Origin of the sequence: Mixta calida, from assembly GCF_002953215.1 — a bacterium.
Taxonomy (GTDB): Bacteria; Pseudomonadota; Gammaproteobacteria; order Enterobacterales; family Enterobacteriaceae; genus Mixta; species Mixta calida.
In genome coordinates, this window is the sequence record NZ_CP026378.1 from 1 (window position 1) to 230,686 (window position 230,686).

Genomic DNA, 230,686 nt, shown 5'->3' on the forward strand with positions numbered 1-230,686 from the left:
TTTATCACCTGTGGATAACTTTGTGCGCAAAAATACTAACGTATTGTTATTTACGTAAATATACAAATTTAACAGCAAATAAAGTTTATAAAATCAAAAGGTTGGATCAACAGAAAGATCCATATATGCAAAATAACGAAACAGATCAAATGTGGATATAAATATTGAAGATCCTTTTTCTCGACGATCCCTTCTCAGACGCGTGTTTCCGATCGTGTGATGAGTGGTTGTTTTTTCGACAGGGCTGCGGGAAAGTATACTGTAAGAATAAAAAAACGCCGGGACTCCCGGCGTCTTTTTTTAGACCGTTTTTACTTCTTATCGACCAGGAATTTTACCACGTTGGCATATTGCTGAACGAAATTATCCATAGAACTGGTATCAAGTCCGCCGTTATTCACCATGTATTTACCATTGACGAACATCGCCGGCACGCCACGCAGATCAACATCTGCCGCCGCTTTTTGCTGCTGAGCGACCAGCGCTTTGACGGCGAAGCTGTTCCATGCAGCGTCATAATCTTCAGGCTTAATATTGGCCGCTTTGATAAAAGCGTCTTTCAGACTGGCCGGATCGGTGATGGTCTGGGTTTTCTGGATCCCGTCAAAAAGCGGGCCAGTCACCTGATCTTCCACGCCCAGCGCCAGCGCAACCGCCCAGGCATGAGTAACGATCGGGCCAAGTTCGCCGCCAAGGAAATCAACGTGATACTTCGTGACTTTGACGCCTTCCGGGAGCGTTTTCTTTACGGCATCGCCAACATGATAAACGCGCTCAAACTGGTAGCAGTGCGGACAGAAGAAGGAGAAAAACTCCATTACTTGAGGCTCGCCTGCGACCGGCTTATCCAGCGTGACATACTGCTGACCATCGGTAAACTGCGCCGCTGAGGCGCTGAACGCCAGAACAAGGCCAACCAGCGCAATCCATAATTTTTTCATTTGAGATTTTCTCCTTAATCAAACATCAGTATTCAGGCATTAACCGCAACGGCGGCTGCTGTAACACAGTATTTTGCTCTGCGAAAGACGCTATTTGTCTGCGCCAGAAATCCTCTTCCGTCATCCACGGAAAGCTGCGCGGAAACGCAGGATCTTGCCAGCGGCGAACTATCCACGCCAGATAATAAACCATGCGCATAGCGCGTAAAGGCTCAATCAGTGACAATTCATTAATATCAAAGTCCCTGAATTCGCTGTATGCCTCCAGCAGGATATCCCACTGGATGCGCTGCTGCTGACGATCGCCATTCACCAGCATCCAGAGATCCTGAACGGCTGGTCCGGTGCGCGCGTCATCCAGATCGACAAACAACGGCCCATCGCGCCACAGTATATTACCGGGATGGCAGTCGCCATGAAGACGTAATGGCGCCCAGCGAGTATGCCAGCATTCTTGTAAAGTTTTGCTTAGCTGACCAATTACGTCGTTTAATGTTTCTCTTAACGAAGAGGGCACCAGGCTGCACTGGCGCAGGATCTGCGCAGGCTCGTTGATATATTCTTCCAGCCCGATAGCAGGACGCGCGACAAAAAGCTGCCGCTCGCCACACTGATGTATCCGGGCGATAAAACGTCCGACCCCTTCCAGCTGATCGTCGTTATCAGTTTCATACTGGCGACCGCCAAGACTGGGAAATATCGCAAACCAAAAACCATCGTGCTGATGCAGCGTTTTACCGTTAAGCATGAGCGGCGGCGCCAGCGGCACCTCATCCTGCTGCAGCTCAAGGGCAAACTGATGTTCTTCTTCGATCTGTTCACGGCTCCAGCGCTGGGGACGATAGAATTTCACTACGTAACGACGCCTTTCCTCATCCGAGAACTGATAGACGCGATTTTCGTAGCTGTTGAGCGCCGTCAGGCCGGAATCGACGCGCAGGCCGGTGTCCCAAAGCGCATCAATAATGGTGTCAGGATTAAGGGTTTGAAAATTAAAGGCAGTGGTATCCATCGTGCATCTCTGCTCAGTGTCAGAATCGGGTAAGAATAACACCGATCGGTTAGCACGACAGAAGACCGACGTGATTAATCTTTAATTATGCCGCGCGCGCGCAGCAGCGCCGTTTTGAAATCTTCTTCATAATCTTTTTTGAGGCCAGGAATGGCTTCCGTTTTATCCGCGCCGCGCATTTTCAGGTGATAGATCAGGATATCGTCGGTTAAGGTGTGGAGCGGGCCGTCAAAACCTGACTCTTTCGCCAGTTTTTGCAAAAATTGCAACAGGTTGAGATCCGGCTCGTTTTGCCAGGCAGGTAGCAACAGTTCCAGTAGTTCATTCAGTCGATGGTATTTCATAATGTTGTCCGGGATGATTGACTAAACGCTACGTTAGCAGGGTTATTCCCCATGAAAAGAGAGGTCTTAAAGGTGGTTTATCCGCGGGAAGCAGTATCTGGTGTAATTCTGGCTGGCGGACGCAGCAGTCGCATGGGCGGACAGGATAAAGCGCAGCTGATGTTACAGGGCAAACCGCTTTGGCAGCATGTCTGGCAGCGGCTGGCGCCGCAGGTTCATGACATTAGCATCAGCGCCAATCGCCATCTGGATCGTTATCCCCAGGACCAACTACGCGTCATTACCGATACCCTGCCCGATTTTCCCGGTCCGCTGGCCGGTATGTTGAGCGCACTCCAACAGGTCGATAGTCCATGGTTCGCCTTTTCCGCCTGCGACACGCCCTTTATTCCTGAAGATTATGTGACGCGTCTCTGGCAGCAAAAGCAACAGGCGCCAGCCGTATGGGTGCGTTCCTGCGAACGCGATCATCCCGCGCTGGCGTTGGTTAGCCGAGATATTTTGCCTGAGCTTACTATTTACCTGAACAGCGGTGAGCGGCGAGTAATGTATTTTCTGCAAAGCGTTGGCGGACATGCGGTACAGTTCGATGAGGATGAACGTGCTTTTGTAAATATTAATACGCCCGACGAGTTACAGCGTTATGAGGAGAAGGTTTGATGCTGCCGATACTGGCGATTGCCGCCTGGAGCGGAACCGGGAAAACAACGCTGCTTAAACAGCTGATACCTTTGCTAAAGCAGCAGGGAATCCGTCCAGGCCTGATTAAGCATACGCATCATAATATGGATATCGATACGCCAGGCAAGGACAGCTATGAGCTGCGTAAAGCGGGCGCCGATCAGGTATTGGTAGCCAGTCAGCAGCGTTGGGCGTTAATGACGGAGACGCCTGACAACGCAACGACAGATTTCACTTTTCTGGTCAGCCGTATGGATGAGAGTACGCTGGATATCATCCTGGTGGAAGGTTTTAAAGATGAGCCCATACCGCGTATTTTGTTATGGCGCGATCGTGACGATGCAGAATGGGAGACGCTGATAGATGAGAGAGTGATCGCTATAGCCAGCGACTCTCCGCTTAATACGCCCGTTCCCTTGCTGGATCTGAACGATCCACCGCAGATAGCCGCTTTTATAAAAGTATGGCTGGCTTCCGTTAAGGGAGAGGCTATTTGATATTATATTGCAGGACGCCTTTTACACTATTTCAGGCGTCTTTTTCATAAAACGCAGAGACGAAAAAGCCTCAGCTTACGCTGAGGCTCTGTCGTTTGTTTGATGCCTGGCAGTTCCCTACTCTCGCATGGGGAGGCCCCACACTACCATCGGCGCTGCGGCGTTTCACTTCTGAGTTCGGCATGGGGTCAGGTGGGACCACCGCGCTCTTGCCGCCAGGCAAATTCTTTGTGCCGGAAACGAATCTCCCGCGCTGCTGCTGCGTTGGCCGCATTCGCATCACTCAGTCACATACCGCTGTATGCTCCTTCCTGATGTCTCATTTGCCGCCTTGCTTCAGCGCAACATCTTTCGTTTCCGCAGATTTCTTTTATCCGGTAAACAAAGCTGAAAATCGTCTCTCATCCCCAAAACGCCTGTGGCGTTGTAAGGTTAAGCCTCACGGGTCATTAGTACCGGTTAGCTCAACGCATCGCTGCGCTTACACACCCGGCCTATCAACGTCGTCGTCTTCAACGTCCCTTCAGGAGACTCACGGTCTCAGGGAAGACTCATCTCGAGGCAAGTTTCGTGCTTAGATGCTTTCAGCACTTATCTCTTCCGCACTTAGCTACCGGGCAGTGCCATTGGCATGACAACCCGAACACCAGCGGTGCGTTCACTCCGGTCCTCTCGTACTAGGAGCAACCCCTCTCAGTCTTCCAGCGCCCACGGCAGATAGGGACCGAACTGTCTCACGACGTTCTAAACCCAGCTCGCGTACCACTTTAAATGGCGAACAGCCATACCCTTGGGACCTACTTCAGCCCCAGGATGTGATGAGCCGACATCGAGGTGCCAAACACCGCCGTCGATATGAACTCTTGGGCGGTATCAGCCTGTTATCCCCGGAGTACCTTTTATCCGTTGAGCGATGGCCCTTCCATTCAGAACCACCGGATCACTATGACCTGCTTTCGCACCTGCTCGAACCGTCACTCTCGCAGTCAAGCCAGCTTATGCCATTGCACTAACCTCACGATGTCCGACCGTGATTAGCTGACCTTCGTACTCCTCCGTTACACTTTGGGAGGAGACCGCCCCAGTCAAACTACCCACCAGACACTGTCCCCACGCCAGATTATGGCGCCAGGTTAGAACATCAAACATTAAAGGGTGGTATTTCAAGGATGGCTCCACGCAGACTGGCGTCCACGCTTCAAAGCCTCCCACCTATCCTGCACATCAAGGCTCAATGTTCAGTGTCAAGCTGTAGTAAAGGTTCACGGGGTCTTTCCGTCTTGCCGCGGGTACACTGCATCTTCACAGCGAGTTCAATTTCACTGAGTCTCGGGTGGAGACAGCCTGGCCATCATTACGCCATTCGTGCAGGTCGGAACTTACCCGACAAGGAATTTCGCTACCTTAGGACCGTTATAGTTACGGCCGCCGTTTACCGGGGCTTCGATCAGGAGCTTCTCTTGCGATAACCCCATCAATTAACCTTCCGGCACCGGGCAGGCGTCACACCGTATACGTCCACTTTCGTGTTTGCACAGTGCTGTGTTTTTAATAAACAGTTGCAGCCAGCTGGTATCTTCGACTGGCTTCGGCTCGGGGAGCGGGTCCCTCCACCTACATGCCAGCGTGCCTTCTCCCGAAGTTACGGCACCATTTTGCCTAGTTCCTTCACCCGAGTTCTCTCAAGCGCCTTGGTATTCTCTACCTGACCACCTGTGTCGGTTTGGGGTACGATTCACTGTTACCTGATGCTTAGAGGCTTTTCCTGGAAGCAGGGCATTTGTTGCTTCAGCACCGTGGTGCCTCGTCGTCACGCCTCAGCCTTGACCTTCCGGATTTGCCTGGAAAGTCAGCCTACACGCTTAAACCGGGACAACCGTCGCCCGGCCAACATAGCCTTCTCCGTCCCCCTTCGCAGTAACACCGAGTACGGGAATATTAACCCGTTTCCCATCGACTACGCCTTTCGGCCTCGCCTTAGGGGTCGACTCACCCTGCCCCGATTAACGTTGGACAGGAACCCTTGGTCTTCCGGCGAGCGGGCTTTTCACCCGCTTTATCGTTACTTATGTCAGCATTCGCACTTCTGATACCTCCAGCATGCCTCACAGCACACCTTCGCAGGCTTACAGAACGCTCCCCTACCCAACAACGCATTCGCGTCGCTGCCGCAGCTTCGGTGCATGGTTTAGCCCCGTTACATCTTCCGCGCAGGCCGACTCGACCAGTGAGCTATTACGCTTTCTTTAAATGATGGCTGCTTCTAAGCCAACATCCTGGCTGTCTGGGCCTTCCCACATCGTTTCCCACTTAACCATGACTTTGGGACCTTAGCTGGCGGTCTGGGTTGTTTCCCTCTTCACGACGGACGTTAGCACCCGCCGTGTGTCTCCCGTGATAACATTCTCCGGTATTCGCAGTTTGCATCGGGTTGGTAAGCCGGGATGGCCCCCTAGCCGAAACAGTGCTCTACCCCCGGAGATGAATTCACGAGGCGCTACCTAAATAGCTTTCGGGGAGAACCAGCTATCTCCCGGTTTGATTGGCCTTTCACCCCCAGCCACAGGTCATCCGCTAATTTTTCAACATTAGTCGGTTCGGTCCTCCAGTTAGTGTTACCCAACCTTCAACCTGCCCATGGCTAGATCACCGGGTTTCGGGTCTATACCCTGCAACTGAGCGCCCGGTTAAGACTCGGTTTCCCTGCGGCTCCCCTATACGGTTAACCTTGCTACAGAATATAAGTCGCTGACCCATTATACAAAAGGTACGCAGTCACCCTCATAAATGAAGGCTCCCACTGCTTGTACGTACACGGTTTCAGGTTCTTTTTCACTCCCCTCGCCGGGGTTCTTTTCGCCTTTCCCTCACGGTACTGGTTCACTATCGGTCAGTCAGGAGTATTTAGCCTTGGAGGATGGTCCCCCATATTCAGACAGGATACCACGTGTCCCGCCCTACTCATCGAGCTCACAGCACATGCATCTTCGTGTACGGGACTGTCACCCTGTACCGTGCGCCTTTCCAGACGCTTCCACTGACACACATGCTGATTCAGGCTCTGGGCTGTTCCCCGTTCGCTCGCCGCTACTCAGGGAATCTCGGTTGATTTCTTTTCCTCGGGGTACTTAGATGTTTCAGTTCCCCCGGTTCGCCTCGTTAAGCTATGTATTCACTTAACGATAGTGTGACGAATCACACTGGGTTTCCCCATTCGGACATCGCCGGCTGATAGCGGTTCATATCACCTCACCGGCGCTTTTCGCAGATTAGCACGTCCTTCATCGCCTCTGACTGCCAGGGCATCCACCGTGTACGCTTGGTCGCTTAACCTCACAACCCGCAGGCGTCTTGCGACACCGCATGGTGCGAGAAATTGAGAGACTCTGAACAGTTCTTTATGCAAGAAGCTGCTCTTTCAAATTTTCAGCTTGTTCCGGATTGTTAAAGAGCAATATCGTAAAGCTGACTCGCAAGTCAGTTTTAGGATATGACGGGTACGCGACTTTCACTCACACTACCAGCAAGTGGCGTCCCCTAGGGGATTCGAACCCCTGTTACCGCCGTGAAAGGGCGGTGTCCTGGGCCTCTAGACGAAGGGGACACTGAAGTCTGCTTCGCAAGACGCCTTGCTCATACTTTCTATCAGACAATCTGTGTGAGCACTTCACGGGAAGGTATCAGCTTGGTAAGGAGGTGATCCAACCGCAGGTTCCCCTACGGTTACCTTGTTACGACTTCACCCCAGTCATGAATCACAAAGTGGTAAGCGCCCTCCCGAAGGTTAAGCTACCTACTTCTTTTGCAACCCACTCCCATGGTGTGACGGGCGGTGTGTACAAGGCCCGGGAACGTATTCACCGTGGCATTCTGATCCACGATTACTAGCGATTCCGACTTCATGGAGTCGAGTTGCAGACTCCAATCCGGACTACGACGCACTTTATGAGGTCCGCTTGCTCTCGCGAGGTCGCTTCTCTTTGTATGCGCCATTGTAGCACGTGTGTAGCCCTGGTCGTAAGGGCCATGATGACTTGACGTCATCCCCACCTTCCTCCGGTTTATCACCGGCAGTCTCCTTTGAGTTCCCGCCATCACGCGCTGGCAACAAAGGATAAGGGTTGCGCTCGTTGCGGGACTTAACCCAACATTTCACAACACGAGCTGACGACAGCCATGCAGCACCTGTCTCACGGTTCCCGAAGGCACTAAGGCATCTCTGCCGAATTCCGTGGATGTCAAGACCAGGTAAGGTTCTTCGCGTTGCATCGAATTAAACCACATGCTCCACCGCTTGTGCGGGCCCCCGTCAATTCATTTGAGTTTTAACCTTGCGGCCGTACTCCCCAGGCGGTCGACTTAACGCGTTAGCTCCGGAAGCCACTTCTCAAGGAAACAGCCTCCAAGTCGACATCGTTTACGGCGTGGACTACCAGGGTATCTAATCCTGTTTGCTCCCCACGCTTTCGCACCTGAGCGTCAGTCTTCGTCCAGGGGGCCGCCTTCGCCACCGGTATTCCTCCAGATCTCTACGCATTTCACCGCTACACCTGGAATTCTACCCCCCTCTACGAGACTCAAGCCTGCCAGTTTCAAATGCAGTTCCCAGGTTAAGCCCGGGGATTTCACATCTGACTTAACAGACCGCCTGCGTGCGCTTTACGCCCAGTAATTCCGATTAACGCTTGCACCCTCCGTATTACCGCGGCTGCTGGCACGGAGTTAGCCGGTGCTTCTTCTGCGGGTAACGTCAATGACGGCGCGTATTAAGCACCATCCCTTCCTCCCCGCTGAAAGTACTTTACAACCCGAAGGCCTTCTTCATACACGCGGCATGGCTGCATCAGGCTTGCGCCCATTGTGCAATATTCCCCACTGCTGCCTCCCGTAGGAGTCTGGACCGTGTCTCAGTTCCAGTGTGGCTGGTCATCCTCTCAGACCAGCTAGGGATCGTCGCCTAGGTGAGCCGTTACCCCACCTACTAGCTAATCCCATCTGGGTTCATCCGATGGTGTGAGGCCCGAAGGTCCCCCACTTTGGTCTTGCGACGTTATGCGGTATTAGCCACCGTTTCCAGTGGTTATCCCCCTCCATCGGGCAGATCCCCAGACATTACTCACCCGTCCGCCACTCGTCAGCGAAGCAGCAAGCTGCTTCCTGTTACCGTTCGACTTGCATGTGTTAGGCCTGCCGCCAGCGTTCAATCTGAGCCATGATCAAACTCTTCAATTAAAGTCTGATGCTCAAAGAAAAACGTCGTAATGAATTACGTGTTCACTCTGAGACTTGATACTGCAAATGTGTTTTGCGATATCCGTCCTGTGAGTGCCCACACAGATTGTCTGATAAATTGTTAAAGAGCGGTGCGACCGGCGCTTCGTGCCGTTGTCGCGAGGTGGCGTATATTACGCTTTCCTCTTTCAGAGTCAACCCCTTTTTCAGAAGTTTTTCTCCGGCGATTCAGGCTTCGCTGAACCGCCTGACCGTGCCGACCAGAAGCCGTTGTGCCGTGTCAGTGGAGGCGCATTATAGGGAGTTATTGCGGGCTGACAAGTACTAATTGCAAAAAAATGTCCGGGCGTTTCTTTTTTGGCCAATGAACCCTGAAAATCCGCTTTTCTGCCGTTTTATTCGCCTGCCCGGTGCGTTTTATAGCCCGCTTTTAGCAAAGTGGCGTGCTTTAGCTGATGCTATCCTCTATTTTTCTGCCGAATTTTCTTATGGCTGCGGTAACTATAAAGAAGAAGGATGCTTGATGATCAAATCTGCGCGCAGTATGGCCGGTCTCCCCTGGATTGCTGCGATGGCTTTTTTTATGCAGTCTCTCGACGCAACGATATTAAACACCGCCCTTCCCGCTATCGCTGACAGCCTGCAACGCTCTCCGCTGGCGATGCAGTCCGCGGTTATCAGCTATACCCTGACGGTGGCGATGCTGATTCCGGTCAGCGGCTGGCTGGCTGACCGCTACGGCACGCGCAAAATCTTTATCATCGCCGTTTCTCTGTTTACCTTAGGCTCTTTAGCCTGCGCCCTGTCCGGCTCGTTAATGGTATTGGTGATCTCGCGTATTGTTCAGGGCGTTGGCGGCGCCATGATGATGCCGGTCGCGCGTCTGGCGCTATTGCGCGCCTATCCACGTAGCGAACTGCTGCCGGTATTAAACTTCGTGACGCTGCCGGGACTGGTGGGGCCGGTGGTCGGTCCGATGCTTGGCGGCGTTCTTGTTACTTACGCCACATGGCACTGGATATTCCTGATCAACATCCCTATCGGCATTCTTGGCATTGTCTATGCGCGCAAATATATGCCGGACTTCACCACGCCGCGTCGCCGCTTCGATTTGACGGGCTTCGTCCTGTTTGGGTTTGGTCTGGTGCTGCTTTCCAGCGGCATTGAGCTGTTTGGGGAGAGGATCGTCTCAAGCGCCATTGCCGCCGCCGTCTTGCTGGGCGGACTATTGCTCCTGCTGCTCTATATTGCGCATGCGCGCCGACACCCCTCGCCGCTGATCGGCCTGCCAATGTTTAAAACTCGCACCTTTTCGATTGGCATCCTGGGAAATATCGCATCGCGACTCGGCACCGGCTGCGTGCCTTTTCTGATGCCACTGATGTTGCAGGTCGGGTTTGGTTATTCGGCGATTATCGCTGGCTGCATGATGGCACCGACTGCGATTGGCTCAATGCTGGCGAAATCCACCGTCACCAGCGTGCTGCGTAGGCTGGGCTACCGCACTACGCTGGTTGCCATCACCGTGATTATCGGCCTGTTTATCGCCAGCTTCGCTATGCAATCTCCGGGAATGAATATCGCCGTTCTGCTGCTGCCGCTGTTTTTGCTGGGCATGGCGATGTCGACGCAGTTCACCGCGATGAACACCATCACACTGGCCGATCTTACTGATGAGAACGCCAGCAGCGGCAACAGTATGCTGGCGGTCACGCAGCAGCTGTCGATTAGTTTTGGCGTGGCAGTCAGCGCCGCCGTGCTGCGCTTTTACGAAACCGTCGGCGGTACGACGGTGGAACAGTTCCACTCCACCTTCCTGACGATGGGCGTGGTAACCGTTCTGTCAGCGCTGGTCTTTATGCTGCTGAAGCCAGGCGACGGTCGCCATTTGATCAGCGACCGTGAAAAACGTCGTAAGAAGGCTTAACGCACCACGGATTGACGTTCAATCAGCTCTGGCGTCAGCACCAGCCTTTGCTGGCTGGCGCCGGGCGTTTTCAGGCGATGAATTAAGGTATCGATCGCCAGCTCGCCCAATTCATCCTTCGGCTGATGGATAGTCGTCAGCGGCGGCGTCATATAACGCGCCAGTTCAATATCGTCATAGCCCATGATCGCCATATCTTCCGGGATGCGCAGCCCGGCCTGATAAAGCGCATGGTAAGCGCCGACGGCCATCGCGTCATTGCTGGTAAATACCGCCTGCGGCCGCGTTTTGCACGCCAGCAGCGCGTTCATGCCGTTATAGCCGCCCTGAAATTCAAAATCGCCGTTGACGATATATTCCGGCGGCAACGAAAGCCCCGCCGCCGCCATCGCTTTTTTAAATCCTTCCAGGCGCAAACGCGCCGGCGTTTTATCCAGCGGCCCGGCAATGCAGGCGATGCGCCGGTAGCCGCGATCGATGAGATAGCCGGCGGCCAGTTCGCCGCCTAATAACGAATTGTCCTGAATAATGTCGCTGTCACCTTCAAACGGTGCCCAGTCCATCATTACGGAGGGAATGCCGGGATAACGCGTCAGGATGTCGGCAGAGGGGAGATGGCTTTCAGTACACATGATCAACAGACCATCCACGCGCTTTTGCAGTAGCGTTTCCAGGCTGCGGTTCATACGATCCTCGTCGCCTTCCGTATTGCACAATACCAGGCTATAGCCGCGCTCGTAACAGCTGTTTTCCACGCCGCGCACCACTTCGGCGTAGAAGGGGTTGCTGCTGGCGGTAAGCAGCATGCCGATAGTATGGGTCTGGTTAATCTTCAGGCTGCGCGCCAGCGCAGAAGGCGCATAGTTAAGTTCGCGGATCGCCGCTTCGATTTTCTCGCGTATCGCTTCGCTGACAAAACGGTTGTTGTTGATAACGTGCGAAACGGTCGAGGTTGAGACGCCCGCCAGACGGGCGACATCTTTCATAGTGGCCAATCCGCTTACCCCTGCTGCTGTAAGAAGCGGTCAATCTCTTCCCGCCAGGGCACCGACGGCTGCGCGCCGGAGCGCGTCACGGCAATTGCGGCGGCGGCATGGGCGAAACGCACCGCCTCCGGCATCGCCTGCTGTTCCAGCAACGCGGTAATTAACGCGCCGTTGAAGGTGTCGCCCGCCGCGATAGTATCCACCGCCTGCACGCGAAAGCCAGGAATGCGCTGCCCCTTGCCGTTTTCGCTCAGCCAGACGCCGCGGCTGCCCAGAGTAATCAGTACCTGCGCGATGCCTTTCTCATGCAGTGCCGCCGACGCTCTTGCCGCATCCTCATCGCTTTTTACCGCAATGCCGGTCAGCACTTCCGCTTCGGTTTCATTGGGCGTGATCATATCCACCAGCGCCAGCAGCTCATCAGAGAGCGGCGCGGCGGGGGCGGGATTGAGGATAACGCGAGTCTGATGCTGTCGGGCGATTTTCGCCGCAGTCAGCACGCTCTCCAGCGGCGACTCCAGCTGCATCAGCAGCGCGGAGGCCTCAGCGATCACCTGTTGATGCTGCGTCACTAAATCAGGGGTTAACGCCGCATTGGCGCCGGCATGAATGCCGATGGTGTTCTCGCCCTCGCCGTTGACGAAAATGAGTGCCACGCCGGTGGTTGCGCCGTCAATAACGGAAACGGGCGTGGTATCGATACGGTCGGCGGCCAGCTGCTGGCGGATGCGCTCGCCGATATCGTCCGCGCCGACGCAGGCGATAAAGGCGATATGCGCGCCGCTGCGTCCTGCGGCGACCGCCTGGTTCGCCCCTTTACCGCCGAAAGCGACCTGATACTGCTTCCCGATCACCGTTTCGCCGGGGCGAGGGAACTGCGTCAGATTTAAAATATGATCGGCATTGATGCTGCCAAGTACAGCGAGTTTAGCGGATTGCGTCATTCGGGGTTCATCCAGAAAAGTGCGCCACCTGACGGTGGCGCGTTGCCCTGCTTTTCTTTGTTATTTGGTGACCAGCTTCAGATCCACCGGATTGATAGCCTGTACTTTCTCGCCTTTTAACGCTTTATCCGCGATCTGTACGCCTACCTGACCAATTTTTTCCGGCATCTGTGCAACGGTCGCGGCCAGTTTGCCGCCTTCAACAGCTTTAACCCCATCAGCGGTGCCGTCGAAGCCCACTACAACCACATCAGATTTACCGGCAGTTTGCAATGCTCGTAACGCACCTAACGCCATTTCATCGTTTTGCGCGAACACCGCCTGCACGTCAGGATGTGCGGTCAGCAGGTTTTGCATTACGTTCAACCCTTTGGTGCGGTCGAAATCGGCAGGCTGGCTGGCCAGAATCTGGAATTTATGCGCATCGGCGGCCTGCTTGAAGCCTTCGCCGCGCTCACGCGCCGCAGAGGTGCCGGCAATGCCCTGCAGTTCGATGATTTTGGCGCTTTCGCCAACTTTCTTGGCGATAAAGTCGCCAGCCATTTTGCCGCCGAAACGGTTATCTGACGCGACGTGGCTGATGACCTTGCCCTGTGACGCCACGCGGTCCAGCGTGATCACCGGAATGTTGGCCTGGTTCGCCATTTTAACCGCATTGCCTACCGCATCTGAGTCGGTCGGGTTGATCAGCAACAGCTTGGTGCCGCGAACGGTCAGATCCTGCACGTTGGCCAGCTCTTTCGCCGGGTTGTTCTGCGAATCCAGCACCACCAGGTTGTAACCCAGCTTATCTGCCTCTTTCTGCGCACCTTCTTTCAGCGACACAAAGAACGGGTTATTCAGGGTAGAAACCACCAGCGCGATAGTATCTTTCGCCAGCGCGTTGGCGCTGAGAGTGGCGCCGAGCAATACCGCCAGTGCAGTCAGTTTGTTCATCTTCATCTTTATATCCTTTGAGGTAAGCGTTATTTACTGCTTTTGTTATCCACCAGGACCGCCAGCAAAATCACCACCGCTTTGACGATCATCTGATAGTAGGAAGAGACGCCCAACAGGTTCAGGCCGTTATTCAGAAAGCCGAGGATCAGCGCACCGATCAGCGTACCCATGATGCGGCCCTTACCGCCCGCCAGGCTGGTGCCGCCCAGCACCACCGCCGCAATGGCGTCCAGCTCATAACCGGTACCGGCGGTCGGCTGCGCTGACGAGAGACGCGCCACTTCAATGGTGCCCGCCAGCGCCGCCAGCATGCCGCTCAGCGCGTAGACGATGATTTTGACTCGGCTGACATTAATGCCCGACAGACGGGTTGCCGCCTCGTTGCCGCCCAGCGCGTAGATATAACGACCGAGGCGGGTATGATGCAGCATGTACCAGGCCGCCAGGAACACTACCGCCATCAGCCATACCGGCGTTGGAATCCCCAGCGGGCGGCCGATGCCGAACCAGCCAAAGAGATCGGCATTCTCGTTAAAGCCGGTGTTGACCGGGCTGCCGTCGGTATAGACCATGGTGACGCCGCGCAGCAGCAGCATCATCACCAGCGTGGCGATAAACGCCTGCACCTTGCCTTTCGCGACGATGGTGCCGGTAACGGCGCCGATAAACGCGCCTAATCCCAGCGCGGCGGCCACGGCCAGCAGCGCATTCACCTCAAGGCCGACAATCGAGGCCGCCACCGCGCCGGTCAGCGCCAACAGCGACCCCACTGACAGGTCGATGCCGGCGGTGAGGATAACCAGCGTCATGCCGACCGCCATAATGGCGTTCACCGAGGTCTGTTGCAGGATATTGAACAGGTTATTGACGGTAAAAAAGTTCGGACTCTGGCTGGCCACCACCGCAATCAGCACAATCAGGGCAATCAGCGATTTCTGCTCCATCAGCCAGGCTTTGCTGAACCAGCGGCGACGGGCTGGTAAGGTTTGCGTACTCATAGATGTGCTAACTCCTCGGTGCGTTGCTTGCCTACAGCGGCGGCCATCAGGACTTCCTGCGTGGCCTGTTCAATGGAAAACTCGCCGCTCAGGCGGCCTTCATGCATCACCAGAATGCGATCGCTCATTCCCAGCACTTCGGGCATCTCCGACGAGACGAGAATGATGCTCAGACCTTCATCCTTAAACTGGTTGATCAGCTGATAAATCTCTTTCTTGGCGCCGACATCCACGCCGCGCGTCGGCTCATCCAGAATCAATACGTTCGGGCGCGTCATCAGTCCGCGCGCGATGGCGACTTTTTGCTGATTGCCCCCGGAGAGCAAGCCAATGGTTTGATCCATGCCGGGCGTTTTAATGTTAAAGAGCCGGATAAAATCGCTGACCGCCAGCTGCTCGGCGCTGTGCTTCAGCCCGCCGCCCGCGCGGCTGAAATAGCGCAGCGCGGTCAGCGACATGTTTTCTTTTACCGTCATTCCCAGCACCAGGCCGTCACGCTTGCGATCCTCGGAGATATAGACGATGCCGTTAGCCAGCCCGTCCTGCGGCGTGCGGATAGTAATGTCGCGGCCATTAAGCGTGACGCGTCCCGCGCTGCGCGGCTGCGCGCCGTACAGCACCTTCATCAGTTCGGTGCGTCCGGCGCCCATCAGTCCCGCCACACCAAGTATTTCGCCTTTACGCAGCGTAAAGCTGACGTTGTCGATGCCCGGTCCGCTGAGGTTTTCCACCTTTAGCCGCACTTCGCCCGGCGCTTTGTCCAATCGCGGATACTGATCTTCCAGCTTACGGCCCACCATCATCTCGATCAGCGAAGCTTCAGTTAGCGTATCGACGCTGCGTTCAGCAATAAACTGTCCGTCGCGGAATACCGTCACGTCATCACAAATTTCAAAGATTTCTTTCATGCGATGAGAGATATAAACGATGCCGCAGCCCTGCGCTTTCAGTTCATTGATCACGCGAAACAGGGAGACCGTTTCGGTATCAGTCAGCGCATCGGTCGGCTCGTCCATCACGATGACTTTCGATTCAAAGCTGAGCACCTTGGCGATCTCCACCATCTGCTGATCGCCAATCGAAAGATCGCCGACCAGCCTGTGGCTGTTGAAACGCAGATTCAGCCTTTTCAGCAGCGCGTCCGCTTCGGCGTACATTTTTTTCCAGTCAATACGCCCAAGACGGCTGACAAATTCACGTCCCAGAAAGATATTTTCGGCGATAGAGAGTTGCGGAATCAGGTTCAGTTCCTGATGGATAATGCCGATCCCTGCTTCCTGCGACGCTTTCGGGCCGCTGAAGTGGGTCTCTTCGCCCAGCCACTGCAACGAACCGGCGTCGCGGCTGTAGATACCCGTCAATACCTTCATCATGGTGGATTTGCCCGCGCCGTTTTCCCCCACCAGCGCCATCACCCGGCCAGGGTAAACAGAGAGTGAAGCGCCGTTAAGCGCCTTCACGCCGGGGAATGATTTCTCAATGCCTTTCAGTTGCAATAACGGTTGCATGGCAGCCTCAGAAGGTCACGCCGGCGGTCAGGATAATATTCGCGTACGGGGTGCATTCCCCGCTGCGCACTACCGCCTGGCTCCGTTGCGTTAAGGTTTTGAAATGTTCGTGCGGGACATACTCAATGTTGATGACGTTGCCCTGCTGGCGCTGTAGCGACTCCAGCAGCGCCAGCAGTTCGCGGTGCAGACCAGCGTTATGCTCGCGGATCTCTTCGGCGATGACCGCGCTTTCTACCTGCATCTCATGCGTGACCGCCTGCGCCACCTGTAAAAAAGTGGGAATGCCGTGCGTAACGGCTAGATCGATGCGCTGCGGCCCTGGCGGAATCGGCAAACCGGCGTCGCCGATAGTCAGGCTGTCGGTATGGCCCAGGCGGGCGACGACGGCGGAAATGTCAGCGTTAAGTAGGGGGCTTTTTTTCATTATACGCTCCTGAGCGAAACGTTTCGCTGAACGGGAGTGTCAGAAAAAGTGGCGAATAAGACAACAGGAAGGTAACGAAATTGTGATCGCTATCGAAACGTTTCGCTGACCGGCGAAAAAATTTGATTTAGGCAACGAAGCGGGCCTGATAAGGCCCGCAGAAAGGGGATTAGCTAAAGACCATGCCGCCGTCGATTAACAGCGCCTGACCGGTCATATAATCAGAATCGGGGCCCGCCAGGAAGGCGACGCAGGCGGCGACATCTTCCGGCTCGGAGAGGCGTCCCAGCGTAATGCGTTTAGCGAACTCCGCGGTGCCGTATCCCGGCGGCTGGCCCGCTGCGGCGGAAACCTGGCGGTCGATCTCGTCCCACATCGGCGTTTTGACAATGCCTGGGCAGTAAGCATTAACGGTAATGCCCAGCGGCGCCAGATCGCGCGCGGCGGTCTGCGTCAGGCCGCGTACGGCGAACTTGCTGGAGCTGTAAATCGCCAGCTCCGGGTTGCCGACGTGGCCCGCCTGAGACGAAGCGTTGATGATTTTGCCGCCGCGTCCCTGCGCTTTGAACGCTTTCACCGCAGCCTGAATACCCCAGATCACGCCTTTGACGTTGATGTTATAAACCTTATCAACGATTTCCGGCGTAATCTCTTCGATAAGCGTAGTCGGCGCGATGCCCGCGTTATTGACGATAACGTCGAAGCCGCCGAGCTGCTGCTGCGTCTGTTCTACCACCGCAAATACCCGATCGCGATCGGAGACGTCCGCCTGTAGCGCAACCGCTTTGCCGCCCTGACGAGTGATCTCATCGGCAACCTGACGCGCCGTTTCCGCGTTGTAATCGACGACCGACACGGCGAATCCATCTTTCGCCAGCCGCAGCGCGATAGCTCTACCAATGCCCTGACCGGAACCGGTCACCAGTGCCACTTTGCTTTCCATAACTGCTCCTTGCTGAGTTGATAAAGGGAATTACAGGATCTGGCTCAGGTGCAGCTGCCCCATCAGTTTCGGGTTGTCGGCATAATCCACCGGCACCGCCACCACAGCCGGTCCCTGAACGTCCATCGCCTTACGCAGGATAGGTTCCAGCTGATCGGCGCTTTCCACCGCGAAACCGGCTGCGCCGAAGGCTTCCGCATAGGCTTTGAAATCGATCGGGCCGAACTTCACGCCGGACACGCGCTGATATTTCTGTTCTTCCTGAATCGCCACCATGTTGTAGGCGTTGTCGACCCAGATAATGTGCAGCACATTGGCACCCAGACGCACCGCTGTTTCCAGCTCCATGCTCGACTGCATAAAGCCGCCGTCGCCCGATACCGACACCACTTTGCGGCTCGGATCCACCAGCCAGGCGCCGATTGCCCAGGGCAGCGCCACGCCCATGGTTTGCTGACCGTTGGAGATCATGATTTGACGCGCACGGAAGCTGTAGAGATAGCGGGCGATCCAGATATGGAAACTGCCCATATCCACCGTCAGGGTAACGTCTTTATTAATGATGTCCTGCATGGCGCGCACGATGCGCAGCGGATGCAGGGCGAACTGATTCAGCTGATGGCCGCGCATCGCCAGCAGTTCACGCTGCTGTTGGCGATCCTTGAGGATTTCAGCCGACTCCGCGCTGAGGTGCAGCGGCGCTTCAATCCGCGCGGCGAGTTTATCCAGCGTTGAGGCGATATCGCCGATCAGCTCCGCGTCCGGCTGGTAACAGTTGTCGGTTTCCGCAGGCAGCACGTCGATATGCACCAGTTCGGCATGACCGCTGTTCCATTTCGCCGGTTCATATTCCACTGGGCTGTAGCCGATAGTGATAATCAAATCCGCCTGACGCAGCAGCCGATCGCCCGCCTGGTTATTAAACAGTCCGACACGGCCCGCAAAGCGCGAGAAGTGAGACTGGGAGACGGCGCCGGCCGCCTGATAGGTACTGGTCACCGGAATATGGCTGCGCTCCAGCAGACGATGCAATGCGGTGGCGTTATGCGGCTGGCTGGCCATCAGGCCCAGCAGGATAATGGGGTTTTTCGCTTTCGCGATTTTGTCGGCGACGGCGTTGATCGCGCCTTCCGGCGCGGAACCGAGCAGCAGCTCGCCTGCGGGCGTCAACACGTTGCCGCGCACCGGACCGTCGACAATATCCTGCGGCAGACTGACGAAAGCGCCGCCGGGACGGCCCAGCTCCGCATAGCGGAACGCATTGGCTATGATTTCGCCCAGCGCATCGGGCGCGCCCACTTCCACCGCATATTTGGTGATCGGGCGGAACATACCGACGGTATCCATGCTCTGATGGACCAACTTGGCGCTGTCCGCGCGTTTCACCGCGCCGCCCAGCGCCACAACCGGGTCGCCTTCCGAGGTAGCGGTCGCCATGCCGGTGATCAGGTTGGAGCAGCCGGGACCGGAGGTCACCAGCGCCACGCCCGCCTTGCCGGTCAGACGTCCTACCGCCGCCGCCATAAACGCCGCGTTCGCTTCATGGCGAACCGGAATGGTCTGGATAGAAGAGTCCACCAGCGAATCGAAAACTTTATCTACTTTAGCGCCGGGAATGCCGAACACCTGCTTCACGCCCTGCGCCTCCAGCTGGGCAACAATCAAATCGGCGCCGTGCGCCCATTCTTTTTGCATATCGCTTTTCATTGTTTCTCCTGTGGCGAGGATTAGCTTTCAACGGCGCGGATGGCACTGTCGAGATCGTCAGGGTTGAGATTGGCCTGCAAAAAATCGGGGTCCTCAGGCAGATCGACCACCAGCTTGCTGATGGCGCCAAAGGTCAGTACGCCGCTCTCCAGGCTATAATTCAGTACGTGGCCGCCGCCCTGACGATCGTCAGTAATGAAATGTTCGTGATAGCCGGCGACATTAATGCCCTGCATATACTGCGGCGTGCGGAAGCCAATCAGCACGCCATCGCGCTGGTCGAAATGGAAGGTCGGCTGCTGTTCCACCGCTTCCATCATCGGCTTATAAGGTCGGTGCTGACAGGGCACGGTGCGCGTTGCAACCTGAGAGAAACGCCCATCGATGCGCAGGGCGCAAAACTGGTTATCAGATGAAATCTGCTGATTAATGATCTCATGTACCGCGTCGCGATCGGCCGGACCGTCGAAGTGATGGTGATATTGCGGCTGGAAAAAGGTCATCACCGCGAACGGCGTGCGTTGATCCGGGCGGGCGGCGTTGGCGCTGCCGTCGGCGCGCAGCTGGTAAACCTGACTGTTAAAGGCGATCAGCTCGCCATCAAGACGGTTAAAGGTGCCCAGGCCGAAGTCGCCTTTTTTCAGCAGGTCGGCGATGGTGCGCGAGCCTTCATAGACGCCGCTCAGCAGCGCGCTCATCAATGAGGTCTGATAGATTACACTTTCTGGCTGTTCTTTGCGGATAGCGCTCAGGGTATCGGCCAACAGTTTCTCGCATAAACAATCAGTTACAGAATGAGGCATTATTCCCTCCCTTACAGAAAAGGTTAATATTCATTAACTGTAATGTTGACTCGATTCAGTTCGGGAATCCAATATAGAAAGCCCTTCACTTTGAGACGTTTTAGATATGGAACTACGGTATCTGCGTTATTTCGTCGCCGTCGCGCAGACGCGCAACTTTACGCGCGCCGCTGAAATGCTGGGGATCTCCCAGCCGCCGTTGAGCCAGCAGATATTGCGTCTGGAACGCGAGATCGGCACGCCGCTGCTCAGACGTCTGACGCGCGGCGTGGAGTTGACGGAAGCGGGCGAGGCGTTTTATCAGGATGCCTGCCAAATCCTCGATCTGACCGGTCATGCGCTGGAGAAGGCGAAAGGGATCGCGCGCGGCGTCACCGGTAAGCTGTCGCTGGGCTTCGCCAGCTCGGTCGCCTTTCATCAGGATATTTTTCGTTTGCTGCACGCTTTCCAGCAGCAGTTTCCATCGGTAACGCTGCTGCCGCGCGAGGCAAGCATGTCGACGCTGATGCAGGATTTACAGGAAGGATTGCTGGATGCGGCCTTTGTGCGCTTGCCTTGTGAAACCAGCAAGTCGTTTCATTTGAAACTGATCGCCAGCGAAGCGATGCGCATCGTGCTGCCCGCGTCGCATCCTCTGAGCGAACAGGAAGAGATAAGGCTGACGCAACTGAGCGATACGCCGATGGTGATGTTTCCGCGCGAGGTGGCGCCCAGCCTGTATGAATCGATCATCAGCGCCTGCGTGCGGGCGGGCTTTCAGCCGCAGACCGGCCCGCAGGCGCCGCAGATCTCCTCGGCTATCGGCATGGTCGCCGCCGGGTTCGGCTTCGCGCTGGTGCCGGAATCGCTCAGCTGCGTCGCGATGCCGGGCATTCGCTTTCTGCCCTGCCCGGAAGCGTCGCTGACCACCGACGTGGCGCTGGCCTGGCGACGCTGGGACCGTTCGCCTACGCTACAGCATCTTTTAGAGACGCTGGCGCAGCAGTTGAACGCGCAGGATCACTGAATCTTACGCACCTGTTTGACTTCCAGCTGAGCGTCATTGAAGGCCTTATCAATCTCACCCTGTAACTCGACTTTATCTTTAGGGGAGACGCTCTGGCCTTGCCAGGTTTTATCATCAATCTCGACGGAGAGCGTGCCCGTTTCATCGCGGAACAGATAATCATCATCGCTGAGGCGTTTCTCAATCGTGCCGCGTACGGTGACCCAGCTGTCATCTTTCATCTCTTTCGCTTCTTTTACCGTCACCACATTCTGCGGCCCTTTGAAGCCGCCTTTCTGCGCCTGGGTCTGCGGCGAGTTAGGATCGACAAAGCCACCGCTCTGCGCCGCTAATGCCGGCATTGTGAACAGAGCAAGAATCGCAACCATTGCAGCATGCTTTTTCATCATAATTTCCCTCTTTTGGTGAATGACGTGGGTGGACGTTTTTAAGTACAGCACAGGGTTCTTAACAGGATCTTAAGGCGGGTCGTTTTTTTCTCGCTTTGCTGGCGGGCGTTACTATTTGCCGTTGCATTCTGTACAAGCGGCGCTTAAGTCTCGTATAACGGCGGCAGTGACCTAATCAGGGAGGAAACCCATGCGCATTCTGTTAATTGAGGACGACAGGTTAATCGGCGACGGCATTCGGGCGGGGCTGGGCAAGCTGGGGTTCAGCGTGGACTGGCTGACGGATGGGCGACAGGGAATGCAGGCGCTGAGCGCGGCGACCTACGATGCCGTGGTGCTCGATCTCAGCCTGCCGCAGTTAGACGGGCTGGATATTCTGCGCGCCTGGCGCAGCCGGGGCGAAGATATTCCGGTGCTGATCTTAACCGCTCGCGATGCGGTGGCGCAGCGGGTGGACGGCCTGCAACAGGGCGCAGATGATTATCTCTGCAAACCTTTTGCGCTCAGCGAGGTCGCCGCGCGCCTTCAGGCGCTGATCCGCCGCCGTCATGGGCAACTGCAACCCACGCTGAGTCACGGTTCGTTGATGCTCGATCCCGCAGCGCGCGCGGTGACGCTGAACGGCGCGCCAGTTGAGCTGAAGCCGCGCGAGCTGGCGCTGCTGGAGCTTTTTATGCTGAATGCGGGCCGCGTGCTGACCCGGGCGCAGCTGGAAGAGAAACTCTACAGCTGGGAGCAGGATGTTTCCAGCAACGCTGTTGAAGTGCATATTCATCATCTGCGGAAAAAACTGGGCAATGCTGCTATTCGCACGGTGCACGGTGTGGGTTATACGCTGGGAGAAACCGCATGAGTCAGCTCAGCCTGCGCGCCCGTCTGACCGTCGGCTTCTTACTGCTTACGGCGATCTGCTGGGGCATCGCCAGCGTCAGCGCCTGGTTACAAACGCGCCACAAAATCAATCAGCTGTTCGATACGCAGCAGCTGCTGTTCGCCCGGCATCTGGCTTCCCTCACGCCAGCGCAATTAACCCAGTCGACGGCAATGCCGGAAGCAAAAAAAATCCTGCCTCATCACCGAGGCGCGCTGGAGGACGATGCGCTGGCTTTTGCCATTTATACCCGCGACGGCAGGCGACTGGTGGACGATGGCGACAACGGCAAAAAATTTCTGTTTGAACCGCGCTGGCGTGGCTTTCGTGACGGCAAACTGCGCGACGATGACGATCCGTGGCGCATAGTCTGGCTGAATACGCCTGACGGCCGTTATGTGGTGGCGGTCGGGCAGGAATGGGAATACCGTGATGAAATGACCACCGACGTGGTGCAAAGCGTGCTGCTGCCATGGCTGTTTGCGCTGCCGGTAATGGTTGTGCTGCTGCTCTGGCTGCTCCAGCGCGAGCTGACGCCGCTCAGGCAGATCGCCCGGCAGCTGCAACAGCGTTCTCCCGATAACGCCGACGCGCTTAACGCGACCCGGCTGCCCTCGGAAGTGCGTCCGATAGTGGACGCGCTTAACGGCCTGTTCGCCCGTATCCATGCCATGCTGCAGCGCGAACGGCGTTTCACCTCCGACGCGGCGCACGAGCTGCGCAGCCCGTTGGCGGCGTTGAAGGTGCAGAGCGAGGTAGTGCAACTGGCCCATGACGACGCCGGAATGCGTCAACACGCGCTGACTAACCTGGACGCCAGCATCAACCGCGCCACCCGGCTGGTGGATCAGCTGCTTACCCTCTCTCGACTGGATGCGCAGCGGGCGCTGGCGGAAAGCGAAACGGTGGATATAGAGGCGCTGCTGCGTCAGGCGATTGTCGAACAGGATAAGACGGCGCAGCAGGCTGGCATTACACTGCGGCTGGAGAACCAGGCTGGTGAAGCGCAGGCGTGTCAGGGACATCCGTTGCTGCTTTCTCTGCTGCTGCGCAATTTGCTGGACAATGCGATTCGCTATGGTCGCGCAGGCGGCACCGTGACGTTGATCCTACGTCGGCGTCAGTTTGAGGTATACGATGACGGGCCTGGCGTGGAGCAAGAGGCGCTGGCGCGCATCGGCGAACGATTTTACCGACCGCCCGGACAGGAAAAATCAGGCAGTGGACTCGGTCTTTCCATTGTGCAGCATATCGCCACCTTGCACGGCATGCGTATGCAGATGGCGAACCGACCGCAGGGCGGCTTTAGCGTCACCTTCGATCTGCCATAAAAAAGAGCAGCCTTAGCTGCTCTCTGCTTTAAATCTCGACCTGAGTGCCCAGCTCGATAACCCGGTTAGGCGGGATTTCAAACTGGTCGGGCGCGCGCAGGGCGTTGCGTTGCAGCGCGAGGAACAGCTTACCGCGCAAATGCAAATACCAGGGACGTTTGCCGATGATCAGCGATTCGTGCGACATAAAGAACGACGTTTCCGTCATGCGGCAGTTCAGCCCTTCAAGACCGCAACGGTGGAAAATCTCCTCCATATTCGGCGTTTCGCGCCAGCCGTAGCTGCCCACCACGCGCCAGAAGGTTGGCGAAAGCTGTTCAATGGTGACGCGTCGGACGTTATGCACGTAAGGCGCGTCTTCGGTGCGCAGCGTCAGCAGCACCACGCGCTCATGCAGCACCTTGTTATGTTTCAGGTTATGCAGCAGCGCAAACGGAATCACGTTCAGCGCGCGCGACATATAAACGGCGGTGCCCGGCACGCGCACCGGCGGCGATTTTTCCAGCGAGGCGATCATCGCGTCCAGCGAGTTGCCGTGTTCATGCATACGGCGCAGCAGGCGGAAACGCTCGCTTTTCCAGGTCGTCATGATGATAAACATCGTCATACCCAGACAGAGCGGCAGCCAGCCGCCGGAGAAGATCTTAATCAGGTTGGCCGAGAACAGCGGAATATCGAAGCAGAGCAGCGCCACCAGGATCAGCGCCACCAGCAGTCGGTTCCAGTGCCAGTTCTTTATCGCCACGGTACAGACCAGAATAGACGTCAGGATCATGGTGCCGGTCACGGCGATGCCATAGGCCGCCGCCAGGTTGCTGGAATGCTCGAAGCTGATAATTACAATCAGCACCGCATAGTAGAGCAGCCAGTTAATTACCGGGATATAGATCTGGCCAGACTCTTCTTCCGAGGTATGGATAATGCGCATCGGCGGCAGATAGCCCAGGCGCACCGCCTGACGGGTCAGCGAAAAGACGCCGGAAATCACCGCCTGAGAAGCGATAACCGTCGCCAGCGTGGCGAGGATCAGCATCGGGATTAGCGCCCAATCCGGCGCCAGCAGAAAGAAGGGGTTTTTAATCGCTTCAGGATGCTTCAGCAGCAGCGCACCCTGACCAAAGTAGTTCAGCACCAGCGAAGGGATCACCACGCTGAACCAGGCGAGGCGAATCGGCGTTTTACCGAAATGGCCCATATCGGCGTAGAGCGCCTCCACCCCGGTAATCGCCAGCACCACCGAGCCGAGCGCGAAGAACGAAACCTGTTTGTATTCCAGGAAGAAATGCATCGCCCACGCGGGATTCAGCGCCTGCAACACGTCCGGGTTATGAATAATGCTGCGCGCGCCGAGCACCGCCAGCACGAGAAACCACAGCAGCATCACCGGCGCGAACAGCTTGCCCACCATGCCGGTGCCATGTTTCTGAATGATAAACAGCAACGTCAGTACGGCGATCGACAGCGGCACGATATACGGATCGAGCGACGGCGCGGCAATTTCCAGACCTTCTATCGCGGACATCACCGAAATGGCTGGGGTAATCACCACCTCCCCGTAAAAAAAGCTGCCGCCGATCAGCCCCATAATCACCAGCACGGCGGTGGCTTTGCCGCCGGTATTGCGTCCCGCCAGCGACATCAGCGTCAGGATGCCGCCTTCTCCGGCGTTATCGGCGCGCATCACATAGCTGATGTATTTCAGGGAAACCACCACGATCAACAGCCAGAAGATCAATGATAAGAAGCCGAACACGGCGTCGCGCTCAACGCCAAAACCAAACTGCCCGGACAAACATTCGCGCAAGGTATAAAGCGGGCTGGTGCCAATATCCCCGTAAACCACACCTATTGCCGCCAGGGTGACTGCGGCGAGCGGCTGCTTCTTGTCAGAACTCATAATGTCATCTTTTCCAGGAGCGCTGCGACGTATCGGCGCACGGCTCAGACCATCAAAAAGCGCACAGTATGCCTAATTTTAAGCAAAAACCCACCCCTGGACGGCAGCGGTTTTCGACAATAATTGGCAATAGAAGCGTCGCTTCACCCTTTCACGATAAAAAAGCTGACGGCTATCAATGCTTTCAAGCATGATAGCCAGTAGTGTTTGCGCCCGCTAATCGGGTAAAGCGTGTGCAGTAGTAACAGGATAATTGACTGATTATGGCTCAACCACATTTACTGGCTGAAAGAATTTCACGCCTCAGCAACGCGTTAGAAAAAGGCCTGTACGAGCGTCATCATGCCATACGCCTTTGTCTGCTGGCAGCGCTCAGCGGGGAAAGCGTCTTTTTACTGGGCCCGCCTGGCATCGCCAAGAGCCTGATCGCGCGTCGCCTGAAATATGCCTTTCAGCATGCGCGCGCGTTTGAATATCTGATGACCCGCTTTTCCACGCCGGAAGAGGTGTTTGGCCCTCTTTCGATTCAGGCGCTGAAAGATGAAGGCCGCTACCAGCGGCTAACTAAAGGTTACCTGCCCGATGCGGAAATCGTCTTTCTGGATGAGATCTGGAAAGCGGGACCGGCCATTCTGAATACCCTGCTGACCGCAATTAACGAACGGCGCTTCCGCAATGGCGACAGTGAAGAACGCATCCCGATGCGCCTGCTGGTGACCGCCTCTAACGAGCTGCCGGAAGCGGACAGCGGACTGGAAGCGTTATATGACCGCATGCTGATCCGCCTGTGGCTGGACAACGTGCATGAAAAGCATAACTTCCGCAATATGCTTATCCACCAGCAGGATGAAAACGCCAATCCGGTCGACAGCTCGCTGTGCATCACCGATGAAGAGTACCAGCAGTGGCAGACCAGCATCAGCCAGGTCGCGCTGCCGGAACCGGTGTTTGAGCTGATCTACCAACTGCGTCAGCGTCTGGAAGCGCTGCCGGACGCGCCCTACATCTCCGATCGCCGCTGGAAAAAAGCGATTCATCTGTTGCAGGCGTGCGCTTTTTATAGTGGCCGTGAGGCGATCGCGCCGGTGGATCTGATTCTGCTGAAAGATTGTCTGTGGCACGATATGGCGTCGATGACGCTGCTGGAACGGGAGATCGAAAGCCTGATTACCGAGCAGGCGTGGCAGCAGCAGCCGATGCTGATCGCATTGCAGCATATCAAAGCGCGTCATCTTGCCCTGTCGCAACAGCAGAGCCTCGACCGCGCCGTCAGGCTGGAAAAGCACGGCGGCATGTTCAGCCGTAAGCCGCATTATGAACTGCCCGATTCGCTCAGCGCCGAACAGCTGACGCTGATGCTGCAAAAGCCGCTGACGCTGCATGATATGCAGGTGACCCACGTCGTTATCGCGCGCGACACGCTGCAACACTGGCTGCTGAAAGGGGGAGAAGCGCGCGGCAAACTGAACGGTATCGGTTTTGCCCAGACGCTGGATCTGCAAATAGACGCCAACGACTGCCTGACGCTGCGCGACGTTAGTTTACAGTCATCGCGGCTGGCGCTGCCTGGCGAAATCCATCACGAAGCGCTGCCAGCGGAGATCGCCGAAGCGCTGGACGAGCTGGAGGCTCAGCTGCGGGCGCAACGCGCCCTTTTTGCTCAGCATCAACGCTGCCTGTTTATCAGCGACGACTGGCTGGCGCGCATCGAAAACAGCCTACAGGAAGTAGCTGAACAGCTGAAGAAAGCCAGGCAATGATCTCGCTGGAGACAATCAGCACCCTGCTGTCGATCAGCCAGAGTCAGCTGATCGAGGATCTGGCGATCGCCCTGCTCGCCTCGCCACAGCTGGTGCTGTTTTTTGAAAAATTCCCCGGTATGAAGAAGGCGCTGCTGCGCGATATGCCGCGCTGGAAAACTGAAATCGGCGAAAGTCTAAAAACCACCTCGGTGCCGGAAGCGCTGAAACAGGAGTTCCGGCTGTTTCAGCAACATCAGATGCTCGGCCTGACAGCCTTTACGCAGGCGCTGCCAGCGTTGCTGACGCAGCTGGAGAAGCTCTCCTCCCCTTTCGCCGAGCAGGCGCGCATCCTGGCGGGCCACTGTGATGGCCAGCCGCTCAGTCCGGCGCAGCATACGCTATTTCTTCAGCGCTGGCGGCTCAGCCTGACGCTGCAAACCATGACGCTGAACGAACATTTACTGGAGGAGCAGCGGGAAAACCTGCTGGCCGTTTTACAACAGCGCATGGCGCTAAGCGGCCAGCTGGCGCCGGTCCTGTCGGAAAACGACGAGTCCTCCGCCGGACGGCTGTGGGATATGAGCGCGGCGCCGCTACAGCGCGGCGATTACCAGCTGATTGTGGAATATGGCGAGTTTCTGGCCGCGCAGCCGGAGTTGATGAAGCTGGCGCAGCAGCTTGGCCGCAGTCGTGAAGCAAAGTCGGCGCCAGCGGAAGAGGCCCCGCCGGAGGCGTTTCACCAGCTTATCCGCCAGCCGGACAGCGTGCCGGAAGAGGTAAGCGGTCTGCATCAGAGCGAAGATGTGTTGCGCCTTTTACCGGCGGAGCTGGCGACGCTCGGCATCAGCGAACTGGAAGTGGATTTTTACCGCCGTCTGGTAGAAAAGCGCCTGCTTACCTATCGCTTACAGGGAGACGCCTGGCGCGACAAAATCGTGCAGCGGCCGGTAAGCCATCAGCAGCAGCAGGCCTGCCCGCAAGGCCCCTTTATTGTCTGCGTCGATACCTCAGGATCGATGGGCGGCTTTAACGAACGCTGCGCCAAAGCGTTCTGTCTGGCGCTGCTGAAGGTCGCGCTGGCGGAGAAGCGCCGCTGTTACATTATGCTGTTCGCTCACGAGGTGATCGGCTATGAGCTGACGGCCGAAGACGGGATCGCGCAGGCGATCCGTTTTCTCAGCCAGCGGTTCCGGGGCGGCACCGATCTGGCCGCCTGCCTGGAGGCGGTGCTGCTGCGGTTGCAGGATTCCGCATGGCGCGATGCGGATGCGGTGATCGTTTCCGACTTTATCGCCCAGCGACTGCCGGAAAGCATGATCAAAAGCGTTCAACAGCATCAGCACCAGCTACAGCAACGTTTCCATGCCGTCGCTATGTCCGCGCACGGCAAGCCAGGCATCCTGCGCATCTTCAATCATATCTGGCGTTTCGATACCGGCCTGAAGCAACGTCTGCTGCGCCGCTGGAAGCGCTGATCTCCTGCCGTTCCGGGCAGGCGACAGCTTTGCCTTTGCAATCCCTTCCGGCAACGGTAGGATGCCAGTATTCCGCCGGATGCGTTTCTCCCGGCCGGTCATCCCTTCTTCTTTATACTTAGCCAAGTGGAGCGAAACGTGGCAGAAACGCTGCAACTCGATAATCTGGATCGCGGTATCCTTAATGCGCTGCTGAATAACGCACGCACCGCCTACGCTGAACTGGCCAAGCAATTCAACGTCAGCCCCGGCACAATCCATGTGCGGGTGGAGAAAATGCGCCAGGCGGGCATTATTAAAGGCACGCGCGTGGAGATCGATCCGCGTCAGCTGGGCTACGACGTCTGCTGCTTTATCGGCATCATTTTAAAAAGCGCGCGCGACTACCCGGCGGCGCTGGCGAAGCTGGAAGCGCTGGACGAAGTGGTGGAAGCCTGGTATACCACGGGCCACTACAGCATCTTTATTAAAGTGATGTGCCGCTCTATCGATGCGTTGCAGCAGGTGCTTATCAACAAGATCCAGACCATCGACGAAATCCAGTCCACCGAAACGCTGATCTCCCTGCAAAACCCGATCATGCGTACGATCAAGCCCTGATCTGTGCATAATCTTATCCCTGACGTGGCGCCGCGCGGCAAAGGCGGATCCACGTTATTTCCCCCTGTTCATCTTCTGGTTTTCCACAGGTAGATCCCAGCCTAATCACAGCGTACAATGCACGCTCTTGAAGACAGCGCGTTGCAGGATCGCATCATGGCAGATATCACCCTTATTAGCGGCAGCACTCTCGGCAGTGCCGAATATGTAGCAGAACATCTGGCCGACAAGCTGGAAGAAGCGGGCTTATCAACCGAGACGCTGCATGGTCCGACGCTGGATGAACTTTCGTTACAGGGCGTCTGGCTGGTGGTCAGCTCCACGCATGGCGCAGGCGAGCTGCCGGATAACCTTCAGCCTCTTTATGAAGAACTTGCGCAGCAGCGGCCCGATCTTTCCGACCTGCGCTTTGGCGCAATCGGCATCGGCAACCGGGAATACGATCTTTTTTGTGGCGCGATTAAGCAGTTCGACCAGCTACTGACAGCCCTCGGCGCGAAGCGCATCGGCGAAAGACTGGAAATCGACGTGCTGGAACATGAAATCCCGGAAGATCCGGCGGAAGCCTGGCTGGAAAACTGGCGTCCTTTACTGTAGATCGCCCGATCGAGGCTGGGATCACCGCGCTTTTTTCCGTTGATCCCCAGCAGATTTCACTCTTTTTTATCCCTGGATCAACCGCAATCCTGTGGATAACCGTAGTGGAAAGGGTCTGATAACCGGTAGTTATCCCAAGAATAACCCTTGATGCTTTTTTCATCTGTGTATAAGTCGCCATTTCGATCCCAGCTTATACGGATCAGGATCACCGATCATTCACAGCAAACGATCCTCAATAAACTCCTGATCTGTTGAAGAAACCCGGCCTTATCCACAGAAAAGCACGATCCTAATAAGAGATCTAACAAAGAGATCCTTTAAAGAATAAAGATCTTACTTTTAACTACCCGACGATCCCGGCGCTTTCGTCATGCCATGAATTTGAGTAGAATCCACGCCCCAGGGCAACGATCCCTGATCGAACACTAACGAGGTATCTCCCCATGTTTTATCCCGATCCTTTTGACGTCATCGTCATCGGCGGCGGACATGCAGGCACTGAAGCCGCAATGGCCGCCGCCCGCATGGGTCAACAAACGCTGCTGTTAACCCATAACATCGATACGCTGGGACAAATGTCCTGTAATCCGGCGATCGGCGGCATCGGAAAGGGACATCTGGTGAAAGAAGTGGATGCGATGGGCGGCCTGATGGCCAGTGCGATCGATCGCGCCGGCATCCAGTTTAGGATACTAAACGCAAGCAAAGGTCCGGCTGTTCGCGCCACGCGCGCTCAGGCTGACCGTGTGCTTTATCGTCAGGCGATCCGCACCGCGCTGGAAAACCAGCCGAACCTGATGATCTTCCAGCAGGCGGTCGAGGATCTGATCGTCGAAAACGATCGCGTCGTCGGCGCCGTAACGCAGATGGGCCTGAAATTCCGCGCCCGCGCCGTGGTGCTGACGGTCGGCACTTTCCTCGACGGCAAGATTCATATCGGCCTGGATAACTACAGCGGCGGCCGCGCAGGCGATCCGCCTTCTATCCCGTTGGCGCGCCGTCTGCGGGAATTGCCGCTGCGCGTCAGCCGTCTGAAAACCGGCACGCCGCCGCGCATCGACGCCCGCACCATCGATTTCAGCGTGCTGGCGCCGCAGTATGGCGACGACCCGATGCCGGTTTTCTCGTTTATGGGCGACGCGTCGCAGCATCCGCAACAGGTGCCCTGCTACATCACCCATACCAATGAGCAGACGCATGAGGTGATCCGCAATAACCTCGATCGCAGTCCGATGTACGCAGGCGTGATCGAAGGGATCGGTCCGCGCTACTGCCCATCGATCGAAGATAAAGTGATGCGCTTCGCCGATCGCAACGCGCACCAGATCTTCCTTGAGCCTGAAGGCCTGACCAGTAACGAAATTTACCCGAACGGCATTTCCACCAGCCTGCCGTTTGACGTGCAGATGCAGATTGTGCGCTCGATGAAAGGCATGGAAAATGCGAAAATCGTCCGTCCGGGCTACGCCATTGAGTATGACTTCTTCGATCCGCGCGATTTGAAACCGACGCTGGAGAGTAAGTTTATTCAGGGGCTGTTCTTTGCCGGTCAGATCAACGGCACCACCGGCTATGAAGAGGCGGCGGCGCAGGGGATGCTGGCGGGTCTGAACGCCGGACGCCTTTCAGCGGAGAAAGAGACCTGGGCGCCGCGTCGCGATCAGGCTTACCTCGGCGTACTGGTGGACGACCTTTGCACGCTGGGCACCAAAGAGCCCTACCGCATGTTTACCTCGCGTGCCGAATATCGTCTGATGCTGCGCGAAGACAACGCCGATCTGCGTCTGACGGAAACGGCCCGCGAACTGGGTCTGGTCGACGATGCAAGCTGGGCGCGCTTTAATCAGAAACTGGAAAGCATTGAGCTGGAGCGTCAGCGCCTGCGCGATATGCACGTTCATCCGAAATCGGCGGATATCGACGTGGTTAACGCCGCGCTGAATACGCCGCTGACCAAAGAGGCGAGCGGAGAAGATCTGCTGCGTCGTCCTGAGATGACCTACGCGCGTCTGATGTCGCTGAAAGGCTTCGGCCCGGCACTGGCCGACGAGCAGGCCGCCGAGCAGGTTGAAATTCAGGTTAAATATGAAGGCTACATTGCGCGTCAGCAGGAAGAGATCGATCGCCAGCAGCGCAATGAAAATACCCTGCTGCCGGTGGATCTTGACTATCGCAACGTTAACGGCCTGTCGAATGAAGTGATCGCCAAGCTTAACGATCATAAACCAACGTCGATCGGCCAGGCGTCGCGTATTTCAGGCATTACGCCTGCCGCTATCTCTATTTTGCTGATTTACCTCAAAAAACAGGGTTTACTGCGTAAAAGCGCCTGATGATAAGGCGGAAATCCGCCCTGTGCCCGCTGCCGGACATGCTTCACGTTCGGTAGCGGGCAGCGCTGAACCTCTTTTCTGCACCGGACGCTGTTTCGCCTTTAGCTACTGGAATATGCCGTGATTAATAAACTCTCTCAGCTGCTCAGCGCAGCCAACATTTCTCTGTCCGATCAGCAAAAGCAACAGCTGGTTGGCTACGTTGAGCTGCTGCATAAGTGGAATAAAGCCTATAATCTCACCTCCGTGCGCGATCCGCAGGAAATGCTGGTGCGCCATATTCTCGACAGCATTGTGGTGAACCCTTATCTGAAAGGGGAGCGCTTTATCGATGTGGGCACCGGTCCGGGTCTGCCGGGCATTCCGCTGGCGATTGTGCGCCCGGAAGCGCATTTCACGTTGCTGGACAGCCTGGGCAAGCGCGTGCGCTTTCTGCGTCAGGTGCAATTCGCGCTGGGTTTAAACAACGTTGAACCCGTGCAGAGCCGCGTAGAGGCGTTTAACGGCGAGCCGCCGTTTGACGGCGTCATTAGCCGCGCCTTCGCCTCGCTGAACGATATGGTGAGCTGGTGTCATCATTTACCAGCGAAAGAAGGACGTTTCTATGCGCTGAAAGGACAGCGTCCTGATGATGAAATCGCCGCATTGCCGCCACAGTTTCGCGTAACCGACGTGATAGCCTTACGCGTTCCGGAGCTGGAAGGGGAACGTCATTTGGTGACGATTCAGACAGTTTGACCTTACCCCCTATGCGGTTATCCTTTTTTGCCACATTTTATCGCGAGTGGGGCGGTTAAAAGTTAGCCGAACGAAACAGTTTTTATCGGTCTCGTTTGTGACAAATATTGTTGCCTGGGGGTTAAAAGTGCGCGATGAAATTATCTGAAACCTTTCGCAATATTTAACCTGGATTTTACAATGATTTATCAGTCCAGTTACTTTAGCGAAGAGCTAAGGGGTGGCGAATAGTCACTTAAGAAAATATATCCGTGTTATCACTCTACGGAAGCAACGATAATTCGATGATTTAAATTTTACCGGGGATGTCAAACCCTCTGTTTTATTGCTCACTACGCCGAAATAGCGCGTTGTTTTTATTAATTCTATGAATTTTATGTAATTTATTAATATTTTTAGCGATTTATTTAAGATTATTCCTGCGCGATATATCAGCAGGATATTAACGAATTGTGATCTATCGCACGCTTTATGAGCACAAAGTTGACGGAATTGTTGTATCAGGCTTCCGGTTACCTTCGTCAACGAGTTTTAAAAAATAGGGCTGTCGAAAGAAATTTAAATAATTGTTCACCTTTTCGCTACTTATCGATTGAAATCGCAGGTGCGGCCCGTATAATTTGCTCGTTTTTTGCTGCTTGACTCAAAAGAGCAAAGGCAGTTTTATACGACACGCGACATACCTCGATCGGGGCAGGAGAGTTTCAGCGTCATGTCAGTGTCTCTTTACAGTGTGAAATTAGCCCGGACCGTGCTGCTGTGGCAGCTGGCGACTTTGCTCGTTATCGGCGTGCTCTGTTTTGCCCTTAAAGATATCAGCTGGGGCGCATCTGCCATCGCAGGTGGACTGGCAGCCTGGCTGCCAAACGTGTTGTTCGTGATTTTGGCCTGGCGCCTGGGCGCGCAAGCACCTGCTAAAGGGCGTATTGCCTGGAGCTTCGCGCTCGGCGAAGCGCTGAAAGTGTTTGTCACCATTGTTTTGCTCATTCTGGCGCTGGGCGTGCTTGATGCGGTGTTCGTGCCGGTCGGGCTGACCTGGTTATCGGTGCTGGTGGTTCAGATTGTGGCACCGGCTGTAATTAACAACAAAGGGTAAGAGGCATCATGGCTGCAGGAGAAATCTCTACTCCGCAAGATTACATAGGTCACCACCTGAACAACCTTCAGTTGGACCTGCGTACTTTCGAGCTGGTGAATCCGCACGACGCTCCGGCGACGTTTTGGGTATTAAATATTGATTCCATGTTTTTCTCCGTGGTGCTGGGTCTGATTTTCCTGGTGCTGTTCCGTAAAGTGGCCAACAGCGTCACCAGCGGCGTTCCGGGGAAATTACAGGCAGCTATTGAGCTGGTGGTCGGCTTCGTTGACGGAAACGTCCGCGATATGTACCACGGTAAAAGCAAACTTATCGCCCCGCTGGCGCTGACCATTTTCGTCTGGGTCTTCCTGATGAACTTTATGGATCTGCTGCCAATCGATTTTCTGCCATATATCGGTGAGCATGTCTTTGGTCTGCCTGCGCTGCGCGTTGTGCCGTCCGCTGACGTTAACGTTACGCTCTCCATGGCGCTGGGCGTCTTTATTTTGATTCTGTTCTACAGCTTCAAAATGAAAGGTGTTGGTGGTTTCGCTAAAGAGCTTACCCTGCAACCCTTTAATCATCCGCTGTTCATTCCTATCAACCTGATTCTGGAAGGCGTGAGCCTGCTGTCCAAACCGGTTTCTCTCGGTCTGCGACTGTTCGGCAACATGTATGCGGGTGAACTGATCTTTATCCTGATTGCGGGTCTGTTGCCGTGGTGGTCACAGTGGGTTCTGAGTGTGCCTTGGGCCATTTTCCACATCTTGATCATTTCGCTGCAGGCTTTCATTTTCATGGTCTTGACGATTGTCTATCTGTCGATGGCATCCGAAGAACATTGATTTTTTATTCACACTACTGCGTTTTAACTGAAACAAACTGGAGACTGTCATGGAAAACCTGAATATGGATCTGCTGTACATGGCTGCCGCTGTGATGATGGGCCTGGCGGCAATCGGTGCTGCGATCGGTATCGGCATCCTCGGAGGTAAATTCCTGGAAGGCGCCGCGCGTCAACCGGATCTGATCCCTCTGCTGCGTACGCAGTTCTTTGTTGTTATGGGTCTGGTGGATGCTATCCCGATGATCGCTGTAGGTCTGGGTCTGTACGTGATGTTTGCCGTCGCAGGTTAAGCGACAAGGCCAAACAAGAGTTCATCGGCCTGACGTGGTAAACGTCAGACGATGAGCGGATTCTGCGGGTTGTCTTCGATAACGGCAGAGTAAGTTAACTTAACGAGAGGCATTGTGCTGTGAACCTTAACGCAACAATCCTCGGCCAGGCCATCGCGTTCGTCCTGTTTGTCCTGTTCTGCATGAAGTACGTATGGCCGCCGATTATGGCTGCCATCGAAAAGCGCCAGAAAGAAGTCGCTGAAGGCCTTGCTTCTGCAGAACGCGCCAAAAAAGATTTGGATCTCGCACAGGCAACTGCGACCGACCAGCTGAAAAAAGCGAAAGAAGAAGCTCAGGTCATCATCGAGCAGGCGAACAAACGCCGCGCTCAGATCCTGGACGAAGTGAAAGCTGAAGCTGAGCAGGAACGTAACAAGATCGTGGCACAGGCGCAGGCGGAAATTGAAGCCGAGCGTAAACGTGCGCGTGAAGAGTTGCGTAAGCAAGTCGCGATGCTGGCTGTGGCCGGCGCCGAGAAAATCATCGAACGTTCCGTGGATGAAGCTGCTAACAGCGACATCGTAGATAAACTGGTCGCTGAACTGTAAGGAGGGAGGGGCTGATGTCTGAACTGATTACTGTAGCTCGCCCCTACGCCAAAGCAGCTTTTGACTTTGCCGTTGAGCATCAAAGCATCGACCGTTGGCAGCAAATGCTGGCGTTCGCTGCAGAAGTCGCTCGCAACGAACAGATGGCCGAATTGGTTTCCGGCGCGTTGGCGCCGGAAACCTTATCTGCCTCGTTCATCGCAGTCTGTGGTGACCAACTCGACGAAGCAGGTCAGAACCTTATCAAGGTTATGGCGGAAAACGGACGTTTGTCCGCGCTGCCGGCAGTACTGGAGCAATACATTCAACTGCGTGACGCCTGGGAGGCAACCGCTGAAGTTGATGTCATCTCTGCCAGTGCGCTGAGCGACGAGCAGCTGACGAAAATCAGCGCCGCAATGGAAAAGCGTCTGTCACGCAAAGTTAAGCTGAATTGCAAAATCGATAAGTCTGTAATGGCAGGCGTTATCATCCAGGCGGGTGATATGGTCATTGATGGTAGCGTACGCGGCCGTCTTGAACGTCTCGCAGACGTCTTGCAGTCTTAAGGGGACTGGAGCATATGCAACTGAATTCCACCGAAATCAGCGAACTGATCAAGCAGCGCATTGCTCAGTTCAATGTCGTGAGCGAAGCTCACAATGAAGGTACTATCGTTTCCGTCAGCGACGGCATCATCCGCGTACACGGCCTGGCCGATGTGATGCAGGGTGAGATGATCGCGCTGCCGGGCAACCGCTACGCTATCGCCCTGAACCTGGAGCGCGACTCCGTAGGTGCGGTGGTGATGGGTCCGTATGCTGACCTCGCCGAAGGCATGAAAGTGAAATGCACCGGCCGTATCCTGGAAGTTCCGGTTGGCCGCGGCCTGCTGGGCCGCGTAGTGAACACCCTGGGTGAAGCTATCGACGGTAAAGGTCCGGTTGAGCATGACGGTTTCTCTCCGGTTGAAGTTATCGCGCCGGGCGTTATCGATCGTCAATCCGTTGATGAGCCGGTTCAGACGGGCTACAAATCTGTCGATGCGATGATTCCAATCGGTCGCGGCCAGCGTGAGCTGATCATCGGCGACCGTCAGACCGGTAAAACCGCTCTGGCTATCGACGCCATCATCAACCAGCGCGACTCCGGCATCAAATGCGTATACGTCGCTATCGGCCAGAAAGCGTCTACCATCGCTAACGTGGTGCGCAAGCTGGAAGAGCATGGCGCGCTGGCGAACACCATCGTCGTGGTGGCGTCCGCTTCTGAATCCGCTGCGCTGCAATACCTGGCGCCGTACGCCGGCTGCGCGATGGGCGAATACTTCCGCGACCGCGGCGAAGACGCGCTGATCGTATACGATGACCTGTCCAAACAGGCCGTTGCTTACCGTCAGATTTCTCTGCTGCTGCGCCGTCCGCCGGGCCGTGAAGCGTTTCCTGGCGACGTGTTCTATCTCCACTCTCGCCTGCTGGAGCGCGCCTCCCGCGTAAACGCTGAATATGTTGAAGCGTTTACCAAAGGTGAAGTGAAAGGTAAAACCGGCTCACTGACCGCCCTGCCGATCATCGAAACGCAGGCGGGTGACGTTTCCGCGTTCGTTCCGACCAACGTAATCTCGATTACCGATGGTCAGATCTTCCTGGAATCTAACCTGTTCAACTCCGGCATCCGTCCGGCCGTTAACCCGGGTATCTCCGTATCCCGTGTTGGTGGCGCCGCACAGACCAAGATCGTGAAAAAACTGTCCGGCGGCATCCGTACTGCGCTGGCGCAGTATCGTGAACTGGCTGCGTTCTCTCAGTTCGCTTCCGACCTGGACGACGCGACCCGCAAGCAGCTGAGCCACGGTCAGAAAGTGACTGAGCTGCTGAAGCAGAAACAGTATGCGCCGATGTCCGTCGCCCAACAGGGTCTGGTGCTGTTCGCTGCCGAACGTGGTTACCTGAACGACGTCGAGCTGGCGAAAATCGGTAGCTTCGAAGCTGCGCTGCTGGCGTATGCCGATCGCGAACACGCTGAGCTGATGCAGGAAATCAACCAAACTGGTAACTACAACAACGAAATCGAAGAGAAGCTGAAAGGCCTCCTCGAAACGTTTAAAGCAACCCAGTCCTGGTAATGTCTGGCGGCTTGTCTGAAAAGGCAGGCCGCAAGGCTTTGAGGAGAAGCTAATGGCCGGCGCAAAAGAGATACGTAACAAGATTGGAAGCGTAAAAAATACGCAGAAAATCACTAAAGCGATGGAAATGGTCGCCGCCTCCAAAATGCGTAAAACGCAGGAACGCATGGCGGCCAGCCGTCCGTATGCAGATACCATGCGCAAAGTGATTGGTCACATTGCGCTGGGTAATCTGGAATACAAGCACCCTTACCTGGAAGAGCGCGACGTTAAGCGCGTCGGCTATTTGGTCGTTTCTACCGACCGCGGGCTTTGTGGTGGTTTGAACATTAACCTGTTCAAAAAATTGCTGGCAGAGATGAAAACCTGGTCCGACAAAGGCGTTCAGAGCGATCTGGCGATTATCGGTTCCAAGGGGCTGGCTTTCTTCGGTTCTGTAGGCGGCAACGTCGTGGCGCAGGTTACCGGCATGGGAGATAACCCTTCCCTGTCCGAACTGATCGGCCCGGTGAAGGTCATGCTGCAGGCGTATGACGAAGGTCGTCTCGACAAGCTGTATGTGGTCAGCAACAAATTTAACAACACCATGTCCCAGACTCCAACTATCACCCAACTGCTGCCGTTACCGCCAGCGGAAGGGGAAGAAGAGTTGAAGAGAAAAACCTGGGATTACCTGTACGAACCTGATCCGAAATCGCTGCTGGACACCCTGCTGCGTCGTTATGTCGAATCTCAGGTTTATCAGGGTGTTGTGGAAAACCTGGCCAGCGAACAGGCCGCGCGTATGGTGGCGATGAAAGCGGCGACCGACAACGGCGGCAACCTGATCAAAGAGCTGCAGTTGGTTTACAACAAGGCTCGTCAGGCCAGCATCACCCAGGAACTTACCGAGATCGTCTCGGGGCCTCCGCGGTTTAACCAGGTATACCCTGTCATTGTCGCGGCAGCCTGAGGCTAATCGCCGCCAGCAGCGCCGCTAAGCGTTACGCGCTTAGACAATGACGATGGGTAGAAACGAATTAGGTAGAGGATTCAAGATGGCAACTGGAAAGATTGTCCAGATCATCGGCGCCGTAGTTGACGTCGAGTTCCCTCAGGACGCTGTACCGCAGGTGTACAACGCCCTTGAGGTTAAAAATGGTGATGCGCGTCTGGTGCTGGAAGTGCAGCAGCAGCTGGGCGGCGGCGTAGTACGTACCATCGCAATGGGTACGTCTGACGGCCTGAAGCGTGGCCTGGAAGTGACCGACCTTAAAAAGCCGATTCAGGTGCCGGTAGGTAAAGCTACCCTGGGCCGTATCATGAACGTGCTGGGTGAGCCGATCGACATGAAAGGCGAGCTGAAAGAAGAAGACGGCAGCGCAGTAGAGATCGCCTCTATTCACCGCGCGGCGCCTTCTTACGAAGATCAGTCCAACTCCCAGGAACTGCTGGAAACCGGCATCAAGGTTATCGACCTGATGTGTCCGTTCGCCAAGGGCGGTAAAGTCGGTCTGTTCGGCGGCGCGGGCGTTGGTAAAACCGTAAACATGATGGAGCTGATCCGTAACATCGCGGCTGAGCACTCAGGTTACTCGGTATTCGCCGGTGTGGGCGAGCGTACTCGTGAGGGTAACGACTTCTACCACGAAATGACCGACTCCAACGTAATCGACAAAGTTGCGCTGGTCTACGGCCAGATGAACGAGCCGCCGGGCAACCGTCTGCGCGTGGCGCTGACCGGCCTGACCATGGCGGAAAAATTCCGTGATGAAGGCCGCGACGTACTGCTGTTCATCGATAACATCTACCGTTACACCCTGGCCGGTACCGAAGTCTCCGCGCTGCTGGGTCGTATGCCGTCCGCAGTAGGCTATCAGCCGACGCTGGCGGAAGAGATGGGCGTGCTGCAGGAGCGTATTACCTCCACCAAGACCGGTTCAATCACCTCCGTACAGGCCGTATACGTCCCTGCGGATGACTTGACTGACCCGTCTCCGGCGACCACCTTCGCCCACCTCGACTCAACCGTTACGCTGAGCCGTCAGATCGCGTCTCTGGGTATCTACCCGGCCGTTGACCCGCTGGACTCCACCAGCCGTCAGCTGGACCCGCTGGTTGTTGGTCAGGAGCACTACGACACCGCGCGTGGCGTGCAGTCTATTCTGCAGCGTTACCAGGAACTGAAAGACATCATCGCCATCCTGGGTATGGACGAACTGTCTGAAGACGACAAACTGCTGGTGGCGCGTGCCCGTAAGATTCAGCGCTTCCTGTCTCAGCCGTTCTTCGTGGCAGAAGTATTCACCGGTTCTCCGGGCAAATACGTTCCGCTGAAAGACACCATCCGTGGCTTTAAAGGCATTATGGAAGGTGAATTCGACCACCTGCCAGAGCAGGCCTTCTACATGGTTGGCGCCATCGAAGAAGCCGTGGAAAAAGCGAAGAAACTGTAATTATTTCCCCTGAGTCCCTCAGGCTGCGGCGCCTTCATTCCGGATCGTCTGTTTTAACCGGCGATTCGGGAAAGCGGGACAGCTGGCGACCTGAAGGATAAGGGGGCGGTTTTCCGGGAGGTTAACTATGGCTATGACTTATCACCTGGATGTTGTCAGCGCGGAACAGCAAATGTTCAGCGGCCTGGTGCAGAAAATTCAGGTGTCCGGCAGCGAAGGCGAGCTGGGGATTTTCCCTGGCCACACGCCGCTGCTGACCGCCATTAAGCCTGGTATGGTGCGTATCGTTAAACAGCACGGCGAAGAAGAGTTTATTTATCTCTCTGGCGGCGTGCTGGAAGTTCAGCCGGGTTCGGTTACCGTTCTGGCTGATACGGCGATTCGCGGTACCGACCTTGATGAAGCGCGCGCGCTGGAAGCGAAACGCAAAGCGGAAGAGCATATCAACAAAGCCCATGGAGATGTGGACTATGCTCAGGCTTCAGCCGAACTGGCGAAAGCCATCGCGAAGCTGCGCGTCATCGAACTGACCAAGAAAGCGATGTAATCAGGCTTAACAGCAGTTCATCATGCCAGCCCTAACGGGCTGGCATTTTTTATCTCCTCCGCCCTCTCCCCTTCTTGCTGCACAGCTAAAATTAAGCCGTTGAAAAGCGCCTTTTTTTGTTGGATTTATCGCCAGACTCAATGCATTCTTTGCGACAACGATTCACCGAAAGCCGGTTAATTTTGTTATGAGAAAAATGTAGTAATCTCGCAGCGAAACCGTTTAACTTTCAACTGTAAAAATTTAATCAGGATAGCCATGTCTAATAGCGCAATGAGCGTGGTGATCCTTGCCGCCGGCAAGGGAACCCGCATGTATTCCGATCTTCCTAAAGTCCTGCACGCTCTGGCAGGAAAGCCTATGGTTCAACACGTTATTGATGCGGCGAAGGGGCTTGGCGCGCGCGCAATCAACCTCGTTTACGGCCACGGCGGCGAGCTGCTGAAGGCAGCGCTGCGCGACGATGCGCTGAACTGGGTCTTACAGGCTGAACAGTTAGGGACAGGACATGCGATGCAGCAGGCTGCGCCCTTCTTTGCCGATGATGAAGATATCCTGATGCTGTACGGCGACGTGCCGCTCATCACCGTGGACACGCTGGCGCGGCTGCGTACGGCGAAGCCGCAGGGCGGCATCGGCCTGCTGACGGTCACGCTGGACAATCCCACCGGCTACGGCCGCATCGTGCGTGAAAATGGCCTGGTAACCGGCATCGTCGAGCAGAAAGACGCTTCGCCGCAACAGCTGGCGATTCAGGAGATTAACACCGGCATCCTGGTGGCCAACGGCGGCGATCTGAAACGCTGGCTGAGCCAGCTGAACAACAACAATGCGCAGGGCGAATATTACATTACCGATATCATCGCGCTTGCCTGGGCGGAAGGCCGTCGCATCGAAACCGTACAGCCGACGCGCATTAGCGAAACCGAAGGCGTGAATAACCGCCTGCAACTGGCGACGCTTGAGCGTATTTATCAGGCCGAGCAGGCGGAGAAGCTTCTGCTGGCGGGCGTTATGTTGCGCGATCCGGCCCGTTTCGATCTGCGCGGCGAGTTGCAGCATGGCCGCGACGTCGAAATCGACAGCAACGTTATCCTTGAAGGTCGCGTCACGCTGGGCAGTAACGTGAAGATCGGCGCGGGCTGCGTAATTAAAAACAGCTTTATCGGCGACGGTTGCGAAATCAGCCCCTACAGCGTGATTGAAGATGCCGAACTGGCCGCAGACTGCACCGTCGGCCCCTTTGCGCGTTTACGTCCGGGCAGCCAGCTTGGCGAAGCGGCGCACGTCGGCAATTTCGTGGAAATGAAAAAGGCGATGCTGGGCAAAGGCTCGAAAGCGGGTCATCTCAGCTATCTGGGCGACGCGGAGATCGGCTCCGGGGTCAATATCGGCGCCGGCACCATTACCTGCAACTATGACGGCGCCAATAAATCGAAAACGATTATCGGCGATGACGTCTTTGTTGGCTCCGATACGCAGCTGGTGGCGCCGGTCACGGTCGCCAGCGGCGCCACCATTGCCGCCGGCACCACCATCATGAAAGATGTGACCGCTGGCGAGCTGGTTTATAACCGTAAAGAACAGATTCAGAAGCCGGGCTGGCAACGCCCGGTAAAGAAAAAATAAAAAAACGCTAAATCATTCAGGTTGCATGAAGGCAGCAATGCTGTGCATTGCCGGACGCTTACTCAGGTAAGCGTCCGGCGTGAGCGAGCAAAGCCAACGCACAGGCAGCCTGAAGTATGAGGCGTATATAACCCCGCTCTCTACAAGGCTCAGGGGAACCGACAACGTCGGATCATCAGGTCAGATGACAACGCAAATGGCGCATGAGCGCCATGAGTCAGGAATAAAACTATGTGTGGAATTGTTGGCGCGGTAGCGCAACGTGATATCGCGGAGATACTGCTGGAAGGTTTGCGCCGTCTGGAGTATCGCGGCTATGACTCCGCCGGCCTGGCGGTGGTGGATCGACAAGGGCACGTTACTCGCCTGCGTCGCGTAGGCAAGGTGCAAAAGCTGGCTGAAGCTGCGGAGCAGCATCCGCTGATCGGCGGCACCGGTATCGCTCATACCCGTTGGGCCACTCACGGCGAGCCTTCCGAAGCGAATGCGCACCCGCATATCTCTGAACATATTGTCATCGTACATAACGGCATCATTGAAAACCATGAGCCGCTGCGTGAGCTGATGATCGAGCGGGGTTACCGCTTCGCGTCCGAAACCGATACGGAAGTGGTCGCGCATCTGGTGCACTGGGAGCAGAAACAGGGCGGCAGCCTGCGTGAAGTGGTCCAGCGCGTGATCCCTCAGCTGCGCGGCGCTTACGGCATGGTGATTATGGACAGCCGCGATCCGTCGCTGCTGGTGGCTGCGCGTTCAGGCAGCCCGCTGGTGATCGGCTGCGGCGTCGGCGAAAACTTTATCGCCTCCGATCAGCTGGCGCTGTTGCCGGTGACCCGTCGCTTTATCTACCTGGAAGAAGGCGATATCGCTGAGGTCACGCGTCGTGAGATCACTATCGTCGACCGCGCAGGCGTCGCGGTGAAACGCAACGAGATCGAATCTAACGTGCAGTATGACGCAGGTGACAAAGGCGTTTACCGTCACTATATGCAGAAAGAGATCTACGAGCAGCCCAACGCGATCAAAAACACCCTGAGCGGACGCTTCAGCCACGGCGAGGTCGATCTCTCCGAGCTGGGTGCGGGCGCGAACGACCTGCTGAGTCGGGTTGAACATATCCAGATTATCGCCTGCGGCACCTCCTATAATTCCGGCATGGTGGCGCGTTACTGGTTTGAGTCGCTGGCGAACGTGCCGTGCGACGTCGAGATCGCCTCTGAATTTCGCTACCGCAAATCGGCGGTGCGTAAAAATAGCCTGTTGATTACTCTGTCGCAGTCCGGTGAAACCGCTGATACGCTGGCGGCGCTGCGCCTGTCGAAAGAGCTGGGCTATCTGGGCTCGCTGGCCATCTGCAACGTGGCGGGTTCGTCGCTGGTGCGTGAATCCGATCTGGCGCTCATGACTAAGGCTGGCACGGAAATCGGCGTGGCTTCGACCAAAGCTTTCACCACCCAGCTCACCGTACTGCTGATGCTGGTGGCGAAAATTGGTCGTCTGAAAGGTGCGGACGCGCAGGTTGAACAGGATATCGTTCACGCGCTGCAGGCGTTGCCGAGCCGTATCGAGCAGATGCTGGCGCAGGATAAGATGATTGAAGCGCTGGCGGAAGATTTCTCCGACAAGCATCATGCGCTGTTCCTGGGCCGTGGCGATCAGTATCCGATCGCGATGGAAGGCGCGCTGAAGCTGAAAGAGATCTCTTACATTCATGCGGAGGCCTACGCGGCGGGCGAGCTGAAGCACGGCCCGCTGGCGCTGATCGATGCCGATATGCCGGTCATCGTCGTGGCGCCGAACAACGAGCTGCTGGAAAAACTGAAGTCCAACATCGAAGAGGTGCGCGCGCGCGGTGGTCTGCTGTATGTGTTCGCCGATAGCGATGCGGGCTTTGCCGACAGCGAAGGCATGAAGATTATTTCTTTGCCGCATGTGGAAGAGGTTATCGCACCCATCTTCTACACTGTGCCGCTACAGCTGCTCTCTTACCACGTCGCGCTGATTAAAGGCACCGACGTGGACCAGCCGCGCAACCTGGCGAAATCGGTAACGGTAGAGTAACCGCAAACGGTAAGGTTGCAGCACAACGCGTTAATCCCATCAGCAACGGGATTAACGCGTTATTTTTATTTATCTTTCCGTTTAACGTCTCTGTTTCTCTTTTAAGATCGTTGATTTACTGGGTTTTCATCGATAATTCGGAAGTCATTTCACTTTGCTGTTTTCAAGCCGTTCTGTTTTTCGCTTTATCTCTTTTAAGTGCTGGCCTGAAAAAGCACTTTTTCCTGTTTCTGTTTGGTTCGGTGTTTTGTACAGGGTTGCGAAGGGGTGATCGTTGTCATTACCGGTAGTCTCGTAAACTACGCTATCTTCCGCCTGTAACGAAGCAGCCGTGTTCAGCAGTAGGCCGCAGGCGATAATCTTAAATGCGCTTTTCATCCCTCTTTTTCCCTAAGAAAACTTAAAAGCGGGTGCTGTCATATAACTGTCATATTTCTTACATCCCGCTGTCACCAAACTGTCCTATTTTCCCTCCAGCAGCAATACTCATTCTTACTAAAACGGCATATAACCTGACTTTTACTCCCCCGGAGGGAATATGACACTGATGCGTAGCACCGTAGCCAAACTTGTTGCCGCCACCCTTTCCCTGAGCGCGGTTTCTGCATTCGCAGCCACCGATCTGACAGGCGCTGGTGGTACCTTCCCGGCTCCGGTTTATGCCAAGTGGGCAGCAGATTATCAGCAAGCGACCGGCAGTAAAATCAACTACCAGGGGATTGGTTCTTCCGGCGGCGTGAAGCAAATCATTGCGAAAACGGTTGATTTTGGTGCGTCCGATGCGCCCATGAAAGATGAAGATCTGCAGAAAAACGGCCTGTTCCAGTTCCCGACCGTGATTGGCGGCGTGGTGCTGGCGGTAAACCTGCCTGGCGTGCAATCCGGTCAGCTGACACTGGACGGACAGACCGTTGGCGATATCTACCTGGGCAAAATCAAAAAGTGGAATGACCCGGCGATCGCCAAACTGAACCCTGGACTGAAGCTACCGGAAACCAATATCGCGGTCATGCGTCGCGCTGACGGTTCAGGCACCTCATTCGTCTTTACCAGCTACCTCTCTAAAGTGAATCAGGAGTGGAGCGAGAAAGTCGGCAAAGGCAATACCGTAAACTGGCCGACCGGTCTGGGCGGTAAAGGCAACGACGGCATCGCCGCCTTCGTTCAGCGTCTGCCTGGCTCCATCGGCTATGTAGAATACGCCTACGCCAAGCAGAACAAGCTGAGCTACACCAAACTGATCGATGCCGATGGTCAGCCGGTCTCTCCGACGGAGGAAACCTTTAGCAATGCGGCGAAAGGCGCTGACTGGAGCAAATCCTACGCGCAGGATCTGACCAATCAGAAAGGAAAAGACGCGTGGCCGATCACCACTACCACCTTCATCCTGATGTACAAGAACCAGACCAACGCGGAAAAAGGTGCTGAAGTGCTGAAATTCTTCGACTGGGCTTATAAAGACGGCGATAAGACGGCGACCAGCCTGGATTATGCAACGCTGCCGGATGAGGTTGTTGAGCAGATCCGCTCTGACTGGAAAGCGCAGATTAAAGACAGCTCCGGTAAGGCGCTGTACCAGTAATGATTTAACGGTGTACGCACCGTTGCAGGGGCCGGCTGAACCGGCCCGCAGTATCCGGGCGGCTGAATGCCGCCCCTGTGAATTTCTTCTGTCGAGACTTTTATGGCTGAATCCAGGCCGACATTTAAGGCCCCAGGAAAACAAGGTGACATTATTTTTGGCGCGCTGGTCAAACTGGCTGCGCTGATCGTGCTTTTGTTGCTTGGCGGCATCATTATCTCCCTGCTCTTCTCCTCCTGGCCCAGCATTGAGAAATTCGGTTTCTCTTTCCTGTGGAATAAAGAGTGGGATGCCCCGAATGAAAACTTTGGCGCGCTGGTGCCCATCTACGGCACCGTCGTGACCTCCCTGATCGCACTGCTGATCGCCGTACCGGTCAGCTTCGGCATCGCGCTGTTCCTGACCGAGCTGGCGCCAGGCTGGCTGCGCCGCCCGCTGGGCGTGGCGATCGAACTGTTGGCGGCGATTCCCAGCATCGTGTACGGCATGTGGGGACTGTTTGTCTTCGCGCCTTTGTTCGCTGAATATTTTCAGACGCCGGTGGGCAACGTGCTCTCCAGCATTCCTTTCGTCGGCGCCCTGTTTGAAGGCCCGGCGTTTGGCATCGGCATCCTCGCGGCGGGCGTGATTCTGGCGATCATGATCATTCCCTATATCGCTTCGGTAATGCGCGACGTGTTCGAGCAGACGCCGGTGATGATGAAAGAGTCTGCTTACGGCATCGGCTGCACCACATGGGAAGTCATCTGGCGCATCGTGCTGCCCTTCACCAAGAACGGCGTGATCGGCGGCGTGATGCTCGGTCTGGGACGCGCGCTAGGCGAAACCATGGCGGTGACCTTTATTATCGGTAACACCTACCAGCTCGACAGCGTATCGCTCTATATGCCGGGCAACAGTATCACCTCCGCGCTGGCGAATGAGTTTGCCGAGGCGGAATCAGGCGTGCATGTCGCCGCGCTGATGGAGCTGGGGCTGATCCTGTTTGTCATCACCTTTATCGTGCTGGCGATTTCCAAGCTGATGATTTTACGACTGGCGAAAAGTGAAGGGGCGCGCTCATGACCACACTCGATCTGCATGCCCGCGCCGAGTTGCAGGCGTCACGCCGCAAAATGCAGGCGCGTCGCAGCATCCGTAACAAAATTGCCCTGACGCTGTCGATGCTGACGATGGCGTTCGGCCTGTTCTGGCTGGTGTGGATTCTGTTCACCACCATTACGCGTGGTGTCGACGGCTTTTCGCTGGCGCTGTTTACTGAAATGACGCCGCCGCCGAATACCGCTGGCGGCGGGCTGGCTAACGCCATCGCCGGCAGCGGCCTGCTGATCCTCTGGGCGACGCTGTTCGGCACCCCGCTGGGCATTATGGCTGGGATCTACCTGGCGGAGTATGGCCGCAAATCCTGGCTGGCCGAAGTGATCCGTTTTATTAACGATATCCTGCTGTCGGCGCCGTCCATTGTCGTCGGGCTGTTCGTTTACACCCTGGTCGTCGCGCAGATGCAGCACTTTTCCGGCTGGGCGGGCGTGATCGCGCTGGCGCTGCTGCAGGTGCCCATCGTGATTCGCACCACGGAAAATATGCTAAAGCTGGTGCCGGACAGCCTACGTGAAGCAGCCTACGCGCTGGGTACGCCGAAATGGAAAATGATCTCCGCCATTACGCTGAAAGCGTCGGTATCCGGGATTATCACCGGCGTCCTGCTGGCCATCGCGCGTATCGCCGGCGAGACCGCCCCGCTGCTGTTTACTTCGCTGTCGAACCAGTTCTGGAGCACCGACATGATGCAGCCGCTGGCCAACCTGCCGGTCACCATCTTTAAGTTCGCCATGAGCCCTTTCGCCGAATGGCAAAGTCTGGCCTGGGCTGGCGTTCTGTTAATCACGCTGTGCGTCCTGTTGCTGAACATTCTGGCGCGTGTGATTTTTGCCAAATCGAAACATTAATTCACCGTGACGCGACAGCGGCGCGGCGTTAAGAGAAAGAGAAAACTATGGTTAATCAGTCATCCGGCAAAATTCAGGTTCGCGATCTGAACTTTTACTACGGTAAATTCCATGCGCTGAAAAACATCAATCTGGATATCGCCAAAAACCAGGTCACCGCCTTTATCGGACCGTCCGGCTGCGGTAAATCTACCCTGCTGCGCACCTTCAATAAGATGTTCTCGCTTTACCCGGAGCAGCGCGCCGAGGGTGAGATTCTGCTGGATGGCGAAAATATTCTTACCGAGTCGCAGGATATCGCGCTGCTGCGCGCCCGCGTCGGCATGGTGTTTCAGAAGCCGACGCCGTTCCCGATGTCGATTTACGACAATATAGCCTTCGGTGTACGCCTGTTTGAAAAGCTTCCGCGCGCGGAGATGGATGAGCGCGTACAGTGGGCGCTGAGTAAAGCGGCGCTGTGGAATGAAACCAAAGACAAGCTGCATCAGAGCGGTTACAGTCTCTCCGGCGGCCAGCAGCAGCGACTCTGCATCGCGCGCGGTATCGCCATTCGCCCGGAAGTACTGCTGCTGGACGAGCCCTGCTCAGCGCTGGACCCGATCTCTAGCGGTCGTATCGAAGAGCTTATCACCGAGCTGAAGCAGGATTACACCGTGGTGATCGTGACGCACAATATGCAGCAGGCGGCGCGCTGTTCCGACCATACCGCCTTTATGTATCTGGGCGAGCTGATCGAGTTCAGCGACACTGACACCCTGTTTACGAAGCCGCATCAGAAGCAGACTGAAGACTACATTACTGGCCGTTATGGTTAACTGGAGACCTGTATGGATAATTTAAACCTGAACAAACATATCTCCGGCCAGTTTAACGCTGAGCTTGAACATATCCGCACCCAGGTGATGATCATGGGCGGGCTGGTGGAGCAGCAGCTCACCGACGCCATCACTGCGATGCATAATCAGGATGGCGAGCGGGCGTTGCGCGTGATCGATGGCGATCAGAAGGTCAACATGATGGAAGTGGAGATCGATGAAGCCTGCGTGCGCATTATTGCCAAGCGGCAGCCGACCGCCAGCGATCTGCGCCTGGTCATGGCGATCATCAAAACCATTTCCGAGCTGGAGCGCATCGGCGATGTAGCGGAGAAGATCAGCCGTACGGCGCTGGAGAAGTTTGGTCAACAGCATCAGCCGCTGCTGGTCAGCCTGGAATCGCTGGGCCACCATACTATTCAGATGCTGCATGACGTGCTGGACGCCTTCGCGCGCATGGATTTAAGCGCGGCGATTGAGATTTACCGCGAAGATAAAAAGGTCGACCAGGAGTATGAGGGCATCGTGCGCCAGCTGATGACCTATATGATGGAAGATCCGCGTACTATTCCCAGCGTGCTGACCGCGCTGTTCTGCGCGCGCGCCATCGAGCGTATCGGCGATCGCTGTCAGAATATCTGCGAGATTATTTTCTATTTCGTCAAAGGTCAGGATTTCCGCCACGTTGGCGGCGACCGGCTGGACAAGCTGTTGGCGGGCGACGACAACGGCAGCAGCCCGGCCTGATTTCCCATCAAGCGGCTCATCCTCAACCGCGCGCCTTTAACCGCGCGGTTGAGCTTTCCCTTCTCTTCCGACCAATAATCCCCTTAACGCGTCAGCGACCAACCGCGCTCGCGCCACAGCGCGGGCAGCTGCGCCAGATCGTCGAAAGGCGTCACCAGCGGATGATCGATAGGCCGATTATGGGCGTCGGCGCAGTAGTAAAATACCGGGATGCCCGCCGCGATGCCAGCGTTGGCGCCCGCTTCGGAGTCATCGATCAACGCGCAGCGCTCAATTGGCACCTGCATCTGCTGCGCCGCGTGAAACATCAGCTGCGGGTCCGGCTTCCAGTGGCCGATATCGTAGCCGCTGTACAACCGATCATCAAAAAAGGAGAGCATATCGGTCAGCCCCAACGAATGCTGCATCTTCGGCACGGTGCCGTTGGAGACCACGCACATCGGCACGCAGATCCGTTCCAGTAGCGCTCTTGCGCCCGGAATAGGTTGCAGATGCGCATTAAAAAGATGCGCCACCTGTTGACGATATTCCCGCTCAATCTCCTCTACCGGCGCATTCAGCGGATGCTGGCGACGGACATCAGCGATAATGTCGTAGAGCTTGACGCCCTTATACTTTTCAAACATCTCCTGTAGCGACAGTTCAGCGCCGTAGCGGGCGAAGGTATCGACATAGGCCTGGGTACAAAGGCGTTCGCTGTCCACCAGCGTCCCGTCGCAGTCAAAAAACAGACATTCAATGCTCATTTATACGTCATCCTTAATGATATTACTTGCTCCACTTTAACCGACTGCGCGCAGAATGCGACCCGTTCAGCGGTGATTTAAGGCAAACCGCAACCGTTTGCGAAAAATCAGTGTACTGTTGAGCCAAAATCGCTAGCATACGCTGCGACCTCTTTTCCCGTTCGGATGTAACACATGACTAAACAAGGCTTATTACAGCGGCTGTTCCGACTTGAGGAACATGGCACGACGGTGCGAACCGAAGTGATTGCCGGTTTTACCACTTTCCTGACGATGGTTTACATCGTCTTTGTAAACCCGCAGATCCTCGGCGCCGCCGGCATGAATACGCAGGCCGTTTTCGTGACGACCTGCCTGATCGCCGCGCTGGGCAGCATTCTGATGGGGGTTATCGCCAACCTGCCGGTAGCACTGGCGCCGGCGATGGGGCTGAATGCCTTTTTCGCTTTCGTCGTGGTGGGCGCGATGGGCTATTCATGGCAGGTCGGCATGGGGGCCATTTTCTGGGGCGCGACGGGCCTGCTGCTGCTGACGCTGTTCCGCGTGCGCTACTGGATGATCGCCAATATCCCGCTTAGCCTGCGTACCGGCATCACCGCCGGGATCGGGTTGTTTATCGCGCTGATGGGGCTGAAAAACGCCGGTATTATCGTGGGCAATGAGGCCACGCTGGTGACGGTGGGCGATTTGACGTCGCATAGCGTACTGCTGGGGGCGCTGGGCTTCTTTATTATCGCGGTGCTGGCTTCACGCAACGTCCATGCGGCCGTGCTGATCTCAATTGTGGTGACCACGCTGGCCGGTCTGATGCTGGGCGATGTGAAATACAGCGGCATCTTCTCCGCGCCGCCTTCTGTCGGCTCCGTTATCGGGCAGGTCGATCTGGGCGGCGCGTTAAATATCAGCATGGCGGGCGTAATTTTCTCTTTTATGCTGGTTAACCTGTTCGACTCCTCCGGCACACTGATCGGCGTGACAGATAAAGCGGGCCTGGCGGATAAAGACGGCAAATTCCCGCGTATGAAGCAGGCGTTGCTGGTTGACAGCGTCAGCTCTGTGGCTGGCGCCGCTATCGGCACCTCGTCGGTGACCGCTTACATCGAAAGCTCTTCCGGCGTTTCCGTCGGCGGACGCACCGGTTTGATGGCAGTGGTGACCGGCATTCTGTTCCTGCTGGTGATGTTCCTGTCGCCGCTGGCATCAATGGTGCCCGGCTACGCCGCGGCGGGCGCGCTGATTTATGTTGGCGTGCTGATGACTTCCAGCCTGGCGCGCGTGAAATGGGACGATCTCACCGAGGCGGTGCCAGCGTTCGTGACGGCGGCGATGATGCCGTTTAGCTTCTCAATTACCGAAGGCATTGCCCTGGGCTTTATCGCTTACTGCGTAATGAAGGCGGGTACGGGACGCTGGCGTGAAATCAGTCCCTGCGTAGTCGTAGTGGCGCTGCTGTTCGTACTGAAAATCGCTTTTATCGATTCCCACTGATCTCCATACGGCTGCAGCCCTGGCGCTGCAGCTGCCTTTCCAGCGGCATGCTGGTCAGCCGTAGCATTTGCTGCTCCATATTCGTTTTATTCAACTCAATATCTCGCAGCGCGTTCCAGTTATGGGCGTCGTCGATTTCCCACAGGCGCAGACGGCTGGTAGCGGGAGAAAGCGCGCATGACCAGATCAGCAGCGGTTCGACATCGCACACCGCCTGTACGTCGGGAAAAACTTGTGAGCGCAGGCGGCCTGAGGCGGGATGAAGTTGCAGAGAGCTGCCGCAATCGCTGTTTTCACCGGTTAATTTGAGGATACTCTGGCGCAGCGTCCAGATTTGCGTAATCGCTTCCAGCGGGTCCTGCTGCGCATTGATCCAGGCTTTTTCGCCCGAAGAAAGGTGTTGCAGATGGTGTTCTACTGTTTGACGGCTGTGCGCGCGCACCATTTCCATATCCAGCCCGGCGCGGCTCTGTTCTTCCGCCAGCAGCACGCCAATAACATTACCGGCATAGGCAATGCTGAAATCAGGCAGATCGGGATCGATAAAACAGGGACGGCCATTAACGGTGGTGGTTAACCCCGGCAGCTGCGGCATTCCATACACGCGCAGCATCAGTTCGGCCAGCAACATGCGCGCCGCCAGATAACGGCTTCGACGTTTTTCGCTGAGAAAGTGGGCTTTTTCTACAACTTCTGCAGGAATACGATGAACGTCCGCCCGATTTTGGGCAAGCGTCCAGCGTACAAAATGACTTGCCATCTGTCGCTCCGTGAAAATGGTCGGATAATCATCAATGCTATTGTAAGAATTTTCTGAAGCGTTTGCATCCGGCTTTATCCTTAGCCAGGCGCTTTTCAGAATAGGTTTAAATTTGCCTTTTTAAAAGCGTCCGGAGTGCAGCACCTGTTGAAATCGCTGTTCAGGCCAGGCTGCAGACATCTTTAAAAGAGAGGCGCGGTAGCCGCGGATAAAGCTTTTCGGGTACGCCATAGACCGGCTTAACCAGCACATTCACCTGTCAGGGCTATCGGCAAAAAAGCTGGTTAATCTGCTCAGTATCAAAACCGAACGTTGGGCTCGTGTCCAGCCACTGCGTGTGACCAGGAGCAGGTAGTCCGCCTGCAGGCTACCGTTGCGAAACGCGGTCTCGTTGGCTACGGCCGGACTGCTAACCCGCCGCGCGCATCTGCTCAGGGAAGCCGCAGCGGTAATGTGTCACAGAAACGGCTGTCTGAAACCATCACCACCGTAACCGTAACCGTAACCGTAACCGTAACCGGCACCAGCACCAGCACCAGCACCAGCATGATTGTTTCCACATTGCCGCGGAAAGCGCTGGCAGCAGGGTTTCTTTTCTTTGCGCACTGGTGATAAAGATGAAGCGGTCGCTGGCATTTACCGCCTGCTTATCTGAGCATGGTGTAAAGCGCATCGAAAAGGATTTCCTGCGATAGCAGGTGGGCGGCGACAAGAAACTTTAAACCAAACGTTAATGATAGAATGAAAATAAAACACACACGGCGATCGTGTAGCCGGACATATATTTATGACAGCTTAAGATTGGTCTTTAATTATATTCAAGAATTGTCTTATAAACTCATTTTTCCCGACGTTACGGGGTAGATTAATCTGATGAAATCTGTTTTGTGAACGTCGTTAATAGTTTTAACATTAAGTTATTTTACCTCTTTAATGGGAAGGGGTGATAGCGGATTTTTAATATTTTTACAATGAAAAACAATGGGTTATTGTGTTTTGTAGCGGTAGTAAAATATCCTGCTTGATGAGTAATAATAATGGATTCTTTACTTTTATTCATTATTGACCTTAGCGGAAACATGGGTTGTTAATAAGGTAAGAAGCTATTAGAATCGCTCAGAAGTTATTTCTTAAGAAGAAAAGAATCATGATTTCGGCAATCGATGTTAGCGGTATTTAGCATCGTCCATAAGGAGCTGGTCTTAACGGCTGGGTAAAGGAGAAGGATATCTCAATATGTTGGACATTAACTTGACTATATCGGATAAATATCCTGCCATTCAGTATTTTCTTTACGATTATATCAGGGAGGAATTGGGTTGTAATATTATCTCCGATTTTTCTTTAAATGTAGGCGGTAATAATATTTCTGCCAGCAGCCACAAGATAGACGCCATTATTACGGATCTGTCTTACTGCAATGATGACCGACAGTTCTATGGCATAGGCAAAATCCGTGCTATTCAACGCGCCATTCCGGGTGCAAAAGTAATACTGTATGTTGAATACGATAACTTACCTATTTTGAAAAAAGCCATCAGCTACGGAGCCGATGCGATTATCAGCAAATACGATTCCGTAAGCGAAATAAAAAAAGCGTTAACTGAAATTTTTGTCAAAAATCACAACGGTGTTTACCTGTCAAAATTTATTAATAACATTGTTAAGAATGAAGTTGAAAAAAACGATCGTTTAACAGCCAAAGAGTGGGAGATTATTCGTCTTTATTCGATGGGGCTTTCCCTTTCCAATATTGCCAAAAAGCAAAATCGCGCTGTGAGTACTGTCGCCACGCAAAAATATAACGCTATGAAAAAGCTTAATGTAAGTAATAACAGTGAGCTAATTCAATACGCATGTATGAATAATATTATTTGATTTTGCATTCTTATCAGAAAAGGATTTTGGTAATGAATCTTCGGAAATTCAACGCCGTTACGGCATGCGTTTGCGTCGCGCTGTGCATAACGTCTCAAAGCGCCAGCGGTGTCAATTTGCAGGAAGCGGTACTGGCGGCCAGCCTGTATGACAGCGAAATTCAAGCTGCACGGCATGCGCAAAAAGCCGACAGTCAAAAAAATGTCCAGGGTTTCGCCGGCCTGCTACCAACAATCAGCCTGAATGCGGCGTACAACAAACAGGATCAGCCGAAAGCCTATTACGCCTCCGGCGTCACGCGTCACAACTTCAGCGTAAACCTGATGCAGCCGCTGTTCGATATCTCTAAATATGCCGCCTGGAAACGGGGTGAAGCAATTGCAGATTATGCCGACATCACCCTGATGCAGGCGGAGCAAAATCTGATCGCCAACGTCTCTGAAGCCTATTTCCGGGTGATATATCAACGGGAAGTGCTCAATAGCGCCCTGAACGCCAAAGCCGCTTACAGCAGACAGCTAAGTCAGACGCAGGTGGCGCTCAGAGTGGGCGAAGGCACCCGTCTGGAGCGGGACGAAGCGCAGGCTAACTATGATAAGGCCGTGGCGGATGAAATTGCCGCCCGCAATGCGCTCGAAGAAGCCAGCATGGTGTTTTCGCGTCTTACCAACCTGAATCCGGATGAAGTCCAGCCGGTCAATATGTCCTGCCTGATCCGTGCGCCGCTTCCTCGTGATGACAAGGCGCTGCAAATGAAGGCGATGCAAAATAATCTCAACGTGCGCGCCGCGCTTTTCCAGCTGGCGCAGGCGAAAGCCGATGTGATTGCCGCTCATGGTGCGCATTTGCCGGTCGTCACGCTTCAGGCTGGCTATGGGACTAACTGGAGCCGTTCGGAAAGCAACAATATTTTTGACACACTGCTGGGCAGCACCTCTAAAACGCGTAACAGCACTATCGGTGTGAATGTCTCGGTGCCGTTGTTCTCCGGCGGCGCGCAAATCTCTCAGTCGATTGAGGCCACGCAGCGCCGCGAGCAGGGTAAAGACCTGCTGGAGGATGCGCGGCGCAAAGCACGTCAGGAGACGCAGTCGGCCTGGCTGAAGCTGAAAAATGGCCAGAGTCAATATCTGGCTGAAGAGAAAGCGCTCACGTCGGCAAAAAATAAAGTGAATTCGACCACCTATGGCCGGAAAGTGGGTTTAAGAACCATTATCGATGAGTTAAATGCGGAACAGGGCTATTACAGAACGCTACAGGAAATGGCCAAGGTTCAGTATGACTATTTAAACGCCAGGTTAAAACTTTCGATGGAATTAGGTGAGTTGGATTATTCAGTATTAGCGCAATTTCACTGTCCCGACGATCAACGTTACCCATTAGCGCAAAAAGGAAGTTAATTAATGAGTGAATCTTTATTTCGCCAGGAAGCGTTAGAGGCGAATAAAACCTCTATGATCGGCACCGTGGCTTTATATTGCCCGCCTTATCGGTGGCTGATTATTTCCCTGGTAGGGATTATAGCGATCGCGGTCGCCGCTTTCTTCACCTTCGGCACCTATACCAAGCGGGAAACCGCCATCGGGCAGCTAATGCCGGCGAAAGGGATTATGAATGTCGCTTCCATGGCGGCCGGTACTGTAATTGATATTAACGTCGAAGAGGGGCAGCAGGTTAAAAAAGGCGACGCTATCGCCACGGTTTCTTCCGAAGTCTTTACGGCGTTGGGCCAAACCCGTGAAAAAGTGGCCCAGCAGCTGCAGCTGCAACGTGAACGCCTGCGGATCGATCTCGAAGATCAGGAAAAGCTGTTCGCCGAAGCGATAAAAGGGCTTCAGGAGCGCGAAAGGTTGCTCAGTTCGCAACTGCAACAGCTTGAAGTACAGCAAAATCAGCGCACCCGTCAGGCTAGCCTGGCGCGTCGTCAGCTGAAAAAGCTGAACCTGATGCGCGAAGAAGGCTATGCCTCTAACAGTCAGGTGGAGCAACAGGAAGCAGCGGTCATTGATGCCGACGCGCGCATGCAGGATATCGCGCGTCAGCGTATTGATATCGATCAACAGCTGGCGCAGACACGCCAACAGCTGCGTGAGCTGCCGATAAACAACCGCAATAAACAAAACGACATTGAGCGGCGCCTTTCCGAGCTGGAGCAGTCTATGGCGGAAAACGAATCCCGACGCTCCATCGTTTTGCGCGCGCCGATAGATGGCCTGGTGGGATCTGTAATGGCTAAAACCGGCCAAATGGTGAGCGCGGGCCAGACGTTATTTTCCGTTCTGCCTGATGAAGGGCACCTGCAGGCGCGCATTATGGTCAGCAGCCGGGCCATCGGCTTTATCAAACCCGGACAGAAAGTCGTGCTGCGCTATCAGGCTTTCCCTTTCCAGAAGTTCGGTCAGCAATATGGCAAGGTGGTGGAAGTTTCGCGCGTCGCGCTTTCACCGCAGGAAGTGGCCACGCTTACCGGCAATAACAATGTCCAGGAGCAACATTACCGAGTGGTCGTCGCGCTGGATAAACAGGATATCAATGTCTATGGCCATCAGGAAAAGCTGCGCCCCGGCAGCGCGCTGGAAGCGGACTTCCTTATCGATACCCGGCACCTTTACGAATGGGTGTTGGAACCGCTCTATGCGCTAGGGCAGCGGGCGAGCAATTAATTGAACCGGCCATGAATTAACGACAGGGAGTTGTTTTATCTATGAAGTTTTTAGAAGCATTGAATTTTGGCTGGCGACGTAAACTGCCTGTCATGCAGCAGACCCAGGCGACGGAATGCGGTCTCACCTGCGTCGGGATGATCGCTAACTATTTCGGTCACAGCATCGACATGGTTACGCTGCGTAAGCGATTCCCTACCTCGCTGAAAGGCGCGACGCTGGCGGATGTTATGCTTATCGCGCATCAGATGGGCATGGCGGGGCGCGCGCTACGCCTGGAGCTTGATGAGTTGGGCAAACTGCGCCGTCCCTGTATTTTGCACTGGGAAATGAACCACTTCGTGGTGCTGAAAAGCGTTTCGAAGGACAAGATAACCATTCATGACCCGGCTCGGGGCAAGCGTGACGTTCCCATGGACGAGGTTTCGCGCAGTTTTACCGGCGTCGCGCTGGAGCTGTTGCCGGGTGCGACCTTTACCCAGGTGCAGGAAAAGCAGTCGATTTCCATGCTAAAGCTGATCGGCAACGTGACCGGCATTCGGGCCGCCTTTACGCAGGTCATGATTTTGTCGATCGCGCTGGAGCTGTTCGGGATTCTGATGCCTTTCTACATGCAGTGGGTCATGGATCAGGTGCTGGTGTCGGCCGACTACGATTTGCTGACGCTGTTGGGCAGCGGCTTTATTATCGTGACGTTATTGAATGTTTCGATATCCGCGCTGCGCTCCTGGGTTACCACCTGGTTTTCCAGCCTGCTTAGCGTACAGTGGACGGCGAACGTCTGTTCCCATCTGCTCGGCCTGCCGATGTCCTATTTTGAATCGCGGCACGTTGGCGACGTACTGTCGCGTTTCGGATCGATTGGCACGATTCAAAGCACGCTCACCGGGCGCTTTATCAGTTCTATTCTGGACGGCGTCATGGCGATCGTCACGCTGGGTATGCTGTTCATTTACAACATGAAGCTTGCATGGCTGGTCATCGCGCTGCTGGTGGCCTACGTCCTCATTCGCTGGATCTCTTTTCGCCCTTTCCGTCAGGCGAATGAAGATCAGATCACCGCATCGGCGCGCGCGCAGTCGCAGCTGCTGGAGTCTATTCGCGGCGTTCAGGCGGTTAAGCTGAATAACAAGCAGGAGATCCGCGTCGCTACCTACGCTAATGCGTTGGTGGAAAGCACTAATAAAGGCGTGGCGATCCAGCGCCTGTCGATAGGATTCAGCTCTGTGCAAGGCGCTATTTCCGGCGTCGGGCGCATTGTTCTGATATGGATGGCCGCCCTGCAGGTGCTGGAAGGCAACTTCACCAGCGGGATGATGGTCGCCTTTATCAGCTTCTCCGATCAGTTTATTGGTCGTGCTTCTGGGCTGGTCGATGCGGTTATTGATTTCACCATGCTGCGCCTGCATGGCGAGCGTCTGGCTGACATTGTATTAACCGAGCAGGAAGAAGATATGGAAACCCTGCTACCTGCAGTTCCGCATAGTGGCAACGCGGCGCCTTCGCTGACGATTAAAAATCTCTGTTTTCGCTATGGTGAAACGGAACCTTACGTCATACAAAACTGCAATATCTCCATCGCAGCCGGTGAATCTGTCGCTATTATTGGCCCTTCCGGACAAGGGAAAACCACGCTTGCCAAGCTGATGATGGGCTTACTGAAGGCGGAATCCGGCAGCATAGAGATTGATGGCATAGATATTAAAAAGCTGGGGATGCGCCACTATCGCGATCGCATTGGCTGCGTAATGCAGGATGATATTCTATTTGCCGGTTCTATAGCCGACAATATTTGTTTCTTTGATGCTATGCCCGATCAGGAGCAAATTGAGAATGTCGCCAGAATGGCGCAGATACATGACGATATTACCGCGATGCCGATGGGCTACCATAGTCTGGTAGGTGATATGGGTTCTTCATTATCCGGAGGGCAGATACAGCGCGTGTTACTGGCCAGGGCGCTCTACCGTAAGCCGGATCTGCTTATTCTGGATGAAGCCTCAAGCCATCTGGATGTTGAACGCGAGCGCAGTATTAATGCAGAAATAAGAAATATGCCCGTAACCAGAATAATAATAGCCCACCGACCTGAAACAATTTTAAGTGCCGACAGGATCATATTGCTGCACAAAGGCGGCGCAACGGAAATGGATAAAAGCCAATATAACATTTTGACTAAAAAGGAAAGCTAAAAGGTATATAGCGGGCGGCTACAGGGTTGCCTGCTATTAAGGAATGGTTTTTTAGGGAAAATGTTTTTTCCTAAAAACAAAAGCAAAAGTATTTTAGTTAGGGTACAAGTAATTAATAATGGATTGTTTACTATTGTTGAAATAAGATCCATTGTTTAATATTTGGTTACCAGTTATTACTGGCGTAATAGTGTATTTTTGATTGTGAATTTAACCAGAATTTAAAAGGAACTTTTATGCGGCAGTTAACCGTAATGGAAATTAATGAAGTCTCAGGCGGCGATTTTTGGAGCGGCCTCGGCGCAATGGTTATCGGTGGTATGACCGGCTTTATGGCTGGCATACTTAAAGGCGCAACTATTGGTGGTAATGCTGGCGGTATTCTGGGCGTGGGTATTATTGGCGCTCTGGGCGGCGTTGTGATTGTTGGACTCGCTGGCATGCTTGAGGGTGGTCTTTATGGTTTAGTAAATGACTGGGACAAGACACTGGAGTGGTTTAATAACACTGCGGAACAATTCTTTGACCTGGTTTCTCCGCTGCCGAAATAAGAAAAACTTCCCTTAAAATATCTTTAATCCAGTTAAAGATATGCGTGTGGGTTGAATCAGAGGGACCCTTCTGTATGCGGGTCCCCCTTTTAGCCAACAACAAATTATGATTATTTGTAGGGAAAATAGTTAGTAATTCAAATTTAGATGTGGAATTTTCTATTTTTATCTAAACTTGGCCTCGTTGTTTAGCGCAGAAGTCTTTCACTTAACTGGTTTATGTTTGATAACCTAAATTAACAGAAAAAGAGGTTCGTAATGCGCATTCTTGAAAATAACGAAAAATTAATGGTTAGCGGTGGTAATTTAACGCAAGATATTCTTAATTTTTTTCGCCCAAAGCAACCAGATCAGGAAAATACCTGGGTTAATCCAAGCACCATTGAATCACCTTCCTATGGTAAAGGAAGCGACTTCGGTAAGCTGTTTGTGGGTATTTTCGCCGCTGCGGCTGCTATCGTCGGTGTGGTAGGAACGGTAGTCGCTGGATCTCTGGTCGCCGCGTCTATCAGCGAGAAATAATTAATTTATGATTGAATAATTGAATAAGCATAACAGAATTTTGTCTTATTCTTTTATTTATAGTCATAAATGGGGAAAAGCGAGTTGTCCTGTGGGCATCTCGCTTATATTTGAAATAAACGGAGTTTAAAATGAAAAAAACATTATTAGGAACTATTGTTGCGCTGACTGTTTCTGCTGTAGCTCTTCCGGCTATGGCGTCAGTAGGTACCATTACTATCAATGGTAAACTGACTCAGTCTACCTGTACTGTTAAAGTTAACGGCGGTACTCCGGATGCCGTAATTACTCTGCCTGAACTGCCGACTTCCGAGCTGGCTACCGCTGGTAAAACTGCTGGTGACACTGCATTCACCATGAACCTGACTAACTGCGACCCTGAGGAAGGTAGCGTGCGTGCTTACTTCGAACATGGTCCGACTGTTGATGCAGCATCTGGTCGTCTGAACAACACCAACACTTCTGGCGCGAAAAACGTTCAGGTTGAACTGTTGGATTCCAAAGATAACTCTCTGTATGTTGGTAACACCAGCCAGCGTAGCAACGCTGCAACTGCGTTGGTAAACGGTGCTGCCGATCTGGTTTACGCAGCTCGTTACTATGCAACTGGCGCATCAACTGCGGGTGAGCTGGCTACCTCTGTAACTTATTCTATCGATTACGAATAATTAATATTCGGGTATTTATTGAAAATGCAGGGAGCTTTGCTCCTTGCATTTATTCATCTGTTTATTTAAATATCAGGAACAGCATCAGGAATGAAAATAAAAATTCTCTTACTGCTTTTTTCCGGGCTGTTATTAAATGCAACTTCCGCTTGGGCTGGAATTGTTATTAATAGTACGCGCGTTATCTATCCTGAAGGGAAAAAAGAAGTTACCGCACGTCTGGATAATCAGAATGAATATCCTTCCCTGGTTCAGTCGTGGATTGATAGTGGAGACAAGAATGAGGAAATCAATAAAATTAAAGTTCCTTTCATTCTTCTCCCACCCGTTACGCGTATTGAACCGCATCAGGGGCAAACGTTAAGAATCAATTTTACCGGTGAAGGATTCAACCTTCCGTCTGACAGGGAATCGGTTTACTGGCTAAATGTTCTGGACATTCCGCCTAAAGCCTCTGGTGATACGGGCAACCAATTACAGATGGCGATACGTACGCGGATAAAATTATTTTTCAGGCCAAAAGCGCTTCAGAGCCTTTCAGCAGCAGAAGCGGCAGAAAAATTGACCTGGCGTGTAATAAGCGATAATAAAAAACTAATTCTTGAAGCAGAAAATAATTCGCCTTTTTACGTTTCCGTCTCTTCTGTTTATGCCGGAACAGGAAAATCATCTGTCAGAGCTGATGGAAAAATGATCGATCCTTTTGGTAAGGCCACTTATACCTTTGCGGGTAAAAATTCCACAATAAATAAATTCAAATATTTTTATATTAATGATTACGGTGCCAGCATTTCAGTTGAAAGAGGAATCTAGCTAGCGTAATAATTAACTTAGTAAAAGGGCATTTTTATGTCATTTATTTGTCACCTTCCAGATTGCTTTAATCATAAAAAAATCAACTTGCTTGCATGGTGGGTTGCATCCGTTATTTCATGCGCTTTTTATGCTGATGATGCTTTAGCTGAAGTTGCTTTTGACCCTATTTTTCTTGACCAGGCAGCTGGTGGCCATATAGATGTATCTAAATTTAATGGCGAATATAAAGTCCCGGCGGGAACCTATGCGGCAGATATTTATTTAAATAACAGACTGCTTGGTAGGGAAAATGTTACCGTGCGCGAGGTTAAAGGGAAGTCGATCGTTTGCTTTACCCCAACGCTGGTGGCGCTAACCGGATTGCGTACAGGCAAAATTTCAACGGAACAGATGAGTGCGTTACGTCAGGAAAATAGCTGTACGGCTTTAGAAACCTTGCAGCCATCATCGAGCGCAGAGATGTTGCTTTCCGACATGCGCCTGAATATTAATATTCCTCAGGCCTATATCAACCGTGCCGCGCGTGGTTCGGTTGATCCAAGCTTATGGGAAGATGGTAATAACGCCTTATATGCTACCTACGATAACAGTTACTTTAAGCAGAAATCGGGTAACTATGACTCGGAATCTTTCTACAGTAAGTTAGGCGGTGGCATCAATATCAACGGCTGGATGTTCCGTCATTCAGGCGCATGGAGATGGAACAAAAATAACGGCAGTAGCTATTCCGTTTTTAGAAATAACTTACAGCGCGATATCACGCCGCTTCGTTCAAGGTTGCTAATTGGCGACGCCAACAGCTCCGGGACGATGTTTAACTCATTTATGTTCAGAGGGGTGCAGCTTGCCACCTCTGAGCAAATGATGCCTGATTCTCAGCGCGGTTATGCGCCTGTGGTTCGCGGTATTGCGCAAACCAACGCCCGTGTGCGCATTGAGCAGAACGGCTCTCTGATTTATGAAACGACCGTACCGCCGGGTGAGTTTGCTATAGATGATATTTACCCCTCCGGCTATGGCGGCGATCTTAACGTTACCGTGACGGAGTCTGACGGACGGGAATCATCTTTTGTTGTCCCTTATGCTTCCGTGGCTGAAATGATCCGTCCGGGCACCTGGCGCTACAGTACGTTGATAGGGACTTTACGTAACCAGGGTGTGAGCTATACGCCTAAAGTTTTCCAGACGACCCTGCAACATGGCGTCAATAACTGGCTTACCAGTTATGGCGGGCTGTTGGGCACTGGAGATTATTTGGCTGGGTTGATCGGTGGGGCTATTGGCACATCGGTCGGCGCTTTTGCTTTGGATGTTACCGGCGCCAGGTTTGATGATGGTACTTCCGATCAGAATGGCGTAAGTATCCGGGCCAGCTATAGCAAGTTTATTAGTGCTACCAGCAGTAGTATTTCACTTGCTGCCTATCGCTTTTCTTCATCCGGCTATCTCGATCTGAACAATGCCGTACAGTTAGTTGATTATCACAAACAAAATAAGAGCGAGTGGAGCAATTTATTAAACCGCCCTCAAAACCGTTTCTCTGTAACGTTAAACCAGCGTCTGGGAGAGAAAGGCGGCAATTTTTATACCAGTGGTTACATTGAAAATTACTGGAATAAAGCGGGCAGCGATGTGCAGTATCAGGTGGGATATACCAATAATTATCGCGCTATAAACTATGGGTTTAGCGTAAATCGTTCTAAAACGGGATCCTATTCAGAAACACAATACCTTCTCTCTTTCTCTATGCCGCTTGGTCGTAGTGCCCACGCGCCTTATATCAATAGCTATACCACCCGTAGCGATAATGGCGTATCAAGCCAGATTGGCTTAAGTGGCATGCTTGGTGAAAAAGATCAGTTCAGCTATAACGTTGGTCTGGCGCGCGATGAAAACGGTGAAGGTTCAGGAAATCTTTCTGGCTCTTATCGTTTGGATAATACGCAGTTAAAAGGTAGCTATGCCAAAGGGAAGGGCTATCACTCTTATACTGCCGGTATGAATGGTAGTTTTGTGGCTTTACCGGGAGCGTTTATTGCCAGCCCTTATACCGGTGATACCTTAGCTGTTGTTCAGGCTAAAGGTGCGGAGGGCGCGACAGTTGAAGGCTATCCAGGCGTTGTGGTTAATAACTCTGGCTATGCGCTTGTTCCTTATTTAACGCCTTATCACATCAACAAAATCGCAATAAATCCGGAAGGAATGCCGCTGGATGTCGAACTGGAGACCAGCGTTAAGCAGGTTGTGCCGCGTGCGGGAGCGATAGTAAAAGTTAATTATCCAACCAAACAGGGGCAGGCGGTATTAATCCGCGCGCAGTTACCGGACGGTGAAGCGTTACCGTTTGGTGCCAGCGTAACAACAGATGATGGACGCGATGTTGGGGTTGTTGCACAGGGCGGACAAATGTATATCCGTTTAGATGAAAATATTAACCATCTACAAGTTAGTTGGGGACCATCCAGCCGTTATACCTGCCGGTTTGATGTTAACCTGCCGGAAAGTACAGGTAAAAAACAGCGCCAGTACCAACGGCTCGATACCACATGCCGTTACCCTATGCCTACCGCTGCGCAAGAAGCATTAGCGAAAGTGGTGCAGTAGACGCCAGCGTTGAGCTTTGGAGATAAAAATGAAACATATAATAAAAAAGAAGAAATTTAAGGCAGGTGCGTTATTCCTGTTAGTTGCATCTGCTTTTATGTGCAATAAAAGTTATGCTATTATTCACTGCGGTCCTGATTCTAATGTAACTAACTCTAACATCGCTTTTGATTTTAATGAGCTGCCGAATCAAATACCTACTTCGGTTCCTGTCGGTACAACTATTTATCAGCAAGATATGGAACTGGAGCTGTGGTGTGCGATCGACATCAAGACCGAAACCATTCCTCCTGAAGTAAAGATGATCTATGTTAACAGGGATAATATAGAGAATACTTTAGGCAAGGATAGCGGGCTGACATTTTATATCACCATAAATGGCGACAGAAGCAGCGTTGCACAAAGCTATGAGAGTGGTACCACAACCGATATCTATTTTGCCAACGGATTACCAACAAAATATTATACAAAACTCACCGTTCCTGTACGTGTTGAGTTGGTGAAAACATCACAAAATATTAAGTTATCACCGTTGCGTAATGATATCTGGCTATTTTCAATTGGGGATGCAGGCACAAGCTACTTGCGTTATCGTGCAACGAATGCGAAAAAGCTTACATTTACCGAATTCACCTGTAATACAGTGACGCCTAATATAACTCAAACGTTACCAATGTTAGATATTTCTGAAATTAAGAGTAACGGTAGAGTAGATACGCATACCACAGATTTTTCCGTAGGCCTGAACTGTAACGGGGATTTATGGAGTACGCTTTCCATTAATATGTCCTTCAGCGGTACAGCTGTAAGCGGATTGGAAGGTAGCGGCGTTTATCAATTCTTTAATAGTACTTCAGGTGAGGTGGCGGAAGGTATTGGTTTCCAGCTACTACACCAGAACGGTGCGGGTGAATATGTCGAAACGCCAGATAAAGCATGGTTTAAAGTGGGTAACTTCTCCGATCGTAGTGAAGTATTAAACGTTCCTTTAAGAGCGGTCTATTATAAAACTGGCGGGAAAGTTATGCCTGGCGAAGTAACAGGTCGGGTAACTTATACCGTTGATTATATGTAATGGATGGAAATTTAAACTTGAAATTTGTAATATGCAGGCTGTAGGATAACCACGGTTTAACAGATTAATTGCTGTCAATCTGCTATCAATCTGATTGTTAAATTTGTGGGTGCTGATATAAAGTTAAGGGAATAACTATGAGCCGAAAATATTTGCGTTTCCAGCCACTTACAGACTGGAGGGTAGGTAAGACCTGTTTGCTTATCACTCTGGTACCTTTTTCCGTTAACAGTGCGTCAATCTGGAATGAAAGTAGCGGAAAACGGACAGAGGTAACATCGGGCTATTCCAGCCAGGAGGAAAGAGATTATCCTCTTTTTGTTTCTGGCGAGGGAAGTGAGCTGGTTGTTAATTCCCCCTGGAATTCACGACAAATAGAAAAACAACCCCTGCTGCACTGGTACAAAATCAAGGGACGCTTACCTTAAATGGCGCCAGCCTGAAAACTAATGCGCAAGTTTCTCCCGGGGTCAAAGTATCATCGGGTACGCTTAATATGGATAACACCACTATTAATAATAGTGCTAATTCCTCGCATGGTATTGCGGCTAATGGTAATTCCACGCTTAATGTTACTAACTCGACCATTACCCTGGGTGGTACAAGCAGCTATGGTATTGAGCTAAAGGATCAATCAAATCTGGTGGCGGATGGGCTACATTTTAATATTAATGGCACATCTACTACTACGGGGATTACGTTAAGTCACCAGGATGCTAAAGCCCAGATTAGTAATAGTACATTTAACGTCAGTAGTGGCTCCGGCAACTATGCGATCCAGCAAAACCTGGGTGAGCTGACAGCAGATAACTTAACGATTACTGCAAAAGGTAAGGGGGCGGTTTACGTATAGGCGACTGGGGGCAGGATCGTGCTTTAAAAAGTACGCTTTCAGATAGCACTATTGAGACGGAAGACGGTTTGGGGCTGCTTATTCGCAATGCAGTAGCAGAGCTGAATAATAATATCGTTAGTACTAGTGGTACCAGCGCCAGGGCTCTGGATATTAATACCAACGCCAGCGTTACGGTTAATAATGGCAGTTATACCACCCGTGGTAATAATGCGGATGCGGTTTGGCTCGCTGGCAATACAGATTTGAAAATTAATGATGCTTCGCTGACTACGCTTGGTAATGGATCTCATGCATTGAATGCTCAGTTTGGCTCTGCGGCGGCGGAAGGCGTGACATTATCTACCTCTGGCGTTAGCAGCTACGGTTTCTATGCGGAAAATCACTCTACCGGCAACAATCTCACCATCGAGACTACCGGTGAAAAAGGCATGGGGGTATTTAGTGCCACTCAGAACGGCCAAATAGATCTGACTAACAGTACTATCAAGACTCATGGCGCTTTTGCCAGTGGTATTGTCGCTTATCCTCAATCTACCGTGACGGCCAGCAATGTTACCGTTACAACACATGGCAATGAGGCGAGCGCTTTATCTGTTCGTGCAGGAAACATTAACGTTGATAACAGTACGCTAACTAGCGAAGGAAACGCAGCCGCACTGACTGCCAGTGGCTATTCCGACACGCTGTTCAATACGGTAAACCTTGATAAGGTTAAGCTTACCAGCGCGACGCAAGAAGCTATCCGGGCTACAGCGACAACCCTTAAAATGCAGGCCCGCAATGGCTCTGTAATAGAAGGTGGCAACGGCCAGTTATTAAACGTCTTTACCTTAAACGATGAGCAGGAATCCATTGTTTATCCATCTCACGTTGAATTAGAAGCCATAAATAATTCCACTCTGAATGGGGATGTTTATGTCGATCCTGACAGCTATGGCTCTGTGGTATTGCGTGAAACTTCACAGCTTACCGGCACGGTAAATAACGCGGATGTTGGTGTTTATTCCAGCAGTCTGTGGCAAATGACCGGCTCTTCATCCGTTCAGAACCTGGTTAACGAAGGCACCGTGGCTTTTAAATCGGGGGCTGTTAATGATGTGTTAACTGTTGAGGGTAATTATCAAGGCAACAACGGTACGATAATTTTCAATACGGTTGTGAATGATGACAACTCTGCAACCAACAAGCTGATCGTTAAAGGTGATACTTCAGGTTCCACGAATGTTGAAGTGCTTAACGTTGGCGGCATCGGCGCGAAAACCATTAACGGTATCGAGCTGGTAGAGGTAAAAGGGGCGTCTGATGGTGAATTCGTACAGAAAGGCCGTATTGTTGCTGGTGCTTATGAATATAAATTAGGACGCGGCCAGGGAGCAGATGCTAAAAACTGGTATTTAGCGAACTGGCAAGAAGAGCCGAATCCGGAACCGGCGCCGCCGGAACCGACGCCGGAACCGACGCCGGAACCGATACCGGAACCAACCCCGACGCCGGAACCAACCCCGACACCGGAACCAACCCCGACGCCGGAATCAACCCGACGCCGGAACCAACCCCGACACCGGAACCAACCCCGACGCCGGAACCAACCCCGACACCGGAACCAACCCCGACGCCGGAACCAACCCCGACGCCGGAACCAACCCCGACACCGGAACCAACCCCGACGCCGGAACCAACCCCGACACCGGAACCAACCCCGACACCGGAACCAACCCCGACGCCGCCGATTGACCTTACGCGTAACGGCGTTATTCGTCCTGAAGCGGGTGGTTATATTGCTAACAGTGCGGCGGCCGCTACGTTATTTAATCTCAGCCTGCACGATCGTCTTGGTAATGAGGGCCAGTCTGCTGACGGGCAGCACAAGACCAGTTTATGGCTGCGCCAGGCGGGTGGCCATAATCGTACCTACATGGCAGACCAACTGGAAGCTCAGAGTAACCGCTATACCATACAGTTGGGCGGCGATCTGATTCAGCAGGAGCTGGGTGGCGGAAGTTTACATATTGGACCGATGTTTGGTTATGGACATCAGTCAACAAATATTCGCTCAACGGTGAACCACTATTCCAGCGACAGCAGTATTTCAGGCTATAGCGTGGGCGCTTACGCTACCTGGTTCGCTAATCAGGACAGAAATACCGGACTATGGCTGGATAGTTGGGTGCAATATAACTGGTTCAACAGTAGCGTATCAGGGGAAGGGCTGTGGACTGAGAAATATCATACTCAGGGCGTCAGTGCCTCACTGGAAGCTGGCTACGGCTGGAAAGCGCTTGAGCGCACCGGGAAAAACCAGCGTACCTACGGTTTTTATCTGCAACCGCATGCGCAGTTTATCTTTAACGGCCTTAAAACCGTGCATCTGGTTGAACAAAACGGTACGCAGGTAGTGGCTAATAAAAACACTAATGTGATATCTCGTATCGGGGTACGTGGCTGGATCACCGAGTCTAAACAGCCCGGAGAAAGCAATCTGAAGCCCTATGTAGAACTTAACTGGCTGTATAACAGCGACCCTTTCCGGGTCAATCTCAATCAGGTTGACGTTGAGCAAAATAGCGGCAGAAATTTAGCGGAGCTTAAAACCGGCGTGGAAGGGAAGATAAGCGATAACTTCCATATTAATGGCAGCGTGGCTCTGCAACATGGCCGCTATCATTACCAGGACGCCAGCCTGATGTTAGGGGCTAAGTACACCTTCTGATGAATCTGCAATAAAAATAAAAAGGCGCCGGATAAATCATACTCTCCGGCGCCTTTTTTATATTGTTCTCTCGCTGGCTATGCGAAAAACGTTGGCAGAAACTATTTACCAATACAAAAGCTGGAGAAAATACGCCCCAGCAGATCGTCGGAGGTAAACTCGCCGGTAATCTCGCTTAGCGCCTGCTGCGCCAGCCGCAATTCCTCCGCCAATAGCTCGCCAGCCCATGCGCCCAGCAGCTGCGCTTTACCTTGTTGTAAGTGAGTGTCCGCTAACTCCAGAGCCTGTAAATGACGACGGCGCGCTAAAAAGCCGCCTTCCATATTGTCATTAAAGCCCATGCTCTGTTTCAGATGGTCGCGCAGCACATCGACGCCCTGGCCGGTACGCGCTGACAGTCTAATAAGTGAGTAACCATTTACTTCTGTTAAACCCAGCGGCTCACCGGTGACATCCGCTTTATTACGCACCACGGTGATCGGTAAGGCAGCGGGTAGACGCGCAATAAAATCGGGCCAGATGGCAGCAGGTTCAATAGCATCGGTGGTGGTGCCGTCAACCATAAACAGCACGCGATCCGCCTGTTCAATCTCCTGCCAGGCGCGCTCGATGCCGATACGCTCAACCTCATCGCTGGCGTCGCGCAAACCGGCGGTATCAATGATATGCAGCGGCATGCCGTCAATATGGATATGCTCGCGCAGCACGTCGCGCGTGGTGCCGGCGATATCAGTAACGATAGCGGCTTCGCGACCGGCCAGCGCATTAAGCAGGCTCGATTTACCGGCGTTGGGGCGTCCAGCGATCACCACTTTCATCCCTTCACGCAGCAGGCTGCCCTGGCGAGCCTCGGCGCGCACGGCGTTCAGGTCCTGCATCACGGCGTTTAGCTGCGCTTCAATTTTGCCATCGGACAGGAAATCAATCTCTTCATCCGGGAAGTCGATAGCCGCTTCCACGTAGATTCGCAGGTGAGTGAGCGCTTCCACTAGATGATTAACACGGGTAGAGAAGGCGCCCTGTAGCGAGTTCAGCGCGGAGCGCGCCGCCTGCTCGGAGCTGGCATCGATCAGGTCGGCAATCGCCTCCGCCTGCGCCAGGTCCAGCTTATCGTTAAGAAACGCGCGTTCCGAAAACTCGCCTGGGTTAGCGATGCGCACGCCGGGCAGCGCCACGATGCGCTTCAGCAGCAGATCGAGGATCACCGGGCCGCCGTGTCCTTGTAACTCCAGCACATCCTCGCCGGTAAAGGAGTTAGGCCCCGGAAACCATAGCGCGATGCCCTGGTCGAGGGTGCTGCCGTCCGCCGCTTTAAAAGGCAGATAGTCGGCGTAACGCGGTTTCGGCAGTTTGCCCAACAGTTGCCGGGCGACCTCTGCCGCTTTGCTGCCGGAAACACGCAGAATGCCCACGCCGCCGCGTCCTGGCGGTGTGGCCTGGGCGACAATGGTATCGCTGTGGCTCATGGAAACTCTCTCAATACTGTAAAACGAAGGCGGTCGATTGACCGCCTGATAATAATCACTGTCGCCGGATTTACCACCCCCGGCGTCAATTTTGATGACCGGAAAGCAACAAATAAGCAGGGGCGGGAAAATCCCGCCCCTGCTTGATACTGCCGGAGGTCACGTTGACTCCGACGGTTAGGCTTTCTTCTTGTCGCGGCTGTGCAGGCCGCGTTTTTCCAGACCGCGATAGATCAGCTGCTGCTGGAGAATGGTGACCAGGTTGCTGACGATGTAGTAAAGCACCAGACCTGACGGGAACCACAGGAAGAAGACGGTAAAGATGACCGGCATAAAGGTCATGATCTTCTGCTGCATCGGATCGGTTACGGTGGTCGGCGACATCTTCTGAATGAAGAACATCGTTACGCCCATCAGAATCGGCAGGATATAGTACGGGTCCTGCGCGGACAGGTCATGGATCCAGAGCGCGAACGGCGCATGACGCAGTTCTACCGAGCCCATCAGCATGTAGTAAAGCGCAAGGAAGATCGGCATCTGGATAACCAGAGGCAGACAGCCGCCCAGCGGGTTTACCTTCTCCGACTTATACAGCGCCATCATTTCCTGGCTCATGCGCTGCTTGTCATCGCCCAGACGCTCACGCATCGCCTGAATCTTCGGCTGCAGCATGCGCATCTTCGCCATGGAGGTGTACTGCGCTTTGGTCAGCGGGTACATGATGCCACGCACGATAAAGGTGATGACGATAATGGAGAAGCCCCAGTTGCCGATAAAGCTGTGCAGGAACTTCAGCAGCTTAAACAGCGGCTGAGAGATAAACCACAGCCAGCCGTAGTCCACGGTCAGATCAAGGTGAGGCGCGATGGCCGCCATCTTGTCCTGAATTTCCGGGCCGACCCACAGCGTCGCCGCCAGCGTCTGCTGGCTGCCTGGCGCAACCGTCACCGGCGCGGATTTATAGCCGACGGCCGCAATACCATTGCCAAGATTGCTGGTATAGAGCGTGTTGTTGCCTGCGGTGCGCGGCACCCATGCGGTAGCGAAATATTGTTGCAGCATCGCCACCCAACCGTTGGCGGTGGTGGTGCTCAGGTTTTCGTTATCGGCGATGGTGTCGAACTTATATTTCTCATACTTCTCGTCGCTGGTGGAGTAAGCGGCGCCGCGGAAAGTATGCAGAGCAAAGTTGTTGCTGCCGGTGTCGCGGTGCTTCGGCAGATCGATAGTCTGTTTCAGCTGGCCGAACATCGCTACTTCCAGCGGCTGCTGAGTCGCGTTGTTCACCTGATATTCGACGTTAATGGCATATTCGCCGCGCTTCAGCACGAACGTCTTGGTGTAGACGGCGCCGTTTTCCGCGGTAAAGGTCATCGGGATGCGCAACTCGCTCTGGTTATCAGCCAGTTCGAAGTGATCCTGCGTGGTAGTAAACAGCGGACGCGCGCCGTTATTCGGGTTGTCCGGCCCGTTTCTGCCGGTCAGGCCGCTCTGTGCCTGGTACAGGAAGGCTGAGGAGGTTTCCAGCAGCTGGAAAGGCTGAGAAGAACCCAGTTTGTCCGGGTAAGTCAGCAGCTGCGCCTGTTCCACATCGCCACCGCGGGTATTGATGTTCAAAGACAGGACATCAGTCTTAACGGTGATGGTTTTGCCCTGACCGCTGGCAGGCACACCCTGATTAGCGGCATCACCGGCTACTGTCGTGTTTTGCGTGGTCTGAGTTTGCTGAGGCTGCGGAGCATGGTCCGTCTGCCAGGCTTGCCAGATCATGAAAGACACGAACAGAAAAGCGATGAGAAAAAGATTGCGTTGCGAATCCATCGTTAATGTTCTCTGTTATCGTCGGTTTTTGGCGGCACCGGATCGTCACCACCCGGGTTTAAAGGGTGGCATTTTAATACGCGTTTGAGCGTCAACCAACTGCCTTTTATCACTCCAAACCTGCGCAATGCCTCAACTCCATATTGCGAGCAGGTTGGGGTAAACCGGCAGTGAGGTCCCAGAAGCGGGCTAATGACGCGTTGATAAACGCGAATCAGCGCAATCAGGAGCCGCGAGCCAGGCGACAGTGACGACGCCATAATTTCTCCAACGCTTCCATTAGCGCACGGTTATCGAGGTCGGCTACCCCTTTCTTGGCCACGACCACAAAATCCATTGCGGGGAGTTCGTGTTGGCGCAGGCGAAAGCTTTCGCGGGTCAATCGCTTGATCCGGTTACGCTCATGCGCACGCTTAACATTTTTTTTCGCGACGGTAAGACCGATACGGGGATGCCCCAGCGAATTAAGGCGGCCGAGGATGGTGATTTGCGGCGTGCCAGCCCGTTGTGGCTGCTGGAAGACGAAAGTGAAATGAGTGGGAGTTAGCAAACGTAACTCCCTGGGAAATGCGAGCTTAACCACTTATGGGTTAGCTTTTATTACTTAGAAACGGTCAGACGAGAGCGGCCTTTAGCACGACGACGTGCCAGAACCTGACGACCATTTTTAGTAGCCATACGAGCACGGAAGCCGTGAGAACGGTTGCGCTTCAGTACGGACGGTTGAAAAGTGCGTTTCATGGCGATTTCTACCTAAACTTGAAAAATTTCACGTGGTGACGCGTCGTACCCGGTTCAGTAAAACGACCGACGCCTCAGTGTATCTTTAATAAAGAGGCGGGATTGTAATAATTGTACAGTCCGGAGTCAATTTACTTCGCTTGCTGCGCGCGCCTGGCTGCCCGAATCGACCTGCAAATCCTGTCGAAATCGACAAGGCGCATCACGCCGGGACGGGAATTATACGGCGTCCGCGCTAAAGCGCAAGGATCGCTCAGGATCTTCTGGCGATCGTTTGCACCGCCGTTGCGATAATAACGTGACGGACGCTGAATATTTGCATCAAAACGACCGATCCTGAGTGCCTTTCGTCCAGCCTGGCGTAAACTTAGCCTCGTTCAATGCCTGTGGATAAAATGGATCAAAACTGTGTAGAAAGTGAAGATCTCTGTCTCGCTTTGCGCTATGATCCGCCCTTCCGCTAACGATCCACTCTGCGATCGGGATCGGAGCAACCGCGGACAGCGGTTCGTATGTCTGTCACTGGCATGCGTCAACAATGATGATTGATCTGTTTCAGCGCCTATTTTCTTATCGATTTTGTTCGAGTGGAGTCCGCCGTGTCACTTTCGCTTTGGCAACAGTGTCTTGCCCGTTTGCAGGATGAACTACCTGCCACTGAATTCAGCATGTGGATACGTCCGCTACAGGCTGAACTGAACGACAATACGCTGGCCTTATATGCCCCGAATCGGTTCGTGCTCGACTGGGTAAGAGATAAATATCTCAATAATATCAATGGCCTGCTTAACGATTTTTGCGGCGCGGATGCTCCACAGCTGCGTTTTGAAGTCGGCAGCAAGCCGGTGGTGCAGTCGATTCCGCAGCCGGCCGTGACCAGCAACGCCAGCTTCGCCGCGCCGGTCGCCGCCAGCGTGGCGCCGGTGCAGCCTGCGGCGCGTCCCAGCTGGGATAGCGTGCCCGCGCCGGCCGAGCGCTCCTGGCGATCCAACGTCAACGCCAAACATAACTTTGATAACTTCGTCGAGGGTAAATCCAACCAGCTGGCGCGCGCGGCGGCGCGACAGGTGGCGGACAATCCCGGCGGCGCCTATAACCCGCTGTTCCTTTATGGCGGCACCGGCCTCGGCAAAACGCACCTGCTGCACGCGGTGGGCAACGGCATCATCGCCCGCAAGCCCAATGCGAAAGTGGTCTATATGCACTCCGAGCGCTTTGTGCAGGATATGGTGAAGGCGCTGCAAAACAACGCCATTGAAGAATTTAAGCGCTACTACCGTTCGGTCGACGCGCTGCTGATCGATGATATTCAGTTCTTCGCCAATAAAGAGCGCTCGCAGGAAGAGTTTTTTCACACCTTCAATGCGCTGCTGGAAGGCAATCAGCAAATTATCCTGACCTCCGACCGTTATCCGAAAGAGATCAACGGTGTGGAAGATCGCCTGAAATCCCGCTTCGGCTGGGGGCTGACGGTGGCCATCGAGCCGCCTGAGCTGGAAACTCGCGTCGCGATTTTGATGAAAAAAGCGGACGAGAACGACATCTGTCTGCCCGGCGAAGTGGCCTTCTTTATCGCCAAGCGCCTGCGTTCCAACGTGCGCGAACTGGAAGGGGCGCTGAACCGCGTTATCGCCAACGCCAACTTTACCGGCCGCGCCATTACTATCGATTTCGTGCGCGAGGCGCTGCGCGATCTGCTGGCGCTGCAGGAAAAGCTGGTGACCATCGACAATATTCAGAAGACGGTGGCGGAGTATTACAAGATCAAGGTGGCTGACCTGCTCTCTAAACGCCGTTCGCGCTCCGTGGCGCGCCCGCGCCAGATGGCGATGGCGATGGCGAAAGAGCTGACCAACCACAGCCTGCCGGAGATCGGTGACGCTTTCGGGGGTCGCGACCACACTACCGTGCTGCATGCCTGCCGTAAAATCGAGCAGCTACGCGAAGAAAGTCACGACATTAAAGAAGATTTTTCAAATTTAATCAGAACATTATCTTCCTGACGCTATGAAATTTATTGTAGAACGCGAGCAATTACTTAAACCGCTGCAGCAGGTGAGCGGTCCGTTAGGCGGTCGTCCGACGCTGCCGATTCTGGGCAACCTGTTAATGCAAGTGAATGACGGCAGCCTGTCGCTGACCGGCACCGATCTGGAGATGGAGATGGTGGCGCGCGTCGCGCTGACGCAGCCGCATGAGCCAGGCGCCACTACCGTGCCGGCGCGTAAGTTCCTTGATATCTGCCGTGGTCTGCCGGAAGGCGCCGAGATCAGCGTGGTGCTGGAAGGCGACAGAATGCTGGTGCGCTCCGGCCGCAGCCGCTTTTCGCTCTCCACCCTGCCCGCCAGCGACTTCCCGAATCTGGACGACTGGCAGAGCGAGGTAGAGTTTACTCTGCCGCAGGCGACGCTAAAGCGCCTGATTGAGGCGACGCAGTTCTCAATGGCGCATCAGGATGTGCGTTATTACCTCAACGGCATGCTGTTTGAAACCGAAGGTGAAGAGTTGCGCACCGTCGCGACCGACGGACACCGCCTGGCGGTCTGTTCGATGCCGGTCGGCCAGTCGCTGCCGAACCATTCGGTGATCGTGCCGCGTAAAGGCGTCACCGAGCTGGTGCGTATGCTGGACGGCGGCGACACGCCGTTGCAAATTCAGATTGGCGGCAGCAACATTCGCGCGCACGTCGGCGACTTTATCTTCACCTCCAAGCTGGTGGATGGTCGTTTTCCAGACTACCGTCGCGTGCTGCCGAAAAACCCGGACAAAACGCTGGAGGCGGGATGCGATCTGCTGAAGCAGGCGTTCGCCCGCGCCGCGATTCTGTCGAATGAGAAATTCCGCGGCGTTCGACTCTATATCAGCCAAAACCAGCTGCGTATTACGGCGAACAACCCGGAACAGGAAGAAGCGGAAGAGATCCTCGACGTCACCTATGGCGGCAGCGATCTGGAGATCGGCTTTAACGTCAGTTACGTGCTGGATGTGCTGAACGCGCTGAAGTGCGAAAATGTGCGTCTGCTGCTGACCGACTCGGTATCCAGCGTACAGATTGAAGATGAGGCGAGTCAAAGCGCCGCGTATGTCGTGATGCCGATGCGTCTTTGACGGGTAACGCAGGCGTTGTCAGCGCGGCTGCGCGGGTGACGTCTGGCGACTCATCTGCGAGCTGGAGAGCCGCTGACACGTCGTTCTCCAGTGCGCAGGCGCGGCTTGTAAAATGCCCGAACGCCCCCATATTGTTATGACCAGTAAGCATTTACTCATGTTTGGCTCGTCTCCCGGCCTGAGAAACGCCTGCCGCAGAATAACGGCGCCTGCTGTCACGCCATCTCTTTGGATTATTTCATGGCTTTAACCCGCCTGCTGATACAAGACTTCCGTAATATCGAACAAGCCGATCTGGCGCTGGCGCCGGGCTTTAACTTTCTGATCGGCGCTAACGGCAGCGGAAAAACCAGCGTGCTGGAAGCGATATACACCCTGGGCCACGGGCGCGCTTTTCGCAGTCTGCAAGCGGGGCGCATTATCCGCCACGAACAGGAGGCGTTTATCCTGCATGGCCGCATTGACGGCGCGGAGCGCGAAACCACGGTCGGCCTGACAAAAAATCGCGCCGGCGACAGCAAGGTGCGCATTGACGGCAGCGACGGGCATAAAGTGGCGGAGCTGGCGCAGCTGCTGCCGATGCAGCTGATTACGCCGGAAGGCTTTACGCTGCTGAACGGCGGCCCGAAATTTCGCCGCGCCTACGTCGACTGGGGCTGCTTTCACAATACGCCTGGCTTTTTTCTGGCGTGGAGCAACCTGAAAAGGCTGCTGAAGCAGCGCAACGCGGCGCTGCGGCAGGTGACGCGTTACCAGCAAATCGAACCCTGGGATCGCGAACTGGCACCGCTGGCTGAGCAGATCAGCCAATGGCGCGCCGAATACAGCGCGGCGATCGCGGCGGATATTACCGCCACCTGCGCGCAGTTTTTACCTGAGTTCGGGCTGGATTTTTCCTTCCAGCGCGGCTGGGACAAAGAGAGTGACTACGCCGAACTGCTGCAAAGACAGTTTGAGCGCGACCGGGCGCTGACCTATACCGCCAGCGGTCCCCACAAGGCGGATTTTCGTATTCGCGCCGACGGGACGCCGGTTGAAGATTTACTGTCTCGCGGACAGCTGAAATTACTGATGTGCGCGCTGCGTCTGGCGCAGGGCGAGTTTCTGACTCGCCAGAGCGGACGCCGCTGCCTCTATCTGATCGATGATTTTGCCTCTGAGCTGGACGAAAGCCGACGCCGCCTGCTGGCGGACCGGCTGAAAGCCACGCGCGCCCAGGTTTTCGTTAGCGCTATCGGCGCCGATCACGTCATCGATATGACTGACGAAAAGGGCAAGATGTTCCGCGTAGAACAGGGTAAAATAGCGGTTCAACCTGAAGATTAAATGAGCGAGAAACGTTGATGTCGAATTCTTATGACTCCTCAAGTATCAAAGTCCTGAAAGGGCTTGATGCGGTACGCAAACGCCCGGGAATGTATATCGGCGATACGGATGACGGCACCGGTCTGCATCACATGGTATTCGAGGTCGTGGACAACGCCATCGACGAAGCGCTCGCAGGCCACTGTAAAGAGATTGTCGTGACTATCCATGCGGATAACTCCGTATCGGTGCAGGATGACGGCCGCGGCATTCCTACCGGGATTCACCCGGAAGAAGGCGTGTCGGCGGCGGAAGTGATCATGACCGTGCTGCACGCCGGCGGTAAGTTCGACGACAACTCCTATAAAGTTTCCGGCGGCCTGCACGGTGTGGGCGTTTCTGTAGTTAACGCGCTGTCTGAAAAGCTGGAGCTGACTATTCGCCGCGAAGGCAAAGTGCACCAGCAGACCTATGTTCACGGCGTGCCGCAGGCGCCGCTGGCGGTCACCGGCGAAACCGATCTGACCGGTACCCGCGTGCGCTTCTGGCCAAGCCATCAGACCTTTACCAACGTCACCGATTTCGAATATGAAATTCTGGCGAAGCGTCTGCGCGAGCTGTCGTTCCTGAACTCCGGCGTCTCTATCCGCCTGGAAGACAAACGTACTGACAAGAGCGACCACTATCACTACGAAGGCGGCATCAAAGCTTTCGTTGAATACCTGAACAAAAACAAAAACCCGATCCATCCGAACGTCTTCTACTTCTCTACTGAGAAAGACGGCATCGGCGTGGAAGTGGCATTGCAGTGGAACGACGGTTTCCAGGAAAACATCTACTGCTTCACCAACAACATTCCGCAGCGCGACGGCGGCACGCACCTGGCTGGCTTCCGCGCCGCCATGACGCGTACCCTGAACGCCTATATGGATAAAGAAGGCTACAGCAAAAAAGCGAAGGTCAGCGCTACCGGCGACGACGCGCGCGAAGGGCTGATCGCTGTCGTTTCCGTGAAGGTGCCGGACCCGAAATTCTCCTCGCAGACCAAAGACAAACTGGTTTCTTCCGAGGTGAAATCGGCGGTTGAATCGCAGATGAACGAACTGCTGGCGGAATACCTGCTGGAAAACCCGTCCGATGCGAAAATCGTGGTCGGCAAAATTATTGATGCGGCGCGCGCGCGCGAAGCAGCCCGTCGCGCCCGTGAAATGACCCGTCGTAAAGGCGCGCTGGATCTGGCGGGCCTGCCGGGCAAACTGGCCGACTGTCAGGAGCGCGATCCGGCGCTGTCGGAAATCTACCTGGTGGAGGGTGACTCCGCAGGCGGTTCCGCCAAGCAGGGCCGTAACCGTAAGAACCAGGCGATTCTGCCGCTAAAAGGTAAAATCCTGAACGTGGAGAAGGCGCGCTTCGACAAGATGCTGGCGTCACAGGAAGTCGCTACGCTGATCACCGCGCTGGGCTGCGGCATTGGCCGCGACGAGTACAACCCGGACAAGCTGCGCTATCACAGCATCATTATCATGACCGATGCGGACGTCGACGGCTCGCACATTCGTACGCTGCTGTTGACCTTCTTCTATCGTCAGATGCCAGAAATCATTGAGCGCGGCCACGTCTATATCGCGCAGCCGCCGCTCTACAAGGTGAAAAAAGGCAAGCAGGAGCAGTACATCAAGGATGATGAGGCGATGGATCAGTATCAGATCGCCATTGCGCTGGACGGCGCGACGCTACACACCAACGCCAGCGCGCCGGCGCTCGGCGGCGAACAGCTGGAAAACCTGGTCTCCGACTACAACAGCACGCAGCGCATGATCAAGCGTATGGAGCGCCGCTTCCCGCTCGCGCTGCTTAACGCGCTGGTTTACCATCCGACGCTGGAAAGCCTGGACAACCAGCAGACGGTGACGACCTGGATCGAGACGCTGGTTACGCTGCTGAACGAAAGAGAAACGCACGGCAGTACCTATGTCGCCAGCGTGCGTGAAAACCGCGAGCTGAACATCTTCGAACCGGTGCTGCGCGTGCGCACGCACGGCGTGGATACCGATTATCCGCTGGACAGCGAGTTTATCCAGGGCCCGGAATACCGCAAAATCTGCGCGCTGGGTGGAAAACTGCGCGGCCTGCTGGAAGAAGACGCCTACATCGAACGCGGCGAGCGCCGTCAGCCGGTCGCCAGCTTCGAGCAGGCGCTGGAGTGGCTGGTGAAAGAGTCGCGTCGCGGCCTGGCAGTACAGCGCTATAAAGGTCTGGGTGAGATGAACCCGGAACAGCTGTGGGAAACCACTATGGACCCGGACAGCCGTCGCATGCTGCGTGTTACGATTAAAGATGCGATCGCCGCCGATCAGCTGTTTACCACGCTGATGGGCGATGCGGTTGAACCGCGCCGCGCCTTTATCGAAGAGAACGCCCTGAAAGCGGCGAATATCGATATTTAACCGAAGTATCTATGCCGTGCGTCTGCGCGGCATTTTTTTTATCCAGCCGTTGGCTGTAACAGGACGTTAGAAGCGTAATTAAGGAGCATTAAATGGGATTGTTTGATCAGGTTGCCGGTATGTTATTGAACGGCGATGCGGCTAAATATCAGGCTATTTTAAGCTGGGTTAACCAGCAGGGCGGCGTCCAGGCGCTGCTGGAAAAATTTCGCCATGGCGGCTTTGGCGAAATCGTGATGACATGGCTGAGCAGCGCGGAGGCGAACAAATTCCTCAGCGCCGAGCAGGTGCTTGCCGTCCTCGGCAGCCCGGCGCTGGCTCAGCTTGGCGCAAAATTAGGCATTGATACCCAGGCGGCCTCTTCGCTGTTGGCGCAATATTTGCCGAATATCATCGATGCGCTTTCGCCTAAAGGCGAAGTACATGAATCAGCCGACAACGATTTACTGGCCGCAGGGATGGACCTGCTGAAAGGCAAACTGTTCAGTTAATCTGCGTGTTTTTACACCGTTTCATCATGCTGCGGCGTGTTGAAACGGTGCTTCCATTCTTCCCGCTTGCCGTATCGTGAGTACGGTTTCCCTGGGGATCGCGCCAGGATGAAAGCGCATTCTGTCATCCTGAAGACGCTTAAGCCCATTATTTATTACTTTCGCTATGGATGGCACGCCGTTGCTGCCGGACCCTACTATTCACCTGCGATTGTCAGGCGTAGATGCGATCGTTCTTAAGCCGACCATTTTCTCTCTTCGTTAGCTCAGAGGAGGCGTTTGCTCTTCTGATTTCCTGCGTTATCAGGCACAACAACGATCGTTCCATGAATCACGGTAGATAACGTTTCCTTCGGTATACGTTCAGTTGATCGCCTCATAACGCAATTCAAGCGTTTCAAAGTGAGTGCTACTCATGCCGTTTGGCGCCAGATAAGGCGAAACAGTCGTGGGAAATAAGCGAGATCGCCTGCAAATTCTGCGAAGGCTGCCAGCATATTCATCATTTTTCTCATCGGAGCCGCCGTATTTCAGTTGTTAATGTTGCCGATGGTGGCACCGGCACCAGCCCAGGATTCACCTCTGTCGTAACGTCAGCCTCCTTCCCATTTCTCCCTTCCATGCAGAAACAAGCTGGTCACCGTGAGCGAGATCGCGCTAGCATTAAAGCAAATCGAAAACTGATGAGGACGTTATGGCGATAAAATTGATTGCGATTGATATGGACGGCACGCTGCTTAACCCACAGCACCAGATTTCGCCGCGCGTAAAAGAGGCCATCGGCCTGGCGCGCGATCAGGGCGTGCATATCGTGCTGACCACCGGACGTCCTTATATCGGTGTAGAACGCTATCTGATGGAGCTGGATTTACAACAGGAAGGCCAGTACTGCATCACCAATAACGGCGCGCTGGTGCAGCGTGCGATCAACGGCGACTGCGTCGCGGAAACCACGCTCTCCTTTGACGACTATCTGAAGTTTGAACAGCTCTCACGCGAACTGGGCGTTCATTTCCAGGCGCTGGATAAATCGTCGCTTTATACGGCGAATAAAGACATCAGCGAATACACCATCCACGAAGCGTATCTGACCGGCATTCCGGTGCGTTACCGCGCGGTTGAGGAGATGGATCGCTCGCTGACTTTCCCGAAAGTGATGATGATCGACAAGCCTCAGCTGCTGGATGCGGCTATCGCCCGCCTGCCGCAGGAGGCGCAGCAGAATTACACCATCCTGAAAAGCGCCCCTTACTACCTGGAAATTCTTAATAAAAAGGTCAATAAAGGCACCGGCGTACATGCGCTGGCGCAGCAGCTGCATCTGACGCAGGATGAAATCATGGCCATCGGCGACCAGGAAAACGATCTGGCGATGATAGAATATGCCGGCACCGGCGTAGCGATGGGCAACGCCATCGACTCGGTAATCGCCGTCAGCCAGTTTGTGACTAAAACCAACGCGGAAGATGGCGTGGCGCACGCTATCGAAAAATTTGTGTTGTAAACCATGAGCGAAAAGCAGCTTACCTTTGCCCCGCGCAACCATCAGTTGACCAACATCAACGTCTGGACCGCCGACAGTCAGTGGCTGGTGTATGACGTGCGTCCTTCCGGCGCCTCCTTTACCGGCCTGACCGTAGAGCGCGTCAACGTCGAGAGCGGCGCGACGGAGATCCTTTATCAGGCGCGCAATGGCGCGCACGTCGGCGTGGTGACCGCCAGCCCCGATATGCCGCCGCGCTATGTCTGCATTCATGGACCGGAACATCCTGATGCCAGTTGGCGCTATGACTTTCATCATCGTCGCGGCGTCATAATTCAGAACGGCGCGGCGGAGAACCTCGACGCCTGCGATATCACGCCGCCTTTTACGCCGGGCGCGCTGCGCGGCGGCTCGCACGTCCATGTCTTCAGCCCGGACGGCAGCCGCCTCAGCTTTACCTATAACGATCATGTGATGCACGAGTGGGACACGCGGGAGGATTTACGTAACGTTGGCGTCGCCGTTCCGCTGCATGCTGTCTGCCCGGCGAAGCAGCATCCGCGGGAATATGACGGCAGCCATTTCTGCGTACTGGTGAGCAAAACCACCGCGTCGCCGCAGCCCGGCAGCAATGAAATCAGCCGCGCTTATGAGGAGGGCTGGATTGGCGCGCAGGGCTACCGTCGCCCGGACGGCAGCCGCCAGCGCTGGGCGCTGGCGTTTATCGGCGATACGCGGGCGGAGAACGGCGATGTCGTGCCGGAGGTGTTTGTGGCCGATCTGCCGGAAAAGCTGAGCGACTATGCGCAGCCGGGCGACGCGCCATTGGAAGGGACGGAAACCCAACTGCCTGCACCGCCGCGCGACGTAACGCAGCGTCGACTGACCTTTACCCATCAGCGCCGCTATCCCGGCCTTGCGACGCAGCCGCGCCACTGGCTGCGCAGCAACGCGGACGGCAGCGAAATCGCCTTTCTGATGCGTGACGAGGCGGGCGTGGTGCAGCTGTGGAGCATTTCGCCCTGCGGCGGCGAACCGCGTCAGATTACCCGGAGCGCGCACGATATTCAGTCGGCGTTTAGTTGGCATCCGGCGGGCGGGCAACTGGCGTTTATCTGCGACAACAGCGTGATGCTGTGCGACAGCCAGAGCGGTGAAATGCGCCGACTGACGCCGCGCAACGCCATGCCACCGTCAGGCGACGCGGTAGTATTCTCGCCCGATGGCCGTCAGATCGCCTTTATGCAGGATGTTGACGGCTATCGGCAGATATTTACGGTTGCGGTGAGTTAATCGCCAGCGGCGCGGCCTGCGCCAGGTTTTCCTGGGTTTTCGCCAGCCGCTCTGCTTCAATTACGCGCGCCCGCGGCGAATCGATAGCCTGGCAGTCGTCGGCGCGCATATAGTCCCAGGGAAGCAGGACGGTATCCAGCACGGCAGAGAAAGGAAGGTCGATCAGGGCCAGCGGCTTCATCACCCAGCTGCTCTTATCGTCGGTAAGCACTTCGGCGCTGGCGCGGGTGCCGGGATAGTAACCCTGGCTGGCGCCGGTATGTGACATCATGCTGGAACAGCCAGAAGTAGTGATTAATGCGCTACAGGCCAGAAGCCCCGCCAAACGGTATTTTTGTATTAATTTCATCTGTTTCATCCCTTCAGTCATGGCTGAACGCCTGGCTGAGTGTCTTCGTCCGCGGCGGGGAAAAGGTCCCGGTCACTCTGTGGTGACTCGCGCCTTATGCATGACGATATCTTCCCCTGAGTGTATGACATTCTCTGTGCTTTGCTTAAAAAAATTGCAAATGGCTACTTGAAAGAATGGCAGCTACCCCCATTTTCTTATCACGGTCAGCGCGGCATTCGCCGAATGGGTTCGCCAGCGTGACCGGACAGCCTGTCCGTGACGGAAGGCTGCGATTAACCTACTCGCTGAAATTCAGGAGCTTTGTATTATGCGTAACTTCGACCTTTCTCCGCTCTATCGTTCCGCTATCGGTTTCGATCGTCTGTTTAATCTGCTGGAATCCAACCAGAACCAAAGCAATGGCGGCTACCCTCCGTACAACGTTGAGCTGGTGGCTGAAAACCACTATCGCATCACCATTGCCGTGGCAGGCTTCGCGCAGAATGAGCTGGATATTACCGCTCACGACAACATGCTGATCGTGCGCGGCGCTCATCCTGAAGAGCAGACAGAGCGTAAATACCTGTATCAGGGCATTGCCGAACGCAATTTCGAACGTAAATTCCAGCTGGCTGACCATATCGTGGTCCGCGACGCCCGTCTGGAAAACGGCCTGCTGTACATCGATCTGGAACGTATCGTGCCGGAAGAGATGAAACCGCGCCGCATCGAAATTCTCAGCTAATCTTTAGCCCGTTCATCAGCACCCTGACGCCGCGGAAACGCGGCGTTGTTATATCTTCATCCGGCTACGTCGTTATTCCTGCTGAACGCGGATAGCGCGCAGCGGTTTCAAGCGCCCGCCGAAGACATTCATCACCAACCCAACTACGACAACGGCCGCGCCGATAAGTTGTTGCGTGGAAAGCGTTTCGTCCAATAACAGCGCCGCGCTCAACAAACCTACCACCGGCACCAGCAGCGAGAGCGGCGCCACGCGCCAGGTTTCATAGCGGCCCAGCAGCGAACCCCAGATGCCGTAACCTACTACCGTGGCGATAAACGCCAGGTAAATCAGCGCCAGTATCGTGGTTAACTGAATATGCATCAGGCTCTCAGCGATGGCGTCGCGCCCTTCAAACAGCCAGGAGCAGGCGAAAAAGGGCCCGATGGGTACCAGCGCGCTCCAGACCACCAGCGACATAATCGGTACGCTTCCGCTACGCATAATGACTCTGTTGGTGATATTGCCCATGCCCCAGCAGAGCGCGGCGGCCAGCGTCATCAGCATGGTGGTCAGCGTCACGCCGCCCACGGCGGACGCGTTCTGTCCTGCCGTCGCCAGCAACACCATGCCGCCAGTGGCGATGGCGATGCCGGCGATGTGGTACCACCGCAGCTTTTCCGCCAGCAGCAGCGCGCCAAGCAACAGCGTGAAGAAAGCCTGCGCCTGCAATACCAGCGACGCCAGCCCGGCAGGCATGCCAAGATTGATGGCTAAAAACAGAAAGGCGAACTGACCAAAGCTGATAGTGAGCCCGTACAGCAGCAGCAGGCGCAGCGGAATACGCGGCGGACGCACGAAAAAGATCGCGGGCAGCGCCACCAGGGTAAAACGCAGCCCGGCCAGCAGAAACGGCGGCATCCCGTGCAACCCTACTTTAATCACGACGAAATTCACGCCCCACGCCACCACCACGCAGAGCGCCAGCAACAGATCTTTGATAGCCATGTTTTCTCCTGCCTGTCAGATGAAAAACGGCGGCATCGCTTTCAGCTCAGCGGGAAACGGTCAGTCAGAGCCGGGAACGAATGCTTAGCGCCGAAAAAAGAAATGAGAAAAGCGTTAACGAAAAATCACCTTTTCATTAACTTACTCATAAATGTCGCTGTTTGATATATACAGATCGTAATGATATGGAGGGAGACAAATGCGCGGCGACAGCCGAAAACGCCGTGACGGGAAAAGCGCGCGGGAGAAAGCGCCGCTGACGCCCAGCGCATTTCGCAGGCTGGGCTTTTTATAGGTTGGTCTTTTACCCCGGCCAAAACCGTGCCGAAGACAACAGGGCGGCAGCCATTTTTTGCGATCTGCCGCCGCGTTGGTTAGCGCGCAACTTCGCTCCAGGCGCGCTCAATCTCTTCCGCCAGAATTTTTACGCCTTTCTCAATCGTCGCGTTATCCGGCACGTAATTCATACGCATGCACTGATGGGTATGCGGCCAGCTCTGCGCCAGGCCGGGGAAGAAGAAGTGGCCCGGCACCATCAACACGCCGCGCTGTTTCAGTCGCTGATAGAGCAGTTCGGTCGTGATCGGCAGATCCTGAAACCAGAGCCAGAGGAAAATAGCGCCTTCCGGTTTGTGGATCAGGCAGCGCTCTTCCGGCAGATAGCGGCGCAGAATGGCGATGGTTTCCTGCACGCGCTGCTGATAGAAGGGCTTGATCACCGTTTCCGACAGGCGCAGCAGGTCGCCGCGCTGGATCATCTCTACCGCGATCGCCGGGCCGACGCTGCCTGGCGCCAGGCTGATAATGCCGTTCATATTGCTGATGGCGTCGATCACCTTTTCATCAGCGAGAATAATGCCGCAGCGCGCGCCGGGCAGCCCAAGCTTCGACAGGCTCATGCAGAGAATAATGTTCGGGTTCCACAGTGGTCGCGCTTCGGTAAAGATAATGCCGGGGAAAGGCAAGCCGTAAGCGTTATCGATCAGCAGCGGAATATCGTGCTGCTGCGCCAGCATATCCAGGTGCAGCAGCTCTTCATCGGTAATGACGTTGCCGGTAGGGTTCGTCGGGCGCGATACGCAAATCAGGCCGGTGTCGTCGGTGATCTGCAAATGGTCAAAATCGACATGGTATTTAAACTGTCCTTCCGGCAGCAGCTCAATATTAGGGCGGGCGGAGACAAACAGATCTTCATCCAGTCCGGCGTCCGCATAGCCGAGATATTCCGGCGCCAATGGAAACAGCACGCGCTTTTTAGCGCCGTCGGCACGGCGACCGGCATAGAGATTAAACAGATAGAAAAAGGCGCTCTGGCTGCCGTTGGTCAGGGCAATATTTTTTGCTGAAATCTGCCAGCCCAGCTCTTTTTGCAGCAGCGCAGCCAGCGCTTCAAGCAGCACCGCCTTACCGCGCGGGCCGTCATAGTTGCACAGCGCGTCGGTCAGCTTTCCTTCCTGCTGCATATGCATCAGCAGTTGATGAAAATAGTCGTTCATGGCCGGAATTTGCGCTGGATTGCCGCCGCCCAGCATTACCGCGCCGGGAGTGCGCAGCCCTTCGCCCATATCTTCCATTAAACGGGCAATACCGGTATGGCGGGTAAATTTGTCACCAAAGAGAGAAAAGCTCATAGCTGTAAATCAAATGTAATTGGCAGGTGTGGGACACCTTACCGCCAGCGATGCCATGATGCAAACAGCGCCTGCCTGACGCCTCGCCTGCGGCAAAGGCTGTGAAAAAGCGAAACCTGAGATACCAGGCAGGCGGAGCGGCTGATTATCGCCGCGTTGTTAAGGACGGCTTCTGGCCGATGCAGCGAGGCGCGATACGCGCCAGATGCAGGCTGAAACGTATCAAGCTGCATCAAATAGCGATCACAAATTTTTGCTGAAAAATGTAATAAGTCCGATAGAAATGAGTTAACAATCTCGTTTCTTTACTGAAACATCTGCTAAAAATCTCCAGGTGACTGCCATCACGGTTTTTCAGCAGGCGCATTTGTAACCTGCTGGCTGTTTTGCTAAATCAATTCAGCTAAAGGATCACAAAATGAACAACTCTCTGGTGGTGATGACGGTAGCGATGATGTTTTCCACGCCGGCGCTGGCGCAGTCGTGGTTGCTGACGGATGCTGAAAGCGGCATGGAGGAAGGCAACTGGAGCATCAGCAGCCAACAGCTGAAGCTGGACGGTCAGCCTTTCAGCATTGAGCAAAAAGTTCTGCACGGTGGCAAGCAGGAAGGGTCGAAAGTGATTACCCTGCGCAGCGAAAACGGCCTGACGATCGCGCTTAGCCCCAGCCGCGGCATGGATCTGCTGCATGTTAACGGACACGGCGTGCGCATGGGCTGGGATTCACCAGTGGATGAGGTGGTCAATCCGGCCTATATCCGTCTGGAAAGCCGTAACGGGCTGGGCTGGCTGGACGGCTTTAACGAGATGATGGTGCGTTGCGGCTTTGAGTGGACTGGTCATCCGGTCACCAAAGACGGCGTGCTCTACACGCTGCACGGCAAAGCGGGCAATACCCCGGCGTCGCGCGTGGAGGTGATAGTTAATGAGCAGGCCCCGCATGAAATTCGCATTCGCGGCCTGCTGAAAGAGCATACTTTTAAAAAGGCGAAGCTCAGCACCTGGACCGAACTGCGTTACGTCCCAGGCAGCGACAGCTTCACCATTCATGATGAGCTGACCAACCAGAGCGACTACCCGCAAGATTACCAGATTATCTATCACAGCAACTTTGGCACGCCGATTCTGGAGAAAGACGCTCGCTTTATCGCGCCGGTAAAAAGTGTTTCGCCCTTTAACGACTATGCGAAAAATGGCTTAAAAACCTGGAATATCTACGGCGCGCCGACCAAAGGCTTTGACGAGATGGTATTTAACCTGACGCCGCTGGCGGATAACGAAGGCAAGACGGTCGCGGCGGTGATCAACAGCAAGGGAGACAAGGGCGCGGCAATTGAATTCGACACTCGTCAGCTGCCGCTGTTGACCTTATGGAAGAATACCGACACCCTGAATCAGGGCTACGTTACCGGCATTGAACCGGGCACTAACTACGCCTATCCGGTTACCATCGAGAAAGAGCAGGGAAGGGTAAAACAGCTGCAACCGGGGCAAAGCCAGGCTTTCACGCTGACCTACACGCTGTTAAAAGATGCGCAGGCAGTACAAAAAGTAGAGCAACGGGTTAAAACGCTACAGGGCGACAACGCGCCACAGCTGGATGAAAAACCGATCGCGGTGGAGTAAGGCGAGCGGTTGCGGCCGACGCAATATGGCGGCCGCAAACCACGCGCTCTGCTGAGCGGTTGCGGTCGCATTGACATCGCAGCCGCAAACCACGCGCTCTGCTGAGCGGTTGCGGTCGCATTGACATCGCAGCCGCAAACCACGCGCTCTGCCGAACGGTTGCGGTCGCATTAACATTGCGGCCGCAAACCACGCGCCGCGTTGCCATGATCGCCGCATAGCGATTTAACGCAGCACCTGCGGATTGACGCAGTTCTTCTCTACCTTGCCCGCCAGCGCCGCGATCAGATTATCTACGGCGTCGCGCGCCATGCCGTAACGCGTTTCATGGGTCGCGGAACCAATATGCGGCAGCGCCACCACGTTCGGCAGCGTCAACAGTTCGGAATCAACCGGCAGCGGCTCCTGTTCAAACACATCCAGGCCTGCGGCGTGAATGGTTTTATCTTTCAGCGCGGCGATCAGCGCCTGTTCATCCACGACCGGCCCGCGGCCCGCGTTAATCAGAATGGCGCTCGGCTTCATTTTCGCCAGCTGCTCACGACCGATCATATGGTGAGTCTGTTCCGTCAGCGGCAGGCTGATGCAGAGAAAATCGGACTCGCGCAGCAGGGTATCGAGATCGCAATACTGCGCGTTAAAACGCGACTCCGCTTCCTCATGATGCTTGCGCGCATTGTATAAAATCGGCATGCCGAAGCCGTGATGCGCACGCTGTGCCAGCGCCAGACCGATGCGGCCCATGCCGAGAATGCCCATTTTTTTGTGATGCACATCGATGCCGAACCAGTCGGGACCAATGCTGCGCCGCCATTCGCCCGCCTTTACCCGCTCCGCCACTTCCACCACGCGCCGCGCGCTGGAAAGCACCAGCGCCATCATCGTATCGGCGACGGTTTCGGTCAGGACGGTCGGCGTATGCATCAGCACAATGCCGCGCTGGTTCAGCGCTTCCACATCAAAATTGTCATAGCCGACGGAGATCGTCGAGGCGGCGCGCAGTTTCGGCATTTTCTCCAGCAGCGCTTGATCCACCGTGCTGCTGGAGCCGATCATGCCTTCTGCGCGCGCCAGCGCCTCCGCATGTTCCGCAATGGTTTCCGGCGAGAGGCCGTTAATCGCCGTCACGGTGAAATGCTCATCGAGGCGGGCGCGTAAATCGTCGGGAAGGGATTTGTATAACAGCACTTCAGGCTTCATGTCAGGCTCCATCCGCTTGAGCGGTAAACAGAAAAGATAATTGCCGATCGTCAACGGACGCGATCGGCAATTTGAGGCAGAGTCCGGATGCGCCGGACCTTACGCGCGACTAGTCATGCGTGCCTGGCCGCGCGTTCCGGCGAGGGGGGCTGTTTGTTCTCCGCCGGTTTCACAATCAGAGTAAGCCAGACGGAGACCAGCAGCGCCACGCCCATAAAGATATAGGAAGCGGCCGGGCTGCCGGTGGCTCCGTTAAGGTAGCCCACAATCCACGAGCCGACAAAAGAGCCCAGCGCGCCCATGCTGTTGATCAGCGCCATCGCGCCGCCGGCGACGTTGCGCGGCAGCATTTCAGGAATAATGGCGAAGAAGGGGCCGTAAGGCGCGTACATCGCGGCGCCGGCGATCACCAGCAGGCTGTAGGAGAGCCAGAAATTATTCGAACCCACCAGCCATGAGCCGAGGAACGCCAGCGCGCCGATCAGCAACAGCGGCCAGACAAACAGCTTGCGGTTTTGCATGCGGTCGGAGGCCCAGGAAACCACGATCATCGCCACGGTTGCCGCCAGATATGGCACGGCGGAGAGCCAGCCTGCCTCGACCATTCCCATCTGCGTGCCGTTGCGCAGAATGGAAGGCAGCCACAGCACAAAGCCATACACGCCGATGCTCCAGGCGAAATACTGCATACAGAGGAGAATAACGTTGCGCGACTTAAAGGCTTCGCGGTAGTTGCGCACCGCCTTAATGCCTTCCTGCTCCTTACGCAGCTGCTCTTGCAACGCGGTCTTTTCATCTTCGCTCAGCCAGCGCGCCTGCGCCGGTTTATCCTGCACCAGGAACCACCAAAATACCGCCCAGATCACCGCCGGGATGCCTTCAAAAATAAACATCTCACGCCAGCCGAAAGCGTTGATCAAGTAGCCGGAGACCACCGACATCCACAGCACGGTGACCGGATTGCCCAGGATCAGGAAGGTATTGGCGCGCGAGCGCTCCGATTTGGTAAACCAGTTGCTGATATAGATTAGCATCGCCGGCATTACCGCCGCTTCCACCACGCCGAGGATAAAGCGGATGGCGGCCAGCATCGGAATATTGCTTACCACGCCAGTCAGCGAGGCGCAGACGCCCCACATCACCAGGCAGCAGAACACCAGCTTTTTCACGCTGCGGCGTTCGGCATAGACGGCGCCAGGGATCTGAAAGAAAAAGTAGCCGAGAAAGAACAGGGCGCCCAGCAGCGAGGACATCCCTTTGGTAATGCCTAAATCTTCATTGATGCCTGCGGCGGAGGCGAAGCTGAAATTCGCACGGTCCAGATACGCCAGGCTGTAGGTGATAAAGATAATGGGGATGATATACCACCAACGTTTCGGCGCGATTGTCTGCTTATTCATGAGCTTATCCTCTCTTGGGAGCGCATATACTGATGACGGCGTCACCGATCTGCATCGTTATAAGGGTACGTAAGAGGTTATTGCTTACTCTTCGCCGAGACCGGCGCGCGTCGGCAAGCCTTCGCTGTCGCCGATCACCTGAATCGCCAGCGAGCCGATTTTATTGCCGCGACGGATCGCCTGAGGCAGTGGTTTGCCTTCCAGCAGCGCGCTGATCACGCCAACGGCGAAGCCGTCGCCCGCGCCGACGGTATCGACGACATTTTCCACCCGTACCGCCTCCACCTGGCCCTTGTCGCCGTCAGAGGTTTTGTACCAGGCGCCATCGCCGCCGGTTTTGATAATGACCGCTTTCACCCCTTTATCGAGATAGAAATCGGCGATCGCTTCCGGCTGGCGATGTCCGGTCAGAATCAGGCCCTCTTTTTCACCTGGCAGCACCCAGTCCGCCATAAAAGCGAGCTGGTTAAGCTGTTTCACCATCTCCTGCTCGCTCGGCCACAGCACCGGACGCAGATTAGGATCGAATGAGAACGTTTTGCCCATGGCGCGCATCTCCCGCGCCGTGTGGTTCAGCAGCTCCAGCGAACTGCCGGAAAGCGCTGCCGCTACGCCGCTCAGGTGCAGGTGGCGCGCCGAGCCAAAATAGTCGCGGTCAAAATCAGCTACGGAAAGGTGGCTGGCGGCGGAGCCTTTGCGAAAATACTCCACGACCGGATCGGAGCCGTCTTCCACCTTCGACTTCAGCTGAAAGCCGGTAGGGTAACGCTTATCCGTCAGCACGCGTTGATGATCGACGCCCTCTTTTTCCAGCTGCTGGTGGACGAAGCGGCCAAAAGCGTCATCGCCTACGCGGCTGACCCAGCCCACTTTCAGACCGAGCCGCGCGAGGCCGATAGCGACATTCAGTTCCGCTCCGGCGATGCGTTTGATAAAGGTGTCGACCGCGGCCAGATCGCCGGTTTCGGCGGCGACGAACATCGCCATCGCTTCGCCGATAGTGACCACATCCAACGTACCGTTTTGGTGAGTATGGCTGTTCATGATTTACTCCTCGCGCAGCAGATCGACATAGTGGCGCGTCACGGCAACCAGGTCATCGCCCTGTAGCGGAAATTCAATGCCGCGCGGCGCATCGGCAGGCAGCTGTTTTAACAGCGCGCGCCAGCTGCCGTCGGTTTCGTCGAGCGCAATTGCGCGGAAGCTGTCGCCATGGGGGATAGCGGCTTTTACATGAATATAGCTGACGTGGCGCGCAAGGCGATGCGCAGCGGCAGAGGCGTCATCGCCGGTCCAGATCCAGTTGGCCATATCGAACGTCATATCGGTCTGATCGCACTGCTCGAAAAATGCCGCGATCGCCGCCAGCGTGCCGTATTCGGTCTGATCGTTTTCCACCACCGGCCTGGCTTTGCTGGCCGTCAGCGTTGATGCGAGGCCTGCTTCGGCGCCGGGACGATAGTGGCCCAGCGACAGCTTCAGCAGAGAGGCACCCAGCTGATCCGCTTCCTGCAGATAACGGCCCAGCTGCGGATTCAGTTCTCCCTGCGCGGTAAACAGCGCGTCGGGCACAGAATAGAAGGCGTTCAGCCGGTGTTCAGCAATGGCGGCGGCGAGCTGCGGCAGCTGTTGCAGCTCTGACTCGGTAAACAGCTCGCGACGAATTTCCACGCCGTCAGCGCCTGCTTCAGCAATAATCGGCAGCAGCGCGCGCTGGCCGCCCAGCTCTGCGACTTTTTGATGCCCGTAAGCCGCGGACACCACTACGATTTCTCTTTTCACTCTTCCTCCGGGAGCGGTCACAGATAGAACCGCGATAAAGAAAAACTAAATGGAACCGGTTCCAAAGCAAAGGAGGGAAGTATGAAATTATGATCGCGCTCACGATGTACTTATTTGACGCCAGGGATCGTCTGAATTATGCGAAAAGCGCTGGACGGCGATGGACAGGCCGCCTGCAAAAGGCGGCGCAAGAAGGAAAAGTGGAAAGATCAGGCGAGCGGGCGTGTCGAACCGCGCACGACCAGCTCGCCGTGAAAGGTTTGTTCTTCTATGGTCGTCGCTTCGCCTTCAATGCGCTGAATCACACGCTCCAGCGCCGCATAGCCGATCTGCCAGGTCGGCTGTTTCAAAGTGGTGATGCCGTCGCCCGCCAGCTCCGCCCACTCCAGTTCGTCAAAGCCCAGCAAGCCCATTTTGCGGCCCCAGTCCAGATCGAGACGGCGCATAGCGCGCGCCACCTGTAGTGTCAGGGCGCCGTTCGCCACCAGCAGCGCGGCGGGCCGGTCGGCGTGACGGCGGTAAAAATCGAGGATAATGCGATCCATCGCCGCGGCGTCGCTAAGCGCCGCCTCGGCGTTTTCGCAGAGCACGCCGGTGTGGCCGGCGCAGCACTGGCGGAACGCCTGCAAACGCTCCAGCCGGGTATTGACCAGCCCAAGCGGCTCACTGAGAAACAGCAACGCGCGGTAGCCGTTCTTCACTAAATGCTCGGTTGCGTCATTGGCGGCCTGCACATTATTCAGCCCGACGACGTCGCAGGAAAAATCAGGAATTTTTCGGTCGATCAGCACCATCGGCAGCAGCGACTGCTGCAAACGGTTGAGCGCCTCTTCGCGCATGCCGACGGCGTTGACCACGATGCCTTCTACCTGATAGCTGCTTAGCAGCTGAAGATAGTGCTGCTCCTGGTCAATCTCATTGTTGGTATTGCAGACCAGCAGGGTAAAGCCGCGCGCGCGGCAGGCGGCTTCGATACCGCACAGCACATCCACTGAATAAGGATTGGTAATATCGGCGATAATCAGGCCAATAAGTCGCGTGCGTCCGCGCTTCAGGCCACGAGCCATCTGGTTGGGCCGGTAGTCAAGCGCGGCGATCGCCTGCTCAATACGCTGTTTCAAATCGGGCGACAGGGCATGATGTTCGCCATTGAGGTAGCGGGAAACGCTGGTTTTGCCGGTTTTTGCTGCTTTGGCAACATCATTGATGGTGGCGCGTGCGGCCTTATGCTTCATGTCTTTCTTTTACTCCGGGATTTCGGTGAGAGACTAACACAGCCAGATGCCGGTGGTTAGCATCGTAGCTGGCTCAGAACAAGCTGGCCGGAAAAAAGGGTGCGGCGTGGCGGTAAAGGGGCAGCGAACTGCCCCGATAAATAAAGCAGATTTATGACAGCGGGCTAAGGGTGATCTCAACGCGACGGTTCTGCGCTTTACCCTCTTCCGTGCTGTTGGAGGCGATCGGGTTATCCGGGCCCATGCCGCCGGTGCGTACGCGAGTGCTGGCGACGCCCTGCAGGATCAGCGCGCTGGCGACGCTGTCGGCGCGCTGCTGCGACAGACGCATGTTCAGCGCGCGCGTACCGGTGCTGTCGGTGTAGCCAATCACGTTAACGGCAGTTTTCGGGTACTCTTTCAGCACCATCGCCACGCCGGTCAGCGTCTGCGCGCCAGCCGGTTTCAGCGTGCTGCTGCTGCTGTCGAACGTTACATTGTTAGGCATGTTCAGGATGATGTTGTCGCCATTGCGCGTGACGCTGACGCCGGTGCCGCGCATTTTTTCACGCAGTTTGGCTTCCTGCACATCCATGTAATAACCCAGGCCGCCACCCAGCGCCGCGCCTGAAGCCGCGCCGATCAGCGCGCCTTTGCCGCGATCTTTCTTTGAAGAAGAGAGAACCCCAACGCCTGCGCCAACCAGCGCGCCCACGCTGGCGCCGATGCCGGATTTACCCGCTTCAGATTCCCCGGTATAAGGATTGGTGGTACAGCCGGAAAGGGCAATTGTGCCGCTTACTAACAGTGACAGGGCAATAATGCTTTTTTTCATCTTTATATCCTTTAAAAAGCTTCCTACAGGCGCACCCGCACCTGCTGAAGGCGGCAATTATGCCGCGTAAAGATGCAGGAAATATCCAGGAATTTCCTCAGATTTGTAAATTTCTACGAAGAGGTATTAACGGGATGGCGGAAACAGCCTGTTATGTGGTCATTAACCAGCCCGCACGCCTGCATAAATGAGTAACAAATGGTCGATCCGACAAATTTAAAGCCGCGCTTTTTCAGCGCTTTTGACATTGCCAGCGAAGCGGGCGTCTGCGTTGGCGCTTCGCGTGATTCGATGAAATGACTTACCTGCGGCTGGTTATCGACAAAAGACCAGATAAACTGCGAAAAATCTTCGCCGCTGGCCTGCATCGCCAGATAAGCGCGCGCGTTGGCGATAATCGCGGCGAGTTTCCCTGCATGACGGATCAGGCCGCGGTCCTGCATTAACCGCGCCATATCCGTTTCATCCATCCGGGCCACCTTATGCGGGTCGAAGCCGTGGAAAGCGGCGCGATAGTTTTCGCGCTTTTTCAGCACCGTAATCCATGAAAGACCCGCCTGCTGACCCTCAAGACAGAGCATTTCAAACAGCGCCGCGCCACGCGTTTCGGGCACGCCCCATTCGCAGTCGTGGTAACGCTGATAAAGCGGATCGTCTGATACCCAGTTGCATCGTTGCATTGTGCTTTCCCGTGCTTTCAAATGACTAAAACCGTGATTTTATCATGCTGATGAAGGCGTCAGCTTGATAGTACTAACAGATTCGCGCATGTCACCACCCTTGCGATTTCATATTTGTGCGCTTTCTTCCAGCACCGACTTTTTTGCGTGCTTAGCCCTTCTTTACAAGGGTTATTGCCTGCCGATGCAGGCGCCATGCCGCCTGCGCCCGGTTTGAAGGCATGAAATGAGAAATATACTGATTGACTGTGCATATAATCAGCACGCTAATCATTTTCAGAGAAATTATATGTCCGACGATATAAAAAAGATTACCGTAAAATTCGCCGCTTTTATGGGCTGCGCGCTCTTTCTGACACTGATGATGGGGTTGGTTTTCATTGATGTAAACTGGATGCGGGATGCGCTGCATGAAACCTCCTTTACCGAGATTTTTCAGGAAGTGATCCTTGGCGGCATCGCGATCTCCTTCTTCTTTTACGCCGTCCGGCAGAGCAGCCTGCGCTACAGCCTGGTGCTTAAAGGCGGCTTTTTCGCCTGTATGCTGATTCGTGAGATGGATTTCTTGTTTGATGAGATTTTTCACGGCGCGTGGGTCTGGTTCGCGCTGGCGGTCGCCATCGTCTGTCTGGCTCTGGCGGCGCGCCATCCGGCGGCGACGCTTTCTGGCCTGGTGAATTTTTTACAGCATCCCAGCTGGAACATGATGGCCGCCGGTCTGTTGACTATCCTTGTCTATTCCCGTCTGTTCGGCATGCACGAGCTGTGGGAAACCCTGATGCTCGACGGCTATAACCGCACGGTAAAAAACATGGCGGAAGAGGGCACCGAACTGCTGGGCTACAGTTTTTGTCTACTCTCCTGCGTGCGCTACCTGTGGGATCTGCGCCATATGAAACAGGATAAACCGGGCATCGCCTGGCAGACGCAGCACTAAGGAAGAGGCGATTCCGGGCGCTAAACTTGATAGACTAGAGGCAATCACGGCTGCTGCGGCGGCCCGTTACGTTTTGCCTGCAATGTAATCCGGGATTTACCATGTCTGTCAAGATTTTAACCTCCACCGTCATTGGCCTTGAGGCGTTTCGCCAGGACCCGATCGGCGCGCTCTCCTCGGCGGAATCGGGCGCGGTCGCCGTGTTCGATAACAACGCGCCGGTGCTGTATGCGGTTTCTCCCGATCGACTGGCGCAGCTGCTGGAGCTGGAGGCGGCGGCAAGACAGCCGCAAAGCGATGTGGCGCTGGATGAACAGCTCTATCATGACGCAGCGGCACAGCCAGCGGCGATGGCCGCGCCAGCGGGCAAATTTATGATGTACGCCGGCTGGCGGCCCGACGCCGATTTTCAGCGTCAGGCCGCCATCTGGGGCATTGCGCTCAGCGAACCGGTAACCCCCGCCGAGCTGGCGTCCTTTATTACCTGGTGGCAGGCTGACGGCCGACCTTTTCATCACGTTCAGTGGCAGCAGAAGCTGGCGCGCAGCGTACAGCAGAGCCGGGCGGCGAACGGCGGACGTGCGCAGCGCGACGTCAACCAGCTGCCTGAACCCGATCAATCGATTCCCGATGGTTTCCGAGGTGAATAATGAAAACGCCCGCTGAGTTATTTAACCGTCTGCACCGGCTGATGCCTGACCATATCAAGCCAAAGTTTCAGAGCGGCGAAGAGCTACTGGCATGGAATCAGGAGCAGGGGCGGCTGCGCTCAGAGGCGATCGCGCGCGAAAACCGCGCCATGAAGATGCAGCGCATCCTCGGTCGCTCCGGCATCCGAGAGCTGCATATGAACTGCTCGTTCGATAACTACCGCGTGGAAAACGATGGTCAGCGTAAGGCGCTGGAGCAGGCACGCCGCTACGCTGACGAGTTTGACCAGGGCATCGCCAGCTTTGTTTTTTCCGGCCGTCCCGGCACCGGCAAAAACCATCTGGCGGCGGCGATCGGTAACCACCTGATCCTGCGCGGCAAAAGCGTGCTGATCGTCACCGTCGCCGATCTGATGTCGATTATTAAAGGCTCTTTCAGCGGCGGCGACCGCACGGAAGAACATCTGCTGCACGATTTCAGCACTGTCGATCTGCTGGTGATTGATGAGATCGGCATGCAGACCGAATCACGCTATGAAAAAGTGATTATCAACCAGATTGTCGACCGACGTTCCTCCTCGAAGCGTCCTACCGGCATGCTTACTAACCTCAACCATGCGGAAATGGTAAAACTGCTGGGCGAGCGCGTGATGGATCGCATGCGCCTTGGCCAGAGCCTGTGGGTCTCTTTCAACTGGGAAAGCTATCGCGGCCGCGTTATCGGCAACGAATATTGAGCCGCCTCGCGCCTCCGGCAACGGAGGCGTCTGAATCTTTGAATTGTCAGCCCGTTGGTTCGGCAATGAACGGCGCTTTGCCTGGGCGCGGAAGCGCGACATGATGCGCTTCCCGCTTTTACCGCGTCGGCGCTAGTCAATCTCGTTGCGCTTCGCACGGCTTGTACTACCAAATTTTCGTCAAGTATTGTAAAACAGAGGCTCACCTGCCAGGTTGCCGCATCGTCTGTGTTCGGTGTCCCTAACAGAACAATATCATCGGGGGCACCTTTCCCGGCGTCGCGATTCTGCGGCCTGTTTCGTTGCTGTTATTGGGATGGTTATGGCTTCTCCTGCTGATTCGCGGGCGGATTCGCTGTTACAGCACCGCTCGTTCGTTGCGTTCTGGCTGGCGCGCACCTGCTCCAGCTTTGGTTTCCAGATGTTATCTATCATTGTCGGCTGGCAGATTTACGCCATCACCGGCAAAGCGTTCTATCTCGGCCTGATCGGGCTGGTGCAGTTCCTTCCTTCCGTGACGCTGGCGCTCTGGGCGGGCCACATCGCCGACCAACGCGATCGCCGCCGCATCGTCTTCTTTTCTCAGCTGATTGAATGGCTGGCTATCGTAGCGCTGACGGCGCTGACGCTGCTGCACCACAGCGAGGTCTGGACCATTCTGGGGCTGGTGTTCGTGCTGTCGGTGGCGAAAGTGATGGAGGCGCCGGCGATGCAGTCGATGCTGCCTGCGCTGGTGCCGCCGCGTCTGCTGGCGCGCGCCACCGCCGCCAGTGCCGTCGGCGGCCAGGCGGCAATGATCATGGGACCGGCGCTGGGCGGCCTGCTCTATGTGGCGGGCGCTTCAGTGGTCTATATGGTCACCGCCCTGCTCTACCTGATCTCCATTGTGATGGTCAGCCGCCTGCGCTATGAACAGGCGCAGCCGCCGCGCACGCCCGCCACGCTCTCAACGCTGTTCGCCGGCGTACGCTTTATTCGCGAACGTCCCGACGTGCTGGGCGTGATTTCGCTCGATCTCTTCGCCGTGCTGCTGGGCGGCGCAACCGCGCTGCTGCCGATTTATGCGCAGGATATTCTGCACACCGGGCCGCTTGGTCTGGGGCTGCTGCGCGCGGCGCCGGCGGTCGGCGCGCTGCTGGTCGGCTTCTGGCTGAGCCATCGTTCGCTGGAGCGCCACGTCGGCATGATTATGTTTATCTCCGTCGCCGGTTTCGGCGCGGCGACGCTGGTGTTCGCGCTTTCATCGCAGCTTTGGCTGTCGATGCTGGCGCTGTTCGCCACCGGCGGCTTCGATATGGTCAGCATGGTCATTCGCGGCGCGCTGGTGCAGCTGGATACGCCTGACGAGATGCGCGGGCGCGTTAATGCGGTGAACTCGATATTTATCAATACCTCCAACCAGCTGGGCGAATTTGAATCGGGCATGCTCGCCGCCTGGCTGGGCGCGGTGCCGGCGGCGGCTATCGGCGGCATCGGCACGCTGGTGGTGGTCGGGCTGTGGATGCACTGGTTCCCCGGGCTGCGCCGTCGTCAGCGCCTCGAAAACGAGGTGGCCTGATGATTGTTCGTCCCCATCAGCACTGGTTTTTCCGTCTCTTTGTCTGGCACGGCTCGGTGCTGCCGGATATTTTGTTCCGCCTGAGTTTGAACCTGGTGATGTCGGTTATCGCGGTTATCTGCTTTCAGTGGTATGAACAGCTCGGCGTTCATCTGACGACCGCGCCTTTCAGCCTGCTGGGCATCGCCATCGCCATTTTCCTCGGCTTTCGCAATAACGCCAGCTATGCGCGCTACACCGAGGCGCGTCAGCTATGGGGCGCGCTGCTGATCGCTCAGCGCTCGCTGCTGCGCCAGATAAAAAGCGTGCTGACCGATGAGGCGGAGATTCAGCAGTTCAGCCAGATGCTGATCGCCTTCGCCTGGAGCATGAAGCACCAGCTGCGGCATACCGACGGGCGGGATGATTTGCGTCGACTGATGCCCGCGCGTTACCTGGCGCAGGTGGAGAACAGCCCGCAGCCCACCAACCGGCTGCTGCTCTGCATGGGCGACTGGCTGGGCGAGCAGCGCCGGGCCGGACGCCTGAGCGACGTGCTTTACAGCAGCATCGACGCCAACCTGAACCGGCTGTCGGACGTGCTGGGCGGCTGCGATCGCATCGCCAACACGCCGATTCCCTTCGCCTACACGCTGATTCTGCACCGGACGGTCTATCTGTTCTGTACGCTGCTGCCGTTTGCGCTGGTGGCCGATCTGCACTATCTGACGCCGCTGGTGTCGGTATTTATCTCTTACACCTTTCTGTCGCTGGAGTCGCTGGCGGAGGAGCTGGAAGATCCCTTCGGCAGTTCGCCGAACGATTTGCCGCTGAATGCGTTATGCAACGGCATTGAAATTATCCTGTGCGAGATGCTCGATCGCCCCGGCCCGGAAAAAATGCGCCCGGACGGCAACTGTATGCTGAACTGAGCGCCGTGCCGCCGACCTGGCGGCACAATCTCTCGCGTGGTCAACTGCTTAGCTGACCACGCTTTCTAAAGAACAGGCTATGCACTAATGGTTTAGCTAACTTTATGGTTAACAACGGGTGACTAACTTTGAATTCTGTTGTTAACGTTGCGTGTGACCATTGATGCCGTCCAGCTTTTATCGCGCCTCTCAAGAGGCGGCACATAGATTAATCAGCGCGCTGCTTTGTAAATTCACTAAAGCAATGCTTAACCATGCCGATAGCAGCACTATCTTCCTTTCTCTGTTATCAAGGTGAGTTATGAGCAGTTTGTCAGCGTGGACTTCAGGTTTTAATCATCTAAGCGTGGGTAAAAAGCTCACCTCAGGCTTTATATTGGTGCTGTTGATCAGCCTGGTGATTGCCGTCGCCGGAATTCGCGGCCTTTCCACTATCGGGGAAAATGTGCAAAAGCAACAGCTGGTCGTGCAGATGGTGCAGCAGCTAAATCAGGCGCGTTTTAACCGCACGCTTTTGCAGTTCACCGGCGAAAGCCGCTATGGCGAACAGAATACAAAAGCGTTACAGCAGTTTGAACAGCTAAGCGACGCGCTTAACCAGATGGGCTGGGATCCTGAAGGCAGATCGCGGCTGGAAAGCATTAAACAGACGCTGGCTTATTACCTGACGGAAAAAACGCGCTTTGTCGCTTTCATCAACCAGCGTAGCGAACAGTTGAAAGCAATGGAGCTGGATACGCTGGCGGACTACGACCGCAAAAGCGAGACGCTGAGTCGTCAGGCCGTGGATGCGGGGCAAGCGCTGGCGGCTTCCCGCCTGGACGCCGCTATTCAGCGCGTGATGAAGCTGTGGCCCGATTTTATCACCCAGCCGAACGATGCGCGTAAAGCGGCGATAGCGGCAGCGCTGAGCGCGGTGGCGGAACAGGGCGAACTGTTGAAAAACAGCGTGCCGGGTCTCGAAACGGGCTGGGTCGCAGGCGTTTCGCTGGAGGCTGGGCGCCTGAACGCAACGCTGGATAACTACCATACCCTCTTTACGCATCACGAAAGTCAGTCCGGCGTGCTGACCAGCGCGGCGGAAAAACTCAACGCGGCGGTAAATGCGCTCTACCAGTTCCAGACTGAACAGGCGACGCTCACCATTACCGAAGCGAGTTCTGTCATGTATATCGCCGTCGCGCTCGGCGTGCTGGTTGGGTTGCTGATCGCCTGGCGCATTACGCGCAATATTACGCAGCCGTTGCGGGAGACGCTGCTGGTCGCCGATAAAATCGCCTCCGGCGATCTGACCGCGCGCATCGATACGCAGCGAGGCGATGAGCCAGGACTGCTGATGCAGGCAGTGGGGCGCATGAACCAGAACCTGCAAGAGATCATTCTTCAGGTGCGTCAGGGCGTGGACAACGTGGCGCGCGCCTCGGCGGAAATCGCCGCAGGCAATATTGACCTCTCCTCGCGCACTGAGCAGCAGTCTGCGGCAGTGGTGGAAACCGCCGCCAGCATGGAACAGCTGACGTCTACCGTGAAGCAGAACGCCGACAACGCACACCAGGCCAGCAGACTGGCCCAGGAAGCCTCCCATAACGCCGGACGCGGTGGTGAAATCGTGCAGGACGTGGTGGTGACAATGGAAGATATCAGCGCCAGTTCGCGTAAAATCGCCGATATTATCAACGTAATCAACGGAATTGCCTTCCAGACCAATATCCTGGCGCTGAACGCGGCGGTGGAAGCGGCGCGCGCTGGCGAACAGGGGCGCGGCTTTGCGGTAGTGGCGGGCGAGGTGCGCAGCCTGGCGCAGCGTAGCGCTACGGCGGCGCGTGAAATTGAAACGCTGATCAAAGAAGCGGGACAAAAGGTGGATAACGGTTCACGACTGGTCAGCAGTGCCGGGCAGGCGATGAACGATATCGTGCGGTCCGTCTCGCAGGTGAGCGGCATTATGAACGAGATCGCCAGCGCTTCTGAGGAGCAGAGCCGCGGCATTCTGCAAATCGGCCAGGCGATGACCGAGATGGATACGACTACGCAGCAGAACGCCGCGCTGGTCGAGGAATCTTCTGCCGCCGCCTCGTCGCTGGAAGATCAGGCAAGGCAGCTGGAGCAGACGGTTGCGGTGTTCAAAACCGCGCCGCAGGGCGTTGAGCGCAGCCCGGGCGTTAGCGCGCCGCGTTCGCGCGTGCTGGCGCCGACGCCGGTCGCCGCGTCCGGCTCGCAGGGCGGCTGGGAACAGTTCTGATCGCGAAAGCCTGAGCAGACAAGATAAAAACCCGGCGGCGACGCCGGGTTTTCTGTTTCTACGTGATGCTTGCCCGCTTTTCTTATTGCTGGCGGGCTGAGCCTGGCTGACGTTGCGCTGGCAGAGGCATTAACCCTTACGCCTGGCCGCCGAACCGGTGGCCGTGGTGATTTTTACGCTTGCCCGCCGCGTTCTTGCCTTAGTCGTTGGCCACCGCCTGCGCCAGCGCGTCGGGCTGCATCGGCGCTACCGCCTGCACCAGCGAATCACGGGTGATTTCCGCAATCGAGCGCGCGCCGGTCAGCGTCATCGCCACGCGCATCTCTTTTTCAAACAGGTTCAACAGATTGGTCACGCCCGCTTCGCCCGCCGCCGCCAGCGCGTAGAGAAACGCGCGCCCCAGCAGCACCGTATCCGCGCCCAACGCGATCATGCGTACCACGTCCAGCCCGCTGCGCACGCCGCCGTCCGCCAGAATCGCCAGATCGCCCTTTACCGCGTCGGCGATGGCGGGCAGCGCGCGCGCCGACGAGAGCACGCCGTCCAGCTGGCGGCCGCCGTGGTTAGAGACCACAATGCCGTCCGCGCCGAAACGCACCGCGTCGCGCGCATCCTCCGGGTCGAGAATGCCTTTGATGATCATCGGCCCTTTCCAGAAGTCGCGAATCCACTCCAAATCGCTCCACGAGATCGACGGGTCGAAGTTATTGCCCAGCCAGCCGATGTAATCTTCCAGGTGAGTCGGCTCGCCGCGATAAGCGGAGATATTGCCGAGATCGTGCGGACGGCCATAAATGCCGACGTCCCACGCCCACTGCGGATAGAACGCCGACTGGATATAGCGGCGCATCGCCGCGTTCGGGCCGCTCATGCCGGAGTGCGCGTCGCGGTAGCGCGCCCCCGGCACCGGCATATCGACGGTGAACACCAGCGTCGAGCAGCCTGCCGCCTGTGCCCGCTCCAGCACGTTACGCATAAAGCCGCGGTCGCGCAGCACGTAAAGCTGGAACCACATCGGGCGCTGCATCGCCGGCGCCACTTCTTCAATCGGGCAGAGCGACACGGTGGAGAGGGTAAAAGGAATACCTTTTTTATCCGCCGCACGCGCCGCCTGCACCTCGCCCCGGCGCGCGTACATGCCGCACAATCCCACCGGCGCCAGCGCCACCGGCATCGACAGCGTTTCGCCGAACAGCTGCGTCTCCAGGCTCAGCGAAGACATATTGCGCAGAATGCGCTGGCGCAGCGCGATTTGCGCCAGATCTTCGCTGTTGCGTTTCAGGGTGTACTCGTCATAGGCGCCGCCGTCGGCGTAGTGAAACAGAAACGGCGGCACTTTGGCTTTCGCTGCGGCTCGGTAATCTTTTGCTGATGAGATAATCACGGTCTTCCTCGCTTACGCTTTACTGTCTGGAATGCGCAGACTGCGCGCCCGTCGCGCCTCTTCCTCATGCAGGTTGCGCATGGTGGCGTCGACAAATTCAAGGTGGTGGATGGTGGCGCTGCGCGCCCGTTCGGCGTCGCCCGCGATAATCGCCTGACACATCGCCTGATGCTGCACCGCCAGCTGCTGAAAAATCTCCGGCGCGGTATACATCCGCTGGCGGCTCTGCATCACCGACGACTGCAACAGATCGAACAGGCCGCGCATCGCCTGTAACAGCACCAGATTGTGGGCGGCTTCGGCGATCGCCAGATGGAAGCGCACGTCGGAATGCGCCGCCAGGTCAGGGTCGTCGCGGTCGCTGACCTGCAGCATCATCTGATAGCAGCGCTCGATATGCGCTTTGTCTTCCGCCGTGGCGCGGCGCGCGGCGTGCCAGGCAGTGCTGGCTTCAATGGCGATGCGCGCCTCCAGTACGTCATAACGGTAGCCGGGATCGTCCGCCAGCAGCGTGCTGAGCGGCATCACCAGCCGCGCTGCCGACCAGTCCGCCGCACGTTCGGCGATAAAATTGCCGCCGCCGCGTCGGCTGACCAGCACGCCTTCGCTGATCAGCTTTTGCAGCGCCTCGCGCAGCGACGATCGGGAAACCATCAGCTGCTGCGCCAGCTGGCGCTCTGCCGGCAGCCGTTCGCCGGGCTGAAGCCGCTGCTGGTCGATAAACGCTCGCAGGCGTTCCGCCAGGCTCTCGGCCAGACGTCGTTCTTCATGCATTACGGGATCATCCATGGGAATACCCAGGCCTGTAACGAGGTGATAATGCCCACGATACAGGTGAAAATCAGGCTGTGTTTAACGGTAAAGCGGAACAGGTCGGCCTCTTTGCCGACCAGCCCCACCGCGGCGCAGGCGATGGCGATCGACTGCGGAGAAATCATTTTGCCGGTGACGCCACCGGTGGTGTTGGCGGCGACCAGCAACACCTCCGGCACGCCGATCTGCTGCGCGGTGGTCGCCTGCAAGGCGGCGAACAGGGCGTTTGAGGAGGTATCGGAGCCGGTCAGGAACACGCCGAGCCAGCCAAGAAACGGTGAAAAGAAGGTAAAGGCGTTGCCGGTGTGGGCGAGCGCCAGCGCCAGCGTGGTGGAAAGGCCCGAATAGTTGGAGACGAAGGCGAACGCCAGCACCGCGCCGATGGAGTAGATCGGCAGCGCCAGTTCGCGCAGGGTTTCGCCAAAGGCGCTTAGCGCCTGAGCGGGCCGCATGCGCAGCCAGATTACCGACAGCAGCGCGGCGATAAAAATCGCGGTGCCGGTGGCGGAGAACCCGTCGAGCTTATAGATGGCGGCATACGGCGTGGCGGCGGCGACCACCGGCGGCATCTTGATCACCTGCTGATGCAGGAACGGCACGGCGAACGAGAACACCCAGTCGTAAAGCGCGCCGCCGGGGGCGAACAGCGCCTTAAACGGCGGGATGCTCCACAGGGTGACGGTCAGGGTTAAAAACAGGAACGGCATCCAGGCGCGGATAACCTGCGCCGTGCTGTAGCGGGTAACCCGGCTTGCTTCGCCGTTAGCGCCCTCCTGGGTGTCGAAGCGGAAAATACGCGCTGGCTTCCAGACGCGCAGAAACAGCGTCAGGCAGAGCAGAGAGACCAGCGCGGAGATCACGTCCGGCAGCTCCGGGCCGAGGAAGTTGGAGGTCAGATACTGCGCGATGGCGAAAGAGCCGCCGGAAACCACTACCGCAGGCCAGGTCTCTTTCACCCCACGCCAGCCGTCCATGATCGCCATAACCCAGAACAGTACGATCATCGTCAGAAACGGCAGCTGACGTCCCGCCATCTGGCTGATCTCCATCGCATCCACGCCGGTGACCTGCCCGGCGACGATAATCGGAATCCCCATGGCGCCAAAGGCGACCGGCGCAGTATTCACAATCAGGCAGAGCCCGGCGGCGTAGACCGGCTTAAAGCCCAGACCGACCAGCAGCGCGGCGGTGATCGCCACCGGCGCGCCGAAGCCCGCCGCGCCTTCCAGAAACGATCCAAAAGCGAAGCCGACGATCAACATTTGCAGGCGCTGATCCTCGGTAATCGACAAAATCGAGTTGCGAATAATGTCGAACTGGCCGGTTTTCACCGTAATTTTGTAGACGAATACCGCGGCGACAATAATCCAGGCAATGGGCCACAGCCCATAGAAGAAACCATAAACGGCAGAAGCGAGCGCCTGGTCGACGGGCATACGGTAAAACAGCAGCGCCACGGCCAGCGCGATCAGCACTGTAATGGTGCCTGCGAGATAGCCTTTCAGCCGCAGCTTCGTCAGCGCGAAAAAGAAAAAGATAATGGGAAGCGCGGCAATCAGGCTCGACAGCCAGATATTATCGAGCGGATCGTAAAGTTGCTGCCAGTTTTGCATGATCCTGATTCTCCAGAAGGGGCCTGCCTTCAGGCGGCAGAGATCGACAGCGCCGCAGTCAGACAGCACGCAGCCGTAAGGCTGGCCAGACCAAAAGGAATATAAATGTTAAATAATTGTTTATCTGGTGCGGGGGCGAATGCAATATTTCGCTAAATCTTTCATTTGAGGCTGGAAGATTTGTCACAAAGCAGTGGGTTTGGTCGGACCAATTTGGGCGGGAGATGCGCGCGCAGCGGCAAGCTAAAACTGGCGACGGCAGAACGGATCGCAGCGCAGCAATAGCGTCGCGGCGGCCGCGAAAAAAAAGCTTTCTGTTAAGAAAGCCGGCAAATTACATCAGAGAGAAGGATGCTTTGTTTATATAGTAATATTGTAAGCGCGCGTGGAGCCGTTATTATCCGACTGCCCGCCCGCGGTATACAGGCCTGGCGCCGCCGCCGTTTTATCTATCGCGCGGATTAAATTGCGCGCTCTTTGCATATGCATTTCCAGCAGCTGGCTGGTTTGCTGATTCATCTCGCTGGCTCTTTTAATCGTCGGCACCATGTCGTTCCAGAGCGCGGCCAGCGTCGGCTGCTGCGGATAGGGCGCGAACAGTTGCAAAGAATCTTCCTGCTGTTTTCGCTGCTCGTCATAATACGCGACGGTCGACAGCAGGCGGCTTTTCATATCGGAAATGCGCTGAAGCGAAACCGGATTAATCTGCGCGCCGCTGAGCTGTTTTACCTCTTCCACCAGCACGACATCCAGTTCGTTTAGCGTTTCCTGCAATTTATTTAAGGTGGCCTGTAAAGTGTCCATGCTCGCTTTTATTACCAGTCTTCAAGGATATTCTGCAACAGCGACTCAGCAATTTTATCGTAATCCATATGCAGTTCGCCGTTGCGGATCGCCTGTTTAATCTGCTCGACGCGCACGCTGTCCACGTCCTGAGAGTCGTCTTGTTTAATATGCTGCGTTAAAGCGCTGAGTTTAACGTCGGTGCCCTGCTGCGACGCCGGGGTAGATTTTGTTGCGCTGTCCGCCAGGTTGCGTTGAGTGAGCTTCACTTCCTGCTGAATTTGGGCGGGCGTAACAGGTTGCGTTTTCAGCGTTTGGTTAATGCTCATTATTTGTTCTCCGAAACCTGTATGTTGGTTATCTTGCCGTTATTATCAATATCGGTATTTTCCCGGATAACTAAAGATGAAACTACAAATTTATCCGTACGCTGCCGTCTTTATTCACACTGCCGCTGACCAACTGGCCCGTTTTCATGCGCACCCGCACCGCTTCATCCACTGCGGCATTATCCAGCGCTTTGCCTTTGGCATAGATATGAAAGCCATCGCCCCAGGCAATCACGTCCACTTCCTCGCCGCGGCTGACGCGCCAGCTTTTGCGCAGCTGATTTTGCGTCAGCGGCTGTCCGGCGCGCACCGCGCGGGTGAGTACCGCGCCTTCGATACTTCCCAATTGCGTCATCACATCGCCCGGCAGGTTAGCCAGCGAACCGCTGCGCGGCACAATATCCTGCGCATTCAACATGCTGCCCGCTTTGAGGTCGCGCGCCGCCACCCACCAGCGGCCCTCTGCTTCCACCCTGATCTGGATAAAATGCTTTTTATTGCCGCACTGCGCCACCACCGTTCTGTTGCCGGTAAGACGCTGGGCGCCGCTCAGGGAGAGACGCGGCTTGTCGCACAGCGCCATGCGCTTTTCTGCCGTAGAGAGCAATGTCGCCCGACGCACCACGCCGGTTTCGCGGCTGTCGCCGTTTAATAAGGCGTTAATTTTCTGGATCAATGAATCATTATCAATCTGTGCTGACGTGGTAAAAGGAATGAAAAATAAAAGTAATAATATTTTCCACCAGCGGTAAAATAATTTTTTCATGCTAATCCGAGTCGGTAGCTATAATAAAGAATAAGATGATTCATACATCCTGAAGCGTGCGTTAGTGTAGCGCTAATCTGACAGAAAATAATCGACAGAAATGGCGTCATTTCTGCATTTAATTAGCGGAATGGCGCCTTTATTCATAATTAGCCCGGTAAATACCATAATATTTGTCTTATTTTTGCGGTATAGATTATTTCCAATCCCCTTTATAGTCCTCTGCGTTAATCTCCGTGTAAAAAAAGGCCCGTCTTGTCATGATGGATAAACTCGATAAGGCACTCTATTTTCAGCAGGAAGCGCTGAGTTTACTCGCCCGCCGGCAGGATATTTTAGCGTCGAATATCGCTAACGCCGATACGCCGGGCTATTTAGCCAGGGATATCGACTTTTCTCAGCAGCTTAAACAGGCGGTCAGTCAACAGCGCAGCCGTACTGAGCCCTTAACGCTGAATCTGACCGCCGCCAGGCATATCCCGGCAACGGCGACGGTCTTTAATCAGACCGATTTATTATATCGGATTCCCGATCAGCCCAGCGCTGACGGCAATACCGTCGATATGGATCGTGAGCGAGTTAATTTCGCTGACAACAACATCAAATATCAAACCAGCTTAACCATTCTCGGTTCCCAGATTAAAGGGATGATGAGCGTGATCAGTCAGGGTTAATCGTCATGTCTTTATTCAGCATTTTTGATATTTCAGGTTCCGCCATGACGGCGCAGTCGAAGCGACTGAACGTCAGCGCCAGCAATATGGCGAACGCCGACAGCGTCGTCGGGCCAGACGGTGAACCCTACCGCGCGCGTCAGGTGGTTTTCCGCGTCAATCAGGCGCCCGGTCAGGAGATCGGCGGCGTGCAGGTCAGTGACGTGGTGGAAAGCAACGCCCCGGATCGCATGGTGTACGAGCCCGGCAATCCGTTAGCGGACGCCCGTGGCTACGTGCGGATGCCGAATGTGGATGTCGTGGGTGAAATGGTCAACACCATTTCCGCTTCGCGCAGCTATCAGGCCAACGTGGAAGTATTGAATACCGCCAAGGCGCTGATGCTGAAGACGCTGACGCTGGGTCAATAAGGAGAGTTGAAATGGCCGTCTCGCCAGTTACCAGTAATTACAGCGCCGCCAATAATACCAATGGTTCATCGATTGACGATATCACTAACAACTTCATGAACCTGCTGGTTGCGCAGATGCAAAACCAGGACCCCACCAACCCGATGGACAACAATCAGCTCACCTCGCTGATGGCGCAGTTCAACACGGCGGCGGGCGTTCAGCAGCTGAACAGTTCAATGAATAACGTCGGCCAGCTGGTGGTCAGCATGCAGCAGATGAACGCGGCGCAGTGGGTTGGACGCAGCGTTTATACCGAAGGCGACAGCACCGTCACCAAAGCGGAAGACACGCTCGCGTTCTCGGTCGAAAACGACGTCGATAAAGTGAACGTGGTGCTGACCGACAGCGAGGGCAACAGCTATACCGCTGAACTGAAAGATGTCAAAGCGGGCGTGCATAAATACCGCTTCGACGAGCTGACCGGGTTCCAGCCGGCGACGCCGGAGTTAGGTGAAGGCAAGTCTTACAAAGTCACCTATACCGCTGCCAACGAGGATGGTTCTGCACCAAAAATCGTTTCCCTGAAACATGGCAAAGTGGAGAGCGTCTCCTTCACCCTGACCGGTGCGGTACTGCAACTGGGACTGGGCGGCAGCGCCACGCTGAGCCAGGTTTATCTGATTGAGTAATTTCCGTTTTAGCATTTATTAGCGGCCAGGAAGGTTACGTATGAGTTTTTCACAAGGTCTTAGTGGACTGAACGCGGCGTCGCAGGCGCTGGATGTCGTCGGCAACAACATCGCCAACTCCCAGACCGTTGGATTTAAATCCGGCTCCATCTCTTTTGCCGACGTCTTTGCCGGATCGCAAATCGGCATGGGCGTACAGGTGGCCGGGGTTAAACAGAATTTTAGCGATGGCGTGCTGGGCCAGGGCAGCAGCAGCCTGGATATGGGCATCCAGGGGAACGGATTTTTCCGCCTGGTGAGCGAAGCCGGGCAGGTTTTTTACAGCCGCAACGGGCAGTTCAAAACCAATGAGAACGGTTATATCGTCAACGATATGGGTATGCAGCTCACCGGTTATCAGGCGACAGGCACGCCGCCAGCGATTCAGCCTGGCGCCGCGGTCGGCCCGATCCAGATCCCCACCGGGCAGATGCCGGCGCGCGCCTCTGACGGCGGCACGATGACGGGCAACCTCGACTCCGGCACGGACCCGATCGCCGCCGATATCCCCTTCGATCCCAAAGACAACAAAAGCTATAGCTCGGTATCCCAGGTTGACGCCTACGACAGCCTTGGCAACCGCCACACGGTGAACGTCTACTTCGTAAAAACCGGCGACAACGCGTGGAAAGTCTATACCCATGACACCACCGCGCCGAAGATCGGTGACAACGGCAAAGAAGAGTATCAGCAAATGGATCTCGCCTTCGACAGTGCCGGTCAGCTCACCACCAATCCGGCCACTGTCAAAATTGAGAGCTCAGCCTGGAACGGCGCCGACGCGCTGGATTTCGAACTGGATATGACCGGCATGACGCAGCAGGCTGCCGATACCGCGATGGACAGCCCCAGCACCACCGGTTATGCGCCAGGCTCGATGAACGGCTATACCATCGGTGACAACGGCCAGATTATGGCCTCCTACAGCAACGGCCAGCAGCAGCTGCTGGGCCAGGTGGTGCTGGCGAACTTCACCAACGCAGGCGGCCTCGCCTCCAGCGGCAACAACTGCTGGACTGAAACCCCATCCTCCGGTCAGCCTGTCATCGGCGTAGCGGGCACCGGTAACCTGGGCAACCTGTACGGCAACAAGCTTGAGGCGTCCAACGTGGATCTGAGTCAGGAGATGGTCAACATGATCGTTTACCAGCGCAACTATCAGTCCAACTCGCAGACGATCAAAACCCAGTCTGAGCTGTTGCAGACCCTGGTGAACCTGGGATAACGGCGGATAAGGTATGGATCGCGCAATATATACCGCTATGGGCGCGGCGAACGCCGCGCTTAACCGTCAGGCGGTCACGGCGAATAACCTGGCGAACGTCTCCACCAACGGCTTTCGCGCCCAGCTTACCGCATACCGCGCGGTGCCGGTCAACGGCCCCACCGACGCCACGCGTGTGCTGGTTACTGAATCAACGCCCTACAACGACTACACCATGGGCGCTATCAACCAGACCGACCGCAGCCTGGATGTGGCGATGCCGCAGAACGGCTGGCTGGCGGTGCAGTTGCCGGACGGCGGCGAAGCCTATACGCGCGACGGCAATATTGAAGTCGACAGCGAAGGGCTACTGCGCGTCAGAGGCTATCCGTTGATGGGCGACGGCGGTCCGATCGCCATTCCGCCGCAGGCGCAGGTGACCATCGCGCCGGACGGTTCCATTACTGCGCTGGGCGCAGGCGATGAGCCCACCGCGCTGGCGCTGGTCGGACGGCTGAAAATGGTTACGGCGCAGCCGTATATGCTGCGCAACGGCGACGACGGCCTGTTCCATGTGGATCCCGCGCAGCAGGAGAATCCGGTGCTGCCCGCCGATCCTGAACTGAGGCTGATGCCCGGCGCGCTGGAAAGCAGCAACGTCAGCCCGGTGAAGGCGATGGTCGATATGATCGCCACCGCGCGCGGCTTTGATATGCAAATGAAAGTGATCTCCACCGTCGACGATAACGCCAAGAACGCCAACCAACTGCTTAGCATAAGTTAATAACCGGCAAGGAGAAGCCTGCCATGATGCGTGCCTTATGGATTGCCAAAACCGGTCTGGAAGCGCAACAGACCAATATGGACGTCATTACCAACAACCTGGCGAACGTCAGCACCAACGGATTTAAGCGTCAGCGCGCGGTGTTTGAAGATCTGCTGTATCAAACGCTGCGTCAGCCGGGCGCGCAGTCGTCAGAACAGACCACCATCCCCTCCGGGCTACAGGTCGGCACCGGCGTGCGTCCGGTGGCGACGGAGCGCATTCACGGCCAGGGCGGTCTGACGCAGACCAATAACGCGAAAGATGTCGCCATCAGCGGCCAGGGTTTTTTCCAGGTGCTGCTGCCGGATGGCACCACGGCCTATACCCGTGACGGCGCGTTCCAGATCGATCAGAACGGACAGCTGGTGACCGCCAGCGGCTACCCGATCCAGCCGGCGATTACGCTGCCGCAGGATGCAGGTTCGCTGACCGTCGGCAGCGATGGCCTGGTCAGCGTCACGCTGGCCGGGCAGACCGCGCCGCAGCAGGTTGGACAGCTGACGCTGACCACCTTTATCAACGACTCCGGCCTGGAAAGCATCGGTGAGAACCTCTACCGCGAAACCCAGTCTTCCGGCGCGCCGAATGAATCCACGCCGGGGCTGAACGGCGCGGGCACGCTGAAACAGGGCTACGTGGAGACCTCCAACGTCAACGTGGCCGAGGAGCTGGTGAATATGATCCAGACGCAGCGCGCCTATGAGATCAACAGCAAAGCCGTATCCACCTCCGATCAGATGCTACAGCGACTGGCGCAGCTCTGATCGTAGCGGGAGCAGGGCGCGACCGTCAGGCCGCGCCCGCTCGCATCTGTACTTACCGTAGTGAATATCATGATAAATCCGTCCGCCTTTACGCCGCCTGGCGCGAATACCCTCTCCCGCGTCGCTTCTCATCCCGTGAGCCGCCTGGCGGCTTCCGCAGGCCGTTTGGCGACGCTGACGATGCTCGGCGCGCTGCTGACCGGCTGCGCCGGCATTCCACATCAGCCGCTGGTCCAGGGCGCCACCAGCGCCAGCCCGACGCCGCCTCAGCTGAATGAAGCCAACGGATCGATATTTCAGACCGGGCAGGCGATGAACTACGGCTATCAGCCGCTGTTTGAAGATCGCCGTCCGCGCAATATCGGCGATACCCTGACGATCCTGTTACAGGAAAACGTCAGCGCCAGCAAAAGCTCGTCGGCCAACGCCACCAAAGGCGGATCGGTGGGGCTGGGCTTCGATGCGATGCCGCGCTTTATGAGCGGTCTGTTCGGCGGCGATCGCGCCGCAACTTCGATTGAAGGCGAAAACGACTTCACGGGCAAAGGCGGCGCGGCGGCCAGGAACGCCTTCAGCGGCACCATCACCGTTACCGTGAAGCAGGTGCTGGAAAACGGCAACCTGCTGGTGGTGGGCGAAAAACAGATCGCGATTAATCAGGGCACCGAATTTATCCGTTTTTCCGGCGTAGTGAATCCGCGCACCATCAGCGGCAGCAACACAGTGATCTCTACGCAGGTAGCCGATGCGCGCATCGAATATGTCGGCAGCGGCTATATCAACGAAGCGCAGCAGATGGGCTGGCTGCAACGCCTGTTCCTTAACCTTTCACCTTTCTGACAGGCTGATTTATGAGAACGCCATTTTATCGCTTTTGTCTGCATGCCTGTCTCAGCCTGGCCGTGTTGCTGGCGCCGAACAGCCATGCGGAACGCATACGGGATTTAACTACCATTCAGGGCGTGCGCAGCAACTCGCTGCTTGGCTACGGGCTGGTAGTGGGTCTGGACGGCACCGGCGATCAGACCATGCAGACGCCGTTCACCACCCAAAGCCTGAGCAATATGCTGTCTCAGCTGGGGATTACGGTGCCGACCGGCACCAATATGCAGCTAAAAAATGTCGCGGCGGTGATGGTGACGGCGGAGCTGCCGCCCTTTGCCCGCGCGGGCGAGAAAATCGACGTGGTGGTCTCCTCGATGGGCAACGCCAAAAGCCTGCGCGGCGGCACGCTGCTGATGACGCCGCTCAAAGGCGTGGATAATCAGATCTACGCGCTGGCGCAGGGCAACCTGCTGGTATCGGGCGCGGGCGCGCAGAGCGGCGGCAGTCGGGTGCAGGTCAACCAGCTGAACGGCGCGCGCATCAGCGGCGGCGCCACGGTTGAGCGTGAAGTGCCCACGCAGTTCGGCAACGAAAATCTGCTGCGCCTTCAGCTGAACCAGGAAGACTTTAGCCTGGCCCAGCGCATCAGCGATGAAATCAACCGACGCTACGGCGGCGGCACGGCGATGGCGGAAAACGCGCGCGTGATCAAGCTGTTCGCGCCGATCGGCAACACGGAAAAGGTGCGTTTTCTCGCCGATATCCAAAATATCTCCATCAAAACCGGGCCGATGGAGGCGCGCGTCATTGTCAACTCGCGCACCGGTTCGGTGGTGATCAACCGTCACGTTACGCTGGATGCCTGCGCCGTGGCGCAGGGCGATCTCTCAGTAGAGATTTCGCGCAGCAATCAGGTCAGCCAGCCTGATACGCCGCTGGCGGGCGGGCAGACGGTGGTGGTGCCCGATACGCAGATTTCACTGCGCGAGCAGGGCGGCGCGCTGCAACGCGTCAACACCAGCGCCGATCTGAACGCGGTGATCAGGGCGCTGAACAGCCTGGGCGCGACGCCGAACGATTTGATGTCGATTTTGCAGTCGATGAAAAGCGCCGGCTGCCTGAACGCGAAGCTGGAAATGAACTGATGAAAGCACCGTCAATGAATCCGGGCGCCGCCTTCGATGCGCGTACGCTGGAAAACCTGAAACAGGTGGCGAAGCAGGACCCGCAGCGTGGCCTGCGCGCCGCCGCGCAGCAGATGGAAGGGCTGTTCGTTCAGATGATGTTGAAAAGCATGCGCGCGGCCACTTTTAAAGATGGACTGTTTAACTCGCAGCAGTCGGAAATGTTTACCGCCATGTACGATCAGCAGCTGTCGCAAGATTTGGCGGCGCAGGGACAGACCGGGCTGGCCGATAAGCTGGTGCAACAGCTGGGCGGCACGCCGCTCAACGTTGCTGGCAGCGCGCCGGTCGCGCTGTCGACGCGGCAGCTGCCTTACGAACGGCCGCTGGGCCGCCAGCAGAGCCCGGCGGTCGCCGCGCCCGCGCCCGTGTCGGCCTCGCACGCTCATACGCAGGGCGGCGGCTTTATCTCTCGCCTGCTGGCGCCGGCGGTAGATGTTTCCCGTCGCACCGGTATCCCGCATCAGCTAATTCTGGCGCAGGCCGCGCTGGAGTCGGGCTGGGGCAACCGGGAAATCCGCCAGCAGAATGGGCAGCCAAGCTATAACCTGTTCGGCATTAAAGCGACGCCGGACTGGAAAGGGAAATCGACGGAAATCACCACTACCGAATATATCGACGGCGTAGCGCGCAAAGTGAAAGCGGCGTTCCGCGTTTACTCTTCCTATACCGAAGCATTACAGGATTACAGCGCATTGCTGGCGCGTCATTCGCGTTATAAGAATGTGATGCAGGCGAAAACGCCAGAGCAGGCCGCCCATGCTCTGCAACAGGGCGGTTACGCCACCGATCCGAACTACGCCAAAAAATTGATCGGCATCATGCAACAAATAAAAATAAATATTGAAAAAACGGCGAGCGCCTATAAAAACGATTTGACTTCATTATTTTAATTGCGTGGGTTTTAGTAATTTTTCTACGCGCCGATAGATATATCAAAGCACCATAAAAAACTTATTTTCTCGGAATTTACGCACAGAAAGAACGCGGGTGATTTATGAATCTCATGTACCTGGCGCAAAGCGGCCTGAGCGCGGCACAGTCGTCTTTAAATGTAGTAGGCAACAACCTGAATAACGCCTCTACCCCAGGCTATAGCCGGCAGAATATTGTTCTGGGACAGGCTGGCGGGAAAAATACCAGCTATGGATTTTTCGGTTATGGCGTTCAGGTCAATGGCGTGCAGCGCGCCTATAACGGGTTTATTAATAATCAGCTGCGCAGCGCCAGCTCGGAATATAACGCGCTGTCTGGCCGCTACGAGCAGATTGCGCAAATCGATAATATGCTGGGCGATAAAACGAGTAACCTTTCCAGCTCGCTCAATAATATCTTCGGTGCGCTGGAGAAAGTCAGCAGCGACCCGGTCAGCATGGCGGCCCGCCGGGAAGCGATGTCAGCTTTTAACTCAACCGCTTCTCAGTTCCGCACCAACGCCCGCACGCTCAACGGCCTGGAAAAAAGCACCAATACTCAAATTAAGCAGAGCATTGACGATATTAACGCCTGCGCCAAAGAGCTGGCGACCATTAACGCCGCGCTCTATAAAAGCAGCGCGCAATCGGGCGGGCAGCCCGCCGATCTGCTCGACCAGCGCGATCAGCTGTTAAACAAACTCAGCGAACTGGTGGGCATCAAGGTGGATGAGAATCGCGCCACCGGGGAGGTTAACGTTTCACTCTCCAACGGCATATCGCTGGTGAACGGCGACAGAACCTGTCTGTTTGAGACCGCGCCGTCCGCCGCCGATCCGTCAAAGTTCGACGTTTTTTACACTGATGCCGCAGGCAACGCCATCAGGCTGGATGAAAATAAAATTACCACCGGCAAGCTGGCCGGCCTGTTTAAATTCCGCAATGAAGATCTGGTGGACGCCCGCAATCAGCTGAATCAGCTGGCGCTGCAAATGGCTAACCGCTTTAACGAGGTGAATAAAGCGGGTTACGATCAGAGCGGCGCAGCCGGCGGCGATATTTTCACTATCAACGATCCGGTGGCGCTGGTAAACCGCAATAACCAGGGCGACGCGACGCTGAATATCAGCTTTGATGAAGACGCCGGTGGCAATTCGCTGATCCCTCAGGTAAAGGTGCAGGATTACACCGTGGTTTATCAGGGACCGAACGCCAATGACTGGGTGGTGACCGATAGCAGCGGCCAACCGGTTAAAACAGAAATTGACGCCGACGGCAAATTGCATTTCGACGGCATCGTGATCGAGCCAAAAGGCGAGCCTGAAGCGGGCGACAGCTTTATTTTCAATTCAGCAGGCGGCGTAGCGGACAACATTGACGTGGCGCTGAAAAATGGCGACCAGATCGCTGCCTCCGGCTCTGATAAGCACGAAGAAGAAAGCAATAACGAAAACGTTAAAAAGTTAATTGCGATTAAAGATGAAACCCTGATCGGCAAAGCGACCTTAACGGAAGCTTACGCCAGCCTGGTAAGCTCCGTCGGCTCTACGGTCAATACGCTGAAAAGTAATGGCAAGGCGGCCGCCAGCGTCTATGACAATCTGGAGTTACAGCAACAAAGCGTATCTGGCGTCGATCCGAACGAGGAGTTCGTTAAGATGAATATGTTTACGCAATACTACCAGGCCAACGCGCAAGTACTGCAAACGGCTATCACTATTTTCGATACGCTGTTAAGCGTCCGTTAATAAGCCAAACCCGGTTCGTAAAGGACAGTGAAGAATAACGCGAAAGGAAAAGAAGATGCGGCTTAGCTCACTTTACATGTATCAGCGCCAGATGAATAACATGACATCCAGCCTGGGTAGATTTAACGATATCTCTGCGCGTCTGGCGGCCAACCAGACGCTGCTGAAGCCCTCGGACGATCCGGCTGGCGCCTCGCAGGCGGTGATCTACCAGAATGCGCTGGCGAAAATTGAACACTATGAAACGGCCCGTCAGTATGCGCAGGATGCGCTGGGTCAGCAGGATAACGTTCTGAACTCTATCGCTTCGCTGGTCACAAAAAACCTGTCGGAAAAGATCGTCGCCGGAGGCAACGGCGCCTATAGCAACGAAGATCGCGCCGCGCTGGCAAAAGAGCTGGAGGGGATTCGCAATAACCTGCTGGATTTAGCCAACAGCCGCAACAGCAACGGCCGCTATATTTTTGCTGGCTACAACACCGGCAGCGAGCCCTTTACCAAAGAGGGCGACTACGTTGGCGGCAACACCCCGATGGTGCAGCGCGTGGCGGACAGCACGGAGGTGCAGGTCAGCAATACCGGCAGCGACGTCTTCCTTTCCGGTACGGAACATGACCTTTTCAAGGCGCTGGATAATGCGATCGAAGCGCTAAAACAGCCGGCGAACGATGATGAAAGCCGCGAAGCGCTACAGGCAACGCTGGACCAGAGTAATATCGCGATTAAAAAGAATATCGATAACCTGGGCAAAGTGCAGGCGGGCGTCGGGACCAGCCTTCAGCAGCTGGAAGCGTTGGGCCTCAGCGCAGATAAACATAAGATCGATATAGTAAGCCGTTTGGAAGATACGCTGGGTACGGGATTGGATAATCTCAGCACCCTCGTGACGGAGCAGAAATTGGCTGAATTCTCGCTGAATTCTTCATTTATGGTCTTCCAGTCAATGCAGAAAATATCGCTTTTCAACATGGTGAGATAACCGAATATTTATCTGAAAACTAAAGCAGAGTGAGCGATAACGATCGAACAAAAGTTGTAATCTATTGATAATAAAATATAAATTAAGGCAAAAGATTAAGGATAATCTATGCTAAAAAATATAAAAATTGCCACAGGCATTAATGCTACTTTTTTTACGTTGGGTTTTTTATTAATCACTATGGTCTGTTTTGGCTATTACAATGCCTTACAGTCTAATCAGCGTTTCGACCATCTCGCCTTAACCAGTGAAAAGTTCAATCAACTCAATACGGCGGTCCATGATATTAACGGATCGCTGGAGCAGATTTACCTGCTGACGTTTCTGAGCGGGCAGGGACAGACGCTGGATCAGGAGGCAATCGCTCACGCGCAACGCGCTGTCGCCAGGGCGGAAGAAGGGCTGAGGAAGATAGAGACGCCCGGAAACGACGATAAAGAGTCGCATCTGCAAACGTTGAAGCAACATGCCGATACGCTGCTGGGTCTTATCCGCGCGCGTCTCGATCATATCGGCAACCCGGATCTGCTGCTGGCCGATATGAACCAGATCGCCACTGCCCGTGACGCCTTCGACGCCGATCTGACGCGCTACGGCGAGCGGTTCGGTGCCCTGGTGAACGATCTTGAAGATGAAGCGCACGCGCACCATTACCGTTTCACCACGCTGGCCATCGCCGCAGGCGTCATATCGCTGATAATGGTTATCGCGATACGTCTATGGTTAAGGCGCGAACTGTTCCAGCGTCTGGACAGCACGGTGAAAACATTTCAGGTCATGGCGTCAGGCAAGCTGGACAGGGTTATTGAGATCGGGGCGGATAATGAAATCGGCAAGATGTTCGCCGAGCTGGAGAAACTGCGTCAGTGGATTACCCAAACCGTTTACGGCATCCGCACCGGCGTCGGTGCTATCAGCGCCTCGGCACAGGAGATCGCCAACGGCAATAGCGACCTCTCCTCACGTACCGAACAGCAGGCTTCTGCATTGCAGCAGACCGCCGCCAGCATGGAAGAACTGAAAATTACGGTGCGCCAGAATGCGGATAACGCCCATTCGGCCCGTCAGCTGGCGGAGAGCGCCAGCGGCTACGCCCGTAACGGCGGCGAGGTCATGGCGAGCCTTGATGAAATTATGCGCAAGATTATCGACAGCTCGCGTCAGATTGCGGATATCAACAACGTGATCAACAGCATCGCCAACCAGACCAACATCCTGGCGCTGAACGCCGCTGTCGAAGCGGCGCGCGCAGGCGAACAGGGACGCGGCTTCGCCGTGGTGGCTGGTGAGGTGCGTAATCTGGCGAAACGCAGCGCCGACGCGGCAAAAGAGATCCACACGCTCATTGATACCTGCGTAACGGATATGCATAACGGTTCGCAGGGCGTCGATCAGGCGGGCACGGCGATGCGGCAAATTATCCAGTCTATTATGCAGGTGACGGATATTATGTCCGAAATCGCCTCCGCGTCGGATGAACAAAGCACCGGAATTAACCAGATTGCTCAGGCGGTCAATGAGCTGGATTTAGTCACCCAGCAGAATGCCGCAATGGTTGAGCAGGCGGCGACGGTGGCGGAAAATATGGAAACCCATGCGGAGCAGTTAAGGAATAGGGTAGCGCATATTATTCTGGAAGATGAGGAAGGCGATGCCTGGCTGGAAAATAAACACCTGACAACGGTGCCCGATTTAAAGGAAAAAAATCGCAAAGAAACTGAGCTGGATCATTTTAAATCAGAAGAAGCGTGGGAAAGTTTTTAATTTTACGCTTTCCTTTACTCCTAAAGAGTTAATATGCCTGATGAAGCCTTTGCCGTAATGGTAATGAATTGAATTAAGTAAATTCGTAAGGCTTTATCGGGCTATGTTTAGTTGAGGCAATGAAAGATAATTAAAGTATTACTCATGACAGGATGGATAATGTCATTGTGAATGGATTATATACCCCTGAGGGTATGGTTGATAAAAATGCGCTATGGAAAAAATATGCTTATCTGGTCCGGCACGAAGCTTTACGGCTTCAGGTAAGACTTCCCGGCAGCGTAGAGCTTGACGATTTGGTGCAGGCTGGCGCTATCGCCCTTCTCAATGCCATCGATCATTATGACCCGAAAAAGGGCATTGTCTTCAGCACCTATATTACGCAGCGTATTCGCTGGGCTCTGATTGATGAGCTTCGCGAACGCGACTGGGTGCCGCGCCGCATTCGCAGCAATGCCCGAGAGATCGCGGCGGTTATCCGGCGTATTGAACAGAGAACTGGCCAACCGGCAAAAGAGGCCGACGTCGCGGCGGAAATGAACATTACGCTGGAAGAGTACCAGCAGATGTTGACCGACACTAATGTCAGCCAGATCTGTTCCCTTGATGAATTAATGGAAGAGATGGCGGATCGGTTTGAACAGCCCGATGCGCAGCATGAAAAACTCAATCCGCTTAATGAAGCCACCAAGATAAGACTGGTGAGTCAAATCAGCGATGAGATAAAAGCGCTGCCTGAAAGAGAGCAAACATTACTGAATCTCTATTATCAACAAGAATTGAACATGAAAGAAGTCGGCCAAATATTGGGGATAACGGAAACTCGCGTCAGCCAATTACACAGCCAGGCGATTAAGCGTTTACGCTCGCGTTTGCAACTGGCCAGTTAACTTGTTAAAGAGTATAAGCATTTAAGTTATTTAAAAAACAAAATATTGTATCGATCGTCAGAAACAGGTTAATTATTATCTTCAACTCGGAATCTTCCTGCATTATTTAAAATGTATATTGGCATTATCGTGTTGATTGCCATTGAGTTTGTTGTCTCTTTCGAATATAGACTAAAAAAATCTTGAAAAGAGAGCGTTGGTTATATGATAATCGAGTTCCAAATAGGAAATGTCTGGAAAATGCCAACATCGAGAAATAGCGCTCCCGATGTTAAGGAAGGCAAAAACACCTCATATTAACGCCTTACTAGTTATTAGTATTACCTTGCCTGACTTGACCACATGCGTAGATAAAGTATTAATCCTGAGGTATACGCGTGTAGAAAAATGGACATTCCATATTGTTTGGATCTTATCTGATGCTTGTTAATGAAATATAACAGGCAGGATTTTTTAACTTAAATCAATGTGGAATAGCAAATATGAAAAAAGCAGATTCAGACGATCAGCTTCAATGTATTCATAATCTTAATCTTACTTATCTTCTGCTGGCGCAAAGACTTATTCGGGAAGATAAATATGCCGCCGGTTTCCGTCTGGGATTAGACGCCAGCGTACTGGATACGATTAGCGAACTGTCTTTGCCTCAGCTTATCAAAATGGCGTCAACCAGCCAGCTTATATGCCGTCTGCGTGTCGATGATAAAGCGGTAATTGACTGTCTGACCAAGGCCTCGCGCATTGATGCCCTGCAGCAGATCCATACCGGCATTATCTTATCAACGGAGTTGCTCAACTCACTTTCTGAGCAAAACCATCCAACCTGATGATGGAACTAACGATCATGAGTGAAAAAAGCATTCTCGATGAAATCAAAGAAGTGCAAATGGCTATGGAGCTTATTTCCTTTGGCGCCAGAATGCAGGTGCTGGAAAGTGAAATTAGCTTAAGCCGCAGAAGATTATTAAGACTTTATAAAGAACTGCGAGGCTGCCCGCCGCCAAAAGGCATGCTGCCGTTTTCTGCCGAATGGTTTATGTCCTGGGAGCAGAATATCCACTCATCTATGTTTTACAATATTTATCTATTTATCAAAAAAACCGAAAACTGCCGTCCTATTGAAGCATTAATAAAATCTTATCGTTTATACCTGGAGCAGTGCCCGGTTAAGCCCGATGAAAAACCGGTGCTGGGATTAACCCGCGCCTGGACGCTGCTGCGCTTTATTGACTGCGGCATGATCGAACGGACGGAATGCATCGCCTGCCACGGCGGTTTTATCGTCACGCATGAACATGCCAAAGACCCCTTTACCTGCAGCCTTTGCAGCCCGCCTTCACGCGCGGCAAAAAAGTGTGAAAATTATGACATTGCAGGATAACGGGTTTATATCAGGCTGTAGCGTTGATGATGACAAGGACTGAAATCGTTAATGGCGTATCTGCGAAAAACGATACGTCAGCGCCTGCGACGCTATTTATCATTAAAAACATGAACAAACAGGCGTGTCAGTAATTAAGGAGTTCGCGTGCTGGTTATTTTAGGGTATGTGGTTGTATTTGCGACTGTTTTCGGCGGATTTGCTTTATCTGGCGGTCATCTCGGCGCGCTGTATCAGCCGACTGAGTTATTAATCATCGGCGGCGCAGGCGTGGGCGCCTTTATTGTCGGCAACAATGGCAAAGCCATTAGCGCGACGCTAAAAGCCTTTCCGATATTATTTAAAGGGTCGCAATATAACAAAGCCTTATATATGGACCTGATGGCGTTGATGTTTTTACTGCTTTCCAAAGCCAGGCAGAGTGGATTGATGTCTTTGGAAAACGATATTGAAGACCCTCAGAGCAGCTCGGTTTTTTCCGCCTACCCGCGTTTGTTGGCCGATGCTTATTTAATGAATTTTATTATTGATTACCTGCGCCTGATGATCAGCGGCAATATGAGCACGCATGAAGTCGAAGCGCTGATGGATGAAGAGATCGAGACCTGCGAGCATGAATTCGACGTGCCCGCCAGCAGCCTGAATTCCGTCGGCGACGCCTTTCCTGCGTTCGGCATCGTCGCCGCCGTTATGGGCGTGGTCAATGCGCTGGCGGCGGCCGATCGTCCCGCGGCGGAGCTGGGCGAACTGATCGCCCACGCGATGGTGGGCACCTTCCTCGGCATTCTGCTCGCCTATGGGTTTATCCTGCCGCTGGCGGCGCTGCTGCGCCAGAAAAGCAGTGAAAAAATTAAGATGCTTCAATGTATTAAGATCACGCTGCTCTCCAGCATGAACGGCTACGCGCCGCAGATCGCCATTGAATTTGGCCGTAAGATTCTTTTCTCCACCGAACGTCCCACCTTTATTGAGCTGGAAGAGCATGTGCGTCAGGTGAAATCATCAGGGAGTAATGCCTCGGAAGGCGCGCCATGAGCAAGCACAAACAGCCCATCATCATCATCCGCAAGCGTAAAAAGCATGGCCATGACCATCATGGCGGCTCGTGGAAAATCGCCTACGCCGACTTTATGACGGCGATGATGGCGTTTTTTCTGGTGATGTGGCTGATCGCCAACAGTTCGCCGCAGCAGCGGCATCGCATCGCCGAATATTTTCAGATGCCGTTGAAGGTGGCGCTGTCGCAGGGTAATCAGTCCAGCCTGAGCGACAGCGTGATTCCCGGCGGCGGCGACGATCTGGTGAAGAAAGAGGGCGAAGTCAACCGTTCGCGCCCGCGCGACGGTGAAAGCGATAAAGATATCAGACGGCTGAAAAAGGCGCGCGAACGGCTGGAAAGCCTGATTAAAAGCGACCCCCGCCTCAGCAATTTCCAGTCTAACTTGCGGCTGCAGCTGACGGAGAACGGCCTGCTGATCCAGATTATCGATACGCAGGATCGGCCCATGTTTAAGCTGGGCAGCAAGGAGCTGGAAAGCTATCTGATGGCAATTTTCGAAGCGCTGGTGCCGGTACTTAACGAGCTGCCGAACCGCATCAGCCTGACGGGGCATACCGATTCTCTCCCCTATGCGCAGGGCGATGTGGGCTACAGCAACTGGGAACTCTCCGCCGACCGCGCCAACGCCTCGCGCCGCGCGCTGATCAGCGCCGGCCTGACGGCGAATAAATTCCTGCGTGTGATCGGCACCGCCGACTCCATGGTGCTGGAAAATACCGCGCCTGACAGCCCCATTAACCGTCGTATCAGTATCCTGGTATTAACGCAGAATAAAGAGAAAGCGATTATCAGGGACGATAATTTAATCCAGAGCATGACGGAAAACAGCAATATCGACGCCATTAAATCTGAATTAAAAATAACGCCTCAAACGGATGAGGGGATGGCCGGACTTGCGAATTAACTCAGGGTAAGGTTGAACAATATGGATGTAAGTGATTTTTATCAGACATTCTTCGATGAAGCCGACGAGCTGCTGGCGGATATGGAAAAGTATCTGTTACAGCTTGATGCGGCTTCTCCCGATAAAGAGATGATGGATGCGATATTTCGTGCGGCGCACTCCATTAAAGGGGGCGCAGGCACCTTCGGTTTTAAAATATTGCAGGAAACGACGCATTTAATGGAAAACCTGCTGGACGATGCCCGCTGCGGCACGCTGCGTCTGACCAGCGACATTATTAACCTGTTTCTGGAGAGTAAAGATATTATGCAAGATCAGCTTGATGCCTATAAATCTTCTCAGGAACCAGACGAGCAGAGTTTCCAGTATATTTGCGAAGCGCTGCGGCAGATCGCGCTGCAAAATAAATCGGGCGCGGCGGCGACCGCTTCGACGGAGCCGGAACAGGCGACAACGTCTGCCAGCGTAGAGGCCGGCGCGGATCAGGGCTGCCTTACCGTGACGCTGATGAAAATCAAGGATCAGGAGGCGCGGCTGCTGGCCGATGAGCTGGCGAATCTCGGCACCCTCGTCAGCCAGCAACAGCAGGGCGACCGGCTGGAGGTGAAGCTGCAAACCACCGCCAGCGCGGATGAGATCGAAGCGGTGCTCTGCTTTATTCTGGAGCCGGAACAGATCGCCATTACCCACGGCGCGGCGCCTGAGACCGAAACGCCGCCCGTCGCGCCCGTAGAGGAAAACGCGCCGCAGCCTGCCAGCGTCGCCGCCCCGGTGAAAAACGCCGCCGCGCCCGCCAGACCGTCGGCGCGCTCGCAGGCGGCGGAATCGAGCAGTATTCGCGTCGCCGTTGAAAAGGTCGATCAGATCATCAACCAGGTCGGCGAACTGATTATCACCCAGTCGATGCTGTCGCAGCTTTCCGCCTCGCTGGAGCCGTCGGTTCATGACGTGCTGATCAACAGCATCGCCCAGCTGGAGCGCAACGCGCGCGACCTGCAGGAGTCGGTGATGTCGATCCGCATGATGCCGATGGAGTATGTCTTTAGCCGTTTCCCGCGTCTGGTGCATGACCTGGCCGGCAAGCTGAATAAGCAGGTCGAGCTGACGCTGATCGGCGGCTCGGCCGAACTGGATAAGAGCCTGATCGAACGCATTATCGACCCGTTAACCCATCTGGTGCGCAACAGCCTCGATCACGGCATCGAGAGCGCGGACGTGCGCGTGGCGAAAGGGAAATCCGCCGTCGGCAATCTGACGCTCTCCGCTGAGCATCAGGGCGGCAATATCGTGATTGAAGTCAGCGACGACGGCGCAGGCCTGAACCGCCAGAAAATCCTGGCGCGCGCGCAAGCGCAGGGCATGGCGATCAACGACAACATGAGCGACGAAGATGTCTGGATGCTGATCTTCGCGCCCGGCTTCTCCACGGCGGAAAAAGTCACTGACGTATCAGGGCGCGGCGTCGGCATGGATGTGGTACGACGCAATATTCAGGAGATGGGCGGCCATGTTGAGATCGCTTCTGAACAGAATAAAGGCTCCACCATCCGCATTATCCTGCCGCTTACCTTAGCGATTCTGGACGGCATGTCGGTGCGCGTGTCCGATGAAACCTATGTGCTGCCGCTGGGCGCGGTGATGGAGTCGTTGAAGCTCAGCGAACAGGCGCTGTACCGCATGGCGGGCGGCGAGCTGATGCTGCAGGTGCGCGGCGAGTATATCCCGCTGATTACGTTGCAGTATGTCTTCGGCAGCGGCGAAGAGCCGATCGAGATGAACGACAGCGTGGCGGTGATTTTACAAAGCGCTGGCGCGCGCTACGCCCTGATGGTCGATCAGCTGATTGGTCAGCATCAGGTGGTGGTAAAAAACCTGGAGCTTAACTATCGCAAAGTGCCGGGCATTTCCGCCGCCACCATTCTCGGCGATGGCAGCGTGGCGCTGATTCTCGACGTCGCCGCGCTGGCAAAGCTGTGCAAATCTAAACGTGTCACGGCGAAAAACGGACAATCTTTACCTGTTTAAGGATAAGCAAAATGACCTCTTCCGCATCTGAAAAAAGAACAGCCACCGATAATCATGGCAATGAATACCTGGTGTTTACGCTGGGAGATGAAGAGTACGGCATCGAAATATTGAAAGTGCAGGAGATCCGCGGCTGCGAACGGGTGACCCGCATCGCCAATACGCCCGATTTTATTACCGGCGTCACCAACCTGCGCGGCGTGATTGTTCCTATTGTCGATCTGCGCATTAAGTTTAATCTGGCGGGCGCCGAGATTAATGAAAAAACGGTGGTGATTGTGTTGAGCCTCACGCAGCGCGTGGTGGGCATTGTGGTGGACGGCGTTTCTGACGTGCTGTCGCTGAATGCTGAAGCGATTAAACCGGCGCCGGATTTCTCCGTCACGCTCTCTACCGATTACCTGCTGGGGCTGGGATCGGTGGATGAGCGCATGATTATCCTGGTGGATATTGAAAAGCTGCTGACCAGTGAAGAGATGGAGCTGGTTGAGAAAAGCGTCAGCGAGACCCTGTAATCCCGATTTCAGCGCGGCCGCTGGCGGCCGTAAGGCAAAGGTGCCTGTCAAAACAGCGTCGTGGCGGTAAGCGCGACGCTGTTTTTTATTGTCTGTTCTCTCCATCTTATTGTCTTTCTCTCTGTTCTCCCTGCACGCTTTGTCTTTTATTCTCTTTGTTCATGCGTTGAGCCAGTGAGCCAGTTGGAGTAATGATTTTCAGCTGGGTTTAGGCGGCGCCATAAAAAACGCCCCGCCGGTGAGGGCGAGGCGTTAGCGTAAACCGCAGGGCCGTTAATGGCCGCCGGGTAAAACTTAGCGCAGCAGAGACAGTACGTTCTGCGGAACCTGGTTAGCCTGAGCCAGCACGGTGGTACCTGCGCTCTGCAGGATGTTAGCGCGGCTCATGTTGGACACTTCAGAAGCGAAGTCCGCATCCAGGATACGTGAACGAGATTCAGACAGGTTGTTTACGGTGCTGTCCAGGTTGCTGATAACAGAAGCGAAACGGTTCTGCGCCGCACCCAGGTTGGAACGCAGGGCGTCAACCTGATTCAACGCGTCATCAACGGTTTTCAGCATCGTTTCAACAACGACGTCTGCGTCAGCTTTTTGCTGTTCGGTGACGTAAGCGCCTTTATCTTTAATGGTAAAGCCATCTCCCGCTTCATTTTCTTCCAGAGAGAAAGACTGCTGTACCGTTTTGCCTTCTGCGTCAACACCGGTAGCGATAAAGTTGCCTTTACCATCCGTTTTAATTTCGCTGCCAGTAGCAGGAGTATCTGTACCGAAAAACTTCGTATTTAACGCTTTGACATCGTCCGCGGTTAATTTATAGGCGTTGGCGTCGTCACCGATTGCCACATCTGTTGCTGCAGTCGTTCCGTAATCAGCTACTTTAACGACTTGCGTGTTTGCAGTGCTGAAAACGCCAACGTCAAAGTCTTCCATGCCCAGCTTTTCAGCATCCATACGCTCCAGTTTCAGGCTGATGGTTTCGCCATCGTTAGCGCCAACCTGAATGTTCAGCGTCTGATCTTTGCTCAGTACTTTTACGCCGTTGAACTCGGTCTGTTCAGAGATACGGTTGATCTCAGCCAGACGCTCGTTGATTTCGTCCTGGATGGACTGACGGTCAGAAGCGGAGTTGGTGCCGTTGGATGCCTGCACGCTCAGACGACGAATGTTTTGCAGGTTATCGTTGATTTCGTTCAGCGCGCCTTCCGTGGTCTGGGCGATAGAGATACCGTCGTTGGCGTTACGTGAAGCCTGAGTCAGGCCGGTAATGCTGGCGGTAAAACGGTTACTGATCGCCTGACCTGCGGCGTCATCTTTCGCGCTGTTGATGCGCAGACCGGAAGAAAGACGCTGGATCGCGGAACCCAGGGAGTTCTGAGATTTGTTCAGGTTATTCTGAGCCATCAGACTCAGGGCGTTAGTATTAATCACCTGTGACATATTATTCCCTCGTATATAGGTATGATGTTTCTATTGCAATGTCCATGCAATTTGATGATGCGTTGACAAGCGCATATTTAAAAATATCGGCGCATAGAAATTTCTCTAAAAAAATATTCGCAAAAAAAATCTCTTTTGCGCAATTTCCAGGCATCAATAGCGGAAAAAGGCCGTTTTTCCGCATCCGAGCGCGTTCTGATAAAACAAAACAGATAAAAGCTGGCGGCAGCGTCCGGTTATAGACGCTTAGCTTTTTGCAAAAATCTGACATAATTAAACTTTTTATAAAGGCATTAACTTTTATTTATCGGTGGCATCAGAAAAGGATTATCTACACGCAGAACAGAATATTTACCATTGTGTAAATCGATGTTAATCCTGTCTCATTGAATCGTTAAAAAAATGGGTGAGTACTGCCGATTTGAAATTTGCTAATAAAGAAAGATTTATCTTCGCGCCGTTTATACCGATAGCTAAAAGAGACCAGGTCACAAAATAAAATCCTGAAAGGAGCATAATATGGCAACTCTATCTTCCCTTGGCATCGGTTCCGGGCTGGATACGGCAGCGATGCTGGAGCAGATGAGGGCGGCGGAGCAAACCCGCCTGAACCCCTATACCACGTTAAAAAGCAGCTACGAAAACAAAATTTCCGCGTGGGGGAAAATTTCCAGCGCGCTTTCCAGCCTGCAAACCAGCGTAAAAAAGCTGAGCGGCGAAGCCTTTAACACCCTCACCGTCAGCGACAACAAAGCCTTTAAAGCCACGGCGACCTCTGAGGCCGCTGCCGATTCCCACAGCGTCACCGTGAAACAGCTGGCCGTCTCCCACAAGCTGCGAACGGAGGGATATACCAGCTCAGAGGAAAACCTGGGCGATAAAACCGGCGGGACGCGCACCATTACCATCACCCAGGCCAACGGTAAAGAGATCACGGTGTCGCTGGCGGATGATGAGACCTCGCTGGACCAGATAGCGAAAGCGATCAATAAGCAGGATGGCGGCGTCCGCGCCTCGGTGCAGCGCTCCGATGATGGTTATCAGCTGGTATTAAGCTCCCGCACCGCCGGCACCGAAGGGCAAATGTCGGTGCAGGTGACCGGTGATGATGCACTGGGCGATATACTGAACACGTCCGAAGGCGGACAGCGTCCTGACCCGAATGACGAGAACAAGACTATCGCCGAGAATGACCGCATGTTCTCCGTTGCGGAAGCGCAGGATGCTCAACTGATCGTGGACGGCATTAGCTATACCCGCTCCAGCAACAGCATTACCGATATCATTGCCGGCGTTACCCTGAACCTAACGGGGGTATCTGAAGAGGGCAAGGCTGAGCAGTTGACGCTGAACGTAGATACCTCCGCCATTAAAACCACGCTGCAAGAGTTTGTTAAGCAGTACAATGCGCTGCTGTCGCAAACCTCATCCGCCAGCAAATTTGTTCCGAGCGATACCTCCGGCTTAGCGGACGACGATGTCGCTAAACCCAGCTCGGAGAACGGCGCGCTGATGGGCGACGGTACCCTGCGCGGCCTGGTAGGCGAGCTGCGTTCAGTGGTTAACGGCGTATACGGCGATAAAGACGTCAATGTGAGCGCGCTGAGTTCGTTGGGCATCTCCATCGATGCGGCCACTGGCCAGATGACGCTGGATACGGAAAAGCTGGATAAGGCGATCGCCGATTACCCGGAGCAGATCGGCGCGCTGTTCAAGGGCAACGGCGAGAAAGAAGGCCTGGCGACCGGGCTGAACGACATCATCACCAAATACGTCGGCGATAAAGAGAACAAAAAAGACGGCGTCATTAAAGGGATGACCGACACGCTGGACGAGCAGGTCAAGCTGGTCAAAGAGCAGATAGACAAAACGCAGAAGCTGATCGACGCGCAGGTGGAGCGCTATCGCATCCAGTTCCAGAACCTGGACAGCACCATGTCGCAGCTTAACAACATGAGCAACCAGCTCACTGCGGTATTGTCCACGCTGTAATCAACTTAACCGCCGCAACGGGCAGGCGCGGTTTCCTGCCCGTTTTTATGGAGACCATTATGTACGCAAAACAGGGAACCCGCGCCTACGCACAGGTCGATCTTCACAGCAGGCTGGCCGGCGCCACGCCGCATCAGCTTATTACCATGCTTTTTGAAGGTGCCCACAGCGCCATTGTTCGCGCGCGGCTCTATTTTGAAAACGGCAATATCGCCAAACGTGGTGAAATGATCTCAAAAGCGATTAATATTATTGATAACGGGCTGCGGTCGGCGCTGGATCACGAAAAAGGTGGGGAAATCGCACGCGATCTGGAAGCGCTTTACAGCTATATGTCGCGCACGCTGTTACAGGCGAATTTAAATAACGATCCCTCATCGTTGGCCCATGTTGATGAGATATTAATGAATATCGCTGAAACATGGAAAGAAATCGAATCACGTTAAACACGGGCATGTTATGAATAAGTTGATTAATAAAGACTACGCCGCCATTTATCAAATAAATCAGACGATGTTGCTGATGGCCAGGCAGGGAGAATGGGATGATTTTGTCACGCTGGCGGAAAATTACGTTGTGACCTTAGGCGCCGCGCTGGAACAGATCCCGGAAACGCTTTCTGAAGAAGAAAAGATGGAAATTGGCAGCCTGTTAATGGCGTTGCAAAATAATGAAGCGGAAATTAATCGCGCGCTTGAAGCCCGTCTCGATACCCTGAGAAAAGGCATTACGTCGTTAAGCCACGGAAAAAAGTGCAGCCAGGCTTACACTAATCAGGTTATATCGCCGTTTCAGTAACCGCGATCTGTTATTAACCGCCCAGCACGTATTTTATTCTCCGATGCGTTGGCAGCGCTTTGTCTGAGCGCTTCTCACCAGCGATAGTTCACAGTTACCTGGCTGCTGACCACCTGCACCGGTGGTCTTAGCTGCCCATACGCATTTACCGCATAGAGAAAACGCAACGCCTCGCCTGGTGCGAAGGGCAGCGGCGCTGCCCGCTGGCCCGCCAGCCGATCCAGCGTGATGCAGGCGCTGACGCTGCACAGCTTGATCTCCAACCCCGGCGGCGCGGGAGAAAGCAGCGTGACGCGCCAGTTGATATGGCTGATAACAGCGTTTTGCGGCAGCGGCGCGGCGGCGCGCAGCGGCGGCCCGACATAGCTCTGCTTGCCCACGCTAAGCTGCGGGCCGGCGACCTTGCCGCTCCAGGCGCCGTGCGCCGCCAGCGCGCCCGCCGGGGCGCCGATGAACAATGCGGCGGTAAGCATGACGCTTTTCACGATTGCCCCCCAATAACATACGTCATGCGCACGGTGCGGCTGTGGTTCAGCTCCAGGTTGGAAAGCACCGCCAGCTGCGGAAAAACGCGGCGCAGGAAGCGGGAGAGCATCAGCCTCAGCGGTTGGTTCACCAGCAGCACCGGCGGCGCATCGAACGCCTCCTGCCGCTGAATCGCTTTTTCCGTTTGCGCGATGAGGTTTTCCGCAATGCCCGGCTCGATGGCACTGCCGTTCTGAATCGCCTGGATCAGCAGCCGCTCCAGATCGACATCAAGGCCGATCACCTGAATCTCCGGTTTATTCTGGAACCACTGCTGGGTAATGGCACGTCCAAGTCGAATGCGCACCTGAGCCGTCAGCTCGTCGGCGTCGCTCTGCGCGGGCGCGAACTCCGCCAGCGTATCGATAATGGTGCGCATATCGCGGATAGAAACTCGCTCCGCCAGCAGATTCTGCAAGACCTTATGGAAAGTGGTGAGCGAGACGACCCCAGGAATAAAATCCTCCACCAGCTTCGGCATCTCTTTGCTGACCTGATCCAGCAGCTGCTGCGTTTCCTGACGGCTGAACAGCTCATCGGTATGCAGGCTAATCAGGTGATTCAGATGCGTCGCGACGACCGAGCTGGGATCGACCACGGTATAGCCCTGAATCGACGCCTGTTCGCGCAGCACATCGTCAATCCAGATCGCCGGCAGGCCGAAAGCGGGTTCCTGGCAGGGCTGGCCCGGCAGTTCCCCTTCGGCGCAGCCCGGATCGATCGCCATCCAGCGCTCCGGTTGAATCTCGCCGCGCCCAATCTCAACCCCTTTCAGCAGAATGCGGTAGTCGCCGGGCGCCAGATCGAGGTTGTCGCGGATATGCACCGGCGGCGGCAGGAAACCCATATCCTGCGCGAATTTTTTGCGAATGCCGCGAATACGCGCCAGCAGCTGACCATCCTGCGCGCTGTCGACCAGCGGGATCAGGCGATAGCCCACCTCCAACCCCAGCACATCTTCCAGCTGAACGTCAGACCAGGAGGCTTCCGCCGCCTGCGCCGCTTCCGCTTTAGCTTTCGCCGCGTCGCGGTCGGCCTTGCCCTTCACCGGGCTGCCGAGGGCGGCGGCCTGCATCTCGCGGCCGCGCAGCCACCAGGCTGCGCCGAGCAGGGCGGCGGTAAACAGCAGGAACACCAGGTTCGGCATGCCGGGAATAATGCCGAGCAACCCGATCACGCCCGCCGCCAGCAGCATCACGCGCGGATTATTCAGCAGCTGGCTTACCATCTGCTCGCCGACATCCTGTTCGGTGGAAACGCGCGTTACGATCACGCCAGCGGCGGTGGAGATAATCAGCGCCGGGATTTGCGCCACCAGACCGTCGCCGATGGTCAGCAGCGTGTAGGTTTCGCCCGCCTGGGCAAACGACATATCGTGCTGGAGCATACCGATCATCAGGCCGCCGATAATGTTGATCGCCATAATCAGCAGGCCGGCGATGGCGTCACCGCGCACAAATTTACTGGCGCCGTCCATCGAACCGTAAAAGTCAGACTCCTGCGTCACCTCGTTACGGCGGCGTTTCGCCTCCTCTTCGCCAATCAGCCCGGCGTTAAGGTCGGCATCGATCGCCATCTGTTTGCCCGGCATGCCGTCCAGCACAAAGCGCGCGCCCACTTCAGCGATACGCCCGGCGCCTTTGGTGATGACCATAAAGTTGATGATTATCAGGATAGCGAACACCACGATGCCGATAGCGAAGTTCCCGCCCACCAGAAAGTGGCCGAATGCCTCCACCACCTGGCCTGCCGCATTGGCGCCGGTATGACCTTCCAGCAGAATGACGCGCGTCGAAGCGATATTCAGCGCCAGGCGCAGCAGCGTGGAAAACAGCAGCACGGTGGGAAAGGCGGAAAACTCCAGCGTTTTTTGGGTGAACATCGCCACCATCAATATCATCAGCGACAGCACGATATTAAAGGTGAACAGCAGATCCAGTAAAAACGCCGGCAGCGGCAGCACCATCATGGCCAGAATCAGCATAATCAATACTGGCCCGGCCAGAATCTGCCACTGCGTATCTTTCATCTGCGGCAGGCGTAGTTTGCTGGCGAAATTAGACATTACTCTTGACTCTCAGGATTAAAATCCAGCGCGGCGGGCACCGGAAGGTTGACAGGTTTTTTGGGACGCAGGCCGCCTGCGTGACGCCAGCGGCGCAGGCTGTAAACCCAGGCGAGCACTTCCGCCACCGCGCCGTACAGGGCGGCAGGGATCGGCGCGTTCAGCTCGCAGTGGCGATAAAGCGCGCGCGCCAGCGGCGGCGCCTGCAGCATCGGAATATTGTGCTGCTCGCCGACCGCACGGATGCGCAACGCGGTCTCGCCTGCGCCTTTAGCCAGTAAAATCGGCGCGGACATCGCGCCCTCTTTGTAACGCAACGCCACGGAATAGTGCGTGGGGTTGTTGATAATCACGTCGGCGTTCGGCAGCTCCGCCATCATGCGGCGGCTGGCCGCCGCGCGCTGCAACTGCCGGATGCGCGCCTTAATATGCGGGTCGCCTTCATGCTGCTTATGCTCGTCGCGGATCTCCTGGCGGCTCATGCGCAGCTTCTTCAGATTGCTGAAGATTTGCCAGAAGACGTCGTAACCCACCATCGGAATCAACGCCAGAATCACCATCAGCAGACAGCCCATAATCAGGCGGGCAAAATTGCTCAGCGCCTCATACAGCGGCTGGTTCACCAGATGAATGAATTCCTGCTTATGCACGAAGAGATAGAGGCTGCACACGCAGCCCACCAGGGTCACCTTCAGCAGGCCTTTAAGCAGCTCGGAAACCACCTGCGCGGAAAAGAGCCGCTTAAAGCCGGAAACGGGGAAAAGGCGTTTTAAATCGAGCTTCAGCGATTTGCCGCCGAGGTGCAGACCGCCCAGCAGCATCGGCGTGGTGATGGCGGTCAGAAACAGTCCGGGCAGCAGCAGCATCAGCGCGCGCGCGGCCTTGCCGCCCAGATGGCGCAGCTGATAAAACAGCAGCGTGCTGTCCTGCGCCAGCAGGGAATCGAAGGTCAGGCCGTCATGCAGCAGTTCAGTCAGGTGCCGCAACAGATCGTGTCCGCCGGCCAGCATCAGCGACCAGCCGACCAGTAGCATGAGCACCGATGTCAGCTCTTTAGAACGAGGGATCTGCCCCTCTTTACGCGCCTTCTCTCGCCGGTAAGGCGTGGGGTCTTCGGTCTTTTCTACATCGCTCTCTTCTGACATCGGCGCCGATCCCCTGTGCTTTGATTAAAAGCCGAGGCTCTCCAGCAGGTCGTCAACCTGGTCCTGAGAGGCCACTACGCCCGCTTTGGTGTGATCCAGCTGCGGGCCGTTTTTCAGGCTGTCGCGATCGTTGTCGGCGGCGGCGGCGGCGATCGGTTTCTCCGGCATATTTTCCACCAGCACCTGGATCAGGCCGTGTTCGATCTCGGCGATCAGATCCATCATCTTTTTGATCACCTGGCCGGTCAGATCCTGGAAATCCTGCGCCATCATAATTTCCATCAGCTGCTGATTGGTCTGCTGCGTGATATCGGGCGTCTGTTTCAGGAACTGGCGCGTGTCGTTCACCAGCTCGCGGGCGATGGGAAGCTCGACCGGTTCGGCGAACCATTCATCCCAGCGTTCCGCCAGCTTAGTGGCGTTGGCGTTCAGCTCGTCCTGCAACGGCCGCGCCGCCTCCACGCAGGTCAGCACGCGGTCGGCGGCGTGCGAGGTTTTATCCACCACGTAGCTCAGGCGATCGCGCGCGTCCGGTATCGCCTCCGCCACGTCCATAATGGCGCGGTCGAGACTCAGATTATTCAGGCTGACGCGCAGCTGGCGCGCCAGTTGTCCAATTTGCGAAAAGATAACCTTCAGGTTATCGGCTGACTGTGCGTTTGTTGACTCTGCGTCCATGCGTTTACCATCCCAGTTTTTCGAAAATCTTACTTAGCTTCTCTTCCAGCGTGGCGGCGGTAAAAGGCTTCACGACGTAGCCGCTGGCGCCCGCCTGCGCCGCCGCAATGATATTTTCTTTCTTCGCTTCCGCGGTCACCATCAACACGGGAAGGGTGCTGAAGCGTTCATCTTTACGGATCTCATTCAGCAGCTGCAGGCCGTCCATATTGGGCATATTCCAGTCGCTGATAACGAAATCGACCGGCGCGGCCTGCAATTTGGCCAGCGCGTCGCTGCCGTCCTCCGCTTCTTCCACGTTGTGGTAGCCGAGATCTTTTAAAAGATTGCGCACAATACGGCGCATCGTTGCGAAATCATCTACCACCAGAAAACGTAAGTTTTTGTCTGCCATTTTGATTATCAGTCCGTATTGAAAGTGAAATAACAGCTTCGGTAAGAGAGAGGCAGCGTCAGATGCGCCGCGCCTGGCCGACGACATTACTCAGAATGCGCTGGCACATCTGATCGAGATCGACGATTTCATCCACGCCGTCAATCGCCACCGCTTCGCGCGGCATGCCGTACACCACGCAAGTTTTTTCGCTTTGCGCCAGCGTGCGTGCGCCCGCTTTACGCATCGCCAGCAGTCCCTGGGCACCGTCGTGCCCCATGCCGGTCAGAATGGCGCCCACCGCATTTTTGCCGGCGGATTTCGCTACCGAGTGAAACAGCAGGTCGACGGAAGGGCAGTGGCGGTTAACCGGCGGCAGATCGTTCAGCTGTGCATGGTAGTTGGCGCCGCTGCGCGCCAGCTCAAGATGACGGCCGCCCGGCGCGATATAGGCGTGTCCCGGCAGTACGCGATCGCCGTCCTCCGCCTCTTTTACGGCGATCTGGCAGATCTTGTTCAGACGATCGGCAAAAGATCGGGTAAACCCGGCGGGCATATGCTGGGTAATCACAATGCCCGGACAGTTCAGCGGCATCGCGGTCAGCACCTGACGCAGCGCTTCGGTGCCGCCGGTCGAGGCGCCGATAGCGATAATTTTTTCACTGCCGACCAGCGGACCTTTGCTGACGTGGGCGACCGGCGCCGCGGTATGACGCGGGAAATTGCGCACCCGCGACGCCATACGGATCTTCTCGGCAATCAGCTCGCTGTATTGCAGCATGCCCTCGCGCAGGCCCATTTCCGGTTTGGTGACGAAATCGATTGCCCCCAGCTCCAGCGCGTTCAGAGTAATCTCCGACCCTTTCTGCGTCAGGGAGGAGACCATAATCACCGGCATCGGACGCAGGCGCATCAGGCGTTCAAGGAAATCCAGCCCGTCCATGCGCGGCATTTCCACATCCAGCGTCAGCACATCGGGTGAAAAGCGTTTAATCAAATCACGAGCGATCAGCGGATCCGGGGCCGTTGCCACCATTTCCATATCCGGCTGTTGATCGACGATATTGGTCATGATGCTGCGTATTAACGCAGAATCATCTACGCAAAGTACCTTGATTTTATTCATCATTTATCCTGGGTCAGGCTGTAAACTGACTGACCGCGCAGGCGAAACGGCCCGTTCATATTGCTGAAATTTTCGGAGTGTCCGACAAACAGCAGACCGCCCGGCTTCAGCATTTTCGCAAAGCGCCGCAGGATCTGGTGCTGCGTGCGCTGGTCAAAATAGATCATCACGTTGCGGCAAAAAATCGCATCGAAAGGCGCAGGTAAGCGCCATTCCGGCGCCAGTAAATTCAACTGCTGATAGTGAATCGTGTTGAGCAAAGAGGGCTTCGCTTTCACCTGGTCCCGCTGCGCGCCGGTGCCGCGCAGAAACCAGGCGCGCTTCTGCTCCAGCGTCAGCGCGCTGATATCATCGTGCCGGTAGATGCCTTTCTCTGCTTTGGCCAGCACTTCGGTATCGATATCCGTCGCCCAAATACGCGGCCCGCCTACGCTTGGCCCCAGCACGTCATTCAGCGTGATGGCGATAGAGCACGGCTCCTCGCCGGTCGACGCGGCGGTACACCAGACGGTGTAGTTGTTCTGGCGCGCGCGGGCATGCTCGGCCAGCACGGGAAAGTGATAGGCTTCCCGGAAAAACGAGGTCAGATTCGTCGTCAGAGCGTTAATAAACTGCTGCCACTCAGGGCTGACAGGGTCTGACTCCAGCAGATTCAGATAGGCGGTAAAGGTTTTCAGCCCCAGCTGGCGCACGCGCCGGGCGAGACGGTTATAAACCATGTCGCGTTTCTGGTGGCTCAGCACGATGCCCGCCCGGTGGTAAATTAACGCGCTGATTTTTTCTAATTCCGCCTCGGTCAGAACGAATCCATTCTGTTTATTTACATTTGTACTGTTCAAATTACTGATTTCACTTATCGCGTTTTGCTGATACATCATGCGTCTCTGCGTTGGCAGGTGCGCTTCAGCCGGGCTGCCTGTTCTGCGCCGTTGATTCGCAGCAGAATGGGCGTGCGGCAGACCCGTCATCAGGGCAAGAGGGGCGATCGGCGACCTGGCGGTGAGTCGATGGCGAAATAATCGTTCGCCAGGCCGCCAACACCGCGCCGGCCCGCCTTTAAACGGACATATTCATTATTTCCTGGTAAGCGCTGACTAATTTATTGCGCACCTGAACGCCCAGATTTAACGCGACGGAAGATTTCTGCATTGAAACCATCACATCATTCAGACCAATGCCCGGCGTGCCGGAGAGATAATTCTCCGCCTGACTTTTCGCATTGGTTTGTAATTGGTTAATATTGTTAAGGCCGTTAAGTAAAAGGCTGGAGAAGGAAACATCGGTGTCGTTTTTTTGTGTATCCCGAATGGACAGGCGCTGACCTGATTCCGCAATTTGCTTCGCCTGAAACTGTATTTGTTCCAGAACGCCCGTAGATTGAATCGGCATAGCATTCCCTTATGAAATAACCTGATGCGCGTCAATGCAGCATCAGATTTTTTCCTTTTATTAACCTGTAATTAATAGAAAGAATAACATGACGCCATCAGCGTGGAATAATGCAAAAAGCAGACAGAAGCTTCCCCTTATTAATGGTTAATATTTTTCTTAAATGGCGGATAATATTGCAAAGGCGCAGTGCCGGTAAAAGGCATTGCGCCTGTTTTACTGGAGTTGGCGTGCTGATTAACGGCTTATGGTGCAGATTGCATCATCTATTTTCAGGCAGGATGACCGCATGGATGCCAACAATAAGAGTAATAAGATTAACGCTTCTTTCAATTTAATGTCAGCTTTGGAACGCATTCGCGCAAATCCCAGATTTATATTTATGATTCTGGCTGCGGCCGCGATATCCGTGGTGATTGCGTTATTCTTCTGGGCCCGTACGCCAGACTACCGCACCCTTTACAGCAACATCAGCGACGAAGATGGCGGCGCCATTGTGGCGCAGCTGGCGCAGATGAATGTGCCCTATCGCTTTCAGGAGCATGGCGGCGCCATTATGGTGCCTGCCGATCACGTCTATGAGGCTCGCCTGAAGCTGGCCCAGCAGGGTCTGCCCAAAGGAGGGCAGGTCGGCTTTGAACTGCTCGACCAGGAGAAGTTCGGCCTCAGCCAGTTTAATGAACAGATCAACTATCAGCGCGCGCTGGAAGGCGAGCTGGCGCGCACCATTGAAAAGCTGGGGCCGGTAAAGAGCGCGCGCGTGCATCTGGCGATGCCGAAACAGACGCTGTTCGTGCGCGAACAAAAATCCCCTTCTGCTTCCGTCACGCTGAATCTGAACGCGGGCCGCGCGCTGGACGCCGGACAGGTGAGCGCCATCAGCTGGCTGATCTCCAGCGCCGTGCCCGGCCTGAACGCCGATAACGTCACGCTGGTCGATCAGAACGGCAATCTGCTGACCCAGCGCGGCGATCGGGCGATTCAGACCAGCCAGCTGAAATATATCAACGAGGTTGAGGCGGACTATCGCCAGCGCATTCAGGCGATCCTTGCCCCCGTAGTGGGCGCGGCGAACGTCAAAACGCAGGTTACTGCGCAGATCGATTTTACGACCCATGAGCAAACGGCGGAGCAGTATCAGCCGAACGGCACGCCGGAAACCATGGCGGTGCGCAGCCGTCACGCCAGCAGCAGCGAGCAGGGCAATAAGGCGGGGCCGGGCGGCGTGCCGGGCGCGTTAAGCAATCAGCCGCCGACGCCAGCCACCGCGCCGATTACCCAGCCCGCGGCTAACGCCGCGCAGAACGGCACCCAGAATGGCACGGTGACCACCGTTCCCTATAACCGACAGAACGACGAAACCACCAACTACGAGCTGAACCGTACGCTCACCCACACCAAACGCAGCGCGGGCGCCATCGAACGGCTTTCCGTCGCCGTGGTGGTGAACTATCAGACCGATGACGAAGGCAAACCGGTCGCGCTGAGCAAAGAGCGTATGGAGCAGATTCAGGCGCTGGTCAAAGAGGCGATGGGCTACTCCAGCGCGCGCGGCGACACGCTGAACGTGGTCAACTCGCCGTTCAACGACAGCCCGACCGAACCGGAAATCCCGTTCTGGCGTGAACCTGGCTTTATCGATCTGCTGATGTCGGCAGGCCGTTACCTGATGGTGGCGCTGGTGGCGCTGATCCTGTGGCGCAAGATGCTGCAACCTTTCTGGATCAAGCATCAGCAGCTGGCGCTGCAAAAGCTGGAGCTGGAAAAGGAGGCGCGTCAGGCAGAGCTGAATGCGCAGTTACGTAAGGCGGAAATGCATGAGCAGGCGAAAGCGCAGCAGCGTGTGGAAACAGAAGTTAATATCCAGCAGCTGCGCAACACCGCTGAGCAAGATCCGCAGGTTATCGCCCTCGTCATCCGCCGCTGGATGAATAAGGAGCAGTCTTGATGAACGCATGCGAAAAAAGCGCGGTGATTATGCTGACGCTCGGCGAAGAGCGCGCCGCCGAGGTATTTCGTCATCTCAGCACCCATGAAGTGACGCAGATCAGCAGCGCAATGGTCAGCATGAGCGGCTTTACCCATGAGCAGCTGAGCGAGGCGCTGAAAGAGTTTCAGCGCGACGCCAGCGAATTCGCCGCCCTGAACATCAATACCAACGATTATCTGCGCAACGTGCTGGTGCAGGCGCTGGGCGAAGAGCGCGCCTCCAGCCTGCTGGAAGATCTGCTGGATACGCAAGGCAACAACAACGGTATCGAAGCCCTTAACTTTATGGAGCCGCAGGCGGTATTTGAGCTGATTCATGAAGAACATCCGCAGATTATCGCCACCATTCTGGTACACCTGAAACGCGCGCAGGCGGCAGATGTGCTGACCCGCTTCGACGAGCGCGAGCGCAACGACATCATGCTGCGTATCGCCACCTTCGGCGGCGTGCAGCCGGCGGCGTTGCAGGAGCTGACCGAGGTGCTGAACAACCTGCTGCACGGTCAGAATCTGAAACGCAGCAAAATGGGCGGCGTTCGTCCGGCAGCCGAAATCCTTAACCTGATGAAATCGCAGCAGGAAGAGGCCGCCATCGAAGCGGTGCGCGAATTCGACCAGGAGCTGGCGCAAAAAATCATCGACGAAATGTTCCTGTTCGAAAACCTGCTGGATATCGAAGACCGCAGCATCCAGCGCATCCTGCAGGATGTGGATAACGAAACGTTGATTATCGCCCTGAAAGGGCCGAACAGCCGCTGCGCGACAAGTTCTTCCGCAATATGTCGAAGCGTCAGGCGGATATCATGCGCGAAGATCTCAACGTGCGCGGACCGGTGCGCATGTCGCAGGTGGAAGCGGAGCAGAAAAATATTCTGCAAGTGGTGCGCCGCTTAGCCGAAAGTGGCGAGATCAATATCGGAGGCAGCGAGGATGTCTATGTCTGATGCGCAGCCGGCCCTGGCCTGGCAGAGCTGGCAGCCAGAGGATCTCTGCGCGCCGGATAGTCTGCCGGAGATTTTTCCGTTGACCGACGGCGAACCGACGGAGCAGCAGCGTCAGATGGAGCTGCAACGCCTGCGGCAACAGGCGGAGCAGCGCGGTCTGGCGCAGGGCCAGGCGAAGGGGCTGGAGGAGGGCCGCAAGCAGGGCTACGACGAAGGCTTTTTGCAGGGGCAGCAGGCGGGCAGAGAGCAGGGACTGGCGGAAGCGCGCGAGCAGCAGGCGCAGATCCTGGCGCAGTTCTCCACGCTGCTGGAATCCTTCCAGACCTCGGTCGACAATCTGGAGAAGGTGATCCCGTCGCGTCTGGTGCAGATGGCGCTGATAGCGGCACGCGCCGCGATCGGCAAAAGCCTGGCATGCGACAGCAGCTTCCTGCTGGAAAAAATTCAGGCGCTGTTGCAGGCCGAGCCGCTGTTCCAGGCGCCCGCACAGCTTTGGGTCAGCACGGATGAGCTGCCGGCGGTACAGGCGCAGCTGAGCGAGCTGCTGGCGAAGCAGGGCTGGGAGCTGCGCGCCGACGAAACCATGCTGCCGGGCGGCTGCCGCATCACCTCCGCCGAAGGCGAACTGGATGCGACCGTCAACGGCAGCTGGCAGGCGCTGTGTCAGATCTGCCGAGAGGATTACGCGGCATGAGCCAGCGCCTTTCGCAATGGCTACAGGCTATTGAGGATAAAGAGCAGCGCATCGCCGCGCTGCCGACGACGCGCCGTTACGGCAGGCTAACCCGCGCCACCGGACTGGTGATGGAGGCGGTCGGCCTGACGTTGCCTATCGGCACGCTCTGTCGGGTCGAGCGCGACAGCGCCCACGGCGGCGACAGCGTGGAGAGCGAGGTCGTGGGCTTTAACGGCCAGCTGCTTTACCTGATGCCGCTGGAAAACGTCGACGGCATTCTGCCGGGCGCGCGCGTTTACGCGCCCGATACCGGCAGCGCCAAAGGCAAGCTGCTGCCGCTGGGCCACGCCCTGCTGGGCCGCGTGCTGGATGCGCGCGCCCGTCCGCTGGACGGCCTGCCCGCGCCCGATACGCGTCAGCGCGGCGCGCTGTTTTCTGTGCCCTTTAACCCGCTGCTGCGCGATCCGATTAAATCGGTGCTGGACGTCGGCGTGCGCGCCATCAACGGCCTGTTAACGGTGGGCCGCGGTCAGCGCATGGGGCTGTTCGCCGGTTCCGGCGTCGGCAAAAGCGTACTGCTCGGCATGATGGCGCGCTATACCAAAGCGGATGTGATCGTGGTCGGCCTGATCGGCGAGCGTGGCCGTGAAGTTAAAGATTTTATTGAAAATATCCTTGGCAAAGAGGGGCTGAGCCGCGCGGTGGTGATCGCCGCGCCCGCTGACGTATCGCCGATTCTGCGTATGCAGGGCGCCGATTACGCCACGCGCATCGCCGAGGATTTCCGCGATCGGGGGCTGAATGTGCTGCTGATTATGGATTCGCTGACACGCTACGCGATGGCGCAGCGCGAGATCGCGCTGGCGATTGGCGAGCCGCCAGCGACCAAAGGCTATCCGCCTTCGGTATTCGCGCGGCTGCCGGCGCTGGTGGAGCGTGCCGGCAACGGCGTGCAGGGCGGCGGCTCGATTACCGCCTTTTATACCGTGCTGACCGAGGGCGACGACCAGCAGGACCCGATCGCCGACTCGGCGCGCGCCATCCTCGATGGTCATGTGGTGCTGTCGCGTCGTCTGGCGGAGGCGGGTCACTATCCGGCTATCGATATTGAAGCCTCGATCAGCCGTGCGATGACCGAGCTGATCGCGCCTTCCCACTACAAAAAAGTACAGCGTTTTAAACAGTTGCTTTCCGCCTGGCAGCGCAACCGCGACCTGATCAGCGTCGGCGCCTATGCGGCCGGCAGCGATCCGCTGCTGGATAAGGCGATTACGCTTTATCCGCAGATGGAAGGGTTCCTGCAACAGGGGATTTACGACTGTAGCGATTATGAAACGTCCTTTGCCGCGCTTTCGGCGCTGTTTCCCGACCTCCCTGAATAATAAAGGCGAATAGCATGGCGAAACGTACCCCGATGCATGTTCTGCGCAATCTGGCGGAACAGAATCTGAATGACACCACGCAGAAGTTGGGCAAGGTGCGGCAGGCGCACGCCAGCGCCGCCGCGCAGCTTGAGCAGCTGACCCGCTATGAACAGGAATATGGTCGCCAGCTGCAAACCACCCTGTCCGCCAACGGCATGCCGGTGGTGACGCTGCTGAGCCATCAGTTTTTTATCTCTTCGCTCAACCGCGTCGTGTGGCAGCAGGAGAACCATGTAGAGACCTGCCAGCAGTCGGTCGACCACACGCTGGAAGGCTGGAAAAAAGATAAACAGCGGCTGAACGCATTTGAAACGTTAATCAGCCGGGCCGATGCGGTTCTGCAACTTAAGGAGAGCCGCCAGGAGCAGAAAATGATGGATGAATTCGCGCAACGCGCCAGCTTAAGGAATGCCGGTCTATGATGGTTAACGCAGTCGCCGCCCTTACCGGGGCGGCTTACGATCCCGCCCACACCGTGCCGACGGCGGAAGGGGAAAGCGGCGACTTCGCCGCCGCGCTGGAAAATCAACAGGCTTTGCTGCCGCTGCTGGTCGGCGGCGCGCAGCTGGAAGGCGACGCACCGGTTGACGCGGCGCTGGCCGACGCGAAGGCGCCTGATGAAGAAAAGCCGGAAGACGCGCTGGCCGCGCTGTGGCTGACGCCGCAGCCCGCCGTTGCGCCTGCGGCGCTGAATGACGCTGTGCTTGCCGCCGCGTCGCCGCTATCCGCCTCTGCCGCGCCTGACGAGGCCGTCGCGCCGAACGGAACTGCCGGGACGCGCGCCGTTGCCGATATGCTGCGCATGATCGCCGGTCCGCAGGCGAGCCTCGGCGCTTCCACGCCAGCGTCCGCCGCCCCGCAGGCGCAGACGGCGTCCGCGCAGAATGAATCGTTGTTTATCTTTACCCCGCCGACGGCGCAGAACAGCAAAGCGGACGAACGTGAACCGGCCGTCGCGCTGGAGTTCGCTACGGCGGATAGCCGCCAGCAGGCGCAGACGATCTCAACCAGCCTCACATCGGCGCCAGCGCCGGTGGTCGCGCACGCGCCGGCGTCAACGCCTGCGACCGTCGCCGCGCCGCCAGTCAGCACGCCGCTGCCGACGCCGACGGCACATGCCGCGCTGGAGCCGGAAGTAGGGTCGCCCGCCTGGAAACAGGCGCTCAGCCATCAGCTCACCAGTTTCACCCGCAACGGCGTGCATCATGCCGAGCTGCGCCTGCATCCAGAGGAGTTAGGGCCGCTACAGATCAGCCTGCGCCTGCATCAGGATCAGGCCCAGCTGCACTTCGTGACCGATCATCATCAGGTACGCGCCGCGCTGGAAGCTGCGATGCCGCATCTGCGCAGCTCGCTGGCCGAAGCGGGCATCCAGCTCGATCAGGGCAGCGTAGGCAGCGAAGCGCCGTCATGGGGCGCGACGGCGGATTCCGGCTCCGGCCATGCTTCGCATTCGCAGCAGGAGGGCGAATCCGCGCAGCATGCTGAGCCGGAGGAAGACCCTGCGCCGCGCATGATCGTCGGACGGCCCGGCATCAGTATTTTTGCCTGATAAAGGTAAGCGTTAATTTGCCGACAGCAATTTCTCCTTTTTGGCGAATTGTCCGAAGGCCCGCGTGTAATAGAATTCGCTATTCAATTAATCCTTATTAATTGAGCGTCAGGTAGTTCATAACAGGAATTGTTAATTCAATGTCAGACCAAAAAAAGAAGGCGCCAGGGAAAGGTAAACTCCGGTCGTTATTTATTCTTATCATTTTACTGATTGCCATTGCCGCCTGCGCTATCGCCGCTTATTCATTGTATGAAATGAAGCATATGCAGGCGAATATGCACGCGGACGGCGCCGCGCCTGTCGCCGCTCACCCCGTTGCGTCGGTCATACCGGTTTACGTGCCGCTGGACACCTTTACCGTTAGCCTGAAGCCTGACGAAGAAGAACACGATCGGGTGCTTTATATCGGATTAACGCTGCGCGTCGGCAACGATAATGATAAGGCGCTGATTGAGCAATATTTGCCGGAGGTGCGCAGCCGCCTGTTGATGTTATTTTCCGAATTTAGCGCGGCAGAATTATCCCATCATGAAGGCAAAGAGAAACTCATCAAAGAGATTAAACAGGCTTTAGGCAAACCGCTGGACGCCAGACAGGGCATCGTTGTCACGGACGTTTTATTTAACGCCTTTATTTTACGGTAATTTTCATGTCTGACAGCATTTTATCGCAGGCTGAAATCGACCGCCTGTTGAACGGTGGCAATAATAGCGAAATCGAGCATGCGGCGGACCAGCGTCTCAGCGAGGACGCGATTAAGCCCTATGATCCGAATACGCAGCGTCGCGTGGTGCGCGAGCGTCTGCATTCGCTTGAGATCATCAACGAACGTTTCGCCCGCCAGTTCCGCATGGGGCTGTTTAATCTGCTGCGGCGCAGCCCGGACATTACCGCCGGCAATATCAAAATTCAGCCTTACCATGAGTTTGCGCGCAATTTGCCGGTGCCGACCAACCTCAATCTGGTGCATATGAACCCGCTGCGCGGCACGGCGCTGTTCGTCTTTTCCCCCAGCCTGGTGTTTATGGCGGTGGATAACCTGTTCGGCGGCGACGGTCGCTTTCCCACCAAGGTGGAAGGGCGGGAGTTCACGCCGACCGAGCAGCGGATTATCAAGCGCATGCTGTCGATGGCCCTGGAGGCGTACGACTATGCCTGGAGCTCTATTTTCAAACTCGAAACCGAGTATGTGCGTGCCGAAATTCAGGTGAAGTTCACCAACATCACCTCTTCGCCCAACGATATCGTGGTGACCACGCCGTTCTACGTCGAGATCGGCTCGCAAAGCGGCGAGTTCGATATCTGCATCCCCTTCAGCATTATCGAACCGCTGCGTGAGCTGTTGACCAATCCGCCGCTGGAGAACTCGCGCCAGGAGGATGATCACTGGCGCACGGTGCTGGCGTCGCAGGTGAAAGATACCGAGCTGGAACTGGTGGCGAACTTCACTGAAGTGCAGACGCGGCTGTCGAAAATCCTCGCGTTGCAGGCTGGCGACGTGATCCCGCTGGATAAGCCCGACTACGTGGAAGCCTGCGTGGATGGCTTCCCGGTTCTGGCGGGCAAATATGGCTGTGTAAACGGCCAGTACGCTCTCAAGGTCGAGCAACTACTTAACCCTACGTTACCGTCATTAGATAAGGAGCAATGTCCCCATGAGTGACGCCAAACAACCGTCTGGTGCTGACGAACCATCTGTGGACAGCCTTTGGGGTGAAGCGTTGGCCGAGCAAATGACGGCGGAAAGCCAGCCCGCCGCGCCGGTAATGCCGAAAGAGGCGCCGGTGGCCGCGTTCAGCGAGGACCTCAAGCTGATCCTCGATATCCCGGTAAAGATGACCGTCGAACTGGGACGCACCAAAATGACCATTAAGGAGCTGCTGCGGCTGAGCCAGGGTTCAGTGGTGACGCTGGACGGCCTTGCCGGTGAGCCGCTCGATATCCTGATCAACGGCTACTTAATCGCGCAGGGCGAAGTGGTGGTGGTCTCCGATAAATTCGGCGTCCGCATCACCGACATCATTACGCCTTCTGAACGCATGCAGCGCTTAAGCCGCTGATGCCGCGTCGGAACGCGAACGGGAACAGACAGTGACAGATACTTCAACGCCAGTCTCGCTGGCGACGCAGATCGGCGGCGCGATGGCGCTGGTTATTTTGCTGATCTTCGCCTGCGCCTGGCTGGCGCGGCGCTGCGGCGTGGCGGGGCGCGTGCGTGCGGATGGCACGCAGATCGCGGTCAAAGCGAGCTATTCGCTGGGACAGCGTGAACGGCTGGTGGTGGTCGATGTGGACGGCGAGCGGCTGCTGCTCGGCGTGACGCCGGGCGCGATTACGCGTCTTGGACGCCTGGCGAAACCGACGACGCCGACAGAGAGCGCCGCGCCCGATTTCTCCCTGACCCTGAAGCGCCTGCTGAAGCGCGGCAAAACGGAGCCTGAACAATGAGCGCGCGTTTTAGCCAGCGTTGCCGGTTCGCCGCGCTGTTGTTGCCGCTGCTGCTGCTGTCGGGCCACGCCTGGGCCGCCAACGGCGATATTCTGCTGACGCGCGGCGGGGGCGGCGAGAGCTGGTCGCTGCCGATCCAGACGCTGGTGCTGCTCACCTCGCTGACCTTTTTACCGGCGATCCTGCTGATGATGACCGGCTTCACCCGCATCATTATCGTGTTGGGGCTGCTGCGCAACGCGCTCGGCACGCCGTCGACGCCGCCTAATCAGGTGCTGCTGGGGCTGGCGCTGTTCGTGACCTTCTTTGTGATGTCGCCGGTGTTTAACCGCGTCTATGAGGACGCCTGGCTGCCGCTGTCGCAGGATAAGATCTCGCTGGAGGCGGCGGTGCCGCTGGCGGCCAAGCCGATGCGCGAATTTATGCTGAGCCACACGCACGAAGCCGATCTGGCGCTCTATACGCGCATGGCGAAGCTGGATAACTACGCCTCGCCGGATGAGGTGCCGCTGCGCATTCTGCTGCCCGCGTTTGTCACCAGCGAGCTGAAAACCGGCTTTCAGATCGGCTTTGCGGTCTTTATTCCCTTTTTAATCATCGACCTGGTGGTCGCCAGCGTGCTGATGGCGCTGGGGATGATGATGGTGCCGCCCGCGACCATTTCGCTGCCGTTCAAGCTGATGCTGTTTGTGCTGGTGGACGGCTGGCAGCTCATCATGGGATCGCTGGCGCAAACCTTTATCAATTAGGCAGGATGAATCATGACGCCAGAAAGCGTAATGGCTATGGGGTTTCAGGCGATCCGCGTGGGGCTGATGATTGCGGCGCCGCTGCTGCTGGCGGCGCTGGCGACCGGTCTGGTCGTCAGCATTTTGCAGGCGTCGACCCAGATAAATGAAATGACGCTGAGCTTTATCCCGAAAATCCTGGTGATCGTCGCGGTCGCCGTCGCGCTGGGACCGTCGATGCTGGCGATCATGCTCGATTATATGCGCGCGCTCTACGGTAATCTGCCGCAGATGATTGGCTAAACCATGACCTGGTCGCTGGACGCGCTGCCGCTGCTGGTGAGCCATTACTTCTGGCCGCTGATGCGCGTGCTGGCGCTGATCGGCACGGCGCCGGTGTTTAACGATAAGGCGATCGGCAACCGGGTGAAGGTCGGGCTGGCGGCGGCTATCACGCTGCTGATCGGGCAAAACCTGCCGGAAAACACGGTGCCGATGATCTCTGTGATGGGGCTGTGGGTGGGCTGCCAGCAGATGCTGATCGGTGCGGCGATGGGGCTGACCATCCAGCTTATCTTCGTTACCGTGCGCTACGCCGGCGAAATTATCGGCCTGCAAATGGGCCTCTCTTTCGCGACCTTTTACGATCCCTCCGGCGGCGAGAATATGCCGGTGGTCTCCCGCATCCTTAACCTGTTGGGCATTCTGCTGTTTTTGCTGTTTAACGGTCATCTACTGATGCTGAATGCGCTGGCGGAAAGTTTTCAGCTGCTGCCGATAAGCGCCGCGCCGCTCAGCCGCGACGCCTTTATCGCGCTGCCGCAAACGGCGGGTCTGGTGTTTCAGTGCGGCGTCGGGCTGGGCCTGCCGGTGATTACGCTGCTGCTGGCCATCAACCTGACGCTCGGCCTGCTGAATCGCCTGACGCCGCAGCTGTCGATTTTCGTGGTGGGTTTTCCGCTGACGCTGGTCGTCGGCATGCTGGCGCTGCTGCTGTTGATGAACCACCTCGCACCCTACTTTTATCATCTGATAGCGCTGTTTTTCGAGCGGCTTTCGCAGATCCTGCTGCTGTTTCGCACCGGCTAAGCCACAAAAAGCGAGGCCCGCGCCATGCACAGCGCGAGCCTCTTTGCTTGCTGGCCTGTCGCCCTGTAAAAAGGGCGTCAGGCTGGCTTCACGTTATTTTTGCCGCGCGTGCGCAGCAGGCTGAGCGGGCCGTCGCCGCTGAGCGTAAAGGCGGAAAGCAGCGTAAAGGAGAGCGCCACCAGCCCCAGCACCAGGTAAGCGCCATGGAAGCCCATGCTGTCATACATATAGCCAGCAAATAGCGACATAAAGATCATCGACAGCTGTTTAAAGAAGCAGAAGCAGACCAGGTAGATGGTGGCGGAGAAGCGCACCTCGAACTGGCTGGTGATGTATTTAAAGCAGCCGACGATCAGGAATGGCACCTCAAACATATGCAGCGTTTTCAACACCACCACCTCCAGCGCGGAGCTGGCGAAAGAGGAGCCGATAATGCGCACTGACATAATCGCGCCCGCCAGCAGCAGCGCGTTCTTGCCGCCGATGCGGTTCACAATCAGCGGCGCAAAGAACATGATCGAGGCGTTCAACAGCTCGCCCATGGTGGTGACGTAGCCGAAGACGCGCGTGCCCTGTTCGCCGGTAGTGAAGAATGAGGTAAAGAAGTTGGCGAACTGCTGGTCGAATACGTCATAGGTACAGGAGACGCCCACCACATAAAGCGACAGGAACCAGAGCTTGCGGTCTTTAAACAGCTCCAGCGCCAGGCGCAGGCTGAAAGGCGAAGAGTTGGCGCCCAGCGTGTCCGCCACCTGCGCGGAGGGCCGTGCCTGCGGTTTGGCGATAAACAGCAGAATCGCCAGGATCACCGCGCAACCGGAGCCGAGCCAGAAGACGAACTGGTTATTGATGGTGAACATGATGCCGACAATCGAGGCGCAAAGCGCCCAGCCGACGCAGCCGAACATGCGCGCGCGGCCAAATTCAAACCGGCTGCGGCGGCTGACCTTCTCGATATAGGCCTCAATCGCCGGCGCACCGCCGTTATAGATAAAGCCGAGATAGATGCCGCCGACAATCGCGCCGAGCAGAATATTGGCCTGCAACAATGGGCCAAGCACGTAGATAAAGAAGGGCGCGAACATCACCAGCATGCCGGTGATAATCCACAGCAGATGTTTTCTCAGGCCGAGCTTATCGGAAAGCAGACCGAAAATCGGCTGAAACAGCAGAGAAAACAGCGAGATGCTGGCGAAAACGAGGCCGGTGTCGCTCTTGCTCAAATGGTTGATATCGTGCAGCCAGATGGGAAAGAACGGGAAATAGGCGCCCATGATGAAAAAGTAAAAGAAGAAGAACAGCCCGAACATCCAGAAGTTGGTGTTTTTCATGTAATACATAGCATTATCCTTAAAGTTATCGCGGGGCGGACTGGGCAGACCCGCCCCGGCTAACGTGCCGCGCGCCTTAACGACGCACCCAGCTCACCTGATAGTGATAGTGGCTGTCCTGTAACAAATATTCCGGCGAGACGCTGGGGCTCCAGGAGTCGTCGCCGCCGACGCCCATATGGAAGCCATCCAGGTTGAGCCAGCTGCCTTCCTCCTCGCGCAGCAGATGGCGGTGCGACGTTTCATGCAGCTGGCGCTGGCTGTAACGGCTGAGGTTGAAGTGGAAGCGGCCGCGCCATTCACTGTCGCCATACTGCAACCATTCGCTGTCGCAGCGCAGGCCGTTTTCGCTGGGGAAGACGTAAGGGGTGTAGAGCGCCGCCAGCGGCAGCGCCCAGCGATCGTAGCGGGCGGACTGCTTGCGATCCGGGTAGTTTTCATGCGGGCCGAGACCCAGCCAGCTTACCTGCGGATGCACCGCCGCCAGCTGACAGGTAAGTCCGATGCGCGCCGGCGCCGGGATGCCGCGCGCTACCTCTACGTCGACGCTGATATGCAGCTCGCCATCGCCGTCGATGCGATACGTTTTGCGGCTGATAAACAGGATCGCGCCCTGATAACGCCAGCTGTGAACGGTGCGCAACAGCACTTCCGCGCTAAGCTGCTGCGCCTCGCACTGCTCAAGTTGCGGCTCCATCTGGTAAAAGCCCGCCGCTTTCCAGCGCTCGACCCAGGCATTGGGATCGATACGCGCCGCCTCGCTGACGCCGATATCGTTATCAAGCGGCGCGCGGGTGAACTGATCCTGCAACGGCTGTAACAGCGCGGGCTGTTCCGCTTTCCACCACTGCGTCAGCAGGCCGCTTTCGCGGCTGAACTGCCAGCGTTGCGCATCCAGCTCTACGGTAAATTCCCGCTCGCTGACGCGCAGCTGCGGCGCGGCGGCGACGGTTTTCGGCGCGGGCAACGTCAGCGGCGCGGCCAGACGCCACTGCTGCCAGGCGCAGATATGGCCTGCGTCGGACCAGGCGGTGGCGGCGATCTGCTGTACCTGCACCGTCAGCCATAGCTGACCGCTGGTGGCGACGGCGGGCAGATCTTGCAGCACGATACGCTGCGTGCCTTCCGGCGCGATATCGAGCGTCACCGCGCCGCAGGCGATCTCGCGGCCTTCCTGCGCCAGCGTCCAGAGCAATTGTTCGTTGTCGCTGCGGCGGAACAGATATTCGCTGGTCACCTCCAGCGTGACCGGCGTTTCGCTCCTGAGCGTAAACTGCCAGAACTGCTGCGCCTGCTGCGCTTCATACAGCGCCGGATGCGGCGTGCGATCGGCGAACACCAGGCCGTTCATGCAGAACTGACGGTCGTTGGGCGTATCGCCGAAGTCGCCGCCGTAGGCCGCGTAAGGCTGGCCGTTTTCATCATGACGAATCAGCGACTGGTCAACCCAGTCCCAGACAAAGCCGCCCTGTAAGCGCGGATACTGGCGGAACGCCTGCCAGTATTTATGGTAGCCGCCGAAGCTGTTGCCCATCGCATGCGCGTATTCGCACAGGATGAGCGGACGATGTTCGTCCGGCATGCCGATCCATTTTTTAATCGACCACTTCGGCACCTGTGGAAACGGCTGGTCCTGATCGACGCGCGCATACATTGGGCAGACGATATCGGTCGCCGCGCTGTTGGCGCCGCCGCCTTCATACTGCACGGGCCGCGTCGGATCGTTGGATTTAATCCAGCGGTAAAGGGCGTCATGGTTGACGCCGTGGCCTGATTCGTTGCCCAGCGACCAGATAATGATAGAAGGGTGATTGCGGTCGCGCTGCACCATGCGCGTCACGCGCTCGCTCATCGCAGGCAACCAGACCGGATCGCCGGACAGACGGCTCATCGGCTCCATGCCGTGCGTCTCGATATTTGCCTCGTCCACGACATACAGGCCGTAACGGTCGCACAGGCGATACCAGAGCGGATGATTAGGGTAATGAGAACAGCGCACCGCATTGAAATTATGCTGTTTCATCAGCAGGATATCGCGGCGCATGGTCTCTTCATCCATCACCTGACCCTTTTCCGGGTGATGTTCATGACGATTAGTGCCGCGAATAAGCAGAGGCTTGCCGTTCAGCTTCAGCAGCCCCTGGGAAATTTCGACCTTACGGAAGCCGATATCGCACGCCTCCGCCTCCAGCAGCGCGCCGCTGGCATCATGCAGCAGCACTACCAGACGATAGAGCGACGGCGTTTCGGCGCTCCAGAGTTTTGGCGCGGAGACCGGCAGGCGCAGCGTGGTGCGATCGTTCCAGGCGCCGCGCTCGTCGATAATCTCGCTGCCGAGCGGCTGCTGGCGTTCGCCCAGCTTTTCCTCGCCGTCCCAGAGTTGCAGCGTGGCCTGTACGCCCTGCAAATCTTCGCCTTTCACCACCACCAGCGCATCGAGATCGGCGTAGCTGAAGCTTTCATTCAGGTGCGTTACCACCTGAAGATCGCTGATACAGGTGCGCGGCTTATGCAGCAGCGACACGTCGCGGAAGATGCCGCTCATGCGCCACATATCCTGATCTTCCAGATAACTACCGTCGCTCCAGCGCAGCACCATGACCGCCAGGCGGTTCGCGCCGGGCTGCAACACCTTGCTGAGGTCGAATTCAGAAGGCAGGCGGCTGTCCTGCGCATAGCCGATCCAATGGCCGTTGCACCAGAGGTGAAAAGCGGAATTTACGCCGTCGAAGATCACGCGCGTCTCGCCGCTGGCGAGCCATTCCGCGTCGACGTTAAATGTGAGCGAATAACATCCTGTGGGGTTTTCTTCTGGCACGTAAGGCGGATTCACCGGAATGGGATAGTTCACGTTGGTGTAGATCGGCGCGTCATAGCCTGCCATCTGCCAGTTAGACGGCACCGTGACGTCGTCCGCATCGGGCAGATCTTCCTGTAGCCAGCTTTCCGGCACCGCTTCCGGGCGGGTGAAATAGCTGAACGCCCAGCGTCCGTTAAGGCTGCGCAGGCGTAAGGAGGGACGGTCGTCGCGCGCCTCTTCCGGCGTGCGCCAGCTGCAAAACGGCGGGTGGGCGGGCAGCTGATTCAGGTGGGTTATCGTCGGGTTTTCCCAGTCGCGGCGCGCCAGAACGGCGCTAAGAGAGGCGGCGGGCGAGCCTGCTTTTACGATCATATCCGGTTCCTTAATTTGCGATACGCTCACAATTTAAGGGAAATATGATTTTGCCTTGCCGGGTTGTAAAGCCACGTAACCGGAATCGGTGACGGGATTCACAAATAACGCCAGGAAACCGCTGTCCATACGGGCTTAGCCCTTTAAACGCGCCGCCTGGCGCGCCAGCTGCATCAACGCCTCTGACAGCGCCTGCGGAGAAAGCGCGGCGCGGCCCGGCGCGGCGGTAGTTTTGCGCACCACCAGACTGACCGGCAGCAGATCGGAACGGATCGACGCTTCCGGCTGATGGATCATGTCGATCATCCGCTCCACGCTGCTTTTACCCAGCGCCCGAAAATCCTGTTTGATGGTGGTCAGCGGCGGAATAAAACAGGCGCTGTCGGCGGTATCGTCATAACCGATGACCGAGACGTCGTCCGGCACCCGCAGCCCCGCTTCGGAAAGCGCCCGCAGCGCGCCCAACGCCATCTGATCGTTGGCTACCAGCAGCGCGCCGGGCTGCGTGCCCTCATTCAACAGCCGCGACACCTGCTGATAGCCCGACAGGGCGCTCCAGTCTCCCTCCATCACCGCCATCGCCGTGATCTGTTGCTGCGCCAGCGCCTGACGCCAGCCTTCAAAGCGCAGACGGGCGGATATCGAACTTTGCGGCCCCGCCAGCAGCGCGATATCGCGATGGCCCAACGCCAGCAGATGTTCTACGCCCAGCCGCGCCCCTTCGTCGGGATCGAAGAGCACGCTGTTGGCCGCCAACTGCGGCGAAACATCAAGAAACAGCGCCGGCACATCCTGACAGAGCGCCGCCAGGCTTTTCGCCTCTTCATCCTGTAGCGGAATATTCACGATCATCCCGTCCACCCGCTGCGCCAGCAGGCTGTTAATCGCCGCTTTCGCCGCCTCCAGCCCGCTTTTTTCCGTCATCGAGATCATCACGTTAAAGCGCCTTTCGCTGGCGCGGGATTTAATCGCGGCAGCAATCTGCGAGGGCGCATGAAGCGAAAGATCGGACGTCGCCAGGCCCAGCGTATGTCCCATTTTTCCGGCCAGCTGCTGCGCCACGCGGTTCGGCACGTAGTTCAGCGCCGCCATCGCCGCTTCCACCCGCTGCCGGGTCTTTTCTGACACGTTTTCCGCCTGGTTGATCACCCGCGAAACGGTTTGATAAGAGACACCTGCATGCTGTGCCACATCATAGAGCGTGGTCGACTTCGCTTTCATCCCGGCTTCCTTCGGCTATCCGCACAGGGCTGTGCTGTTACTGAAGGCGAAATAGTATGTCGGGGCGGGAATAAAGTAAAAACGGAGGAGACAGGAACCGGAGAGAGCGCGAAAAGTATGCCGCCCGCCTGACGAAAAAGCGGTTTTTCACAAAGATGAAACCCCTTGCTGCTGTTGAACATTCTTATCTGCCCGGCCCGCCTGTCGCGCTTATACCGGCTTTCAGCGGCTGGCGATCCACGCAGCCGGGCGTCACCCAGCCTGCGTTAAGTATGTCTGGGAGTTCGATGATAAAGAAGGGCCGGTGAACGTACGGGTCGACGATCAGCTGATTTTCAATACCTCGGCGCATAGGGTAGATGCGGCGCTGGCCGGTTTGGGCATCGCTTTTCTGCCGGAGGAGTTCGGTTCGCATATTGAAGAGGGACGGCTGATGCGCGTGCTGGAAAGCGGCGCGCGCTATCGGGAACAATAAGGCTATGCCTTGTAAACGGCCGCTTTCAGCGCGGCTGACGCCGGGTGGGTTGTATGAGAGAGCTCACATTTACTTCAAAATGAATAAATTATTCATTTAGTTTAAAAAATGAATAATAGATTATTCCTGTTTGATAAAAAGAGAAAGCGGCGCCGATAAAGGCGGAGGACAGAGCATGGCTAAAATCACGGAACAGCTTGTTGCCACTGTTTTGCAACTGGTTGGCGATAAACAGAATATCCAGGCCTGCGGACACTGTATGACGCGCCTGCGCCTGACGCTTAATGACGATCGACTGATCCAGCAGGAGAAGCTGAAAGCGCTGGACGGCGTGCTGGGCGTTATCAACAGTGACGATCAGCTGCAAATCGTGCTCGGCCCCGGTAAAGCGCAAACGGCCGCAGAGATGATGAATATCATGCTGGCGCAGGATGCGTCGCCAGCCGGGCCGCAGGCTATCGGCTCGGCGGCCAGCGAGACAAAACAAAAGATGAAGGCCCGGCAAACCAGTCTGGTGCATCAGTTTCTGGCGAAGTTCGCCACCATCTTTACGCCGCTGATCCCAGGCTTTATCGCCGCCGGGATGCTGCTGGGTTTCGCCACCCTGATTGAGCAGGGTCTGTTGACCAGCGCCGCCGATAAAAATGGCGCGATAGCGCATATCGTGGGCTATATGAAGCTTTTCGGCAAAGGCCTGTTTACCTTTCTGCCTGTCCTGATCGGCTATAACGCCCAGAAAGCGTTCGGCGGTTCCGGCGTCAACGGCGCTATTATCGCTTCCCTGTTTTTACTGGGATATAACCCGGATGCGACCACCGGCTATTTCTCCGGCATCGATAACTTTTTCGGCATGGGCATTGAGCCGCGCGGCAATATCATCGGCGTTCTGATCGCCTCGATGCTGGGCGCGTGGATAGAGCGGCAGCTGCGCAAAATCATTCCCGACAGCCTGGATATGATTCTGACCTCTACGCTGGCGCTGCTGATTACCGGGGCGTTGACCTTTACGCTGATTATGCCCTTCGGCGGAGAACTGTTTAAAGGCATGTCCTGGCTGTTTCTGCATCTTAACGGCAACCCTTTTGGCTGCGCTGTTCTGGCCGGTCTGTTCCTGATCGCCGTGGTGTTTGGCGTACATCAGGGCTTTATCCCGGTCTATTTTGCGTTGATGGATGTACAGGGCTTTAACTCGCTTTTCCCGATTCTGGCGATGGCGGGAGGCGGACAGGTCGGCGCGGCGCTGGCGCTTTATTGCCGTTCCGCGCACGGCTCGATGACGCGCAACCAGGTGAAAGGAGCGATTATTCCGGGGCTGCTGGGCGTGGGCGAGCCGTTAATTTATGCGGTTACGCTGCCGCGCATGAAGCCTTTCGTCACCGCCTGCATCGGCGGCGCCTGCGGCGGCTTCTTTATCGGCCTGGTGGCCTGGCTCGGCCTGCCGGTCGGTTTAAACACCGTGTTCGGCCCGTCGGGCCTGGTTTCCCTGCCACTGATGACCTCCGGTGAGGGCATTTACGCAGGGATGGCGATTTACGCTGCGGGCATGGTTATCTCCTGGGCCGCAGGGTTTATCGTTACCTGGCTGTTCGGCTATAAAGGCGTCGATCTCAGTTAACAAGGGCGCTTTTCAGGCCATTGACGACCGGCGGCATGCGCTTTGCCGCCGGCGGGTTAAGAAGGGGCGTGCCTGGGGTAGCGACGGGCGATGCCGAACGCACGACCAGCGCGGCGCTGGACGTTGTTTCCGCCATCTCCAGCGCATGCGCGCTCAGCGGATGGATGTTAACCCCACTATTTATCGCTTATGGCGTTACTGTTCGATAATCAATATGAATCATTTTTCTTTTTTCCATTTCGCCGCGAAACCTGCCTTTCTTTGAGCATTTAAATCAGGGAAAGCCTTTTATAGTACTGGCGCCAGCGTCGAATTAATGGGTTTTTATTAGCAATTGTGCAGCAAGTGCGAAACAAAAAATAATTTTCTTTATTTAAAGGGGGATAAATTAACGCTTTGATATCATTGGTATTAGGTTAGTTCTATTTCAGTCTGTGACGGCGTAAAATTTAAGCGCATCCTGATGATTATATCATCAGCAATAGCGTTATCTCTCTTGCAGAATCGCGTTAATAAAGGATTGCCGTATGGCTATTAATACGCCCGATGCGTAAAATCCTGCTTCGGTATTCGATGAAAACAGTGCCTCTCTTATGGCTGCAACCTTTCCTAAAAGGCGGATTATTCGGTGGTGTTTAAACAACTGCTAAAATTTCTATTCCCTGAATGGCAAATCATCTCGTTTATCAGGAAATATGGCTTTATTGCCCGGTCGTCTTCTGCGCAGCATCAGCCGATGACGGCCTCGGCGCTTGCCGCCGCCGCTTTTCAGCGGACGCGCGCTGCCAGCGCTGCCGGCGGCGCGTGCTGCTCTGGCCCTGCCGCCGACGCTTTTGTTCATCCCCGTCCGATTAAGAAAGTAGAAAGCAGCGCATTAAACCGACATTTCGAGGCTGTCGAGCAGGCGCTGACGCGTCTTATCATCGGCCAAAAACGGTGCCAGTTCAGCCTGCTGCGCGCCTTTAAGCGCCCCTTTGTATCCGGGCATGAGAGCCTGAAGCCCGCCAACACCCTTTTCTTGCTGGGCGGAGAAAGCTCCGGCAGACATACGCTGATTTTTCATATTACGCGGCAGCTGGCGGAGCAGAACCTGATTCAGCACGAGAACGTAAGCCGTCTGGATCTGGCGCGTTATCCCAGCGTGAGCGACGAGCAAACCTTTATGCAGGATTTGGGCGAAGCCCTGGACGGACCGTCCGATGTCATCCTGTTTGAACACTTTGAACAGTGCGCGGACAGCTATTTACGTCCGCTGGCGCAGCTGGTGACTACCGGTCAGTACCGTCATATCAGCCCGAAAGGCGTTAGCATAACGCTGGCGGCAAACCGTAAATATTTTGTATTTGTCAGCGCCTCCCGCGAGAGCGCGGTCAGTGAAAAGTTCGGCGGCCCGTTTATGCAGTCGGTTAACGATGTGATTACCGTTGACGACTATACGCCGACCGAGATTGGGATGCTGACGCAGCGGTTCCTGAACAGCCTGGCGCTGCGCTGCCAGCAAAACCTGCACGTTACGCTCTCTTACGACGATGAGGTATCCCAACACTGCATCGACAAATACAGTAAGAAACAGGGATTAATCGCCATCCAGCATTACCTGAATGAGGTGATTTATAAGGCTCTCGTCGAATATCAGCTGCGTAATAATCTGGCCGCCCGCGGGCATATCTTTTTACGTATGCAGGACGATGCGCTGGCGATATGCGTCGGCTCGCCCATGGCAAGCCCGGTTTATCTGAGCGACCTGCTGCCCGATCGGCGTAACGCCAATCTGGTCGCTATCCAGCAAGAGCTGGAGGCGGTGATTGGGCTAAAAAGCGTGAAAGAGTATGTGCTGGGATTAGAAAACAACGCACGGGTACAAAAGCAGAGAGAGCAGGCGGGCTATAAATCGGCTCCCGTTTCCATGCACATGATTTTCACCGGCAACCCCGGAACAGGTAAAACCATGATGGCGCGCATCGTGGCGAGATACCTGAAGGCTATCGGCGTGCTGACGGGCGGACAGTTAAGGGAAGTGACCCGCGCCGATCTGGTCGGGCAGTATGTCGGCCATACGGCGAAGCTCACCAATGAGGTGATCCAGTCCGCGCTGGGCGGCGTGCTGTTTATCGACGAGGCCTACGCGCTGTGCCGCGATCGCCATGATGTGTTCGGCATTGAGGCCGTCGATGCGCTGGTCAAGGGCATTGAAGATCACCGTGACGAACTGGTGGTGATCCTGGCGGGTTACAGCGACGAGATGCAGACCTTCCTGCAGGCCAACAGCGGCCTGAAATCGCGTTTCCCGAATCTGATTCATTTCGATGACTACAGCGCTGATGAGATGCTGCAAATCGCCAAACTCACCGCGCGCTCCAAAGGCTATGTGATTGAAGAGTTCTGCGATGGTCCGCTGATCCGGCTGTTTGAAAAGAGTCAGATTAAAGGGCGCAACGACAGCGGCAACGGGCGGCTGGTGAGAAACATTATTGAAAGCGCCATTCTGGAACAGTCCAGACGCCTGGCCGTTGAGCCGGGGGCGGATATGGGGATGCTGATGGCGGAAGACTTTAACTTTACGCAGCAAAAGAGCTTCGATTTAGACGCCTCGCTGGCGAAGATCGTCGGCCTGGAGAGCGTAAAAGAGGCGATTCGCGCCCAGTACACCATGCTGCTCGCTAATGAAAAACGGCGCAGGGCGGACGTGGTGGTCGATATCAAACAGTCATTGAATATCATCTTTACCGGCAACCCCGGCACCGGCAAAACCACCATCGCGCGCGTGATGGCCGCCATGTTTAAAGATATGGGGCTGCTGAAGCAGGGCCAGCTGATCGAAACCGACCGCAGCGGTCTGGTTGCTGAATATGTCGGCCAAACGGCAGGCAAAACGGAAGCGATCGTTAAAAGCGCGCTGGGCGGCGTGCTGTTTATTGACGAAGCCTATTCGCTTTCCTCCAACAGCCAGTTCGATAAAGAAGCTATCGATACGCTGGTGAAGCTTATTGAAGATTATCGCGGCGAGCTGGTGGTAATTCTGGCGGGCTATAAGAAAGAGATGGCTGACTTTATGAAGTCCAACTCCGGGCTGGAGTCGCGTTTCCCGCTGGTGATTGACTTTCCTGACTACTCGGAAGAGGAGCTTTATCAGATTGCGCTGCTGATGGCGGAAGGTAAAGGCTTTCAGTTCACCGACCGCGCGCAGATCACATTGCGTGAAGCGATCGCGGCGGCGAGCAGAACCGCATCCGCGCAATCCGGCAATGGACGCATGGTGCGTAACATGCTGGAGAAAATTCTGCGTCAACAGTCGGCGCGTATCGCCACTACCGAGGTGCCGAGCGCCGAGCTGACCACCATTTTACCGGAAGATATCAGTGTGCCGCGTCCGACGGAGAAGACCTACGATCTGGAGGCCGCGCTCAACGATATTGTCGGACTGAATCAGGTGAAAACCTATATCCGCAGCCTTTACGCCCGGCTGCGGGTGCTGGCCGAGCGGCGCAAAATGGGTCTGCCCGTCGACAACAGCCAAACCCTACATATGATTTTTAAGGGCAATCCTGGCACCGGCAAAACAATGATGGCGCGCATTATCGCCGACGTTCTCTACAATATTAACGTCATTCAAACCAATAACATGGTCGAGACCGACAGGTCGGGACTGGTCGCTGGTTATATCGGACAGACGGCGATTAAAACCACCGAGAAGGTGATGGAGGCGATGGACGGCGTGCTCTTCATCGATGAGGCGTACTCGCTTGCTCAGGGCGGCGCCATCGATTTTGGTCGCGAGGCGATAGATACGCTGGTGAAGCTGATGGATGACAACCGTGAGCGGTTGGTGGTGATCCTGGCTGGCTACAGCCAGAACATGGATAACTTCCTGGGCATGAACCCCGGCCTTAAATCGCGCTTCCCCAATATCATTGAGTTTGACGACTACAACGTCGATGAGCTGATGCTGATCGCCGAAAAGCTGTATGAAAAACGCGGCTACGTGTTGGATGAGGCGGCGCGGCAGAAAATGCGGCAGCTGTTTACCCAGGCGGTCACCGAGGCGGCGTTTGGCAACGGGCGCTACGTGCGCAACGTTTTTGAACATTCGTTGAATCAACAGGCGCTCAGGCTAAGCACCGATCCCGATTTAACCCGTGAAGAACTGATGACGATCGAGGCCAGCGACATTACCGTGCGTCAGCGGCAGAGTATGATTTGCCTGCCGGGCGCAGGAGAGGCTGCACCCGGCGAGCATTTTAAAGAGAAGGAAACCAATGAGTTATCAAAAGCGCCCTAAATTAGGCATCGTGGCCGCGCTGTATGTGCTGTTTATCATGTCATGGCTAAGCCTGGTGCTGATATTTTTTCCGCTGGGTTTTTATATCGATATTACGCAAACCATTAGTAGCGGCGCGGTATCAAACAGCTCAGGCTTCGCTTTTAATATGATTCAGTCGGTTCTGGTGTTTTTAATTCCGACGTTCTTTATTCTCTGGCTGCGTAATATGTACCAGTATTTCCCGTGGTTGCTGCCTTTTGTCGTTATCTGCACGCTGAACCTGATTATATTCGGTGTGGGCTCGGAGATTACCAATAAAGGGTTCGAGGTCAGCAATTCCACCCGACACACCATTTTTACCGTTCTTGTTGTGGCGCAAATTATCGCTTCGCGTCTGGCGATGAGCGCTTATTTCCATTTCAGACCGTTAAAGCCGTTGAGATAAAAATATGGACCTGTTTAAAAAAGAGAAAGAAAGCGAATCAGAAGAGCAGCCGCAGCGCGGGCACCGCGAGGCGCAGCGTCAGGATGATCGCCCTGTTCAACGGGGACAGCGCCCGATGGGCCAGCCCGGCAAGCCGGAGAAAAAACGCAATCCGCTGAAAGGGATTGGTCTGGCGGCTGTTGCCGTACTGGTAGCCACTTTTTTCCTGACAGGAAAGAGCGCGACCGTCGATACCAGCCTGGAGGCGCAAAATGCCCTGAAGACCGGCACCTCCTCAACGCTTGAAGCTGGTACGCGGCTGCTGGAGGCGGATGGCGACCAGCTTTCGGGCAGAGACTACGACGTGAAGATTCAGGACCAGGGCGGCACCGGCGGCCAGCCGGGCGGCTCGGTGAATCTGTATGTCTGGGATTACGCGGCGGAAGACGGCGACTACGTTCAGGTTATCTTCAACGGTAAGCCGCTCGGCGATGCCTTTATGATTAAGCATGCGGCAAAAATTATCCCTCTTGATATCGTGCCGGGCGTGCCGGTTAAGCTGCAGGTCAAAGGCGTTAAAGATGGCGGTGGCGGCATTACCTATGCGGCGATGTTTCACTATAAGCAGCATCATTTCACCTATTTCAATATGGCGCCGATTGGCGGAAATAATACCTATACGATGACGTTGGTGCCGTAGTTGATAAGGGCGGGGAATAGCCGCTGAGTAGTGAAGGCGGTTCTGTTTAAGAGGAAAGGGCAACGGGGGAAGGTTGCCTTTTTTTGTTGTCGGCCGCAAACCACCCTCTCTGGAGGCGGCTGCCTTATTGACAGTCCGTTGGAAGATCAATGACCGACACATTTTCCGTGCTCATCAATCACTTTTTCGCCGGCCTCTTTGGTAAAGGCTCTCTGCTGCGGGTTCGGCCGAATATCCAGAACCGATTCAGACGGACGGTACAGTTTCGTGCCGAGCGGCGTGACCACGACCGGACGGTTAATAAGGACAGGATGGGCCAGCATGGTTTAGCGGTTCCTTATCGCTGAACCAGTTTTCCGCCAAACCCAGTTTCTCATACGGCTCCGTATTTTTGCGCAGTAGGGCATGCACGCTGATGCCCATATCCGCAATCAGTTTTTTCAACTCGCCACGCGACGGCGGGGTATCATGCTTTTACCGGTGTGAACGCTGATGAAGCCAGTTTTATGCATAAAAATTATGGAATGATTGCGGCGCTTACCACGGCTGGCGATAAAATTTTTGGTACAGCAAGTGATGTTGGTGAAAAATACTTTTCTGAAATAGAGAAAATGCTCAAAAAAATTGAGGCCAGTTATCAGTACCAGTATCGAACTCAGGGCACGCTTATCAGTCAGCAGTTCTTTATAGAACGCAAGAAGCTTTTTGATGAGTTAAAAGAATTGGTTAATAAGCCCTTACTAAAATCTTTTATCCGCCATTCTGTAAAATTTCGGCCTTATGAAGATATGCGTAGAGCGCTTAATCTTTCCAGACGTTCAATTGTGCATGAGTGGTCTACAGTAGGTCTTGGAGGAATACCCGGTTATTCAAGTTATGTTGGCAATGCGGCCAAAGCAGCGAGATTCCTTAAGTCCGGTGGTTACATTGGTATAGGATTCGCTTTGGCAGGCACAACCAATAATGTGATTAATGCTTGCATAAACGGGCGAGAAAATGGGTGCCGAAAAACGGCATTCAAAGAATATAGTAAATTTGGGGCATCAACTCTAACAGGTGTCGGAATGGGAGCAGTTGGTTCAATGGCTGGGCTGGGAGTGTGCGCAGCGATTGGAATTGCTACAGTAGGTACAGGCGCAGTGGCTTGTGCTGCTGTTGGTTCAATAGCGGCTGGTTACGTTGGTGCTAAGACAAGCGACGCCATTATGGATACCATTTATGAGTACACAGGAATTTAGGAAATGAAATCTGTTTTGATATTTATTAATATTATTCCCTTTGTTTGCTTAATATTCAGTTTTTCATTTTGGCTATTAAACAGGTCTAAGTATTATAAACTGATTGCTGAATTCAAGAAAAGCTATATACTTCCGGTGCCTTACTCACTTCATTGCAATATGGGGTTTTTAGGTTCGCCATTGCTGTCTTACTTCTTTTTAAGGTTGAATGCTAAAAAAAGAATATTTTTTTTAGAAAAAGAGAGTGCTGTTTATGGTTTCACTGACAAGAATAAAAACAAGGAATTAGTAAAAGTCCTGGTTCCGATTTACTATGCCTTTTTGATTGGGTTTTCCTGTTGCTGTTTTTTGGGGTTAATTGCTGTTTTTATTAAGCTGGAGAATTATTTTTTACTATGATTTTATGGCGTTGAAACTATTTAATTATAAGAAAATATGTGGTTATGGGATTTATTAACCTTAACCTTTCGCGGCGGTGTTTTGCTTGAATACTACAGTGTTAAATAATATTACAGGAAAGTTTTTTGCACCGTATCCGGGTAATCATACTGTGTCAGTTATAGGCTAAAAACGATTCCTACAAATATCATCAGGCAATACGGGTATAGCATATCAATACCGTCAGGCTCATCGCGAGCTGTAAGCGTGCGAATCTTTCAGTAGCAGCCAGGCATGATACAGGTAACGCTTCAGGTTAAGATACAGAATAGGTAATCGCCATAAATTTCGGGAGCAGTCAGATAAAGTTTGTGATCACAGGAGTGCAATTAGTGATCTAACTTCCTGTTATTATTATTTAAATATCTCATGTGCTTAGTTAACTATACATGTTTTTATACATAAAACCTTTTAGCCAAGCTTTTGTGCATCGGTTAGCCTCTTCGAAGTTAGCCCATCGACAAAAAATCTATAAGATGCATAGATAAATATTATGATTTGAAATATACCTAACGTAACAGTGGGTTTATTGAGCATATAAATATATAAAACCATGCTCGGAGCAATGCCAGTTATAAATAATTTTGCGACGTGCAGTTCCCAGCCGTATTGCTTTTTATTCTTTGGCGAAAGAACAAGTGCAGAAGATAAAGAAGTTAATGACTGACCAAAAATAATAAAGCTAGCAATCGACCAATCGCTAGCTAAAATAACTTCTATCCATTTGCCGTCAATAACTTTAACGAAAAAAAGTATAGTGAATGGCAATAGCACAAACAAATATGATGCCATTAGAGACTTCAGATGGTTAGAGTAAAGCATCCTGAGCCTCTGAACTTGGAATTACTTTCAAGACCTTGATTATTATTGCCTTTTTTATGATTGTTTTTTTATTTTTCTTGTCTAATTCGCAATACATATCAACCAACATACAATACTTAGCTGTGATTATGGGGATTTCACCATTTTGGTAAAGTTTAAGCCACTGTTTATCCCCAATAGTAGCCATAAAAGTTTTATGAGTTGTTCTGCTACGGACTTGCCATTGAGAATCGCCAAAGTTAACTGGCTTTATTATGTCTAAACTATCTCGACCACGGTAGGATATGAGCTTATGCTCATCAAACATCGTTTCTGGATCACCAAAAAATCTCATCCTAGTATTTAAACGTATGATATTATTATTACTATTTCCAAACGTTTCAATCTCAGCTTTTTCATCACGATAAAGCATTTCATTTGCAGCGGATATTTCTTGTAAAATTTTAGCAAATTCAACTCTATCTATATAAAAAGAGATGTCCCCGGTTGCTTTCTCCATTTTACTTTCTTGTTTACGAGCTAAATCGTCCACCTGATCGGGAGAGAGTATATCCTCCTCATCTATCAAGTCTTCAAAAAGTCCATTCGACTGTTTAGTAATCAAAGAGTTAAAACTATTTGAAATTGAACCAAGAAGAGCTTTGATTGAGCTTTTTTCTATATCTTGTAGGCATAAATTGTAATTTAATTCTGACCCTACCTCCTTTGCAATTAAGTTGCCATATTTTTTATAGGCGGAAATATAAAGAGCCATAGCGGAAAATATTTGCTCTGGATTATTTCTGTTTTTTTCATAATCTATTTTTATTCCAACAGCACTTTCCATATGTTATCACCACTAAAAATTAATTAACTCAAATAAAATAATTACGATCTGGAAGGTTCAATTGGGTATATAAATACTAAACACATAAAAATTTCGCAACGAAAAGATTTCATCAAAAATCCTTCACACTCTACACTTTCCATTTTATAGCTTTTAATTCAATATGTTATATGGTGATCCAATAGTGAAGGATGGCGATTATCCTTCACCATGGGTGAAGCATGGGCGTAAAAAAACCGGCTTTCGCCGGTTCTGGTAGTCAGGCTGTTGCCGGATCGTCACACTTCGGCAGCCAGTCGGTGCTGCTTTCATCTGTCAGGTCGAGGTTGGTCTGTATTCCTGTTTTCGTGCGCCGCTTCAGGTAGTTCAGGCCGTACTCACGCAGGATGCTTTCCAGCGCCTGGCTGAATGACTTCATGCTCAGCGGATTGCGGTAGCCATTGGCCTCCATGTAGGCCAGATAGGCGTGATAGAGGTAGCGCCTGGGCTGTAACGGGCGGATGCTGGCGTTGCCCATGTGCAGGCCAGTTGGCTCTGCCGTCGCAAACAGGTAGCCGCAGAAGTCCACCATCGGGTCGGCGTCACGCTTGATGCGCATCGCCTCGCCGGAGTTCTGCTGCGACTGAAGCAGCCTGCGGGCGTCCTGTGGGTTCCTGAAGCGCTGCATCAGCTGGCGAACGATAACGGCCAGCTCGCCCTGTATCTTTTCCTTCAGCTGCGGGTCGCGCTCGTTCACCGGGATGATTTCCGGGAAGGGCAGGATCACCCGGCGGCGCGACACGCCCCCGCTGCGGTCGGTAAAGCGCATCGGGTTGTTGTTCACCGCCAGAATCACCGCCGGTAATGGCCTTGAGGCCCGCGCCGTCGCCGCTCCACTTCTCCTGGACCGGCAGAATAATCAGCGAGTAGCCGATAACAGACGCGCGCTCACGCGAGGATTCCAGCGTTTCGATGGTCGCGGAGGTGGCATTATCCGCACCGGCCAGCATAGTGGTGATACCTGACATAATGCTTTTGCCGCTGCCGCCGGACCGGTCACCTCCAGAAACAGCTGCCGGTCGTAGCGGTTCGCCAGCCCCGCAGCGCGTCACAGGATGATAATTAAGCAACAGAAGGCCACAGGAGATAAAGCATGACAAACACCTCCAGCACTCCACAGGATGCCCTGAACCAGTACCGCCGTGCCGGTGAAAGCTGGCGCACCCTGCGCGCTGACCGTGAAAACAAACAGCAGCAGCTTGAGACGCTGCTGGGAAGTGAGGTGAAACCCACTGATTACGGCCAGCAGGCGGATAACCTGCGTGAATGGCAGGACGTGCTGACCTGGCAGATTAACTGTGCCGCCGGTGACGCGCTTCAGGCCCATCGTTATGTGGCTGATGCGTGTGTGAATGAAGCGCTGACCGCCTTCATGGATGCGCATGGCGCTGCTCTGACCGGCGCGCTGGCGCCTTACCTGAACGGCCCCGCCGGGCTGGGAACCGCCATGCGAACGCTGCGTGCCGCCGTTGTCCGCGAGGCTGAAATCAGCGCGCCCGTGGTAGCTGAAGAATACCAGGCCATCCTCAATGAGACAGGGCTGTATCCTGACAGCGCAGTACACGATGACGCCGCCGCCCTCCGGACCCGGCCAGGGATGTAAGTTACCGGTTTCGCCTGAAAAAGCTGAATGCACAGCAGGAAGGCCGCTAAAATGGCCATGAAATGCCCGGAGTGCGGCACCACCGCACACACCCGCACCAGTGAGTACCAGACCGGCACGCTGAAAAAGACCTGGTATCAGTGCCGTAATATTGACTGCTCCTGTACGTTCACCACGCTGGAAAGCCTGGACAGCATCATATGAGGCCGCAGAAGGCAGCAGAAACGCCCGAACCGGCGCCAGAAACCCCGAAGCGGGCACCGCAGACGCTCAACCGCTACGGCGCCGCCAGCAGGCTTTCAAACCGGCAGCACATTCCCGCCTGAGGCTCAGCCTTATTTCTTTCCCGGCCACCGCGTCGGGTTTTTTTGTGGCTTTTTCTCTGGCTGGCCCGCTGTTGCGGCAGTGCATGACTATGCCGCATGAAAACGCATGAATAAATGCACCTGCAATTCTCCCGTTCCGGCCAATGGCGGCGCGGTTTCGAGGCACTCATGCACCTGCATGAAAACCGCTACATGAAGCGGACAGGCGTGGCGGGGGTAGCATTGCGCGCAACTGATGAAAATAATTTTATCACTACCAATTATTAAGTTAGTTTGATGACCCTTGCCCGGCTATGCGACTAAGGATATCTTAAGGTATAAAATATGAAAAAGACGTTTTATTCATAACCGAATTTTATGAGATAAAAAATGAACGTAATTGTGCAAAATGAATTATTTGATGAGCTATTTTCTCCAGAAAGCCTATTTAAAACATTTAATGAGAAGTTTAGTAATTCGGGAGCAAAGGGAATTGATCGTTTAAATGGAATGCAATATTCCCTTAGAGCTCAAAGAGATTTGATAAAGACGTCTGAGAAGTGTTTAAATGGTAGTTTTCGTTTTAGCCCATATCTTGAAATGTTAAAAAGCAAGGGGAGGGGGAAAAATCCAAGAGTTATATCGATTCCAACAATCCGTGATCGTGTGGTTTTGCGGCAGCTAAATATATTTCTTTGCAAGGTCTTCCCTGAATATGTGCCAAAGAGTTTAGCGTCAACCTATATAAGATCTTTATCTTCAGATTTCCTTTCAGCAAATCCAGATGATGTTTATATTTGTAGTTGCGATATTGAAGGTTTTTACGACAACATCATTAAAACCCGATTGATTAAAAAACTTTCATCTCGGATTAGCTCAAAAAAAGCACTTGATTTAATCGTCCGTTCTTTGTTAACACCAACCTCTCACAGCTCAGCTAAGAAAAGCCAAAGGAAAGATTTTTTCAATAAGGATAAAGGTGTTCCACAAGGGCTTTCAATTTCAAATGTGCTTGCCTCAATATACATGTCTGACATTGATAATTCAATGGATAAATTTAATGTAAAATATTACCGATATGTTGATGATGTTCTTATGTATGGTGATAAGGAATCCGTATCAAAAGCTTATTTATCGATAAGAAGGAAACTAAAATTAAGAGGTTTAAACACACATCCTCCATCATCTCCAAAGACTCATTTAGGATACCTCAATCAACCCTTTGGGTTCCTTGGTTATGTTTTTAAGGGGAATGATATAACTGTTAGAGATTCAACTCTTGAGGCATTCTTACAATCCATTGCCGCACGATTTAGTGATTTTACACATAATAAAAACCGCAGGCTTAAAAAATACCCTCATCTATCCATTGATGATTTAAAAGGAATATTTTTGGAAGAACTAAATGAAAAAATCACAGGCGCAATTAGTGGTAACAAACGTTATGGTTGGGTTGCTTACTATTCCAATATAAATGATCTATCTTTGCTCCACAAGATAGATTTTATAGCAAAAGAAATGTTTTCAAGATTAAGTGATTTCGATCATCAACCGCCAACAGAACTTAAAAAAATATCCAGGTCTTATTACGAAATAAAATTCAACCCACAAGGCGGATATATCAGGAACTATGACAAAATAGAGACGCTTAAACAAAAAACAGATTTTTTAGTTAGTAGAGGAAGAATTTCTCCAGATGAAAGGCTTACCAAAGATCAAATCGAAGAACGTTTTGAACGTTATAAAACAACAATTTTGTCCAGAATGCAGGCAGATGAAGGTGAAATATATCCTAAGTAATGCTATCTTAACCGAGACCAACGCCGACGGTACTTAGTGATAGGTCCCGTACCCCACACAGATAAGCTAGTGTGGGCTGAAGTGCTCACGACATAGATTATGGTTGTAAACCTTCTTCGGGGGAAACTGCTGGAGAAGAGGATTGGACTGATATCTCCGGCGTTGTGTCTTTTTTATCCAGAGGGTGATAATGAAAGAATTTTTAGAGAGCTTAAGTAAATCAGCGTGGGAAACGTCATGCGCAAGATACAATTCATCTCGAAGATTAAAGATAAGAGAAATATTTTCCACTATCAGTATAGCATTGATAGGATTATCAGGAATAGCGCTTTCTTTAATACAATTTTCCTTCGGTGAAACCTTTGGGAAAAACCTTAATAACCTTGTAACTGCTTTTTCAATTGTATTAAGCATGTTGCTTATAATAATAAGTTTGATTGAGTGGGGATTTGCTGCAGGCGCTAAATCAGAAGCTTTATTTCGCAATGCGGAATTACTCAATGAACATGAGAGAAAAATAACCCTCTTTAAGTCGAAGATAACTAATGACTTATCTGAAGAAGATTATAATAAAATTGATTCTCTCCGTGAAGAGTATGAAAGGATAAAGTCTACCTGTGTTTTTAATCATAGCCCATTGGACTATGAATATCATAAAATTATAAGAAAAAGATTTTATATAGCCAAAACTACTGAGCATTTTAGTCTAATCAGAGAGCTAAAGGGACGATTATCATATTATCTATGTAGTATTTGGGGTTATTTATTGATATGGGGTGTAGTCGTATTTTTCTTTTATGCGGTAATTAAAAAAGTTATTGCATTGCCTTAATAAAACTGGAGCGTCAACGCTCCAGTGCATACATCATTTGATCAGAATACTATTGCATCATTTTTTTGCATTTTTCATAATATTGAGCATGGTTATATGTTCCCCGAATACTGTTCTTATCCACATGTGCTAACTGCATTTCAATCCATGCACTATCAAATCCTTGTTCATGCAAAATTGTCGACATCGTGTGTCTAAATCCGTGACCTGTTGCGCGCCCTTTGTACCCAAGTAACTCAATCACCTGTGACACGCTTTCTTTAGAGATCGGTTTACTACGGTTATTCCTACCAATAAAAATTTAGGGATAATGTTCGGTTATTGGTTTGAGCTGCTTGAATCAATCGATCACTTGAGTAGATAGGGGAACAATGTGAGGCCTACGCATTTTCATCCGTTCAGCGGGGATTTCCCATATACCTTTCCCAAGGTCAACCTGTTCCCACGTAGCAAATCGCATCTCCTGTGTTCTTACACCAGTTAACATGACTATCTTTGTAGCATTTTTGGTGATGATGCTGCCGGTATACGCTTCAAGGTCCCGAATAAAATGAGGTAACTCTTCAGCAGATAAAAATGGATGATGCTTTTGTTTCGGAACGGCCAAAGCAATAGCCAAATCAGGAGCAGGATTGTATTCTGCGCGGCCAGTTACAATCGCGTAGCGGTAAACCTCTCCACACCTTTGACGCACTTTCCGTGTTTTTTCCAGTGCTCCACGCTTTTCTATTCGTCGTAGTACTTCAAGCAATTCTAGAGGTTTGATTTCACCGATAGGCCGTTTGCCAATGAACGGGAAAACGTCTTGCTCGAAGGTCTTAATGATTTCGTCACGGTATGCCACTGTCCAGCGGTCAGCTTTGTTGGTGTGCCATTCTCGACATATAGCTTCGAATGAGTTCTCTGTTGATAGTTGTTGTGCCAGCTTTTGGGCTTTACGTTCTTCTACTGGGTCTATGCCGTTTGCTACCTGTTTACGGGCCGTATCGCGTTTCTCACGTGCTTCTGCGAGGGTCACAAGGTCGTAGCTGCCAAATGACATTAGCCGTGCTTTACCGGCAAAACAAAAGCGGAAGCGCCAGCCTTTTGAGCCGCATGGATTGATGAGTAACGACAGGCCTTGTCCATCGTTCAATGTGTAGGACTTGTCTTGAGGTTTTGCTCGTTTAATTTGTATATCTGTAAGTGCCGTGTGTATAAGTAAAAAATGTGTATAAAAAATCTATACACATCATTATACATATTTTTCATGGATTCAGGGAGATCTTGTCGGACTGTTACGGATGGTTAAGTCTCAATAATCATTGAAAATAAAGGAATTTTGAGACTTGCTCGGGCGCGTGAGGAGGAGCATTGGCGGAAGATAACAGGAATCAAACCTGCCCGCCACCGCTGGCGGCCCCAACCGGATGTGACGTCCGGCCGCCTCATCGGAGGCGGCGGTTTTCCATAAAGTGAGGCGCAGCGTATCGCATTGGTTTGGCTGGGATACCGACCTCCCTGATGCGGCGATGGACGGCTCTCTCCGCTCAACCCTTACCGCTTGCGCTTAGCTCATCACCTCGCCGCTCTGCTGGCGATACTCCTTCGGCGTGGTGGCGTAGCTTTTCTTAAACACGGAATAAAAATATTGCAGCGAAGGGTAGCCGCACATCTGCGAAATCTCATTAATCGGCATGGAAGAGGAGACCAGCAGCATGCGCGCGCGCTCCAGCTTTTCGCTGTGAATCATGGTATGGATGGTCTCGCCGGTTTCATCCTTAAAGCGCTTTTCCAGGTTGGAGCGCGACATGCCGACGGCGTCCAGCACCTGTTCCACCTTGATGCCTTTACAGGCATTGCAGCGGATATAGTGCATCGCCTGAATCACCGCCGGATCGTGCAGCGAACGATAATCAGTAGAGCGGCGGGCGATCACTTTCATCGGCGGCACCAGAATACGCTGTAGCGGCAGCGGCTGACGGTCCAGCAGGCGATGCAGCAGCTTGGCCGCCTGATAACCCATCTGGCGCGTGCCCTGCGCCACCGACGAAAGCGCGACGCGCGACAGGTAGCGCGTCAGCTCCTCGTTATCGATGCCGATCACGCACAGCTTCTCCGGCACCGGAATATTTAAATGCTCGCACACCTGCAACAGGTGACGGGCGCGCGCGTCGGTTACGGCGATAATCCCGGTCTGCGGCGGCAGCGTCTGTAGCCAGTCGGCGAGCCGGTTCTGCGCATGCTGCCAGTTGGCCGGCGCGGTCTCCATGCCCTGATAAATCACCCCCTGATAACGTTCTTGCGCCACCCGCTGACGAAAGGCGTATTCACGCTCCTGCGCCCAGCGCTTGCCACAGGAGGCGGGCAGGCCGTAAAAGGCGAAGCGGTTAATGCCCTTTTCCTTAAGGTGCAGGAAGGCGCTCTCCACCAGCGCGGCGTTATCGGTGGCGATATAGTGGACCGGCGGATAATCCTCCGGCCGATGGTAAGAACCGCCGACGCCGACAATCGGCACGTCTACGTTTTTTAGCAGCGCCTCGATCTCTTTATCGTCATAGTCTGCGATGACGCCGTCGCCGAGACATTCACGGATGTTGTCGATACGGCAGCGAAAATCTTCCTCGATAAAGATGTCCCAATCGGTTTGCGACGCCTGTAGATATTCGCCAACGCCCTCCACCACCTGGCGATCGTAGACTTTGTTGGCGTTAAACAGCAGGCTGATGCGAAAACGTTTCTCAAACATGATCACTCCCGGTTTTTATTCTGCTTCCTGATTACCACAGCGGAACCGACAGCAGAAAAAAATTGGCGAGCCCTGTGATCTGCTTCGACGATTAAGCACGTCGCCGGGTGGCGGAGTCCATCCAGACCGCCAGCAGCAGAATGGCGCCCTTCACGATGTACTGCCAGAAGGTCGGCACATCCATCATGCTCATACCGTTATCCAGCGAGGCCATAATAAAGGCCCCCATCACCGCGCCCGCCACCGAACCGATGCCGCCCGCCAGGCTGGTACCGCCGATCACGCAGGCGGCGATGGCGTCCAGCTCGGCGATGTTCCCGGCGGAAGGCGAACCGGCGCCGAGACGGGAGCTAAGGATCAACCCGGCGACCGCCACCAGCAGGCCGTTAATGGCGAATACCGCCAGCTTGGTGCGCGCCACGTTGATGCCGGAGAGCCGCGCGGCGTCGAGGTTGCCGCCGATGGCATAAATGCGGCGGCCAAAGGCGGTGCGCGTCGCCATAAACATGCCCGCCAGCAGCAGCAGCGCCAGAATCAGCACCGGCGTCGGCACGCCACGATAGTCGTTAAGCAGCCAGATCGCGCCCAGCACCAGCAGGGCGGTAATCGCCTGACGCGACACCGCGCTGCGCGCCGGCGGCTGCGACAGCCCCATCTGCTGACGACGCAGCCGCAGCCGCCACTGCCAGATGATGAACAGGCCAAGGCCAATCACGCCGAAACCAAAGCCGATGCCGTCAGGAAGGTAGCTTTGCCCGATTTGCGACATCGCCGGGCTGGTCGGCGCGACGGTAGTGCCGTTGGTGATGCCGACCAGCACGCCGCGAAAGGCGAGCATCCCGGCAAGGGTGACGATAAAGGAGGGGACTTTGCGGTAGGCCACCCACCAGCCGTTCCACGCGCCCAGCAACAGGCCGAGCGCCAGCGTCACCACGATGGTCAGCGGCAGCGGCCAACCCAGCCAGACATCGAAAATCGCCGCCGCGCCGCCCAGCAGCCCCATCATCGAGCCGACCGACAGGTCGATCTCCGCCGAGATAATGACGAAGACCATCCCTACCGCCAGAATGCCGGTGATCGCCGTCTGGCGCAGCAGGTTAGAGACGTTGCGCGCGCTGAGATAAGCGCCGTCGGTCATCCAGGTGAAAAACAGCATAATCAGTAAGATAGCGGCCAGCATCACCAGCACCTGCAAATTGAGCAGGCGCAGTTTGCCCGGCGCGCCGCCGCCGCTGGCGGGCAGCATGGCGGTATTGGTTTTAAGCATAATGTTCACTCCGCAGCGCCGCTTCCATCACCTGCTCCTGCGTCAGGTTATGGTTCGGCAAGTCAGCTTTGATTTGGCCTTCATGCATCACCAGCACGCGATCGCTCAGCCCCAGCACTTCCGGCAGTTCAGAGGAGATAACGATAATGGCGATGCCCTGTTGCACCAGTTGATGAATCAGCTTGTAGATCTCCACGCGCGCGCCGATATCGATGCCGCGCGTCGGCTCGTCGAGGATCAGCACCTGTGGGTTCAGCAGCAGGCATTTAGCGATCACCGCCTTCTGCTGGTTGCCGCCGCTGAGACGGCCCACCGCCAGTTCCGGCGAGGCGGTTTTCACTCTTAGCTGGCGAATGGCGTCATTGATGGCGACCTGTTCGCGCGCCTCGTCCAGCACCGAAAGCGGGCCGCTGAACTGGCTGAGCGCCGCAAGAGTGATATTTTTGCCGACGCCCAGCAGCGGCACGATGCCGTCCTTTTTACGATCTTCCGGCACCATGGCGATGCCGTGACGAATCGCCTGCTGGCAGTCCCAGCGCTTAGGATTAACGCGATGGCCCTGTATCACCACCTCGCCTTCCCAGCGTCCCGGCCAGAGACCGGTCAGGCACTGCACGGTCTCGGTGCGGCCCGCGCCCACCAGCCCGGCAACACCCAGTATTTCGCCGCGTCGCAGCGTAAAAGAGACGTTATCCACCCGCCGCAAATGACGGTTCACCGGATGCCAGGCGGTCAGCTTTTCTACCCGTAATATCTCTTCGCCCTGTTCATGCGGTTCGCGCGGATAGAGCGCGGTCAGCTCGCGCCCGACCATCATGGTGATGATGTCGTCTTCGCTCAACCCGTCTGCCGGACAGGTATCAATATGCTTGCCGTCGCGGATTACGCAGATGGTGTCGGAAATCGCCTTCACCTCGTTCAGCTTATGCGAGATATAGACACAGGCGATGCCGTGATCGCGCAGATCTTTGACGATCTCCAGCAGCACGCCGGTCTCCTGCTCGGTGAGCGAAGAGGTCGGCTCATCGAGAATCAGCAGCCGTACCTGCTTGTTCAGCGCACGGGCGATCTCCACCAGCTGCTGCTGTCCGATGCCCAGCTCCCCGACGCGCGTATGGGGCGAGATATCCAGCTTCACCTGCTGTAATAAACGCTGGCAGCGCAGCGCCATGGTTTCATCGTCAACCACGCCGCCACGGGTGAGCTCACTGCCGAGAAAGATGTTTTCCAGCACCGTCAGCTGCCGCACCAGCGCCAGCTCCTGATGGATAATGACGATGCCTTTGCGCTCCGTATCGCGGATGGTGGCGGCGCGCAGCGGCTCGCCGGCGAACAGGATCTCTCCTTCGTAGTCGCCTGTCGGATAGAGCCCGCACAGCACTTTCATCAGCGTCGATTTGCCGGAGCCGTTTTCGCCGCACAGCGACACTACTTCGCCCGCCTCAAGACGCAGCGAAATATCGTCCACCGCCTTCACGTTGCCGAAGCGCTTGGTGATATTTTTCATTTCCAGCAGCGTCGTCATACATTCCTCCACTGTTTGCCTGCCGTAGCGCGACAGGATCGTTGGCTATTCCGCTGCGCTGAAAGTTGCGCCCGACGGCGATTTGCTGCCGGGCCATCCCTGGCTGGGCTTTCTGCGCTAAGAATGGATTGCCAGTATGAAGCGACTCAGAGGTCGCTTTTTTTGTGGAAGCCGTCGGCGACGACGGTGCTGTCGATATTGCTCTTATCGACCGGAATCGGCGTCAGCAGCCAGGAGGGCACCGCTTTTTTGCCGTTGTTGAGGGTGGCGTTGGATTTGGGCTGTTTGCCTTCGCCCAGTTCGACGGCGATTTTCGCCGCCTCATCCGCCAGTTTGGTGATCGGTTTATAGACCGTCATGGTTTGCGTGCCGTTCTCGATGCGCTTGATTGCCGCCAGGTCCGCGTCCTGACCGGAAATCGCTACTTTGCCTGCCAGCCCCTGTGCGGAGAGCGCCTGGATCGCGCCGCCGGCGGTGGCGTCGTTAGAGGCGACGACCGCGTCGATATGGTTATTGTTTGCGGTCAGGGCGTTTTCCATGATTTTTAAGGCGTTTTCCGGCAGCCAGGCGTCAACCCACTGATCGCCCACCACCTTGATTTTGCCCTGATCGATCAGCGGCTTCAGCACCTTCATCTGCCCGTCGCGGAACAGACGGGCATTATTATCCACCGGCGATCCGCCCATCAGAAAATAATTGCCCTGCGGCACCTGCTTAACCAGGCTCTGGGCCTGAAGTTCGCCTACTTTTTCATTATCGAATGAGATATAAAAATCGATATCGGCATTATTTATCATGCGATCGTAAGCCAGTACTTTAATACCTTCCTGCTTCGCTTCGGCAATCACATTACTTAATACCTGGCCGTTATAAGGAATAATCACCAGCACATCTACGCCGCGGTTAATCATATTTTCAATTTGCGACATCTGGGTTTCTTCATTGCCGTTGGCGGACTGCACAAATACGCTGGCGCCCAGCGATTCCGCTTTTTTGACGAAAATATCGCGATCTTTTTGCCAGCGCTCAAGGCGCAGATCGTCAATCGCCATGCCGATCTTCACCTCTTTCGCCGCGCCAGCCTGACTGAACAGGGCCAACGCCGCGCAGACGGCCAGTAGAGTGTGTTTCATTTTCATCATCATTACCCTGTAGGTTGAGGTCATTTTTATCGGAACGTTCCTGAACGGGCTGATGAATTCTTGACCTGAGAAGACGGTTTCTTCAATTACAGATTTTTATCCCGGCGTTACGTTTTTTGGTTTATTGCTGATTTTATGATGGCGATCGATTTTTTAATGAAGAATAATCTGAAAGACCCTTTATTTTGCGTGGCGATACGAAAAACAGACACCGGGAAGCGTTATTTTGCGACGCGCCGCACAGTTAATAATTATCTTAATTGTGGTGTGAAATAACGTAATTGAGCGACGCCGGAGCGCTTACCAGAATAGAAGCCTGTTCGCTGACCATTTCCGGTCGACGTGTTAAGGAGTGAAAGATGCAGGCTTATTTTGATCAGATCGAGCGCGTAAGCTATCAGGGGCCGGACAGCAGCAATCCGCTGGCGTTTCGTCACTATAATCCCGATGAAATGGTATTAGGCAAGCGCATGGAGGACCACCTGCGTTTCGCCGCCTGCTACTGGCATACCTTCTGCTGGACCGGCGTGGATATGTTCGGCGTCGGCGCGTTTGACCGCCCCTGGCAAAAGGCGGGCGACGCGCTGGAGATGGCGAAGCGCAAGGCGGACGTCGCCTTTGAGTTTTTCTACAAGCTGAACGTGCCGTTTTACTGTTTCCATGACGTGGACGTGTCGCCGGAAGGGGAGTCGCTGAAAAGCTATCAGCATAACCTGGCGCTTATGACCGAGGTGCTGCAACAGAAACAGCAGGAGAGCGGCGTGAAGCTGCTATGGGGCACCGCCAACTGCTTTACCCATCCGCGCTACGGCGCGGGCGCCGCCACCAATCCCGATCCAGAAGTGTTCGCCTGGGCGGCGAGCCAGGTGTGCAGCGCGATGCAGGCGACGCACCAGCTCGGCGGTGAAAACTACGTACTGTGGGGCGGGCGCGAAGGCTATGAAACCCTGCTGAACACCGATCTGCGCCAGGAGCGCGAGCAGCTTGGCCGCTTTATGCAGATGGTGGTGGAGCATAAGCATAAAACCGGTTTCCAGGGCACCCTGCTGATCGAGCCGAAGCCGCAGGAGCCGACCAAGCATCAGTATGATTACGATGTGGCGACGGTTTACGGCTTCCTGAAGCAGTTCGGCCTGGAAAAAGAGATTAAAGTGAACGTTGAAGCGAACCACGCGACGCTGGCGGGGCACAGTTTCCACCATGAGATCGCCACGGCGATCGCGCTGGGCATCTTCGGCTCGGTAGACGCCAACCGCGGCGACCCGCAGCTGGGCTGGGATACCGATCAGTTCCCGGTCAGCGTGGAAGAGAATGCACTGGTGATGTATGAAATCGTGAAAGCGGGGGGCTTCACCACCGGCGGCCTGAACTTCGACGCCAAGGTGCGTCGCCAGAGCACGGACAAATACGATCTCTTTTATGGTCATATCGGCGCGATGGATACCATGGCGCTGGCGTTGAAGGTAGCGGCGCGCATGATCGAGGCGGGCGAGCTGGACCGTCGCGTGGCGCAGCGCTACAGCGGCTGGAACGGCGAGCTGGGGCAGCAGATCCTGCAGGGCGAAATGTCGCTGTCGGCGCTGGCTTCTCATGCGTCAGCGCATCAGTTCAATCCGCAGCACCAGAGCGGTCGTCAGGAACAGCTGGAGAATCTGGTGAACAGCTGGCTGTACCGTGGATAAACCAACAGGAGCCGGAGCATGGTTATCGGCATCGATTTAGGCACCTCCGGCGTTAAGGTGGTGCTGCTGAACGCAGCAGGCGAGGTGGTCGCCAGCCAGACGGAGAAGCTGACCGTTTCGCGTCCGCAGCCGCTGTGGAGCGAGCAGGACGCAAACAGCTGGTGGCAGGCGACCGACAGCGCATTGCAGGCGCTGCGTCAGCAGCACGATCTCAGTCAGGTCAGGGCGATCGGCCTGACCGGGCAGATGCATGGCGCGACGTTGCTGGATGCGCAGCATCAGCCGCTGCGTCCGGCGATTTTATGGAACGATGGCCGCAGCCTCGCGCAGTGTCAGCAGCTGGAAGAAAGTGTGCCGCAGGCGCGGCAGATTACCGGCAACCTGATGATGCCAGGCTTTACCGCGCCGAAGCTGCTGTGGGTCAGGGAGCATGAGCCGGCGGTTTTCTCACGTATCGCGAAGGTGCTGCTGCCGAAAGATTATCTGCGCTGGCGTCTGACCGGCGACTTCGCCAGCGATATGTCCGATGCGGCGGGCACGCTTTGGCTGGACGTGGCGAATCGCTGCTGGAGTGATGCCCTGCTGGAGGCCTGCGGGCTGACGCAGGCGCAAATGCCGACGCTGTTCGAGGGCAACCAGATTACCGGCTATTTGCAGCCTGCGCTGGCGCAGCGCTGGGGCATGGAAAGCGTGCCGGTGGTGGCGGGCGGCGGCGATAATGCCGCGGGCGCGATAGGCACCGGCATGATTAACGCCGGACAGAGCATGTTGTCGCTGGGCACGTCCGGCGTCTATTTCGTCGTAAGCGACGGTTTCCTGGCGAACCCGGAAAGCGCAGTTCACAGTTTTTGTCACGCGCTGCCGAACCGCTGGCATCTGATGTCGGTGATGCTCAGCGCGGCGGCCTGTCTGGACTGGGCGGCGGCGCTGACCGGCTGTGCCGATGTGCCGGCGCTGCTGGCCGAGGCGGAGCGGGCGCGCGTCGATGTGCCGCCGCTGTTCTTTCTGCCCTATCTTTCCGGCGAGCGCACGCCGCACAACAATCCGCAGGCGAAAGGGGTCTTTTTCGGCATGACGCACCAGCATGGACGTCCCGAACTGGCGCTGGCGGTGCTGGAAGGGGTGGGATACGCGCTGGCGGAGGGCATGGATGCGGTGCACGCCTGCGGCATTAAGCCGACGAGCGTGACGCTGATCGGCGGCGGCGCGCGCAGCCCGTTCTGGCGGCAGATGCTGGCGGACATCAGCGGTCAGACGCTGGACTACTGTCGCGGCGGCGATGTCGGCCCGGCGCTGGGCGCCGCACGGCTGGCGCAGCTGGCGTTGCAGCCGGATACGCCGCCGGAAACGCTGCTGCCCACGCTGCCGTTAGAACAGCGCCATCAGCCGGATGCGCAGCGCCATCAGCGCTATCAGTTGCGGCGTGCGCTGTTCGGCAGGCTTTATCAGCAGCTGGCGCCGCTGATGGATACGGATTCACTGTAAAAAAACGGCGCCGGGCTTGTCGCCGGCGCCGATCGCAGCACGATACGGCGTCGCGCTTAACTCACCAGATGATGCCTGTCGAGACGGCGCAGGCCCAGCGCCAGCAGCAGGCTGCCCGCCAGCGTCACGCTGAATATCAGGACGATATCCAGCGGCGGCCGCTGGGTATAATCAAGGTGATGGGTGCGCATAAAGTGGATAAACAGCGCGTGAAAGCCGTAAATCGGCAGTGAATTGCGTGAGATCAGCGCCAGCCCTGGCAGCGGACGCTGGTTCAGGCAGTTTTTAAACCAGGTGAACAGGCTCAGCGCGCCGATAAACACCAGCGGGCCGCAGTAAAGATACCAGAGGTCGGAGAACGCGCCGTTAACGTGCAGCTCCTGTTTGGTGCCCAGCGAAATGCCCGCCACACAGGCAAGAAACAGCAGCGCCGCCAGCCAGCTGACGCCGCGCTTTTCCGTGTTCATGGTGCCAAGGGCGCGGCCCAGCAGGGCATAGAGCAGGTAGTAAATGCTTTCGCCGCTGATATAGAGATTGACCGGCAGCCACTGGAAACGCCCGGTTGACTGGTCGGCGGTATGGGGATTGGCGATTATCGCCATTACCAACACCAGCGCGGCGACGTAGCCCGCCGTGGTCGGTTTTACCTGAATCAGCGGCGAAAAAAGATAGATAGTGATGATGGCGAAGAAGAACCACAGGTGATAGAACACCGGCTTTTGCAGCAGGTGCAGCAGCGACAGCTTTTCACTGATCGGCGTTAGCAGGCTGATGTAGAGCAGCGCCACCACGCTGTAGAACAACAGGCAGAGCGCGATCCGCAGAAAGTGGCGCGGCTGCGCGCTGCGTTCGCCGAAAAACAGGTAGCCGGAGATCATAAAGAACAGCGGCACGCAGACGCGCGACGCGGAGTTAAGCAGGTTCGCCAAATCCCAGGCGGATTCCGCCACCTGGTCGCTGTTGGTGATATACCAGGTTGTCGTGTGAATCACGATCACCATCAGGCAGGCGACGGCGCGTAAATTATCTATCCAGCCGATCTTTTGCAGAGACATTTTTTCCTCATATCGCGTGCACTTGCGTTTATGAGGGTAGCCAGGCGGCTGTGCTTCAACAACCTCGGCCCGCCAGGAATCAGATTTACCGCTATTTGCCGCCGTCGCCTCAACCCTTTCCAAACAAAGCGCGCGGGCAGGCGCGATCTCGGGCTGCATAACCGCCGGTCAAAGGGTATACTGACGCACACTTTTTTAATCCACCCGTATCGCGTGCGAACTCAACATGCAAAAGTTTGATACCAAGACCTTTCAGGGCCTGATCCTGACCTTGCAGGATTACTGGGCGCGTCAGGGCTGCACCATCGTTCAACCTCTGGACATGGAAGTCGGCGCTGGCACTTCTCACCCGATGACCTGCCTGCGTGCGCTGGGGCCGGAGCCGATCGCCGCCGCTTATGTGCAGCCTTCACGTCGTCCTACCGACGGCCGCTACGGGGAAAACCCGAACCGCTTACAGCACTATTACCAGTTTCAGGTGATCATTAAGCCGTCGCCGGACAATATTCAGGAGCTCTATCTCGGCTCGCTGAAAGAGCTGGGCATCGATCCCACTGTTCATGACATCCGCTTTGTTGAAGACAACTGGGAAAACCCGACGCTGGGCGCCTGGGGTCTCGGCTGGGAAGTCTGGCTGAACGGCATGGAAGTGACGCAGTTCACCTATTTCCAGCAGGTCGGCGGCCTCGAGTGCAAACCGGTAACCGGCGAAATCACCTACGGCCTGGAGCGTCTGGCGATGTATATCCAGGGCGTCGACAGCGTCTACGATCTGGTCTGGAGCGACGGCCCGCTGGGTAAAACCACCTACGGCGACGTGTTCCATCAGAACGAAGTCGAGCAGTCCACCTACAACTTTGAATATGCCGACGTGGATTTCCTTTTCACCTGCTTCGAGCAGTATGAAAAAGAGGCCCAGAAGCTGCTGGCGCTGGAAAAACCGCTGCCGCTGCCGGCCTATGAGCGCATCCTGAAGGCGGCGCACAGCTTTAACCTGCTGGACGCGCGCAAGGCGATCTCGGTGACCGAACGTCAGCGCTATATTCTGCGCATCCGCACCCTGACCAAAGCCGTGGCTGAAGCCTACTACGCCTCCCGCGAGGCGCTGGGCTTCCCGATGTGCAATAACAACAAATAAGAGGCAGCCATGACTGAAAAAACTTTTCTGGTGGAAATCGGCACCGAAGAGCTGCCGCCGAAAGCATTGCGCAACCTGGCGGAATCTTTCGCCGCCCACGTTACCGCCGAGCTGGACAATGCGGGCCTCGCGCATGGCGAAGTGAGCTGGTACGCCGCGCCGCGCCGTCTGGCGCTGAAGGTCGCCAGCCTGAGCGCCGCGCAGCCGGATCGCGAAGTTGAGAAGCGCGGCCCGGCAATCGCCGCCGCCTTTGACGCCAGCGGCGCGCCGACCAAAGCGGCCGAAGGCTGGGCACGCGGCTGCGGCATCACCGTCGATCAGGCCGAGCGTCTGAAAACCGACAAGGGCGAATGGCTGATGTATCGCGCGCATGTGCCGGGCGAAAGCGCGCAGGCGCTGCTGCCGACGATGATCGCCAACGCGCTGGCGAAGCTGCCGGTGCCGAAGCTGATGCGCTGGGGCGACAGCGACGTGCAGTTCGTACGTCCGGTGCATACCGTCACCCTGCTGCTGGGCGACGAGCTGATCCCCGCCACCATTCTGGGCATCGCATCGGGCCGCACCCTGCGCGGCCACCGCTTTATGGGCGAGCCGGAAATCACCATCGATAACGCCGACCAGTATCCGCAGATCCTGGAAACGCGCGGTAAAGTGATGGCCGATTACGACGCGCGCAAAGCCAAAATCAAAGCCGACGCGGAAGCGGCGGCGCGCCAGATCGGCGGCAACGCGGATCTGAGCGACAGCCTGCTGGAAGAGGTCGCTTCGCTGGTGGAATGGCCGGTCGTGCTGACGGCCACCTTCGAGGAAAAATTCCTCGCGGTGCCGGCGGAAGCGCTGGTCTACACCATGAAGGGCGACCAGAAATATTTCCCGGTCTACGACAAAGAGGGCAAGCTGCTGCCGCACTTTATCTTCGTCGCCAATATCGAATCGAGCGATCCGCAGCAGATTATCGCCGGTAACGAGAAGGTTGTGCGTCCGCGTCTGGCCGATGCCGAGTTCTTCTTTAATACCGACCGCAAAAAGCGTCTGGAAGATAACCTGCCGCGTCTGGAAACCGTACTGTTCCAGCAGCAGCTCGGCACCCTGCGCGATAAAACCGATCGCATTCAGGCGCTGGCAGGCTGGATCGCCGGTCAAATCGGCGCAGACGTCAACCTGGCGACCCGTGCGGGCCTGCTTTCCAAATGCGACCTGATGACCAACATGGTGTTTGAGTTTACCGACACCCAGGGCGTGATGGGCATGCACTACGCGCGTCACGACGGCGAAGCGGAAGAGGTCGCGGTTGCGCTGAACGAGCAGTATCAGCCGCGTTTCGCCGGCGACGATCTGCCTTCCAGCCCGGTCGCCTGCGCGCTGGCGATTGCCGATAAAATGGATACCCTGGCGGGCATCTTCGGCATCGGGCAGCATCCGAAAGGGGACAAAGACCCGTTCGCGCTGCGCCGCGCCGCGCTGGGCGTGCTGCGTATTATCGTGGAAAAACGTCTGCCGCTCGATCTGCAAACGCTGACCGAAGAGGCGGTGCGTCTCTACGGCAGCAAGCTGACCAACGAGAAGGTGGTGGATGAGGTGATCGACTTTATGCTGGGTCGCTTCCGCGCCTGGTATCAGGAAGAAGGCCACAGCGTCGACACTATTCAGGCGGTGCTGGCGCGTCGTCCAACCCGTCCGGCTGATTTCGATGCGCGCATGAAGGCGGTTTCGCACTTCCGCACGCTGGATGAAGCCGCTGCGCTGGCCGCCGCCAACAAGCGCGTCTCCAATATTCTGGCAAAAGCGACCGAGCCGCTGAACGATCGCGTGCAGGCGTCGCTGCTGAAAGAAAACGAAGAGATCAAGCTGGCGACCTTTGTCACCGCGCTGGAAAGCAAGCTGCAACCGTGGTTCGCGGAAGGCCGCTATCAGGATGCGCTGATCGAACTGGCGCAGCTGCGCGAAGCGGTGGATAACTTCTTCGATAAAGTGATGGTGAATGCGGAAGATCAGGCGGTGCGTATTAACCGCCTGACGCTGCTGGCGAAACTGCGCGAGCTGTTCCTGCAAGTGGCAGACATCTCTCTGTTGCAATAAGCCTGTCGGCGGCTCCGCCCGCCAGGCTTCCCGGAACGCCGGACAATCTTTACGGGTTGTCCGGCGTTCCTGTTTTTAGTCCAGCCTGTTGCACTCCAGATAAAAAAATCTGTGCATGCCTTCACGCTTTTGCGCCTTTCTTTTCCACTCCGCTGGAGGCTGGCCGGGATGAAATCCAGTTTTACGCGACGAAGCTGGCCCACGCCCGCGCGCCGTTTAACCTTAATTGTCACAGCCGGCGTGGACACGCTGCTCTACAGCAAGGCGCTGGATCGTCGGCTGGCGCTGTTCAAATCGAACGCGGTATCGCCGCCCAAAAGCCGGGGAAGCGATTAAAAAGCCAGAGTGGTTGACGGGCCGTATCCGTATTCAGGTTGCGGGCGGCACCGTGCGGGCAAAACTTTCGCGCTGGAAGAGTTTTTCCACCAGTTTCACCAGCGCAGGACGATTCACGCACCAGTTAGGCGCCACATGCCGAAAATTAATGTAGCCGATGGCGCAGCCGGTAGCGATATCGGCAAGGTTTAACGGGTCGCCGTTCAGCCACGCGCCGCTGGCCGCTTCCTGCTCCAGCGCGTCGAGCGCGCGCGTTATTTTATGGCGCTGGCGCAGCATCTCCTCAGGCGACTGCTGCTGCGTTGGGCGCATCTGCTCACGCACGATAAACAGCGCCGCGTCACAAACCCCGTCGGCCAGCGCCTCCAGCTGACGCACCTTCACCGCCTGGCGCGCATCGTCCGGCAACAGCTTCGGCGTTTGCGGCAGCGTTTCCAGCAGGGCGGCGATAATCGGCGAGTCGTACCAGCATTCGCCGCTGTCGTCGACCAGCGCCGGCACTTTGCCTAATGGATTGTAGTGCGGGACGTGGCTCTCTTCGGACCAGGGAGATTCATTGCTGAATTCAAACGTAATGCCTTTTTCCAGCATGATGATGGAAATCTTACGCACCCAGGGGCTGGTGTAATTGCCGATAAGTTTCATTACGCTTCTCCCTCTTGAGAGTGAATCAGGGCGCCGGACCGATGAAGCTGGCCCGGCCGTCAGAAATTACTCCGTGCCGGGGAACAGAAACGGGTTCAGGCTGCTGCGGGCGAAACCTTCCTGTTCCATGCGCGCGTCCAGCATCAGCGAGGCGAGATCGTCCGCCACCGGCTCAACGGACGGATCTTTCTCCTGCCAGAGCATCTTGAGATAGGTGCCGCAGTCACCGCAGCTTTCCGCCTTCACCGCGGCCTGTTCGCTGTCCAGCGACCAGTAGTGCAGATCGCCGGTTTGCTCGCAGTTGCTGCATTTGGCGCGCACCACATGCCACTCGCTTTCGCACAGGTTGCAGTGCAGGTAGCGCAGGCCGCCGTTCTGCATGCCCATATGCACCACGCTGGTTACCGGCACGCTGTTGCAAACCGGGCAGAACTGACGCTGTTCGCCATATTCCGCGCGCGCTTTGCCGGGGATCAGCGCCGCCATCTGCGCCCAGTAAACCGACAGCGCCGCCCAGATAAAGGGCGCTTTGTCGCTGCTGACCCTGGCGAAATCGTGCGCCAGCAGCGCGGTGGCGAGCGCTTCCAGCTCCGGCGCGGAGGTTTTTTCCAGGTTCTCCAGCACCGCCAGCGCCTGGCCGGTCATTTCCGGCTTCAGCTCGGCGATCAGGGAATGCAGCAGACGCTGCCAGTGCGCATCGCGCGGCAGGGTGCTGATATCCAGCGGCGGCTTGCCGCTGGCGGCAGATTCCACCAGGCGCGCATGGAGATCCATATTCAGGGGATGGTCGTACAGCACGATCTCCTGCGCTTCGGCAATAAAAGCGGCGAAGCGCAGATAGCCGCCCAGCGGATTTTTCGCCGCCAGCTGGCGCAAACGCGCGGCGCGGCGGCTATATAAATTTTTCAGCCTGGGGAAAAGTAACGGCGGAATCATATCCGCCGTTGTTCTGTCGCTCTTCTCCAGCTGTTCTTGCGGGATGATGCGAATAGTCATCAGGGACGTTTATCCTGTTGTGTCGGTTGGCTCTGCTGTTCACGAACAGCGCGATACCAGCGCGGGTGATGCTTTTTCGCCCAAATCGGCGTAACCCAGCCTTCCACCATTGCCGTCAGCGTGCCTTTTACCCACAGCGCGGCGTAGATATGTACCATAATCACAATGATCAGGCCCACCGCCGACACCGAATGCACCAGTAACGCCAGCCGAATCAGCGGGATGGGAAAGGCACCGGCGAAGTAAGGACGCCAGATGACGATACCACTCGCTAACAGCAGCAGCAGACTGATAATAGCAGCCCAGAATACACACTTCTGCCCGAAATTATAGCGGCCGGTATCGCCGACCTCCTCATTCATGGCGATTTTATGGATATTCTTCGCCCACAACAGATCGTCGCGGTTAACCAGGTTGTGTTTCCAGTAACGCAGAAACATCAGCATAAAGGCGAGAAACATCGCCACGCCGATGAATGGATGCAGGATGCGCGCCAGCTGCGGCGTGCCCAGCACATTCATCAACCCGTTAAATGACGGGAAGAAAAATCCCAGGCCGCTGAGGGCGGCGAGCACGAAGCAGAACGCCACAATCCAGTGGTTGATGCGTTCCGGTGCGCTGTAGCGCACAATCAGGTCACGCTTCTTCATGGTTTCGCTCCTCTTTCTCCTGCTGATCTTCTTCATCTTCGCTGACGCGATTCGGACCGACGCCCACATAGTGGAACACCGAGGCGGCGAAGGTGGCCGCGAAGCCGATGGCCGCCAGCGGTTTCCAGATGCCTTTCCAGAAGGTAACCGCCGGGCTGATGGACGGATTGTCCGGCAAGCCGTGGTAGAGCTGCGGCTTGTTGGCGTGGTGCAGCACGTACATCACGTGCGTGCCGCCGACGCCCGCCGGATCGTAAAGACCGGCGTTTTCATAGCCGCGCGTTTTCAACTCGTCGACGCGGTCTGCCGCCAGCTGCTGCATATCCGCTTTGCTGCCGAAGTGGATAGCGCCGGTCGGGCAGGTCTTCACGCAGGCGGGTTCCTGGCCGACGGCGACGCGGTCCACGCACAGGGTGCATTTATAGGCGCGATTATCGTCCTTATTCAGACGCGGCACGTTGAACGGACAGCCCGCAATGCAGTAGCCGCAGCCAATGCAGTGCTCGGACTGGAAATCGACGATGCCGTTGGCGTACTGAATAATCGCCCCTTCCGCCGGGCAGGCCTTCAGGCAGCCCGGATCGGCGCAGTGCATGCAGCCATCCTTGCGGATCAGCCACTCCAGCCGGCCGTTCTCCTCCACTTCCGAAAAGCGCATCACCGTCCAGGATTTGGCGGTCAGATCGACGGGGTTATCGTATACCCCGACGTTATGCCCCACCTCATCACGGATGTCGTTCCACTCGGAGCAGGCAACCTGACACGCTTTGCAGCCGATGCAGGTGGTGACGTCAATCAGCTTCGCCACCTCCTGCTGATGGTCACGCGCCTGCGGCGGCGGCGTTAAGCCATTTGTCGCGGAGCGACGAATAATGTCTTGTGACTGATAAGCCATAATCGTTCTCTGTTACACCTTTTCCACGTTAACCAAAAAGCCCTTGTACTCAGGCGTTTGTGAGTTGGCGTCGCCAACGGATGGCGGCAGCGTGTTGGCCAAAAAGCCTTTTTGCGTCGCGCCTTCAAAGCCCCAGTGGCAGGGAATGCCGATGGTATCAACCTGCCTGCCGTCGATGGTCAGACGGCGCAAGCGCTTCGTGACCACCGCTTTTGCCTTGATATAGCCGCGTCGGGAGCTGATTTTCACGTTGTCGCCCGCCGCGATGCCTTTTTCGGCCGCCAGCTCCGCGCTGATTTCGACAAACTGTTCAGGCTGAGCGATCGCGTTCAGCCGGGCATGTTTGGTCCAGTGACGGAAGAGCTCGGTAATGGAGTAGGTTGTGGCGACGTAGGGATAGGCGTCGGCCTTGCCCAGCGTTTTGAGATCCTGCTGGAAAATCCGCACCACCGGACTGTGAACCTGTGTTGGATGCAGCGGATTGGTGGCGGTCGGGCTTTCCATCGGCTCATAATGTTCAGGGAAAGGGCCGTCCGCCAGCTTATCCAGCGCAAACAGATGCCCCATGCCGTCAGGCAGCATAATAAAAGGCCCGACCTGTTTTTCCGGCGCAGCCGTCGACGGGTAGTCCGGCACGTCATGGCCCTGCCACTGTTTGCCGTCCCACTCAATCAATCGGCGTTGCGGATCCCAGGCGTTGCCCTGCGGATCGGCGGAGGCGCGGTTGTAAAGGAGGCGGCGGTTGGCTGGCCAGGCCCAGGCCCAGCCGGACATCACGCCCAGCCCTGAGGGATCGGCGTTATCGCGCCGCGCCATCTGATTGCCCGACTGCGTCCAGCTGCCGGTATAGATCCAGCAGCTGCTGGCGGTGGTGCCGTCGTTGCGCAGCTCAGCAAAGGAGCTAAGCTGCTGGCCTTTTTTCAACAGCAGTTTGCCGCTGTCGTCGTAAACATCGGCCAGCGCCCAGCCGTTGTTTTCGCGCGCCACCTCTTCCGGTTCCGGGTTGCGGGGATCGTGGTAGTCCCAGCGCATCGCCAGTAAGGGTTCCGGCGCGGCGCCGCCTTCCTGGCGATAGCGTTCCCGCAGGCGCAGGAAGATATTGCCGAGGATTTTGCCGTCATGCAGCGCCTCTCCCGGCGGTTCGGCCGCCGCCCAGTGCCACTGTAGCCAGCGTGATGAATTCGCTATCGAACCGTTCTCTTCCGCAAAGCAGGAGGAGGGCAGGCGGAACACTTCCGTCTGAATCTGTGCCGGATCGACATCGTTGAATTCGCCATGATGCTGCCAGAAGCTGGCGGTTTCGGTGCTTAGGGGATCGATAACCACCATATATTTCAGGCGTGAGAAGGCCCGAAACGCTTTATTCTTGTCCGGGAAGGCGGCCAGCGGGTTAAACCCCTGAATAATCAGGCCGTTGAGTTTGCCCTGCGTCATCATTTCCGCCAGCGCCAGGCAGTCGTAGCTTTTATCCCATTTGGGCAGCCAGTTGTAGCCCCACTGATTTTCCGCCGTGGCGTTATCGCCGTAGAAGCTTTTCATCAGGCTGACGAAAAACTTATCGGTGTTTTGCCAGTAGTTAACCTGACCTGGCAGCGGAGAAACCGGCGTCGCCTGCTGTAAATAATCCGCCAGCGTGGTCTGTTTTTCCGAAGGGAGCGGCAGATAACCCGGCAGGCTTTGCGACAGCAGGCCGAGATCGGTGTAACCCTGTACGTTGGAGTGGCCGCGCAGGGCGTTAATGCCGCCGCCGGGCATGCCTATATTGCCCAGCAGCAGTTGGATAATCGCCGCGGTGCGGATGATTTGCGCGCCGTTAGTATGGTGCGTCCAGCCCAGGGCGTACAGGAAAGCGGTGGTGCGATCAGGCACGCTGGTGCTGGCGATTGTCTGGCAGATGGTCAGAAAATCGTCTTTTGACGTGCCGCACAGACGGGACACCATGTCCGGCGTGTAGCGGCTGGCATGTTTTTTCAGCAGATTAAATACGCAACGCGGATGCGCAAGGGTAAGATCGCGTTTCGCCTGGCCGTGTTCATCCAGCTCATAGTACCAGCTGGTTTTGTCATATTTGCGCGCGGCGTCGTCGTAGCCGCTGAACAGACCCTCGTCGAAACGGTAGCCTTCGCTGACAATCAGTGAAGCGTTGGTGTAATGCTTCACATAGTCGTGTTGAATCGCGTCGTGCTGCAACAGATAGTTGACCATACCCATCAGGAAGGCGACATCGCTGCCTGCGCGCAGCGGAGCATAGATGTCGGCTACCGAGGCGGAGCGGTTGAAGCGCGGGTCGACCACGATCACTTTCGCTTTATTATGCGTTTTCGCTTCGATAACCCATTTAAAGCCGACGGGATGGGCCTCTGCGGGGTTGCCGCCCATGATCATGATGACGTTGGCGTTCTTAATGTCGTTCCAGCTGTTGGTCATCGCGCCGCGGCCGAAGCTCGGCGCCAGCGCCGCGACCGTTGGGCCATGGCAGAGTCGGGCCTGGTTTTCCAGGGCGACGATACCTAAAGCACGGGCGAATTTATGATCGAGCAGCCCGGTTTCGTTGCTGGCGGCGGAGGAGCAGAGCATGCCGGTGGTCGTCCAGCGGTTGACCGTAACGCCTTGCTCATTCTTTTGCTGAAAGTTTGCGTCGCGATCCGCCTTCATTAAACGGGCGATACGGTCAAAGGCCTCTTCCCAGCTGATACGCTTCCATTCACTGGAGCCGGGCGCGCGATATTCAGGGTATTTCAGCCGTCTGTCGCTGTGAATGAAATCCAGCACCCCGGCGCCTTTAGGACAGAGCGACCCCCGGCTGACCGGATGATCGGGGTCGCCTTCAATGTGATAAATAGAAGAAACGGCGTTTTTGGCGCCGTCGCCCCGGCTGTAAATCAGCATGCCGCAGCCGACGGAGCAGTAAGTACAGTTATTACGGGTTTCTTTGGCGCGTAATAGTTTATATTGCCTGACATTCGCAAGCGCGCTGGGAGGCGCGAAACCCAATAAGCTCGCGGTTGTTCCTGCCATACCGCCCGCACAGAGTTTAAAAAAACTGCGTCTATTAATATGCATAATAATTATTTTTGCCCAAACCATTGCCAGAGGCATGAAAATAGCAGTCTCTGGCATGATTTTTTTGACCGTAATCAATAAGTAATTAATTTGTTATAATTTTTAACTTATTAATCATTAAGGGTTATATTTATAAAATTTTAATATTTAAGCGTCTGAGGGGTAAATAGCAGGATTCTGGCGTTTATTTATATTAAATATATTTGCCTTTAGCAGGGAAAAGCGTGGCGCAGGCATGATTCGCATTTTTTGTGCAGCGATTTTTTTGCGCTGAGCGGGGCACAGGTTCAGAATTGCCGGGCACATCTCAAATTCATAAGCGGCCTAAGATTACCACTTAATCTGTGTGGTTGTTATAACCAGGTAGACGTAAATTGAAATTCCATGATCAACAAAGCGACGAAGCTGTAAGCAGCTTCACGGGAGCAAGCGAAGCGCAGGTGTGGCAACGTGATGCGCTAATGGAAACCCGACACGACTGGCTTGCCGACGAGGTGCCGGTGGCGCTGGTTTATAACGGTATTTCCCATGTGGTGATGATGAGCACGCCGAAAGACCTTGAAGCCTTTGCGCTCGGTTTTTCGCTCTCGGAGGGCATTATCGCCGCACCGGAGGAAATTTACGGCATGGATGTGGTGCCGGGCTACAACGGTATCGAAGTGCAGATCGAGCTCTCCAGCCGTCGCTTTATGGCATTGAAAGAACAGCGGCGCGCGATGGCCGGTCGCACCGGCTGCGGCGTTTGCGGCGTCGAACAGCTAAATGAGATCGGCAAGCCGATTCAGCCGCTGCCATTCAGCCAGACGTTCGATCTCAGCTTGCTGGATAAAGCGCTGCGCCAGCTGAAAGCGTTTCAGCCGGTCGGCCAGCTGACCGGCTGCACCCATGCGGCGGCCTGGATCGATGAGGCAGGGCAGCTGACGGGCGGCTGCGAAGATGTGGGCCGTCATGTGGCGCTGGACAAGCTGCTCGGCTACCGCAGCCGTCGCGGCTGGCAGCGCGGCGCGGCGCTGGTTTCCAGCCGCGCCAGCTATGAGATGGTGCAAAAATCGGCGATGTGCGGCGTGCAAATTCTGTTTGCCGTATCGGCGGCCACCCGCCTGGCGGTGGAAGTCGCGGAGCGCAGCAATCTGACGCTGGTGGGCTTCAGCAAACCGGGACGCGCGACGATTTATACCCATCCGCAGCGGTTGATAAATTCAGCAGCGCAGTCCTGAGCCGTCAACGTAAAGCGCCGCGCCGCAAGGGGCGGCTTTTCGCGCCGGTTAAACCTGATTCGCTTTTATCACGATGGCGCAGCGCCAACACCGAACGGGTTTTATTAATCCGACGTGTTGGCGCGTCGGAAAAGACGCTTGCGCTGCTGTCGCAGATCGCTATAAGGCGTTATGCGCCGATCCCGTCGACGGCACTGGATGCTTTGCGTCGCTTTTTTGTCTTTTCAAATAGTTGGCTCTATCGGGCCTGTTCGTCCACTCTGGTATAACCTTATAACGAGAGGGGCATTGATTATCCTTTTCCCGATCACTAATTTAACTATAATGATCCGACTGCTTACGCGGTGCTTACAACGAAAAGTGCCGCTCCTACAATAAATGGAGATGATGAACATGAGTTATTCACTGCCATCCCTGCCTTACGCATACGACGCACTGGAACCGCATTTCGACAAGCAGACGATGGAAATCCATCACACCAAACACCACCAGACCTACGTTAACAACGCTAACGCAGCGCTGGAAGGCACCGAATTCGCCGACCTGCCGGTTGACGAGCTGATCACCAAACTGGATCAGGTTCCGGCAGACAAGAAAACCGTACTGCGCAATAACGCAGGCGGCCACTATAACCACAGCCTGTTCTGGAAGGGCCTGAAAACCGGCACCACTCTGCAGGGCGACCTGAAAGCCGCTATCGAAAGAGATTTCGGCAGCGTTGAGAAGTTTCAGGAAGAGTTCGAGAAAGCCGCAGCGACCCGCTTTGGTTCAGGCTGGGCGTGGCTGGTGAAAAAAGGCGACAAGCTGGCGGTGGTCTCTACCGCTAACCAGGACAGCCCCCTGATGGGCGAAGCGATCTCCGGCGCTTCCGGCTACCCGATTCTGGGCCTGGACGTATGGGAGCACGCTTACTACCTGAAGTATCAGAACAAACGTCCTGACTACATCAAAGCGTTCTGGAACGTAGTGAACTGGGACGAAGCGGCTGCGCGTTTCGCCAATGCAAAATAAGCCTGCTTAGCAGTGCATGAATTATTCACCGGCGGGGCAGCAGCTCCGCCGTTTTTTTATTTTGAAAAACCCTTTCATTTAACCTTCGTTTAATTCCTTTATAAAATAACGGCGCCCTTAATAAAAATAATTTTTTCGCTAAATCTATTGGCCAGATATTAACGTCCTGTTGATATTTGGCATCTTAATATTGGCGCATGGTTCTTTCATATTAATAAATAGCATGTCGACGATTACACATAGCCCAACGCCGGAATTTTCTACCGGCTCGCTTTTTTTTCAGTTAACGCGTGGTCAATTTAAGCCAAATAAACTGTGGGAATGCCGCCGCTTCCGCACCAAGTTTTTATTGCGCTCGCTGGCTTTTCCCGTCACCACCTTTTCCTATATGGAACAGATGTCGCGGCTGCCGGCGATGCGTCAGGCGTTGACTATTCAGGGATTGCTGCCGGCGAAAATCCATCGCCCCTATCTGTGCGCGCATTTTAGCGTTAAGCAGCGCGCCCAGGCGCTGCTCGATCACTACGGCACCGTTCAGCAGCTGCCGCGCGCGCTTTACCAGCTGTTCTTATCGCCGGTCGATCAGACGGTGGCGCGTCTGCACGGCAAAAATGATGAACGGTTTGACGTGGTTTGCAGCACCGGCCGTTTCGATCGCGAAGGCGAAGTTACGCTGGTGCTGCTCTATAACGGCATTACCATCGCATCGCTCTCGTTCTCGTTTTTACAGCAGGCGGGCAGGCTGGGACTGCTGATCGGCGGGTTGCAGGGGCCGCGTAAAACGGTGGATGCCAGCATTATCCGCGATGCCACCAAAGCGGGCCACGGACTTTTTCCCAAGCGCGTATTGATGGAGACGCTGTTTTATCTGGCTGCGCGCTGCGGAGTGACGCAGATCCAGGCGGTCGGCGACGATACTCACGTTTTCCGCAGCCTGCGCTATCGCCACAGCAAAAAAGAGGTGTTTCACGCCAGCTATAGCGAGTTCTGGCTGTCGCTGAACGGGGAGGCGTTGAAGAGCGGTCTTTATCAGCTGCCGCTGGCGATGCCGCGCAAGCCGCTTGAGGAGATAGCCAGTAAAAAGCGCGCCGAATATCGCCGTCGCTATGAATTTATGGATATGCTGGAAAAACAGCTTTCTGAAGCGGTGGAGGAAGAGCGTGGCCGGATGTAATCAATCCGGCCAGCAGGGTCAGAAAGGTTTTGGCGCGTAGCCGGTCATCTCTTTCAGGCCCATCTCTTTGCCCAGCGCGGTCATCGGATGTACCACCACCAGGCCGCGCACGCTTTTCTTCAGGGCGCCCATATCCGCCTGCTCTTTTTTGGTGATGGCGCGGCTAAACGGCAGCTTTTGCAGCTTCTGCGCTTCTTTGCTCAGCTTTTGATCGCGCACGTCGCGCAGACGTTCGATCTCGGCGATCAGCGTCTCTTTTTCTTTCAGCAGCGCGCCGAGTTTCTCCGCATCGCCCGATTCCAGCAACATCGGCTCTTTACGATTGAGCGCATCCAGCTGGTCGCTGAGGCGCTTGATTTCGGCTTTTTCCTGCTCTTTCATGACGGTTACCTGTACTGATGATTAATCGATATGATACACGAAAAGCGGAAAAGGGCGGGGCTACTTTTTGAAAGCCTGCTTCATGCTGATGCGTGAGATAAGCTCCGTCAGGGAGAGCACCATCGTTGAGCGCAGCACCTGTTGATAGCGCTGCTGCTGCATGGCGCGCAGCTGTTCATCGTCGCTGGAAAAGTCAGGGCGGGGCGGCCAGGCGCTGACACAATGCAGCTCGCCGAACGGCCCAAGAATTTCGTCATCGCTGAAGCGGTATTCGGTGCCGTCGTGGTTTAGCTCCTCACGCAGCGCCATCAGCAGTTCGCAGTCTTCATATTCATGGCGGCTGATCACGCCGAGACCGTAAATCAGCTTCAGCCGCACCGACAGTTCGCCCAGCGGCCCGTCGCCGAGCAGTAATGGCTCGACGGCATATTTCACCGCATAGTCATCCTTGCGAAACACCTGAAGCACCAACAGGTTGACCGCTTCGGTCAACAGTTCAACGGCGGCAATCAGGAAGCTTCTTACCGAGCGTCCGGCATTCAGTCGCTCCAGCACCCGATTTTCAAAAGCCTGCTTCTCTTCCATTGTTGCCTGTACATTTATCATTCTGCGCGGGGGCACAGCCAGGCTGTGCCCTTGTTGCTCGCCGTTATTCAGCATCGGGAGCGTGCGCATTATGGCATTGCGTTATAGGCCTTAACCACTGCTGCGACCACTTCGCTGTCGGCATCCAGGCCAGAAACCTGCGCCAGCGCCGCCTGCGGGCCCACTTTTTCCAGGAGCGCCTCCAGCTCCTGCGCCTGCGGGTCCTGTGCGCTGCGGTAGCGCATGGCGGCGGCGATGCCTTTCACCAGGTTATCGTGCGGCAGCTGATACTCCAGCGTGCCGAGCGTCGGCTTGATCAGGCGATCGCCCGCGCTCAGCTTGCGCAGCGGCTGGCGGCCAACACGCTCGACGTCATCTTTCAGGTATGGGTTTTCAAAGCGGGTCAGGATTTTTTCGATATAGGCGGCATGTTTCTGTGCGTCGAAGCCGTAGCGCTTGATCAGCACCGCGCCGCTCTCCTGCATCGCTCCTTTCACCACCGCGCGCACCGCCGGATCGAGAATGGCGTCGCGGATGGTTTGGTGCCCCGCCAGCTGGCCCAGATAAGCGGTGATCGCATGGCCGGTATTCAACGTAAACAGTTTGCGCTCGACGAACGCCATCAGATTATCAGTCAGCTCCATGCCCGGAATGGCGGGCAGTTCGCCTTTAAATTGGGTTTTATCGACGATCCACTCACTGAAGGTCTCGACGGTCACTTCCAGCGGATCGCTGCTGCCCGCTTCGCCCGGCGGCACGATGCGGTCAACGGCGGAATCGACGAAGCCGACATGCTCCTCGACCCAGGCGTGATACTGCTCCGGCAACGCGGCCAGCACATGCGCTTTCAGCTGACTGGTGCCGCGCACCATATTTTCACAGGCGATAATGTTTAACGGGCGGGTATTAGCGCTATCACTGCGTTTGGCCAGGCCGCGCGCGATGCTGTCAGCGATACGCGCGAGGATTTGCGGGCCAACCGCCGTGGTAACGATATCAACCTCGGCGATCAGCGTAATCACCTCTTCGCTGGTGCTGTTGACGGCGCTGACGCCGGTCACCGTGTCTACCTGCGCCTGCTCGCCGACCACATGCACCGGGTACTGGTGACGGGCGTTCAGCGCGTCCAGCACCGCCTGATTAACGTCGGCAAACACCAGTTCAATGCCAGCGTCCGCCAGCAGCTTGCCGATAAAACCACGACCGATATTACCGGCGCCGAAATGTAATGCTTTCATCGTTGCGATAACCTTCAAAAAAAGAGAAAGGGGCAAGTCCACCTTGCCCGAAGAAGGGCCGGGCAGAGCGGCCCCTCAGCGTATGCGTCAGATCAGGCTGGCTGACCGGTAAGCAGATCCAGCACTTCCTGCACGCTGTTGGTGGTGGCGAGACGCGCAATTACGCTTTCGTCATCCAGCGCGTTGGTCAGGCTGGTGATGACCTGGATGTGCTCGTTATTGCGAGCGGCGATGCCGATCACCAGACGGGCGATGTCATCTTCCTCTTCGCCGAAGCGCACGCCTCGCGGATACTGACAGAACACCACGCCGGTTTTTAGCACGCGATCTTTCGCTTCAACCGTACCGTGCGGCACCGCGATGGATTCACCCAGGTAGGTCGGCGTCAGTTTCTCACGTTCCAGCATCGCGTCGACATATTCTGGCTCAACATAACCGCCTTTCACCAGCTGCTCACCGGCGAAGCGGATCGCCTCTTCTTTGCTGGCGGCCTGCTGGCCGAGGAATACGTTGCTGGCGCCCAGCTTAAACAGATGCTCGTTGTTGCTCTCAAAGCTGTCGCTCAGGGCCGCGTTAACCTTTTCACGGTGTTCCACGCTGCGCTGCGCGTCTACCAGACGCGAGGTCAGGTCGCTATAAAGACCGCTGTCGAGGAAGTTATTCAGCGAGATATGCTGCGCATGCGGCGCCTGGCGCATGGCGCGTTCGGTGAGATCGCGATGCGTGATCACCAGGTCGACGTCGCCCGGCAAGGCGTTGATAGCGGTATTGGTGACGGAGATCTGCGTCAGTCCCGCGTCCTGCACTTTCTTACGCAGCACGCCAGCGCCCATGGCGCTGGAGCCCATACCGGCGTCACAGGCGACGATGATTTTACGCACGTGGCTTAAATCGCCGTTCAGACCGGCGCTGGCCGCGGCAGGCGCGCCCGCCTGGCCTTTAGACTGCGCTTTCATATCCTGCATGCGACGAGTGGCCGCTTCGATATCGTCTTCGTCTTTTACTTTACTGGTTTTCAGCAGTACGGCGGAAACCACGAAGGAGACGGCGAAAGCCGCGACGATCGCCGCGATATTGGCGAAGTAGGCGCCTTTCGGCGTCATGGCCAGCACCGCCAGAATAGAGCCAGGAGAAGCAGGAGAAACCAGACCGCCGTTCAGCAGCGTCAGGGTGAAGACGCCGGTCATGCCGCCGAGAATCACGGCGATCAGCAGGCGCGGCGCCATCAGCACATACGGGAAGTAGATTTCATGGATGCCGCCAAGGAAGTGGATAATGGCCGCACCGCTCGCTGACTGTTTCGCGTTGCCGCGGCCAAAGAACATATAGGCGACCAGCACGCCCATGCCCGGGCCTGGGTTGGCTTCAATCAGGAAGAAAATGGATTTGCCGGCTTCGCTGGCCTGCTGGATGCCCAGAGGCGAGAAGATGCCGTGGTTGATGGCGTTGTTCAGGAACAGAATCTTCGCCGGTTCAACGAAAATCGAGGTCAGAGGCAGCAGGTTGTTCTGCACCATGATATTCACGCCCGCGGCGAGAATATGGGAGAGGCCTTCCACCAGCGGACCGATGGCGAGGAACGCCAGAATCGCCAGCAGCATACCGATGATGCCCGCCGAGAAGTTGTTGACCAGCATCTCGAAGCCGCTTTTGATTTTGCCGTCTACCGCGCGGTCAAAGGTTTTGATCGCCCAGCCGCCCAGCGGACCGGCAATCATCGAACCGAGGAACATCGGCATATCCGCGCCAACGATCACGCCCATGGTGGTAATCGCGCCCACCACGCCGCCGCGATCGCCGCCGACCAGACGTCCGCCGGTATAACCGATCAGCAGCGGCAGCAGGTAGGTGATCATCGGGCCGACCAGCTTCGCCAGCGTTTCGTTCGGCAGCCAGCCGGTAGGAATAAACAGGGCGGTGATGATGCCCCAGGCGATAAAGGCGCCGATATTCGGCATCACCATATTGCTTAGAAAACGACCAAAGCTTTGAACCTTGACCTTGACAGATGAGGACATAAAAACACACCTCTTATTGTTACGCGCTGACAAATAAGAGAGCGCGTGATTTTGTTAAGACGCTACGGCGAGGCGCCGTCGGATTACTGTATGCAGGCGGACTCTAGCACGCGATTATGACGCTGCGTAGTGAGCGCCTCGAAGTGATAAAGATCACAATTAGAGGTAGGTTATCGGACCATATTTGGTGATTAAGATCACAGAAAAGCCCTTATTGAAAACAGGAATGGCGAAATTAGCGGCGAGACAGGGGAATGGAATGTGATATTAATCACATTTTTCATGTGGTGGTTTGTTTCAAAAATGTGACGAATATCACAATAAACTTTTGGTCGAAAATGCGCCAGATCACATTTTTGCCTGGACCGGAAACGGCGCGTCGCGCGGCGCTTTTTTGCAGAAGAGATAACGCCGCGTCGAAAGCAGTAAACAGCGCAGCAGGGGAGGTTAATCGCACCGGAGAAAGTGAAGCGGGAAAGCGATCATCGGTGCATGGCTAATGAAAGAAGCGAGACAAGTACCGGTAAAGCCGGGTAAAGGGAATAACGAGCGCGGGAAATGGGCAACCTCAGGTTGAAAAGTAGCGATAACGGGACAGCCGCAGAGAAAGCGTAGGAAGAAACGGGCGCCAGGATAATCCCTGCGACACCCGCTCTGTGTTACTGGAAGCCGCCCTGCACTGCGCTCTGCGCCTGCGTCAGCGCCTGTGCTTTGGCCGATACGTTGCTCATCAACGTATTGTACTGGCTCGCCTGCTCCTGCGTCGGGAACTGCACGCCATTGTCGTTAAAGGTGACCCGATCGCCCTGCTGTTGCAGGAAATCGCCAGTCTGCACCACATCCTGGCTCAGCGATTGCAGCGCTGGCAGCAGCGGCATCAGCGACGCCGCAGGCTGGGTCACCACTTTGGTATAAACGCGGTCATATACCGCTTTTAAATCATCCGGCTGTTTCAGCGCCGCCTTGCTGCTGTCGGCCTGAGTCTTAGCGTTCTGAATCTGCTGCGTCAACACGCTGAGCGAGCCACTCGCCTGGCGCAGCGCGTCGCGGCGCGTCAGGTAGTCTTGCGGCAGACGAATGGCGGAAAGCTCGTCTACCACCGGACGCAGACCCTGATCCACCGCTTTGTTCACCTGCTGCGAAAAATCATAAATGATGGCGTAGTCACTGGTGTAATTGCCAAAGCGCTGCTTCTGATCTTCACTGAGCGCCGGCAGGCGTTCACCGCTGCGCATCACGGTATTCTGTAAAAAGTCACTAAAAGCCTTACGCTGTTCACCCTCTTTATCACCGCAGCCGGTAAGTTGAAAGATGACCAACAGGGCCGCCAACGGCAGCCACAGGCGCATCCAGACGCGGGAAACTCCGGTCGCCATAGCGTTTACTCCTGTAAATTAACGAATTATCTATTTGTTCAGGCAGCGAGGCTGCCGCCCTGAGGTGCCTAAAGCATAGATCAATGCGATTAGGCTGAATATGGCTATTCAGTAATTAACGATAATTAACACGGCGTTCAGCACGTTTTTTAAGCAGGAAACGGACCAGGAAAAAAGGGAGCGGGCAAGAAAAGAGTAAAGACGGAAGCAAGATCGAAAAATAGTCAGAAAACAGGCGGCAAAACGCTGGCGATCGTCTAATACTTAAATTCCCGATTTATGTTGCACTGCCCTGACCTCGTCCCCTTGCAACAAACCGGCATTCTGAGCCTGGGTTTCAGGTTCTTTTCTCTGTCCTCTTTCACGTTGTTCATAGTGAGTTTTAGGAGTTTGCTATGGAAGTAAAAGATCCCATGGTTGAGTTACTCAGCAGTCTTGAGCAAATTGTATTGACACGGAATGTTGGCGATACCTTTTCCGCGCAGCAAGAAAAAACGGTCTCAGTGCCAGAACCACAGCGCCTGCGTGAAATGACCGGCATGAAAATTGATGAATTTGCCCGCGTGATGGGCGTGAGCGTCTCTTCAGTGAAAAGCTGGGAAGCGAGACGCACCCGCCCGTCAGGTAGCGCACAGAAGCTGATGCAGCTGCTGCATTCAAACCCGTATCTGGGCCGCCAGCTGCTTGACTGAGTGTGTAAATACCGAAAAAAACCCGCCACCGGCGGGTTTTTTTGTTTCAGGCCAGCTGATGAGCCAGATGCTCCATCAGATCGGGCGGCACGGGCGGCGCATAGTTCTGTCCCTCTTCTACGCCGCGCGCCGCCAGACTCCAGGCATCGCCTGAGGCGGCGAGCGCCAGGCTAATCGGCTCCAGCGATGCGTCCAGCGTTTTTGTCTCCGCCGCGCTTTCCTTTGCCTCCGCCGTTTGCGCCAGCAGCGCCGCGATGGCGCTTTCGCCGCCGCTCAGTCCCAGGTCGGCCAGCGTCGTCGGCAATGCGCCGCTTTCCGACAGGCCGTTATGCGCCATCTCTCCGACATCAGCGATGAGGCTGTTTAGCGCGCTGAGCGATAGCTGATGGGCATCCTCCGGCGTGGCTTCCTGATGAACGGTCTGTCCGTCGCCATGGTCCGGCCTGTTGTCCACTGTCGCAGACTGGGCGTTGAAGGCCGTGCTGGTTTCTTCCTCAGCGTGCGTCGCCAGATCCGGGACGGCTTCAGCCAGCACGCTGTTTGCCGGGGCGTGGCCGGTATCGAACGTCACGCTACGACTGGCGCTGCTGCTGCCGGGAAATTCCGGGTTATCAGGATGGGCGACGGTAACGTTAAGTTGATAATCGCCGTCCGGGATAGTGGCCAGCGCGCCTGCCGGGATGGTGACTTTCCAGCGTCCGTCATTATCGGTAACGGTTTGCCAGCTCAGTTCGCCCAGCGTTACCGTCACTGCGCTGCCGGCAAATATATAATGGGTGGTGCCGCCGATCGTTTGATCGCTTTGCGCTTCCGTCGCGTTGATGATGTTATCGCCCCAGGGGTCAATGGCTACCTGCGGCGGGAAATCGCTGGGATCGGTGTCGCGGGTGAATTCCAGGATGCGCGCCGTGACGATGCTCGGCTGGCCCTCTTCCAGCAGGGTAACGGTCACCATCTGCGTACCGTTCATCGGCAGCAGTTTGGTCTCTTCAAAGGGCACCCACACGCTCCAGTTCAGCTCGCCATTCACCAGCGTGAGCCCGCTTTGATAATGTTGTCCACGCAGCTCGACGTCAACGATAGCGTCCGCCGTCACCCTGTCGGCATCCAGCACGCCGCCGCTCAGTCTCAGGCCGTTGCCCTTTTCCTCGTAGGTAATCAGATTATCGCCGCTGACCGCATCCAGCGTCGGGCCTAAGGGCGATGCCTGCGTTTCGCCGTTTACCGTCAGCGTAATGCCAGCGGTAAAACTACCGGTTTTTACCGTTAACGGCACGTCGCCGACAGGCAGCGCATTCATCTCTTCGCCTGGTATTCTGACCATCCATTCATGGTCCGTCACGCTGGCGCGATAACTTTTCCCGTTCAACGTTAGCGTCACCGGACGGGTGTCATCCCGCACCGTGCCGGTAAAAATATGATCCCACGGGGCGTCGTAGTGCATCACCTCGTCGCCGCCGGGCAGCAGATCGATCTTCAACGGAATCTTCTGCACCACGGTTACCGGCAGGACGGTGCTGGCGGTTTCATCACCGTCCCGCACCGTGACGATAATCGACGTCGGGCCTTGCTCAAGCCGGGCGTCATTAGGAACGGTCAGCGCCCAGGTATCCCCAAAAACGTTCGTGACATAGATCTCATGGCCCAGTTGAACCCAGATTTCGCTGTTATTGTCGACGTTGGCGACTTTACCGCTGAGGTGCAGTTTATAGGCCGATATCTCTTCCTGTGAGATCAGCGAACCCTGACGCAGCGAGTCAAGCGTGATAGTGGGCGCCAGCTCTGGATCGCCGCCGGTGATAATGTCGATATTTCGGCTGTCGGACAGAGCGCCGTTGCCCAGCTGCGCTTTTACCTCGACGTCGCCGGAGCCTAACGTTTGAAGCGTGGAAGCCGGGATAGTGACGCTCCACTCGCCGTAATTGCCCGTTCTGCCGGTAAACGTCTGGCCAGGCAGCGCGCCCGGAAATGTAACGCTGACGAGCTCTCCTGCCGCGACATTAAGACTGGCGCCGGAAATAATTAAATCGGTCTGACTTTCCCGCGCGCTGATAACGTCATCGGTGGAAACCGCGCCGATGGCGATGCGCGGTTCGGTAGAGGAAAAAATATCGTCCAGCCTGATCGTCCGCTCCAGGGAGGTCGTCTCGCCCAGATAATTGGTCGTAATCACCTGCAACCGGTATTCGCCTGGAGAAAGCGCCATCAAATCAGCAACGGAGACGGGTACATGCCATTTGCCTTCCTCATCGACACGCGGCTGATAGTTTTTTGTGCCAAAAACGACCGCCACCACGGTGCCCGGTGTCACGTTAATGGCGGTACCGGAAAGCAACGCCGGGAACATGGCCCACTGCTCATCATCAATCGCAAAGTTGTTATAAGGAGGATCGATAGTCAGGTACGGCGCCGTCGCCGTTTTGGCCACGATAAATTCACGTACGACGGTGGCGGTTTCATTCACATCCTGCACCCAGGCCGTAATGGCCGCCGAGCCATTCTGCAATGTCGCCAGATCGCCAGCGGGAATGGTGGTTTGCCAGTGGTGATTTTTGACCGTTGCCGCGTAGATATCATCGCCCAGCTGAACCCATACCTGACTGCCGTTCGGCACGTTGTCGACGGTGCCGCTGACGATCAGGCCGCTTTGTCGTTCGACGGCAGTCAGCACGTCGTCGCTGGTGATGCTGTTAAGGGTGATTTCCGCCGCGCAGGGCGTCGCATGACCTTTCGTGACGGTAAAGGTACGGTCGATAAGGGTACGTGAGCCGTCATAATCGGCCACCGCCATCACGCTGATGGTATGCTCGCCGGGCGTCAGCGTTTTCAGCACTTCCGGGGGCAGCGTCAGGTGCCAGCTGCCGTTGGCGTCAATCGGCACCTGCCAGCTTTTCCCTTCCAGCATCACGGTAACCAGCGAGCCTTTCTCCGCGAACTCCGTCAGGCCGGAGATGACCTGACCATGGGTTTTTTCCCGGCCGGTCAGCACATCGTTGCCCGCTATCGGACCGATGCCGACACCCGCCGCCGCGCCGTTGCTCATATCCGGAATTTCGACGGTGCGCGTCAGCTCAGTGGTTTTGCCGGAACGGTTAGTGACGCTGATGGTTAGCTGGCGCTCCACCTCCAGCAGCGAGGTAATGGCGGAAGGCGGGATGGGCAGGCTCCAGTCGCCGTTTTTATCAACGCGCGCCTGCCACGTATGGTCTTCCAGCGTCACCGTCACCAGCGCGCCGGGCTCAACATGACGCGCGGTGCCGAAGAGCAGCGCCGGAGAATAGTAATCGGCGGGGTTGGTCGCGCGGAAGCCATCTTCGAACAACGGTTCGACGGTCAGCGTGGGGGTTTAACCCCGCCACGTCCACAACCATAATGTTTACCAGAGGTGTGTTTGCTCATGATTATCGTCTCGTATGCAGGGTTAAGGTTGGACGAGCGATATCAGATATAATCAAGCATGCATGCGCAGGCACGGTTTTTTTCGTGGACGACCTTGATGAAATAAAGGGTTTATTTAACAAGTCATTCCGCTGATAAACAGAGAGAATAAACAGGAATGATTGTTTTTTAGCCGAAAAAAAGCGGACGCTTCAGCCATGAATGGCGTGACTGACGAAGCGATAATATAGGAATTTTCTCACGACATCTTAAGGCGTTTCGGCAGATAACTCCCCTGTCGAAGCAGGGCGGTTCAGGTTTACGCCGGCATCAGGTTGTGGCTCAGGAAGTTGTTTATATTGCGCTGTGTCGCTTACAGCGCATATTTTGCCGCCTGTTTTTCAAACCAGGCTTCCGGCACATTGTAAGGTCGCTGTTGCAGCTGGGCGATGCCCTGTTCAATGGTCGCCTGCGCCTGGCGCCAGAGTTCCGCGCTGCCTTCACGCAGCAGCGTAATCTGCACCTGCTTCTCCACCAGGTAGATGCGGGCGAAGTGCGGATCGTACTGCACAATGGCGCGGGTATTATCAATAATGTCCGCCAGCTTAATGGTCTGCGCGTCGGGCGAGGCGTCGGCGGTATGACGGAAATGCGCCACCTTGCGCGCGGCACGGTTTTTCGCCTGCGGCTGTTTTTTATCGGTCAGCATGCTGACCAGTTCGGCGACTTCAGGGCCAAACTGCTGCGCAATATCCTCAAGGGTGGCGCCGGTATCTTCTACCGTGTCGTGCAGCCAGGCGGCGGCCAGCATGTTTTCATCATCGGTGACGCTGCGCACCAGCTCAACCACGGCGGCGGGATGAACGATATAGGGCTCATCCGTATATTTGCGCCGCTGGCCGGCGGCGGCGTGGATTTCTGTCGCAAAGCGTCTTGCCCGTTCTTCCAGTGACTGCATAGATTTCTCCCCTGCTCTGGTTAAATATTGCTTGCAATTATGTAGTACGCTATTTATATTGTCACGCATGAGTACACATCAAGATGACAAAAAAGCGCCGGGCGCGCCACTGCTGCTGGATAACCAGTTCTGCTTCGCCCTTTACTCAGCCAATCTGGCGATGCATAAACTTTATCGCCAACTGCTGACGCAGCTCGACATCACCTATCCGCAATATCTGGTGATGCTGGTGCTGTGGGAGCGCGATGACGTTACGGTCTCCGATATCGGCGAGCGTTTGTTTCTCGACTCCGCCACGCTGACGCCGCTGTTGAAACGGCTGGAGGCGGCGGGGCTGGTGTCACGCCAGCGCTCGCGGCAGGATGAGCGCCAGGTGGTGGTCACGCTGACGGAGCAAGGCCGCGCGCTACGCGAAAAAGCGTTAAGCATTCCTGAATCGGTTATTTGCGCCTCGGACTGCGATGTCGAGACGTTACAGACCCTTAAGGGCCAGCTTGATCGGCTGCGGGATAATCTGGTTCGCTAGTCCTGTTGTCCAGCCACTGGACAGAGTGGCTGAACAAACTAACCTTTTTAATGTCGTACTAATTAAATCGTTCGCTATTTAATTGTGAATAAACAAACAGGAAGGGGATTTATATGTCATTAGAAAAAGTCATCTATCGTGCAAAAGCAAAAGCTACGGGTGGACGTGATGGCCGCGCCACCTCTTCTGACGGCGTACTGGACGTGAAGCTGGGCGTACCGAAAGAGATGGGCGGCGCCGGCGGCGAAGTCACTAACCCAGAACAGCTGTTCGCCGCTGGTTATTCCGCCTGCTTCCTGGGCGCGATGAAGTTCGTCGCCTCGCGTGACAAAATCGCCATGCCGAAAGAGGCCTTTATCGAAGGCGAGGTGGGCATTGGTCCGCTACCGACCGGTTTTGGCATTGAAGCTACGCTGAATATTCATCTGCCAGGCATGGACCAGGCGGAAGCGCAGAAGCTGGTCGACGCCGCGCATATCGTTTGTCCTTACTCTAACGCCACCCGCGACAACATCGACGTGACTCTGAATATCATCAACGCCTGATATCCCGCCGCGCGCGTTCTGACGCGCGGCTTTCCCTCTCTCTGGCTATCAAACTGTGCGTTTTCTCGTCACGATGGCGAAATTTCGCTGATCCTGATGCCTGACTGTGGTTTACTGCCCACGCTCCACCGGAAAAGGTTCCTTTTTCCGTTCAGAATCCTCTTGTTCATCACGCTGTGAGAATAATGCGATTGTCGGTAAGAACTCTGGCGCAGCGGAGCGGTCTGAATATCGTTTGTAAAGCATATGTTGCGCCGGGAATAAAGAAGGTCGAATGAATTATATAAAATCACTCACTCAGCAAAAGCTGTCTCTTTTGCTGTCGCTCTACATTGGCATTTTGTTGAATTTGCCCATATTTTACCGCCGATTTGATCCATTTCTGAATAAATCCACGCTCACTGACTGGCTGTCGGCCGGGGCGGAAGTCATGGCTATCGTTCTGCTGACTTTCTTCCTGATGCGTCTGCTGTCGCTGGGCGGCAAGCTGTTTTATCGTATTCTCGCTACCGTGCTGGTGCTGATCTCGGTGGCCGCCGCCTACTATATGGCCTTTTTCAACGTGGTGATCGGCTACGGCATCGTGGCTTCGGTGATGACCACCGATATCGATCTCTCGAAAGAGGTAGTGGGCTATCAGTTTGTACTGTGGATGGTGCTGGTCAGCGCGCTGCCGCTGCTGATGATCTGGCGCAACCGCCTGCGCATGACGCTGATTGAACAGTTAAAAACGCCGGGACAGCGTCTGAAGCCGTTGGGCATTATGCTGCTGGCGGTCGTGCTGGTGTGGCTGCCGATCCGCTATTTCGACAAGCTGCAAAAAGCGAATGAAGAGATCACCAATATCGACCTGCCGAGCTATGGCGGCGTGGTGGCGCACTCTTATCTGCCTTCCAACTGGCTGTCGGCGCTGGGCCTGTTCACCTGGACGCACCTTGATGAAGCGGTGGACGGGCAGGAGCTGCTGGACCCGGCGAAGAAATTCACTTACGTGGCGCCGCCGGGCATCGACGACACCTACGTGGTGTTCGTGATCGGCGAGACCACCCGCTGGGATCATATGGGACTGCTGGGCTACGAGCGCGACACCACGCCGAAGCTTTCCCATGAGAAAAACGTGGTGGCATTCCGCGGCGAATCGTGCGACACCGCCACCAAGCTCTCGCTGCGCTGCATGTTTGTGCGCGAAGGCGGCACTATGGATAATCCGGGCCGCACGCTGAAAGAAGAGAACGTTTTCGCGGTGCTGAAATCGCTGGGCTTTAGCTCTGAGCTGTTCGCCATGCAGAGCGAAGTCTGGTTTTACGACAACAGTCATGCGGATAACTTCGCCTTCCGCGAGCAGATCGGCTCTGAGCGCCGCAATCAGGGCAAGCCGGTTGACGATATGCTTTTGATCCCGGAACTGAAGGCGTCGCTCGATCGTCATCCGAACGGCAAACATCTGGTGGTGCTGCATACCAAAGGCTCGCACTATCTTTATTCCCAGCGCTATCCGCGCAGCTACGCGCGCTATACGCCGGAGTGTATGGGCGTAGATGATAAGTGCAGCAAGGCGCAGCTGATTAACGCCTTCGATAACTCGGTGCTTTATACCGACAGTGTGCTGGACAGCGTCTATGACCAGCTGCGCGACAAGAAGGCGATCGTCTTCTATGCCGCCGACCACGGTGAGTCGATCAGCGATAATATGCACCTGCACGGCACGCCGCGCGACATGGCGCCGCCGGAGCAGTTCCGCGTGCCGATGATCGTCTGGGCGTCCGACAGCTGGCTGGCGGATGGGCGCAACAAGCAGGCGTTTGAACGTTTACAGGCGCAGCAGCGCGTAGGAAAAACCCATCGCCATGTTGAACTGTTTGATACCCTTCTCGGCTGCCTGGGTTACACCTCGCCGGACGGCGGCATTAAAGCGGACAACAACTGGTGTCAGGCGCCTGCCGCCGGCGCGGTAAGCAAAAGCTAATCCCGCGGCTGGCGCGCCGCCGACGTGAATGCTTTTCAGCCAGTTGACGCGCTCAACGTGAAAAAGTCATTGACGCCTGGCGGCGACCTCAGTAAGATGCGCCCCCATCGGCGAGTAGCGCAGCCTGGTAGCGCAACACGTTCGGGACGTGTGGGTCGGAGGTTCAAATCCTCTCTCGCCGACCAAATTCCCAACCCCAGACAGCAATGACTGGGGTTTTTGCGTTTTAGCGCCGGTCAATGCGCCCGGCATTTTACCTCCCGCCTTCTCGCCTGGATGGGTCAGATATATCTTACCGTTATGGTTTTTCTTTCCGACATAACTTCTTCTTTTATCCAGCTCGCATGCGCAATCGCCTTTAACCGTTATTAATCGCCCTCTCAAAGGAATAAGGCGCGCCCAGCCTGAGATCGAATCTTATTTCGCGTCACATCCTTCCTCTGTCCGATTGTTGCCCGTCGCTGATTTCCTGCGCCACAGGCGTAGCATTTTTTGCTGTTACTCAGGCTTAACAGCCATCAAATCGTTCAGTTATTCAGCGTTCAACGATAAATTTTAAAGGTTTTTTCGCCGTCGAACCCACTGCGACGCTCGCTTTTTACCCGTTTTTTATCGGGCTAATCCGTTAAGAGATGAATTATTCAGCTGTTTTTGTTAGTGGAAGGTTTTTTTTATGTTTGCTTGCTGTTTCTCACACTCTGTGTAAATACCTGACATCTGTATTGACGTGCTTGCAATCTGTTGACAAATTGATGTTTCACCGAGGTAAGGGAAGCGGATTCTTCTGATAGATTTCTTACTGTCAGAGTCAACAAACCCTCACTTATCTCCTGATGCCTTCGGGCAGCTCGCACCGACCGCACAAAAAAAACAGAGGCCGGGCACACGCGCAAACACACATCACACATTGGAGCATAAGCATGAGTATTTCCTTGGCTAAATCAGGGGTGCTAAAGGTTGGTCTGAGCCTGATCGCAATGACCGTGGCCGCCAGCGTTCAGGCTAAGACTCTGGTCTATTGTTCAGAAGGCTCGCCGGAAGGATTTAACCCGCAGCTGTTCACGTCCGGCACCACCTATGACGCCAGTTCGCGCCAGGTTTACAACCGTTTGGTGGAGTTCACTATCGGCACGACGGAACTGCATCCGGCGCTGGCTGAGAAGTGGGACGTCAGCGAAGACGGCAAAACCTATACCTTTCACCTGCGTAAAGGGGTGAAATGGCACACGACAAAAGATTTCAAGCCGACCCGCGACTTCAATGCGGATGATGTGGTGTTCACCTTCGAGCGTCAGCTCGACAAGAACAACAAATATCATGGCGTTTCCGGCGGCAACTACGAATACTTTGAAGGCATGGATATGCCGAACCTGATCAGCAAGATCGAGAAGGTGGACGACTATACCGTGCGTTTCACTCTGACGCGTCAGGAAGCGCCGTTCCTTGCCGACCTCGGCATGGATTTCGCCTCGATTCTGTCAGCGGAATATGCCGACAAGATGCTTCAGGCGGGCACGCCGGAGAAAGTGGACCTGAACCCGGTCGGCACCGGCCCGTTCCAGCTGCTGCAATACCAGAAAGATTCCCGCATCCTGTATAAAGCCAACGCCGAATACTGGGGCACCAAGCCGAAAGTCGACCGCCTGGTCTTCTCTATCACGCCGGACGCCTCGGTGCGCTACGCCAAGCTGCAAAAAGGCGAGTGCCAGGTCATGCCGTATCCAAACCCGGCGGATATCGCGCGCATGAAGCAGGATAAAAACATCAACCTGATGGAGCAGCCTGGCCTGAACGTCGGCTATCTCTCCTTCAACGTTGAGAAAAAACCGCTGGATAACCTCAAAGTGCGTCAGGCGCTGACGATGGCGGTCAATAAGAAAGCGATCATCGACGCCGTCTATCAGGGCGCTGGCCAGTCGGCGAAGAACCTGATCCCGCCGACCATGTGGGGCTACAACGACGCGGTGCAGGATTACCCTTACGATCCGGCTAAGGCCAAAGAACTGCTGAAAGAAGCGGGCATGGCCGACGGCTTCTCTATCGACCTGTGGGCGATGCCGGTACAGCGTCCTTACAACCCGAACGCGCGCCGTATGGCGGAGATGATTCAGGCTGACTGGGCGAAAATCGGCGTGAAAGCCAAAATCGTTACCTACGAGTGGGGCGAGTACCTGAAGCGCGCCAAAGATGGCGAACATCAGACGGTGATGATGGGCTGGACCGGCGACAATGGGGATCCGGATAACTTCTTCGCCACGCTGTTCAGCTGCGCGGCGGCGAAAGACGGCTCCAACTATTCACGCTGGTGCGACAAGTCATTTGAAGATTTGATTCAGCCTGCCCGTGCGACGGACGACCATCAGAAACGTATCGAACTTTACAAGCAGGCTCAGGTAGTGATGCACGATCAAGCGCCCACGCTGATCATCGCGCACTCCACCGTCTATGAGCCGGTCAGTAAAAAAGTGTCCAACTACGTGGTGGATCCACTGGGCGGTCACTACTTCGTTAACGTCGATATCGCTGAATAATCAACGGGGCCGGCAGCCGCTGGCCCGAACTGTCTCGTCGCGATGGCTGCCTGCACAGGTTGCAGGCAGCCATCGCCCGACGGCGATATTTGTGGGCTGAACGCATGTCATCCCCTTTCCCGGACGAAAAAAAGGCTAAGGCGCAACCTGTTGCGTCGCGGTTGGCTTCACGCCATCGCAGGATGTGAGCAAAACTCGCCCAACGCGGCGGGATAAAAACAGAGAAACGGAATATGTTGCAGTTCATACTCCGACGTTTGGGCCTGGTAATCCCAACGTTTATCGGTATTACCCTTTTAACCTTCGCCTTCGTGCATCTGATCCCCGGCGATCCGGTGCTGATCATGGCGGGCGAACGCGGGATCTCCCCGGAACGCCACGCGCAGCTGATGGCCCAGCTGGGTCTCGATCAGCCGATGTGGAAACAGTATCTCACCTATATCAACGGCGTCCTGCACGGCGACCTCGGCATCTCCCTGAAAAGCCGCACCCCGGTATGGGACGAGTTCGTGCCGCGCTTTAAGGCGACGCTGGAGCTGGGCTTCTGCGCCATGCTGTTCGCAATGATCGTCGGCATTCCGGTCGGCGTGCTGGCGGCGGTGAAACGCGGTTCGATTTTCGACCACACTGCGGTCGGCATCTCCCTGACCGGCTATTCGATGCCGATTTTCTGGTGGGGCATCATGCTGATCATGCTGGTCTCGGTGCAGCTCAACCTGACGCCGGTCTCCGGGCGGCTCGGCGACGCGGTGTTCCTTGACGATACCCAGCCGCTGACCGGCTTCGTGCTGATCGATACCCTGCTCTGGGGCGAGGCGGGCGACTTCAAAGATGCGGTGATGCATATGATTCTGCCCGCCATCGTGCTGGGCACCATTCCGCTGGCGGTGATCGTGCGTATGACGCGCTCCTCGATGCTGGAAGTGCTGGGCGAGGACTATATCCGTACCGCGCGCGCCAAAGGGCTGACGCGCATGCGGGTGATTGTGGTCCACGCGCTGCGCAACGCCATGCTGCCGGTGGTGACGGTGATTGGCCTGCAAATCGGCACGCTGCTGGCGGGCGCGATCCTGACCGAAACCATCTTCTCCTGGCCTGGGCTGGGTCGCTGGCTGATCGAAGCGTTGCAGCGTCGTGACTACCCGGTGGTGCAGGGCGGCGTGCTGATGGTCGCCACGTTGATTATCCTGGTTAACCTGCTGGTTGACCTGCTTTACGGCGTGGTTAACCCACGCATCCGACACAAGAAATAAGGGGGCGCCAGCATGTCTGTAGTTGATCCTGGCAGCGTAAGCGCTGCACCCACGCCGATGACCCCTTTCCAGGAATTCTGGCACTACTTTAAACGCAACAAGGGCGCGGTAATCGGCCTGGTCTATATCGTGATTATGGTGCTGGTGGCGGTATTCGCCGGCCTGCTGGCGCCGCACGGCCCGGCGGAACAGTTCCGTGACGCGCTGCTGCATCCGCCGGTCTGGCAGGAGGGCGGCAGCTGGCAATATATCCTCGGCACCGATGACGTGGGCCGCGACGTGCTGTCGCGCCTGATGTACGGCGCGCGCCTGTCGCTGCTGGTGGGCTGTCTGGTGGTGCTGCTGTCGCTGATCCTCGGCGTCATCCTCGGCCTGCTGGCTGGCTACGTCGGCGGCGCGCTCGACGCAGCTATTATGCGTCTGGTGGATATTATGCTGGCGCTGCCGAGCCTGCTGCTGGCGCTGGTGCTGGTGGCGATTTTCGGTCCGTCGATCGTTAACGCCTCGCTGGCGCTGACCTTCGTCGCGCTGCCGCACTATATCCGCCTGACCCGCGCCGCGGTGCTGGTTGAGGTAAACCGCGATTACGTCACCGCCTCCAGCGTGGCGGGCGCTGGCGCGCTGCGTCAGATGTTCGTCAATATTCTGCCGAACTGCCTGGCGCCGCTGATCGTTCAGGCGTCGCTGGGTTTCTCCAACGCGATTCTGGATATGGCCGCGCTGGGCTTTCTCGGTATGGGCGCGCAGCCGCCGACGCCGGAGTGGGGCACCATGCTCTCCGACGTTCTGCAATATGCGCAAAGCGCCTGGTGGGTGGTCACTTTCCCTGGACTGGTGATCCTGCTGACGGTACTGGCGTTTAACCTGATGGGCGATGGCTTGCGTGATGCGCTCGACCCGAAACTCAAGCAGTAAAGAGGCACCGAGATGGCGTTATTGAATATAGAAAAACTGTCGGTGCATTTCGGCGATGAAAAAGCACCGTTCCGCGCGGTTGACCGCATTAGCTACCAGGTCGAACAGGGCCAGGTTGTGGGCATCGTTGGCGAGTCCGGCTCCGGCAAATCGGTCAGCTCGCTGGCGATTATGGGGCTGATCGACTTCCCCGGCCGCGTCATGGCGGACAAACTGGAGTTCAACCAGCGCGACCTGAAGCGCATCTCCGAAAAAGAACGTCGCCAGCTGGTGGGCTCGGAAGTGGCGATGATCTTTCAGGACCCCATGACCAGCCTGAACCCTTGCTACACCGTGGGCTATCAGATCATGGAAGCGATAAAAGTTCACCAGGGCGGCAACCGTCGCACCCGGCGTCAGCGCGCTATCGATCTGCTTAACCAGGTGGGCATTCCCGACCCGGAATCACGTCTTGACGTCTACCCGCATCAGCTTTCCGGCGGGATGAGCCAGCGCGTGATGATCGCCATGGCGATCGCCTGTCGGCCGCGTCTGCTGATCGCCGACGAACCGACCACGGCGCTCGACGTGACCATCCAGGCGCAGATTATTGAGCTGCTGCTGGAGCTGCAAAAGCAGGAGAACATGGCGCTGATCCTGATTACGCACGATCTGGCGCTGGTGGCGGAAGCCGCGCAGCACATTATCGTGATGTACGCCGGGCAGGTGGTGGAGACGGGCAAGGCGAGCGATATCTTTAAGGCGCCGCGCCATCCTTACACCCAGGCGCTGCTGCGCGCCCTGCCGGAGTTCGCAGCGGACAAAGCGCGTCTGGCCTCGCTGCCGGGCGTGGTGCCGGGGAAATATGATCGTCCCCGCGGCTGTCTGCTGAACCCGCGCTGCCCTTATGCCACCGACCATTGCCGTGTGGAAGAACCTGAATTACGTGATATTCCAGGGCGTCAGTCCAAGTGTCACTATCCGCTGGATGATGCCGGGAGACCAACCTATGCGTCCTGAAACTCAAGAACAGCAGTATCTGCTACAGGCAATCGACCTGAAAAAGCACTATCCGGTGAAAAAGGGACTGTTCGGCCAGCCGCGGCTGGTTAAGGCGCTGGACGGCGTCTCCTTCAACCTTGAACGCGGCAAAACCCTGGCGGTGGTCGGCGAATCGGGCTGCGGCAAATCGACGCTGGGCCGCCTGCTGACGATGATTGAAACGCCGACCGAAGGCCAGCTGTTCTGGCACGGCCAGGATCTGCTGAAGCACGACCCGCAGGCGCAGTCGCTGCGCCGTCAGAAAATCCAGATTGTGTTCCAGAACCCCTACGGTTCGCTGAACCCGCGTAAAAAGGTCAGTCAGATCCTGGAGGAGCCGCTGCTGATCAACACCACGCTCAGCAAAGCGGAGCGGCGGGAAAAAACGCTGGAGATGATGGCGAAGGTCGGCCTGAAAACCGAACATTACGACCGCTATCCGCATATGTTTTCCGGCGGCCAGCGTCAACGTATCGCCATTGCGCGCGGCCTGATGCTCGATCCCGACGTGCTGATCGCCGATGAGCCGGTCTCGGCGCTCGACGTATCGGTGCGCGCCCAGGTGCTGAACCTGATGATGGATTTGCAGCAGGATATGGGCCTCTCCTACGTCTTTATCTCGCACGATCTGTCGGTGGTGGAGCATATCGCCGACGAGGTGATGGTGATGTATCTGGGACGCTGCGTAGAGAAGGGCACCAAAGAGGCGATCTTCGCCAACCCGCGCCACCCTTACACGCAGGCGCTGCTCTCCGCCACGCCGCGTCTGAACCCGGACGACCGCCGCGAGCGCATCAAGCTGACCGGCGAGTTGCCCAGCCCGCTTAGTCCGCCGCCCGGCTGCGCGTTCAACGCCCGCTGCCGTCGCCGTTTCGGCACCTGCGTCCAGCTACAGCCGCAGCTGAAACGCTACGGCGACCAGCAGATCGCCTGCTTTGCCGTCGACCAGGACGAGCAGCAAAAAGCAGGATAAGAGTAATGCAGAGCGGAGAGCGATCTCCGCTCCATTATTTCCGCTCGCCAAACTTTTCTCTGATTACCGCCTCTGTAGCGCTCCCGCCCCGCAGCAAAAGCTGTTTTGTTGTTACTGGGGGCTGAATTTTGCGGCGCTTCGCAATATCGGACGTGGATTAAAACGATGATTGATTTGTTTTTCGATGGCATTTAGTCCAGATCTTTTTATTGCTTCAATGCGCGCTAAAACCTTTCTGTAATGCCTGGTGCTTCCCTTCTCTTTTTATTTAATTCATGCCGAATGAAGTTGCGCAATAATATATTTCAATCGCTACTGCGCTTTTCAGACGTCCATCTGGCAAAAGGACATGGCTCAGGCCGGGAAAGATCATGTCCGCTTAAAATAAGCCTTCGCGTAAAAAATTACGCGGGCATCCCTGCCTGTTTCGGGAATGCCCGCGTAACGGGTTTCAGCTTGCTCGCTGACGCCCTTTACTGCGGATAAGGCACCCAGTCGCCGCCGTTCAGGCGAATCCAGGGTTTGCCCTGATACATCACCACCACCGCATTATCGTTTTCCGATACCACCGGCGTCTGCGGCAGGTTCTCCGTCAGCACTGACATATTGACGTTCGGCGCGTTAAACACCTGGCCATCCACGACGCGCGACAGCAGTTCTGATATCGCCAGCAGGCTGGTCGGCGTATCGACGCTCAGCGGCTGGCCCTGATGCGGCGCCTTCATGCCGACAAAGCGAATGCCGACCGGCACATGGGTAATGCCTGGGCTGGGAATATCGCGCAGGCCGGACATCTGCATCTTGTCGCCCACCAGCGCAGCGCCATGCTCCGGCACCACCATCACGATGACCCGACGGCCCGATTTTTCCAGGTTGGTCAGGAAGGCGTCCAGCTGATCGAACAGCACCTGCGCGCGCGGCTTCCAGGGCGCGGTGCCGGTTGTGCCAGGCTCGCGCGTGCCGTCGTGCAGCGGGATCAGGTTATAGAAGGTGGCGGTGCGCGCATCGCTGCTTTTGGTGCGGTCATCCAGCCAGCGCTGCATCAGCTGCGCGTCGTTGAACACCGGCGAACCATCGAACGAGGTCAGCTCCGACGCGATGCCCGCCTGCGACATCAGCGGCGCCTGAATATCGCCAAAGTCGCGCAGCTCTTTCAGGTAGTTACCGAAGACACCGGTATGATCCATCATCAGCTGCTCTTTAAAGCCCAGCTTCGCCAGGTTATCAAACAGATAACACTGCTGCTGCGCGGGCTTATAGAGATCGCTGTGCGAGGTCTGACCGCAGCTGGCGCGCAGCAGACGAATCCCCGCCGGGCCGCTGTAGCCGGTCGCGGAGTTGTAGTTGTTCAACAGAATATCGAAGTGCTTCCACAGTGGATGGTCGCGCAGCTGCACCGCATCGATATCGGACCAGGCGAGCGAGCAGATATTGATAATCAGTACATCGAACGGCTGCGAATCAGGAGACAGCGTATCGGGGAAATGGGTGACGCGCTGTTTTTCCGTTTCATAGAAGCGGTTCAGGTAAGCGGTCAGGTTGGCGCTGGTCGGCGGCGCCGACTCATCCAGCGCGTTTTTATCCGCCGCCGCGTTATTGGCGGGCGTTTTGCTGTTCAGCACCACTTCCGGCGTGGCGGAGCGGGTCGGCAGCAGCGAAATCGACGGCCCGGCGATATTGATCACGTTTATCCAGACCAGCATCAGCGAAACCAGCACCGTAATGCGCACCCACTGAGAAATAAACAGGTAAAGCACCAGCATGACGAACGCTGCGCCGACCATCTGCCAGTTAATAAAGCGATTAAAGAGATCGAGCAGGTAGGCGCTGGAAAATCCCGCCACCTGAGCGCCCTGGCTCAGAATGCTTTGCGGGCCGGGCAGCCAGGTGTCATGCCAGAACAGGCCGATGCCGATCGGCAGCGAAATCCAGTTGCGCAGGCGGTGCAGCCGCTCCGACGGCAGCGGCAGCAGCAGCCAGGCGAGAAAGACCAGGTTCGCCAGCGCATGAAAGTTAAGATAGCCGAACCACAGCAGCGCAAATTTAATCAGGAAATAGAAATTCCAGCCGCCCAGACCGCGCCAGCTACGCCAGAAAGCAGCCGTTGAAGGCTGCGTCTTTTTACCATCAGTCATTATTTATCTTTATCCGTTTTAGTGGACTGGCGTTGCCAGGTGCCTTCATATTTCAACGAGCGTGGCGGCAAGAGCCGATGCATAATGCCGCGCCAGCGTGCGGGCAGCCAGCGGGTATAGAGCGGTTTTGTCAGCAGCGCGATCAGCACCAGCAGAATCAGGATCTGAACTCCATCCATTAATGTCATTCGCGCGTGGCTCCCGTTTTATAAATCTTCAGCGCCACCGGCTGCGGCGTTGGACGCGCTACAGGCGCCGGCGCGGATACCGTCGTATCCGGTACGGCCACAGTCAGTTCAGGCGGCTTGTCTTTCCATGCGCCCGGCACCAGCGTTTTCATCTGCCTGACCTCGGAAAGGATCTGCAAATCTTCAAACCAGACCAGGCGATTGGAGAACAGCTCATCGTGCGGCAGACGGAAAATAAATTTCAGCGCCGTATCGAGATCGTTATAGCGACACGAAGAGAGAAAGAGATAGAGCCGGTCGCCCAGCACGGTCACCAGGTCGCCGTAGCGGCGCGGCTTACATAAAGTAAGCGCTTGCTCAGGCCGCAACTCAGGCACCGGACGCAGCGCCACCAACAGACCTTTGCCGTTTTCCGGCAGCAGGGTATTGTTCACCAGCTGCGTCACCGCTTCGCAGAATTTATCCAGCGGTAAAAAGCCGCGTAGCTGAAGCGGTTGCAGTGATTGTAGCAGCGCATCGAGATCGGCAGGAACGTGGCGGTTATAGCGTTGGCCCTGAAGGCTTTCCAGCGTCGTCAAAAAGCGCGACATCGGCGCGCCAAACGGCACGATGGCGTTGACGCCGCACGCCAGCAGCAGACGTTCGTCACTGTAGCGCAGGCTGGTCTGCATCTCGCGCACGATAATTTTCAGCCCGGCGCCGCGGGTGCGGCGCAGGCTGTGAACGTCCTGCGCCAGGGTGCGGATCTGATCGTTATGGGTAAGGGCAAAAATTACCGTCGCAGAGTCGGCCTGCTGGGCGCGTGACGCGACCAGCTCGTTATTGCCGAACAACTGCCAGTGGCTGGAGAGCGGCGGCGCGCCTTCCAGCACCTGTTTTTCTGCAAGACAGATCGCCTCATCGTTCAGCGTCAGCGGCGTGTTCTGCTCATTTTCATTGACCGCCGCAAAGCCGGCAGGCTGAAACGTTAAGCGCAGCGCCCGATCCGCCATCAGGCGACGATCGTGGCACCACCAGCTGACGCGGTAATTCCAGATATCCTGCTGATATTCGAGATGCGCCAGGCCGTTTAATTGGCGGAAAGTACTCAGTAATGTCTGACGTAAATTATTTACGCCAGAACCGGAAGTAATAATTAACAGGCAACAATTACACGTGGCCAGCGTGTGGTTGATTTTTTTACTCCACGCAGTTAATTCCGCAGGTGATAGCTTTTCAATGAAAGAAAAATTATTGAAAAATAATACCAGCCGCGGCTTCGCTGAAAGCGTGCGCGCTAAATCTTCCGGCAAATCCAACAGCGCGCGGCGTTTTTCAGGCAGCGAGTAGAATGGAATACGATTCGGCCCCTGCGGCAAAGCAGGCTCCAGCAGCGCCTGCGGCGCATCGCCGGCGCTGATAAGCGTCAGGGACTTTTGCGCCGCCATAACCTGTCGCGCCAGCCTGCGGGCATCCTCAGGCCGGTTGACGGTAAGCCAGTAACAGCCGGGCGGCTGCATATCAATTAATTCATTCTGAACCTGCTCAATACCGAGCGTAAAAGAGAGTGCCATAGAAGTTTCGCAAAGTGGTTCAACCGAAGCTATTTTATTATAGACAGCGATTTATTTCGCCTGGATAATTTTGATGAATATAATAAAAATCGCCGGGCCATATGTATCGCCTGTACGTTTATCACAGGTTTGAAAAAATGAACGCTATTCGGCGTTCTCTCTTTAATGGCAAGATAAATGAAACAACCGCAAGAAATTTCTGCAATACCCGAAAAACTCGGACTGCGTGACGATATCAGTACGCTCGGAGAGGCGTTCTCTTTTACTGCATTTCGCTACGTCGATATTGTACAGGAAGAGAGATTGGCGGCCATTCTGGCGCGCTGGCCATTATTGAGCGAACTTTCCAGAGAGCAACAGGAAAAGGAAAACGCATGCCGGTCTTAGCATTACAGGGCATACGGGGCGGGACAGGCACGACATCGGTGACGGCGGCGCTGGCCTGGGCTTTACAGCAGCTGGGCGAATCCACGTTGGTGATAGACTGGTCGCCGACCAATCAGCTGCGCCTGCATTTTAATACGCCGCACAGCGAGCGCTGCGGCTGGATGCGCGCGGCGCTGGACGGCGATGCGCAGCATGTGGCGCTGCGCTATCCGGACGGCCCCGATTTTATCCCGTTCGGCGAGCTGAACGGCGAGGAACGCGCGCGCTTTTACGCCGATCCCGCCTCTTTCGCCAGCGACTGGCTCCAGCATCTGACTGAATTGAAAACGCAGTACCGCTGGGTTTTGCTCGATCTGCCCGGCGGCGAGCATCCCTGGCTGCAACCGATCTATGCGCAGGCCGATCGCCTGGTGCAGCTGTTGGTGGCCGACGGCAACTGCCATACGCGACTGCATCAACCATTCACGACGCGTCGTCCGCTCTACCTGCTTAACCTGTTTAACGCCAACAGCAAAGTGCAGCAGGATCTGCATCAGCTCTGGATCGGTTCGCTGCACAGCCTGATTCCGCTGCTGATCCATCGTGACGAGGCGCTCTCCGAAGCGCTGCTCAACAAGCAGCCGCTGGGCGAGTATCGTCCGCACGCGCTGGCCAGTGAAGAGATCGTCACGCTGGCGAACTGGCTGATTATGTACGTGCGCGGAGAAGGCGTATGAATCCGTTACGCTGGCTGATCGCTGCGCCCGCCTGGCAGGCGCTGAGCACCCGCTACGGCGACTACCGTCAGGCGGGCGCCTCGTCGCTGGCCGCCAGCATCCAGTGCTTCTGGCTGACGCTGGGCTGGTCGCTGCTGCGCTTTGAAACGCCGGGCTGGCAGCGCATCATTGCGCAACGCCGCACGCTCTGGCCGCACATTTCACCGGAGCGGCCGCGTCCGCTCGATATCGTGCGCTTTTTTTCACAGAGCGTCTGGCTGCTGTTGATCCTGCCGCAGGTCGGCAGCAACGTTAGCCAGCGCAAAAGATTTAACGCGTTCCGCCGGTTGTTCAGCTGGCGGCAGCGAATTTATCTGTGGCTCGATGCGCTGCCGCAGCGCATTCAGCAGGGCGAGCAGCTGGAGAAGCGCATCAGCACTATGCCGCCCGTCGCGCGCAAGCTGATTTTTATCGTCTCCAGCCTCGCCGCCGCCGGGCTGGCGCTGCTCTGTATTTCGCAGCCGTTCGATCTGTTTACCCAGTTTATCTTCGTGGTGATGCTCTGGTCGCTGGCAATGATTGTGCGCCGCGTGCCGGGACGACTGGCGACCATGATGCTGATCGTGCTGTCGCTGACCGTCTCCTGCCGCTATCTCTGGTGGCGCTACACCTCAACGCTCAACTGGGACGATCCGGTCAGTCTGACCTTCGGCCTGCTGCTGATCGCGGCGGAAACCTACGCCTGGGTGGTGCTGGTGCTGGGCTATTTCCAGACGCTGTGGCCGCTGCATCGCCAGCCGGTATCGATGCCGGAAGATACGCGCCACTGGCCGACGGTGGATCTGCTGGTGCCCACCTACAACGAGCCGATGAGCGTGGTGAAGCCGACCATCTACGCCGCGCTGGGCATCGACTGGCCGAAGGATAAGCTCAATATCTTTATTCTGGACGACGGCGGCCGCGAAGAGTTTCGTCAGTTCGCCGCCAGCGTCGGCGTTAATTACGTCGCGCGCGCCACGCACGAGCATGCGAAAGCGGGCAACATCAACAACGCCCTGCGCACGGTGTGCAAAAGCGAATTCGTCACCATTTTCGACTGCGACCACGTGCCGACGCGCTCTTTCCTGCAAATGACGCTGGGCTGGTTCCTGAAGGATAAAAAGCTGGCGATGCTGCAAACGCCGCATCACTTCTTCTCGCCCGATCCCTTTGAGCGCAACCTGGGCCGCTTCCGCCGCACGCCGAACGAGGGGACGCTGTTCTACGGCCTGGTGCAGGACGGCAACGATACCTGGGACGCCACCTTCTTCTGCGGTTCCTGTGCGGTGCTGCGCCGCACCGCGCTGGATGAGATCGGCGGCATCGCCGTCGAAACGGTGACCGAGGATGCGCACACCTCGCTGCGTCTGCATCGGCGCGGTCACACCTCCGCCTATATCCGCATTCCGCAGGCGGCGGGGCTGGCGACGGAAAGCCTGTCGGCGCATATCGGCCAACGTATCCGTTGGGCGCGCGGCATGGTGCAGATTTTCCGGCTCGATAACCCGCTGATGGGGCGCGGACTGAAGCTGGTGCAACGCCTCTGCTACGCCAATGCCATGTTGCACTTTTTGTCGGGCATTCCGCGGCTGATCTTCCTGCTGGCGCCGCTCGCTTTCCTGCTCTGCCACGCCTATATCATCTTCGCCCCGGCGCTGGCGATCGCCATCTATGTAATGCCGCATATGCTGCACACCAGCCTCACCAACTCACGCATTCAGGGACGCTATCGTCACTCGTTCTGGAGCGAAGTGTACGAAACGGTGCTGGCCTGGTATATCGCCCGCCCCACCACGGTGGCGTTGTTTAACCCGCATAAAGGGAAATTCAACGTGACGGCGAAAGGCGGTCTGGTAGAGGAAAAGCATCTCGACTGGGTGATCACCAAGCCGTACATGATTCTGGTGCTGCTGAACCTGGCGGGCGTCTTTATGGCGGGCTGGCGCGTTGTCTACGGCCCGCAGAATGAAGTGCTGACGGTGCTGGTGAGCCTGCTATGGGTCTTTTACAACATGATTATTCTGGGCGGCGCGGTAGCGGTTTCCGTCGAGGCGCGTCAGATCCGCGAAGCGCACCGCGTAGAGATGGCGATGCCCGCCGCGATCGCGCGCAAGGATGGCCATATGCTGCCCTGCACCCTGCGCGACTATTCGGACGGCGGCGTCGGCGTTGAGCTGCGCGAGGCAGAGGCGCTGAAAGATGGCGAAGAGATTCATCTGCTGCTGCGCCGCAGCCAGCAGGAATTTAGCTTTCCCGCCACGGTGCAGTGCGTATTTGGCCGTCGGGCCGGTATTCGCCTGAAAAACCTGACCACCGAAGAGCATATCGACTTTATTCAATGCACTTTCGCCCGTGCCGATACCTGGGCGCTGTGGCAGGACGGTTTTCCTGAGGATAAACCGGTGCAGAGCCTGGCCGACATTATGATCCTGGGCTTTAAAGGCTACATCCGCCTGGCTGAATATGGCCCGGCCCGAATCCGCCAGCTGTTCCTGATGCTGACCGCCTTTCTTTCCTGGCTGGCGTCGTTTTTTCCCAAAGGCGTGGGAAGCGCGCCGGCAGGCGTTGCCGGTGTAAAACAATGACTCAACTGATGATGCGATAATGACGAGAAAAATAAGCTGGTTTACCGCAATGCTGATGGGCCTGCTGCCGATGGCGCATGGCGCACCTGAATCCAATCCGGCCGGACAGCCGACCAGCATGACGCAGGCGGCGCCTTCCGATATGTCGGCGCCGGCGACGCCGTCAACATCCGCAGGGGCAGCGACCTCTACGGACGCGCCCGTTTCCGCCGATGCGGCGCCCGCACCCGCCGAGCCCGCCGCGCCGGTGCGCACCAGCGAGCTGCGGTTCAGCAATATCGCGCCTGCGCCAGGCAGCTTTAAGCTGCTCGGCACGCGGCCGGATGGACAGATTGAATTCGGCGTGCGCAGCGATGAAGTGGTTACCCAGGCGGTGCTGCATTTGAGCTATCGTCCGTCGCCGGCGCTGCTGCCGACGCTGTCGCATTTTAAGGTTTACCTGAACGAGGAACCGATCGGGCTGGTGACCATCACGCCGGATCAGCCGGGCAAAGAGAGCCAGGCGACGGTAAATATCGACCCGCGCTTTATCGGCGACTTTAACCGCGTGCGCTTCGAGCTGGTCGGCCATTACACCAATATCTGCGAAAACCCGGCGAACAGCGCGATCTGGATCGATATCGGCAAGGAAAGTCACCTTGACCTGACGCTGCAAAAGCTGCCGTTGAAAAACGATCTCTCCGATTTCCCGGAGCCGTTCTTCGACAGCCGCGACAATCGCCCGTTACAGCTGCCGATGGTGTTCGCCGCCGCGCCGGATCGGACGCAACAGCACGCCGCAGGGCTGCTCGCCTCCTGGTTTGGCGTACAGGCGCAGTGGCGCGGTCAGTCCTTTCCGGTGCTCTATAACCAGCTGCCGCAACAGCAGCATGCGGTGGTATTCGCCACCAACGACCAGCGCCCCGACTTCCTGAAAGATTATCCGCCGGTGGATAAGCCGACCGTAGAGATCATCAGCCAGCCCGATAATCCGTATCAGAAAATGTTGCTGGTGCTGGGACGTAACGATGCCGATCTGCTGACGGCGGCGCAAGGCATCGCCCAGGGCGACGTGCTGCTGCGCGGCCAGTCCTCCACCATTGAAGAGGTGAAGCAGCTGGCGGCGCGCCAGCCTTACGATGCGCCGAACTGGGTGCGCACCGATCGCGCCACTAAATTCTCCGAGCTGCAACAGTATGAAAACCAGTTGCAGGCGGATGGCATTCAGCCTTATCCGGTCAGCCTGACGCTGAACCTGCCGCCCGATCTTTTCCTGGTGCGCGCGCGCGGCATCAATATGGATATCGCCTACCGCTACACGTCGCCGCTGCAAAATGACGGCTCGCGGCTGGCGATCCACCTGAACAACCAGTTTATGCAGGACTATCCGTTACAGGTGAAAAGCGATAACGGCAAACAGCTACTGCATATCCCGCTGGTGTCGGGCCTCCAGGATAACAGCGCCTCGCTGACCATTCCGGCGCTGCGCCTGGGCGTAGTAAACCAGCTGCGTTTTGACTTCGACTACGCCACCACCATTATCGGCGGCAGCAACGGCGACCGCTGCGAAACGGTGACGCCGGTGACCAACCATGTGGTGGTCGACGGCAACTCCACCATCGACTTCTCCGGCTATCGCCACTATATCCAGATGCCGTCGCTGCGCGCTTTCGCCAATGCAGGCTTTCCGTTCAGCCGCCTGGCCGATCTGTCGCAGACGCTGGTGCTGATAAACGCGCAGCCGCGCGCCGATCAGGTCAGCGCGCTGCTGAATGCGCTGGGGAATATCGGCGCGCAGACCGGCTTCCCGGCGCTGAACGTGCAGATTACCGACGACTGGTCAAAAGCGAAAACGGCGGACGCCGACCTGCTGATGATTGGCGATATACCTGCCGACCTGCGTGAAGATCGCCGCATTAACCTGTTAGTGGACGCGGCGAAAAGCTGGGTGAAAAAACCGGTGCGTCAGGCGCCGCTGGATGATGTGACCGCCCCGGCCAGCGATCGCGCGGTCGCCAGCCAGACCACCATCGTCTCTGACGGCCCGATGGCGGCGATCGTCGGCTTCCAGTCGCCGTTCCACGATCAGCGCAGCGTCGTCGCGCTGCTGGCGGACAGCCCGCGCGCGTATCAGCTTCTGAACGACGCGCTGCTCGACAGCGGCAAGCGCGCCGCGATTTATGGCTCGGCGGCGATTATCCGTGAATCGGGCGTCAACAGCCTGCGCGTGGGCGACAGCTATTTCGTCGGCCATCTGCCGTGGTGGGAACGTATGTGGCACGCGCTGGCGACGCATCCGGCGCTAATGGCGCTGTTCGCGGTGATTGTCGTCGTGCTGGTGGCGCTGATGGTGTGGCGACTGATGCGTCTGGTGACGCGCCGTCGTCTTGGCAATGAGGATGATGAGTGAAACGTCTGACGCTGCGACTGGGAATGTTGTTAATGCTGATGCTGGCGGCGCTGCGCGCCAGCGCTGACTGCGCCCCCTGGTCCGACTGGGCGCAGTTTAAACGCGACTACATCAGCGAAGAGGGCCGGGTGATCGATCCCAGCGGCGGGAAGAACATCACCACCTCGGAAGGGCAGAGCTACGCGCTGTTTTTCTCGCTGGTCGCCAACGACCGCGAGATGTTCGACCGCCTGCTGGGCTGGACGGAGAACAACCTGGCGGAAGGCGACTTAACGCAGCGCCTGCCCGCCTGGCTGTGGGGACAGGAGAGCGGCAGCAAGAAATGGCAGGTGCTGGATAAAAACCCCGCCGCCGATTCCGATCTCTGGATCGGCTGGACGCTGTTGCAGGCGAGCCGCCTGTGGCACAGCCGCAGCTACCAGGTGACTGGCACGCTGCTGCTCAATCGGGTGGCGAAAGAGGAAGTGGCTGACCTGAAAGGCTTCGGCCTGATGCTGATGCCGGGCAAATATGGCTTTATCGAAGGCGACAGCTGGATGATCAACCCCAGCTACCTGCCGTTGCAGTTGCTGGCGGGCCTGACCCGGCTGAAAGGGCCGTGGCCGGAGATCAACCGCAACGCGCTGCGCCTGTTGCAGGAGACGGCGCCGAAAGGCTTTTCGCCCGACTGGTATGTCTGGCAGAGCGGCAGCGGCTGGCGTCCCGATAAATCGAAAGGGCCGACTGGCGGTTACGATGCGATTCGCGTTTACCTTTGGGCCGGGATGCTCAGCGACGACGATCCGCGTAAAGCGACGCTGTTGTCGCACTTCGCGCCGATGGCGCGTCTGACGGAAGAGAATGGCAATCCGCCGGAGCGGGTCGACGTGCTGACCGGCGCGACCATCAATCAGGGCAACGTCGGCTTTTCCGCCGCGCTGCTGCCGTTCCTGCAGGGCTCTCGCGCTCTGACGGCGCAGCAACAGCGCGTGCAGCAGCAGCCTCCCGGCAGCGATGCCTATTACAGCAGCGTACTGGCGCTGTTCGGCGTCGGCTGGGATGAAAACCGCTATCGCTTTAGCGCGCAGGGCGACCTGTTACCGGCCTGGAACCAACAATGCAAAAATTCAGATTAAGCACCCTGGGCCTGCTGCTGCCCGGCCTGCTCGGCGGCGCGTCCGCTTACGCCGCCGAAGAGACGTCGGCGCGTGAAGTCTCGCCGGTCGCGTGGCTGCTGGAGCAGGTGCGCACCGGCGAAGCGACCAATAAATACGATCTGGTCACCCAGGCGCTCTACCGGCTGGAGAAGATCGCGCCCGATAACCCTGACGTCATCGCCGCGCAGCTGCGTCTGGCGCTGCATCAGGGCGACCAGGCGAAGGCGCAGCGATACATGAACCAGCTGAAGCAGACCGCGCCCGATTCTGAGGCGACGCGGGAAGCGCAGGCTGGCATGCTGCTGGTGAGCCCTGAGGGGCGTCAGCAGCTACAGCAGGCGCGTCTGCTGGCGACCGCCGGGCGCGTGCAGGAAGCACGCGACGCCTGGGACAAACTGTTTAAAGGCGCCTTTCCGAGCGTCGATATCGCGCTGGAGTACTGGAGCCTGGTGTCGCGCATCGACGGCCAGCAGGCAACGGCGCTGGCGAACCTGCAGGCGCTGGACAAACGTTATCCCGGCAATGTCGGCGTGCGCATGCAGCTGGCGCGGTTGCAGTTCCAGAATGATAAACCGGCGCAGGCGGCGGATGAGCTGAAAACCCTGGCCAACACTCCGGGCGCGCGCGATCAGGCGGCCGAACTCTGGCTGAGCCGCATACAGGCGCAGCCGGTCACGGCGGAAAGCGTGGCGCAGCTGCGCCAGTATCTCGACGTCTTTACCAGCGGCGACGCGCGCAGCAACGGCGAGCAGGAGCTGGAGCGTCGGCAGAAACTGCTGGCCGATCCCGCTTTCCAGCAGCGTTCACGCGCGCTGGCGCTGGTGGACAACGGCGGCGGCGAGAATGCGATTGCGACATTGCAGGCGGCGCTGAAGCTCAATCCTGGCGATCCCGATCTGTTGGGCGCGATGGGCCAGGCGCAGGGGCGCGCCAATCACCGCGACCTCGCCATCACTTACCTTGAACAGGCGCTGAAGGCGGGGCAGCAGAGCACCAGCGTCGGCCTGTGGCAGAGCCTGTTGCAGACCAACCGCTACTGGCTGGCGATCGACAACGGCGATAAGGCGCTGGCGAAGGGCGATATCGCCGTCGCCGAACAGCATTATCAGCAGGCGCGCGCGCTGGACAACACCGACAGCTATGCATTGATCGGCCTGGGCGACGTGGCGCTGGCGCGCAAGAATGACACTGAAGCGGAGCGGCTGTTCCGCGAAGCCTGGCGTATGGATCACACCAATACCACGGCGGTGCGGCGTCTGGCCGCGCTCTATCAGCAGCAGTCGCCGCAGAAGGCGATCGCTTTTATCAATGGGCTGAGCGGCGAACAGCAGCGGGCGCTGGGCAGCACGCTGAACAGCCTGCGCAGCGACGTCTTGCGCGCCGAAGCGGATACATTGGCGCAGCAGGGCGACTGGGCGCAGGCGGCGGAAAAATATCGTCAGGCGCAGCAGGACGCGCCGGATGACGTCTGGCTTAACTATCGACTGGCGGGCGCGCTGCGCAATGCAGGCGATGCGCAACAGGCGGACAAATTAATGGCGGCGATGGCGCAGCGTCTGCTCGCCGATCCGACGCAGGTTTACGCTTACAGTCTTTATCTCTCCGGTAGCGATCGCGCGGAAGAGGCGCTGCGTCAGCTGAACAGCGTGCCGCAGGCGCGCTGGGATCAAAACATGCGCGAGCTGGCCGACCGCTTACAGCAGGATAAAGTCTATGCGCAGGCGGACGCGCTGCGTCAGGCGGGCGACAACACCGCCGCGACGGCGTTGCTTAACCAGCAGCCCGCCTCGCCGCGCCGCGACCTCACTCTGGCGGACTGGGCGCTGGCGGACGGCTATCCGCAGCAGGCGCTGGAAGGCTATCAGCGCCTGCTGGCGCAGGATAAGCAGAACCCGGATGCGGCGCTGGGGCAGATCGACGCGCTGGTGGCGCTGAACCGCAAAGACGAAGCGCGCGCCGCCCTGAACGCGCTGCCCGCCGGCAGCGGCGAAGCGAGCCTGAACGTGGGCCGCCGCCTGGCCAACGCCTGGCAGAGCGTGGACGACACGACGCGGGCGCGTCGGCTTTATCAGCAGCTTAAGCCGCGCGCGCAGCAGGAAGCGCCGTCGCAGAGCAGCGCGCTGGTATTTCGCGACGCCGCACGGCTGGAGGCGCAGCAGCAGCCGGCGCTGGCGCTCATGGATTACCGCCAGGCGATGGTCGCCAGCGGTATTACGCCGACGGTGCCTGCCGATAACGCCCGCTTTACCCGCCTGATGCGCAACCAGGCGGATGACGACTGGCTGAAGCGCGGCATCCGCAGCGACGCGGCCGAGCTTTATCAGCGTCAGGACACCACGCTAATGCTGGAACAGGATTATTCGCGCAATAAAGGCACCGGCGGCGTCTCCGATCTCACCGCGCATACCACCATGCTGCAACTGGATACGCCGCTGGCCGATGGCAAAAGCTTTGTGCGCGTAGACCGCGTCGAGATTTCGGCAGGCACCTTCTCCACCGAGGGCGGCAGCCACACCGACGTGTTCGGCACCTGCGCCAATAACGATACCGCAGGCTGTCGCAGCGATCTGAAGCAGAAGCAGGAGGGAGTGGCGATTGGCGCGGGCTGGCAAAATGACCGCTGGTCGGCGGATATCGGCACTTCGCCGATGGGCTTCGAAGTCGTGAACTGGGTGGGCGGCGTCAGCTGGAATACCGATGTGAAAGATGTCGGCCTGACCTTTACTGCGTCGCGGCGGCCCATCTCCAGTTCGCTGCTGGCCTGGGCTGGCGCGCGCGATCCCAGTCCGCAGGGCGGACGCACCTGGGGCGGCGTAGTGGCGACCGGCGGCGCTGTCGGGCTGAGCTACGACCAGGGCGGCGCGCATGGCGTCTGGGCCGACCTCAGCGCACACCAGATCACCGGCAAAAACGTGGCGGACAACAGCCGCGAGCGTCTGATGGCGGGCTACTATTACAAGCTGATCAACGAAGATAACCGGCGCGCGACCATCGGTTTGAACAGCATGCTGTGGCATTATCAGAAAGATCTCAGCGACTACGCATTCGGGCAGGGCGGTTATTACAGCCCGCAGCAATATTTCTCGCTGGCGGTGCCGGTCAGCTACCGGCAGCGCACAGAGAACTGGTCGTTCGATCTGGGCGGCTCGGTTTCCTGGTCGCGCTCGAAAACCCGCGCTCAGGAACGCTATCCGGTCTGGCCCGGCTTTCAGCCGACGGCGAACGATCCTTCCACCGATAGCTCAGGCAGCGGCTTTGGCTATACTTTACGCGCGGCGGTTGAGCGGCGCGTTACCGCGCACTGGACGGTCGGCCTGGCGGTGGATATTCAGCAGGCGAAAGATTACACCCCCAGCCATGGTCTGATTTACGCTCGCTATTCACTGTCCGGCTGGGAAGGCGACCTCAATCTGCCGCCGCAGCCGCTGGCGCCCTACGCCGACTTTAAGTAGCGTTCTGCTCGGAAAACCCTTAAACCGGTTTCCTGCCGTCACTATCTTTACTTAATAAACAGCAACCATGAGATATACTCCTGGTTGCTTTCATCGTTTTCGCCCGTGGTCCGGGGCCTGGAGAAGAGCTTTGCGCGTTAGTCGGTCACTTACGATCAAGCAGATGGCAACGGTTTCTGGCGTTGCGGTAGTGACTATCTGTATTTTTATCGTTATTCAGCTTTTCCACTTTGTGCAGCAGCGCAGGACAGACTATGCGCAGCAGATGGAAAACATCGCGCATACGGTGCGTCAGCCGCTCTCTGAGGCGGTGTTGCGCGCTGATATCCCGCAGGCGGAGCGCATTCTGAATTCGCTGAAGCCCGCCGGCATTTTGTCGCGCGCCGACGTGATGCTGCCTAATGCGTTTCAGGCGCTGCGCACCGATTTCGAAAATGAAAAGCCGGTGCCGCGCTTTATCGCGCGCGTGTTTGAGCTGCCGGTGCAGATCACCGTGCCGCTCTATTCGGTAGAGAGCGCCGCCTCGCCCAAACCGCTGGCCTATCTGGTATTGCAGGCAGACTCCTCGCGCGTCTATCAGTTTATTCTCAGTACCATTTCCACCATGCTGACCACTTATCTGCTGCTGGCGCTGATCCTTTCGGTGGCGATCAGCTGGTGCATCAACCGACTGATCGTGCATCCGCTGCGCGATATCGCCGGCACGCTACAGGATCTGCCGCCGCAGGATATTCTGACCCATAAACTGCCGATGCCGCCGCTGCATCAGGATGATGAAATCGGCATGCTGATCCGCAGCTATAACCGTAACCAGCAGGTGCTGGAGTCGGTGCATGATGAGATGAGCCGCCTGACCACGCACTACGCGCTGACCGACCTGCCCAACCGTACGCTATTCCTGGCGCTGCTGGAGCAGCATCTGAAGGCGGCGGTCTACAGTGGGCCGTTCAGCGTAATCGTGGTGCGCATCGAAACCCTGCTGGAAGCGAACGGCGTATTAACGGAGGAGCAGCGCGATACGTTGACGCTGACGCTGCTGG

Annotated in this window: 200 protein-coding genes, 3 tRNA genes, 3 rRNA genes and 8 pseudogenes (1 of these 214 cut by a window edge); 131 read left to right on the forward strand and 83 right to left on the reverse strand. The window is 56.0% G+C overall.

The features are described 5' to 3' along the window. Positions 1–311 precede the first annotated feature (311 nt). The 3 genes from dsbA to C2E16_RS00015 form a co-directional block, all read right to left on the reverse strand. Positions 312–941, reverse strand: a complete 630-nt coding sequence (dsbA, locus tag C2E16_RS00005; RefSeq protein ID WP_038629215.1) for a thiol:disulfide interchange protein DsbA — start codon at positions 939–941, stop codon at positions 312–314. Positions 942–966: 25 nt separating this feature from the next. Further along, on the reverse strand, positions 967–1,953 hold the full coding sequence (locus C2E16_RS00010; RefSeq protein WP_084969883.1) for a serine/threonine protein kinase: 987 nt from the start codon (positions 1,951–1,953) through the stop codon (positions 967–969). 74 nt (positions 1,954–2,027) lie between these two features. Then, positions 2,028–2,297 carry a YihD family protein gene (locus tag C2E16_RS00015; protein WP_038629220.1) on the reverse strand — a complete coding sequence of 90 codons (270 nt, stop codon included), beginning with the start codon at positions 2,295–2,297 and terminating at the stop codon, positions 2,028–2,030. Positions 2,298–2,348: 51 nt separating this feature from the next. Here C2E16_RS00015 and mobA point away from each other — a divergent pair, with 51 nt between their 5' ends. Both mobA and mobB read left to right on the forward strand, forming a co-directional pair. Next, positions 2,349–2,957: a molybdenum cofactor guanylyltransferase MobA gene (gene mobA, locus C2E16_RS00020; RefSeq protein ID WP_052133975.1), complete on the forward strand. Its 609-nt coding sequence runs from the start codon at positions 2,349–2,351 to the stop codon at positions 2,955–2,957. Continuing rightward, positions 2,957–3,475 carry a molybdopterin-guanine dinucleotide biosynthesis protein MobB gene (gene mobB, locus C2E16_RS00025; protein WP_084969882.1) on the forward strand — a complete coding sequence of 173 codons (519 nt, stop codon included), beginning with the start codon at positions 2,957–2,959 and terminating at the stop codon, positions 3,473–3,475. The genes mobA and mobB overlap by 1 nt, the downstream gene beginning before the upstream one ends. A 104-nt stretch (positions 3,476–3,579) precedes the next feature. Here mobB and rrf read toward each other — a convergent pair. The 4 genes from rrf to C2E16_RS00045 form a co-directional block, all read right to left on the reverse strand. Next, positions 3,580–3,695 (reverse strand): 5S ribosomal RNA (gene rrf, locus C2E16_RS00030). Positions 3,696–3,903: 208 nt separating this feature from the next. Continuing rightward, positions 3,904–6,808, reverse strand: a 23S ribosomal RNA gene (locus C2E16_RS00035). Between the two features lie 195 nt (positions 6,809–7,003). Continuing rightward, positions 7,004–7,079: transfer RNA gene (locus C2E16_RS00040), tRNA-Glu, on the reverse strand. A gap of 85 nt (positions 7,080–7,164) precedes the next feature. Next, positions 7,165–8,707, reverse strand: a 16S ribosomal RNA gene (locus C2E16_RS00045). The 16S, 23S and 5S rRNA genes sit together here with 1 tRNA gene alongside, the layout of an rRNA operon. A 523-nt stretch (positions 8,708–9,230) precedes the next feature. On the opposite strand from C2E16_RS00045, the gene mdtD reads away from it, so the two are divergent. After that, the gene (gene mdtD, locus C2E16_RS00050) at positions 9,231–10,634 is read left to right on the forward strand and encodes a multidrug transporter subunit MdtD (RefSeq protein ID WP_038630187.1); all 1,404 of its coding nucleotides are present in this window, start codon (positions 9,231–9,233) and stop codon (positions 10,632–10,634) included. Here mdtD and rbsR read toward each other — a convergent pair. The 9 genes from rbsR to budA all read right to left on the reverse strand — a co-directional run bounded on the left by rbsR (position 10,631) and on the right by budA (position 19,889). Next, positions 10,631–11,629: a ribose operon transcriptional repressor RbsR gene (gene rbsR / locus C2E16_RS00055; RefSeq protein WP_368900320.1), complete on the reverse strand. Its 999-nt coding sequence runs from the start codon at positions 11,627–11,629 to the stop codon at positions 10,631–10,633. The genes mdtD and rbsR overlap by 4 nt on opposite strands. 5 nt (positions 11,630–11,634) lie before the next feature. Continuing rightward, positions 11,635–12,564 carry a ribokinase gene (gene rbsK / locus C2E16_RS00060; RefSeq protein WP_084970092.1) on the reverse strand — a complete coding sequence of 310 codons (930 nt, stop codon included), beginning with the start codon at positions 12,562–12,564 and terminating at the stop codon, positions 11,635–11,637. A 60-nt stretch (positions 12,565–12,624) separates the two neighbouring features. Further along, positions 12,625–13,506, reverse strand: coding sequence for a ribose ABC transporter substrate-binding protein RbsB (rbsB, locus tag C2E16_RS00065; RefSeq protein WP_373996386.1), 882 nt, complete (start codon positions 13,504–13,506; stop codon positions 12,625–12,627). A gap of 23 nt (positions 13,507–13,529) precedes the next feature. Next, complete coding sequence (gene rbsC, locus C2E16_RS00070) at positions 13,530–14,501, reverse strand: ribose ABC transporter permease (protein ID WP_038629228.1); 972 nt, start codon at positions 14,499–14,501, stop codon at positions 13,530–13,532. Continuing rightward, positions 14,498–16,009 (reverse strand): ribose ABC transporter ATP-binding protein RbsA, encoded by a 1,512-nt coding sequence (gene rbsA / locus C2E16_RS00075; RefSeq protein WP_084970091.1) that lies wholly within the window; start codon positions 16,007–16,009, stop codon positions 14,498–14,500. Before rbsA ends, rbsC begins: the two co-directional genes overlap by 4 nt. A gap of 7 nt (positions 16,010–16,016) precedes the next feature. Next, positions 16,017–16,436 carry a D-ribose pyranase gene (gene rbsD, locus C2E16_RS00080; protein ID WP_038629233.1) on the reverse strand — a complete coding sequence of 140 codons (420 nt, stop codon included), beginning with the start codon at positions 16,434–16,436 and terminating at the stop codon, positions 16,017–16,019. 169 nt (positions 16,437–16,605) lie between these two features. Continuing rightward, on the reverse strand, positions 16,606–17,379 hold the full coding sequence (locus C2E16_RS00085; protein ID WP_084970090.1) for a (S)-acetoin forming diacetyl reductase: 774 nt from the start codon (positions 17,377–17,379) through the stop codon (positions 16,606–16,608). A gap of 30 nt (positions 17,380–17,409) precedes the next feature. Then, positions 17,410–19,086, reverse strand: a complete 1,677-nt coding sequence (alsS, locus tag C2E16_RS00090; protein WP_038629237.1) for an acetolactate synthase AlsS — start codon at positions 19,084–19,086, stop codon at positions 17,410–17,412. Between the two features lie 20 nt (positions 19,087–19,106). After that, the gene (gene budA / locus C2E16_RS00095) at positions 19,107–19,889 is read right to left on the reverse strand and encodes an acetolactate decarboxylase (RefSeq protein ID WP_084970089.1); all 783 of its coding nucleotides are present in this window, start codon (positions 19,887–19,889) and stop codon (positions 19,107–19,109) included. Positions 19,890–19,995: 106 nt separating this feature from the next. Between budA and C2E16_RS00100 the strand changes: the two genes are divergently transcribed. Then, on the forward strand, positions 19,996–20,895 hold the full coding sequence (locus C2E16_RS00100; RefSeq protein ID WP_038629241.1) for a LysR family transcriptional regulator: 900 nt from the start codon (positions 19,996–19,998) through the stop codon (positions 20,893–20,895). On the opposite strand, the gene C2E16_RS00105 is transcribed toward C2E16_RS00100, so the two are convergent. Then, the gene (locus C2E16_RS00105) at positions 20,889–21,281 is read right to left on the reverse strand and encodes a YgiW/YdeI family stress tolerance OB fold protein (protein WP_038630190.1); all 393 of its coding nucleotides are present in this window, start codon (positions 21,279–21,281) and stop codon (positions 20,889–20,891) included. The two genes, C2E16_RS00100 and C2E16_RS00105, sit on opposite strands and share 7 nt — an antisense overlap. Before the next feature lie 193 nt (positions 21,282–21,474). Between C2E16_RS00105 and qseB the strand changes: the two genes are divergently transcribed. Further along, complete coding sequence (gene qseB, locus C2E16_RS00110; RefSeq protein WP_038629244.1) at positions 21,475–22,137, forward strand: quorum sensing response regulator transcription factor QseB; 663 nt, start codon at positions 21,475–21,477, stop codon at positions 22,135–22,137. Beyond that, positions 22,134–23,486 (forward strand): quorum sensing histidine kinase QseC, encoded by a 1,353-nt coding sequence (qseC, locus tag C2E16_RS00115; RefSeq protein ID WP_084970088.1) that lies wholly within the window; start codon positions 22,134–22,136, stop codon positions 23,484–23,486. The genes qseB and qseC overlap by 4 nt, the downstream gene beginning before the upstream one ends. Positions 23,487–23,514: 28 nt before the next feature. Here the strand turns inward: qseC and kup are convergent, their stop codons facing one another. After that, on the reverse strand, positions 23,515–25,383 hold the full coding sequence (gene kup, locus C2E16_RS00120; protein WP_038629248.1) for a low affinity potassium transporter Kup: 1,869 nt from the start codon (positions 25,381–25,383) through the stop codon (positions 23,515–23,517). Between the two features lie 263 nt (positions 25,384–25,646). Between kup and ravA the strand changes: the two genes are divergently transcribed. The 17 genes from ravA (at position 25,647) to glmS (ending at position 44,452) form a co-directional block, all read left to right on the forward strand. Next, positions 25,647–27,143 (forward strand): ATPase RavA, encoded by a 1,497-nt coding sequence (gene ravA, locus C2E16_RS00125; RefSeq protein ID WP_084970087.1) that lies wholly within the window; start codon positions 25,647–25,649, stop codon positions 27,141–27,143. After that, a complete protein-coding gene (gene viaA / locus C2E16_RS00130; protein WP_038629253.1) occupies positions 27,140–28,600 on the forward strand; it encodes an ATPase RavA stimulator ViaA in 1,461 nt (486 codons plus the stop codon). Before ravA ends, viaA begins: the two co-directional genes overlap by 4 nt. A gap of 138 nt (positions 28,601–28,738) precedes the next feature. Beyond that, positions 28,739–29,200, forward strand: coding sequence for a transcriptional regulator AsnC (gene asnC, locus C2E16_RS00135; protein WP_038629255.1), 462 nt, complete (start codon positions 28,739–28,741; stop codon positions 29,198–29,200). A 156-nt stretch (positions 29,201–29,356) separates the two neighbouring features. Then, positions 29,357–29,797, forward strand: coding sequence for an FMN-binding protein MioC (mioC, locus tag C2E16_RS00140; RefSeq protein WP_038629257.1), 441 nt, complete (start codon positions 29,357–29,359; stop codon positions 29,795–29,797). A gap of 446 nt (positions 29,798–30,243) precedes the next feature. Then, on the forward strand, positions 30,244–32,133 hold the full coding sequence (gene mnmG / locus C2E16_RS00145) for a tRNA uridine-5-carboxymethylaminomethyl(34) synthesis enzyme MnmG (RefSeq protein ID WP_084970086.1): 1,890 nt from the start codon (positions 30,244–30,246) through the stop codon (positions 32,131–32,133). A gap of 120 nt (positions 32,134–32,253) precedes the next feature. Beyond that, the gene (rsmG, locus tag C2E16_RS00150; RefSeq protein ID WP_084970085.1) at positions 32,254–32,871 is read left to right on the forward strand and encodes a 16S rRNA (guanine(527)-N(7))-methyltransferase RsmG; all 618 of its coding nucleotides are present in this window, start codon (positions 32,254–32,256) and stop codon (positions 32,869–32,871) included. A 712-nt stretch (positions 32,872–33,583) separates the two neighbouring features. After that, positions 33,584–33,967 (forward strand): F0F1 ATP synthase subunit I, encoded by a 384-nt coding sequence (gene atpI, locus C2E16_RS00155; RefSeq protein ID WP_084970084.1) that lies wholly within the window; start codon positions 33,584–33,586, stop codon positions 33,965–33,967. An 8-nt stretch (positions 33,968–33,975) separates the two neighbouring features. Continuing rightward, on the forward strand, positions 33,976–34,794 hold the full coding sequence (atpB, locus tag C2E16_RS00160; protein ID WP_038629264.1) for a F0F1 ATP synthase subunit A: 819 nt from the start codon (positions 33,976–33,978) through the stop codon (positions 34,792–34,794). 49 nt (positions 34,795–34,843) lie between these two features. After that, the gene (gene atpE, locus C2E16_RS00165) at positions 34,844–35,086 is read left to right on the forward strand and encodes a F0F1 ATP synthase subunit C (protein ID WP_038629267.1); all 243 of its coding nucleotides are present in this window, start codon (positions 34,844–34,846) and stop codon (positions 35,084–35,086) included. A 119-nt stretch (positions 35,087–35,205) separates the two neighbouring features. Beyond that, positions 35,206–35,676 (forward strand): F0F1 ATP synthase subunit B, encoded by a 471-nt coding sequence (atpF, locus tag C2E16_RS00170; protein WP_038629270.1) that lies wholly within the window; start codon positions 35,206–35,208, stop codon positions 35,674–35,676. A gap of 14 nt (positions 35,677–35,690) precedes the next feature. Beyond that, on the forward strand, positions 35,691–36,224 hold the full coding sequence (gene atpH / locus C2E16_RS00175) for a F0F1 ATP synthase subunit delta (protein ID WP_084970083.1): 534 nt from the start codon (positions 35,691–35,693) through the stop codon (positions 36,222–36,224). Positions 36,225–36,238: 14 nt separating this feature from the next. Continuing rightward, complete coding sequence (atpA, locus tag C2E16_RS00180; protein ID WP_038629274.1) at positions 36,239–37,780, forward strand: F0F1 ATP synthase subunit alpha; 1,542 nt, start codon at positions 36,239–36,241, stop codon at positions 37,778–37,780. A 52-nt stretch (positions 37,781–37,832) separates the two neighbouring features. After that, complete coding sequence (atpG, locus tag C2E16_RS00185) at positions 37,833–38,732, forward strand: F0F1 ATP synthase subunit gamma (RefSeq protein ID WP_104951381.1); 900 nt, start codon at positions 37,833–37,835, stop codon at positions 38,730–38,732. 85 nt (positions 38,733–38,817) lie between these two features. Continuing rightward, positions 38,818–40,215 carry a F0F1 ATP synthase subunit beta gene (gene atpD / locus C2E16_RS00190; protein ID WP_084970082.1) on the forward strand — a complete coding sequence of 466 codons (1,398 nt, stop codon included), beginning with the start codon at positions 38,818–38,820 and terminating at the stop codon, positions 40,213–40,215. Between the two features lie 127 nt (positions 40,216–40,342). Further along, positions 40,343–40,762, forward strand: coding sequence for a F0F1 ATP synthase subunit epsilon (locus C2E16_RS00195; protein ID WP_038629281.1), 420 nt, complete (start codon positions 40,343–40,345; stop codon positions 40,760–40,762). A gap of 258 nt (positions 40,763–41,020) precedes the next feature. Then, positions 41,021–42,391, forward strand: coding sequence for a bifunctional UDP-N-acetylglucosamine diphosphorylase/glucosamine-1-phosphate N-acetyltransferase GlmU (gene glmU / locus C2E16_RS00200; protein ID WP_038629283.1), 1,371 nt, complete (start codon positions 41,021–41,023; stop codon positions 42,389–42,391). A gap of 231 nt (positions 42,392–42,622) precedes the next feature. Continuing rightward, positions 42,623–44,452 carry a glutamine--fructose-6-phosphate transaminase (isomerizing) gene (gene glmS / locus C2E16_RS00205; protein WP_038629285.1) on the forward strand — a complete coding sequence of 610 codons (1,830 nt, stop codon included), beginning with the start codon at positions 42,623–42,625 and terminating at the stop codon, positions 44,450–44,452. Between the two features lie 144 nt (positions 44,453–44,596). Here glmS and C2E16_RS00210 read toward each other — a convergent pair whose 3' ends face one another. Further along, a complete protein-coding gene (locus C2E16_RS00210; RefSeq protein ID WP_038629287.1) occupies positions 44,597–44,830 on the reverse strand; it encodes a hypothetical protein in 234 nt (77 codons plus the stop codon). Positions 44,831–44,990: 160 nt separating this feature from the next. Between C2E16_RS00210 and pstS the strand changes: the two genes are divergently transcribed. The 5 genes from pstS (at position 44,991) to phoU (ending at position 49,545) form a co-directional block, all read left to right on the forward strand. Beyond that, on the forward strand, positions 44,991–46,034 hold the full coding sequence (gene pstS / locus C2E16_RS00215; protein ID WP_084970081.1) for a phosphate ABC transporter substrate-binding protein PstS: 1,044 nt from the start codon (positions 44,991–44,993) through the stop codon (positions 46,032–46,034). A gap of 102 nt (positions 46,035–46,136) precedes the next feature. Beyond that, the gene (gene pstC / locus C2E16_RS00220; protein WP_038629291.1) at positions 46,137–47,099 is read left to right on the forward strand and encodes a phosphate ABC transporter permease PstC; all 963 of its coding nucleotides are present in this window, start codon (positions 46,137–46,139) and stop codon (positions 47,097–47,099) included. Continuing rightward, the gene (gene pstA, locus C2E16_RS00225) at positions 47,096–47,983 is read left to right on the forward strand and encodes a phosphate ABC transporter permease PstA (protein WP_038629293.1); all 888 of its coding nucleotides are present in this window, start codon (positions 47,096–47,098) and stop codon (positions 47,981–47,983) included. Before pstC ends, pstA begins: the two co-directional genes overlap by 4 nt. A 47-nt stretch (positions 47,984–48,030) precedes the next feature. After that, the gene (pstB, locus tag C2E16_RS00230) at positions 48,031–48,798 is read left to right on the forward strand and encodes a phosphate ABC transporter ATP-binding protein PstB (protein WP_084970080.1); all 768 of its coding nucleotides are present in this window, start codon (positions 48,031–48,033) and stop codon (positions 48,796–48,798) included. A 12-nt stretch (positions 48,799–48,810) separates the two neighbouring features. Further along, positions 48,811–49,545: a phosphate signaling complex protein PhoU gene (phoU, locus tag C2E16_RS00235; RefSeq protein WP_084970079.1), complete on the forward strand. Its 735-nt coding sequence runs from the start codon at positions 48,811–48,813 to the stop codon at positions 49,543–49,545. An 83-nt stretch (positions 49,546–49,628) separates the two neighbouring features. Here the strand turns inward: phoU and yieH are convergent, their stop codons facing one another. Further along, positions 49,629–50,291, reverse strand: a complete 663-nt coding sequence (gene yieH, locus C2E16_RS00240; RefSeq protein WP_084970078.1) for a 6-phosphogluconate phosphatase — start codon at positions 50,289–50,291, stop codon at positions 49,629–49,631. A gap of 174 nt (positions 50,292–50,465) precedes the next feature. On the opposite strand from yieH, the gene C2E16_RS00245 reads away from it, so the two are divergent. Then, positions 50,466–51,779 carry an NCS2 family permease gene (locus tag C2E16_RS00245; RefSeq protein WP_084970077.1) on the forward strand — a complete coding sequence of 438 codons (1,314 nt, stop codon included), beginning with the start codon at positions 50,466–50,468 and terminating at the stop codon, positions 51,777–51,779. On the opposite strand, the gene C2E16_RS00250 is transcribed toward C2E16_RS00245, so the two are convergent. Both C2E16_RS00250 and C2E16_RS21010 read right to left on the reverse strand, forming a co-directional pair. Continuing rightward, positions 51,763–52,539 carry a 4'-phosphopantetheinyl transferase family protein gene (locus tag C2E16_RS00250; protein ID WP_052133976.1) on the reverse strand — a complete coding sequence of 259 codons (777 nt, stop codon included), beginning with the start codon at positions 52,537–52,539 and terminating at the stop codon, positions 51,763–51,765. The two genes, C2E16_RS00245 and C2E16_RS00250, sit on opposite strands and share 17 nt — an antisense overlap. Positions 52,540–52,970: 431 nt before the next feature. Further along, the gene (locus C2E16_RS21010; protein ID WP_257152247.1) at positions 52,971–53,099 is read right to left on the reverse strand and encodes a hypothetical protein; all 129 of its coding nucleotides are present in this window, start codon (positions 53,097–53,099) and stop codon (positions 52,971–52,973) included. 676 nt (positions 53,100–53,775) lie between these two features. Between C2E16_RS21010 and C2E16_RS00255 the strand changes: the two genes are divergently transcribed. The 14 genes and pseudogenes from C2E16_RS00255 to C2E16_RS20960 all read left to right on the forward strand — a co-directional run bounded on the left by C2E16_RS00255 (position 53,776) and on the right by C2E16_RS20960 (position 69,074). Continuing rightward, positions 53,776–54,417 carry a response regulator transcription factor gene (locus C2E16_RS00255; protein WP_052133977.1) on the forward strand — a complete coding sequence of 214 codons (642 nt, stop codon included), beginning with the start codon at positions 53,776–53,778 and terminating at the stop codon, positions 54,415–54,417. Positions 54,418–54,449: 32 nt separating this feature from the next. After that, complete coding sequence (locus C2E16_RS00260) at positions 54,450–55,817, forward strand: TolC family outer membrane protein (protein ID WP_081981846.1); 1,368 nt, start codon at positions 54,450–54,452, stop codon at positions 55,815–55,817. A gap of 3 nt (positions 55,818–55,820) precedes the next feature. Beyond that, positions 55,821–57,080, forward strand: a complete 1,260-nt coding sequence (locus tag C2E16_RS00265; protein WP_038629305.1) for an HlyD family secretion protein — start codon at positions 55,821–55,823, stop codon at positions 57,078–57,080. A gap of 41 nt (positions 57,081–57,121) precedes the next feature. Beyond that, complete coding sequence (locus C2E16_RS00270) at positions 57,122–59,272, forward strand: peptidase domain-containing ABC transporter (RefSeq protein WP_038629308.1); 2,151 nt, start codon at positions 57,122–57,124, stop codon at positions 59,270–59,272. Positions 59,273–59,508: 236 nt separating this feature from the next. Beyond that, positions 59,509–59,823 (forward strand): hypothetical protein, encoded by a 315-nt coding sequence (locus C2E16_RS00275; protein ID WP_038629310.1) that lies wholly within the window; start codon positions 59,509–59,511, stop codon positions 59,821–59,823. 258 nt (positions 59,824–60,081) lie between these two features. Then, positions 60,082–60,345 carry a hypothetical protein gene (locus C2E16_RS00280; RefSeq protein ID WP_084970076.1) on the forward strand — a complete coding sequence of 88 codons (264 nt, stop codon included), beginning with the start codon at positions 60,082–60,084 and terminating at the stop codon, positions 60,343–60,345. A 131-nt stretch (positions 60,346–60,476) separates the two neighbouring features. Beyond that, complete coding sequence (locus C2E16_RS00285; protein WP_084970075.1) at positions 60,477–61,013, forward strand: fimbrial protein; 537 nt, start codon at positions 60,477–60,479, stop codon at positions 61,011–61,013. Positions 61,014–61,103: 90 nt separating this feature from the next. After that, positions 61,104–61,826 (forward strand): fimbria/pilus periplasmic chaperone, encoded by a 723-nt coding sequence (locus tag C2E16_RS00290; protein WP_084970074.1) that lies wholly within the window; start codon positions 61,104–61,106, stop codon positions 61,824–61,826. Positions 61,827–61,862: 36 nt separating this feature from the next. Continuing rightward, positions 61,863–64,433, forward strand: a complete 2,571-nt coding sequence (locus C2E16_RS00295; RefSeq protein ID WP_084970073.1) for a fimbria/pilus outer membrane usher protein — start codon at positions 61,863–61,865, stop codon at positions 64,431–64,433. 28 nt (positions 64,434–64,461) lie between these two features. Further along, on the forward strand, positions 64,462–65,508 hold the full coding sequence (locus tag C2E16_RS00300) for a fimbrial protein (RefSeq protein ID WP_133052047.1): 1,047 nt from the start codon (positions 64,462–64,464) through the stop codon (positions 65,506–65,508). 137 nt (positions 65,509–65,645) lie between these two features. Then, positions 65,646–65,936: a hypothetical protein gene (locus C2E16_RS20470; protein WP_146107467.1), complete on the forward strand. Its 291-nt coding sequence runs from the start codon at positions 65,646–65,648 to the stop codon at positions 65,934–65,936. Positions 65,937–66,004: 68 nt separating this feature from the next. Further along, the gene (locus tag C2E16_RS20475; RefSeq protein ID WP_146107468.1) at positions 66,005–66,361 is read left to right on the forward strand and encodes a right-handed parallel beta-helix repeat-containing protein; all 357 of its coding nucleotides are present in this window, start codon (positions 66,005–66,007) and stop codon (positions 66,359–66,361) included. Between the two features lie 1,025 nt (positions 66,362–67,386). After that, positions 67,387–67,830: pseudogene (locus tag C2E16_RS21015) on the forward strand (autotransporter outer membrane beta-barrel domain-containing protein); the annotation flags it as partial. Positions 67,831–68,093: 263 nt separating this feature from the next. Then, positions 68,094–69,074 carry an autotransporter family protein gene (locus C2E16_RS20960; protein WP_257152268.1) on the forward strand — a complete coding sequence of 327 codons (981 nt, stop codon included), beginning with the start codon at positions 68,094–68,096 and terminating at the stop codon, positions 69,072–69,074. A gap of 101 nt (positions 69,075–69,175) precedes the next feature. On the opposite strand, the gene mnmE is transcribed toward C2E16_RS20960, so the two are convergent. The 5 genes from mnmE to rpmH all read right to left on the reverse strand — a co-directional run bounded on the left by mnmE (position 69,176) and on the right by rpmH (position 73,102). Beyond that, positions 69,176–70,540 (reverse strand): tRNA uridine-5-carboxymethylaminomethyl(34) synthesis GTPase MnmE, encoded by a 1,365-nt coding sequence (gene mnmE, locus C2E16_RS00315; protein WP_084970070.1) that lies wholly within the window; start codon positions 70,538–70,540, stop codon positions 69,176–69,178. Between the two features lie 177 nt (positions 70,541–70,717). Beyond that, positions 70,718–72,361: a membrane protein insertase YidC gene (gene yidC / locus C2E16_RS00320; protein ID WP_038629325.1), complete on the reverse strand. Its 1,644-nt coding sequence runs from the start codon at positions 72,359–72,361 to the stop codon at positions 70,718–70,720. Positions 72,362–72,363: 2 nt separating this feature from the next. Further along, a complete protein-coding gene (yidD, locus tag C2E16_RS00325) occupies positions 72,364–72,621 on the reverse strand; it encodes a membrane protein insertion efficiency factor YidD (RefSeq protein WP_071883725.1) in 258 nt (85 codons plus the stop codon). Continuing rightward, a complete protein-coding gene (gene rnpA, locus C2E16_RS00330) occupies positions 72,585–72,944 on the reverse strand; it encodes a ribonuclease P protein component (RefSeq protein ID WP_038629327.1) in 360 nt (119 codons plus the stop codon). Before rnpA ends, yidD begins: the two co-directional genes overlap by 37 nt. A 17-nt stretch (positions 72,945–72,961) precedes the next feature. Beyond that, the gene (rpmH, locus tag C2E16_RS00335; protein ID WP_003849659.1) at positions 72,962–73,102 is read right to left on the reverse strand and encodes a 50S ribosomal protein L34; all 141 of its coding nucleotides are present in this window, start codon (positions 73,100–73,102) and stop codon (positions 72,962–72,964) included. 599 nt (positions 73,103–73,701) lie between these two features. Here rpmH and dnaA point away from each other — a divergent pair. The 5 genes from dnaA to C2E16_RS00360 all read left to right on the forward strand — a co-directional run bounded on the left by dnaA (position 73,702) and on the right by C2E16_RS00360 (position 80,453). Beyond that, positions 73,702–75,105: a chromosomal replication initiator protein DnaA gene (gene dnaA / locus C2E16_RS00340; RefSeq protein WP_104951617.1), complete on the forward strand. Its 1,404-nt coding sequence runs from the start codon at positions 73,702–73,704 to the stop codon at positions 75,103–75,105. 4 nt (positions 75,106–75,109) lie between these two features. Further along, positions 75,110–76,210, forward strand: a complete 1,101-nt coding sequence (gene dnaN, locus C2E16_RS00345; protein ID WP_038629331.1) for a DNA polymerase III subunit beta — start codon at positions 75,110–75,112, stop codon at positions 76,208–76,210. A gap of 240 nt (positions 76,211–76,450) precedes the next feature. Then, complete coding sequence (recF, locus tag C2E16_RS00350; RefSeq protein WP_038629334.1) at positions 76,451–77,536, forward strand: DNA replication/repair protein RecF; 1,086 nt, start codon at positions 76,451–76,453, stop codon at positions 77,534–77,536. A 17-nt stretch (positions 77,537–77,553) separates the two neighbouring features. Beyond that, on the forward strand, positions 77,554–79,962 hold the full coding sequence (gene gyrB, locus C2E16_RS00355) for a DNA topoisomerase (ATP-hydrolyzing) subunit B (protein WP_038629337.1): 2,409 nt from the start codon (positions 77,554–77,556) through the stop codon (positions 79,960–79,962). A 92-nt stretch (positions 79,963–80,054) separates the two neighbouring features. Then, positions 80,055–80,453, forward strand: coding sequence for a YidB family protein (locus tag C2E16_RS00360; protein WP_084970741.1), 399 nt, complete (start codon positions 80,055–80,057; stop codon positions 80,451–80,453). 363 nt (positions 80,454–80,816) lie between these two features. On the opposite strand, the pseudogene C2E16_RS21020 reads toward C2E16_RS00360, so the two are convergent. Then, positions 80,817–80,903, reverse strand: a pseudogene (locus tag C2E16_RS21020) (type VI secretion system tube protein Hcp); the annotation flags it as partial. Between the two features lie 244 nt (positions 80,904–81,147). Between C2E16_RS21020 and yidA the strand changes: the two are divergent. Both yidA and C2E16_RS00375 read left to right on the forward strand, forming a co-directional pair. Continuing rightward, complete coding sequence (gene yidA, locus C2E16_RS00370) at positions 81,148–81,957, forward strand: sugar-phosphatase (RefSeq protein ID WP_038629341.1); 810 nt, start codon at positions 81,148–81,150, stop codon at positions 81,955–81,957. A 3-nt stretch (positions 81,958–81,960) separates the two neighbouring features. Continuing rightward, positions 81,961–83,229 carry a DUF3748 domain-containing protein gene (locus C2E16_RS00375; RefSeq protein ID WP_084970739.1) on the forward strand — a complete coding sequence of 423 codons (1,269 nt, stop codon included), beginning with the start codon at positions 81,961–81,963 and terminating at the stop codon, positions 83,227–83,229. Here the strand turns inward: C2E16_RS00375 and C2E16_RS00380 are convergent. Beyond that, positions 83,210–83,578, reverse strand: coding sequence for a YceK/YidQ family lipoprotein (locus C2E16_RS00380; protein WP_038630199.1), 369 nt, complete (start codon positions 83,576–83,578; stop codon positions 83,210–83,212). The two genes, C2E16_RS00375 and C2E16_RS00380, sit on opposite strands and share 20 nt — an antisense overlap. A gap of 310 nt (positions 83,579–83,888) precedes the next feature. On the opposite strand from C2E16_RS00380, the gene ibpA reads away from it, so the two are divergent. Next, entirely contained in the window at positions 83,889–84,305 is a 417-nt protein-coding gene (gene ibpA, locus C2E16_RS00385; protein ID WP_038629345.1) for a small heat shock chaperone IbpA, read from the forward strand. A 72-nt stretch (positions 84,306–84,377) separates the two neighbouring features. On the opposite strand, the gene C2E16_RS00390 is transcribed toward ibpA, so the two are convergent. Together C2E16_RS00390 and C2E16_RS00395 are read right to left on the reverse strand one after the other, a co-directional pair. Beyond that, positions 84,378–85,292, reverse strand: coding sequence for an EamA family transporter (locus C2E16_RS00390; protein WP_038629347.1), 915 nt, complete (start codon positions 85,290–85,292; stop codon positions 84,378–84,380). 374 nt (positions 85,293–85,666) lie between these two features. Next, positions 85,667–86,923 carry a valine--pyruvate transaminase gene (locus C2E16_RS00395; protein WP_084970737.1) on the reverse strand — a complete coding sequence of 419 codons (1,257 nt, stop codon included), beginning with the start codon at positions 86,921–86,923 and terminating at the stop codon, positions 85,667–85,669. A gap of 418 nt (positions 86,924–87,341) precedes the next feature. Here C2E16_RS00395 and C2E16_RS00400 point away from each other — a divergent pair, with 418 nt between their 5' ends. Beyond that, positions 87,342–88,550 (forward strand): aldose 1-epimerase family protein, encoded by a 1,209-nt coding sequence (locus tag C2E16_RS00400; RefSeq protein WP_084970735.1) that lies wholly within the window; start codon positions 87,342–87,344, stop codon positions 88,548–88,550. A 225-nt stretch (positions 88,551–88,775) separates the two neighbouring features. Here the strand turns inward: C2E16_RS00400 and ghrB are convergent, their stop codons facing one another. From ghrB to C2E16_RS00435, 7 genes are all read right to left on the reverse strand, one after another. Further along, positions 88,776–89,750, reverse strand: coding sequence for a glyoxylate/hydroxypyruvate reductase GhrB (gene ghrB / locus C2E16_RS00405; RefSeq protein ID WP_038629356.1), 975 nt, complete (start codon positions 89,748–89,750; stop codon positions 88,776–88,778). Positions 89,751–89,863: 113 nt separating this feature from the next. Continuing rightward, positions 89,864–91,150, reverse strand: a complete 1,287-nt coding sequence (locus C2E16_RS00410) for an MFS transporter (protein WP_038629360.1) — start codon at positions 91,148–91,150, stop codon at positions 89,864–89,866. Positions 91,151–91,234: 84 nt separating this feature from the next. Continuing rightward, entirely contained in the window at positions 91,235–92,194 is a 960-nt protein-coding gene (locus C2E16_RS00415; protein WP_038629363.1) for a sugar kinase, read from the reverse strand. Between the two features lie 3 nt (positions 92,195–92,197). Further along, positions 92,198–92,932 (reverse strand): sugar phosphate isomerase/epimerase family protein, encoded by a 735-nt coding sequence (locus tag C2E16_RS00420; protein WP_084970733.1) that lies wholly within the window; start codon positions 92,930–92,932, stop codon positions 92,198–92,200. A 209-nt stretch (positions 92,933–93,141) separates the two neighbouring features. Beyond that, entirely contained in the window at positions 93,142–94,167 is a 1,026-nt protein-coding gene (locus C2E16_RS00425) for a LacI family DNA-binding transcriptional regulator (protein ID WP_084970732.1), read from the reverse strand. A 151-nt stretch (positions 94,168–94,318) separates the two neighbouring features. Beyond that, positions 94,319–94,981 (reverse strand): OmpA family lipoprotein, encoded by a 663-nt coding sequence (locus C2E16_RS00430; RefSeq protein ID WP_038629369.1) that lies wholly within the window; start codon positions 94,979–94,981, stop codon positions 94,319–94,321. A 113-nt stretch (positions 94,982–95,094) separates the two neighbouring features. Continuing rightward, positions 95,095–95,661 (reverse strand): DNA-3-methyladenine glycosylase I, encoded by a 567-nt coding sequence (locus C2E16_RS00435; RefSeq protein ID WP_038629371.1) that lies wholly within the window; start codon positions 95,659–95,661, stop codon positions 95,095–95,097. A gap of 289 nt (positions 95,662–95,950) precedes the next feature. Between C2E16_RS00435 and C2E16_RS00440 the strand changes: the two genes are divergently transcribed. From C2E16_RS00440 to C2E16_RS21280, 6 genes are all read left to right on the forward strand, one after another. Further along, the gene (locus C2E16_RS00440) at positions 95,951–96,598 is read left to right on the forward strand and encodes a hypothetical protein (protein ID WP_038629373.1); all 648 of its coding nucleotides are present in this window, start codon (positions 95,951–95,953) and stop codon (positions 96,596–96,598) included. Positions 96,599–96,699: 101 nt separating this feature from the next. Beyond that, the gene (gene dnaT, locus C2E16_RS00445; RefSeq protein WP_038629375.1) at positions 96,700–97,248 is read left to right on the forward strand and encodes a primosomal protein DnaT; all 549 of its coding nucleotides are present in this window, start codon (positions 96,700–96,702) and stop codon (positions 97,246–97,248) included. Next, positions 97,248–97,985 (forward strand): DNA replication protein DnaC, encoded by a 738-nt coding sequence (dnaC, locus tag C2E16_RS00450; RefSeq protein ID WP_038629379.1) that lies wholly within the window; start codon positions 97,248–97,250, stop codon positions 97,983–97,985. Before dnaT ends, dnaC begins: the two co-directional genes overlap by 1 nt. 322 nt (positions 97,986–98,307) lie before the next feature. Continuing rightward, positions 98,308–99,543 (forward strand): MFS transporter, encoded by a 1,236-nt coding sequence (locus C2E16_RS00455; RefSeq protein ID WP_038629381.1) that lies wholly within the window; start codon positions 98,308–98,310, stop codon positions 99,541–99,543. Further along, positions 99,543–100,454: a bestrophin family protein gene (locus C2E16_RS00460; RefSeq protein WP_084971680.1), complete on the forward strand. Its 912-nt coding sequence runs from the start codon at positions 99,543–99,545 to the stop codon at positions 100,452–100,454. The genes C2E16_RS00455 and C2E16_RS00460 overlap by 1 nt, the downstream gene beginning before the upstream one ends. Positions 100,455–100,755: 301 nt before the next feature. After that, the gene (locus C2E16_RS21280; protein WP_280525403.1) at positions 100,756–102,696 is read left to right on the forward strand and encodes a methyl-accepting chemotaxis protein; all 1,941 of its coding nucleotides are present in this window, start codon (positions 100,756–100,758) and stop codon (positions 102,694–102,696) included. Positions 102,697–102,895: 199 nt separating this feature from the next. Here the strand turns inward: C2E16_RS21280 and lldD are convergent, their stop codons facing one another. The 6 genes from lldD to flgA form a co-directional block, all read right to left on the reverse strand. Next, positions 102,896–104,080: an FMN-dependent L-lactate dehydrogenase LldD gene (gene lldD / locus C2E16_RS00470; RefSeq protein WP_084971295.1), complete on the reverse strand. Its 1,185-nt coding sequence runs from the start codon at positions 104,078–104,080 to the stop codon at positions 102,896–102,898. A gap of 12 nt (positions 104,081–104,092) precedes the next feature. After that, positions 104,093–104,869 carry a transcriptional regulator LldR gene (lldR, locus tag C2E16_RS00475; protein ID WP_244555342.1) on the reverse strand — a complete coding sequence of 259 codons (777 nt, stop codon included), beginning with the start codon at positions 104,867–104,869 and terminating at the stop codon, positions 104,093–104,095. Further along, on the reverse strand, positions 104,854–106,506 hold the full coding sequence (gene lldP / locus C2E16_RS00480; RefSeq protein WP_084971293.1) for an L-lactate permease: 1,653 nt from the start codon (positions 106,504–106,506) through the stop codon (positions 104,854–104,856). The genes lldR and lldP overlap by 16 nt, the downstream gene beginning before the upstream one ends. A gap of 360 nt (positions 106,507–106,866) precedes the next feature. Next, positions 106,867–107,310 (reverse strand): flagella synthesis protein FlgN, encoded by a 444-nt coding sequence (locus C2E16_RS00485; protein ID WP_084971291.1) that lies wholly within the window; start codon positions 107,308–107,310, stop codon positions 106,867–106,869. An 11-nt stretch (positions 107,311–107,321) separates the two neighbouring features. Beyond that, on the reverse strand, positions 107,322–107,618 hold the full coding sequence (flgM, locus tag C2E16_RS00490; RefSeq protein WP_038629392.1) for a flagellar biosynthesis anti-sigma factor FlgM: 297 nt from the start codon (positions 107,616–107,618) through the stop codon (positions 107,322–107,324). Positions 107,619–107,700: 82 nt separating this feature from the next. Continuing rightward, positions 107,701–108,294, reverse strand: a complete 594-nt coding sequence (gene flgA / locus C2E16_RS00495) for a flagellar basal body P-ring formation chaperone FlgA (protein WP_162287236.1) — start codon at positions 108,292–108,294, stop codon at positions 107,701–107,703. Positions 108,295–108,644: 350 nt separating this feature from the next. Here flgA and flgB point away from each other — a divergent pair, with 350 nt between their 5' ends. From flgB to cheW, 19 genes are all read left to right on the forward strand, one after another. Further along, positions 108,645–109,058, forward strand: a complete 414-nt coding sequence (gene flgB / locus C2E16_RS00500; RefSeq protein ID WP_038629397.1) for a flagellar basal body rod protein FlgB — start codon at positions 108,645–108,647, stop codon at positions 109,056–109,058. A gap of 5 nt (positions 109,059–109,063) precedes the next feature. Continuing rightward, positions 109,064–109,468 carry a flagellar basal body rod protein FlgC gene (gene flgC, locus C2E16_RS00505; protein WP_038629399.1) on the forward strand — a complete coding sequence of 135 codons (405 nt, stop codon included), beginning with the start codon at positions 109,064–109,066 and terminating at the stop codon, positions 109,466–109,468. Between the two features lie 11 nt (positions 109,469–109,479). Beyond that, positions 109,480–110,139, forward strand: coding sequence for a flagellar hook assembly protein FlgD (locus C2E16_RS00510; protein ID WP_038629401.1), 660 nt, complete (start codon positions 109,480–109,482; stop codon positions 110,137–110,139). A gap of 40 nt (positions 110,140–110,179) precedes the next feature. Further along, positions 110,180–111,403 carry a flagellar hook protein FlgE gene (flgE, locus tag C2E16_RS00515; RefSeq protein ID WP_104951383.1) on the forward strand — a complete coding sequence of 408 codons (1,224 nt, stop codon included), beginning with the start codon at positions 110,180–110,182 and terminating at the stop codon, positions 111,401–111,403. Positions 111,404–111,416: 13 nt separating this feature from the next. After that, positions 111,417–112,166, forward strand: a complete 750-nt coding sequence (locus C2E16_RS00520) for a flagellar basal body rod protein FlgF (protein ID WP_038629404.1) — start codon at positions 111,417–111,419, stop codon at positions 112,164–112,166. 23 nt (positions 112,167–112,189) lie between these two features. Continuing rightward, positions 112,190–112,972 (forward strand): flagellar basal-body rod protein FlgG, encoded by a 783-nt coding sequence (gene flgG, locus C2E16_RS00525; protein ID WP_084971287.1) that lies wholly within the window; start codon positions 112,190–112,192, stop codon positions 112,970–112,972. A gap of 180 nt (positions 112,973–113,152) precedes the next feature. Then, entirely contained in the window at positions 113,153–113,812 is a 660-nt protein-coding gene (locus C2E16_RS00530; protein ID WP_244555343.1) for a flagellar basal body L-ring protein FlgH, read from the forward strand. A gap of 11 nt (positions 113,813–113,823) precedes the next feature. Next, the gene (locus C2E16_RS00535; RefSeq protein ID WP_084971285.1) at positions 113,824–114,942 is read left to right on the forward strand and encodes a flagellar basal body P-ring protein FlgI; all 1,119 of its coding nucleotides are present in this window, start codon (positions 113,824–113,826) and stop codon (positions 114,940–114,942) included. After that, positions 114,942–115,874 (forward strand): flagellar assembly peptidoglycan hydrolase FlgJ, encoded by a 933-nt coding sequence (flgJ, locus tag C2E16_RS00540; RefSeq protein WP_104951384.1) that lies wholly within the window; start codon positions 114,942–114,944, stop codon positions 115,872–115,874. The genes C2E16_RS00535 and flgJ overlap by 1 nt, the downstream gene beginning before the upstream one ends. Before the next feature lie 104 nt (positions 115,875–115,978). Next, positions 115,979–117,643, forward strand: coding sequence for a flagellar hook-associated protein FlgK (gene flgK, locus C2E16_RS00545; RefSeq protein ID WP_084971179.1), 1,665 nt, complete (start codon positions 115,979–115,981; stop codon positions 117,641–117,643). 55 nt (positions 117,644–117,698) lie between these two features. After that, a complete protein-coding gene (gene flgL / locus C2E16_RS00550) occupies positions 117,699–118,622 on the forward strand; it encodes a flagellar hook-associated protein FlgL (protein ID WP_084971177.1) in 924 nt (307 codons plus the stop codon). A gap of 108 nt (positions 118,623–118,730) precedes the next feature. Next, positions 118,731–120,386, forward strand: a complete 1,656-nt coding sequence (locus tag C2E16_RS21285) for a methyl-accepting chemotaxis protein (protein WP_084971176.1) — start codon at positions 118,731–118,733, stop codon at positions 120,384–120,386. A 167-nt stretch (positions 120,387–120,553) separates the two neighbouring features. Continuing rightward, complete coding sequence (locus C2E16_RS00560; RefSeq protein ID WP_084971183.1) at positions 120,554–121,276, forward strand: RNA polymerase sigma factor FliA; 723 nt, start codon at positions 120,554–120,556, stop codon at positions 121,274–121,276. Positions 121,277–121,758: 482 nt separating this feature from the next. Further along, positions 121,759–122,103, forward strand: a complete 345-nt coding sequence (gene flhD, locus C2E16_RS00565) for a flagellar transcriptional regulator FlhD (protein ID WP_084971174.1) — start codon at positions 121,759–121,761, stop codon at positions 122,101–122,103. A 17-nt stretch (positions 122,104–122,120) separates the two neighbouring features. Then, entirely contained in the window at positions 122,121–122,657 is a 537-nt protein-coding gene (flhC, locus tag C2E16_RS00570) for a flagellar transcriptional regulator FlhC (protein ID WP_084971172.1), read from the forward strand. A 147-nt stretch (positions 122,658–122,804) separates the two neighbouring features. Beyond that, positions 122,805–123,692: a flagellar motor stator protein MotA gene (motA, locus tag C2E16_RS00575; protein ID WP_084971170.1), complete on the forward strand. Its 888-nt coding sequence runs from the start codon at positions 122,805–122,807 to the stop codon at positions 123,690–123,692. Next, on the forward strand, positions 123,689–124,621 hold the full coding sequence (gene motB, locus C2E16_RS00580) for a flagellar motor protein MotB (RefSeq protein WP_084971168.1): 933 nt from the start codon (positions 123,689–123,691) through the stop codon (positions 124,619–124,621). The genes motA and motB overlap by 4 nt, the downstream gene beginning before the upstream one ends. 21 nt (positions 124,622–124,642) lie before the next feature. Further along, positions 124,643–126,646 carry a chemotaxis protein CheA gene (cheA, locus tag C2E16_RS00585; RefSeq protein ID WP_084971166.1) on the forward strand — a complete coding sequence of 668 codons (2,004 nt, stop codon included), beginning with the start codon at positions 124,643–124,645 and terminating at the stop codon, positions 126,644–126,646. 11 nt (positions 126,647–126,657) lie between these two features. Continuing rightward, entirely contained in the window at positions 126,658–127,161 is a 504-nt protein-coding gene (gene cheW / locus C2E16_RS00590; protein ID WP_084971164.1) for a chemotaxis protein CheW, read from the forward strand. A gap of 294 nt (positions 127,162–127,455) precedes the next feature. On the opposite strand, the gene C2E16_RS00595 is transcribed toward cheW, so the two are convergent. Beyond that, the gene (locus tag C2E16_RS00595; protein ID WP_084971162.1) at positions 127,456–128,598 is read right to left on the reverse strand and encodes a FliC/FljB family flagellin; all 1,143 of its coding nucleotides are present in this window, start codon (positions 128,596–128,598) and stop codon (positions 127,456–127,458) included. A 44-nt stretch (positions 128,599–128,642) separates the two neighbouring features. Between C2E16_RS00595 and C2E16_RS20480 the strand changes: the two genes are divergently transcribed. The 4 genes from C2E16_RS20480 (at position 128,643) to C2E16_RS00610 (ending at position 131,388) form a co-directional block, all read left to right on the forward strand. Next, positions 128,643–128,840 carry a hypothetical protein gene (locus C2E16_RS20480; protein ID WP_146107469.1) on the forward strand — a complete coding sequence of 66 codons (198 nt, stop codon included), beginning with the start codon at positions 128,643–128,645 and terminating at the stop codon, positions 128,838–128,840. A gap of 277 nt (positions 128,841–129,117) precedes the next feature. Next, positions 129,118–130,590: a flagellar filament capping protein FliD gene (gene fliD / locus C2E16_RS00600; RefSeq protein WP_084971160.1), complete on the forward strand. Its 1,473-nt coding sequence runs from the start codon at positions 129,118–129,120 to the stop codon at positions 130,588–130,590. A gap of 59 nt (positions 130,591–130,649) precedes the next feature. Beyond that, positions 130,650–131,036 carry a flagellar export chaperone FliS gene (gene fliS, locus C2E16_RS00605; protein WP_084971158.1) on the forward strand — a complete coding sequence of 129 codons (387 nt, stop codon included), beginning with the start codon at positions 130,650–130,652 and terminating at the stop codon, positions 131,034–131,036. Between the two features lie 13 nt (positions 131,037–131,049). Further along, positions 131,050–131,388 (forward strand): flagellar protein FliT, encoded by a 339-nt coding sequence (locus C2E16_RS00610; RefSeq protein ID WP_084971156.1) that lies wholly within the window; start codon positions 131,050–131,052, stop codon positions 131,386–131,388. Between the two features lie 74 nt (positions 131,389–131,462). Here the strand turns inward: C2E16_RS00610 and C2E16_RS00615 are convergent, their stop codons facing one another. The 8 genes from C2E16_RS00615 to fliE all read right to left on the reverse strand — a co-directional run bounded on the left by C2E16_RS00615 (position 131,463) and on the right by fliE (position 138,689). After that, positions 131,463–131,873, reverse strand: a complete 411-nt coding sequence (locus C2E16_RS00615; RefSeq protein WP_244947400.1) for a flagellar protein FlhE — start codon at positions 131,871–131,873, stop codon at positions 131,463–131,465. Next, positions 131,870–133,978 carry a flagellar biosynthesis protein FlhA gene (gene flhA, locus C2E16_RS00620; RefSeq protein WP_104951386.1) on the reverse strand — a complete coding sequence of 703 codons (2,109 nt, stop codon included), beginning with the start codon at positions 133,976–133,978 and terminating at the stop codon, positions 131,870–131,872. Before flhA ends, C2E16_RS00615 begins: the two co-directional genes overlap by 4 nt. Then, entirely contained in the window at positions 133,978–135,123 is a 1,146-nt protein-coding gene (gene flhB, locus C2E16_RS00625; protein WP_104951387.1) for a flagellar biosynthesis protein FlhB, read from the reverse strand. The genes flhA and flhB overlap by 1 nt, the downstream gene beginning before the upstream one ends. Positions 135,124–135,147: 24 nt before the next feature. Next, on the reverse strand, positions 135,148–135,801 hold the full coding sequence (gene cheZ / locus C2E16_RS00630; protein WP_084971428.1) for a protein phosphatase CheZ: 654 nt from the start codon (positions 135,799–135,801) through the stop codon (positions 135,148–135,150). Positions 135,802–135,805: 4 nt separating this feature from the next. Beyond that, positions 135,806–136,195 carry a chemotaxis response regulator CheY gene (gene cheY / locus C2E16_RS00635; RefSeq protein ID WP_084971430.1) on the reverse strand — a complete coding sequence of 130 codons (390 nt, stop codon included), beginning with the start codon at positions 136,193–136,195 and terminating at the stop codon, positions 135,806–135,808. Positions 136,196–136,253: 58 nt separating this feature from the next. After that, a complete protein-coding gene (locus C2E16_RS00640; protein ID WP_084971432.1) occupies positions 136,254–137,300 on the reverse strand; it encodes a protein-glutamate methylesterase/protein-glutamine glutaminase in 1,047 nt (348 codons plus the stop codon). Then, entirely contained in the window at positions 137,300–138,175 is an 876-nt protein-coding gene (locus tag C2E16_RS00645; RefSeq protein WP_104951619.1) for a CheR family methyltransferase, read from the reverse strand. Before C2E16_RS00645 ends, C2E16_RS00640 begins: the two co-directional genes overlap by 1 nt. Positions 138,176–138,356: 181 nt before the next feature. Beyond that, the gene (gene fliE / locus C2E16_RS00650) at positions 138,357–138,689 is read right to left on the reverse strand and encodes a flagellar hook-basal body complex protein FliE (protein ID WP_084971436.1); all 333 of its coding nucleotides are present in this window, start codon (positions 138,687–138,689) and stop codon (positions 138,357–138,359) included. Positions 138,690–138,978: 289 nt separating this feature from the next. Between fliE and fliF the strand changes: the two genes are divergently transcribed. From fliF to fliR, 13 genes and pseudogenes are all read left to right on the forward strand, one after another. Beyond that, positions 138,979–140,637: a flagellar basal-body MS-ring/collar protein FliF gene (fliF, locus tag C2E16_RS00655; protein ID WP_084971438.1), complete on the forward strand. Its 1,659-nt coding sequence runs from the start codon at positions 138,979–138,981 to the stop codon at positions 140,635–140,637. Then, positions 140,637–141,622 (forward strand): annotated as a pseudogene (gene fliG / locus C2E16_RS00660) (flagellar motor switch protein FliG). Before fliF ends, fliG begins: the two are co-directional and overlap by 1 nt. Beyond that, positions 141,615–142,316 (forward strand): flagellar assembly protein FliH, encoded by a 702-nt coding sequence (locus tag C2E16_RS00665; RefSeq protein ID WP_084971442.1) that lies wholly within the window; start codon positions 141,615–141,617, stop codon positions 142,314–142,316. Before fliG ends, C2E16_RS00665 begins: the two are co-directional and overlap by 8 nt. Continuing rightward, positions 142,313–143,680: a flagellar protein export ATPase FliI gene (gene fliI / locus C2E16_RS00670; RefSeq protein WP_104951388.1), complete on the forward strand. Its 1,368-nt coding sequence runs from the start codon at positions 142,313–142,315 to the stop codon at positions 143,678–143,680. Before C2E16_RS00665 ends, fliI begins: the two co-directional genes overlap by 4 nt. Positions 143,681–143,694: 14 nt before the next feature. Next, complete coding sequence (gene fliJ / locus C2E16_RS00675; RefSeq protein ID WP_244555370.1) at positions 143,695–144,144, forward strand: flagellar export protein FliJ; 450 nt, start codon at positions 143,695–143,697, stop codon at positions 144,142–144,144. Next, a complete protein-coding gene (locus tag C2E16_RS00680; protein WP_104951389.1) occupies positions 144,141–145,274 on the forward strand; it encodes a flagellar hook-length control protein FliK in 1,134 nt (377 codons plus the stop codon). Before fliJ ends, C2E16_RS00680 begins: the two co-directional genes overlap by 4 nt. A gap of 140 nt (positions 145,275–145,414) precedes the next feature. Continuing rightward, a complete protein-coding gene (fliL, locus tag C2E16_RS00685; RefSeq protein WP_084971585.1) occupies positions 145,415–145,921 on the forward strand; it encodes a flagellar basal body-associated protein FliL in 507 nt (168 codons plus the stop codon). A 5-nt stretch (positions 145,922–145,926) separates the two neighbouring features. Continuing rightward, positions 145,927–146,940, forward strand: a complete 1,014-nt coding sequence (gene fliM, locus C2E16_RS00690; RefSeq protein WP_084971583.1) for a flagellar motor switch protein FliM — start codon at positions 145,927–145,929, stop codon at positions 146,938–146,940. After that, positions 146,933–147,337: a flagellar motor switch protein FliN gene (fliN, locus tag C2E16_RS00695; RefSeq protein WP_084971581.1), complete on the forward strand. Its 405-nt coding sequence runs from the start codon at positions 146,933–146,935 to the stop codon at positions 147,335–147,337. The genes fliM and fliN overlap by 8 nt, the downstream gene beginning before the upstream one ends. A gap of 31 nt (positions 147,338–147,368) precedes the next feature. Next, positions 147,369–147,725, forward strand: coding sequence for a flagellar biosynthetic protein FliO (gene fliO / locus C2E16_RS00700; RefSeq protein ID WP_244555356.1), 357 nt, complete (start codon positions 147,369–147,371; stop codon positions 147,723–147,725). Then, entirely contained in the window at positions 147,722–148,474 is a 753-nt protein-coding gene (gene fliP / locus C2E16_RS00705) for a flagellar type III secretion system pore protein FliP (protein ID WP_084971579.1), read from the forward strand. Before fliO ends, fliP begins: the two co-directional genes overlap by 4 nt. Positions 148,475–148,486: 12 nt before the next feature. Further along, positions 148,487–148,756, forward strand: a complete 270-nt coding sequence (gene fliQ, locus C2E16_RS00710) for a flagellar biosynthesis protein FliQ (RefSeq protein WP_084971577.1) — start codon at positions 148,487–148,489, stop codon at positions 148,754–148,756. Between the two features lie 3 nt (positions 148,757–148,759). After that, a complete protein-coding gene (gene fliR, locus C2E16_RS00715; RefSeq protein WP_084971575.1) occupies positions 148,760–149,542 on the forward strand; it encodes a flagellar biosynthetic protein FliR in 783 nt (260 codons plus the stop codon). 77 nt (positions 149,543–149,619) lie between these two features. On the opposite strand, the gene C2E16_RS00720 is transcribed toward fliR, so the two are convergent. From C2E16_RS00720 to C2E16_RS00730, 3 genes are all read right to left on the reverse strand, one after another. Next, a complete protein-coding gene (locus C2E16_RS00720; protein WP_084971573.1) occupies positions 149,620–150,882 on the reverse strand; it encodes an MFS transporter in 1,263 nt (420 codons plus the stop codon). A gap of 67 nt (positions 150,883–150,949) precedes the next feature. Then, positions 150,950–154,045, reverse strand: coding sequence for a beta-galactosidase (locus C2E16_RS00725; protein WP_104951390.1), 3,096 nt, complete (start codon positions 154,043–154,045; stop codon positions 150,950–150,952). Between the two features lie 135 nt (positions 154,046–154,180). Next, on the reverse strand, positions 154,181–155,266 hold the full coding sequence (locus tag C2E16_RS00730) for a LacI family DNA-binding transcriptional regulator (protein ID WP_104951391.1): 1,086 nt from the start codon (positions 155,264–155,266) through the stop codon (positions 154,181–154,183). A gap of 271 nt (positions 155,267–155,537) precedes the next feature. Here C2E16_RS00730 and C2E16_RS00735 point away from each other — a divergent pair. Then, a pseudogene (locus C2E16_RS00735) lies at positions 155,538–155,717 on the forward strand (LysR family transcriptional regulator); the annotation flags it as partial. Positions 155,718–155,916: 199 nt separating this feature from the next. Further along, the gene (gene murP / locus C2E16_RS00740; RefSeq protein ID WP_084971619.1) at positions 155,917–157,356 is read left to right on the forward strand and encodes a PTS N-acetylmuramic acid transporter subunit IIBC; all 1,440 of its coding nucleotides are present in this window, start codon (positions 155,917–155,919) and stop codon (positions 157,354–157,356) included. Here the strand turns inward: murP and C2E16_RS20970 are convergent. After that, positions 157,349–157,492: a hypothetical protein gene (locus C2E16_RS20970; RefSeq protein WP_156462414.1), complete on the reverse strand. Its 144-nt coding sequence runs from the start codon at positions 157,490–157,492 to the stop codon at positions 157,349–157,351. The two genes, murP and C2E16_RS20970, sit on opposite strands and share 8 nt — an antisense overlap. 600 nt (positions 157,493–158,092) lie before the next feature. Here C2E16_RS20970 and C2E16_RS00745 point away from each other — a divergent pair. Genes C2E16_RS00745 through C2E16_RS00755 form a run of 3 tightly spaced genes read left to right on the forward strand, consistent with a single transcriptional unit; the run spans position 158,093 to position 162,741 of the window. After that, positions 158,093–161,635, forward strand: coding sequence for an AAA family ATPase (locus C2E16_RS00745; protein ID WP_104951620.1), 3,543 nt, complete (start codon positions 158,093–158,095; stop codon positions 161,633–161,635). Then, entirely contained in the window at positions 161,613–162,062 is a 450-nt protein-coding gene (locus tag C2E16_RS00750) for a hypothetical protein (protein WP_084970861.1), read from the forward strand. Before C2E16_RS00745 ends, C2E16_RS00750 begins: the two co-directional genes overlap by 23 nt. A 4-nt stretch (positions 162,063–162,066) precedes the next feature. Next, positions 162,067–162,741, forward strand: coding sequence for a hypothetical protein (locus C2E16_RS00755; protein WP_084970862.1), 675 nt, complete (start codon positions 162,067–162,069; stop codon positions 162,739–162,741). Between the two features lie 146 nt (positions 162,742–162,887). On the opposite strand, the pseudogene C2E16_RS00760 reads toward C2E16_RS00755, so the two are convergent. Then, positions 162,888–163,209 (reverse strand): annotated as a pseudogene (locus C2E16_RS00760) (ArsC/Spx/MgsR family protein); the annotation flags it as partial. A gap of 14 nt (positions 163,210–163,223) precedes the next feature. On the opposite strand from C2E16_RS00760, the gene C2E16_RS00765 reads away from it, so the two are divergent. Both C2E16_RS00765 and C2E16_RS00770 read left to right on the forward strand, forming a co-directional pair. Further along, positions 163,224–163,979, forward strand: a complete 756-nt coding sequence (locus C2E16_RS00765; protein ID WP_084970864.1) for a hypothetical protein — start codon at positions 163,224–163,226, stop codon at positions 163,977–163,979. 3 nt (positions 163,980–163,982) lie between these two features. Then, the gene (locus C2E16_RS00770; RefSeq protein ID WP_084970865.1) at positions 163,983–164,378 is read left to right on the forward strand and encodes a hypothetical protein; all 396 of its coding nucleotides are present in this window, start codon (positions 163,983–163,985) and stop codon (positions 164,376–164,378) included. 450 nt (positions 164,379–164,828) lie between these two features. Here C2E16_RS00770 and C2E16_RS00775 read toward each other — a convergent pair whose 3' ends face one another. The 3 genes and pseudogenes from C2E16_RS00775 to C2E16_RS00785 all read right to left on the reverse strand — a co-directional run. After that, positions 164,829–165,209 (reverse strand): hypothetical protein, encoded by a 381-nt coding sequence (locus C2E16_RS00775; protein ID WP_084970867.1) that lies wholly within the window; start codon positions 165,207–165,209, stop codon positions 164,829–164,831. A gap of 16 nt (positions 165,210–165,225) precedes the next feature. Then, a complete protein-coding gene (locus tag C2E16_RS00780; protein WP_084970869.1) occupies positions 165,226–166,065 on the reverse strand; it encodes a hypothetical protein in 840 nt (279 codons plus the stop codon). A 259-nt stretch (positions 166,066–166,324) separates the two neighbouring features. Continuing rightward, positions 166,325–167,140, reverse strand: a pseudogene (locus C2E16_RS00785) (DNA primase family protein); the annotation flags it as partial. Positions 167,141–167,197: 57 nt separating this feature from the next. Here C2E16_RS00785 and C2E16_RS00790 point away from each other — a divergent pair. The 4 genes and pseudogenes from C2E16_RS00790 (at position 167,198) to C2E16_RS00805 (ending at position 170,644) form a co-directional block, all read left to right on the forward strand. Beyond that, positions 167,198–167,707 carry a phage polarity suppression protein gene (locus tag C2E16_RS00790; protein WP_084970871.1) on the forward strand — a complete coding sequence of 170 codons (510 nt, stop codon included), beginning with the start codon at positions 167,198–167,200 and terminating at the stop codon, positions 167,705–167,707. Between the two features lie 51 nt (positions 167,708–167,758). After that, positions 167,759–168,033: pseudogene (locus C2E16_RS21330) on the forward strand (ogr/Delta-like zinc finger family protein). Positions 168,034–168,402: 369 nt separating this feature from the next. Beyond that, complete coding sequence (locus C2E16_RS00800) at positions 168,403–169,812, forward strand: reverse transcriptase domain-containing protein (protein ID WP_084970873.1); 1,410 nt, start codon at positions 168,403–168,405, stop codon at positions 169,810–169,812. Positions 169,813–170,002: 190 nt separating this feature from the next. Further along, positions 170,003–170,644: an SLATT domain-containing protein gene (locus tag C2E16_RS00805; protein WP_084970875.1), complete on the forward strand. Its 642-nt coding sequence runs from the start codon at positions 170,003–170,005 to the stop codon at positions 170,642–170,644. A gap of 49 nt (positions 170,645–170,693) precedes the next feature. Here the strand turns inward: C2E16_RS00805 and C2E16_RS00810 are convergent. From C2E16_RS00810 to xylF, 6 genes and pseudogenes are all read right to left on the reverse strand, one after another. Beyond that, a pseudogene (locus C2E16_RS00810) lies at positions 170,694–171,842 on the reverse strand (tyrosine-type recombinase/integrase). Between the two features lie 156 nt (positions 171,843–171,998). Further along, positions 171,999–172,093, reverse strand: a tRNA-Sec gene (locus tag C2E16_RS20690). A 100-nt stretch (positions 172,094–172,193) separates the two neighbouring features. Continuing rightward, a complete protein-coding gene (gene xylR, locus C2E16_RS00815; protein ID WP_084970877.1) occupies positions 172,194–173,372 on the reverse strand; it encodes a D-xylose utilization transcriptional activator XylR in 1,179 nt (392 codons plus the stop codon). Between the two features lie 91 nt (positions 173,373–173,463). After that, a complete protein-coding gene (gene xylH / locus C2E16_RS00820) occupies positions 173,464–174,618 on the reverse strand; it encodes a xylose ABC transporter permease XylH (RefSeq protein ID WP_373996399.1) in 1,155 nt (384 codons plus the stop codon). A 13-nt stretch (positions 174,619–174,631) separates the two neighbouring features. Then, positions 174,632–176,164 (reverse strand): xylose ABC transporter ATP-binding protein, encoded by a 1,533-nt coding sequence (locus C2E16_RS00825; protein ID WP_084970879.1) that lies wholly within the window; start codon positions 176,162–176,164, stop codon positions 174,632–174,634. 146 nt (positions 176,165–176,310) lie between these two features. After that, a complete protein-coding gene (xylF, locus tag C2E16_RS00830) occupies positions 176,311–177,303 on the reverse strand; it encodes a D-xylose ABC transporter substrate-binding protein (protein WP_038630207.1) in 993 nt (330 codons plus the stop codon). A 362-nt stretch (positions 177,304–177,665) separates the two neighbouring features. Here xylF and xylA point away from each other — a divergent pair, with 362 nt between their 5' ends. Continuing rightward, positions 177,666–178,988 (forward strand): xylose isomerase, encoded by a 1,323-nt coding sequence (gene xylA, locus C2E16_RS00835; protein ID WP_038629414.1) that lies wholly within the window; start codon positions 177,666–177,668, stop codon positions 178,986–178,988. Positions 178,989–179,006: 18 nt separating this feature from the next. Beyond that, positions 179,007–180,473, forward strand: coding sequence for a xylulokinase (gene xylB, locus C2E16_RS00840; protein WP_104951392.1), 1,467 nt, complete (start codon positions 179,007–179,009; stop codon positions 180,471–180,473). Between the two features lie 56 nt (positions 180,474–180,529). Here xylB and C2E16_RS00845 read toward each other — a convergent pair whose 3' ends face one another. Then, entirely contained in the window at positions 180,530–181,528 is a 999-nt protein-coding gene (locus C2E16_RS00845) for an acyltransferase (RefSeq protein ID WP_084971718.1), read from the reverse strand. A gap of 226 nt (positions 181,529–181,754) precedes the next feature. Here C2E16_RS00845 and glyQ point away from each other — a divergent pair, with 226 nt between their 5' ends. From glyQ to C2E16_RS21335, 3 genes are all read left to right on the forward strand, one after another. Beyond that, the gene (glyQ, locus tag C2E16_RS00850; protein ID WP_038629418.1) at positions 181,755–182,666 is read left to right on the forward strand and encodes a glycine--tRNA ligase subunit alpha; all 912 of its coding nucleotides are present in this window, start codon (positions 181,755–181,757) and stop codon (positions 182,664–182,666) included. Between the two features lie 9 nt (positions 182,667–182,675). Beyond that, positions 182,676–184,745 (forward strand): glycine--tRNA ligase subunit beta, encoded by a 2,070-nt coding sequence (gene glyS, locus C2E16_RS00855; protein ID WP_038629421.1) that lies wholly within the window; start codon positions 182,676–182,678, stop codon positions 184,743–184,745. 168 nt (positions 184,746–184,913) lie between these two features. Beyond that, positions 184,914–185,081, forward strand: coding sequence for a hypothetical protein (locus C2E16_RS21335; RefSeq protein WP_156462402.1), 168 nt, complete (start codon positions 184,914–184,916; stop codon positions 185,079–185,081). 33 nt (positions 185,082–185,114) lie between these two features. Here C2E16_RS21335 and C2E16_RS00860 read toward each other — a convergent pair whose 3' ends face one another. From C2E16_RS00860 to fdnG, 5 genes are all read right to left on the reverse strand, one after another. Continuing rightward, on the reverse strand, positions 185,115–185,726 hold the full coding sequence (locus tag C2E16_RS00860; RefSeq protein WP_084970469.1) for a glutathione S-transferase: 612 nt from the start codon (positions 185,724–185,726) through the stop codon (positions 185,115–185,117). Positions 185,727–185,792: 66 nt separating this feature from the next. Continuing rightward, on the reverse strand, positions 185,793–186,722 hold the full coding sequence (fdhE, locus tag C2E16_RS00865; protein WP_038629426.1) for a formate dehydrogenase accessory protein FdhE: 930 nt from the start codon (positions 186,720–186,722) through the stop codon (positions 185,793–185,795). After that, a complete protein-coding gene (gene fdoI / locus C2E16_RS00870; protein WP_038629428.1) occupies positions 186,722–187,372 on the reverse strand; it encodes a formate dehydrogenase cytochrome b556 subunit in 651 nt (216 codons plus the stop codon). Before fdoI ends, fdhE begins: the two co-directional genes overlap by 1 nt. After that, positions 187,359–188,267, reverse strand: coding sequence for a formate dehydrogenase subunit beta (gene fdxH / locus C2E16_RS00875; RefSeq protein WP_084970468.1), 909 nt, complete (start codon positions 188,265–188,267; stop codon positions 187,359–187,361). Before fdxH ends, fdoI begins: the two co-directional genes overlap by 14 nt. A 12-nt stretch (positions 188,268–188,279) precedes the next feature. Then, entirely contained in the window at positions 188,280–191,330 is a 3,051-nt protein-coding gene (fdnG, locus tag C2E16_RS00880; RefSeq protein WP_071883726.1) for a formate dehydrogenase-N subunit alpha, read from the reverse strand. A gap of 461 nt (positions 191,331–191,791) precedes the next feature. On the opposite strand from fdnG, the gene fdhD reads away from it, so the two are divergent. From fdhD to C2E16_RS00895, 3 genes are all read left to right on the forward strand, one after another. Next, positions 191,792–192,547 (forward strand): formate dehydrogenase accessory sulfurtransferase FdhD, encoded by a 756-nt coding sequence (fdhD, locus tag C2E16_RS00885; protein ID WP_218925961.1) that lies wholly within the window; start codon positions 191,792–191,794, stop codon positions 192,545–192,547. A gap of 393 nt (positions 192,548–192,940) precedes the next feature. After that, the gene (sodA, locus tag C2E16_RS00890; RefSeq protein WP_038629439.1) at positions 192,941–193,558 is read left to right on the forward strand and encodes a superoxide dismutase [Mn]; all 618 of its coding nucleotides are present in this window, start codon (positions 192,941–192,943) and stop codon (positions 193,556–193,558) included. A gap of 223 nt (positions 193,559–193,781) precedes the next feature. After that, complete coding sequence (locus tag C2E16_RS00895) at positions 193,782–194,732, forward strand: VirK/YbjX family protein (protein WP_084970467.1); 951 nt, start codon at positions 193,782–193,784, stop codon at positions 194,730–194,732. 18 nt (positions 194,733–194,750) lie between these two features. On the opposite strand, the gene C2E16_RS00900 is transcribed toward C2E16_RS00895, so the two are convergent. The 4 genes from C2E16_RS00900 to C2E16_RS00915 all read right to left on the reverse strand — a co-directional run bounded on the left by C2E16_RS00900 (position 194,751) and on the right by C2E16_RS00915 (position 198,954). Continuing rightward, positions 194,751–195,113 carry a YibL family ribosome-associated protein gene (locus C2E16_RS00900; RefSeq protein WP_038629442.1) on the reverse strand — a complete coding sequence of 121 codons (363 nt, stop codon included), beginning with the start codon at positions 195,111–195,113 and terminating at the stop codon, positions 194,751–194,753. Between the two features lie 60 nt (positions 195,114–195,173). Continuing rightward, on the reverse strand, positions 195,174–195,719 hold the full coding sequence (gene mtlR, locus C2E16_RS00905) for a mannitol operon repressor MtlR (RefSeq protein WP_174705309.1): 546 nt from the start codon (positions 195,717–195,719) through the stop codon (positions 195,174–195,176). Positions 195,720–195,787: 68 nt separating this feature from the next. Further along, entirely contained in the window at positions 195,788–196,936 is a 1,149-nt protein-coding gene (gene mtlD / locus C2E16_RS00910; protein ID WP_084970466.1) for a mannitol-1-phosphate 5-dehydrogenase, read from the reverse strand. A gap of 92 nt (positions 196,937–197,028) precedes the next feature. Next, positions 197,029–198,954, reverse strand: coding sequence for a PTS mannitol transporter subunit IICBA (locus C2E16_RS00915; protein ID WP_084970465.1), 1,926 nt, complete (start codon positions 198,952–198,954; stop codon positions 197,029–197,031). A gap of 254 nt (positions 198,955–199,208) precedes the next feature. On the opposite strand from C2E16_RS00915, the gene C2E16_RS20485 reads away from it, so the two are divergent. Further along, a complete protein-coding gene (locus C2E16_RS20485) occupies positions 199,209–199,454 on the forward strand; it encodes a hypothetical protein (RefSeq protein WP_133052066.1) in 246 nt (81 codons plus the stop codon). A 159-nt stretch (positions 199,455–199,613) separates the two neighbouring features. Here the strand turns inward: C2E16_RS20485 and C2E16_RS00920 are convergent, their stop codons facing one another. After that, positions 199,614–200,330: a DUF3053 domain-containing protein gene (locus C2E16_RS00920; protein ID WP_038629447.1), complete on the reverse strand. Its 717-nt coding sequence runs from the start codon at positions 200,328–200,330 to the stop codon at positions 199,614–199,616. A gap of 395 nt (positions 200,331–200,725) precedes the next feature. On the opposite strand from C2E16_RS00920, the gene C2E16_RS00925 reads away from it, so the two are divergent. Continuing rightward, positions 200,726–201,022 carry an HTH-type transcriptional regulator gene (locus C2E16_RS00925; RefSeq protein WP_038629449.1) on the forward strand — a complete coding sequence of 99 codons (297 nt, stop codon included), beginning with the start codon at positions 200,726–200,728 and terminating at the stop codon, positions 201,020–201,022. 46 nt (positions 201,023–201,068) lie between these two features. On the opposite strand, the gene C2E16_RS00930 is transcribed toward C2E16_RS00925, so the two are convergent. Further along, positions 201,069–204,359 (reverse strand): hypothetical protein, encoded by a 3,291-nt coding sequence (locus tag C2E16_RS00930; protein WP_257152269.1) that lies wholly within the window; start codon positions 204,357–204,359, stop codon positions 201,069–201,071. A 414-nt stretch (positions 204,360–204,773) separates the two neighbouring features. Next, positions 204,774–205,358 carry an HD domain-containing protein gene (locus C2E16_RS00935; protein ID WP_038629453.1) on the reverse strand — a complete coding sequence of 195 codons (585 nt, stop codon included), beginning with the start codon at positions 205,356–205,358 and terminating at the stop codon, positions 204,774–204,776. 67 nt (positions 205,359–205,425) lie between these two features. Between C2E16_RS00935 and C2E16_RS00940 the strand changes: the two genes are divergently transcribed. The 9 genes from C2E16_RS00940 to dppF all read left to right on the forward strand — a co-directional run bounded on the left by C2E16_RS00940 (position 205,426) and on the right by dppF (position 215,087). Then, entirely contained in the window at positions 205,426–205,884 is a 459-nt protein-coding gene (locus C2E16_RS00940; RefSeq protein ID WP_038629454.1) for a MarR family winged helix-turn-helix transcriptional regulator, read from the forward strand. A gap of 113 nt (positions 205,885–205,997) precedes the next feature. Then, the gene (locus C2E16_RS00945; RefSeq protein WP_038629455.1) at positions 205,998–206,429 is read left to right on the forward strand and encodes an organic hydroperoxide resistance protein; all 432 of its coding nucleotides are present in this window, start codon (positions 205,998–206,000) and stop codon (positions 206,427–206,429) included. 274 nt (positions 206,430–206,703) lie between these two features. Beyond that, complete coding sequence (gene eptB, locus C2E16_RS00950) at positions 206,704–208,395, forward strand: kdo(2)-lipid A phosphoethanolamine 7''-transferase (RefSeq protein WP_038629457.1); 1,692 nt, start codon at positions 206,704–206,706, stop codon at positions 208,393–208,395. 108 nt (positions 208,396–208,503) lie between these two features. Then, a tRNA-Pro gene (locus C2E16_RS00955) sits at positions 208,504–208,580 on the forward strand. A 735-nt stretch (positions 208,581–209,315) separates the two neighbouring features. Next, positions 209,316–210,926, forward strand: coding sequence for a dipeptide ABC transporter periplasmic-binding protein DppA (dppA, locus tag C2E16_RS00960; protein ID WP_084970464.1), 1,611 nt, complete (start codon positions 209,316–209,318; stop codon positions 210,924–210,926). A 233-nt stretch (positions 210,927–211,159) separates the two neighbouring features. After that, positions 211,160–212,179 carry a dipeptide ABC transporter permease DppB gene (dppB, locus tag C2E16_RS00965; RefSeq protein WP_038629460.1) on the forward strand — a complete coding sequence of 340 codons (1,020 nt, stop codon included), beginning with the start codon at positions 211,160–211,162 and terminating at the stop codon, positions 212,177–212,179. Positions 212,180–212,191: 12 nt separating this feature from the next. Next, on the forward strand, positions 212,192–213,094 hold the full coding sequence (gene dppC, locus C2E16_RS00970) for a dipeptide ABC transporter permease DppC (protein WP_038629461.1): 903 nt from the start codon (positions 212,192–212,194) through the stop codon (positions 213,092–213,094). Positions 213,095–213,106: 12 nt separating this feature from the next. Next, positions 213,107–214,093 carry a dipeptide ABC transporter ATP-binding protein gene (dppD, locus tag C2E16_RS00975; protein ID WP_038629462.1) on the forward strand — a complete coding sequence of 329 codons (987 nt, stop codon included), beginning with the start codon at positions 213,107–213,109 and terminating at the stop codon, positions 214,091–214,093. Next, positions 214,083–215,087 carry a dipeptide ABC transporter ATP-binding subunit DppF gene (dppF, locus tag C2E16_RS00980; RefSeq protein WP_038629464.1) on the forward strand — a complete coding sequence of 335 codons (1,005 nt, stop codon included), beginning with the start codon at positions 214,083–214,085 and terminating at the stop codon, positions 215,085–215,087. Before dppD ends, dppF begins: the two co-directional genes overlap by 11 nt. A 473-nt stretch (positions 215,088–215,560) precedes the next feature. On the opposite strand, the gene bcsG is transcribed toward dppF, so the two are convergent. The 3 genes from bcsG to bcsE are packed head-to-tail and all read right to left on the reverse strand — an operon-like array spanning position 215,561 to position 218,963. Continuing rightward, a complete protein-coding gene (bcsG, locus tag C2E16_RS00985) occupies positions 215,561–217,222 on the reverse strand; it encodes a cellulose biosynthesis protein BcsG (RefSeq protein ID WP_084970463.1) in 1,662 nt (553 codons plus the stop codon). Continuing rightward, on the reverse strand, positions 217,222–217,410 hold the full coding sequence (gene bcsF / locus C2E16_RS00990) for a cellulose biosynthesis protein BcsF (RefSeq protein ID WP_038629466.1): 189 nt from the start codon (positions 217,408–217,410) through the stop codon (positions 217,222–217,224). The genes bcsG and bcsF overlap by 1 nt, the downstream gene beginning before the upstream one ends. Further along, entirely contained in the window at positions 217,407–218,963 is a 1,557-nt protein-coding gene (gene bcsE / locus C2E16_RS00995; RefSeq protein WP_038629467.1) for a cellulose biosynthesis protein BcsE, read from the reverse strand. Before bcsE ends, bcsF begins: the two co-directional genes overlap by 4 nt. A gap of 177 nt (positions 218,964–219,140) precedes the next feature. Between bcsE and bcsR the strand changes: the two genes are divergently transcribed. From bcsR to hmsP, 7 genes are all read left to right on the forward strand, one after another. Next, positions 219,141–219,350 carry a cellulose biosynthesis protein BcsR gene (gene bcsR, locus C2E16_RS01000; RefSeq protein WP_052133982.1) on the forward strand — a complete coding sequence of 70 codons (210 nt, stop codon included), beginning with the start codon at positions 219,141–219,143 and terminating at the stop codon, positions 219,348–219,350. After that, positions 219,338–220,066: a cellulose biosynthesis protein BcsQ gene (bcsQ, locus tag C2E16_RS01005; protein ID WP_084970462.1), complete on the forward strand. Its 729-nt coding sequence runs from the start codon at positions 219,338–219,340 to the stop codon at positions 220,064–220,066. The genes bcsR and bcsQ overlap by 13 nt, the downstream gene beginning before the upstream one ends. Then, a complete protein-coding gene (gene bcsA, locus C2E16_RS01010; RefSeq protein ID WP_084970461.1) occupies positions 220,063–222,669 on the forward strand; it encodes a UDP-forming cellulose synthase catalytic subunit in 2,607 nt (868 codons plus the stop codon). Before bcsQ ends, bcsA begins: the two co-directional genes overlap by 4 nt. 19 nt (positions 222,670–222,688) lie before the next feature. Beyond that, positions 222,689–225,058, forward strand: coding sequence for a cellulose biosynthesis cyclic di-GMP-binding regulatory protein BcsB (bcsB, locus tag C2E16_RS01015; protein ID WP_104951393.1), 2,370 nt, complete (start codon positions 222,689–222,691; stop codon positions 225,056–225,058). 23 nt (positions 225,059–225,081) lie between these two features. Continuing rightward, the gene (gene bcsZ / locus C2E16_RS01020; protein ID WP_038630217.1) at positions 225,082–226,173 is read left to right on the forward strand and encodes a cellulose synthase complex periplasmic endoglucanase BcsZ; all 1,092 of its coding nucleotides are present in this window, start codon (positions 225,082–225,084) and stop codon (positions 226,171–226,173) included. Beyond that, positions 226,155–229,646: a cellulose synthase complex outer membrane protein BcsC gene (gene bcsC, locus C2E16_RS01025; protein WP_104951394.1), complete on the forward strand. Its 3,492-nt coding sequence runs from the start codon at positions 226,155–226,157 to the stop codon at positions 229,644–229,646. Before bcsZ ends, bcsC begins: the two co-directional genes overlap by 19 nt. A 130-nt stretch (positions 229,647–229,776) precedes the next feature. After that, a protein-coding gene (gene hmsP / locus C2E16_RS01030; protein WP_038629472.1) for a biofilm formation regulator HmsP crosses the window boundary here: on the forward strand, positions 229,777–230,686 show its beginning. 1,100 nt of this gene lie beyond the right edge of the window; 910 of the gene's 2,010 nt are visible here — the first part of the coding sequence; the start codon lies at positions 229,777–229,779; its stop codon lies off the right edge, out of view.

What these genes read in the sequence shown, in the direction of transcription:
- dsbA (WP_038629215.1), bottom strand. Translation starts at nt 941, where the DNA reads ATGAAAAAATTATGGATTGCGCTGGTTGGCCTTGTTCTGGCGTTCAGC.
- C2E16_RS00010 (WP_084969883.1), bottom strand. Translation starts at nt 1,953, where the DNA reads ATGGATACCACTGCCTTTAATTTTCAAACCCTTAATCCTGACACCATT.
- C2E16_RS00015 (WP_038629220.1), bottom strand. Translation starts at nt 2,297, where the DNA reads ATGAAATACCATCGACTGAATGAACTACTGGAACTGTTGCTACCTGCC.
- mobA (WP_052133975.1), top strand. Translation starts at nt 2,349, where the DNA reads ATGAAAAGAGAGGTCTTAAAGGTGGTTTATCCGCGGGAAGCAGTATCT.
- mobB (WP_084969882.1), top strand. Translation starts at nt 2,957, where the DNA reads ATGCTGCCGATACTGGCGATTGCCGCCTGGAGCGGAACCGGGAAAACA.
- mdtD (WP_038630187.1), top strand. Translation starts at nt 9,231, where the DNA reads ATGATCAAATCTGCGCGCAGTATGGCCGGTCTCCCCTGGATTGCTGCG.
- rbsK (WP_084970092.1), bottom strand. Translation starts at nt 12,564, where the DNA reads ATGACGCAATCCGCTAAACTCGCTGTACTTGGCAGCATCAATGCCGAT.
- rbsB (WP_373996386.1), bottom strand. Translation starts at nt 13,506, where the DNA reads ATGAAGATGAACAAACTGACTGCACTGGCGGTATTGCTCGGCGCCACT.
- rbsC (WP_038629228.1), bottom strand. Translation starts at nt 14,501, where the DNA reads ATGAGTACGCAAACCTTACCAGCCCGTCGCCGCTGGTTCAGCAAAGCC.
- rbsA (WP_084970091.1), bottom strand. Translation starts at nt 16,009, where the DNA reads ATGCAACCGTTATTGCAACTGAAAGGCATTGAGAAATCATTCCCCGGC.
- rbsD (WP_038629233.1), bottom strand. Translation starts at nt 16,436, where the DNA reads ATGAAAAAAAGCCCCCTACTTAACGCTGACATTTCCGCCGTCGTCGCC.
- C2E16_RS00085 (WP_084970090.1), bottom strand. Translation starts at nt 17,379, where the DNA reads ATGGAAAGCAAAGTGGCACTGGTGACCGGTTCCGGTCAGGGCATTGGT.
- alsS (WP_038629237.1), bottom strand. Translation starts at nt 19,086, where the DNA reads ATGAAAAGCGATATGCAAAAAGAATGGGCGCACGGCGCCGATTTGATT.
- budA (WP_084970089.1), bottom strand. Translation starts at nt 19,889, where the DNA reads ATGCCTCATTCTGTAACTGATTGTTTATGCGAGAAACTGTTGGCCGAT.
- C2E16_RS00100 (WP_038629241.1), top strand. Translation starts at nt 19,996, where the DNA reads ATGGAACTACGGTATCTGCGTTATTTCGTCGCCGTCGCGCAGACGCGC.
- C2E16_RS00105 (WP_038630190.1), bottom strand. Translation starts at nt 21,281, where the DNA reads ATGAAAAAGCATGCTGCAATGGTTGCGATTCTTGCTCTGTTCACAATG.
- qseB (WP_038629244.1), top strand. Translation starts at nt 21,475, where the DNA reads ATGCGCATTCTGTTAATTGAGGACGACAGGTTAATCGGCGACGGCATT.
- qseC (WP_084970088.1), top strand. Translation starts at nt 22,134, where the DNA reads ATGAGTCAGCTCAGCCTGCGCGCCCGTCTGACCGTCGGCTTCTTACTG.
- kup (WP_038629248.1), bottom strand. Translation starts at nt 25,383, where the DNA reads ATGAGTTCTGACAAGAAGCAGCCGCTCGCCGCAGTCACCCTGGCGGCA.
- ravA (WP_084970087.1), top strand. Translation starts at nt 25,647, where the DNA reads ATGGCTCAACCACATTTACTGGCTGAAAGAATTTCACGCCTCAGCAAC.
- viaA (WP_038629253.1), top strand. Translation starts at nt 27,140, where the DNA reads ATGATCTCGCTGGAGACAATCAGCACCCTGCTGTCGATCAGCCAGAGT.
- mioC (WP_038629257.1), top strand. Translation starts at nt 29,357, where the DNA reads ATGGCAGATATCACCCTTATTAGCGGCAGCACTCTCGGCAGTGCCGAA.
- mnmG (WP_084970086.1), top strand. Translation starts at nt 30,244, where the DNA reads ATGTTTTATCCCGATCCTTTTGACGTCATCGTCATCGGCGGCGGACAT.
- atpI (WP_084970084.1), top strand. Translation starts at nt 33,584, where the DNA reads ATGTCAGTGTCTCTTTACAGTGTGAAATTAGCCCGGACCGTGCTGCTG.
- atpB (WP_038629264.1), top strand. Translation starts at nt 33,976, where the DNA reads ATGGCTGCAGGAGAAATCTCTACTCCGCAAGATTACATAGGTCACCAC.
- atpE (WP_038629267.1), top strand. Translation starts at nt 34,844, where the DNA reads ATGGAAAACCTGAATATGGATCTGCTGTACATGGCTGCCGCTGTGATG.
- atpH (WP_084970083.1), top strand. Translation starts at nt 35,691, where the DNA reads ATGTCTGAACTGATTACTGTAGCTCGCCCCTACGCCAAAGCAGCTTTT.
- atpA (WP_038629274.1), top strand. Translation starts at nt 36,239, where the DNA reads ATGCAACTGAATTCCACCGAAATCAGCGAACTGATCAAGCAGCGCATT.
- atpG (WP_104951381.1), top strand. Translation starts at nt 37,833, where the DNA reads ATGGCCGGCGCAAAAGAGATACGTAACAAGATTGGAAGCGTAAAAAAT.
- atpD (WP_084970082.1), top strand. Translation starts at nt 38,818, where the DNA reads ATGGCAACTGGAAAGATTGTCCAGATCATCGGCGCCGTAGTTGACGTC.
- C2E16_RS00195 (WP_038629281.1), top strand. Translation starts at nt 40,343, where the DNA reads ATGGCTATGACTTATCACCTGGATGTTGTCAGCGCGGAACAGCAAATG.
- glmU (WP_038629283.1), top strand. Translation starts at nt 41,021, where the DNA reads ATGTCTAATAGCGCAATGAGCGTGGTGATCCTTGCCGCCGGCAAGGGA.
- glmS (WP_038629285.1), top strand. Translation starts at nt 42,623, where the DNA reads ATGTGTGGAATTGTTGGCGCGGTAGCGCAACGTGATATCGCGGAGATA.
- C2E16_RS00210 (WP_038629287.1), bottom strand. Translation starts at nt 44,830, where the DNA reads ATGAAAAGCGCATTTAAGATTATCGCCTGCGGCCTACTGCTGAACACG.
- pstS (WP_084970081.1), top strand. Translation starts at nt 44,991, where the DNA reads ATGACACTGATGCGTAGCACCGTAGCCAAACTTGTTGCCGCCACCCTT.
- pstC (WP_038629291.1), top strand. Translation starts at nt 46,137, where the DNA reads ATGGCTGAATCCAGGCCGACATTTAAGGCCCCAGGAAAACAAGGTGAC.
- pstA (WP_038629293.1), top strand. Translation starts at nt 47,096, where the DNA reads ATGACCACACTCGATCTGCATGCCCGCGCCGAGTTGCAGGCGTCACGC.
- pstB (WP_084970080.1), top strand. Translation starts at nt 48,031, where the DNA reads ATGGTTAATCAGTCATCCGGCAAAATTCAGGTTCGCGATCTGAACTTT.
- phoU (WP_084970079.1), top strand. Translation starts at nt 48,811, where the DNA reads ATGGATAATTTAAACCTGAACAAACATATCTCCGGCCAGTTTAACGCT.
- yieH (WP_084970078.1), bottom strand. Translation starts at nt 50,291, where the DNA reads ATGAGCATTGAATGTCTGTTTTTTGACTGCGACGGGACGCTGGTGGAC.
- C2E16_RS00245 (WP_084970077.1), top strand. Translation starts at nt 50,466, where the DNA reads ATGACTAAACAAGGCTTATTACAGCGGCTGTTCCGACTTGAGGAACAT.
- C2E16_RS00250 (WP_052133976.1), bottom strand. Translation starts at nt 52,539, where the DNA reads ATGGCAAGTCATTTTGTACGCTGGACGCTTGCCCAAAATCGGGCGGAC.
- C2E16_RS00255 (WP_052133977.1), top strand. Translation starts at nt 53,776, where the DNA reads ATGTTGGACATTAACTTGACTATATCGGATAAATATCCTGCCATTCAG.
- C2E16_RS00260 (WP_081981846.1), top strand. Translation starts at nt 54,450, where the DNA reads ATGAATCTTCGGAAATTCAACGCCGTTACGGCATGCGTTTGCGTCGCG.
- C2E16_RS00265 (WP_038629305.1), top strand. Translation starts at nt 55,821, where the DNA reads ATGAGTGAATCTTTATTTCGCCAGGAAGCGTTAGAGGCGAATAAAACC.
- C2E16_RS00270 (WP_038629308.1), top strand. Translation starts at nt 57,122, where the DNA reads ATGAAGTTTTTAGAAGCATTGAATTTTGGCTGGCGACGTAAACTGCCT.
- C2E16_RS00275 (WP_038629310.1), top strand. Translation starts at nt 59,509, where the DNA reads ATGCGGCAGTTAACCGTAATGGAAATTAATGAAGTCTCAGGCGGCGAT.
- C2E16_RS00280 (WP_084970076.1), top strand. Translation starts at nt 60,082, where the DNA reads ATGCGCATTCTTGAAAATAACGAAAAATTAATGGTTAGCGGTGGTAAT.
- C2E16_RS00285 (WP_084970075.1), top strand. Translation starts at nt 60,477, where the DNA reads ATGAAAAAAACATTATTAGGAACTATTGTTGCGCTGACTGTTTCTGCT.
- C2E16_RS00290 (WP_084970074.1), top strand. Translation starts at nt 61,104, where the DNA reads ATGAAAATAAAAATTCTCTTACTGCTTTTTTCCGGGCTGTTATTAAAT.
- C2E16_RS00295 (WP_084970073.1), top strand. Translation starts at nt 61,863, where the DNA reads ATGTCATTTATTTGTCACCTTCCAGATTGCTTTAATCATAAAAAAATC.
- C2E16_RS00300 (WP_133052047.1), top strand. Translation starts at nt 64,462, where the DNA reads ATGAAACATATAATAAAAAAGAAGAAATTTAAGGCAGGTGCGTTATTC.
- C2E16_RS20470 (WP_146107467.1), top strand. Translation starts at nt 65,646, where the DNA reads ATGAGCCGAAAATATTTGCGTTTCCAGCCACTTACAGACTGGAGGGTA.
- C2E16_RS20475 (WP_146107468.1), top strand. Translation starts at nt 66,005, where the DNA reads ATGGATAACACCACTATTAATAATAGTGCTAATTCCTCGCATGGTATT.
- mnmE (WP_084970070.1), bottom strand. Translation starts at nt 70,540, where the DNA reads ATGAGCCACAGCGATACCATTGTCGCCCAGGCCACACCGCCAGGACGC.
- yidC (WP_038629325.1), bottom strand. Translation starts at nt 72,361, where the DNA reads ATGGATTCGCAACGCAATCTTTTTCTCATCGCTTTTCTGTTCGTGTCT.
- yidD (WP_071883725.1), bottom strand. Translation starts at nt 72,621, where the DNA reads ATGGCGTCGTCACTGTCGCCTGGCTCGCGGCTCCTGATTGCGCTGATT.
- rpmH (WP_003849659.1), bottom strand. Translation starts at nt 73,102, where the DNA reads ATGAAACGCACTTTTCAACCGTCCGTACTGAAGCGCAACCGTTCTCAC.
- dnaN (WP_038629331.1), top strand. Translation starts at nt 75,110, where the DNA reads ATGAAATTTATTGTAGAACGCGAGCAATTACTTAAACCGCTGCAGCAG.
- recF (WP_038629334.1), top strand. Translation starts at nt 76,451, where the DNA reads ATGGCTTTAACCCGCCTGCTGATACAAGACTTCCGTAATATCGAACAA.
- gyrB (WP_038629337.1), top strand. Translation starts at nt 77,554, where the DNA reads ATGTCGAATTCTTATGACTCCTCAAGTATCAAAGTCCTGAAAGGGCTT.
- C2E16_RS00360 (WP_084970741.1), top strand. Translation starts at nt 80,055, where the DNA reads ATGGGATTGTTTGATCAGGTTGCCGGTATGTTATTGAACGGCGATGCG.
- yidA (WP_038629341.1), top strand. Translation starts at nt 81,148, where the DNA reads ATGGCGATAAAATTGATTGCGATTGATATGGACGGCACGCTGCTTAAC.
- C2E16_RS00375 (WP_084970739.1), top strand. Translation starts at nt 81,961, where the DNA reads ATGAGCGAAAAGCAGCTTACCTTTGCCCCGCGCAACCATCAGTTGACC.
- C2E16_RS00380 (WP_038630199.1), bottom strand. Translation starts at nt 83,578, where the DNA reads ATGAAATTAATACAAAAATACCGTTTGGCGGGGCTTCTGGCCTGTAGC.
- ibpA (WP_038629345.1), top strand. Translation starts at nt 83,889, where the DNA reads ATGCGTAACTTCGACCTTTCTCCGCTCTATCGTTCCGCTATCGGTTTC.
- C2E16_RS00390 (WP_038629347.1), bottom strand. Translation starts at nt 85,292, where the DNA reads ATGGCTATCAAAGATCTGTTGCTGGCGCTCTGCGTGGTGGTGGCGTGG.
- C2E16_RS00395 (WP_084970737.1), bottom strand. Translation starts at nt 86,923, where the DNA reads ATGAGCTTTTCTCTCTTTGGTGACAAATTTACCCGCCATACCGGTATT.
- C2E16_RS00400 (WP_084970735.1), top strand. Translation starts at nt 87,342, where the DNA reads ATGAACAACTCTCTGGTGGTGATGACGGTAGCGATGATGTTTTCCACG.
- ghrB (WP_038629356.1), bottom strand. Translation starts at nt 89,750, where the DNA reads ATGAAGCCTGAAGTGCTGTTATACAAATCCCTTCCCGACGATTTACGC.
- C2E16_RS00410 (WP_038629360.1), bottom strand. Translation starts at nt 91,150, where the DNA reads ATGAATAAGCAGACAATCGCGCCGAAACGTTGGTGGTATATCATCCCC.
- C2E16_RS00415 (WP_038629363.1), bottom strand. Translation starts at nt 92,194, where the DNA reads ATGAACAGCCATACTCACCAAAACGGTACGTTGGATGTGGTCACTATC.
- C2E16_RS00425 (WP_084970732.1), bottom strand. Translation starts at nt 94,167, where the DNA reads ATGAAGCATAAGGCCGCACGCGCCACCATCAATGATGTTGCCAAAGCA.
- C2E16_RS00430 (WP_038629369.1), bottom strand. Translation starts at nt 94,981, where the DNA reads ATGAAAAAAAGCATTATTGCCCTGTCACTGTTAGTAAGCGGCACAATT.
- C2E16_RS00435 (WP_038629371.1), bottom strand. Translation starts at nt 95,661, where the DNA reads ATGCAACGATGCAACTGGGTATCAGACGATCCGCTTTATCAGCGTTAC.
- C2E16_RS00440 (WP_038629373.1), top strand. Translation starts at nt 95,951, where the DNA reads ATGTCCGACGATATAAAAAAGATTACCGTAAAATTCGCCGCTTTTATG.
- dnaT (WP_038629375.1), top strand. Translation starts at nt 96,700, where the DNA reads ATGTCTGTCAAGATTTTAACCTCCACCGTCATTGGCCTTGAGGCGTTT.
- dnaC (WP_038629379.1), top strand. Translation starts at nt 97,248, where the DNA reads ATGAAAACGCCCGCTGAGTTATTTAACCGTCTGCACCGGCTGATGCCT.
- C2E16_RS00455 (WP_038629381.1), top strand. Translation starts at nt 98,308, where the DNA reads ATGGCTTCTCCTGCTGATTCGCGGGCGGATTCGCTGTTACAGCACCGC.
- C2E16_RS00460 (WP_084971680.1), top strand. Translation starts at nt 99,543, where the DNA reads ATGATTGTTCGTCCCCATCAGCACTGGTTTTTCCGTCTCTTTGTCTGG.
- C2E16_RS21280 (WP_280525403.1), top strand. Translation starts at nt 100,756, where the DNA reads ATGAGCAGTTTGTCAGCGTGGACTTCAGGTTTTAATCATCTAAGCGTG.
- lldR (WP_244555342.1), bottom strand. Translation starts at nt 104,869, where the DNA reads ATGGATGATCCCGTAATGCATGAAGAACGACGTCTGGCCGAGAGCCTG.
- lldP (WP_084971293.1), bottom strand. Translation starts at nt 106,506, where the DNA reads ATGCAAAACTGGCAGCAACTTTACGATCCGCTCGATAATATCTGGCTG.
- C2E16_RS00485 (WP_084971291.1), bottom strand. Translation starts at nt 107,310, where the DNA reads ATGGACACTTTACAGGCCACCTTAAATAAATTGCAGGAAACGCTAAAC.
- flgM (WP_038629392.1), bottom strand. Translation starts at nt 107,618, where the DNA reads ATGAGCATTAACCAAACGCTGAAAACGCAACCTGTTACGCCCGCCCAA.
- flgB (WP_038629397.1), top strand. Translation starts at nt 108,645, where the DNA reads ATGATGGATAAACTCGATAAGGCACTCTATTTTCAGCAGGAAGCGCTG.
- flgC (WP_038629399.1), top strand. Translation starts at nt 109,064, where the DNA reads ATGTCTTTATTCAGCATTTTTGATATTTCAGGTTCCGCCATGACGGCG.
- C2E16_RS00510 (WP_038629401.1), top strand. Translation starts at nt 109,480, where the DNA reads ATGGCCGTCTCGCCAGTTACCAGTAATTACAGCGCCGCCAATAATACC.
- flgE (WP_104951383.1), top strand. Translation starts at nt 110,180, where the DNA reads ATGAGTTTTTCACAAGGTCTTAGTGGACTGAACGCGGCGTCGCAGGCG.
- C2E16_RS00520 (WP_038629404.1), top strand. Translation starts at nt 111,417, where the DNA reads ATGGATCGCGCAATATATACCGCTATGGGCGCGGCGAACGCCGCGCTT.
- flgG (WP_084971287.1), top strand. Translation starts at nt 112,190, where the DNA reads ATGATGCGTGCCTTATGGATTGCCAAAACCGGTCTGGAAGCGCAACAG.
- C2E16_RS00530 (WP_244555343.1), top strand. Translation starts at nt 113,153, where the DNA reads ATGCTCGGCGCGCTGCTGACCGGCTGCGCCGGCATTCCACATCAGCCG.
- C2E16_RS00535 (WP_084971285.1), top strand. Translation starts at nt 113,824, where the DNA reads ATGAGAACGCCATTTTATCGCTTTTGTCTGCATGCCTGTCTCAGCCTG.
- flgJ (WP_104951384.1), top strand. Translation starts at nt 114,942, where the DNA reads ATGAAAGCACCGTCAATGAATCCGGGCGCCGCCTTCGATGCGCGTACG.
- flgK (WP_084971179.1), top strand. Translation starts at nt 115,979, where the DNA reads ATGAATCTCATGTACCTGGCGCAAAGCGGCCTGAGCGCGGCACAGTCG.
- flgL (WP_084971177.1), top strand. Translation starts at nt 117,699, where the DNA reads ATGCGGCTTAGCTCACTTTACATGTATCAGCGCCAGATGAATAACATG.
- C2E16_RS21285 (WP_084971176.1), top strand. Translation starts at nt 118,731, where the DNA reads ATGCTAAAAAATATAAAAATTGCCACAGGCATTAATGCTACTTTTTTT.
- flhD (WP_084971174.1), top strand. Translation starts at nt 121,759, where the DNA reads ATGAAAAAAGCAGATTCAGACGATCAGCTTCAATGTATTCATAATCTT.
- flhC (WP_084971172.1), top strand. Translation starts at nt 122,121, where the DNA reads ATGAGTGAAAAAAGCATTCTCGATGAAATCAAAGAAGTGCAAATGGCT.
- motB (WP_084971168.1), top strand. Translation starts at nt 123,689, where the DNA reads ATGAGCAAGCACAAACAGCCCATCATCATCATCCGCAAGCGTAAAAAG.
- cheA (WP_084971166.1), top strand. Translation starts at nt 124,643, where the DNA reads ATGGATGTAAGTGATTTTTATCAGACATTCTTCGATGAAGCCGACGAG.
- cheW (WP_084971164.1), top strand. Translation starts at nt 126,658, where the DNA reads ATGACCTCTTCCGCATCTGAAAAAAGAACAGCCACCGATAATCATGGC.
- C2E16_RS00595 (WP_084971162.1), bottom strand. Translation starts at nt 128,598, where the DNA reads ATGTCACAGGTGATTAATACTAACGCCCTGAGTCTGATGGCTCAGAAT.
- C2E16_RS20480 (WP_146107469.1), top strand. Translation starts at nt 128,643, where the DNA reads ATGCAATTTGATGATGCGTTGACAAGCGCATATTTAAAAATATCGGCG.
- fliD (WP_084971160.1), top strand. Translation starts at nt 129,118, where the DNA reads ATGGCAACTCTATCTTCCCTTGGCATCGGTTCCGGGCTGGATACGGCA.
- fliS (WP_084971158.1), top strand. Translation starts at nt 130,650, where the DNA reads ATGTACGCAAAACAGGGAACCCGCGCCTACGCACAGGTCGATCTTCAC.
- C2E16_RS00610 (WP_084971156.1), top strand. Translation starts at nt 131,050, where the DNA reads ATGAATAAGTTGATTAATAAAGACTACGCCGCCATTTATCAAATAAAT.
- flhA (WP_104951386.1), bottom strand. Translation starts at nt 133,978, where the DNA reads ATGTCTAATTTCGCCAGCAAACTACGCCTGCCGCAGATGAAAGATACG.
- flhB (WP_104951387.1), bottom strand. Translation starts at nt 135,123, where the DNA reads ATGTCAGAAGAGAGCGATGTAGAAAAGACCGAAGACCCCACGCCTTAC.
- cheZ (WP_084971428.1), bottom strand. Translation starts at nt 135,801, where the DNA reads ATGGACGCAGAGTCAACAAACGCACAGTCAGCCGATAACCTGAAGGTT.
- cheY (WP_084971430.1), bottom strand. Translation starts at nt 136,195, where the DNA reads ATGGCAGACAAAAACTTACGTTTTCTGGTGGTAGATGATTTCGCAACG.
- C2E16_RS00640 (WP_084971432.1), bottom strand. Translation starts at nt 137,300, where the DNA reads ATGAATAAAATCAAGGTACTTTGCGTAGATGATTCTGCGTTAATACGC.
- C2E16_RS00645 (WP_104951619.1), bottom strand. Translation starts at nt 138,175, where the DNA reads ATGTATCAGCAAAACGCGATAAGTGAAATCAGTAATTTGAACAGTACA.
- fliE (WP_084971436.1), bottom strand. Translation starts at nt 138,689, where the DNA reads ATGCCGATTCAATCTACGGGCGTTCTGGAACAAATACAGTTTCAGGCG.
- fliF (WP_084971438.1), top strand. Translation starts at nt 138,979, where the DNA reads ATGGATGCCAACAATAAGAGTAATAAGATTAACGCTTCTTTCAATTTA.
- C2E16_RS00665 (WP_084971442.1), top strand. Translation starts at nt 141,615, where the DNA reads ATGTCTGATGCGCAGCCGGCCCTGGCCTGGCAGAGCTGGCAGCCAGAG.
- fliI (WP_104951388.1), top strand. Translation starts at nt 142,313, where the DNA reads ATGAGCCAGCGCCTTTCGCAATGGCTACAGGCTATTGAGGATAAAGAG.
- fliJ (WP_244555370.1), top strand. Translation starts at nt 143,695, where the DNA reads ATGGCGAAACGTACCCCGATGCATGTTCTGCGCAATCTGGCGGAACAG.
- C2E16_RS00680 (WP_104951389.1), top strand. Translation starts at nt 144,141, where the DNA reads ATGATGGTTAACGCAGTCGCCGCCCTTACCGGGGCGGCTTACGATCCC.
- fliL (WP_084971585.1), top strand. Translation starts at nt 145,415, where the DNA reads ATGTCAGACCAAAAAAAGAAGGCGCCAGGGAAAGGTAAACTCCGGTCG.
- fliM (WP_084971583.1), top strand. Translation starts at nt 145,927, where the DNA reads ATGTCTGACAGCATTTTATCGCAGGCTGAAATCGACCGCCTGTTGAAC.
- fliN (WP_084971581.1), top strand. Translation starts at nt 146,933, where the DNA reads ATGAGTGACGCCAAACAACCGTCTGGTGCTGACGAACCATCTGTGGAC.
- fliP (WP_084971579.1), top strand. Translation starts at nt 147,722, where the DNA reads ATGAGCGCGCGTTTTAGCCAGCGTTGCCGGTTCGCCGCGCTGTTGTTG.
- fliQ (WP_084971577.1), top strand. Translation starts at nt 148,487, where the DNA reads ATGACGCCAGAAAGCGTAATGGCTATGGGGTTTCAGGCGATCCGCGTG.
- fliR (WP_084971575.1), top strand. Translation starts at nt 148,760, where the DNA reads ATGACCTGGTCGCTGGACGCGCTGCCGCTGCTGGTGAGCCATTACTTC.
- C2E16_RS00720 (WP_084971573.1), bottom strand. Translation starts at nt 150,882, where the DNA reads ATGTATTACATGAAAAACACCAACTTCTGGATGTTCGGGCTGTTCTTC.
- C2E16_RS00725 (WP_104951390.1), bottom strand. Translation starts at nt 154,045, where the DNA reads ATGATCGTAAAAGCAGGCTCGCCCGCCGCCTCTCTTAGCGCCGTTCTG.
- C2E16_RS00730 (WP_104951391.1), bottom strand. Translation starts at nt 155,266, where the DNA reads ATGAAAGCGAAGTCGACCACGCTCTATGATGTGGCACAGCATGCAGGT.
- murP (WP_084971619.1), top strand. Translation starts at nt 155,917, where the DNA reads ATGGCTAAAATCACGGAACAGCTTGTTGCCACTGTTTTGCAACTGGTT.
- C2E16_RS20970 (WP_156462414.1), bottom strand. Translation starts at nt 157,492, where the DNA reads ATGGCGGAAACAACGTCCAGCGCCGCGCTGGTCGTGCGTTCGGCATCG.
- C2E16_RS00745 (WP_104951620.1), top strand. Translation starts at nt 158,093, where the DNA reads ATGACGGCCTCGGCGCTTGCCGCCGCCGCTTTTCAGCGGACGCGCGCT.
- C2E16_RS00750 (WP_084970861.1), top strand. Translation starts at nt 161,613, where the DNA reads ATGAGTTATCAAAAGCGCCCTAAATTAGGCATCGTGGCCGCGCTGTAT.
- C2E16_RS00755 (WP_084970862.1), top strand. Translation starts at nt 162,067, where the DNA reads ATGGACCTGTTTAAAAAAGAGAAAGAAAGCGAATCAGAAGAGCAGCCG.
- C2E16_RS00770 (WP_084970865.1), top strand. Translation starts at nt 163,983, where the DNA reads ATGAAATCTGTTTTGATATTTATTAATATTATTCCCTTTGTTTGCTTA.
- C2E16_RS00775 (WP_084970867.1), bottom strand. Translation starts at nt 165,209, where the DNA reads ATGGCATCATATTTGTTTGTGCTATTGCCATTCACTATACTTTTTTTC.
- C2E16_RS00780 (WP_084970869.1), bottom strand. Translation starts at nt 166,065, where the DNA reads ATGGAAAGTGCTGTTGGAATAAAAATAGATTATGAAAAAAACAGAAAT.
- C2E16_RS00790 (WP_084970871.1), top strand. Translation starts at nt 167,198, where the DNA reads ATGACAAACACCTCCAGCACTCCACAGGATGCCCTGAACCAGTACCGC.
- C2E16_RS00800 (WP_084970873.1), top strand. Translation starts at nt 168,403, where the DNA reads ATGAACGTAATTGTGCAAAATGAATTATTTGATGAGCTATTTTCTCCA.
- C2E16_RS00805 (WP_084970875.1), top strand. Translation starts at nt 170,003, where the DNA reads ATGAAAGAATTTTTAGAGAGCTTAAGTAAATCAGCGTGGGAAACGTCA.
- xylR (WP_084970877.1), bottom strand. Translation starts at nt 173,372, where the DNA reads ATGTTTGAGAAACGTTTTCGCATCAGCCTGCTGTTTAACGCCAACAAA.
- xylH (WP_373996399.1), bottom strand. Translation starts at nt 174,618, where the DNA reads ATGCTGCCCGCCAGCGGCGGCGGCGCGCCGGGCAAACTGCGCCTGCTC.
- C2E16_RS00825 (WP_084970879.1), bottom strand. Translation starts at nt 176,164, where the DNA reads ATGACGACGCTGCTGGAAATGAAAAATATCACCAAGCGCTTCGGCAAC.
- xylF (WP_038630207.1), bottom strand. Translation starts at nt 177,303, where the DNA reads ATGAAAATGAAACACACTCTACTGGCCGTCTGCGCGGCGTTGGCCCTG.
- xylA (WP_038629414.1), top strand. Translation starts at nt 177,666, where the DNA reads ATGCAGGCTTATTTTGATCAGATCGAGCGCGTAAGCTATCAGGGGCCG.
- xylB (WP_104951392.1), top strand. Translation starts at nt 179,007, where the DNA reads ATGGTTATCGGCATCGATTTAGGCACCTCCGGCGTTAAGGTGGTGCTG.
- C2E16_RS00845 (WP_084971718.1), bottom strand. Translation starts at nt 181,528, where the DNA reads ATGTCTCTGCAAAAGATCGGCTGGATAGATAATTTACGCGCCGTCGCC.
- glyQ (WP_038629418.1), top strand. Translation starts at nt 181,755, where the DNA reads ATGCAAAAGTTTGATACCAAGACCTTTCAGGGCCTGATCCTGACCTTG.
- glyS (WP_038629421.1), top strand. Translation starts at nt 182,676, where the DNA reads ATGACTGAAAAAACTTTTCTGGTGGAAATCGGCACCGAAGAGCTGCCG.
- C2E16_RS21335 (WP_156462402.1), top strand. Translation starts at nt 184,914, where the DNA reads ATGAAATCCAGTTTTACGCGACGAAGCTGGCCCACGCCCGCGCGCCGT.
- C2E16_RS00860 (WP_084970469.1), bottom strand. Translation starts at nt 185,726, where the DNA reads ATGAAACTTATCGGCAATTACACCAGCCCCTGGGTGCGTAAGATTTCC.
- fdhE (WP_038629426.1), bottom strand. Translation starts at nt 186,722, where the DNA reads ATGACTATTCGCATCATCCCGCAAGAACAGCTGGAGAAGAGCGACAGA.
- fdoI (WP_038629428.1), bottom strand. Translation starts at nt 187,372, where the DNA reads ATGAAGAAGCGTGACCTGATTGTGCGCTACAGCGCACCGGAACGCATC.
- fdxH (WP_084970468.1), bottom strand. Translation starts at nt 188,267, where the DNA reads ATGGCTTATCAGTCACAAGACATTATTCGTCGCTCCGCGACAAATGGC.
- fdnG (WP_071883726.1), bottom strand. Translation starts at nt 191,330, where the DNA reads ATGCATATTAATAGACGCAGTTTTTTTAAACTCTGTGCGGGCGGTATG.
- fdhD (WP_218925961.1), top strand. Translation starts at nt 191,792, where the DNA reads ATGGAAACCCGACACGACTGGCTTGCCGACGAGGTGCCGGTGGCGCTG.
- sodA (WP_038629439.1), top strand. Translation starts at nt 192,941, where the DNA reads ATGAGTTATTCACTGCCATCCCTGCCTTACGCATACGACGCACTGGAA.
- C2E16_RS00895 (WP_084970467.1), top strand. Translation starts at nt 193,782, where the DNA reads ATGTCGACGATTACACATAGCCCAACGCCGGAATTTTCTACCGGCTCG.
- C2E16_RS00900 (WP_038629442.1), bottom strand. Translation starts at nt 195,113, where the DNA reads ATGAAAGAGCAGGAAAAAGCCGAAATCAAGCGCCTCAGCGACCAGCTG.
- mtlR (WP_174705309.1), bottom strand. Translation starts at nt 195,719, where the DNA reads ATGATAAATGTACAGGCAACAATGGAAGAGAAGCAGGCTTTTGAAAAT.
- mtlD (WP_084970466.1), bottom strand. Translation starts at nt 196,936, where the DNA reads ATGAAAGCATTACATTTCGGCGCCGGTAATATCGGTCGTGGTTTTATC.
- C2E16_RS00915 (WP_084970465.1), bottom strand. Translation starts at nt 198,954, where the DNA reads ATGTCCTCATCTGTCAAGGTCAAGGTTCAAAGCTTTGGTCGTTTTCTA.
- C2E16_RS20485 (WP_133052066.1), top strand. Translation starts at nt 199,209, where the DNA reads ATGGAATGTGATATTAATCACATTTTTCATGTGGTGGTTTGTTTCAAA.
- C2E16_RS00920 (WP_038629447.1), bottom strand. Translation starts at nt 200,330, where the DNA reads ATGGCGACCGGAGTTTCCCGCGTCTGGATGCGCCTGTGGCTGCCGTTG.
- C2E16_RS00925 (WP_038629449.1), top strand. Translation starts at nt 200,726, where the DNA reads ATGGAAGTAAAAGATCCCATGGTTGAGTTACTCAGCAGTCTTGAGCAA.
- C2E16_RS00935 (WP_038629453.1), bottom strand. Translation starts at nt 205,358, where the DNA reads ATGCAGTCACTGGAAGAACGGGCAAGACGCTTTGCGACAGAAATCCAC.
- C2E16_RS00940 (WP_038629454.1), top strand. Translation starts at nt 205,426, where the DNA reads ATGAGTACACATCAAGATGACAAAAAAGCGCCGGGCGCGCCACTGCTG.
- C2E16_RS00945 (WP_038629455.1), top strand. Translation starts at nt 205,998, where the DNA reads ATGTCATTAGAAAAAGTCATCTATCGTGCAAAAGCAAAAGCTACGGGT.
- eptB (WP_038629457.1), top strand. Translation starts at nt 206,704, where the DNA reads ATGAATTATATAAAATCACTCACTCAGCAAAAGCTGTCTCTTTTGCTG.
- dppA (WP_084970464.1), top strand. Translation starts at nt 209,316, where the DNA reads ATGAGTATTTCCTTGGCTAAATCAGGGGTGCTAAAGGTTGGTCTGAGC.
- dppB (WP_038629460.1), top strand. Translation starts at nt 211,160, where the DNA reads ATGTTGCAGTTCATACTCCGACGTTTGGGCCTGGTAATCCCAACGTTT.
- dppC (WP_038629461.1), top strand. Translation starts at nt 212,192, where the DNA reads ATGTCTGTAGTTGATCCTGGCAGCGTAAGCGCTGCACCCACGCCGATG.
- dppD (WP_038629462.1), top strand. Translation starts at nt 213,107, where the DNA reads ATGGCGTTATTGAATATAGAAAAACTGTCGGTGCATTTCGGCGATGAA.
- dppF (WP_038629464.1), top strand. Translation starts at nt 214,083, where the DNA reads ATGCGTCCTGAAACTCAAGAACAGCAGTATCTGCTACAGGCAATCGAC.
- bcsG (WP_084970463.1), bottom strand. Translation starts at nt 217,222, where the DNA reads ATGACTGATGGTAAAAAGACGCAGCCTTCAACGGCTGCTTTCTGGCGT.
- bcsF (WP_038629466.1), bottom strand. Translation starts at nt 217,410, where the DNA reads ATGACATTAATGGATGGAGTTCAGATCCTGATTCTGCTGGTGCTGATC.
- bcsE (WP_038629467.1), bottom strand. Translation starts at nt 218,963, where the DNA reads ATGGCACTCTCTTTTACGCTCGGTATTGAGCAGGTTCAGAATGAATTA.
- bcsR (WP_052133982.1), top strand. Translation starts at nt 219,141, where the DNA reads ATGAAACAACCGCAAGAAATTTCTGCAATACCCGAAAAACTCGGACTG.
- bcsQ (WP_084970462.1), top strand. Translation starts at nt 219,338, where the DNA reads ATGCCGGTCTTAGCATTACAGGGCATACGGGGCGGGACAGGCACGACA.
- bcsA (WP_084970461.1), top strand. Translation starts at nt 220,063, where the DNA reads ATGAATCCGTTACGCTGGCTGATCGCTGCGCCCGCCTGGCAGGCGCTG.
- bcsB (WP_104951393.1), top strand. Translation starts at nt 222,689, where the DNA reads ATGACGAGAAAAATAAGCTGGTTTACCGCAATGCTGATGGGCCTGCTG.
- bcsZ (WP_038630217.1), top strand. Translation starts at nt 225,082, where the DNA reads ATGTTGTTAATGCTGATGCTGGCGGCGCTGCGCGCCAGCGCTGACTGC.
- bcsC (WP_104951394.1), top strand. Translation starts at nt 226,155, where the DNA reads ATGCAAAAATTCAGATTAAGCACCCTGGGCCTGCTGCTGCCCGGCCTG.